The organism is Trinickia symbiotica (assembly GCF_002934455.1).
Lineage (GTDB): Bacteria > Pseudomonadota > Gammaproteobacteria > Burkholderiales > Burkholderiaceae > Trinickia > Trinickia symbiotica.
In genome coordinates this window covers 1-183137 of record NZ_PTIR01000013.1, presented here as the reverse complement: position 1 = coordinate 183137, position 183137 = coordinate 1, and the positions used below count along the sequence as shown (strand labels likewise).

The 183137-nt window shown below is 63.9% G+C and carries 183 protein-coding genes, 5 tRNA genes, 2 pseudogenes and 1 riboswitch; of the genes and pseudogenes, 146 read left to right on the top strand and 44 right to left on the bottom strand.

The annotated features are described in order from the left end of the window. Positions 1-195 precede the first annotated feature (195 nt). The 53 genes from B0G57_RS19355 to dsbD all read left to right on the top strand — a co-directional run bounded on the left by B0G57_RS19355 (position 196) and on the right by dsbD (position 43287). Positions 196-281, top strand: a tRNA-Tyr gene (locus B0G57_RS19355). A gap of 37 nt (positions 282-318) precedes the next feature. After that, positions 319-392, top strand: a tRNA-Gly gene (locus B0G57_RS19350). A 16-nt stretch (positions 393-408) separates the two neighbouring features. Further along, positions 409-483: transfer RNA gene (locus B0G57_RS19345), tRNA-Thr, on the top strand. 62 nt (positions 484-545) lie between these two features. After that, positions 546-1736: an elongation factor Tu gene (gene tuf / locus B0G57_RS19340; RefSeq protein ID WP_102607194.1), complete on the top strand. Its 1191-nt coding sequence runs from the start codon at positions 546-548 to the stop codon at positions 1734-1736. 62 nt (positions 1737-1798) lie between these two features. Beyond that, positions 1799-1874 (top strand) — tRNA-Trp (locus B0G57_RS19335). Between the two features lie 34 nt (positions 1875-1908). After that, on the top strand, positions 1909-2289 hold the full coding sequence (gene secE, locus B0G57_RS19330) for a preprotein translocase subunit SecE (protein WP_018442867.1): 381 nt from the start codon (positions 1909-1911) through the stop codon (positions 2287-2289). A 1-nt stretch (position 2290) separates the two neighbouring features. Next, positions 2291-2851 carry a transcription termination/antitermination protein NusG gene (nusG, locus tag B0G57_RS19325; protein ID WP_018442866.1) on the top strand — a complete coding sequence of 187 codons (561 nt, stop codon included), beginning with the start codon at positions 2291-2293 and terminating at the stop codon, positions 2849-2851. 156 nt (positions 2852-3007) lie between these two features. Then, the gene (gene rplK / locus B0G57_RS19320; protein WP_018442865.1) at positions 3008-3439 is read left to right on the top strand and encodes a 50S ribosomal protein L11; all 432 of its coding nucleotides are present in this window, start codon (positions 3008-3010) and stop codon (positions 3437-3439) included. Continuing rightward, complete coding sequence (gene rplA / locus B0G57_RS19315; RefSeq protein WP_018442864.1) at positions 3440-4138, top strand: 50S ribosomal protein L1; 699 nt, start codon at positions 3440-3442, stop codon at positions 4136-4138. It begins immediately after the preceding gene. A 378-nt stretch (positions 4139-4516) separates the two neighbouring features. Then, a complete protein-coding gene (gene rplJ / locus B0G57_RS19310; protein WP_026230078.1) occupies positions 4517-5014 on the top strand; it encodes a 50S ribosomal protein L10 in 498 nt (165 codons plus the stop codon). Between the two features lie 84 nt (positions 5015-5098). After that, on the top strand, positions 5099-5479 hold the full coding sequence (rplL, locus tag B0G57_RS19305; protein WP_018442862.1) for a 50S ribosomal protein L7/L12: 381 nt from the start codon (positions 5099-5101) through the stop codon (positions 5477-5479). A 390-nt stretch (positions 5480-5869) separates the two neighbouring features. Then, positions 5870-9976 carry a DNA-directed RNA polymerase subunit beta gene (rpoB, locus tag B0G57_RS19300; RefSeq protein ID WP_018442861.1) on the top strand — a complete coding sequence of 1369 codons (4107 nt, stop codon included), beginning with the start codon at positions 5870-5872 and terminating at the stop codon, positions 9974-9976. 21 nt (positions 9977-9997) lie between these two features. After that, positions 9998-14242, top strand: coding sequence for a DNA-directed RNA polymerase subunit beta' (gene rpoC, locus B0G57_RS19295; protein ID WP_018442860.1), 4245 nt, complete (start codon positions 9998-10000; stop codon positions 14240-14242). A gap of 265 nt (positions 14243-14507) precedes the next feature. Next, positions 14508-17636: a cytidine deaminase-like fold-containing protein gene (locus B0G57_RS19290; protein WP_018442859.1), complete on the top strand. Its 3129-nt coding sequence runs from the start codon at positions 14508-14510 to the stop codon at positions 17634-17636. Beyond that, on the top strand, positions 17633-18037 hold the full coding sequence (locus B0G57_RS19285) for a DUF6911 family protein (RefSeq protein WP_018442858.1): 405 nt from the start codon (positions 17633-17635) through the stop codon (positions 18035-18037). The genes B0G57_RS19290 and B0G57_RS19285 overlap by 4 nt, the downstream gene beginning before the upstream one ends. A 359-nt stretch (positions 18038-18396) precedes the next feature. After that, positions 18397-18747 carry a BPSL0067 family protein gene (locus B0G57_RS19275; protein WP_051090108.1) on the top strand — a complete coding sequence of 117 codons (351 nt, stop codon included), beginning with the start codon at positions 18397-18399 and terminating at the stop codon, positions 18745-18747. A gap of 2 nt (positions 18748-18749) precedes the next feature. Continuing rightward, complete coding sequence (locus B0G57_RS32370; protein WP_399278159.1) at positions 18750-19193, top strand: STY0301 family protein; 444 nt, start codon at positions 18750-18752, stop codon at positions 19191-19193. 134 nt (positions 19194-19327) lie between these two features. Further along, positions 19328-21175, top strand: a complete 1848-nt coding sequence (recQ, locus tag B0G57_RS19270) for a DNA helicase RecQ (RefSeq protein WP_018442856.1) — start codon at positions 19328-19330, stop codon at positions 21173-21175. A 194-nt stretch (positions 21176-21369) separates the two neighbouring features. Continuing rightward, complete coding sequence (rpsL, locus tag B0G57_RS19265) at positions 21370-21750, top strand: 30S ribosomal protein S12 (RefSeq protein WP_018442855.1); 381 nt, start codon at positions 21370-21372, stop codon at positions 21748-21750. Between the two features lie 154 nt (positions 21751-21904). After that, positions 21905-22375, top strand: coding sequence for a 30S ribosomal protein S7 (gene rpsG, locus B0G57_RS19260; RefSeq protein WP_008343817.1), 471 nt, complete (start codon positions 21905-21907; stop codon positions 22373-22375). 152 nt (positions 22376-22527) lie between these two features. Then, positions 22528-24630: an elongation factor G gene (gene fusA, locus B0G57_RS19255; RefSeq protein WP_018442854.1), complete on the top strand. Its 2103-nt coding sequence runs from the start codon at positions 22528-22530 to the stop codon at positions 24628-24630. A 78-nt stretch (positions 24631-24708) separates the two neighbouring features. Continuing rightward, positions 24709-25899: an elongation factor Tu gene (tuf, locus tag B0G57_RS19250; protein ID WP_102607194.1), complete on the top strand. Its 1191-nt coding sequence runs from the start codon at positions 24709-24711 to the stop codon at positions 25897-25899. Positions 25900-26086: 187 nt separating this feature from the next. After that, positions 26087-26398 carry a 30S ribosomal protein S10 gene (gene rpsJ / locus B0G57_RS19245; protein WP_006998489.1) on the top strand — a complete coding sequence of 104 codons (312 nt, stop codon included), beginning with the start codon at positions 26087-26089 and terminating at the stop codon, positions 26396-26398. 175 nt (positions 26399-26573) lie between these two features. Continuing rightward, positions 26574-27233 (top strand): 50S ribosomal protein L3, encoded by a 660-nt coding sequence (rplC, locus tag B0G57_RS19240; RefSeq protein ID WP_026229632.1) that lies wholly within the window; start codon positions 26574-26576, stop codon positions 27231-27233. Then, positions 27233-27853 (top strand): 50S ribosomal protein L4, encoded by a 621-nt coding sequence (gene rplD, locus B0G57_RS19235; protein ID WP_018440481.1) that lies wholly within the window; start codon positions 27233-27235, stop codon positions 27851-27853. Before rplC ends, rplD begins: the two co-directional genes overlap by 1 nt. Continuing rightward, the gene (gene rplW / locus B0G57_RS19230; RefSeq protein WP_018440480.1) at positions 27850-28164 is read left to right on the top strand and encodes a 50S ribosomal protein L23; all 315 of its coding nucleotides are present in this window, start codon (positions 27850-27852) and stop codon (positions 28162-28164) included. The genes rplD and rplW overlap by 4 nt, the downstream gene beginning before the upstream one ends. Before the next feature lie 2 nt (positions 28165-28166). Next, complete coding sequence (gene rplB / locus B0G57_RS19225; RefSeq protein ID WP_018440479.1) at positions 28167-28994, top strand: 50S ribosomal protein L2; 828 nt, start codon at positions 28167-28169, stop codon at positions 28992-28994. 10 nt (positions 28995-29004) lie between these two features. Then, positions 29005-29280 carry a 30S ribosomal protein S19 gene (gene rpsS, locus B0G57_RS19220; protein ID WP_018440478.1) on the top strand — a complete coding sequence of 92 codons (276 nt, stop codon included), beginning with the start codon at positions 29005-29007 and terminating at the stop codon, positions 29278-29280. Positions 29281-29292: 12 nt separating this feature from the next. Further along, on the top strand, positions 29293-29622 hold the full coding sequence (rplV, locus tag B0G57_RS19215; protein WP_004199272.1) for a 50S ribosomal protein L22: 330 nt from the start codon (positions 29293-29295) through the stop codon (positions 29620-29622). A gap of 11 nt (positions 29623-29633) precedes the next feature. Beyond that, on the top strand, positions 29634-30464 hold the full coding sequence (gene rpsC / locus B0G57_RS19210; RefSeq protein ID WP_018440477.1) for a 30S ribosomal protein S3: 831 nt from the start codon (positions 29634-29636) through the stop codon (positions 30462-30464). A 2-nt stretch (positions 30465-30466) separates the two neighbouring features. Then, positions 30467-30883 carry a 50S ribosomal protein L16 gene (gene rplP, locus B0G57_RS19205; protein ID WP_018440476.1) on the top strand — a complete coding sequence of 139 codons (417 nt, stop codon included), beginning with the start codon at positions 30467-30469 and terminating at the stop codon, positions 30881-30883. Positions 30884-30893: 10 nt separating this feature from the next. Then, positions 30894-31088, top strand: a complete 195-nt coding sequence (rpmC, locus tag B0G57_RS19200) for a 50S ribosomal protein L29 (protein ID WP_026229631.1) — start codon at positions 30894-30896, stop codon at positions 31086-31088. Continuing rightward, a complete protein-coding gene (gene rpsQ / locus B0G57_RS19195; protein ID WP_018440474.1) occupies positions 31085-31357 on the top strand; it encodes a 30S ribosomal protein S17 in 273 nt (90 codons plus the stop codon). The genes rpmC and rpsQ overlap by 4 nt, the downstream gene beginning before the upstream one ends. 326 nt (positions 31358-31683) lie before the next feature. After that, positions 31684-32052 carry a 50S ribosomal protein L14 gene (rplN, locus tag B0G57_RS19190; RefSeq protein ID WP_026229630.1) on the top strand — a complete coding sequence of 123 codons (369 nt, stop codon included), beginning with the start codon at positions 31684-31686 and terminating at the stop codon, positions 32050-32052. Positions 32053-32061: 9 nt separating this feature from the next. Further along, on the top strand, positions 32062-32370 hold the full coding sequence (gene rplX / locus B0G57_RS19185) for a 50S ribosomal protein L24 (protein WP_018440472.1): 309 nt from the start codon (positions 32062-32064) through the stop codon (positions 32368-32370). 16 nt (positions 32371-32386) lie between these two features. After that, positions 32387-32926 (top strand): 50S ribosomal protein L5, encoded by a 540-nt coding sequence (gene rplE / locus B0G57_RS19180; RefSeq protein WP_018440471.1) that lies wholly within the window; start codon positions 32387-32389, stop codon positions 32924-32926. Positions 32927-32933: 7 nt separating this feature from the next. After that, positions 32934-33239, top strand: a complete 306-nt coding sequence (rpsN, locus tag B0G57_RS19175; RefSeq protein WP_018440470.1) for a 30S ribosomal protein S14 — start codon at positions 32934-32936, stop codon at positions 33237-33239. 14 nt (positions 33240-33253) lie between these two features. Continuing rightward, positions 33254-33649: a 30S ribosomal protein S8 gene (gene rpsH / locus B0G57_RS19170; RefSeq protein WP_018440469.1), complete on the top strand. Its 396-nt coding sequence runs from the start codon at positions 33254-33256 to the stop codon at positions 33647-33649. A gap of 20 nt (positions 33650-33669) precedes the next feature. Further along, entirely contained in the window at positions 33670-34200 is a 531-nt protein-coding gene (gene rplF, locus B0G57_RS19165) for a 50S ribosomal protein L6 (RefSeq protein ID WP_018440468.1), read from the top strand. Positions 34201-34212: 12 nt separating this feature from the next. Then, positions 34213-34578: a 50S ribosomal protein L18 gene (gene rplR / locus B0G57_RS19160; protein ID WP_008923336.1), complete on the top strand. Its 366-nt coding sequence runs from the start codon at positions 34213-34215 to the stop codon at positions 34576-34578. Positions 34579-34592: 14 nt separating this feature from the next. Further along, on the top strand, positions 34593-35111 hold the full coding sequence (rpsE, locus tag B0G57_RS19155; protein ID WP_018440467.1) for a 30S ribosomal protein S5: 519 nt from the start codon (positions 34593-34595) through the stop codon (positions 35109-35111). A 16-nt stretch (positions 35112-35127) separates the two neighbouring features. Continuing rightward, positions 35128-35310: a 50S ribosomal protein L30 gene (gene rpmD / locus B0G57_RS19150; protein WP_018440466.1), complete on the top strand. Its 183-nt coding sequence runs from the start codon at positions 35128-35130 to the stop codon at positions 35308-35310. Positions 35311-35339: 29 nt separating this feature from the next. Continuing rightward, positions 35340-35774, top strand: coding sequence for a 50S ribosomal protein L15 (rplO, locus tag B0G57_RS19145; protein WP_018440465.1), 435 nt, complete (start codon positions 35340-35342; stop codon positions 35772-35774). A gap of 61 nt (positions 35775-35835) precedes the next feature. Beyond that, the gene (gene secY / locus B0G57_RS19140; RefSeq protein ID WP_018440464.1) at positions 35836-37182 is read left to right on the top strand and encodes a preprotein translocase subunit SecY; all 1347 of its coding nucleotides are present in this window, start codon (positions 35836-35838) and stop codon (positions 37180-37182) included. Between the two features lie 8 nt (positions 37183-37190). Next, on the top strand, positions 37191-37418 hold the full coding sequence (infA, locus tag B0G57_RS19135) for a translation initiation factor IF-1 (RefSeq protein ID WP_018440463.1): 228 nt from the start codon (positions 37191-37193) through the stop codon (positions 37416-37418). Positions 37419-37439: 21 nt separating this feature from the next. Next, positions 37440-37556 (top strand): 50S ribosomal protein L36, encoded by a 117-nt coding sequence (rpmJ, locus tag B0G57_RS19130; RefSeq protein WP_004199844.1) that lies wholly within the window; start codon positions 37440-37442, stop codon positions 37554-37556. Between the two features lie 41 nt (positions 37557-37597). Next, positions 37598-37963, top strand: a complete 366-nt coding sequence (gene rpsM / locus B0G57_RS19125) for a 30S ribosomal protein S13 (RefSeq protein ID WP_018440462.1) — start codon at positions 37598-37600, stop codon at positions 37961-37963. Between the two features lie 28 nt (positions 37964-37991). Beyond that, positions 37992-38396, top strand: a complete 405-nt coding sequence (gene rpsK / locus B0G57_RS19120) for a 30S ribosomal protein S11 (protein WP_018440461.1) — start codon at positions 37992-37994, stop codon at positions 38394-38396. A 153-nt stretch (positions 38397-38549) separates the two neighbouring features. After that, entirely contained in the window at positions 38550-39173 is a 624-nt protein-coding gene (gene rpsD / locus B0G57_RS19115; RefSeq protein ID WP_018440460.1) for a 30S ribosomal protein S4, read from the top strand. Positions 39174-39300: 127 nt separating this feature from the next. Continuing rightward, positions 39301-40278 carry a DNA-directed RNA polymerase subunit alpha gene (locus B0G57_RS19110; protein ID WP_018440459.1) on the top strand — a complete coding sequence of 326 codons (978 nt, stop codon included), beginning with the start codon at positions 39301-39303 and terminating at the stop codon, positions 40276-40278. Positions 40279-40430: 152 nt separating this feature from the next. Then, positions 40431-40826 (top strand): 50S ribosomal protein L17, encoded by a 396-nt coding sequence (gene rplQ, locus B0G57_RS19105; protein WP_018440458.1) that lies wholly within the window; start codon positions 40431-40433, stop codon positions 40824-40826. Between the two features lie 216 nt (positions 40827-41042). Continuing rightward, positions 41043-41354, top strand: coding sequence for a divalent-cation tolerance protein CutA (cutA, locus tag B0G57_RS19100; protein ID WP_035468587.1), 312 nt, complete (start codon positions 41043-41045; stop codon positions 41352-41354). Positions 41355-41385: 31 nt separating this feature from the next. Further along, entirely contained in the window at positions 41386-43287 is a 1902-nt protein-coding gene (dsbD, locus tag B0G57_RS19095; RefSeq protein ID WP_018440456.1) for a protein-disulfide reductase DsbD, read from the top strand. Positions 43288-43331: 44 nt separating this feature from the next. On the opposite strand, the gene hemB is transcribed toward dsbD, so the two are convergent. Beyond that, positions 43332-44330, bottom strand: a complete 999-nt coding sequence (gene hemB / locus B0G57_RS19090; protein ID WP_018440455.1) for a porphobilinogen synthase — start codon at positions 44328-44330, stop codon at positions 43332-43334. A gap of 229 nt (positions 44331-44559) precedes the next feature. After that, positions 44560-45207, bottom strand: a complete 648-nt coding sequence (gene yihA, locus B0G57_RS19085) for a ribosome biogenesis GTP-binding protein YihA/YsxC (protein WP_018440454.1) — start codon at positions 45205-45207, stop codon at positions 44560-44562. A gap of 234 nt (positions 45208-45441) precedes the next feature. Here yihA and B0G57_RS19080 point away from each other — a divergent pair, with 234 nt between their 5' ends. The 5 genes from B0G57_RS19080 (at position 45442) to msrQ (ending at position 51574) form a co-directional block, all read left to right on the top strand. Continuing rightward, positions 45442-46092, top strand: a complete 651-nt coding sequence (locus B0G57_RS19080; protein ID WP_026229627.1) for a c-type cytochrome — start codon at positions 45442-45444, stop codon at positions 46090-46092. Between the two features lie 91 nt (positions 46093-46183). Further along, positions 46184-48349 (top strand): cytochrome c biogenesis protein ResB, encoded by a 2166-nt coding sequence (locus tag B0G57_RS19075; RefSeq protein ID WP_018440452.1) that lies wholly within the window; start codon positions 46184-46186, stop codon positions 48347-48349. Between the two features lie 33 nt (positions 48350-48382). Then, positions 48383-49576 (top strand): c-type cytochrome biogenesis protein CcsB, encoded by a 1194-nt coding sequence (ccsB, locus tag B0G57_RS19070; protein WP_026229626.1) that lies wholly within the window; start codon positions 48383-48385, stop codon positions 49574-49576. Positions 49577-49768: 192 nt separating this feature from the next. Further along, on the top strand, positions 49769-50779 hold the full coding sequence (msrP, locus tag B0G57_RS19065) for a protein-methionine-sulfoxide reductase catalytic subunit MsrP (RefSeq protein WP_018440450.1): 1011 nt from the start codon (positions 49769-49771) through the stop codon (positions 50777-50779). 60 nt (positions 50780-50839) lie between these two features. Next, on the top strand, positions 50840-51574 hold the full coding sequence (gene msrQ / locus B0G57_RS19060) for a protein-methionine-sulfoxide reductase heme-binding subunit MsrQ (RefSeq protein WP_018440449.1): 735 nt from the start codon (positions 50840-50842) through the stop codon (positions 51572-51574). Here the strand turns inward: msrQ and lysA are convergent. Continuing rightward, positions 51560-52822 (bottom strand): diaminopimelate decarboxylase, encoded by a 1263-nt coding sequence (gene lysA, locus B0G57_RS19055; RefSeq protein WP_018440448.1) that lies wholly within the window; start codon positions 52820-52822, stop codon positions 51560-51562. The genes msrQ and lysA overlap by 15 nt on opposite strands. 27 nt (positions 52823-52849) lie before the next feature. Continuing rightward, a complete protein-coding gene (gene lptM / locus B0G57_RS19050; protein WP_018440447.1) occupies positions 52850-53119 on the bottom strand; it encodes an LPS translocon maturation chaperone LptM in 270 nt (89 codons plus the stop codon). 41 nt (positions 53120-53160) lie between these two features. Between lptM and cyaY the strand changes: the two genes are divergently transcribed. Further along, positions 53161-53478 carry an iron donor protein CyaY gene (gene cyaY / locus B0G57_RS19045; protein WP_018440446.1) on the top strand — a complete coding sequence of 106 codons (318 nt, stop codon included), beginning with the start codon at positions 53161-53163 and terminating at the stop codon, positions 53476-53478. A 12-nt stretch (positions 53479-53490) separates the two neighbouring features. On the opposite strand, the gene B0G57_RS19040 is transcribed toward cyaY, so the two are convergent. After that, positions 53491-55941: a penicillin-binding protein 1A gene (locus tag B0G57_RS19040; RefSeq protein ID WP_083925593.1), complete on the bottom strand. Its 2451-nt coding sequence runs from the start codon at positions 55939-55941 to the stop codon at positions 53491-53493. 247 nt (positions 55942-56188) lie between these two features. On the opposite strand from B0G57_RS19040, the gene pilM reads away from it, so the two are divergent. From pilM to ugpQ, 12 genes are all read left to right on the top strand, one after another. Further along, entirely contained in the window at positions 56189-57232 is a 1044-nt protein-coding gene (gene pilM, locus B0G57_RS19035) for a pilus assembly protein PilM (protein WP_018440444.1), read from the top strand. Further along, positions 57229-57879, top strand: coding sequence for a hypothetical protein (locus tag B0G57_RS19030; protein WP_018440443.1), 651 nt, complete (start codon positions 57229-57231; stop codon positions 57877-57879). Before pilM ends, B0G57_RS19030 begins: the two co-directional genes overlap by 4 nt. After that, positions 57876-58829 carry a hypothetical protein gene (locus B0G57_RS19025; RefSeq protein ID WP_018440442.1) on the top strand — a complete coding sequence of 318 codons (954 nt, stop codon included), beginning with the start codon at positions 57876-57878 and terminating at the stop codon, positions 58827-58829. The genes B0G57_RS19030 and B0G57_RS19025 overlap by 4 nt, the downstream gene beginning before the upstream one ends. Continuing rightward, positions 58826-60496, top strand: a complete 1671-nt coding sequence (locus tag B0G57_RS19020) for a type IV pilus secretin PilQ (protein ID WP_102607197.1) — start codon at positions 58826-58828, stop codon at positions 60494-60496. Before B0G57_RS19025 ends, B0G57_RS19020 begins: the two co-directional genes overlap by 4 nt. A gap of 206 nt (positions 60497-60702) precedes the next feature. Beyond that, positions 60703-61209: a shikimate kinase gene (locus B0G57_RS19015; protein ID WP_035468561.1), complete on the top strand. Its 507-nt coding sequence runs from the start codon at positions 60703-60705 to the stop codon at positions 61207-61209. Between the two features lie 25 nt (positions 61210-61234). Then, on the top strand, positions 61235-62311 hold the full coding sequence (gene aroB, locus B0G57_RS19010; RefSeq protein ID WP_018440439.1) for a 3-dehydroquinate synthase: 1077 nt from the start codon (positions 61235-61237) through the stop codon (positions 62309-62311). Between the two features lie 157 nt (positions 62312-62468). Beyond that, positions 62469-63617: a deoxyguanosinetriphosphate triphosphohydrolase gene (locus tag B0G57_RS19005; protein WP_399278269.1), complete on the top strand. Its 1149-nt coding sequence runs from the start codon at positions 62469-62471 to the stop codon at positions 63615-63617. 151 nt (positions 63618-63768) lie between these two features. Further along, entirely contained in the window at positions 63769-65097 is a 1329-nt protein-coding gene (ugpB, locus tag B0G57_RS19000; protein WP_026229623.1) for a sn-glycerol-3-phosphate ABC transporter substrate-binding protein UgpB, read from the top strand. Positions 65098-65109: 12 nt separating this feature from the next. Then, the gene (gene ugpA / locus B0G57_RS18995; RefSeq protein ID WP_018440436.1) at positions 65110-66000 is read left to right on the top strand and encodes a sn-glycerol-3-phosphate ABC transporter permease UgpA; all 891 of its coding nucleotides are present in this window, start codon (positions 65110-65112) and stop codon (positions 65998-66000) included. Positions 66001-66019: 19 nt separating this feature from the next. Further along, positions 66020-66865, top strand: a complete 846-nt coding sequence (gene ugpE, locus B0G57_RS18990) for a sn-glycerol-3-phosphate ABC transporter permease UgpE (RefSeq protein ID WP_018440435.1) — start codon at positions 66020-66022, stop codon at positions 66863-66865. A gap of 70 nt (positions 66866-66935) precedes the next feature. Further along, the gene (locus B0G57_RS18985; RefSeq protein ID WP_018440434.1) at positions 66936-68021 is read left to right on the top strand and encodes a sn-glycerol-3-phosphate import ATP-binding protein UgpC; all 1086 of its coding nucleotides are present in this window, start codon (positions 66936-66938) and stop codon (positions 68019-68021) included. A gap of 75 nt (positions 68022-68096) precedes the next feature. After that, the gene (gene ugpQ, locus B0G57_RS18980; protein WP_018440433.1) at positions 68097-68858 is read left to right on the top strand and encodes a glycerophosphodiester phosphodiesterase; all 762 of its coding nucleotides are present in this window, start codon (positions 68097-68099) and stop codon (positions 68856-68858) included. Between the two features lie 31 nt (positions 68859-68889). On the opposite strand, the gene B0G57_RS18975 is transcribed toward ugpQ, so the two are convergent. Next, a complete protein-coding gene (locus B0G57_RS18975) occupies positions 68890-69267 on the bottom strand; it encodes a DUF883 family protein (protein WP_018440432.1) in 378 nt (125 codons plus the stop codon). A gap of 274 nt (positions 69268-69541) precedes the next feature. Next, positions 69542-70264: an OmpW/AlkL family protein gene (locus B0G57_RS18970; RefSeq protein ID WP_020566156.1), complete on the bottom strand. Its 723-nt coding sequence runs from the start codon at positions 70262-70264 to the stop codon at positions 69542-69544. A gap of 185 nt (positions 70265-70449) precedes the next feature. Between B0G57_RS18970 and B0G57_RS18965 the strand changes: the two genes are divergently transcribed. From B0G57_RS18965 to B0G57_RS18940, 5 genes are all read left to right on the top strand, one after another. After that, positions 70450-71157, top strand: a complete 708-nt coding sequence (locus B0G57_RS18965) for a transposase (protein WP_018440430.1) — start codon at positions 70450-70452, stop codon at positions 71155-71157. A 410-nt stretch (positions 71158-71567) separates the two neighbouring features. Continuing rightward, positions 71568-76268: a glutamate synthase-related protein gene (locus B0G57_RS18955; protein ID WP_018440429.1), complete on the top strand. Its 4701-nt coding sequence runs from the start codon at positions 71568-71570 to the stop codon at positions 76266-76268. 170 nt (positions 76269-76438) lie between these two features. Next, positions 76439-77905, top strand: coding sequence for a glutamate synthase subunit beta (locus tag B0G57_RS18950; protein WP_018440428.1), 1467 nt, complete (start codon positions 76439-76441; stop codon positions 77903-77905). 8 nt (positions 77906-77913) lie between these two features. Further along, on the top strand, positions 77914-78519 hold the full coding sequence (thpR, locus tag B0G57_RS18945) for an RNA 2',3'-cyclic phosphodiesterase (protein ID WP_018440427.1): 606 nt from the start codon (positions 77914-77916) through the stop codon (positions 78517-78519). A gap of 258 nt (positions 78520-78777) precedes the next feature. Further along, positions 78778-79728: a tyrosine-protein phosphatase gene (locus B0G57_RS18940; protein WP_102607205.1), complete on the top strand. Its 951-nt coding sequence runs from the start codon at positions 78778-78780 to the stop codon at positions 79726-79728. Positions 79729-79901: 173 nt separating this feature from the next. Here the strand turns inward: B0G57_RS18940 and B0G57_RS18935 are convergent, their stop codons facing one another. Together B0G57_RS18935 and B0G57_RS18930 are read right to left on the bottom strand one after the other, a co-directional pair. Next, positions 79902-81299 (bottom strand): ATP-binding protein, encoded by a 1398-nt coding sequence (locus tag B0G57_RS18935; RefSeq protein WP_018440425.1) that lies wholly within the window; start codon positions 81297-81299, stop codon positions 79902-79904. Between the two features lie 6 nt (positions 81300-81305). Continuing rightward, positions 81306-82130 (bottom strand): response regulator, encoded by an 825-nt coding sequence (locus tag B0G57_RS18930; protein ID WP_018440424.1) that lies wholly within the window; start codon positions 82128-82130, stop codon positions 81306-81308. A gap of 580 nt (positions 82131-82710) precedes the next feature. Here B0G57_RS18930 and B0G57_RS18925 point away from each other — a divergent pair. Genes B0G57_RS18925 through B0G57_RS18915 form a run of 3 tightly spaced genes read left to right on the top strand, consistent with a single transcriptional unit; the run spans position 82711 to position 84439 of the window. Then, complete coding sequence (locus tag B0G57_RS18925) at positions 82711-82953, top strand: DUF6726 family protein (RefSeq protein WP_018440422.1); 243 nt, start codon at positions 82711-82713, stop codon at positions 82951-82953. A gap of 36 nt (positions 82954-82989) precedes the next feature. After that, the gene (locus B0G57_RS18920; RefSeq protein WP_018440421.1) at positions 82990-83706 is read left to right on the top strand and encodes a hypothetical protein; all 717 of its coding nucleotides are present in this window, start codon (positions 82990-82992) and stop codon (positions 83704-83706) included. Positions 83707-83755: 49 nt separating this feature from the next. Next, positions 83756-84439, top strand: coding sequence for a flagellar basal body L-ring protein FlgH (locus tag B0G57_RS18915; RefSeq protein WP_026229620.1), 684 nt, complete (start codon positions 83756-83758; stop codon positions 84437-84439). A gap of 24 nt (positions 84440-84463) precedes the next feature. On the opposite strand, the gene B0G57_RS18910 is transcribed toward B0G57_RS18915, so the two are convergent. The 3 genes from B0G57_RS18910 to B0G57_RS18900 all read right to left on the bottom strand — a co-directional run bounded on the left by B0G57_RS18910 (position 84464) and on the right by B0G57_RS18900 (position 87915). Continuing rightward, positions 84464-85210 (bottom strand): response regulator, encoded by a 747-nt coding sequence (locus B0G57_RS18910; protein WP_018440419.1) that lies wholly within the window; start codon positions 85208-85210, stop codon positions 84464-84466. A 138-nt stretch (positions 85211-85348) separates the two neighbouring features. Continuing rightward, entirely contained in the window at positions 85349-85927 is a 579-nt protein-coding gene (locus tag B0G57_RS18905) for a hypothetical protein (RefSeq protein WP_051090013.1), read from the bottom strand. Positions 85928-86151: 224 nt separating this feature from the next. Further along, positions 86152-87915, bottom strand: coding sequence for an ABC transporter ATP-binding protein/permease (locus B0G57_RS18900; protein ID WP_020566154.1), 1764 nt, complete (start codon positions 87913-87915; stop codon positions 86152-86154). A 217-nt stretch (positions 87916-88132) separates the two neighbouring features. Then, positions 88133-88254, top strand: a riboswitch (TPP riboswitch). Positions 88255-88390: 136 nt separating this feature from the next. Here B0G57_RS18900 and B0G57_RS18895 point away from each other — a divergent pair. From B0G57_RS18895 to tatC, 29 genes are all read left to right on the top strand, one after another. Further along, positions 88391-89614: an FAD-dependent oxidoreductase gene (locus tag B0G57_RS18895; RefSeq protein ID WP_018440415.1), complete on the top strand. Its 1224-nt coding sequence runs from the start codon at positions 88391-88393 to the stop codon at positions 89612-89614. A gap of 9 nt (positions 89615-89623) precedes the next feature. Beyond that, positions 89624-89821 (top strand): sulfur carrier protein ThiS, encoded by a 198-nt coding sequence (gene thiS / locus B0G57_RS18890; protein ID WP_018440414.1) that lies wholly within the window; start codon positions 89624-89626, stop codon positions 89819-89821. 72 nt (positions 89822-89893) lie between these two features. Next, positions 89894-90703 carry a thiazole synthase gene (locus B0G57_RS18885; protein ID WP_020566152.1) on the top strand — a complete coding sequence of 270 codons (810 nt, stop codon included), beginning with the start codon at positions 89894-89896 and terminating at the stop codon, positions 90701-90703. A gap of 23 nt (positions 90704-90726) precedes the next feature. After that, the gene (thiE, locus tag B0G57_RS18880; RefSeq protein WP_018440412.1) at positions 90727-91845 is read left to right on the top strand and encodes a thiamine phosphate synthase; all 1119 of its coding nucleotides are present in this window, start codon (positions 90727-90729) and stop codon (positions 91843-91845) included. Positions 91846-91937: 92 nt separating this feature from the next. After that, the gene (locus B0G57_RS18875) at positions 91938-92762 is read left to right on the top strand and encodes an ABC transporter ATP-binding protein (protein ID WP_020566151.1); all 825 of its coding nucleotides are present in this window, start codon (positions 91938-91940) and stop codon (positions 92760-92762) included. Next, positions 92759-93535 (top strand): lipid asymmetry maintenance ABC transporter permease subunit MlaE, encoded by a 777-nt coding sequence (gene mlaE / locus B0G57_RS18870; protein WP_018440410.1) that lies wholly within the window; start codon positions 92759-92761, stop codon positions 93533-93535. Before B0G57_RS18875 ends, mlaE begins: the two co-directional genes overlap by 4 nt. Positions 93536-93633: 98 nt before the next feature. Further along, on the top strand, positions 93634-94206 hold the full coding sequence (mlaD, locus tag B0G57_RS18865) for an outer membrane lipid asymmetry maintenance protein MlaD (RefSeq protein ID WP_026229618.1): 573 nt from the start codon (positions 93634-93636) through the stop codon (positions 94204-94206). A gap of 81 nt (positions 94207-94287) precedes the next feature. Next, the gene (locus B0G57_RS18860) at positions 94288-95262 is read left to right on the top strand and encodes an MlaA family lipoprotein (RefSeq protein WP_018440408.1); all 975 of its coding nucleotides are present in this window, start codon (positions 94288-94290) and stop codon (positions 95260-95262) included. 131 nt (positions 95263-95393) lie between these two features. Next, entirely contained in the window at positions 95394-96038 is a 645-nt protein-coding gene (locus B0G57_RS18855) for an MlaC/ttg2D family ABC transporter substrate-binding protein (RefSeq protein ID WP_018440407.1), read from the top strand. A gap of 17 nt (positions 96039-96055) precedes the next feature. Further along, positions 96056-96358, top strand: coding sequence for an STAS domain-containing protein (locus B0G57_RS18850; protein WP_085952714.1), 303 nt, complete (start codon positions 96056-96058; stop codon positions 96356-96358). A gap of 313 nt (positions 96359-96671) precedes the next feature. Then, the gene (locus tag B0G57_RS18845) at positions 96672-97598 is read left to right on the top strand and encodes an ABC transporter ATP-binding protein (RefSeq protein WP_018440405.1); all 927 of its coding nucleotides are present in this window, start codon (positions 96672-96674) and stop codon (positions 97596-97598) included. A 44-nt stretch (positions 97599-97642) separates the two neighbouring features. Next, positions 97643-98398: an ABC transporter permease gene (locus B0G57_RS18840; RefSeq protein ID WP_026229617.1), complete on the top strand. Its 756-nt coding sequence runs from the start codon at positions 97643-97645 to the stop codon at positions 98396-98398. A gap of 89 nt (positions 98399-98487) precedes the next feature. After that, positions 98488-98727: a BolA family protein gene (locus B0G57_RS18835; RefSeq protein WP_018440403.1), complete on the top strand. Its 240-nt coding sequence runs from the start codon at positions 98488-98490 to the stop codon at positions 98725-98727. A gap of 103 nt (positions 98728-98830) precedes the next feature. Then, positions 98831-100120, top strand: coding sequence for a UDP-N-acetylglucosamine 1-carboxyvinyltransferase (murA, locus tag B0G57_RS18830; protein ID WP_035468576.1), 1290 nt, complete (start codon positions 98831-98833; stop codon positions 100118-100120). Continuing rightward, entirely contained in the window at positions 100117-100782 is a 666-nt protein-coding gene (hisG, locus tag B0G57_RS18825) for an ATP phosphoribosyltransferase (RefSeq protein ID WP_018440401.1), read from the top strand. The genes murA and hisG overlap by 4 nt, the downstream gene beginning before the upstream one ends. Before the next feature lie 57 nt (positions 100783-100839). Next, positions 100840-102162, top strand: coding sequence for a histidinol dehydrogenase (gene hisD / locus B0G57_RS18820; RefSeq protein ID WP_018440400.1), 1323 nt, complete (start codon positions 100840-100842; stop codon positions 102160-102162). A gap of 55 nt (positions 102163-102217) precedes the next feature. Next, positions 102218-103291 carry a histidinol-phosphate transaminase gene (gene hisC, locus B0G57_RS18815; protein ID WP_018440399.1) on the top strand — a complete coding sequence of 358 codons (1074 nt, stop codon included), beginning with the start codon at positions 102218-102220 and terminating at the stop codon, positions 103289-103291. A gap of 114 nt (positions 103292-103405) precedes the next feature. Then, positions 103406-103993, top strand: a complete 588-nt coding sequence (gene hisB, locus B0G57_RS18810) for an imidazoleglycerol-phosphate dehydratase HisB (protein ID WP_018440398.1) — start codon at positions 103406-103408, stop codon at positions 103991-103993. A 68-nt stretch (positions 103994-104061) separates the two neighbouring features. Continuing rightward, on the top strand, positions 104062-104682 hold the full coding sequence (locus B0G57_RS18805) for a YchE family NAAT transporter (protein WP_018440397.1): 621 nt from the start codon (positions 104062-104064) through the stop codon (positions 104680-104682). A gap of 37 nt (positions 104683-104719) precedes the next feature. Further along, positions 104720-105358 (top strand): imidazole glycerol phosphate synthase subunit HisH, encoded by a 639-nt coding sequence (hisH, locus tag B0G57_RS18800; protein ID WP_018440396.1) that lies wholly within the window; start codon positions 104720-104722, stop codon positions 105356-105358. 132 nt (positions 105359-105490) lie between these two features. After that, complete coding sequence (hisA, locus tag B0G57_RS18795; protein WP_018440395.1) at positions 105491-106243, top strand: 1-(5-phosphoribosyl)-5-[(5-phosphoribosylamino)methylideneamino]imidazole-4-carboxamide isomerase; 753 nt, start codon at positions 105491-105493, stop codon at positions 106241-106243. Between the two features lie 134 nt (positions 106244-106377). After that, positions 106378-107151: an imidazole glycerol phosphate synthase subunit HisF gene (gene hisF, locus B0G57_RS18790; RefSeq protein ID WP_026229616.1), complete on the top strand. Its 774-nt coding sequence runs from the start codon at positions 106378-106380 to the stop codon at positions 107149-107151. A 51-nt stretch (positions 107152-107202) separates the two neighbouring features. Then, positions 107203-107610, top strand: coding sequence for a phosphoribosyl-AMP cyclohydrolase (hisI, locus tag B0G57_RS18785; RefSeq protein WP_018440393.1), 408 nt, complete (start codon positions 107203-107205; stop codon positions 107608-107610). 104 nt (positions 107611-107714) lie between these two features. Then, positions 107715-108080, top strand: coding sequence for a phosphoribosyl-ATP diphosphatase (locus B0G57_RS18780; protein WP_026229615.1), 366 nt, complete (start codon positions 107715-107717; stop codon positions 108078-108080). An 88-nt stretch (positions 108081-108168) separates the two neighbouring features. Next, entirely contained in the window at positions 108169-108549 is a 381-nt protein-coding gene (locus B0G57_RS18775; RefSeq protein ID WP_018440391.1) for a DUF4870 family protein, read from the top strand. Between the two features lie 34 nt (positions 108550-108583). Beyond that, positions 108584-108946, top strand: coding sequence for a histidine triad nucleotide-binding protein (locus tag B0G57_RS18770; protein WP_018440390.1), 363 nt, complete (start codon positions 108584-108586; stop codon positions 108944-108946). A gap of 34 nt (positions 108947-108980) precedes the next feature. Further along, positions 108981-109223: a Sec-independent protein translocase subunit TatA gene (tatA, locus tag B0G57_RS18765; RefSeq protein WP_018440389.1), complete on the top strand. Its 243-nt coding sequence runs from the start codon at positions 108981-108983 to the stop codon at positions 109221-109223. Between the two features lie 53 nt (positions 109224-109276). After that, the gene (gene tatB / locus B0G57_RS18760; RefSeq protein ID WP_018440388.1) at positions 109277-109834 is read left to right on the top strand and encodes a Sec-independent protein translocase protein TatB; all 558 of its coding nucleotides are present in this window, start codon (positions 109277-109279) and stop codon (positions 109832-109834) included. An 80-nt stretch (positions 109835-109914) separates the two neighbouring features. Further along, on the top strand, positions 109915-110712 hold the full coding sequence (gene tatC, locus B0G57_RS18755; RefSeq protein WP_018440387.1) for a twin-arginine translocase subunit TatC: 798 nt from the start codon (positions 109915-109917) through the stop codon (positions 110710-110712). 40 nt (positions 110713-110752) lie between these two features. Here the strand turns inward: tatC and B0G57_RS18750 are convergent, their stop codons facing one another. Beyond that, entirely contained in the window at positions 110753-111958 is a 1206-nt protein-coding gene (locus B0G57_RS18750; RefSeq protein WP_018440386.1) for a Do family serine endopeptidase, read from the bottom strand. A 19-nt stretch (positions 111959-111977) separates the two neighbouring features. On the opposite strand from B0G57_RS18750, the gene B0G57_RS18745 reads away from it, so the two are divergent. The 15 genes and pseudogenes from B0G57_RS18745 to B0G57_RS18680 all read left to right on the top strand — a co-directional run bounded on the left by B0G57_RS18745 (position 111978) and on the right by B0G57_RS18680 (position 123107). Then, entirely contained in the window at positions 111978-112724 is a 747-nt protein-coding gene (locus B0G57_RS18745) for a Nif3-like dinuclear metal center hexameric protein (protein ID WP_018440385.1), read from the top strand. A gap of 224 nt (positions 112725-112948) precedes the next feature. Next, positions 112949-113569, top strand: a complete 621-nt coding sequence (gene petA / locus B0G57_RS18740) for a ubiquinol-cytochrome c reductase iron-sulfur subunit (RefSeq protein WP_018440384.1) — start codon at positions 112949-112951, stop codon at positions 113567-113569. Continuing rightward, positions 113569-114960, top strand: coding sequence for a cytochrome b (locus B0G57_RS18735; protein WP_018440383.1), 1392 nt, complete (start codon positions 113569-113571; stop codon positions 114958-114960). Before petA ends, B0G57_RS18735 begins: the two co-directional genes overlap by 1 nt. A gap of 22 nt (positions 114961-114982) precedes the next feature. Continuing rightward, positions 114983-115753, top strand: coding sequence for a cytochrome c1 (locus B0G57_RS18730; protein WP_018440382.1), 771 nt, complete (start codon positions 114983-114985; stop codon positions 115751-115753). A 99-nt stretch (positions 115754-115852) separates the two neighbouring features. Beyond that, complete coding sequence (locus B0G57_RS18725; protein ID WP_026229613.1) at positions 115853-116464, top strand: glutathione S-transferase N-terminal domain-containing protein; 612 nt, start codon at positions 115853-115855, stop codon at positions 116462-116464. Between the two features lie 129 nt (positions 116465-116593). Further along, a complete protein-coding gene (locus B0G57_RS18720; RefSeq protein WP_018440380.1) occupies positions 116594-117076 on the top strand; it encodes a ClpXP protease specificity-enhancing factor in 483 nt (160 codons plus the stop codon). A 19-nt stretch (positions 117077-117095) separates the two neighbouring features. Continuing rightward, a tRNA-Thr gene (locus tag B0G57_RS18715) sits at positions 117096-117171 on the top strand. A gap of 455 nt (positions 117172-117626) precedes the next feature. Next, a complete protein-coding gene (locus B0G57_RS18710) occupies positions 117627-117854 on the top strand; it encodes an AbrB/MazE/SpoVT family DNA-binding domain-containing protein (RefSeq protein ID WP_018440379.1) in 228 nt (75 codons plus the stop codon). Then, positions 117851-118237 (top strand): type II toxin-antitoxin system death-on-curing family toxin, encoded by a 387-nt coding sequence (locus tag B0G57_RS18705; protein ID WP_020566150.1) that lies wholly within the window; start codon positions 117851-117853, stop codon positions 118235-118237. The genes B0G57_RS18710 and B0G57_RS18705 overlap by 4 nt, the downstream gene beginning before the upstream one ends. Continuing rightward, positions 118167-118529, top strand: a pseudogene (locus B0G57_RS31825) (hypothetical protein); the annotation flags it as partial. The gene B0G57_RS18705 and the pseudogene B0G57_RS31825, both read left to right, overlap by 71 nt. 91 nt (positions 118530-118620) lie before the next feature. Further along, complete coding sequence (locus tag B0G57_RS31820; protein ID WP_018440377.1) at positions 118621-118956, top strand: histidine kinase dimerization/phospho-acceptor domain-containing protein; 336 nt, start codon at positions 118621-118623, stop codon at positions 118954-118956. A 504-nt stretch (positions 118957-119460) separates the two neighbouring features. Then, a complete protein-coding gene (locus B0G57_RS18695) occupies positions 119461-119661 on the top strand; it encodes a DUF3311 domain-containing protein (protein WP_018440375.1) in 201 nt (66 codons plus the stop codon). Further along, positions 119658-121154 (top strand): monocarboxylate uptake permease MctP, encoded by a 1497-nt coding sequence (gene mctP / locus B0G57_RS18690; protein ID WP_018440374.1) that lies wholly within the window; start codon positions 119658-119660, stop codon positions 121152-121154. Before B0G57_RS18695 ends, mctP begins: the two co-directional genes overlap by 4 nt. A 281-nt stretch (positions 121155-121435) precedes the next feature. Beyond that, complete coding sequence (locus tag B0G57_RS18685; protein WP_018440373.1) at positions 121436-122002, top strand: hypothetical protein; 567 nt, start codon at positions 121436-121438, stop codon at positions 122000-122002. 70 nt (positions 122003-122072) lie between these two features. After that, positions 122073-123107, top strand: coding sequence for a GGDEF domain-containing protein (locus B0G57_RS18680; RefSeq protein WP_018440372.1), 1035 nt, complete (start codon positions 122073-122075; stop codon positions 123105-123107). A gap of 74 nt (positions 123108-123181) precedes the next feature. Here the strand turns inward: B0G57_RS18680 and B0G57_RS18675 are convergent, their stop codons facing one another. Then, on the bottom strand, positions 123182-124225 hold the full coding sequence (locus B0G57_RS18675) for an alpha/beta fold hydrolase (protein WP_026229612.1): 1044 nt from the start codon (positions 124223-124225) through the stop codon (positions 123182-123184). Between the two features lie 308 nt (positions 124226-124533). Here B0G57_RS18675 and B0G57_RS18670 point away from each other — a divergent pair, with 308 nt between their 5' ends. The 3 genes from B0G57_RS18670 (at position 124534) to B0G57_RS18655 (ending at position 128102) form a co-directional block, all read left to right on the top strand. Then, a complete protein-coding gene (locus B0G57_RS18670; protein WP_102607200.1) occupies positions 124534-125019 on the top strand; it encodes an arsinothricin resistance N-acetyltransferase ArsN1 family B in 486 nt (161 codons plus the stop codon). A 428-nt stretch (positions 125020-125447) separates the two neighbouring features. Further along, a complete protein-coding gene (locus tag B0G57_RS18660) occupies positions 125448-126404 on the top strand; it encodes an aldo/keto reductase (RefSeq protein ID WP_018440368.1) in 957 nt (318 codons plus the stop codon). A gap of 651 nt (positions 126405-127055) precedes the next feature. Further along, positions 127056-128102 (top strand): hypothetical protein, encoded by a 1047-nt coding sequence (locus tag B0G57_RS18655; protein WP_146013387.1) that lies wholly within the window; start codon positions 127056-127058, stop codon positions 128100-128102. Between the two features lie 142 nt (positions 128103-128244). On the opposite strand, the gene B0G57_RS18650 is transcribed toward B0G57_RS18655, so the two are convergent. Genes B0G57_RS18650 through B0G57_RS18640 form a run of 3 tightly spaced genes read right to left on the bottom strand, consistent with a single transcriptional unit; the run spans position 128245 to position 131240 of the window. Next, complete coding sequence (locus tag B0G57_RS18650; RefSeq protein WP_018440366.1) at positions 128245-128553, bottom strand: AtuA-related protein; 309 nt, start codon at positions 128551-128553, stop codon at positions 128245-128247. Next, positions 128554-129918, bottom strand: a complete 1365-nt coding sequence (locus B0G57_RS18645; protein ID WP_026229611.1) for an acyclic terpene utilization AtuA family protein — start codon at positions 129916-129918, stop codon at positions 128554-128556. Positions 129919-129932: 14 nt separating this feature from the next. Then, positions 129933-131240: a CitMHS family transporter gene (locus tag B0G57_RS18640; RefSeq protein ID WP_018440364.1), complete on the bottom strand. Its 1308-nt coding sequence runs from the start codon at positions 131238-131240 to the stop codon at positions 129933-129935. Between the two features lie 99 nt (positions 131241-131339). On the opposite strand from B0G57_RS18640, the gene B0G57_RS18635 reads away from it, so the two are divergent. Then, positions 131340-132236: a LysR family transcriptional regulator gene (locus B0G57_RS18635; RefSeq protein ID WP_018440363.1), complete on the top strand. Its 897-nt coding sequence runs from the start codon at positions 131340-131342 to the stop codon at positions 132234-132236. A 192-nt stretch (positions 132237-132428) separates the two neighbouring features. On the opposite strand, the gene B0G57_RS18630 is transcribed toward B0G57_RS18635, so the two are convergent. After that, a complete protein-coding gene (locus tag B0G57_RS18630) occupies positions 132429-133172 on the bottom strand; it encodes a CerR family C-terminal domain-containing protein (RefSeq protein ID WP_018440362.1) in 744 nt (247 codons plus the stop codon). Positions 133173-133270: 98 nt separating this feature from the next. Here B0G57_RS18630 and B0G57_RS18625 point away from each other — a divergent pair, with 98 nt between their 5' ends. The 5 genes from B0G57_RS18625 to B0G57_RS18605 all read left to right on the top strand — a co-directional run bounded on the left by B0G57_RS18625 (position 133271) and on the right by B0G57_RS18605 (position 140798). Continuing rightward, the gene (locus B0G57_RS18625; RefSeq protein WP_018440361.1) at positions 133271-134446 is read left to right on the top strand and encodes an HlyD family secretion protein; all 1176 of its coding nucleotides are present in this window, start codon (positions 133271-133273) and stop codon (positions 134444-134446) included. Then, positions 134439-136043 carry a DHA2 family efflux MFS transporter permease subunit gene (locus B0G57_RS18620; protein ID WP_018440360.1) on the top strand — a complete coding sequence of 535 codons (1605 nt, stop codon included), beginning with the start codon at positions 134439-134441 and terminating at the stop codon, positions 136041-136043. Before B0G57_RS18625 ends, B0G57_RS18620 begins: the two co-directional genes overlap by 8 nt. A gap of 23 nt (positions 136044-136066) precedes the next feature. Then, positions 136067-137572, top strand: coding sequence for an efflux transporter outer membrane subunit (locus tag B0G57_RS18615; protein WP_018440359.1), 1506 nt, complete (start codon positions 136067-136069; stop codon positions 137570-137572). 141 nt (positions 137573-137713) lie between these two features. After that, positions 137714-139603, top strand: a complete 1890-nt coding sequence (locus B0G57_RS18610; protein ID WP_051090012.1) for an EAL domain-containing protein — start codon at positions 137714-137716, stop codon at positions 139601-139603. A gap of 55 nt (positions 139604-139658) precedes the next feature. Next, positions 139659-140798: a methyltransferase gene (locus B0G57_RS18605; protein WP_051090015.1), complete on the top strand. Its 1140-nt coding sequence runs from the start codon at positions 139659-139661 to the stop codon at positions 140796-140798. A gap of 47 nt (positions 140799-140845) precedes the next feature. Here B0G57_RS18605 and B0G57_RS18600 read toward each other — a convergent pair whose 3' ends face one another. Next, on the bottom strand, positions 140846-141172 hold the full coding sequence (locus B0G57_RS18600; protein WP_018440357.1) for a hypothetical protein: 327 nt from the start codon (positions 141170-141172) through the stop codon (positions 140846-140848). A 431-nt stretch (positions 141173-141603) separates the two neighbouring features. Here B0G57_RS18600 and B0G57_RS18595 point away from each other — a divergent pair, with 431 nt between their 5' ends. Next, positions 141604-142497 (top strand): class I SAM-dependent methyltransferase, encoded by an 894-nt coding sequence (locus B0G57_RS18595; protein WP_018440356.1) that lies wholly within the window; start codon positions 141604-141606, stop codon positions 142495-142497. A 9-nt stretch (positions 142498-142506) separates the two neighbouring features. On the opposite strand, the gene B0G57_RS18590 is transcribed toward B0G57_RS18595, so the two are convergent. Together B0G57_RS18590 and B0G57_RS18585 are read right to left on the bottom strand one after the other, a co-directional pair. Further along, positions 142507-143106 (bottom strand): DUF1415 domain-containing protein, encoded by a 600-nt coding sequence (locus B0G57_RS18590; protein WP_018440355.1) that lies wholly within the window; start codon positions 143104-143106, stop codon positions 142507-142509. A 10-nt stretch (positions 143107-143116) separates the two neighbouring features. After that, positions 143117-143764: a TetR/AcrR family transcriptional regulator gene (locus tag B0G57_RS18585; protein ID WP_026229609.1), complete on the bottom strand. Its 648-nt coding sequence runs from the start codon at positions 143762-143764 to the stop codon at positions 143117-143119. A 164-nt stretch (positions 143765-143928) separates the two neighbouring features. Here B0G57_RS18585 and B0G57_RS18580 point away from each other — a divergent pair. Further along, positions 143929-145224 (top strand): annotated as a pseudogene (locus B0G57_RS18580) (MFS transporter). Between the two features lie 51 nt (positions 145225-145275). On the opposite strand, the gene B0G57_RS18575 reads toward B0G57_RS18580, so the two are convergent. Next, positions 145276-146745 carry an MFS transporter gene (locus B0G57_RS18575; protein ID WP_026229608.1) on the bottom strand — a complete coding sequence of 490 codons (1470 nt, stop codon included), beginning with the start codon at positions 146743-146745 and terminating at the stop codon, positions 145276-145278. A gap of 227 nt (positions 146746-146972) precedes the next feature. Here B0G57_RS18575 and B0G57_RS18570 point away from each other — a divergent pair, with 227 nt between their 5' ends. Next, positions 146973-148223 carry an Hsp70 family protein gene (locus B0G57_RS18570; RefSeq protein ID WP_026229607.1) on the top strand — a complete coding sequence of 417 codons (1251 nt, stop codon included), beginning with the start codon at positions 146973-146975 and terminating at the stop codon, positions 148221-148223. Positions 148224-148275: 52 nt separating this feature from the next. Here the strand turns inward: B0G57_RS18570 and B0G57_RS18565 are convergent, their stop codons facing one another. Then, positions 148276-148479: a cold-shock protein gene (locus B0G57_RS18565; protein WP_018440349.1), complete on the bottom strand. Its 204-nt coding sequence runs from the start codon at positions 148477-148479 to the stop codon at positions 148276-148278. A 443-nt stretch (positions 148480-148922) separates the two neighbouring features. Here B0G57_RS18565 and B0G57_RS18560 point away from each other — a divergent pair, with 443 nt between their 5' ends. Further along, positions 148923-150515 carry an APC family permease gene (locus B0G57_RS18560; RefSeq protein WP_018440348.1) on the top strand — a complete coding sequence of 531 codons (1593 nt, stop codon included), beginning with the start codon at positions 148923-148925 and terminating at the stop codon, positions 150513-150515. A gap of 130 nt (positions 150516-150645) precedes the next feature. On the opposite strand, the gene B0G57_RS18555 is transcribed toward B0G57_RS18560, so the two are convergent. From B0G57_RS18555 to hemA, 6 genes are all read right to left on the bottom strand, one after another. Continuing rightward, positions 150646-151437, bottom strand: a complete 792-nt coding sequence (locus tag B0G57_RS18555) for a DODA-type extradiol aromatic ring-opening family dioxygenase (protein ID WP_018440347.1) — start codon at positions 151435-151437, stop codon at positions 150646-150648. Positions 151438-151563: 126 nt separating this feature from the next. Beyond that, positions 151564-152175 carry a UbiX family flavin prenyltransferase gene (locus tag B0G57_RS18550; RefSeq protein WP_018440346.1) on the bottom strand — a complete coding sequence of 204 codons (612 nt, stop codon included), beginning with the start codon at positions 152173-152175 and terminating at the stop codon, positions 151564-151566. A 46-nt stretch (positions 152176-152221) separates the two neighbouring features. Then, positions 152222-152533, bottom strand: a complete 312-nt coding sequence (gene grxD, locus B0G57_RS18545) for a Grx4 family monothiol glutaredoxin (protein WP_018440345.1) — start codon at positions 152531-152533, stop codon at positions 152222-152224. A gap of 168 nt (positions 152534-152701) precedes the next feature. Continuing rightward, positions 152702-153586: a peptide chain release factor N(5)-glutamine methyltransferase gene (prmC, locus tag B0G57_RS18540; protein ID WP_018440344.1), complete on the bottom strand. Its 885-nt coding sequence runs from the start codon at positions 153584-153586 to the stop codon at positions 152702-152704. A gap of 49 nt (positions 153587-153635) precedes the next feature. After that, the gene (prfA, locus tag B0G57_RS18535) at positions 153636-154718 is read right to left on the bottom strand and encodes a peptide chain release factor 1 (protein ID WP_018440343.1); all 1083 of its coding nucleotides are present in this window, start codon (positions 154716-154718) and stop codon (positions 153636-153638) included. Between the two features lie 91 nt (positions 154719-154809). Next, positions 154810-156099: a glutamyl-tRNA reductase gene (hemA, locus tag B0G57_RS18530; protein ID WP_018440342.1), complete on the bottom strand. Its 1290-nt coding sequence runs from the start codon at positions 156097-156099 to the stop codon at positions 154810-154812. Positions 156100-156401: 302 nt separating this feature from the next. On the opposite strand from hemA, the gene B0G57_RS18525 reads away from it, so the two are divergent. From B0G57_RS18525 to B0G57_RS18515, 3 genes are all read left to right on the top strand, one after another. Continuing rightward, positions 156402-156656, top strand: a complete 255-nt coding sequence (locus B0G57_RS18525) for a hypothetical protein (protein WP_018440341.1) — start codon at positions 156402-156404, stop codon at positions 156654-156656. A gap of 16 nt (positions 156657-156672) precedes the next feature. Then, a complete protein-coding gene (locus B0G57_RS18520) occupies positions 156673-158523 on the top strand; it encodes an aminopeptidase P family protein (RefSeq protein WP_018440340.1) in 1851 nt (616 codons plus the stop codon). Positions 158524-158600: 77 nt separating this feature from the next. Beyond that, on the top strand, positions 158601-159230 hold the full coding sequence (locus B0G57_RS18515) for an HAD family hydrolase (RefSeq protein ID WP_018440339.1): 630 nt from the start codon (positions 158601-158603) through the stop codon (positions 159228-159230). Here the strand turns inward: B0G57_RS18515 and ettA are convergent. After that, entirely contained in the window at positions 159220-160887 is a 1668-nt protein-coding gene (gene ettA, locus B0G57_RS18510; protein WP_018440338.1) for an energy-dependent translational throttle protein EttA, read from the bottom strand. The genes B0G57_RS18515 and ettA overlap by 11 nt on opposite strands. 14 nt (positions 160888-160901) lie before the next feature. Further along, positions 160902-161996 carry a redox-regulated ATPase YchF gene (ychF, locus tag B0G57_RS18505; protein WP_018440337.1) on the bottom strand — a complete coding sequence of 365 codons (1095 nt, stop codon included), beginning with the start codon at positions 161994-161996 and terminating at the stop codon, positions 160902-160904. A gap of 314 nt (positions 161997-162310) precedes the next feature. On the opposite strand from ychF, the gene B0G57_RS18500 reads away from it, so the two are divergent. The 4 genes from B0G57_RS18500 to B0G57_RS18485 all read left to right on the top strand — a co-directional run bounded on the left by B0G57_RS18500 (position 162311) and on the right by B0G57_RS18485 (position 166896). Then, complete coding sequence (locus B0G57_RS18500) at positions 162311-163483, top strand: UbiH/UbiF family hydroxylase (RefSeq protein WP_018440335.1); 1173 nt, start codon at positions 162311-162313, stop codon at positions 163481-163483. Between the two features lie 98 nt (positions 163484-163581). After that, positions 163582-164322: a DsbC family protein gene (locus B0G57_RS18495; protein ID WP_018440334.1), complete on the top strand. Its 741-nt coding sequence runs from the start codon at positions 163582-163584 to the stop codon at positions 164320-164322. A gap of 38 nt (positions 164323-164360) precedes the next feature. After that, the gene (locus B0G57_RS18490) at positions 164361-166184 is read left to right on the top strand and encodes a M61 family metallopeptidase (RefSeq protein WP_026229606.1); all 1824 of its coding nucleotides are present in this window, start codon (positions 164361-164363) and stop codon (positions 166182-166184) included. Positions 166185-166296: 112 nt separating this feature from the next. Then, complete coding sequence (locus B0G57_RS18485; RefSeq protein ID WP_018440332.1) at positions 166297-166896, top strand: FMN-dependent NADH-azoreductase; 600 nt, start codon at positions 166297-166299, stop codon at positions 166894-166896. Positions 166897-167001: 105 nt separating this feature from the next. Here the strand turns inward: B0G57_RS18485 and B0G57_RS18480 are convergent, their stop codons facing one another. From B0G57_RS18480 to rpe, 8 genes are all read right to left on the bottom strand, one after another. Further along, positions 167002-167838, bottom strand: a complete 837-nt coding sequence (locus tag B0G57_RS18480; protein ID WP_018440331.1) for a uracil-DNA glycosylase — start codon at positions 167836-167838, stop codon at positions 167002-167004. Between the two features lie 88 nt (positions 167839-167926). Further along, positions 167927-168559, bottom strand: a complete 633-nt coding sequence (locus tag B0G57_RS18475; RefSeq protein ID WP_018440330.1) for a CYTH domain-containing protein — start codon at positions 168557-168559, stop codon at positions 167927-167929. 56 nt (positions 168560-168615) lie between these two features. Next, positions 168616-169401 carry an indole-3-glycerol phosphate synthase TrpC gene (trpC, locus tag B0G57_RS18470; RefSeq protein ID WP_018440329.1) on the bottom strand — a complete coding sequence of 262 codons (786 nt, stop codon included), beginning with the start codon at positions 169399-169401 and terminating at the stop codon, positions 168616-168618. Between the two features lie 77 nt (positions 169402-169478). After that, positions 169479-170510 (bottom strand): anthranilate phosphoribosyltransferase, encoded by a 1032-nt coding sequence (gene trpD, locus B0G57_RS18465; protein ID WP_026229604.1) that lies wholly within the window; start codon positions 170508-170510, stop codon positions 169479-169481. A 35-nt stretch (positions 170511-170545) separates the two neighbouring features. Continuing rightward, positions 170546-171136, bottom strand: coding sequence for an aminodeoxychorismate/anthranilate synthase component II (locus tag B0G57_RS18460; RefSeq protein WP_102607203.1), 591 nt, complete (start codon positions 171134-171136; stop codon positions 170546-170548). 15 nt (positions 171137-171151) lie between these two features. Further along, on the bottom strand, positions 171152-172645 hold the full coding sequence (gene trpE / locus B0G57_RS18455) for an anthranilate synthase component I (protein ID WP_018440326.1): 1494 nt from the start codon (positions 172643-172645) through the stop codon (positions 171152-171154). 297 nt (positions 172646-172942) lie between these two features. Next, positions 172943-173710 carry a phosphoglycolate phosphatase gene (locus B0G57_RS18450; protein WP_051090014.1) on the bottom strand — a complete coding sequence of 256 codons (768 nt, stop codon included), beginning with the start codon at positions 173708-173710 and terminating at the stop codon, positions 172943-172945. A 14-nt stretch (positions 173711-173724) separates the two neighbouring features. Beyond that, positions 173725-174411: a ribulose-phosphate 3-epimerase gene (gene rpe, locus B0G57_RS18445; RefSeq protein WP_026229603.1), complete on the bottom strand. Its 687-nt coding sequence runs from the start codon at positions 174409-174411 to the stop codon at positions 173725-173727. A 271-nt stretch (positions 174412-174682) separates the two neighbouring features. Here rpe and apaG point away from each other — a divergent pair, with 271 nt between their 5' ends. Next, the gene (gene apaG, locus B0G57_RS18440) at positions 174683-175057 is read left to right on the top strand and encodes a Co2+/Mg2+ efflux protein ApaG (protein WP_018440323.1); all 375 of its coding nucleotides are present in this window, start codon (positions 174683-174685) and stop codon (positions 175055-175057) included. A gap of 17 nt (positions 175058-175074) precedes the next feature. Then, entirely contained in the window at positions 175075-176199 is a 1125-nt protein-coding gene (mltA, locus tag B0G57_RS18435) for a murein transglycosylase A (protein ID WP_026229633.1), read from the top strand. A gap of 136 nt (positions 176200-176335) precedes the next feature. Here the strand turns inward: mltA and paaK are convergent, their stop codons facing one another. The 5 genes from paaK to paaN form a co-directional block, all read right to left on the bottom strand. Then, entirely contained in the window at positions 176336-177640 is a 1305-nt protein-coding gene (gene paaK / locus B0G57_RS18430; RefSeq protein WP_018440321.1) for a phenylacetate--CoA ligase PaaK, read from the bottom strand. 81 nt (positions 177641-177721) lie between these two features. Then, a complete protein-coding gene (gene paaI, locus B0G57_RS18425) occupies positions 177722-178189 on the bottom strand; it encodes a hydroxyphenylacetyl-CoA thioesterase PaaI (RefSeq protein WP_018440320.1) in 468 nt (155 codons plus the stop codon). Position 178190: 1 nt separating this feature from the next. Next, positions 178191-178973, bottom strand: a complete 783-nt coding sequence (gene paaG / locus B0G57_RS18420; RefSeq protein ID WP_018440319.1) for a 2-(1,2-epoxy-1,2-dihydrophenyl)acetyl-CoA isomerase PaaG — start codon at positions 178971-178973, stop codon at positions 178191-178193. Between the two features lie 102 nt (positions 178974-179075). Then, entirely contained in the window at positions 179076-180278 is a 1203-nt protein-coding gene (pcaF, locus tag B0G57_RS18415; protein ID WP_018440318.1) for a 3-oxoadipyl-CoA thiolase, read from the bottom strand. Between the two features lie 105 nt (positions 180279-180383). Then, positions 180384-182093 carry a phenylacetic acid degradation protein PaaN gene (gene paaN / locus B0G57_RS18410; RefSeq protein ID WP_018440317.1) on the bottom strand — a complete coding sequence of 570 codons (1710 nt, stop codon included), beginning with the start codon at positions 182091-182093 and terminating at the stop codon, positions 180384-180386. A gap of 143 nt (positions 182094-182236) precedes the next feature. Between paaN and B0G57_RS18405 the strand changes: the two genes are divergently transcribed. Next, positions 182237-183013, top strand: coding sequence for an enoyl-CoA hydratase (locus B0G57_RS18405; protein WP_018440316.1), 777 nt, complete (start codon positions 182237-182239; stop codon positions 183011-183013). The last annotated feature ends 124 nt before the right edge of the window (positions 183014-183137 follow it).

Genomic DNA, 183137 nt, shown 5'->3' with positions numbered 1-183137 from the left:
TGATAGTGCGGATCCCCGTGTGAAAGTAGGTAATCGTCAGGCTCCCAACCCCCATCAAACCCCCGCCAGCTCTCGCTCGCGGGGGTTTGTGCTTTAGCGCACCAAAATAGGTATAAGTGAGGGCGTCGAGAAATGGCTTGGCTGCACTATGCTTGACATAGTCGGCGGTCACCGTCATAATCGTCCGTTCTCTGCGGAGGGGTGCCCGAGTGGCTAAAGGGGGCAGACTGTAAATCTGTTGGCTTACGCCTACGTTGGTTCGAATCCAACCCCCTCCACCAGAATGCAATGGTGAGTGGCAGGAATCGCATGGCCCAAGCGGGTGTAGCTCAATGGTAGAGCAGAAGCCTTCCAAGCTTACGACGAGGGTTCGATTCCCTTCACCCGCTCCAATGCCAAGAAGTACCTGCCCATGTGGCTCAGTGGTAGAGCACTCCCTTGGTAAGGGAGAGGTCGGCAGTTCGATCCTGCCCATGGGCACCAGAGAGTGTCAGTGATAGTTTGCGTGCGGCGCAACATACGGTAAATCCTCTTAGGAGTCGAACATGGCTAAAGGCAAGTTTGAGCGGACCAAGCCGCACGTGAACGTCGGCACGATCGGTCACGTGGATCATGGCAAGACGACGCTGACGGCGGCGATCACGACGATTCTGTCGCAAAAGTTCGGCGGCGAAGCGAAGGCGTACGACCAGATCGACGCGGCGCCGGAAGAAAAGGCGCGCGGCATCACGATCAACACGGCGCACGTGGAGTACGAGACGGCCAACCGTCACTACGCGCACGTGGACTGCCCGGGTCACGCGGACTACGTGAAGAACATGATCACGGGCGCGGCGCAGATGGACGGCGCGATCCTGGTGTGTTCGGCCGCGGACGGCCCGATGCCGCAAACGCGCGAGCACATTCTGCTGGCGCGTCAGGTCGGTGTGCCGTACATCATCGTGTTCCTGAACAAGTGCGACATGGTCGATGACGCGGAGCTGCTCGAGCTGGTGGAAATGGAAGTGCGCGAGCTGCTGTCGAAGTACGACTTCCCGGGCGACGAGACGCCGATCGTGAAGGGCTCGGCGAAGCTGGCGCTCGAAGGCGACAAGGGCGAGCTGGGCGAGCAGGCGATCATGAGCCTGGCCGATGCGCTGGATACGTACATCCCGACGCCGGAGCGCGCGGTGGATGGCGCGTTCCTGATGCCGGTGGAAGACGTGTTCTCGATCTCGGGTCGCGGCACGGTGGTGACGGGTCGCGTGGAGCGCGGCATCGTGAAGGTCGGCGACGAAATCGAGATCGTGGGGATCCGGGCGACGGCGAAGACGACGTGCACGGGCGTGGAAATGTTCCGCAAGCTGCTGGACCAGGGTCAAGCGGGCGACAACGTGGGTATCCTGCTGCGCGGCACGAAGCGCGAGGAAGTGGAGCGCGGTCAGGTGCTGGCCAAGCCGGGCTCGATCACGCCGCACACGCACTTCACGGCCGAGGTGTACGTGCTGTCGAAGGACGAAGGCGGTCGTCACACGCCGTTCTTCAACAACTACCGGCCGCAGTTCTACTTCCGTACGACGGACGTGACGGGCTCGATCGAGTTGCCGAAGGACAAGGAAATGGTGATGCCGGGCGACAACGTGTCGATCACGGTGAAGCTGATTGCGCCGATCGCGATGGAAGAAGGTCTGCGCTTCGCTATCCGTGAAGGCGGCCGTACCGTCGGCGCCGGTGTCGTCGCGAAGATCATCGAGTAAGCCAGTCCCGTCTCGTTGATCAGTGGTTTCGGGGTTGGCGGCAAGCCAGCCCCAAATGGTTTAGGGGTATAGCTCAACTGGCAGAGCGTCGGTCTCCAAAACCGAAGGTTGGGGGTTCGATTCCCTCTGCCCCTGCCAACTTTCTGCGCGTAGTAGGCGCAAATAAGGTGTTATGGCGAATCCTTCCGTCGAAGCTGTGGATACTTCCAGCGACAAATTGATGCTTATCGCGGGCGTACTGCTTTTCTTGGCCGGATTCGTTGCTTTCTTCTGGCTGAGTGGCCAGGAATGGTATGTGCGCGGTGCGGCCTTGTTGGTCGGCATCGCCGCGGGTGTTGTGGTCGGTCTGTTCTCCTCCCCCGGTAAGAGCTTCATCGCTTTCGCCAAGGACTCCTACAAAGAAGTTCGCAAGGTCGTCTGGCCGACTCGCAAAGAAGCGACGCAGACCACGCTCGTGGTCTTCGGCTTCGTGCTCGCAATGGCGGTCTTTCTTTGGGTTAGCGATAAGTCCATCGAATGGGTCATTTTCTCGGCGATTCTGGGTTGGAAATGATATGAGCGGCGATACTCCGGCATCCCCGAGCGGCAAACGTTGGTACGTCGTGCACGCCTACTCCGGCATGGAGAAGAGCGTGCAACGCGCGCTTCAGGAGCGCATCGAGCGCGCCGGCATGCAAGACAAGTTCGGCCAGATTCTCGTTCCGACTGAAGAGGTCGTCGAAGTCAAGGGCGGTCACAAATCGGTGACGGAGCGCCGCTTCTTCCCCGGCTACGTGCTCGTCGAGATGGAAATGACCGACGAAACCTGGCACCTCGTGAAAAACACGGCCAAGGTCACGGGCTTTGTCGGCGGGGCGCGCAATCGCCCGAGCCCGATTTCCCCGCGGGAAGTCGAAAAGATCATGTCGCAGATGCAAGAGGGCGTGGAGAAGCCGCGTCCGAAGACATTGTTCGAGGTCGGCGAAATGGTGCGCGTCAAAGACGGCCCCTTCACGGACTTCAACGGCAGCGTCGAAGAGGTCAACTACGAGAAGTCGCGCGTCCGCGTTTCCGTCACCATTTTCGGTCGCGCCACGCCTGTCGAGTTGGAATTCGGACAGGTCGAAAAGCTGTAGTCGAGTTTCATGCGGATTGCCCGCGCGCGGGCAGTCCCTTCAGCGCTTACGGTCCGCTCAATGACCGTTGAGGAGCGTCAGTAGCCGCAAGCATCGAAGCGACGAACGCGCGTTATCACTCACCGAACGCCCACGCGTTCCAACGAGGTTGTCCAAATGGCAAAGAAAATTATCGGCTTTATCAAGCTGCAGATTCCTGCAGGTAAAGCCAACCCGTCGCCGCCGGTCGGTCCGGCACTGGGCCAGCGCGGCCTGAACATCATGGAGTTCTGCAAGGCGTTCAACGCGCAGACCCAGTCGATGGAGCCGGGTCTGCCCGTCCCCGTCGTCATCACCGCGTTCGCCGACAAGAGCTTCACGTTCATTCTGAAGACGCCGCCGGCCACGGTGCTGATCAAGAAGGCCGCGAAGGTCGACAAGGGCTCGAGCAAGCCCCATACCGACAAGGTCGGCAAGATCACGCGCGCCCAGGCAGAAGAAATCGCCAAGACGAAAATGCCGGATCTCACGGCAGCCGACTTGGATGCCGCGGTCCGTACGATCGCCGGCAGCGCCCGCTCGATGGGCATCACCGTGGAGGGCGTGTAAATGGCTAAGGTTTCGAAGCGTTTGCAGGCATTCGCAAACAAGGTCGATCGTCAGAAGCTCTACCCGATCGAGGAAGCGCTCGTGCTCGTCAAGGAATGCGCGACGGCGAAGTTCGATGAGTCGATCGACGTGGCCGTGCAGCTCGGCATCGATGCGAAGAAGTCGGATCAGGTCGTGCGTGGCTCCGTCGTGCTGCCGGCCGGTACCGGCAAATCGGTGCGAGTCGCCGTCTTCGCGCAAGGCGAAAAGGCCGAGCAGGCCCGCGCCGCGGGCGCCGAGATTGTCGGCATGGAAGACTTGGCCGAGCAGATCAAGGGCGGCAACCTGAACTTCGACGTGGTGATCGCGTCGCCGGACACGATGCGTGTGGTCGGTACGCTCGGTCAGATCCTCGGTCCGCGCGGCCTGATGCCGAACCCGAAGGTCGGCACCGTGACGCCCGACGTCGCCACCGCCGTGAAGAACGCGAAGGCCGGTCAGGTGCAGTTCCGCGTCGACAAGGCGGGGATTATCCACGCTACGATCGGCCGTGCCTCGTTCGAGCCGAGCGCGCTGCGCACCAACCTGTCGGCACTCGTCGAAGCGCTGCAAAAGGCGAAGCCGGCGTCGAGCAAGGGCGTGTACCTGCGCAAGATCGCGGTGTCGAGCACGATGGGTGTCGGCGTACGCGTCGATCAAACATCGCTCGCCGCGCAGTAAGCAGTCACCGCGGAATAGAGCAAGGTAGTAAAGAATCTATCGCGCCGGCAGGCAAGGCCACACAGGTAGTCGGCAAAGCCGGTAGCCGGCGCGATATTTAAGTGCTTTGGGCGGTCGCGGGAAGCGGAAGTTCGCCTCTCTCGGCCGGTTGTCAAAGACCGTTGGCGGAAGTGCAGCAGTTGGGCATTTCCTTAATCCCAAAGCCAACGCAGATGGCGAACCCGAACAGTTTTGCAGTGATGAAGCCGGCCGCCGGCTGCAGCGATGCGAAGGCGGATGGTCGAAATACTCCTAACACGTCGGACGCCGTTGTTGAACGCGGCACGCAAGGTTCGATTGAAGCAATCGCACCGCGTGTGTCGAATTTGGAGGTTGACCGTGCCACTCAACAAGGAAGATAAGCAGGCCGTCGTGGCTGAGGTTTCCGCGCAGGTTGCGAAAGCCCAGTCCATGGTGCTGGCCGAGTATCGTGGAATCACGGTTGGCGATCTGACGAAGCTGCGCGCGAAAGCGCGCGAGCAGCAGGTGTACCTGCGCGTGTTGAAGAACACGCTGGCGCGTCGCGCCGTCGAAGGTACCCCGTTTGCTCCGCTGGCTGAGCAGATGACCGGTCCTCTGATCTACGGCATCTCCGAAGATGCCATTGCCGCGGCAAAAGTCGTCAACGACTTCAGCAAAGGCAATGACAAGTTGATCATCAAGGCCGGTTCCTACGAAGGCAAGGTGATGGACAAGGCTGGCGTGCAAGCGCTCGCCAACATCCCGAGCCGCGAGGAACTGCTCTCGAAGCTGCTGTTCGTCATGCAGGCGCCTGTTTCGGGCTTTGCGCGCGCGCTCGCCGCGCTCGCCGAGAAGAAGCAGGGCGAAGCCGCCTGAGCTTGCTCAGGCCACGCATGAGGGACGGCGGCCGGGCGTAACTGATCGCTGGCTGTATCCGAATTCAATTTAGGAGTATTTCAAATGGCAATCGCAAAAGAAGACATCCTCGAAGCCGTTGGCGCGATGTCGGTGCTGGAACTGAACGAGCTCGTCAAGGCGTTCGAAGAGAAGTTTGGCGTGTCGGCCGCTGCCGTGGCAGTGGCGGGCCCGGCGGGTGCTGGCGGCGGCGCGGCCGCGGCGGCGGAAGAGCAGACCGAATTCACGGTCAACCTGCTCGAAGCCGGCGCGAACAAGGTCTCCGTCATCAAGGCCGTTCGCGAACTGACGGGCCTGGGCCTGAAGGAAGCGAAGGACCTCGTCGACGGTGCACCGAAGCCCGTCAAGGAAGCGGTGCCCAAGGCTGCCGCCGAAGAAGCGAAGAAGAAGCTCGAAGACGCCGGCGCGAAGGCAGAGATCAAGTAACATCCTGCGCGCTGTGCGAAGGCTGGCGGTATTTCCACCGCCGGCCTTTTTGTGCTTTGTGGGGACTATGTTTTGCGACGTGCGAGCGCCGCGACATGGGCCCCAGAGGCCAAAGAAAATTGCCCATCGGCCGCGCCTCGGCCAGCTCGATCGGCATTTTTCTTTGTCTTCTGAAGCGACTGCAGAAGGCAAGTTTGGTCGGGCAACGGAACGCAGTATTCAAAAGCAGCAGGCTCCGTTGCCGTCAGCCAGCGGTTGGTAGCGGCCAACCACCAAGCTTCTAGGCTCGTTCAAGCCTTAGGACGGCCATCGGGTCTCAGTCGGTGAACACTCGGGTTCTCAAATCTTGGCCACACGCCTCGACAATGCCCGCCGTGATTCGGAGATCGTATGCAATATTCCTTCACCGAGAAGAAGCGCATTCGCAAGAGTTTCGCGAAGCGCCCCATCGTTCACCAAGTACCTTTCCTGCTGGCCACCCAGCTTGAATCATTCAGCACGTTTCTGCAAGCGGAGGTGCCCGCTTCGCAACGCAAGCCCGAAGGTTTGCAGGCGGCGTTCACCTCCGTTTTCCCGATCGTTTCGCACAATGGCTTCGCGCGCCTCGAGTTCGTGAGCTATGCGCTGTCGGCACCTGCGTTCAACATCAAGGAATGCCAGCAGCGCGGCCTCACCTATTGCTCGGCGCTGCGCGCCAAGGTGCGCCTCGTCATTCTCGACAAAGAGTCGCCGAGCAAGCCTGTCGTCAAGGAAGTGAAGGAGCAGGAAGTCTACATGGGCGAAATTCCGCTCATGACGCCGACCGGCTCGTTCGTCATCAACGGTACCGAGCGTGTCATCGTCTCGCAGCTGCACCGTTCGCCGGGCGTGTTCTTCGAGCACGACAAGGGCAAGACGCACAGCTCGGGCAAGCTGCTGTTTTCCGCGCGGATCATTCCGTACCGCGGCTCGTGGCTCGACTTCGAATTCGACCCGAAGGACATCCTCTATTTCCGCGTCGACCGTCGCCGCAAGATGCCGGTCACGATCCTCTTGAAGGCGATCGGCCTGACGCCCGAGCAGATCCTCGCGAACTTCTTCGTCTTCGACAACTTCGCGCTGATGGGCGAAGGCGCACAAATGGAGTTCGTGCCCGAGCGTCTGCGCGGTGAAGTCGCGCGCTTCGACATCACCGATCGCGATGGCAAGGTCATCGTCCAGAAGGACAAGCGGATCAATGCGAAGCACATTCGCGACCTCGAGAACGCGAAGACCAAGTACATCTCGGTGCCCGAGGACTATCTGATCGGCCGCGTTCTCGCGAAGAACGTCATCGACAGCGAGACGGGCGAAGTGATCGCGAACGCGAACGAAGAGATCACCGAAAGCACGCTGCAAAAGCTGCGCGAGGCGAAGGTCAAGGACATCCAGACGCTCTACACGAACGATCTGGATCAGGGCGCATACATTTCGTCGACGCTGCGTATCGACGAGACGGCCGACAAGACGGCCGCGCGTATCGCGATCTACCGGATGATGCGTCCGGGTGAGCCGCCGACGGAAGAAGCGGTCGAAGCGCTCTTCAATCGTCTGTTCTACAGCGAAGAGGCTTACGATCTCTCGAAGGTCGGCCGTATGAAGTTCAACCGTCGCGTGGGCCGTGAAGAGATCACGGGCCCAATGACGCTGAACGACGACGACATCCTCGCGGCGATCAAGATCCTCGTCGAGCTGCGCAACGGCAAGGGCGAGGTCGACGACATCGACCACCTCGGCAACCGGCGCGTGCGCTGCGTCGGCGAGCTCGCGGAGAACCAGTTCCGCGCGGGTCTCGTGCGTGTCGAGCGCGCGGTCAAGGAGCGTCTCGGCCAGGCCGAGAGCGAAAACCTGATGCCGCACGATCTGATCAACTCGAAGCCGATTTCGTCGGCGATCCGCGAGTTCTTCGGCTCGTCGCAGCTCTCGCAGTTCATGGACCAGACGAACCCGCTCTCGGAGATCACGCACAAGCGCCGCGTCTCCGCGCTCGGTCCGGGCGGTCTCACGCGCGAGCGCGCGGGCTTCGAGGTGCGCGACGTGCACCCGACGCACTACGGCCGTGTGTGCCCGATCGAAACGCCTGAAGGTCCGAACATCGGTCTTATCAACTCGCTCGCGCTTTATGCGCACCTGAACGAGTACGGCTTCCTCGAGACGCCGTACCGGAAGGTCGAAGACGGCAAGGTCACGAACCAGATCGATTACCTCTCGGCGATCGAAGAAGGGCGCTACGTGATCGCGCAGGCGAACGCGGCGGTGGCCGACGACGGCACGCTGACCGACGAGCTCGTTTCGTCGCGTGAAGCGGGCGAAACGCTGATGGTCACGCCGGATCGCATCCAGTACATGGACGTCGCGCCGTCGCAGATCGTCTCGGTCGCGGCTTCGTTGATTCCGTTCCTCGAGCACGACGACGCGAACCGCGCGCTGATGGGCTCGAACATGCAGCGGCAGGCGGTCCCGTGTCTGCGTCCCGAAAAGCCGGTCGTCGGCACGGGTATCGAGCGCACGGTGGCGGTCGACTCGGGTACGACGGTGCAGGCGCTGCGCGGCGGTCAGGTCGACTATGTCGACGCGGGCCGTATCGTCATTCGCGTGAACGACGATGAAGCGGTTGCCGGTGAAGTCGGTGTGGACATCTACAACCTGATCAAGTACACGCGTTCGAACCAGAACACGAACATCAACCAGCGTCCGATCGTGAAGGTCGGCGACCGCGTGACGCGCGGCGACGTGCTCGCCGACGGCGCATCGACGGATCTCGGCGAGCTCGCGCTCGGCCAGAACATGCTGGTCGCGTTCATGCCCTGGAACGGCTACAACTTCGAGGACTCGATCCTGATCTCCGAGAAGGTCGTGGCCGACGATCGCTATACGTCGATCCACATCGAAGAGCTCAACGTCGTCGCTCGCGATACGAAGCTCGGACCTGAGGAAATCACACGCGACATCTCGAACCTCGCGGAAGTGCAGCTCTCGCGTCTCGACGAGTCGGGCATCGTCTACATCGGCGCCGAAGTCGAGGCGGGCGACGTCCTCGTCGGCAAAGTGACGCCGAAGGGCGAAACGCAGCTCACGCCGGAAGAGAAGCTCTTGCGTGCGATCTTCGGCGAGAAGGCCTCGGATGTGAAGGATACGTCGCTGCGCGTGCCGTCGGGCATGAGCGGCACCGTGATCGACGTCCAGGTGTTCACGCGCGAAGGCATTCAGCGCGATAAGCGCGCTCAGCAGATTATCGACGATGAGCTGAAGCGCTACCGCCTGGATCTCAACGACCAGCTTCGCATCGTCGAAGGCGACGCGTTCCACCGTCTCGCACGCATGCTCGACGGCAAGGTCGCGAACGGCGGTCCGAAGAAGCTCGCGAAGGGCACGAAGATCGATCAGCCGTACCTCGAGGATCTCGACCACTACCACTGGTTCGACATTCGCCTCGCCGACGAAGACGCGGCCGCTCAGCTCGAAGCGATCAAGGATTCGCTCGAACAGAAGCGTCACCAGTTCGATCTTGCGTTCGAAGAGAAGCGCAAGAAGCTCACGCAGGGCGACGAGCTGCCGCCGGGCGTGCTGAAGATGGTGAAGGTGTACCTCGCGGTGAAGCGCCGCCTGCAGCCTGGCGACAAGATGGCGGGCCGTCACGGCAACAAGGGCGTCGTGTCGAAGATCGTGCCGATCGAAGACATGCCGTACATGGCCGACGGCCGTCCCGCCGATGTCGTGCTGAACCCGCTCGGCGTGCCGTCGCGGATGAACGTCGGTCAGGTGCTCGAAGTGCATCTCGGCTGGGCGGCGAAGGGTCTCGGCTGGCGCATCGGCGAGATGCTGCAGCGTCAGGCGAAGGTCGAAGAGCTGCGCGTGTTCCTGACGAAGCTCTACAACGAGTCGGGCCGTGCCGAGGAGCTCGACGGCTTCTCCGACGACGACATCATCGAGCTCGCGAAGAACCTGCGCGAAGGCGTGCCGTTCGCGACGCCGGTGTTCGACGGTGCGACGGAGCACGAGATGTCGAAGATGCTCGACCTCGCGTTCCCGGACAACGTTGCCCAGCAGCTCGGCATGACGAAGTCGAAGAACCAGGTGCGCCTCTATGACGGCCGCACGGGCGAGGCATTCGAGCGCCCGGTGACGGTCGGCTACATGCACTACCTGAAGCTGCACCACTTGGTGGACGACAAGATGCACGCCCGTTCGACCGGTCCGTACTCGCTCGTGACTCAGCAGCCGCTGGGCGGTAAGGCGCAGTTCGGCGGTCAGCGCTTCGGTGAGATGGAAGTCTGGGCGCTCGAAGCGTACGGTGCGTCGTATGTGCTGCAGGAAATGCTGACGGTCAAGTCGGACGACGTGACGGGCCGGACCAAGGTCTACGAGAACCTGGTGAAGGGCGACCACGTGATCGACGCCGGCATGCCCGAGTCGTTCAACGTGCTGGTGAAGGAAATCCGGTCGCTCGGTATCGATATCGATTTGGACCGGAACTAATAGGACTATTGGAGAAAAGCGATGAAAGCTTTGCTCGATCTATTCAAGCAAGTCCAACAAGAAGAAGTTTTCGATGCGATCAAGATCGGTCTTGCCTCGCCCGACAAGATCCGTTCGTGGTCGTTCGGTGAAGTCAAGAAGCCCGAGACGATCAACTACCGCACGTTCAAGCCCGAGCGCGACGGCTTGTTCTGCGCGAAGATCTTCGGCCCGATCAAGGACTACGAGTGCTTGTGCGGCAAGTACAAGCGGCTCAAGCACCGTGGCGTGATCTGCGAGAAGTGCGGCGTCGAAGTGACGCTCGCGAAGGTGCGCCGTGAGCGCATGGGCCATATCGAGCTCGCCTCGCCCGTTGCGCACATCTGGTTTTTGAAGTCGCTGCCGTCGCGTCTCGGCATGGTGCTCGACATGACGCTGCGCGACATCGAGCGCGTGCTTTATTTCGAAGCGTACGTGGTGATCGATCCGGGTATGACGCCGCTGAAGGCGCGTCAGATCATGACCGAAGAGGATTACTACAACAAGGTCGAGGAGTACGGCGACGAATTCCGTGCCGAAATGGGCGCGGAAGGCGTGCGCGAACTGCTGCGCGCGATCAACATCGACGAGCAGGTCGAGCAGCTTCGCACCGAGCTCAAGAACACGGGCTCCGAAGCGAAGATCAAGAAGTTCGCGAAGCGCCTGAAGGTTCTCGAGGCATTCCAGCGCTCGGGCATCAAGCCCGAGTGGATGGTCCTCGAAGTTTTGCCGGTGCTGCCGCCCGAACTGCGCCCGCTCGTGCCGCTCGACGGCGGCCGGTTCGCGACGTCGGACCTCAACGACCTCTATCGCCGCGTGATCAACCGTAACAACCGGTTGAAGCGCCTGCTCGAGCTGAAGGCGCCTGAAATCATCGTCCGCAACGAAAAGCGGATGCTGCAGGAAGCCGTCGACTCGCTGCTCGACAACGGCCGCCGCGGTAAGGCGATGACGGGTGCGAACAAGCGTCCGCTGAAGTCGCTCGCCGATATGATCAAGGGCAAGGGCGGTCGTTTCCGTCAGAACCTGCTCGGTAAGCGTGTCGACTACTCGGGCCGTTCGGTCATCGTGGTCGGCCCGACGCTGAAGCTGCATCAGTGCGGTCTGCCGAAACTGATGGCGCTCGAGCTCTTCAAGCCGTTCATCTTCAACAAGCTCGAAGTGATGGGCGTGGCGACGACGATCAAAGCGGCGAAGAAGGAAGTCGAGAACCAGACGCCGGTCGTGTGGGACATCCTCGAAGAGGTGATCCGCGAGCACCCGGTGATGCTGAACCGCGCGCCGACGCTGCACCGTCTCGGCATTCAGGCGTTCGAGCCCGTGCTGATCGAAGGCAAGGCCATTCAGCTGCACCCGCTCGTTTGCGCGGCGTTCAACGCCGACTTCGACGGCGACCAGATGGCCGTGCACGTGCCGCTGTCGCTCGAAGCGCAGATGGAAGCGCGTACGCTGATGCTCGCGTCGAACAACGTCCTGTTCCCGGCCAACGGCGATCCGTCGATCGTGCCGTCGCAGGACATCGTGCTCGGCCTGTACTACGCGACGCGCGAAGCCGTCAACGGCAAGGGCGAAGGCATGTCGTTCACGGGCGTGTCGGAAGTCCTGCGCGCGTATGAGAACAAGGAAGTCGAGCTCGCTTCGCGCGTGAACGTGCGGATCACCGAAATGGTGGCGAACGAGGATACGTCCGAAGGCGCGCCGAAGTTCGTGCCCAAGATCACGCTCTATCCGACGACGGTCGGCCGCGCGATCCTCTCGGAGATCCTGCCGCCGGGCCTGCCGTTCTCGGTGCTCAACAAGCCGCTCAAGAAGAAGGAAATCTCGCGCCTCATCAACACGGCGTTCCGCCGTTGCGGTTTGCGCGAGACTGTGATCTTCGCCGACCAGCTGATGCAGTCGGGCTTCCGCCTGGCGACGCGCGCCGGTATTTCGATCTGCGTCGACGACATGCTCGTGCCGCCGCAAAAGGAAGTGATCGTCGGCGATGCCGCGAAGAAGGTGAAGGAGTACGACCGTCAGTACATGTCGGGTCTCGTCACCGCGCAAGAACGCTACAACAACGTCGTCGACATCTGGTCGGCCACGTCGGAAGCGGTCGGCAAGGCGATGATGGAGCAGCTCTCGACGGAACCCGTTACCGATCGCGACGGCAATGAGGTGCGTCAGGAGTCGTTCAACTCGATCTACATGATGGCCGACTCGGGCGCGCGCGGTTCCGCCGTGCAGATCCGTCAGCTCGCCGGGATGCGCGGTCTGATGGCGAAGCCGGACGGCTCGATCATCGAGACGCCGATCACGGCGAACTTCCGCGAAGGCCTGAACGTGCTGCAGTACTTCATCTCGACGCACGGCGCACGTAAGGGTCTGGCCGATACGGCGCTGAAGACGGCGAACTCGGGCTACCTCACGCGTCGTCTCGTCGACGTGACGCAAGACCTCGTCGTCACCGAAGACGATTGCGGCACGAGCAACGGCGTCGCGATGAAGGCGCTCGTCGAAGGCGGTGAAGTCGTCGAAGCGCTGCGCGACCGGATTCTCGGCCGCGTGGCCGTGGCGGACGTCGTCAACCCCGAGACGCAGGAGACGCTTTACGAATCGGGCACGCTGCTCGACGAAGTGGCCGTCGAAGAGATTGAGCGCCTCGGCATCGACGAAGTGCGCGTGCGCACGCCGCTCACGTGCGAAACGCGCTATGGCTTGTGCGCATCTTGCTACGGCCGCGACCTCGGCCGCGGCTCGCTCGTGAACGTCGGCGAAGCGGTCGGCGTGATCGCGGCGCAGTCGATCGGCGAACCGGGCACGCAGCTCACGATGCGTACGTTCCACATCGGTGGCGCGGCATCGCGTGCGGCTGTTGCGTCGTCGGTCGAAGCGAAGAGCAACGGTACCGTGCGCTTCACGTCGACGATGCGCTACGTGACGAACGCGAAGGGCGAGCAGATCGTCATCTCGCGTTCGGGCGAAGCGATGATCGCCGACGATCACGGCCGCGAGCGCGAGCGTCACAAGGTGCCGTACGGCGCGACGCTGTTGCAGCTCGACGGTGCGCAGATCAAGGCCGGCACGCAGCTCGCGACGTGGGATCCGCTGACGCGTCCGATCATCACCGAGTACGGCGGTACGGTGAAGTTCGAGAACGTCGAGGAAGGCGTTACGGTCGCCAAGCAGATCGACGATGTGACGGGTCTTTCGACGCTCGTCGTCATCGACGCGAAGCGCCGCGGCTCGCAAGCGGGCAAGAGCGTGCGTCCGCAGGTGAAGCTGCTCGACACAACCGGCGAAGAAGTGAAGATCCCCGGCACCGAGCATTCGGTGCAGATCGGCTTCCAGGTCGGCGCGCTGATCACCGTGAAGGACGGCCAGCAGGTGCAGGTCGGTGAAGTGCTTGCGCGTATTCCGACGGAATCGCAGAAGACGCGCGACATTACGGGCGGTCTGCCGCGTGTGGCCGAGCTCTTCGAAGCGCGTTCGCCGAAGGACGCCGGCATTCTCGCGGAAGTCACGGGCACCGTGTCGTTCGGCAAGGACACGAAGGGCAAGCAGCGCCTCGTCATCACGGATCTCGAAGGCAACCAGCACGAGTTCCTGATCGCGAAGGAAAAGCAGGTCCTGGTCCACGACGGTCAGGTTGTCAACAAGGGCGAAATGATCGTCGACGGTCCTGCCGATCCGCACGATATACTGCGTCTGCAGGGCGTCGAGGCGCTCTCGCGCTACATCGTGGACGAAGTGCAGGACGTCTACCGTCTGCAAGGCGTGAAGATCAACGACAAGCACATCGAAGTCATCGTGCGTCAGATGCTGCGCCGCGTGCAGATCGTCGACAACGGCGATACGCGCTTCATCCCGGGCGAACAAGTCGAGCGTTCCGACATGCTCGACGAGAACGACCGGATGACGGCGGAAGACAAGCGTCCGGCGACGTACGAGAACGTGCTGCTCGGTATCACGAAGGCGTCGCTCTCGACCGATTCGTTCATCTCGGCTGCATCGTTCCAGGAAACGACGCGCGTGCTGACCGAGGCGGCGATCATGGGCAAGCGCGACGACCTGCGCGGTCTGAAGGAGAACGTGATCGTCGGTCGCCTGATTCCGGCCGGTACGGGCCTTGCGTTCCATAAGGCGCGCAAGATCAAGGAAGCGTCCGATCGTGAGCGTTACGATCAGATCGCGGCCGAAGAAGCGTTCGAGTTCGGCACGCCCGAGACACCTGTCGAGGAGCCGCAGCAGCAGCATCCGACGGAGTAAGCCGCGGCGGCGTATGCCGCTCGGCCGATTCCACGGCGAAACCGCTCAGTCGCGAGGCTGGGCGGTTTTTTTTTGCGCTTGTGGAAGGCGAAGCGGGTGCTGACTCGCGCGTCGTTTTTACGAAGGGAAATCGAAAGAAAGATTTGGTTCTCGTTAGAAGCCCCGATGTCGCTCATCTATCGTACGTGGGCGTAACTGCAAGTAATGGGACCGCGCGCCGGCAATGAAAGCTTTGGATGGCCGCGCGCATTAAATCGAGCTTCGAATGAGAATCACGCCGTCACAGATTACCCCAGTCAACGCACTCGAAACCGGCGAACAATTGTGCGGTTCGACGCAAGTGCGACAGGAGGAGGGCGAGCAGGTCGCCGCTCGTAACTTCTCTGATCACGCCGATGCGCCAGACTCTTTGCGGATTATTGAGAACGACGCGAGGATGAAGACCGCGCTCATCGACGAGGCAAGACGACAGCGCACAAAGCGGTTCGTTAGTGGGGTGGACCCTCTTATCGTCGGCCCTTTACTCGCGCGAGCGATTGCGGCGGTAGTGGCCTCGGTCCGGAATAAAGATGAAGCCGCGGCCCCCGCCAAGACCGATCGGTTTGTCTTTCTGACGATCGACAAGGAGTCGCCCGCATGGGGCACCCTATCAGCGATTCAGACAGCGACTCAGGCGCTGCTGGCTGCGGCTGTCACACAGCATGGAGAGCTTGGTTTCGCCGTTGCGGAAGGATTCATCGAACGGTTGTTGGATCCGAGCGGCGAGCGAGCGCGGTCGTTACCCCTCGAAGTTTCGCGAGTGGTGGATAACGAAACGAAGCGACAGCGACTATCAGAACTCGCTGCGCTGCTTTACTGCGCCGCTCGCGTAAAGATCTCGCCGTCGACCCGAGAGATAACCGTGGAGGGCGGTATCGCGCTCAACCAGTTCAACCCTGCGCTCGAGGGCGAGGCACTCAGGCGCCGCATGTTCGAGCGTCCTTCTCTCCCTGAGCACGAGCTACAAGACAAGATCTATTTCGACGGCAACACACTCGTCAACGCTGTCGGCAAGAGCGTCTCAGAGCTGGCGGAGGAGCCCTCGCTCTTGAACATCCCCGCTTATGCCCGATTGAGCGCAAGTGACCGACTTGAAGCAGTCGAGAGATTCCTGGACGAGCGCGGCCTGGACTACCAATATCCGATTGGCGGCATGGAGAATGCCATGGCCAGCGTGCTGAAGGCTGCGGCGCTCGCGCGGGGCAACCCAGCCCCGGAACCTTATGCCACTGAAGCCGACGTCTTTCGCGCCTTTATAGCGCTCGTCAATGATTGGCAGCAGGTAGACGGAACCTTAATCGATCCGCGAGTGCTCCTCGGAATCAATCTCGCCAAGACAAGAGGCATTGCCCTAGCCGGCAACACTCCGGAAGAACGGTTCGCCGATTTGTGCAGCTATCTCAACGATGTCCTCATCGAATACAGTGGGCCGCCGCACTTCGACGAGCGTGCCGTTACGCTCGAAATCCTGATGGAGGAGACGGGGCTGAGTGCCGCCCAACTCATCCAACCGTTAAAGACGACCGGCAAACGCATGCTCGATACGTTTCTCGATCGGAGCAAACAGACGCCAATTAGCGATGCTGCACTTATTGCGGACAACGGTGCGGAGATCCATGTCCCATCCGTTGCTCGCAAACTCAAAAAAGCCGAGTCGACCTTCCGGACTGATGGCCGATTCGATGCCCCCTACTTCAGCGCAGCGGCTCGCCTTCGGCTGCGCACCGTCGATAAGGTTCCGCAGACTGAGGCAGCCATCGAGGCAATACTGGCGGAACTTGTGAAGACCGCGCAGAAGGAGGAGAGCGACGCACGGACGGCCGAGGCCGTCCGTGAGATAGCGAAGCAACACCCTCCGCGCATTATCGATCCCTTCGTCGGCCCGATCGTAAATAGCGTCAACTGGATTTTGGCGCGCGTGAAGGAGCACGACTCAGAAAGGGGGACGAATATCAGGCACTGGCTGGATAACATGCCTATCCTCTCGAACGTTATTGGCTTTGCAGAAGGCGTCGAGACCGCAAACTTGGAGCAGATCATCAACTCCCTGCCGGTGGTCGGGACCGCCTATAACATGGGGGACGGCCTTCGCACGGGTGACCACGAGCGGTTCGGGATGGCGGTGGTGTCGATGGTTCCTTTAGTTGGACCCGGCGTCACTATCGCCGAAGGCATCGCCAATGACGATACCGCGCAAGTGGTGGGCGGAATCTTGGGCCTCGCGCTCGATGCCGCGCCCTTTGCGGAAGGCAAGGGCAAGGCTGGGGGTGTTCGCAAGGTCATCTCCTACTCGGCGTTGGACGATGCACGCATGGCTTCGCGTTCGATCCCGTTCGAGGGGATTTCTCGTCCACTGCAAGTGCAGGTGAACCAGAGCCTGACCGCACTGCGGGATCTTGGGTTCGCTCCTGATGCCAAGGCGCTGAAAATCGCTAGGGTGAAAGTACCCGGGAAAGCGGCTCCAAAGCCTGTCCCCTCCATATCCACGATCCGATCGCTCGATGTTGTTCGGGTTGCTAAGAAGCTCGAGGGCTACGAAGTCGCGACGCGACCTGCCATGTTGCAGCGAACCGCCTCCGGCATGCTTTGGGACCCTGCCACCGCTGCGCATTACGCGGAGTTGGAAGGCAATCTGTATCGGCTTGCTCCCGATAGGGCGAAAACCACCCCTGAGCGGCCGATCTGGAACGTCGTTTCGCCAGACGGCTCGAACAGAGTGATGACCGTCCGCCTCGAATACATATTCGGCCCGGAAATGCATAAAGCTGGCTGGGTGGTCGCGCGGGACCTCCCCGGGCTTAACGGCGGTGGCAGAACGACAGTAACCGCAACGGGCACTGTCGGCGGCAGAGAATTCACCGACAGTAGCGCGAAGGCCAGGATAGACGCAATGATGGACGCCAAGGCAGAGGTCATCAAGCAAGAAACTGCGGAAAACATGGCCAAGGGCATGAACGAGCGCAAAGCCACGGCGAGCGCTCGCGGTAAGATCAAAAAAGCGATAGAGGACGAGGCAAAGGGCAAGCGCACATTGATATCAGATTTCATCGCCGAAAAAACAGCTACCCGTGGTGCCGATGATAAGGGCCCGGTTCCTAACGGAGACATGTTTACCGCTCATGCCGAGATCGCGGTTATTCAGAAAGCGTATGAAGCAGGCGTGACGGTGGGAGCGGAGTTGAGGATGACGGTGAGGGGGAAGGACGTTTGCGGATCGTGCAAGGAGCACATCCCGGAGGCCGCCAAAGCAGCAGGGTTGAGCGCTATTATCGTCGAAGCAACGGACGACTTGGACGGAAAACCAAAAACGTACTACTGGGAACAGGGCATGGATAAGCTCGAGGTGCGCCAATGAAGATTGCATTTGGAGGTTTCCTCCTCGGCAACGATACTGGACGTAGGCAGCTTGAAACACTGATCGACCCCGACGACATGACAATCGACCGAACCATCGACACGGTTGGTGGTGGTGACGGGGTCCTATGTATGAGGCTTGATCCAGCGCCGGATGTGGGGCCGTATGAGCTGGTTCTGTACTCGGATGGCGGGCGCTATCTGCTGATGCTGGCGGAGGTTGCGGAAGACCGAAGGGCTAATACGAGAACGTTGACGAATGAGAGCGCTCAGGATGGTTTCGTTAGTATTTTGGGGGAGTCATATGCTGCCAAAGCAGTGACTGGTGATCTCGCGATCGTGCGCTCGGCGTTCAAAGAGTTCGCTCGCCGTGGAACTGTTTCGCACGGCTTGATGAGCTGATTCGCGTTGGAGAGGGTTCGTTTCGGGCGAATGCGCTTGTGAAGTCACGCTGTCGAGGACGAGGCGACGTCGGTTTCTTCAACCTTTGCGCACGTACCGCCGCGATGAAAGCGCCCTGCGCTCCGGCGTCGATGCGCCGCTGGATCTCCTTGGCGGCCACGACGCCGTCCGCCATCGACGTCACGCAGCACGGATGCATACGCTGATTTTCTATGATCCCACTAGCTCTTATAGGTTGAATGACCAGACGAACTCACATAAGATCGACTGGTTCCGAGAGGGCGCAAGTTGGCGCCGATGCCATTACATAACGATAAGGTGAGCGCACACTGCCGTATATCTATGAGCAAGCGGAGTCATTGGAAAAACAGCCAACTGTTGGTACTAAACAGTGCGTGGCGCTGATCAAAGAGTTTGCAAAAGCTCCGCCGGCGTCCCTTTGGAAAGAGGGAGCACCGGTGCGAGGAAACTGGGCACTGCCGAAGGGAACAGCCATAGCGACCTTCGTGAACGGCCGCTACCCCAATCGCCCGACCGGCAATCACGCCGCTTTTTATTTGAGTCAGGATGTGATCGGCATCGTCGTTATTGACCAATGGTCGACGAGTGGCACTATCAGGAAGCGGCGGCTCCGATTTCTCGGTAAGGACAAGAATGGGAACTATATTTCGCCCAGCGATAACGGCGATGCATTCTCGGTGATCAAGTGATTATGCGACTCTATCCTAGCTTTGCCGAACTTGTTGCGCTATCGTCGCTCGTCATCCTTCCGGCGATCGGCCGAGCCGAAATTGCATCTACTTGTCCCACGAGTATTGCCGTGAGCCAGGCTTTTTCCGGCAACGCGCCCGAGGGCTGGTCGAGCTATGACGCAAAGTGCGACTATCCGCTCACGAACGTTTCGTTCTGGTCAGGCCCGCCAACAGACAAGGCACAACTCGTTCCTGATCAACGTATACGCCGAGCCAACAGTGAAGTCGACACTTGGACGTTTCCGGATTCACCCAACGCCTACTGGGTAGCATGCGAGTATGCGGGGACAAGCGTGCTAATGGCGAGGCCGCTCGGCAAGGGGACGCGGGCTTGTACAGTCGAATACGACGGCCGGTTTTCGAACCCCGTCGCAAGAACCTGGCATTGCACAGCCGCTCGGTGATTCCGTTCGGCCCAGTTTGCGGGCAGCGCGATCTGCCGATCGGCCAACGCACGCATTCTCGGCGGCCTCGCCGCGCGACGCGTTGTTAGAATTGCGCCATCCGCAGCCAGTGCCGCAGCCCTTCTCGCCATTTCATGTCACGCCCGCTCGAAATCCTCAACGAAGTCTTCGGTTATCCCGCTTTCAGAGGGCAGCAGCGCGATATTGTCGAACACGTGGCCGGTGGCGGCGATTGTCTCGTCCTCATGCCGACGGGCGGCGGCAAGTCGCTGTGCTATCAGATTCCTTCGCTCGTGCGCAGCGAGGCAGGTCTCGGCGCCGGCATCGTCGTCTCGCCGCTGATCGCGCTGATGCAGGATCAGGTCGCCGCGCTGACCGAGCTCGGCGTTCGCGCCGCTTTTTTGAATTCGACACTCTCGGGTGCCGAGGCGGCCGCGACCGAGCGCGCGCTACGCAACGGCGAAATCGACCTGCTCTACGTGGCGCCCGAGCGCCTGATGACGCCGCGATTTCTCGAGCTGCTCGAGCGCACGCGCGTCGCCCTGTTCGCCATCGACGAGGCGCATTGCGTGTCTCAATGGGGACACGATTTCCGGCCCGAGTACATCCAGCTGTCGGTGCTTCACCAGCGGTTCCCATCGGTGCCGCGCATCGCGCTGACGGCCACAGCCGACGCGATCACGCGCGAGGAGATCGTTCACCGCCTCGCGCTCGACGACGCGCGCATCTTCGTTTCCAGCTTCGATCGCCCGAACATCCGCTATCGGATCGTCGAAAAGGACAATGCGCGCGCGCAACTGCTCGACTTCATCCGCGCCGAGCATACGAATGCCGACGGCACGACCGACGCCGGCGTCATCTACTGCCTGTCGCGCCGCAAGGTCGAGGAGACGGCCGAATGGCTGAAAGCGCAGGGCATACGCGCGCTGCCGTACCACGCCGGCATGCAGTTCGAGATGCGGCAGCGCCATCAGGAGATTTTCCAGCGCGAGGAAGGCGTCGTGATCTGCGCGACGATCGCGTTCGGCATGGGCATCGACAAGCCCGACGTGCGCTTCGTCGCCCACCTCGATTTGCCGAAGAGCGTCGAGGGCTACTACCAGGAGACGGGCCGCGCGGGCCGCGACGGCTTGCCCGCGAACGCGTGGATGGCCTATGGCCTTGGCGATGTCGTGCAGCAGCGCAAGATGATCGACGAGTCCGATGCCGACGATGCGCACAAGCGGGTCCAAACGGCCAAGCTCGAGGCGCTTCTCGGTCTTTGCGAGACAATTTCCTGCCGCCGCGTGCGGCTGCTCGACTACTTCGGCGAAACGAGCGCACCGTGCGGCAACTGCGACGTCTGCCTGGAGCCGCCTGCCTCGTGGGATGCCACGCGCGAGGCGCAAATGGCGCTCTCGTGCGCGTTCCGCGCTCAACGCGCGAGCGGCTTCAATTTCGGAGCTGGGCACCTCATCGATATCCTGCGCGGCAATCGCACCGAGAAGGTACTGCAGCGCGGCCATGAATCCCTCAGCACGTTCGGAATCGGAGGAAGCCTTTCCGAAGCCGAATGGCGTGCCGTTTTCCGGCAACTGGTGGCGTTCGGCTACCTCGCCGTCGACCACGGCGGGTTCGGGGCGCTGGTGCTGACGGAGGCGAGTAAGCCCGTGCTGAAGGGGGAGCGAACGGTCACCCTGCGTCCTTATGCAAAACCGCAGCGCACGCGCCAGGCTTCCGGGCGCTCGGCGCAACGAGCCGACCCCACGGCCGGCATGGCACCGCGCGAGCGCGCCCGCTGGGAGCGGCTGCGCGTCTGGCGTACCGATACGGCGAAGCGCGACGGGGTGCCGGCCTACGTCATTTTTCACGATGCCACCCTTGCCGAGATCGCACGCAGCTCGCCGGACTCGATCGACGATCTGCGCCAGATACCGGGCATCGGCGCGCGCAAACTGGAGCGTTTCGGGGGCGAATTGCTCGAAGTCGTCGCCGCCGACTGAGCGCCCCGCCGCGGCAACGCTCGCAAACTATTGACGCGCTTGACGTTTTTGCCATATCATGCCGGGTTCCTGTTCGTGGCTTTTAATATCGCTCGCCCGGAACGGGAGAAGAAGGCTTAGGTTTGGACGCAGGCGCGCTGCCGCTTTGCCCGGCAAGGCGTCGCGTCGGTTTTGATTAATTTCGGGAATACACAATGCCAACCATCAATCAATTGGTTCGCAAAGGCCGTGCTTCGGAAGAGACGAAGAGCAAGAGCCCGGCCCTGCAGAACTGCCCTCAGCGTCGCGGTGTGTGCACGCGTGTGTACACCACGACGCCGAAAAAGCCGAACTCGGCGCTTCGTAAGGTCGCCAAGGTTCGACTGACGAACGGCTTCGAAGTCATTTCGTACATCGGTGGTGAAGGCCACAACCTGCAGGAGCACTCCGTCGTGCTGATTCGCGGCGGCCGTGTGAAGGACTTGCCGGGTGTGCGTTACCACATGGTCCGCGGCTCGCTCGATACGCAAGGCGTCAAGGATCGTAAGCAGGCTCGCTCGAAGTACGGCGCGAAGCGCGCAAAGGCTGCGAAGTAAGCAGCAGGTAGCAATCAAAAGCGGTGGTGCCGGAATTGCCGGTGCTGTCGAGTAAGTGGTCACCCGGCCAAGCTGGTTTGTCGTGCGATCGATCGGGTTAGTTGGTGGCCGCGGGGCGTGCAAGCGCTCCAACTGAAACGTCAAAGGAAGAAACATGCCGCGTCGTCGCGAAGTTCCCAAGCGGGAAGTGTTGCCGGATCCAAAGTTCGGCAACGTTGATGTAGCTAAGTTCATGAACGTGTTGATGCTCTCGGGCAAGAAGTCGGTGGCCGAGCGCATCGTTTATGGCGCTTTTGAGCAAATCCAGACCAAGGGTGGCAAGGACCCGCTGGAAGTGTTCACGGTGGCGCTCAACAACGTGAAGCCGGTGGTCGAAGTGAAGAGCCGGCGCGTTGGTGGGGCGAACTATCAGGTTCCGGTCGAAGTGCGTCCGTCGCGTCGTATGGCATTGGCGATGCGCTGGTTGCGTGAGGCCGCGAAGAAGCGCAGCGAGAAGTCGATGGCTCTGCGTCTCGCCGGTGAGTTGCAAGAAGCCGCGGAAGGTCGCGGCGGCGCGATGAAAAAGCGCGACGAAGTGCACCGGATGGCCGAGGCCAACAAGGCGTTCTCGCATTTCCGTTTCTAACAATCGCGCTTGCGGCGGCCTTCCCGGTCTGCTCGCAGGCGAAATCAAGCGGAAATACTTTCCGGGCGGGTGCGCTTTTCAGCGCCTCGCCCGTTTGTGTTAGGGCGCGAAGACTTTTCAAGATGCTTCGCGCGATCCAATAGAGGATAAAAGTGGCTCGTAAGACACCCATCGAGCGCTACCGCAATATCGGTATTAGCGCTCACATCGACGCCGGCAAGACGACGACGACCGAGCGCATTCTGTTTTACACCGGCGTGAACCACAAGATCGGCGAGGTTCACGACGGCGCGGCGACCATGGACTGGATGGAGCAGGAGCAGGAGCGCGGCATCACCATCACGTCCGCGGCGACGACGGCCTTCTGGAAGGGCATGGGCAACAACTATCCGGAGCACCGGATCAACATCATCGACACCCCGGGGCACGTCGACTTCACGATCGAAGTCGAGCGCTCGATGCGCGTGCTCGACGGTGCCTGCATGGTCTATTGCGCCGTGGGCGGCGTGCAGCCGCAATCGGAAACGGTCTGGCGCCAGGCCAACAAGTACAAGGTGCCGCGTCTCGCGTTCGTCAACAAGATGGACCGCACCGGCGCAAACTTTTTCAAGGTCTATGACCAGTTGAAGCTGCGCCTGAAGGCGAACCCGGTGCCCGTCGTCGTGCCGATCGGCTCGGAAGAGAACTTCAAGGGCGTCGTCGATCTGCTGAAGATGAAGGCGATCATTTGGGACGAGGCCTCGCAAGGCACGAAGTTCGACTACGTCGACATCCCGGCCGAGCTCGTCGATACCTGCAACGAGTGGCGCGAGAAGATGATCGAATCGGCCGCCGAGGCGAGCGAAGAGCTGATGGAGAAGTATCTCGGCGGCGAAGAGCTCACGGAAGCGGAGATCGTCAAGGCGCTGCGCGACCGTACGATCGCCTGCGAAATCCAGCCGATGCTGTGCGGCACCGCGTTCAAGAACAAGGGCGTGCAGCGCATGCTCGACGCCGTGATCGACTTCCTGCCGTCGCCGGTCGACATTCCGCCGGTGAAGGGCGAGCTCGAAAGCGGCGAATCGGCCGAGCGCAAGGCGTCGGACGACGAGAAGTTCTCGGCGCTCGCGTTCAAGATCATGACGGACCCGTTCGTCGGCCAGCTGATCTTCTTCCGCGCCTATTCGGGCGTCGTCAACTCGGGCGACACGGTCCTGAACTCGACGAAGGGCAAGAAGGAGCGCATCGGCCGGATTCTGCAGATGCACGCGAACCAGCGCGAGGAAATCAAGGAAGTGCGTGCCGGCGACATCGCGGCGGCCGTCGGCTTGAGGGAAGCGACGACGGGCGATACGCTCTGCGACCCGGCGCATCCGATCGTGCTCGAGCGCATGATCTTCCCTGAGCCCGTGATCTCGCAGGCGGTCGAGCCGAAGACGAAGGCCGACCAGGAAAAGATGGGCATCGCGCTCAATCGTCTTGCGCAGGAAGATCCGTCGTTCCGCGTGCAGACGGACGAAGAGTCGGGCCAGACGATCATCTCGGGCATGGGCGAGCTCCACCTCGAAATTCTGGTGGACCGCATGAAGCGTGAGTTCGGCGTCGAAGCGACGGTCGGCAAGCCGCAAGTCGCGTATCGTGAAACGATCCGCGCGACGGCGACGGACGTTGAAGGCAAGTTCGTCAAGCAATCGGGCGGTCGCGGCCAGTACGGTCACGCGGTCATCACGCTCGAGCCGCACGAGCAGGGCAAGGGCTACGAGTTCCTGGACGAGATCAAGGGCGGTGTGATTCCTCGCGAATACATCCCGGCGGTCGACAAGGGTATCCAGGAGACGTTGAAGAGCGGCGTGCTGGCGGGCTTCCCCGTCGTCGACGTGAAGGTTCATCTGACGTTCGGTTCGTACCACGACGTGGACTCGAACGAAAATGCATTCCGGATGGCCGGCTCGATGGCGTTCAAGGAAGCGATGCGCCGCGCGAGCCCGGTTCTCCTCGAGCCGATGATGGCTGTCGAAGTGGAGACGCCGGAAGACTACATGGGCAACGTGATGGGCGATTTGTCGGGCCGCCGCGGTATCGTCCAGGGCATGGAAGACATGGTCGGCGGCGGCAAGATCGTCCGTGCGGAAGTGCCGCTTTCGGAAATGTTCGGCTACTCGACGTCGTTGCGCTCGCTCACGCAGGGCCGCGCGACGTACACGATGGAGTTCAAGCATTACGCCGAAGCGCCGCGCAACGTTGCCGAAGCGATCATCAGCGCGAAGACGAAGTAAGCCCGAAGTTGCTCGCGCAGTGACTCGAACACCGGCTGAGCATTCTCATCGATACTTTATTTTTGAAAGAAGCGAATCATGGCAAAAGGTAAGTTTGAGCGGACCAAGCCGCACGTGAACGTCGGCACGATCGGTCACGTGGATCATGGCAAGACGACGCTGACGGCGGCGATCACGACGATTCTGTCGCAAAAGTTCGGCGGCGAAGCGAAGGCGTACGACCAGATCGACGCGGCGCCGGAAGAAAAGGCACGCGGCATCACGATCAACACGGCGCACGTGGAGTACGAGACGGCCAACCGTCACTACGCGCACGTGGACTGCCCGGGTCACGCGGACTACGTGAAGAACATGATCACGGGCGCGGCGCAGATGGACGGCGCGATCCTGGTGTGTTCGGCCGCGGACGGCCCGATGCCGCAAACGCGCGAGCACATTCTGCTGGCGCGTCAGGTCGGTGTGCCGTACATCATCGTGTTCCTGAACAAGTGCGACATGGTCGATGACGCGGAGCTGCTCGAGCTGGTGGAAATGGAAGTGCGCGAGCTGCTGTCGAAGTACGACTTCCCGGGCGACGAGACGCCGATCGTGAAGGGCTCGGCGAAGCTGGCGCTCGAAGGCGACAAGGGCGAGCTGGGCGAGCAGGCGATCATGAGCCTGGCCGATGCGCTGGATACGTACATCCCGACGCCGGAGCGCGCGGTGGATGGCGCGTTCCTGATGCCGGTGGAAGACGTGTTCTCGATCTCGGGTCGCGGCACGGTGGTGACGGGTCGCGTGGAGCGCGGCATCGTGAAGGTCGGCGACGAAATCGAGATCGTGGGGATCCGGGCGACGGCGAAGACGACGTGCACGGGCGTGGAAATGTTCCGCAAGCTGCTGGACCAGGGTCAAGCGGGCGACAACGTGGGTATCCTGCTGCGCGGCACGAAGCGCGAGGAAGTGGAGCGCGGTCAGGTGCTGGCCAAGCCGGGCTCGATCACGCCGCACACGCACTTCACGGCCGAGGTGTACGTGCTGTCGAAGGACGAAGGCGGTCGTCACACGCCGTTCTTCAACAACTACCGGCCGCAGTTCTACTTCCGTACGACGGACGTGACGGGCTCGATCGAGTTGCCGAAGGACAAGGAAATGGTGATGCCGGGCGACAACGTGTCGATCACGGTGAAGCTGATTGCGCCGATCGCGATGGAAGAAGGTCTGCGCTTCGCTATCCGTGAAGGCGGCCGTACCGTCGGCGCCGGTGTCGTCGCGAAGATCATCGAGTAAAATCGACGATTCGCTTCGGGAATCCCGCTCGGCATGTTCGAGCGGGCCACCTGCGGCAAACCACCTGTCGGTAGCTGTGTAGTGCAATACCAGGGGCCTGGCGCGGGCTGCCGAGTTCGGCGCCCAGCCCTACGTTCTTTCGTCAATCCGGCGGTGCAAGGCCGCCTCGCTCTTTCAAGGAATCGTCATGCAGAACCAGAAAATCCGCATTCGCCTGAAGGCATTCGACTATCGCCTGATCGATCAGTCGGCAGCCGAAATCGTCGACACGGCAAAGCGGACCGGTGCGATCGTCCGTGGCCCCGTGCCCCTGCCGACGCGCATCCAGCGTTTCGACATCCTGCGTTCGCCGCACGTCAACAAGACGTCGCGCGATCAGCTCGAAATCCGCACCCACCAACGGCTGATGGACATCGTCGATCCGACGGACAAGACCGTCGACGCGCTGATGAAGCTCGATCTGCCGGCCGGCGTGGACGTCGAGATCAAGCTGCAATAAGGTTTTCGTGCCGTCGCCGGCCCGCTCGGTCTCGTTGTGCGGCGCCGACGGCGGTAAGTCTTTGATTGCTTGCGGAAAACGAAAAGCCTAGCTATAATGCAAGGCTTTTCGCGCATTTGCGAAAAAAGTCAACGTTATTAGCCCCGGCCAATCGCAGTCGGGAATGGAGAAAACGATGAGCCTTGGACTCGTAGGTCGCAAGGTTGGCATGACCCGTATCTTCACGGCTGAAGGGGATTCGATCCCCGTCACCGTGCTGGACGTGTCCGACAACCGCGTGACGCAGATCAAGACCGTTGAAACGGATGGCTACACCGCCGTTCAAGTGGCATTCGGCAAGCGTCGTGCGTCGCGCGTGACAAAGCCGTTGGCAGGTCACCTCGCCAAAGCCGGTGTTGAAGCCGGTGAAATCCTCAAGGAATTCAAGATCGATGCGGCGAAGGCCGCCGACCTCGCCGTCGGCGCCATGGTCGGCATCGATATTTTCGAAGTAGGCCAGAAGATCGACGTTCAGGGTGTGTCGATCGGTAAGGGCTACGCCGGTACGATCAAGCGATACAACTTCAGCTCGGGCCGTGCCACGCACGGTAACTCGCGTTCGCACAACGTGCCGGGCTCGATCGGTATGGCGCAGGATCCGGGTCGCGTGTTTCCGGGCAAGCGCATGACCGGCCACATGGGTGACGATACCGTCACCGTTCAGAACCTCGAAATCGCTCGTATCGACGCCGAGCGCAAGCTGCTGCTCGTCAAGGGCGCGGTGCCGGGCGCGAAGGGCGGCAAAGTTTTCGTGACGCCGGCTGTCAAGGCGCGTGCCGTCAAGGGGGCGAAATAATGGAACTGAAGCTCCTCAATGCGAATGGTCAGGAAGCCGCGGGCGTGAACGCGTCGGACGTCGTGTTCGGCCGTGACTACAACGAAGCGCTGATTCACCAGATCGTCGTCGCGTATCAAGCCAACGCGCGCAGCGGCAACCGTGCGCAGAAAGACCGCGAGCAGGTCAAGCACACGACGAAGAAGCCGTGGCGTCAGAAGGGCACGGGCCGTGCCCGCGCCGGTATGTCGTCGAGCCCGCTCTGGCGCGGCGGTGGTCGGATTTTCCCGAACTCGCCCGAAGAGAACTTCTCGCACAAGGTCAACAAGAAGATGCATCGTGCAGGCCTCTGCTCGATCTTCTCGCAGCTCGTCCGTGAAGGCCGCCTGTCGGTCGTCGAGGATATCGTCCTCGAAGCGCCGAAGACGAAGCTTTTGGCCAGCAAGTTCAAAGCCATGGGTCTCGATTCCGTGCTCATCATTACGGACACGGTCGACGAGAACCTCTACCTCGCGTCGCGCAACCTGGCCAACGTGGCCGTTGTCGAGCCGCGCTATGCCGATCCGCTCTCGTTGATCTACTTCAAGAAAGTTCTGATCACGAAGGCTGCGGTCGCCCAGATCGAGGAGTTGCTGTCATGAGCGAGATTCGCAAGAACGATCATCGTTTGATGCAGGTCCTGCTCGCGCCGGTGATCTCCGAAAAGGCGACGCTGGTGGCCGACAAGAACGAGCAAGTGGTGTTCGAGATCGCGCCGGATGCGACGAAGCAGGAAGTGAAGGCCGCTGTCGAGCTGCTCTTCAAGGTCGACGTCGAATCCGTCAACGTGCTCAACGTCAAGGGCAAGGCAAAGCGCTTCGGCCGTTTCATGGGTCGCCGCAAGGACGTCAGGAAGGCCTATGTCTGCCTGAAGCCGGGCCAGGAAATCAACTTTGAAGCGGAGGCCAAGTAATCATGGCACTCGTGAAAGTTAAGCCGACCTCGCCCGGACGCCGTGCGATGGTCAAGGTGGTCAACAAGGATCTGCACAAGGGCAAGCCGTTCGCGGCCCTCGTCGACAAGCAATCCAAGACCGCCGGCCGCAACAACAACGGCCATATCACGACGCGCCACAAGGGTGGCGGTCACAAGCAGCACTATCGCGTGGTCGATTTCCGTCGCACGAAGGACGGTATCCCCGCGAAGGTCGAGCGTATCGAATACGACCCGAACCGCAGCGCGAATATCGCGCTCGTGCTCTACGCAGACGGCGAGCGTAGCTACATCATCGCGCCGAAGGGCGTGGCGGTGGGCGCGCAGCTGATGTCGGGCTCGGAAGCGCCGATCCGCGCGGGCAACGCGCTGCCGATCCGCAACATTCCGGTCGGTACGACGATCCATTGCATCGAGATGCTGCCTGGCAAGGGCGCGCAGATGGCGCGTTCGGCCGGCACCTCGGCCATGCTCCTCGCGCGCGAAGGCACGTATGCTCAGGTCCGCCTGCGCTCGGGCGAAATCCGCCGCGTGCATATCGAGTGCCGCGCGACGATCGGTGAAGTCGGCAACGAAGAGCACAGCCTGCGCCAGATCGGCAAGGCCGGTGCCAACCGTTGGCGCGGCATCCGCCCGACCGTCCGTGGCGTGGCGATGAACCCGATCGACCACCCGCACGGCGGCGGCGAAGGCCGTACTGCCGCGGGCCGCGATCCGGTGAGCCCGTGGGGCACGCCGACGAAGGGCTATCGCACCCGTCGCAACAAGCGCACGACGACGATGATCGTCCAGCGCCGTCACAAGCGTTAAGGAGTAGGCAATGGCACGTTCTGTTAAAAAAGGTCCGTTCTGCGACGCCCATTTGCTGAAGAAGGTCGAGGCGGCTGTGGCTTCGCGCGACAAGAAGCCGATCAAGACGTGGTCGCGTCGTTCGACGATCCTTCCCGACTTCATCGGCCTGACGATCGCCGTGCACAACGGGCGTCAACACGTTCCGGTGTACATCTCGGAAAACATGGTCGGCCACAAGCTTGGCGAGTTCGCATTGACCCGGACGTTCAAGGGTCACGCGGCCGACAAGAAGGCCAAGAAATAAGGGGCAATCAAGATGGAAGTGAAAGCAATTCATCGCGGTGCCCGCATCTCGGCGCAAAAGACGCGCCTTGTGGCTGACCAGATCCGCGGTTTGCCGGTCGACAAGGCGCTGAACGTCCTGACGTTCTCGCCGAAGAAGGCGGCTGGCATCGTGAAGAAGGTCGTGCTGTCGGCGATCGCGAATGCGGAGCACAACGAAGGCGCCGATATCGACGAGCTCAAAATCAAGAGCATCTACGTCGACAAGGCTGCTTCGCTCAAGCGCTTCACGGCGCGCGCGAAGGGCCGCGGCAATCGCATCGAGAAGCAATCCTGTCACATCACTGTGACGGTCGGGAATTAAGGGGTCACACGATGGGACAGAAAATTCATCCGACTGGCTTCCGTCTGGCCGTCAGCCGCAATTGGGCTTCGCGTTGGTACGCGAACAACAACAATTTCGCGGCGATGCTGCAGGAAGACATCGGCGTCCGTGAGTATCTGAAGAAGAAGCTGAAGAACGCTTCGGTCGGCCGCGTGGTCATCGAGCGTCCGGCGAAGAACGCGCGCATCACGATTTTCAGCTCGCGTCCGGGCGTCGTCATCGGCAAGAAGGGCGAGGACATCGAGCTGTTGAAGTCGGAGCTGCAGCGCCGCATGGGCGTGCCGGTCCACGTCAACATCGAGGAAATCCGCAAGCCGGAAACCGATGCGCAGTTGATCGCCGATTCGATCACGCAGCAGCTCGAGCGCCGGATCATGTTCCGCCGCGCGATGAAGCGTGCGATGCAAAACGCGATGCGTCTCGGCGCGCAAGGCATCAAGATCATGAGCGCCGGTCGTCTGAACGGCATCGAAATCGCGCGCACCGAGTGGTACCGCGAAGGCCGCGTGCCGCTCCATACGCTGCGCGCAGACATCGATTACGCCGTGTCGGAAGCGAAGACGACGTACGGCATCATCGGCGTCAAGGTCTGGGTCTACAAGGGCGACACGCTCGGCCGCAACGAAGCGCCGGTCGTCGAAGAGGCTGTCGAGGAAAAGCGTCCGCGCCGCAACGCACGTCCGGGTGGCGATCGCCGTCCGCGTCGCGACGGTGAAGGTGGCGCGCCGGCGGGCCAACGCCGCGGCGGTCCCCGCCGTGGTGGCGGCGGTGCCGGTGGTGCCGGCGGCAAGCCCGAAGGCGACGGCAAGACTGGAGAATAACGATGCTGCAACCGAAACGCAGAAAGTATCGCAAAGAGCAGAAGGGTCGTAACACCGGTGTAGCGACGCGCGGCAACGCCGTATCGTTCGGTGAGTTCGGCCTCAAGGCGATCGGTCGCGGCCGCTTGACTGCCCGTCAAATCGAGGCGGCGCGTCGTGCCATGACGCGTCACATCAAGCGCGGCGGCCGCATCTGGATTCGCATCTTCCCCGACAAGCCGATCTCGCAAAAGCCGGCTGAAGTGCGGATGGGTAACGGTAAGGGTAACCCCGAGTACTACGTCGCCGAGATCCAGCCGGGCAAGATGCTATATGAAATGGATGGCGTGTCCGAAGAGTTGGCGCGTGAAGCGTTCCGTCTGGCTGCAGCGAAGCTGCCGCTCAAGACGACCTTCATCGTCCGTCAGTTGGGCGCCTAAGGAGCAGATGATGAAGGCTTCCGAACTTCACCAAAAAGACAAGGCGGCGCTCAACAAGGAGCTGTCGGACCTGTTGAAAGCGCAATTCGGCCTGCGCATGCAGCTCGCGACGCAGCAGCTCACGAACACGAGCCAGCTGAAGAAGGTTCGTCGCGACATCGCACGTGTGCGGACCGTCCTGACTCAGAAGGCGAACCAGAAATGAACGATAGCGTGAAAACCTCGCTCAAGCGGACGCTGGTCGGCAAGGTCGTCAGCAACAAGATGGACAAGACGGTCACCGTGCTCGTCGAGCATCGCGTGCAGCACCCGATCTACGGTAAGTACGTCGTGCGTTCGAAGAAGTACCACGCGCACGACGAAGCGAACACGTACAACGAAGGCGATCTCGTCGAAATCCAGGAAACGCGTCCGGTTTCGAAGACGAAAGCCTGGACGGTATCGCGTCTCGTCGAAGCCGCCCGCGTGATCTGACACCGACTCGTGCCCGATCGAAGCGACTTCTGTCGAAGAAGTCGTTGAAATAGCAGTAATTTTGCTTGCAAGACCGAGATTTCGTTTGATAGAATCTCGGTCTTCCCTCTTTTTGCGGGGTCCGTCAGGGCTGGTAGAGCCGAGCGGGGTCCGGGCGGAAGGGGAGCGGCGGGTCCCAAGCTCGTCCGAAGGATTCACTCGAATGCGATGGCGGTTTCGCATGCCGTCGCTGCTGTTCCAACCCAAGCAGCCGATTGGCTGACGGGACCAAGACTGACCGGCTGAACCATGGTGGTGCAGGCGGATTAAGTTGGGAAAGACAAACCATGATCCAGACCGAATCTCGGCTTGAAGTGGCCGACAACACGGGTGCGCGTGAAGTCATGTGCATCAAGGTGCTCGGCGGTTCGAAGCGTCGTTACGCCAACATCGGCGACATCATCAAGGTGAGCGTCAAAGAGGCAACGCCGCGCGGGCGCGTGAAGAAAGGCGAAATCTACAACGCCGTGGTCGTCCGTACGGCCAAGGGCGTGCGTCGCCAGGACGGCTCGCTGATCAAGTTCGACGGCAACGCCGCCGTGCTTTTGAACAACAAGCTCGAGCCTATCGGCACCCGCATTTTCGGGCCCGTCACGCGTGAGCTGCGTAGCGAACGGTTCATGAAGATCGTTTCGCTCGCGCCCGAAGTGCTGTAAGGAGTCGCGATGAACAAGATTCGCAAGGGTGACGAAGTCATCGTCATCACCGGCAAGGACAAGGGTAAGCGTGGCGTGGTGCTCGCCGTCAAGGATGAGCATGTGATGGTCGAAGGCCTCAACCTCGTCAAGAAGCACGTGAAGCCGAACCCGATGAAGGGTACGACGGGCGGCGTGGAAGCCAAGTCGATGCCGCTGCACATTTCGAATGTCGCGCTCGTCGACGCGAACGGCAAGGCTTCGCGCGTGGGCATCAAGGTCGAGGACGGCAAGAAAGTCCGCTTCCTGAAGACGACCGGCGCCGTGCTTAGCGCCTGACGCTGCGGAGTAAAAAATGGCTCGTTTGCAAGAGTTTTACAAAGAGAACGTTGTACCCGAACTCATCAAGAAGTTCGGCTACAAGTCCGTCATGGAAGTGCCGCGCATCACGAAGATCACGCTGAACATGGGTCTTGGCGAAGCGGTCGCGGACAAGAAGATCATCGAGAACGCCGTCGGCGATCTGACGAAGATCGCGGGTCAGAAGCCCGTCGTCACGAAGGCGCGCAAGGCTATCGCGGGCTTCAAGATCCGTCAGGGCTACCCGATCGGTGCGATGGTGACGCTGCGCGGTCAAGCGATGTTCGAATTCCTCGATCGTTTCGTCACCGTGGCGCTGCCGCGCGTGCGCGACTTCCGCGGCGTTTCGGGCCGCGCGTTCGACGGTCGCGGCAACTACAACATCGGTGTGAAAGAGCAGATCATTTTCCCCGAGATCGATTACGACAAGATCGACGCGCTGCGTGGGCTGAACATCAGCATCACGACGACCGCGAAGACCGACGAAGAAGCCAAGGCACTGCTCGCCAGCTTCAAGTTCCCGTTCAGAAACTGAGGTTACCGTGGCTAAACTGGCACTGATCGAACGTGAAAAGAAGCGCGCCCGCCTGGCGGCGAAATACGCAGGAAAGCGCGCGGCGCTGAAGGCGATCATCGACGACCAATCGAAATCGGAAGAAGAGCGCTACGCGGCTCGCCTCGACCTGCAGCAACTGCCCCGCAATGCGAACCCGACGCGCAAGCGCAATCGCTGCGCGATCACGGGCCGTCCGCGCGGCACGTTCCGCAAATTCGGACTGGCGCGCAACAAGATTCGCGAAATCGCATTCCGCGGCGAGATCCCTGGCCTGACCAAGGCAAGCTGGTAATAGGAGAAACGTAAATGAGCATGAGTGATCCTATCGCCGACATGCTGACTCGCATTCGCAATGCGCAGTTGGTCGAGAAGGTTTCGGTGACGATGCCTTCGTCGAAGGTCAAGGTGGCGATTGCACAAGTCCTGAAGGACGAAGGCTATATCGAAGACTTCGCGGTGAAAGCGGACGGCCCGAAGACGGAGCTCAACATCGCGTTGAAGTACTACGCGGGTCGCCCCGTCATCGAGCGCCTCGAACGCGTGTCGAAGCCGGGCCTGCGCGTGTACCGCGGCCGCAACGACATTCCGCAGGTCATGAACGGCCTCGGCGTGGCCATCGTTTCGACGCCCAAGGGTGTGATGACCGACCGCAAGGCGCGTGCAAACGGCGTCGGCGGCGAAGTCATCTGCTACGTCGCTTAACACCGAAAGGAGAGGAAACAATGTCTCGAGTAGGTAAAAGCCCGGTTGCGCTGAACGGCGCGAAAGTGGCTCTGAGCGGCGGGCTCATCACCATCACGGGTCCGCTCGGCACGATCTCGCAGGCGCTGAACAAGCTCGTGGACGTCAAGGACGACAACGGCACGCTGAAGTTCGAGCCGGTCGACGAGAGCCGCGAAGCGAATGCGATGTCGGGTACGTTCCGCGCGCTCGTCGCGAACATGGTTCATGGCGTGACGAAGGGTTTCGAGCGCAAGCTGACGCTCGTGGGCGTGGGCTATCGCGCGCAGGTGCAAGGCGACAAGCTCAACCTGTCGCTCGGCTTCTCGCACCCTGTCGTGCACCAGATGCCTGAAGGCGTGAAGGCGGAAACGCCCTCGCAAACGGAAATCGTGATCAAGGGGATCGACAAGCAGAAGGTTGGCCAGGTGGCCGCCGTCGTGCGCGGCTATCGCCCGCCGGAGCCCTACAAGGGCAAGGGTGTGCGCTATGCCGACGAGGTCGTGATCCTCAAGGAAACGAAGAAGAAGTAAGGGTGCGCAATCATGGATAAGACTCAATCTCGCCTGCGCCGTGCTCGCCAGACGCGTATCAAGATCGCGGAACTGCAGGTCGCGCGTCTCGCCGTGCATCGCACGAACACGCACATCTATGCGCAGGTGTTCTCGCCTTGCGGCACGAAGGTGCTCGCCAGTGCGTCGACGCTCGAAGCCGAAGTGCGCGCTCAACTCGCCGATCAATCGGGCAAGGGCGGCAACGTTGCCGCGGCCACGCTGATCGGCAAGCGCATCGCGGAAAAAGCCAAGGCTGCCGGCATCGAATCCGTCGCCTTCGACCGCTCGGGTTTCCGCTACCACGGCCGCGTGAAGGCGCTGGCCGATGCGGCGCGTGAAGCCGGGCTCAAGTTCTAAGGGAAGAATTCGTCATGGCAAAGATGCAAGCGAAAGTTCAGGCTGACGAACGCGACGACGGCCTTCGCGAAAAGATGATCTCGGTCAACCGCGTGACCAAGGTTGTGAAGGGCGGCCGGATTCTCGGCTTCGCCGCACTGACCGTGGTGGGCGACGGCGATGGCCGCGTCGGCATGGGCAAGGGCAAGGCGAAGGAAGTGCCCGTCGCCGTGCAAAAGGCGATGGAGCAAGCACGCCGCAACATGTTCAAGGTGCCGCTCAAGAACGGCACGTTGCAGCATGAAGTGCACGGCAAGCACGGCGCTTCGACGGTCCTGCTCGCTCCGGCGAAGGACGGTACCGGCGTGATCGCCGGCGGCCCGATGCGCGCCGTGTTCGACGTGATGGGCGTCTCGAACGTCGTCGCGAAGAGCCACGGCTCGACGAACCCGTACAACCTCGTTCGCGCGACGCTCGACGGACTGCGTAAGCAGTCGACGCCGGCTGACATCGCCGCTAAGCGCGGCAAGTCGGTCGAAGAAATTTTGGGCTGAAGCCCGGGTGGTCACCATGTCTGAAAAAACTGTCAAAGTTCAGCTCGTGAAGAGCCTGATTGGGACCCGCGAATCGCACCGCGCCACGGTGCGCGGCCTGGGCCTGCGCCGACTCAACTCGGTTAGCGTTCTGGAAGACACGCCCGCCGTGCGCGGCATGATCAACAAGGTTTCGTACCTTGTTAAGGTCGTCGACTGAACGCGCACCAGGGACTCGAGGAGTTGAATATGGAATTGAATAACCTGAAGCCGGCGGAAGGCGCGAAGCACGCGAAGCGCCGCGTTGGCCGCGGTATCGGCTCGGGCCTCGGCAAGACGGCAGGCCGCGGTCACAAGGGTCAGAAATCGCGTTCGGGCGGCTTTCACAAGGTCGGCTTCGAAGGCGGTCAGATGCCGCTGCAGCGTCGCTTGCCGAAGCGCGGATTCAAGTCGCTGACGAAGGAGTTCGTCGGTCAAGTGCGCCTTGGCGACCTGCAAGGGCTGCCAGTCGACGAAATCGACCTGCTCGCGTTGAAGCAGGCCGGTCTCGTCAGCGAGCTGACGAAGAGCGCAAAGATCATCGCCACGGGCGAGATCTCGCGCAAGCTGGTCGTGAAGGGTCTTTCGGCTACGAAGGGCGCTCGCGCGGCAATCGAAGCCGCCGGCGGCTCGTTTGCCGAGTAAGCGGCTTTCGATCGCGTGAGAAGCCGATTGCCGATCAAGGCGTTCGAATCGGAGAAGGTACTTGGCTAACAGTCCGAGTCTCGCAAAAACCGGCAAAAGCACGGCGAAGTTCGGCGACTTGCGCCGGCGCGCAGTTTTTCTGCTGCTGGCGCTCGTCGTCTATCGGATCGGCGCGCACATTCCGGTGCCGGGGATCGACCCGGATCAGCTGGCGAAGCTGTTCCAGAGCCAGGCAGGCGGCATCCTGGGCATGTTCAACATGTTCTCGGGCGGCGCGCTGTCGCGCTTCACGATTTTCGCGTTGGGGATCATGCCTTACATCTCCTCGTCGATCATCATGCAGCTGCTCGCGATCGTTTCGCCGCAACTCGAGGCGCTGAAGAAGGAAGGGCAGGCGGGCCAGCGCAAGATCACGCAGTACACGCGGGTCTTCACCGTGGTGCTCGCCACGTTCCAGGCGTTCGGCATCGCCGTGGCGCTCGAGAACCAGCCGGGCCTCGTCATCGATCCGGGCATGCTGTTCCGCCTGACGACGGTCGTGACGCTCGTGACGGGCACGATGTTCCTGATGTGGCTCGGCGAGCAGATCACGGAGCGCGGGCTCGGCAACGGCATCTCGATCATCATTTTCGGCGGGATCGCGGCGGGCTTCCCGAACGCGGTCGGCGGCCTTGCCTCGCTCGTGCAGTCGGGTTCGATGAATCCGTTCTCGGCGATCGTCATCGTCGTGCTGATCGCGGCAGTGACGTATCTCGTCGTGTTCATCGAGCGCGGCCAGCGCAAGATTCTCGTGAACTACGCGAAGCGCCAAGTCGGTAACAAGATTTACGGCGGGCAATCGTCGCACTTGCCGCTGAAGCTGAACATGTCGGGTGTGATTCCGCCGATCTTCGCGTCGTCGATCATCCTGTTTCCGGCAACGATCCTGAACTGGTTCAGCGCAGGCTCGCACAGCGGATGGTTCTCGGACACGCTGCATAACGTGGCCAATGCGCTGAAGCCGGGTCAGCCCGTCTATGTGTTGCTGTATGCGTTGGCGATCGTGTTCTTCTGCTTTTTCTACACCGCGCTGGTGTTCAACAGCAGGGAAACGGCCGACAACCTGAAGAAGAGTGGGGCGTTCGTTCCGGGCATTCGCCCGGGCGACCAGACCGCGCGATACATCGACCGCATCCTCACGCGGCTCACGCTTGCCGGTGCGATCTACATCGTGTTCGTCTGCTTGCTGCCCGAGTTTTTGGTGTTGCGCTGGAACGTGCCGTTCTACTTCGGCGGAACGTCGCTGCTGATCATCGTCGTCGTCACCATGGACTTCATGGCGCAAGTGCAGTCGTACGTCATGTCGCAACAGTATGAATCGCTGCTCAAGAAAGCCAATTTCAAGGGCAGCAACATTCCGATGCGTTAGAAGGGCTTATGGCAGCCAAAGACAAAGAGGATGTGATCCAGATGCAGGGTGAGGTCATCGAGAACCTCCCCAATGCAACCTTCCGAGTGAAGCTGGAGAACGGCCATGTCGTGCTGGGCCACATCTCGGGCAAGATGCGGATGCACTACATCCGCATTCTGCCGGGCGATAAGGTAACGGTTGAGTTGACGCCTTACGATCTCTCGCGTGCGCGAATCGTGTTCCGGGCGAAGTGATTTGGAAAAAAGGGTAATATCATGAAAGTGATGGCATCGGTTAAGCGCATTTGCCGCAATTGCAAGATCATCAAGCGCAAAGGTGTCGTGCGCGTGATTTGCAGCTCTGATCCGCGCCACAAACAGCGTCAAGGCTAACGGCCTCGCTTTTGCTTGCGCTTTTTGTTTGAGGAAAAACAATGGCTCGTATTGCAGGGGTGAACATCCCGAACCACCAGCATACCGAAATCGGCCTCACGGCGATCTACGGTGTCGGCCGCACGCGCTCGCGACAAATTTGCGACGCGGCTGGTGTCCAGTATTCGAAGAAGGTCAAGGACCTGACCGACGCGGATCTCGAAAAGTTGCGTGAAGAAGTCGGTAAGTTCGTGGTCGAGGGCGATCTGCGCCGCGAAGTGACGATGAGCATCAAGCGCCTGATGGACCTCGGCTGCTATCGCGGCGTCCGTCACCGCAAAGGTCTGCCCCTGCGCGGCCAGCGTACCCGCACGAACGCGCGTACGCGCAAGGGTCCGCGCCGTGCCGCGGCAGCGCTGAAGAAATAAGCGCGATTGAAAGTTACAGGAAAACGTAATGGCTAAGGCTTCGAACAGCACCGCGGCGCAACGCGTTCGCAAGAAGGTCAAGAAGAACGTCGCCGAGGGCGTGGTTCACGTTCACGCGTCGTTCAACAACACCATCATCACGATCACCGATCGTCAAGGCAATGCGCTTGCCTGGGCGACGTCGGGTGGCCAGGGCTTCAAGGGCTCGCGCAAGTCGACGCCGTTCGCGGCGCAGGTTGCTGCCGAGTCGGCTGGCCGCGTGGCGATGGAGTATGGCGTGAAGAACCTCGAAGTGCGGATCAAGGGCCCCGGCCCCGGCCGCGAATCGGCGGTGCGCGCGTTGCATGGTCTTGGCATCAAGATCACCGCGATCTCCGACGTGACGCCCATCCCGCACAACGGTTGCCGTCCGCCGAAGCGCCGCCGCATCTAAGGCGTGCGCACGTAAGACGCCTGCTAGCGCATGGGTTGCGCCAGCAGGCTATTTGCTATCGATCGATTTGCTAAGTCCACCGTTCGGCCCGATAGGGGTCGGACTAGCGCGAGGCGATGAGCTTCGCGTGATCAAACCCAGAAGGAACGCAAAGTGGCACGTTATACCGGCCCCAAAGCCAAGCTGTCCCGCCGTGAAGGCACCGACCTCTTTCTGAAGAGCGCTCGCCGCTCGCTCGCCGACAAGTGCAAGCTCGACAGCAAGCCTGGTCAGCACGGCCGCACCTCGGGTGCGCGCACGTCCGACTATGGCACGCAGTTGCGCGAAAAGCAAAAGGTGAAGCGCATCTACGGTGTGCTCGAGCGCCAATTCCGCCGTTATTTCGCCGAAGCGGACCGCCGCAAGGGCAACACGGGCGAGAACCTGCTGCAGTTGCTCGAGTCGCGGCTCGACAACGTCGTCTACCGGATGGGCTTCGGCTCGACGCGCGCTGAAGCGCGCCAGCTCGTGAGCCACCGTGCCATCACGGTGAACGGCCAGGTTGCGAACATCCCGTCCCTGCAAGTGAAGGCCGGCGACGTCGTCGCCGTGCGCGAGCAGGCGAAAAAGCAGGCGCGGATCCTCGAGGCGGTGTCGCTCGCCGAGCAAACCGGTATGCCGAGCTGGGTATCGGTCGATACGAAGAAGTACGAAGGGACGTTCAAGCAAATGCCCGAGCGTGCCGATATCGCCGGCGACATCAACGAAAGCCTGATCGTCGAATTGTATTCGCGTTAATCAGATTGACGGCCGGGGTACCCGATTGCCTTGGGCAAGAGGGCGCCTCGGCTCATCTTTTTAAGGTTGTTACCGGTCAGCCTTATCGGTGTAACGAGCCGAGGGTATTGAAAAGGAAAACCTACATATGCAAACCAGTTTGTTGAAGCCCAAGATCATCGCCGTGGAATCGCTTGGCGACAACCACGCGAAAGTGGTGATGGAGCCGTTCGAACGCGGCTACGGCCACACTTTGGGCAACGCGCTTCGGCGCGTCCTGCTGTCGTCGATGATCGGCTACGCGCCGACCGAAGTGACGATCGCAGGCGTCGTGCACGAGTACTCGACGCTCGACGGAGTGCAGGAGGACGTCGTCAACCTGCTGCTGAACCTCAAGGGTGTCGTATTCAAGCTGCACAATCGCGACGAAGTGACGGTCACGCTGCGCAAGGAAGGCGAAGGTCTGGTGACCGCGCGCGACATCGAACTGCCGCATGACGTCGAGGTGATCAACCCCGACCACATCGTCGCGCATCTGTCGAAGGGCGGCAAGCTCGACGTGCAGATCAAGATCGAGAAGGGCCGTGGCTATGTGCCCGGCAACGTGCGCCGTTACGGCGACGAAACGGCGAAGATCATCGGCCGCATCGTCCTCGATGCATCGTTTTCGCCGGTTCGCCGCGTCAGCTATGCCGTCGAAAGCGCGCGCGTCGAGCAGCGCACCGATCTGGACAAGCTCGTGATGAACATCGAGACGAACGGCGTCATCTCGCCCGAGGAAGCGATTCGCCAATCGGCGCGCATCCTCGTTGACCAGCTCGCCGTGTTTGCGGCGCTGGAAGGCACGGAAGCCGCCGCGGAAGCGCCTTCGCGCGCGCCGCAGATCGATCCGATCCTGCTGCGCCCCGTCGACGACCTCGAGCTCACCGTCCGTTCGGCGAACTGCCTCAAGGCCGAGAACATTTATTACATCGGCGATCTGATCCAGCGCACGGAGAACGAGCTGCTGAAGACGCCGAACCTCGGCCGCAAGTCGCTCAACGAGATCAAGGAAGTACTCGCTTCGCGCGGCTTGACGCTCGGCATGAAACTCGAGAATTGGCCGCCGGCCGGTCTCGACAAGTAACTCGCCGGGCGGCCCGGCAACTGGCGAGGTCGCGGATTTGGCATTACAATCCGCGCCTTGCCGTTTTTCTCTACCGGCCCGTGTCCCCGTCAGTCGTTCGAAGCGGGGGCGATAGAAGAGCTGGATCAAAACTTTGAATCAAGGAAACTGAAATGCGTCACCGTCATGGTTTGCGGAAACTGAACCGCACGAGCAGCCACCGCCTGGCAATGCTCCGTAACATGTCCAACTCGCTGATCGAGCATGAAGTCATCAAGACGACGCTGCCGAAGGCGAAGGAACTCCGTAAAGTCGTCGAGCCGCTCATCACGCTCGGCAAGAAGCCCTCGCTCGCCAATCGCCGCCTCGCGTTCAACCGCCTGCGCGATCGCGATTCGGTGACGAAGCTCTTCGACGTGCTCGGTCCGCGCTTCGCGAATCGTCCGGGCGGCTACCTGCGCATTCTGAAGTTCGGCTTCCGCGTGGGCGACAACGCGCCGATGGCGCTCGTCGAACTGCTCGACCGTCCGGAACCGGTGGAAGCGGAAGGCGTACAAGAAGCGGAATAAGCACCATCCGCGGTCGATAAAAAGGGTCAAGCATCATTCGAGCTTGGCCCTTTTTTCATCGAAGGGCTTCGCTCGGCGCGCCGATGAGTGCGCCGGCGCTCGCTTTCGACCATCCGGCCAGTCCCGGTCGATCAAGTGAAATCTCGGCCGGTGATACGATAATGCGAGCTTGATCGCTTGCCGTTGGAGGGAGCCGTGCCGCTCGAAATCGTTCTGATGCTGACGACGCTGCCGGATGCCGCGTCGGCGCAACAGCTTGCCGATGGCGTGCTCGACGAGCGGCTGGCAGCGTGCGTCACGGAGCTCGGCCGTGTCCGTTCGCGCTATCGCTGGAAAGGCCAGGTCGAATCGGCCGAGGAAGTGCAGTTGCTCTTCAAGACGAGCGCGGTGCGCGCGCTCGAGCTCGAGCGGTTCATCGCTGCGCATCACCCCTATGAGACGCCCGAGATCATCTCGTGGCCCGCGACCGCGTCCGCCGCCTATGGACAATGGGTGGCCACTGAAACTCATCGTCCGACTCATGTATAGACCGGCTCCACCGCGCCGCGACACCTGCGTCATGCGCTTCGTGCTTTGGCTCTTCGCGGCCTGCCTGGCGGCAGGATTGACGAGTGCCGCGCGTGCCGACGATTTTCTCGATCCTTCGGCCGCGTTTCGCTTCAGCGCGAGCGAGCAGCCCGGCGAGGTCGATGTCAAGTTCAAGATCGCGGACGGCTACTACCTCTATCGCGAGCGTTTCGCGTTCGCCGTAAAGGGCGGCACGGCAACGCTGGGCACGGCTCAGCTGCCCGCGGGACATGTGAAGTTCGATCCGACGTTTCAAAAAAACGTCGAGACCTATCGGCAGGAAGTCGATATCCGTGTGCCCGTGCAAGCCGCCAGCGGACCCTTCGAGCTCGCCGTCACGTCGCAAGGGTGCGCCGATGCCGGCATCTGCTACCCGCCCGCCACGCATGTCTATCGAGTCGAGGGCGCGGCGCTACAGCAGGCTACCACCTCGACCGGCGGCAACGCGACGGCCGCGAACACCGGGATCCGCGATGTCGGGGCGGCGGAGCCTCAGTCATGGCTCGACCGCGCGACGAGCGCGGACTACGCGCAATCGCTGCTTCAAGGCGGCAGCTTCTTCGCGACGGTCGGTCTCTACTTTATCGCCGGCATCGTCCTCAGTTTGCTGCCGTGCTCGTATCCGATGATCCCGATCGTGTCGGCAATCATCGTCGGCGAAGGGCGCAAGGTGACGCACGCGCGCGGATTCGCGCTCTCGTTCGCCTATGTCGTCGGCATGGCGCTCGTCTATACGGTTCTCGGCATCGCCGCCGCGCTCGTTGGGCAAAGTCTCGGGGCCTGGCTGCAGAACCCATGGGTGCTCGGGGCATTTGCGCTGCTCTTGAGCGCGTTCGCGCTGACATTGATCGCGGGCGTCGACATCGTCTTGCCGCAGCGCTGGCACGACAAGGTCACGGACGCATCGAACCGCCGCTCGGGGGGCAAGTTGGCTGCCGTCGCGGGAATGGGTGCGCTCTCGGCGCTGGTCGTCGGCGCCTGCATGACCGCACCGCTCTTCGCCGTGCTGGCATTCATCGCGCATACCGGCGACGCCGTGTTGGGCGGCGCGGCGCTCTTTTCGATGGGGCTCGGCCTTGGCGTGCCGCTTCTGATCGTCGGCCTCGGCGCCGGCACGATATTGCCGAAGGCCGGCGCATGGATGGAAGGCATCAAGCTCTTCTTCGGCGTGATGCTGCTTGCCGCCGCGCTATGGATCGTCTGGCCCGTGCTCGCATCGACGGCGCAGATGCTGCTCGGTGCGCTCTGGCTGTTGCTCGCGGCCGCCATGCTCGGGCTCTTTACCCCGCATGGAACGGCGGCCGTCTCGGTCTGGCGTCGGCTCGGTCGTGGCGTCGGGGCGGCACTCGCGATCTGGGCGGCGGCCTTGCTCGTCGGTCTTGCCGCCGGCTCCGCCGACCCACTGCGCCCGCTTGCGGTCTTGGCGGGGCGCATCGGCGCGCCGGATCAGTCAACCGGCACCGGGGCCGCGACTTCGTTGACCGCGGGGCATGCTATCAATGCAACGGATACGCTGACGTTCGAACCCGTGCGCTCGACCGCCGTGCTCGACGACGCTTTGAAGGCGGCCGGGCGGCCCGCGATGCTCGACTTCTACGCCGATTGGTGCGTGAGCTGCAAGGAAATGGAGCGCATCACGTTCGGCGACCCGCGCGTGCACGCGCGACTCGCGCAACTGCAATTGATGCGTGCCGACGTGACGGCCAACAACGCCGACGACCAGGCGCTACTCAAGCGCTTTGCGCTGTTCGGGCCGCCGGGGATCGTCTTCTTCGACCGCAACGGGAAGGAGATAACGCGCGTCGTCGGATATGAATCGGCCGATGCGTTTCTGCGTAGTCTCGATCGCTTGACCGCCGCGCCACCCCCGTCGAGCGCGGTGCCGCAATCGTGAGCTGAGCGCCGGTTGCTTCTCGCGGCGCGGCGCGGCGTGCGCGCTTATTTTTGTGCGCGCAGCAGCCTCGCAGCGTCGAGCGCGAAGTAGGTCAATATGCCGTCGGCACCCGCGCGCTTGAACGCGAGCAGCGACTCCATCATCACCTTGTCGTGATCGAGCCAGCCGTTTTGCGCGGCGGCCTTCAGCATGGCGTACTCGCCGCTCACCTGGTAGACGAAGGTCGGAAAGCGATACTCGTCCTTCACGCGCCGCACGACATCGAGATAAGGCATGCCGGGCTTGACCATCACCATGTCGGCGCCTTCGTCGATATCGAGGCCGACCTCGCGCAGGGCCTCGTCCGAGTTCGCCGGGTCCATCTGGTACGTCATCTTGTTGCTCTTGCCGAGGTTCGACGCCGAGCCGACGGCATCGCGAAACGGTCCGTAGAACGCCGATGCGTACTTCGCGGCATACGCCATGATCTTGGTATGGATATGGCCTTCGTCTTCGAGCATGCGGCGCAGCGCGCCAATACGGCCGTCCATCATGTCCGACGGCGCGACGATATCGACGCCGGCTTCCGCCTGCGCGCGCGCCTGCGCGACGAGAATCTCGATCGTGTCGTCGTTGATGACGTAGCCCGCTTCGTCGAGCACGCCATCCTGGCCGTGGCTCGTGTACGGATCGAGTGCGACGTCGGTCAGCACGCCGAGCTCCGGAAAGCGTGCTTTGAGCTCGCGCACGGCGCGCGGAATGAGCCCTTCGGGGTTCGTGGCCTCGCGGCCGTCGGGCGTTTTCAGTGACGGCTCGATCGCCGGAAACAGCGACAGGACGGGAACGCCGAGCTCGAGGCACTGCTCGGCCACGCCGAGCAGCAGATCGACCGATACGCGCTCGACGCCCGGCATCGATGGCACCGACTGGCGCGCGTTCGAGCCTTCGGAAATGAATACCGGGTAGATGAGATCGTTCGTCGTCAGCACGTTCTCACGCATTAGACGACGGGAAAATTCGTCGCGGCGCATACGGCGCGGACGGTAGTGCGGATGGAAACTCATGAGCGTCGGAAAAAGTCGAGCAATTCGTTGACAGGTGGCGCCGATCACGGCTTGGGGCAGGGCCGGAGCGAGCGCTGAAGCGCTAACAATGGTATATGATAGCGATCGAGTGACGCGCTTGGCGCCGAGCTCCCCGCTTCTCCTCCCTGAGCGGGTGCCTGTCGTTTTTTCGATTAGGCTGTTTAACCCGCCGAGGTCCGGCGGGTTTTTTTATGAACGTCCGTGCGGTTCAATTGGCTTCGGACGACACACCGTCGGTCGACAGCCAGCCTTCGATCAACTCGTGCGCCTCGTCGAGACCGGTGCGCTTCAGCGCGGAAAAAAGCTGAACGGTCAACTCGCCCGCATATCCCGCATTGCGATATTCGACGAGCCCTTTTTGTGTCGCGCGCAATGCGTTGATGCTTTCCTGCCGCGTCAATTTGTCGCATTTGGTCAGCAGCGTATGAATCGGCTTGCCTGTCGGCGCGAACCATTCGATCATGCGCCGGTCGAGTTCCGTCAGTGGCCGGCGCGAGTCCATCATGAGCACCATGCCGCGCAGTTGCGCGCGACTTTGCAGATAGCTCGAGAGCAGCGCTTCCCAATGCGCCTTCGCCGCGCCGGGCACTTCGGCGTAACCGTAGCCGGGCAGGTCGACGAGATAGGCGGTCGGCTCGGCCACGGGCCCGACGCTGAAATAGTTGATATGCTGCGTGCGTCCCGGCGTCTTGCTGGCGAAAGCGAGGCGCTTCTGGTTGCAGAGCACGTTGATCGCCGTCGACTTGCCGGCGTTCGAGCGGCCGGCGAACGCGATCTCGGGCGCGACGGTGGCAGGCAGGTCGCGCAGATGGTTGACGGTCGTGAAAAAGCGCGATTGGTGCAGCAAGAAGGCCATAACGAAATGTGAAACGCGCTCGAGAGCGGCTTGGAAGAGTTGAAACCGCGGGCGGGCACGACCCTGACAGGTCTTGCGGCGAGCGGTGGGGCGCGGCCGGGGTGTCGCCGACTGGCGTCTCGGGCGATAGCGCGATATTGTACAATACGACGGTTTGCACCCGCCGGAAGCATGCGTGAACCCTGAGCATGCGTCGGCATTCCATTCCAAAAGACGAGACAAGACGGTGTGCGAATGAATCGACTCTGCAAGTCCTTGGTGGTCCTTGAACTGGTGGCGGCAAGTTGGTTGGTTTGGGCAGGAGACGTCAGTGCGGCCGAGGCGCCGAAGCCGGACATGAATCGGGGGCAAGCCATCGCGACGGGCGTTTGCGCAGCCTGCCACGGTGCCGATGGGAACAGCGCCACAGCAGCGTTTCCGAAGCTTGCCGGTCAGCACCAGGAGTATCTGATCAAGCAGTTGAAGGACTTCAAGACCAAGGCGGGAGAGAAGGTCGCCGCGCGCCAGAACCCGGTCATGGCCGGCATTGCCGCGTCGCTTTCCGATCAGGACATGGTCAACGTTGCGGCATACTTTGCGTCGCAAACGCCGAAGCCTGGCGTGGCGCGCGATGCGGCGACGGTCCCTCTTGGGCAGAAGATTTACCGCGGCGGTATCGCGGACAAGGGCGTGCCGGCTTGTGCGGCCTGTCACGGGCCGACGGGCCAGGGGATACCGATCGAGTATCCGCGCGTGTCGGGTCAATGGGGCGACTATCTCGCTGCGCAGTTGACGGCTTTCCAGCAAGGCACGCGCAACAATAGCGCGCCGATGCACGACATCGCGCAGCGGTTGTCGGACCAGGAAGTGAAGGCGGTCGCCGATTACATGGCCGGCCTGCACTGAAGGCTCGAAGCGCGACAAGAACAAAAAGGGTGGGGCGCCGCGCGATCGGCCGGCGGCCCTACCCTTTTTTGCTGGCAGTTTTGGAGTGGTAATGAGCGTCACCACCTCGGGTTATGAGTTGAAGTCGGACCGGCGCGCGCTGAAAAGCGCCGTCGAGTTGTTGAGCTCCATGCGGTTTGCGATCGCGCTGCTCGTCGTGCTCGCGATCGCGAGCATCATCGGGACGGTGCTGACGCAGGACGATCCCTACCCGAACTACGTCAATCAGTTCGGTCCGTTCTGGGCCGACATCTTCCGCGGGCTCAGCCTCTACACGGTCTATAGCGCCTGGTGGTTCATGCTGATCCTCGGCTTTTTGATCGTGTCGATCTCGCTCTGCGTGATCCGCAACGCGCCGAAGATGATCGCGGATGCGCGCAGCTGGAAGGACAAAGTGCGCGAAGGCAGCCTGCGCGCGTTTCACCACAAGGCTGAGTACGAGGCGCGCGGCACGCGTGCCGAAACCGCGACACGGCTTGCGTCGCTGCTCGGCAAGCTCGGCTATCGCTACATCGTTCGCGAGAGCGAGGGTGCGACGCTCGTCTCCGCGAAGCGCGGCGCCCTTGCGAAAATCGGCTACATCTTCGCGCATCTCGCGATCGTCGTGATCTGCCTCGGCGGGCTGCTCGACAGCAATCTGCCCATCCGATTCCAGATGTGGCTCTTCGGCAAGACGCCTGTCGCAAGCAATGCCCCGATCGCCGATATCTCGCCCGAGCATCGGCTCTCGTCGTCGAATCCCACGTTCCGCGGCTATGCCTGGGTGCCCGAGGGGCAGCACGTGTCGACGGCGATCCTCAATCAACCGAGCGGCTCGCTGATCCAGGACCTGCCGTTGTCGATCGAACTCGAGAAGTTCATCGTCGACTACTACTCGACCGGCATGCCGAAGCTCTTCGCAAGCGACATCGTCGTGGTCGACCACAAGACCGGCAAGCGCATTCCGGCCCGCGTCGAAGTCAACAAGCCGTTCGAGTACGACGGCGTCTCGATTTATCAATCGAGCTTCCAGGACGGCGGCTCGCAACTGTCGATGACGGCATGGCCGATGACGAGCGCGAGTGCGAAGACGATGTCGATCGACGGCACCATCGGCTCGTCGACGCCGCTGTCAGCGTCGATGCCCGGCGTTTCCGGGCAGACGGTCGAGTTCGCGGACTTCCGGGCCATCAACGTCGAGAACATCACCGATGCGAGCGGCAAGACCGACGCCCGCGGCGTAACGTCGCACCAGACGCTCGCGAAGTTCTTCGACGATCGACTCGGCTCGGGCGCGAAGACGGACAAGCCCGTCGAGCTGCGCAACATCGGCCCGTCGGTGCAGTACAAGGTGCGCGGCACGGATGGGCAGGCGCGCGAATTCAACAACTACATGCTGCCCGTCGAGATCGGCGGCGAGCGCGTGTTTCTTGCCGGGGTGCGGCTTGCGCCCGACGATCCGTTCCGCTATCTGCGCATCCCGGCCGACAGTAGCGGCACGGTCAAAGAATGGATGATGCTGCGCGCGGCGCTCGACAACCCCTCGCTGCGAGCGCAAGCCGCGCACCGCTTCGCCGAGCGCTCCGTGCCCGGGAACAATGCGGAGCTGCGCCAGCATCTCGAAGAGAGCGCGCTGCGCGTCCTGACGCTTTTCGCCGGATCGGACGAGCAGATGCCGGCCGGCTCCGGCGCGGCTCAAGCCAACGCGGGCTTTCAGGCGATCGCGACGTTCATCGATCACTCGGTGCCGAAGGCCGAGCAGGAAAAGGCGGCATCGTTGTTGCTGCGCATGCTGGAAGGGGCCACATGGGACCTCTGGCAACTCGCGCGCGAGCAGGCGGGCGAACCCGATGCGCAGGCGGACGCGGCGGCGAGCCGTTTCGTGCAAAGCTCGATCAACGCGCTCTCGGACAGCTTTCTGTACGGATCTCCCGTTTATCTTCAGCTCGATTCGTTCAAGCAAGTGCAGGCATCGGTGTTTCAACTCACACGCGCGCCGGGCAAGAAAGTGGTATATCTTGGCAGCCTGCTGCTCGTGGCCGGCATCTTTTCGATGTTTTATGTGCGCGAGCGGCGCGTCTGGTTCTGGCTCAAGGATTCGGGCGCGGGCACTAGCGTCGTGATGGCGATGTCGTCGGCGCGCAAGACACTCGATTTCGAGAAGGAATTCGCGCGCACGCGCGATACGGTGGGCGCCACGCTCGGCGCGGCGCCTCGTGATGCAAGCTCGCCCGCTTGAACGCGCGGGCCACGAATCTCACCCGGTAACAGCATGGATCTGACAAACGTCTCCCGCTCCGACCCCATGGCGGACGAACCTTCCGCCGCCGCGAGCCACGTCTTCGACGATCGTTCGTTCCTGCGGCGCCTGAGCCTCATCGATTGGCTTTTCGCGGTGGCGCTCGTCGGCGGCGCGGGCTTCGCGCTGTCGCGCTATCACGCGTTCATGAACTACTACGACGAGCTAGTGCTGATGGGCGCGACGCCGGCGCTCGTCGCCCTTGGCTGGCGCTGGAAATCCGCGCGGCCGCTGATGGCCGCCATCGCCGTGCTCTCGTTGCTGTCGATCAACCTCTATAACGGCGACCTGACACGGGCCGACAGCGCCTTCCTGCTCAAGTACTTCCTGTCGAGCCAGTCCGCGATTCTCTGGATGAGCGCGCTCTTCGTGCTAGCCACGCTCTTTTACTGGATCGGCATGCTCTCGCGCTCGCCGTCTGGCGGCGCAATCGGCACCAGGCTGACCTGGTTCGCCGTGCTCATGGGCTTCACCGGCATGATGGTGCGTTGGTACGAGTCGTATTTGATCGGCGCCGACGTGGGTCATATCCCGATTTCGAACCTCTACGAAGTCTTCGTTCTTTTCTGCCTGATCACGTCGCTCTTCTATCTGTATTACGAACAGCATTACGCCACGCGCGCGCTTGGCGCCTTCGTCATGCTCGTGATCAGCGCGGCCGTCGGCTTCCTGATGTGGTACTCGATCGCACGCGACGCGCAGCAGATCCAGCCGCTCGTGCCGGCGCTGCAAAGCTGGTGGATGAAGATTCATGTGCCGGCGAACTTCATCGGCTACGGCAGCTTCGCGCTGTCGGCGATGGTCGGCGTCGCGTATCTCGTGAAGGAGCGCGGCGTGCTCGCCGACCGGTTGCCGGCGCTCGAGGTGCTCGACGACGTCATGTACAAGTCCATCGCCGTCGGCTTCGCGTTCTTCACCATTGCGACGATTCTCGGCGCGCTCTGGGCCGCCGAGGCTTGGGGCGGCTACTGGAGTTGGGACCCGAAGGAAACGTGGGCGCTCATCGTCTGGCTCAACTACGCCGCGTGGTTGCACATGCGGCTCATGAAGGGTTTGCGCGGGGCCGTCGCGGCGTGGTGGGCGCTTACGGGACTGCTGGTGACGACATTCGCGTTCCTCGGTGTAAATATGTTCCTGTCCGGCCTCCATAGTTACGGGAAGCTGTAAGCCGTCTGACGGAATACCGGTTTCATCGCGAAACCGCCGGATGAGCCTTTCGGCTCCCGGCGGTTTTTCATTCGTCGGTGAATTGGCATGCATCCAAATGCCGAAACGATCGGTATATGAAAACGACGGGCGTGATCGGTCGATCATCCGGCCCCAGCGCAGGCAGCCCGACGTCTTCTATGAGGAACCATCATGGTGTTGATCAAACGAGAGCAGAGCCGGCAACTGACGGGCGAAGACCTCCGCCCGAGCGAGATCGCGCCGCGCGCTGTCTTCGAGCATCGTCGGCGGTTGCTGCAGGCGGCCGGCGTGGCGGGCCTCGCCGCGGCGGGTGGGGCGCTCGGCCTCGCGAGCCCGGCCGCTCGCGCCGAATTTGCGCCCCCCGATCCGAAGGCGCAAAAGCTCGCCGCGACGACGAACACGAAGTTCGTCGTGCCCGATAAAGTGACGTCGTACAAAGACATCACCACCTACAACAACTTCTACGAGTTCGGCACCGATAAGGGCGATCCATCGCAAAACGCCGGGACGCTGCGCCCGCGTCCGTGGCGCGTGAGCGTCGAAGGCGAGGTCAAGAACGCGAAGGTCTACGACATCGACGAACTGCTGAAGCTCGCCCCGCTCGAGGAGCGCGTCTATCGGCTTCGATGTGTCGAGGGCTGGTCGATCGTCGTTCCGTGGATCGGTTACCCGCTTGCCGAGCTCATCAAGCGCGTGCAGCCGACAGGCAACGCGAAGTTCGTGCAGTTCATCACGCTCGCCGATCCGTCGCAGATGCCGGGCCTGGCGGATCCCATTCTGAATTGGCCATACTCGGAAGGGCTGCGCATGGACGAAGCCATGAATCCGTTGACGCTGCTGACGGTGGGCCTCTACGGACAAGTGCTGCCGAATCAGGACGGCGCGCCGATTCGCATCGTCGTGCCTTGGAAGTACGGCTTCAAGAGTGCCAAGTCGATCGTAAAGATTCGCTTCGTGGAGAAGCAGCCGCCGACGTCGTGGAACACCTATGCGCCGAACGAGTACGGCTTTTATTCGAATGTCAATCCGAACGTCGACCACCCGCGGTGGAGTCAGGCGACGGAGCGGCGCATCGGCGAGGACGGCTTCTTCACGCCGAAGCGCAAGACATTGATGTTCAATGGCTATGGCAATCTCGTCGCCTCGATGTATCAGGGCATGGACCTGCGCAAGGACTACTGACTCCGGGCCATGCCTGATGACTCGCGGCGAAACGCAACCATGACGACCGACACCTCCACTATGACCCGATCGAGAGCGGCCGCGGCGCAAGGCGACGAGGGCCACCTGGGGGCGGTCAGCGCCGCCGCCAAAACGGGCCGCTCAGCACGCGCGGCCACTCCCGCTCGCAAAGGGGAAGGCTGGGTCGTGCCGGCCAAGATCGCCGTCTTCGTGGCGGCCTGGTTTCCGCTCGTGCGTCTTCTCGTGTATGGATTGACCGACCGGCTCACCGCGGATCCGATCCGTTTCATCACATGGTCGACGGGCACCTGGACGCTCGTCTTTCTCTGCATCACGCTTGCCGTGACACCGCTGCGCAAGCTGACCGGCATCAACGCGCTATTACGATTCAGGCGCATGCTCGGTCTCTATGCGTTCTTCTACGGAACGCTGCACTTCGTCACCTACGTCTGGTTCGACCAGTGGTTCAACATCGCCTCGATCGTCAAGGACATCGGCAAGCGGCCGTTCATTACCGTCGGCTTCGCTGCGTTCTTGTTGCTCGTCGTGTTGGCCGCGACCTCGCCGCGTGCCGCCGCGCGCAAGCTCGGGCGGCGCTGGCAGACGCTGCACCGCGCCATCTATCTGATCGGCGCGCTGGCGATTTTGCACTTCTGGTGGATGAAGGCCGGCAAACACGATTTGATCGAGCCGAAAATCTACGGCTCGATCATGATCCTGCTGCTCGGATGGCGGCTCATCGCGTGGATGAGGCCGCGGCTCTTGCGTGGCCGATCAGCGTCAGTCCGGCAATAACGTTTCGGTCGCGAACAGCGACTCGACCGTTTCGCGCGGCCGCGCGACGTAAGCCTTGTCTCCATCAACGATGACTTCCGCGGCGCGCGGCCGAGTGTTGTAGTTGGAGCTCATGACGAAGCCATAGGCGCCGGCCGAGCGGATGGCGAGCAAATCGCCGGGCCGCACGGCGAGCGCGCGCTCGCGGCCGAGCCAGTCGCCGCTTTCGCAAACGGGGCCGACCACGTCGTAAACGCTCGGTGCCTCGTTGCGCGGCACGACGGCATCGATCGCATGGAACGCCTGATACATCGCGGGGCGGGCGAGATCGTTCATCGCCGCGTCGACGATCGCGAAGTTCTTTTCTTCCCCCGGCTTCAGGAACTCGACGCGCGTCAGCAGAATGCCCGCATTGCCCGTCACCGAGCGGCCCGGCTCGAAGAAAACCGAGCGGTGGCCGTGGCCGCGCGCGTCGATATGGTCGAGCAGCGTGCGCACGAACAAACCGGTGTCGGGCGGCGTTTCATCGTCGTAGGTGATGCCGAGACCGCCGCCGACGTCGACGTGATGGATCCTCGTGCCGTCGGCTTCAATTTGCTCGACCAGCGCGAGCAGGCGATCGACGGCATCGAGATAGGGCGCAATCTCGGTGATTTGCGAGCCGATATGACAATCGATGCCGACTACTTCGAGATGCGGCATCGCGGCCGCGCGCCGGTAGGCATCGCGCGCATCGTCGAACGCGACGCCGAACTTGTTCGCTTTTAAACCCGTCGAGATATACGGGTGGGTTTTCGGATCGACGTCCGGATTCACGCGCAGCGACACGGGCGCCTTCTTGCCGAGCGCGCCCGCCACGGCATCGAGCCGATCGAGCTCCGCGATCGATTCGACGTTGAAGCATTTCACGCCGGCCTCGAGCGCCTGGCGCATTTCATCGGCGCTCTTGCCGACGCCCGAGAAGACGACGTTCTCTGCCTTGCCGCCTGCCGCAAGCACGCGCGCGAGCTCGCCGCCCGAGACGATGTCGAAGCCCGCGCCGAGTCGTGCAAAGACATTCAGCACCGCCAGATTGCCGTTCGCCTTCACGGCCACGTGCACCGATGCTCGACGGCCGGCGCAGGCGCGCGCGTAGGCTTCGTACGCGTCGGTCAACGCCGCGCGCGAATAGACGTAGAGCGGCGTGCCGAACTCCTCGGCAAGAGAAACGGCGCTGACCTGTTCGGCGTGCAAGACACCGTCGATGTAGGTAAAGGCGGAATGAGCCATGCGGTGACGACCGTGTCGCGTGAGCAGTTACTGATTCTGCGAAGGGTTCGAGCGGCCGCGCGTGTCCGAAGCAGCGCTTGCGGGCGACGGCGCGTTCCCGGCGGCAGGACTCGCAGCCTGCGCATCGAACGTGGCGCCTTGAGGTGCCTCGGTTGCGGCGCCAGGCTTGGGCGGCAGCGGCGGGACCGTCGGCAGATAAAGCGGTCCGCGTTGTCCGCAGCCGGCGAGCGTGACACCGCCCGCGATGGCGATGGTCAAAGCCGCTACAATCGCGCTCATCCTGCAGACGACTCGCATGACTGCTGGGTCCGTGAAGTATTCAAACCCCGGAGTTTAGCATGACCGACAGTGACTACCTGACGCGTGCCGAAGCCGTGCTGACAGCCGTCGAGCGCTCGCTCGACTACTGTGATGCCGACATCGAGGCGGAGCGCAACGGCAGCGTCGTGACGCTTGAGTTCGCGAACGGCACGAAGATCATCGTCAATTTGCAGCCGCCGATGCAGGAGATCTGGATCGCCGCGAAGGCGGGCGGCTTTCACTTCAAATTCACCGACGGCGAATGGCGGGACACGCGCAACGGGACAGAGTTCTTTGCGGCGCTATCGGATTATGCTTCCCAGCAAGCCGGTGAGCCGGTGACGTTCGAGCCTTGAAGCGCGCCGCGTTCAGCGACTTTCCGTTGGACTAGCGGCACCGCCGCCGTTATCGGTGGCCGGCAGGCCCGCGGCGACGGGTTCGATACCTGCCGTGCCCGATGCGGCTCCTGGCGGTTCGGCTTCGTGTTTCTCGCCGGCTGCCGTTTCGGCTGCCGCGGGCACGCCCACTGACGCGACGAAGCCATGCCCGGGCGAAAAGGCGTCGAAATAGAGTTCGCCGCCCGCCGATACGATCTCGGCCGGCATCGGCATCGTGTACTCGGGCAGGCCCTTCAAGGCATCGCGCATGTAGTCCATCCATATCGGCAAGGCCACGCCGCCGCCCGTCTCGCGATCGCCGAGGCTGCGCGGGCTGTCGTAGCCAACCCATGCAATCGCCGCGAGCGTGTGCTGATACCCTGCGAACCAGGCATCGCGTGAGTCGTTCGTCGTGCCTGTCTTGCCCGCGAGGTCCTTGCGCCCGAGCTCGTTCGACTTCGCGCCCGTGCCGTGCTGCGCCACGCTTTGCAGCAGACTATTCATCACGTAGGCGTTGCGCGCATCGATGGCGCGCGGCGCATCCTTCTCCGCCACGATCGGCACCGCGCGCGCGAGCACGGTGCCGTGCTGATCGGTCACTTCGCCGATCAGATAGGGATTCACGCGATAGCCGCCGTTGGCGAAGACGGAGTATGCCGAGGCCATCTGCAACGGCGTCACGAGGCCCGCGCCGAGCGCCATCGGCAAGTAGGCCGGATGGCGCTCCGCGTCGAAGCCGAAGCGCGTGACATATTGCTGCGCGTAGTGCGTGCCGATATGGGCGAGGATGCGGATGGAGACGAGGTTGCGCGATTTTTGCAGCGCGGTTCGCATCGTCATGGGTCCGTCGAAGCCGCCGCCATAGTTCTTCGGCTCCCACGGCGCGCCGCCCGTTTGCGCCGCGCTGAAAAAGAGCGGCGCATCGTTGATGACGGTCGCGGGGCCGAGGCCCTTGTCGAGCGAGGCCGAATAGATGAAGGGCTTGAAGCTCGATCCGGGTTGGCGCCACGCCTGCGTCACGTGATTGAATTTGTTCTTGTTGAAATCGAAGCCGCCGATGAGCGAGCGGATCGCACCGTCTTGCGGCGCGATCGAGATGAACGCCCCCTCGACTTGCGGCAGCTGGACGATTGCCCAGCCGCCGTCGTCCCGCTTTGCGACGCGCACGATGGCGCCCGGGCGAATGCGTGAAGCCGCCTGCGCACGCGCGCTGAGCGCCGCCGCCGAAAAACGCAGGCCGTCCCCTTCGATCGTCGCGGTGCTGCCGTCGGCCAGCACGGCCTCGACTCGCCGAGGGTCCGCGACCGTCACGACGGCCGCCGCGATCTCACCCGTGTCGGGCCGCGCGGACAGGGCATCGGCAATGGCGTCGGCGCGCGCGCTGGCTTCAGCGGGCAAGTCGATGAAAGCCTCCGGGCCGCGATACCCGCGGCGCGCGTCGTACGCGAGGAGACCTCGGCGCAGCGCACGATAGGCGCTCGCCTGGTCGGCCGAATCGATCGTCGTCGTGACGATGAGGCCGCGCGTGTAGGCTTCGTCGCGATATTGCTGATACATGGCCTGGCGCACGATCTCAGCGACATACTCGGCATGCACGCTGAATTGCTGCGCCGGCCCTTTGACCAGCGCGAGCGGTTCTTTCGCCGCCGCTTCGTACTTGGCCTGCGCGATGTAGCCGAGCTCGAGCATCCGCTGCAGGATGTACCGCTGGCGCAGCTTCGCGCGCTCGGGATTGACGACGGGGTTGTAGGCCGATGGCGCCTTCGGCAACCCGGCCAGCATCGCCGCCTCGGCCAACGTGATGTCCTTGAGACTCTTGCCGAAGTAGATGCGCGCGGCGGACGCGAACCCGTAGGCGCGTTGGCCTAGGTAGATCTGATTCATGTAGACCTCGAGAATCTGATCCTTCGTGAGCTCGCTCTCGATCTTGTAGGCGAGCATCATTTCATAGACCTTGCGCGTGTAGGTCTTTTCGCTCGAGAGAAAGAAATTGCGCGCGACTTGCATCGTGATCGTGCTCGCGCCCTGCGTCGCGTGGCCGTTCGTCAGCGCCGCCATGCCGGCGCGCACGACGCCGGCGGGATCGACGCCCCCGTGATCGTAAAAGCGCGCGTCTTCGATCGCGAGAATGGCCTGCTTCAGGTAGGGCGGCACGTCCGCGATATGGACGACGTCGCGCCGCTCGTCGCCGAACTCCCCGATCAGCACGTGATCGGCCGTATAAATCCGCAGCGGGATCTTCGGCCGGTAATCCGTCAGCGCATCGATGGAGGGCAGTCGCGGACTCGCCACGATCAACGCATAGGCGACCACGAGCCCGACCGCCAGCGCGCCCGCGGCCGCGAGGCCTGTGAGTCCGGCGAGAAGCTTCGTCAGCAGACGGCGCCCGCGAGGGGCGGGCGCTGACGGTGCGGTGGGCGGCGGCGACGCGGGCGGCTGCATATGAAAGGTGATGTAAGGAAGGCCGCGATTATAGCGGGCGAACGGTGACCGTTTCGACACCGCTTGGCCGAGCGGACAAGCGCGACGTGCCGGCGGCCGACGTGCCGGGCGCTCGATCGTCGTGCCCCTCGCATCGGCGCGCGCGTTGGCCATTTGGTCGAATGTCGCGCCGGCTGCGCGCTCTGCAAAATTTCTCCAACGCGAACGACGCCACGGCCAAGCCGGCCGGGTCTAGCAAGGAGAAATCATGCTGGTTGCAAATGAACTGTTGTGCTCGCCCCTTCCCCAGCCATTCAGCCGCCGCTTCGCCGCGGGCATCGACGTCAGCGCGTCCGAGGTCAGACTCGTCGTGCTGAGCCGCCGCACGCGACGCGAGGCGTCGGTCCGTGTGGAATGGCTGGGCGCGGTCCCGCTCGACCGCGCCGCCATGTCCGGTGTCGAAATCGTGGATAGCGCCGCTGTTTCGCGAGCGATCGCGGCGCTTTTTGCCGAGTGGCCACGGCGCCGCGCCACCGGCCTGCTGTCGTGTTCGATGGCGCTGCTCGGCAGCGCCACGCTGATCGACTCCATTCCGATGAACCTCACGCCGCCCGATGCGTCGGGCGCGGTGTCCATGGACACCCTTGCGGAACTGGAACCCGCCGTGTACGCCCACGCCGAGCGGGTTGCCGGCCTCGAGCGCCAGGCGCTGGCGGTGGACTGGTTCGTCGACGAAAGCAATCGCGGCTGCGGCCCGGGCGGTGCCTCGTCGCAGGGCGATGGCGCGGCACGAGTGACGATTGCCGCGGCGGCTCGGCGGCACCTCGAAGCACGTGTCGAAGCCGCCGCGGCCGCGGGGATCGCCTTGAGCGCGATCGACGGCGAGCCGCCCGCCGCATTGCGTGCGCTTTGCTACGCGGCCCATTACGAGCTGCGGGAAAGCGAACGCTACGCCGCGGTGTGGGTGGGCAGCGACGGCGTCTACGGTTGGCGTATCGCCGATGATGCAGTCGAAGCCCATGTGCGGTATCCGGCGCCCCAGCACCCCGATTTACCGGCCGCGCTGCGCGCGCTGACCGACGGCGAAGAGCTCGGATGCGCGATGACCGGAGGCGACTTGGAGCTGCTCGCTGAATGCGGGATGACGCTCGCCGACGTGGGCGATCTGCTCGGTTGTACGGTGTTCCCATTCGAGTGTGCGTCGTTTCTCGATGCAAACGCGCACCATCGGTTGGGCGACGCCTATCGCTGGGCGCAGGCGCCGACGTTCGCCGTCGCGTTCGGACTCGCCCTGCGCGGGGTGTACGAATGATCGCAAGGTTGTTGCCCGGCCGGGGCGGGCAGCCTGTCGGCATCCGTATCGGCGGCTTCAATTTGCTGCCCTACCGGCAACACCTGACGCGCGGCCGGCGTCGCCGGCTCATCGCGGAGTCGGCCGCGGCTGTGCTGTGCGGCGCTCTCGCCGCGCTCGCATGGACCGGGTGGGACGATGCATTCGGGGCATCGGGTTCGATGCGGCGGCGCGCCGAGCTGCAAGCGCTGCTCGCCGACTTCGCGGCGCCGCTTGCCGACTACCGGCAACTCGAGCGCGCGGGCGCGGAGGCCCGCGAGCGCAAGGCAATTGGCGGGGAACTGGCGAAGCCGCGCGCCCGGCTTCTCGGTATCGCCGAGATGCTGAGCCGCCCGCCGAATCCCGGCGTGGTACTGCGTCGTTTGACGCTGACCGGCAAGGGGCTCGCCCTGGACGCGACTGCCGTCGACGCTTCCGCCGCCACCGCATGGATCGAGCGATTGGGGCGGGCGGATGGCGTTCGTGTGGCTGAAATAACGCATTGGAGATCGGCCGCCGGCGCCGGCAGCGCTTCCGCCGTGGACATCGCGGCACGGCTGCAGTGGGAGGGCGAGGGGCCTGCCGACGCTCCGTCCAGCACTAGAGACTCGAGCCGGGGGCGCCGATGATAGCGGTTGCGAAGAAAGACGGTGGCGGATTCTTGCGCGGGATGGCACGCGCGGCGCAGCGACCGGCGGCCCACGGACAGCAATTCCCTCGATGGCTCGCAAGCTTTGCGTCCCCTCCCGAACGTTGGAGCGGGACGCATCGGCTCCTCGCGCATGTCGCGCTTGCCGCCACCGCGTTCACACTCGGCGCGCACGGTTGGCGCGCGGCCGGTGTCGGTGCGACGGCGGGCAGCAGAGCCGAGTTGGCGGATCTTGAGCGACGTGTCGAAGAGGCGCGCGCCGCCCTCGAGCGGTTGCCGGCGATGAAAAAGGCGGCAAGTCACAGCGATGCTTCTCGCGATGCGGCGTCTCGCTCGCCGACAGCCATGTGGCAGGCCATTTCTTCTCTCGCGGAGCGAAGCGGCATGATGGTGAGCGCCCTCGAACCGGGCGCCGTCGGCTCAGACCGCATTCGGGCTTCGAGGGCCGTGCGGGTCGCGGCAAAGGGCGAGTTTGCCGCACTTCTTGCGTTCGTGCGGGCGTTGTCGGAACTGCCGGCGCTGGCCGTGCCGGTTGCTCTGCAGCTCGAGCCCGCAGAAGACGGACTCGCGATCGACGCGACACTGCAGGTGTACGACGCACTGCCTGGCGACTCGCTCGCCGATGACGCGACGATTGCCGAGGCCGTGAAAGCCGACGGCGGTCTGGACTTGTTCGTCGATCCGTTTGCCGCCGCGCCGGGCGTGCATGCGGGAACGCGCGCGACCGAGATCCGTCTGGTCGGCTTCATACACGAGCAAGCGCGGGCGCATGGGCTCGCCTTGCTCGCGACCGACGATGGCGTGGCCATCTACTGGCCTGGCCAGACGATAGGTACGGAGCAGGTCGTCAGTATCGACGCGCGCGGCGTGACGCTCGCAAGCGGAGAACAACGGCGCGTGATGAAGCTCGAGAAGGAAACGATCTCATGAGGAACCGGCGAATTTTGGTCTGTCTGTCCGCCGCTTCGTCCATGGCCGTCGCTTTCGCGCATGCGGCATTGCCGCCGCTGCCGCCGCTGCCACCGGCGATGACGGACGCCGTGTCCTACCAGGACGCTTACGACGACGGCGAAGATAGCGACGACGATGACCTGGATCGCGTCAGTGACCGCAATAGCCATGTTGCCGGTGCTGCCGACATCGGCGAGCGACCGGACGCCGATATTGCCGAAACGCGCGCTTCCGTTCCCGCTCGCGAAGTTCCGTCCGCCGGCCTTGGGCGTACCGCCGCGACACCGGATGGCCTGCCAGGCCAGGCGTTGCCCGGTCCGCGGCAGGCGCTCGAGGGGCCGCCCGTGCCGCTCGCCCCGGCCGAGCGCATCAGCGAGTCGCATGAAGGTCGGATCGGCGCGCGGGACGGGAAGACGGACGACGACAAACCGATCACCCTCCATTTCCGTCAGGCGGAGCTCGCGGACGTCCTCGAAGCGTTTGCGCGCTTCACGGGCCTCAACATCGTGGCCAGCGAGAAAGTGCGCGGCTCGGTGTCGCTTCACCTCGATAACGTGCCGTGGCGTACCGCATTCGACACGCTGCTCGATGTGAATGGGCTCGCGATGGCGCGACGCGGAAACGTGATCTGGGTCGCGCCGCTCGCGGAGCTCGCGGCGCGTCAGCGTCAGCGCTTCGAGTCGCACGCGCGGGCGGCCGATCTCGAGCCGCTCTCGAGCAGAACATTCGCGCTGCGCTATCCGCGCGCCGAGGATGTTCAGCGTCTGCTGACGGCACCTGGCGCGCAACGTGTCCTCTCCAAGCGCGGGGGCGCGATGGCCGACGCACGCACGAACCTGTTGTTCGTGACGGACCTCGATGCTCGTCTCGCCCAGGTGGCCGACCTGATCGCCGAGCTCGACAAGCCGACGCGTCAGGTGCTCATCGAAGCGCGCATCGTCGAGGGCGTGCGCGGGTTTTCGCGCGATCTGGGCGCCCGGCTGTCGCTATACTCGACCAGTGCGAAAGCGGATGGCGGCGGCGCGGGAGCGCAGGCGCTCGGCCTCGCCGGCGGCAAAGACGGCGTCGTCCATGACCTTTCGGCCCGCGCGCTCGGCGGTTTCGATGCGGCCACGGTCGGCCTCGCGCTTTTCGCCGCACGGGCCACGCGCCTCATCACGACCGAGCTTTCGGCGCTCGAAGCGCAGGGGCGGGGCCAGATCGTGTCGAGCCCGCGCGTCGTGACAGCCGACAGGGCCAAGGCCATGGTCGAGCAAGGTACCGAGATCCCTTATCAGGCCCGGGTGCGCAACGGCGTCGGCGTGCAATTTCGCCGGGCGACGCTCAAACTCGACGTGGAGCCGCGGATCACGCCGAACGGGCGAGTGATTCTGGACCTCGAAATCGCGAAGGACAGCGTGGGACAAGAGACGGCCGCCGGACCCGCCATCGACACGAAACGCGTGCAAACGCGCGTCGAGGTGGAGGACGGCGGCACGGTGTCGATTGGAGGGATTTACGAGACCGAGGACCGCGACGATGTGACGGGCGTGCCAGTGTTGGGCAAAATACCCATTTTGGGTGCGCTTTTCCGCCATCGGGCGCAGCGTGAGCAAGCGAAAGAGCTTGCCGTTTTCATCACTCCGCGCGTCGTCGAACTCGATTGAGCCCGGCCGGCCATGCGGAAACGTTGGCGACAGTGGCGAGCGCGCCGGCGCGGGCTCCGGGCGGGCCGTCCGGGCGCGGCCGGCTGGCGCACTCGACAAGCTTGCGGCTTTGCCAGTAAGCTGCGCCACGAACTTTGTCCGAATCAATCAGAGGAATACCGTTGCAAGAGCGGGGCGCTGACACCAATATTTTCTTCGTGGGACTCATGGGGGCCGGCAAGACCACCGTGGGACGCGCCGTGGCTCGCCGGCTCGATCGGCCGTTCTTCGATTCGGACCATGAAATCGAGGCGCGCACGGGCGCGCGCATCCCCGTCATCTTCGAGCTGGAGGGAGAGGCGGGCTTTCGCGAGCGCGAAGCGCAGATGATCGCCGAGTTGACGGCGCGCCAGTCCATCGTGCTCGCCACGGGCGGCGGAGCGATCTTGCGTCCGAATAATAGGGAGTTGCTGCACACGCGCGGCCTGGTCGTTTATCTTCGGGCGAATCCTCACGATCTTTGGCTGCGCACGCGCAAGGACAAAAACCGGCCGTTGCTCCAGACCGAAGATCCGAAGGCGAAGCTGGAGGCGCTTTACGAACTGCGCGACCCGCTTTATCGCGAATGCGCCCATTTCGTCGTCGAAACGGGGCGGCCGTCGGTGAGCGGGCTCGTCAACATGGTCCTCATGCAACTCGAAATGGCCGGCATCAACCGGCAGGTCAACTCTTGACGAGGCTTAGCGGAGCAACTCCTCGATGATTACGGTCAGTGTCGATTTAGGCGAACGCAGCTATCCCATTCAGATCGGGGCCGATCTCATCGGCCGCACCGATCTCTTCGCGCCGCACATCGCGGGTGCCACCGTGACGATCGTGACGAACACGACCGTGGAGCCGCTTTACGGAGACCGGTTGCGAGCGGCGCTCGCGCCGCTCGGCAAGACGGTATCGACGGTCGTGCTGCCCGACGGCGAAGCTTACAAGAACTGGGAAACGCTCAACCGCATTTTCGATGCGCTGATGGAGCGGCATGCGGATCGCAAAACGACGCTGATCGCGCTGGGCGGCGGCGTGATCGGCGACATGACGGGCTTCGCGGCGGCCAGCTACATGCGCGGCGTACCGTTCATCCAGGTGCCGACGACGCTGCTCTCGCAGGTCGATTCGTCGGTGGGTGGCAAGACGGGCATCAATCATCCGCTCGGCAAGAACATGATCGGCGCCTTCTACCAGCCGCTCGCCGTCGTGGCCGATACGGCCGCCTTGCGAACGCTGCCCGAGCGGGAACTGGCGGCAGGCATCGCCGAAGTCATCAAGACGGCCGCGATTGCCGATGCGGCGTTCTTCGAATGGATCGAGGCGAACGTCGAGGCGCTCAATCGTTGTGACGCCGACGCGCTCGCGCATGCGATCAAGCGCTGCTGCGAGATCAAGGCGTCGGTCGTCGCCGCCGACGAGCGCGAGGGCGGCTTGCGCGCCATTCTCAATTTCGGGCACACGTTCGGTCATGCGATCGAAGCAGGTCTCGGCTACGGTGAATGGCTGCATGGCGAAGCCGTCGGCTGCGGCATGGCGATGGCGGCCGATCTATCGGTGCGGCTCGGGCATTTGGACGATGCCTCGCGCAAGCGCCTGCTCGCCCTGGTCTCGGCCGCCCGCCTGCCGGTGCGTGCGCCGGCGCTCGGCGAAGAGCGCTATATCGAATTGATGAAGGGCGACAAGAAGGCCGAGGCGGGCACGATCAAGTTCGTCCTCCTGAAGCGACTCGGCGAGCCACTGATCACGAGCGCGCCCGAGGCGGCGCTGCGCGCGACGCTCGCCGCAAGTGGCTGACCTCGCTCGAACGGCGGATGCGATGGCAAACGCCGAGGACACCGAACTGGCGTGACGTTGGAATAGGAGGCGGAGGAAGGTGAAGCAGATGCCGACGCATGAAGAATCGACCGGCGCGTCGCGAACCGAAGCGCGCGAGGAGCCGTCGCCTGGCGTATTGGGCGCACCGACGGTCGCGATGCTCGAAGCGCACCTCGCTCCGTACGCCGCTCATTCGTCGCGCTCGCGCGGCCGGCGCTACCCGGAGCCCGCGCCCGTCGCGCGCACCGAATTCCAGCGCGATCGCGACCGTATCGTCCATTCCACGGCCTTCAGGCGCCTCGAATACAAGACACAGGTTTTCGTCAATCACGAGGGCGATCTATTTCGCACGCGGCTCACGCACAGCCTCGAAGTGGCGCAAATCGCGCGTTCGGTCGCGCGCAACCTGCGCGTGAACGAAGATCTCGTCGAAGCGATTTCGCTCGCGCACGACCTCGGCCACACGCCGTTCGGTCATGCCGGGCAGGATGCGTTGAACGACTGCATGCGCGCGTATGGCGGCTTCGAGCATAACCTGCAGAGCCTCGCCGTCGTCGACGAACTGGAAGAGCATTACGGCGCATTCGACGGACTCAATCTCTGCTTCGAGACGCGCGAGGGCATTCTCAAGCATTGCTCGCGAGAGAATGCGACGAAGCTCGGTGAGCTCGGCGAGCGATTCCTGAAGGGGCGGCGCCCTTCAATCGAAGCGCAGATCGCCAACATCGCCGATGAAATCGCCTACAACAATCACGATGTCGACGACGGACTTCGTTCAGGGCTGCTGACGATCGAGCAGCTCGCGGAAGTGGAGCTTTGGCAGACACACTACGAAGAGGCCCGGCGCGCGCATCCGCGGCTCGATGGACGTCGGCTCGTGCATGAAACGGTGCGCCGCATCATCAACACGCTGATCGTCGACCTCATCGAGGCGACGCGTCGCAATCTCCTCGAGCACGCGCCCGATTCGCTCGACGCCGTGCGCGCGGCGCCGCCGCTCGTCGCGCATAGCGAGCCCATCGCCGCGCAGGCCGCCGAGCTCAAGCGCTTTCTCTTCAAGAATCTTTACCGCCATTACCGCGTCATGCGGATGGCCAACAAGGCGCGGCGCGTCATTACCGGGCTCTTCGACGCGTTCACCGACGATCCGCGGCTTTTGCCGCCCGATTACATCGCGGACGATCCGACCGATCAGCCGCGGCGCATTGCCCATTACATCGCCGGCATGACGGATCGATACGCGCTCAAGGAATACCAACGTCTTTTTGTCATAAACGACCAATAGACTGCCCGGTCTGCCGAAGGACGGCGAGGCCCGGTCCACTGACCGCAAGCCTCGCGAGACGGGCGTGGACGCGAAAGCGGGCACGTCGTTGCGGGGTATATGCCACGCGGGCCTACAGGCCGGGTGTCATTTTCCAAGGAGAAGAAGACAAATGAAGCGTTGTTCGACGTGGGTTCGTTCGATGGCGTTCGGCGCGGCGCTTGCCGCCGGGGCCAGCCAAAGCGCCGTTGCGGCGACGGAAATTCAGTTCTGGCATGCGATGGACGCGGCGCTCGGCGAGCGCGTCAACGATATCGCCAAGGACTTCAATGCCTCCCAGAGCGATTACAAGATCGTGCCGGTCTTCAAGGGAACCTACGATCAGACGCTCGCGGCCGGCATCGCGGCCTATCGCAGCGGCAACGCGCCGGCGATCCTGCAGGTGTACGAAGTCGGCACGGCGACGATGATGCAGGCCAAGAAGGCGATCATCCCGGCGACGGACGTGTTCAAGCAGGCCGGCGTGCCGCTCGACCAAAAGGCGTTCGTGCCGACGGTCGCCAGCTACTACAGCGACGCGAAGACGGACGAGCTCGTTTCGATGCCGTTCAACAGCTCGACGCCGGTGCTCTATTACAACAAGGATGCGTTCAAAAAGGCGGGCCTCGATCCGAACCAGCCGCCCAAGACGTGGGAAGAAGTGGCTGCGGATGCCGCGAAGCTGAAGGCGGCCGGCATGTCGTGCGGCTTCACGACCGGCTGGCAAAGCTGGATCCAGCTCGAGAACTACAGCGCCTGGCACGGCCTGCCGTTCGCGAGCGAGAACAACGGCTTCGACGGCACCGACGCCAAGCTCGAGTTCAACGGGCCGCAGCAAATCGCGCATATCGCCATGCTGCAGAAGATGGCCAAGGAAGGCACATTCACCTACGCGGGCCGCAAGGACGAGGCAAACTCGAAGTTCTACAGCGGCGATTGCGGCATCATGACGAACTCGTCGAGCTCGCTCGCGAACGTCCGCAAGTATGCGAAGTTCGACTTCGGCACCGGCATGATGCCCTACGATGCGAGCGTGAAGGGCGCGCCGCAGAACGCGATCATCGGCGGCGCGAGCCTCTGGGTGCTCGCGGGCAAGGATGCCAACGTCTACAAGGGTGTCGCGAAGTTTCTCGCCTATCTGAGCTCGCCCGCGATTGCCGCGAAGTGGCATGAGGACACGGGCTATCTGCCGGTCACGAAAGCCGCGTACGAGCTCGCGGAACAGCACGGTTTTTACGCGCAGCATCCGGGCGCGGACACGGCGACCAAGCAAATGCTGAACAAGCCGCCGCTGCCGTTCACCAAGGGGCTGCGTCTCGGCAATATGCCGCAGATCCGAACGGTCATCGACGAAGAGCTCGAGCAGGTCTGGGCGCAGAAGAAGACGCCCAAGGATGCGCTCGATTCGGCGGTGTCGCGTGGCAACGAGCTGCTGCGCCGCTTCGAGCAATCGGGCACGTAACACGCGCCGGCCATGAGCGAACGTTCCCGGTCCCGCTTCGCCGCGAGTCCGCTGCCGTATCTGCTCGTCGCGCCACAGCTCGCGATCACCGCCGTCTTCTTTCTGTGGCCGGCCGGTGTCGCGCTGTGGCAGTCGACGCAAATGCAGGACGCGTTCGGCACTTCGAGCCAATTCGTCGGTTTCGCCAATTTCGCGCATTTGTTGGCGGATCCGCTGTACCTCGATTCCTTCAAGACGACGCTGATCTTCAGCGCGCTGGTGACGGGCTCGGGCCTTGTCGTCTCGCTGTTGCTCGCCGCTTGCGCGGATCGCGTGACGCGCGGCGCCAAGGCTTATCGGACACTGCTGATCTGGCCGTATGCCGTGGCGCCGGCCATCGCGGCCGTGCTATGGGCCTTTCTCTTCAATCCGAGCATCGGCCTTATCACGTATGCGCTCGCGAAGGGCGGCGTCGTCTGGAACCACGCGCTCAACGGCTCCCAGGCGATGTTTCTCGTCGTGCTCGCCTCCGTCTGGAAGCAGGTCAGCTACAGCTTTCTGTTCTTCTATGCGGGGCTGCAGGCGATTCCGCGCTCGCTGATCGAGGCCGCGGCGATCGACGGAGCGGGTCCCGTCAGGCGATTTTTCGGCATCGCACTGCCGCTGCTGTCTCCCACGACGTTCTTTCTGCTCGTCGTCAATCTCGTCTACGCGTTCTTCGACACGTTTCCCGTCATCGACGCGGCGACCGGAGGCGGCCCCGCGCAGGCGACGAAGACGCTCATCTACAAGATTTTCGCGGAAGGATTTCAAGGGCTCGATATCGGCAGTTCGGGCGCGCAGTCGATCGTGTTGATGGTGATCGTCGTCGCGCTGACCGTCATCCAATTTCGCTTCATCGAACGCAAGGTGCAATACACGTGATTCCACGGAGCAAGTTCCGATGATCGAGAATCGAAGAGGCTTCGACCTTTTTTGCCATGCGGTGTTGATCGCCGGCGTCCTGGTGATCGCCTTTCCCGTTTACGTCGCCTTTTGCGCGGCGACGATGAGCGAGCGCGAGGTTTTCTCGGTGCCCCTCTCACTGATGCCGGGCACGCATCTGCTCGAAAACCTGGTTCACGTATGGACGCACGGTACGGGCAACGCGGCGAGTCCGTTCGGACGGATGCTCATGAACAGTCTCGTCATGTCGCTCGCGATCTCGATCGGCAAGATCGCCGTCTCGATTCTGTCGGCCTACGCCATCGTCTTCTTTCGCTTCCCGTTGCGTAACACGGCGTTCTGGCTGATTTTCATCACGCTGATGCTGCCGGTCGAGGTGCGGATCTTTCCGACCGTGCAGGTCGTGTCGTCACTGCATCTGACGAACAGCTATGCGGGATTGACGCTGCCGCTCATCGCGTCGGCCACGGCCACGTTCCTCTTCCGCCAGTTCTTCATGACGCTGCCGGACGAGCTGATCGAGGCGGCGCGCATCGACGGGGCCGGGCCGCTGCGCTTTTTCCGCGACGTAGTCCTGCCGCTTTCGAAGACGAACATTGCGGCCCTCTTCGTCATCACGTTCATCTACGGCTGGAATCAGTATCTCTGGCCGATCCTGATCACGAGCGATCAGTCGCTGACGACGGCTGTCGTCGGCATCAAGTCGATGATCGGGAACGGCGACACCGCCACCGAATGGCATTACGTGATGGCGGCAACGCTGCTCGCGATGCTGCCGCCGCTCGTCATCGTGATCGTGATGCAGCGATGGTTCGTGCGGGGCCTCGTCGATTCGGAAAAATGAAAGTGGCGTCCCGCGAGCGGCGGCCGCCAGGGCACTATCTAAGGATCAGGATCTCGGGAGAACGAACCGAATGGCTGCATTGAGCTTGAACCGCGTGCGCAAGACTTACGATGCCAAGCAATACGTGCTGCACGGCATCGACGTCGAAATCGGCGACGGCGAATTCGTCGTTCTCGTCGGCCCGTCGGGCTGCGGCAAGTCGACGCTCCTGCGCATGGTCGCGGGGCTCGAAAGCGTATCCGAGGGCGAGATCAAGATCGGCGAGCGCGTCGTCAACGGCCTCGAGCCGAAGGATCGCGACATTGCGATGGTGTTTCAGAACTACGCGCTCTACCCGCATATGAGCGTCCGCGAAAACATGGCCTACGGGCTCAAGATCCGCGGCGTGAGCGGCGCCGAGATCGATGCGCGGGTGGCGGCGGCCGCGAAGATTCTCGAGCTCGATCCGTTGCTGTCGCGGCGCCCGCGCGAGCTCTCGGGCGGACAGCGACAGCGCGTGGCGATGGGCCGCGCAATCGTGCGCGAGCCGGCCGTTTTTCTCTTCGACGAGCCGCTTTCGAATCTCGACGCGAAGCTGCGCGTGCAAATGCGGCTCGAGATCCAGCGGTTGCATGCGCGGCTCGCAACGACGAGCCTCTATGTCACTCACGATCAGGTCGAAGCCATGACGCTGGCGGAACGCGTGATCGTCATGAATCGCGGGCATGCCGAGCAAATCGGCGCGCCGACGGAAGTCTATGAACGTCCGGCGACGGTCTTCGTAGCGGGCTTCATCGGCTCGCCGGCGATGAACCTCGTGTCAGGACGGCTGTCGCAAGAGGGCAACCGATTTGAAGTGGCCGGTGGCGGGCCGATCCTCGAGCTCGACGGCGCGCAGGCCATCGGCGGCACAGTCGAGGGCGGGCGCGAGTGGATTCTCGGTATTCGGCCCGAGCACATGACGCCGCGCGCGGACGGGCCTCGCGCATCGCTCCTCGTCGATTCGTGCGAGCTGCTCGGCGCGGACAATCTGGCGCATGGGCGCTGGGGCGACCACGATGTGACGATTCGCCTTCCGCACGGACAGCGGCCGACGCGCGGGGAGACGCTGCCGGCCGCTTTGCCGGCCGAACATCTGCATTTCTTCGATCCCGCTACGGGCAGGCGAGCGAACTGAAATGCCATCGGGAGAGCAGCGAGCGCAAGCGACGAAGCGAGAGCGGTGGCGAAGGGCGCAACGAGTGAAACCCAGATGACGATGAAGACAATCAGTTGGCCTTACCCGCGCGTGGTCGCGCATCGCGGCGGCGGCGCGCTCGCGCCCGAGAACACCTTGGCGGCGATCGATATGGGCGCGCGTTTCGGGCTGCGCATGATCGAATTCGATGCGAAGCTCTCGTCCGACGACGTCGTCTTCCTGCTCCATGACGACAAAGTGGACCGCACGTCGAACGGACGCGGAGCCGCGGCCGGCATGACCTATGCCGAACTCGAGGTGCTCGATGCCGGGAGCTGGTTCGACGCCCGTTTCGCGGGCGAGCGGATGCCGACGCTCGATGCGGTCGCCGCACGCTGCGCGGCGCTCGGACTCGCCGCGAATGTCGAGATCAAGCCGTGTCCGGGGCGCGAGGTGGCGACTGGGCGACGCGTGGCCGCGGAGGCCGCGCGGCTTTGGGCCGGCGCGAGGTTGCCGCCGCTGCTGTCGTCGTTTTCCTTCGAGGCGCTCGCGGCCGCGCGCGACGCGGCCCCGGCGCTGCCGCGCGGCTTGCTGTTCGGCGGCGTGCCCAAAGATTGGCGTTCACAGACGGCCGCGCTCGAGTGCGTCTCGTTGCACGCCGATCATCGCAAGCTCGACGCGCGGCTCGTCGAGCAGATCAAGGCCGAGGGGCTCTTCATCCTCGCTTACACAGTCAACGATCCGGCACGTGCGCGCGAACTCGCGCAGTGGGGCGTCGACACGATCTGCACCGACCGCATCGATCTGATCGGTGCGGACTTCTTGGCTGCTACGTGAGCACGCACTCACGTAGCGGCTTGCGGCTATGTCACCGGCTGCGCGCGAGGAGCCAGCCGGTGAGCAGGGCGAGGCCCCCCACGACGGCAACGGTTTCCCAGGGGTTTTCCCGTACGTAGTCGTTGGCACCCGCCATCGCGTTGACCGCGCGCGTGCGCATCGTTGCGCGAGCGCCGTCGAGCCGCGCTCTCGTCACGTCGATGCGTTTCCTCAATTGCTCGCGCAATTGGGCGGCGTCGGCCTGCGCGCCTTCAGAGAGGGCTTCCTCCAGTTCCGACAGTAGTTCGCGCATTTCTCCTCCGATGTCCTCGGCGGCGTTGCGGCTATGGCGGGCGATACGGCGGGCGTGTCGTCCCGTGCTCTGCCACGTTGTTTCGAGCGCGTCTCGCGTATTCGGTAGTGCGGTCATGGTCGCTCCGTCAGCTTCTTTCCTATAACCGGATGATGAGGCCCCGTTCGAAGAGCGGGGAATGCCAGGAGCCGCAACATCAATGCCAGCCGGCGCCTGGCCGAAGGCCCCCGCGCTCAGGACCCACGGTTCGTATGAGGGTACGAGCGCATGCGTAAAAATGGGACGAAACACGCGTAGAAAAGTGATTCGGTTCGATTGGACGGCCGGCGGCGACGCCGCCGCGGGTGCGGCGGCGCCAGCGCGGTCGCCGCGCGGCCCGAGTTGAACTAGGCTAGAAGGCGTAGCCGATCTTCGCGTAGGTCACGATCGGGTCGAGCCTGATCTTTGCTTGGGTGCGTAGCGTTGTACCAAGCGGCCCGGACGGGGACGTCGTGAAGTCGGCCGTCGCGCTGACCGGAATGTAGGACACGGACAGGCCGGCGAACCAATGCTTGGTGAAGTTGTAGTTGAAGCCGAGATTGAAAACGGGCGCCCAGGAACGATCTGCCGATGCGGTGGTCGGACCCCCCAGGACGCCTGATTCGAACGTGGTGTTCGTAATCTGCGCATCGGTGAACCAGACGCGCGTGACGCCCAGGCCGACGTAGGGGCGGAACTTGTCGTCCGGCTTCCGGAAGTTCCACTTGAAGAGCAGGGCCGGGCTCCAGAGGCGCGCGCTGCCGAGTTTGCCGAACTGCGAGAATCCGTCGGCGCCGTTGATTTCGAACTTCGGCGGAATGCCCAGTTCGAACTCCGCGGCGAGGTGATCGGTGACGAAGTAGCCGAGCGACAGCCCGAGCGTGTCGGACTGGTCGATCCGGGCGCCGGTGTTGGGCTGGTATTGGTTGATGGGCGTGCCGCCCTGGCTGATTACCTTCAACTGATCACTGGAACTTTGAGGCGAGAGATGGAACCACCCTGTTGTGACGTAGAACGTGCCGGCCGATTGTGCATGTGCAGCCGTCGCGCAGGCGAGCGCCACGACGGCCCCCGTAGTGGCCTGTTTTAGTTTCATATGCGTCTTCCTCCATAAAAGGCCCGCCTATTATGAGTAAAAGGATTGAATCAGACCAAGTGCGCTCGTTAGAGCATTCTCCCTAAGCGTGGCGCGCTTGCGGCGGAACCGCTCGAGGAACCGCGGCGGCTCGTGCGCCGCGTCGTCCCTTCGGGTCATCACCAACATTCTTAACGGAATCCAGCATGGCACGGCTTGCACGTCTTTACGTCCCCGAACAGCCGCAGCACGTGATCCTGCGCGGACTCGATCAGCAGCCCGCCTTCGTCGACGAGCAGGATTACGAGCTATTCGTCGATTGCCTGAAAGCCGCTTCGCGCGACCACCGCCTCGGCGTCCACGCCTATGTGCTGATGCCGGGCGCGGTGCAGCTCCTCGTCACGCCGAGCGACGAATCGAGTTTGCCGAAAGCGATGCAGGCGGTCGGCAGGCGCTACGTGGCGCACTTCAACCGCCGCTACTCGCGGCGGGGCACCCTCTGGGAAGGTCGCTATCGCGCGACCGTCATCGAAGGAGAGCGCTACTTCCTGCTTGCCAGTCGCGTAATCGAGCTTTGTCCGGTTCGTGAGCGCCTCGTGACGTCGGCGGAAGACTATCGATGGTCTAGTTATCGGCATCACATCGGCGTTGCTGTAGACAGTCTCGTCACGGACCACCCGCTTTACTGGTCGCTCGGCAATACGCCGTTCGAGCGGCAGCGCGCCTACAAGGAGCTTTGCGAGCAGCCGCTCGACGAGCGCGAGGCGAACGAGCTGCAGCAGGCGACGCTGAAAGGATGGGTGCTCGGCGGCGAGTCGTATCGAGAGTGGGCGGCGAGGGCGGCGAACCGGCGCGTCTCGCCGCTGCCGCGCGGCCGGCCGAAGAAAGTGCGCGAGACGCCGCAGACGCAATAACACTGCTTCGCGGTTGGAACCTGCTTGCCGACGCCTGTCCACGCATGCGTGAGCCGCGAGCGGGGTAAGTTCGCCTATTGAATGCGCGCAGGGCGTCGGTTGGCGCGGTTTCGGCAATGATGCAAACGAGAGAGTCGCGGACGGCACGGGCAGCGTGCCGTTTTCTGTACCTCTTTTTGATGGGGCCCCAATAAAACAGCACCATTTGAATGCGCCGCAATAAGTGGGGTCATATCATGCGATTTTTGTTGCTATTCCTTTGATTCGTCGCGTATATTCCGATTTCCGACGGTTTTTCTTCGGCGCAATGCGCCTTCCCTGCGGCCCTATCGAGAGCGGCCGCGCGGGCAAACTGCGGCTCAGCCCTTTGAGAACGGCCCTTTCGAGGCCCCCTACAGGACGGTGTCCCCATGAACGAACAGCAACCGATGACTTCGGTCCCTGCGGCGCAAGGTCTGTACGACCCGCAAAACGAGCACGACGCCTGCGGCGTCGGGTTCGTCGCGCATATCAAGGGCGCGAAGACTCACGACATCATTCAGCAAGGGCTCAAGATTCTCGAGAATCTCGATCACCGCGGCGCCGTCGGCGCCGATGCGCTGATGGGCGACGGCGCCGGCATCCTGATCCAGATTCCCGATGCGTTCTATCGCGAGGAAATGGCGCGCCAGGGCGTGACGTTGCCGCCCGCCGGCGAGTACGGCGTGGGCATGATCTTTCTGCCCAAGGAGCATGCGTCTCGTCTTGCCTGCGAGCAGGAGCTCGAGCGGACGGTGAAGGCGGAGGGCCAGGTCGTCCTCGGATGGCGCGATGTGCCCGTCGATCATGCGATGCCGATATCGCCGGCCGTCAAGGCCTCCGAGCCCGTCATTCGTCAGATCTTTATCGGCCGCGGCCGCGACATCATGGTCACGGACGCGCTCGAGCGGAAGCTCTACGTGATCCGCAAGACGGCGAGCCACCGCATCCAGGCGCTCAAGCTCAAGCATGGCAAGGAGTATTTCGTGCCGTCGATGTCGGCGCGCACGGTCGTCTACAAGGGCTTGCTGCTCGCGGGCCAGGTGGGCGTCTACTATCGCGACCTGCAGGACGAGCGCGTCGTCTCCGCGCTCGCGCTCGTGCACCAGCGCTTCTCGACGAACACGTTCCCGGCCTGGGAGCTCGCGCACCCGTACCGGATGATCGCGCACAACGGCGAAATCAACACCGTGAAGGGCAACGTCAACTGGCTCAACGCGCGCACGGGCGCGATCGCGAGCGCGGTGCTCGGCGACGATCTGCACAAGCTCTGGCCGCTGATCTACCCGGGCCAGTCCGATACGGCCTCGTTCGACAACTGCCTCGAGCTGCTCGTGATGGCGGGCTATCCGCTCGTGCACGCGATGATGATGATGATCCCGGAGGCGTGGGAGCAGCACACGCTGATGGACGACAATCGGCGCGCCTTTTACGAGTATCACGCCGCCATGATGGAGCCGTGGGACGGCCCCGCCGCGATCGCGTTCACGGACGGCCGCCAGATCGGCGCGACGCTCGACCGTAACGGCCTGCGCCCCGCGCGCTATGTCATCACCGAAGACGATCTCGTGATTATGGCTTCGGAGGCCGGCGTGCTGCCGATCCCCGAATCGAAGATCGTCAAGAAGTGGCGTCTGCAGCCGGGCAAGATGTTCCTCATCGACATGGAGCACGGCCGCATCATCGACGACAAGGAACTCAAGGACAACCTCGCGAACGCGAAGCCGTACAAGAGCTGGATCGACGCCGTGCGCATCAAGCTCGACGAGATCGAGCCGAAGGCCGAGGACATCGTCACGGAGCGCCGCGAGGCGGCGGCGCTGCTCGACCGCCAGCAGGCGTTCGGCTATACGCAGGAGGACGTCAAGTTCCTGATGGCGCCGATGGCGCAGCAGGGCGAGGAGGCGGTCGGCTCGATGGGCAACGACTCGCCGCTCGCGGTAATGTCGAACAAGAACAAGACGCTCTACCACTATTTCAAGCAGCTCTTCGCGCAGGTCACGAACCCGCCGATCGATCCGATCCGCGAAAACCTCGTGATGTCGCTCGTCTCGTTCATCGGTCCGAAGCCGAACCTGCTCGACACGAACAACATCAACCCGCCGATGCGCCTTGAAGTGTCGCAGCCCGTGCTCGACTTCAAGGACATCGCGAAGATCCGCTCGATCGATCAGTACACGGGCGGCAAGTTCAGCTCGTACGAGCTCAACATCTGTTATCCGATCGCCTGGGGCAAGGAAGGCATCGAGGCGCGCCTCGCGTCGTTGTGCGCCGAAGCCGTCGATGCCGTGAGGTCCGGCTACAACATCCTGATCGTGTCGGATCGCCGCACCGATCGGGAGAACGTCGCAATTCCGGCGCTGCTCGCCACGGCCGCGATCCATACGCACCTCGTCTCGCAGGGGCTGCGCACGAGCACGGGCCTCGTCGTCGAGACCGGCTCGGCGCGTGAAGTCCACCACTTCGCGCTGCTCGCGGGCTACGGCGCGGAAGCGGTCCATCCGTACCTCGCGATGGAAACGCTCGTGCAGATGGCGCAGGGCATGAAGGGCGATCTCTCGCCCGAGAAAGCCATCTACAACTTCACGAAGGCGGTCGGGAAGGGCCTGCAGAAAGTGATGTCGAAGATGGGCATCTCGACCTACATGTCGTACACGGGCGCGCAGATTTTCGAGGCGGTCGGGCTCGCGAGCGATCTCGTCGAGAAGTACTTCAAGGGCACGGCCTCGAAGGTCGGCGGCATCGGTCTCTTCGAGGTCGCCGAGGAGGCCGTCCGTTTGCACCGCGAGGCGTTCGGCGACAACCCGGTGCTCTCGACGATGCTCGACGCCGGCGGCGAATACGCTTACCGCGTACGCGGCGAAGACCACATGTGGACGCCCGATGCGATCGCCAAGCTCCAGCATTCGACGCGCAGCAACTCATATCAGACGTACAAGGAGTATGCGCATCTGATCAACGATCAGACGCGCCGTCACATGACGTTCCGCGGCCTCTTCGAATTCAAGGTGGAGCCGTCCAAGGCGATTCCCCTCGACGAGGTGGAGTCGGCCAAGGACATCGTGAAGCGCTTCGCGACCGGTGCGATGTCGCTCGGCTCGATCAGCACGGAGGCCCATGCGACGCTCGCGATCGCGATGAACCGCATCGGCGGTAAGTCGAACACCGGCGAGGGCGGCGAGGACGAGAACCGTTACCGCAACGAGCTGCGCGGCATTCCGATCAAGAACGGCGATACGCTCGCCTCGGTGATCGGCAGCGAAGTGGTGCGCGACATCGCGCTCAAGGAAGGCGATTCTCTGCGCTCGAAGATCAAGCAGGTCGCTTCGGGCCGCTTCGGCGTCACGGCCGAGTACCTCGCCTCGGCGGATCAGATCCAGATCAAGATGGCGCAGGGCGCGAAGCCCGGCGAGGGCGGTCAGCTGCCGGGCCATAAGGTTTCCGAGTACATCGGCAAGCTGCGGTATTCGGTGCCCGGCGTCGGCCTCATCTCGCCGCCGCCGCATCACGACATCTATTCGATCGAGGATCTGGCCCAGCTCATTCACGATCTGAAGAACGCGAACCCGGTCGCGAGCATCTCGGTGAAGCTCGTCTCCGAAGTGGGCGTCGGCACGGTCGCGGCCGGTGTCGCCAAAGCCAAGGCCGACCACGTCGTGATCGCCGGTCACGATGGCGGCACGGGCGCGTCGCCGCTCTCGTCGGTCAAGCACGCGGGCACGCCGTGGGAGCTCGGCCTCGCCGAGACGCAGCAGACGCTCGTGCTCAACCGCCTGCGCGGCCGTATCCGTGTGCAGGCCGACGGCCAGATGAAGACGGGCCGCGACGTCGTGATCGGCGCACTGCTTGGCGCGGACGAGTTCGGCTTCGCGACGGCTCCGCTCGTCGTCGAGGGCTGCATCATGATGCGCAAGTGCCATCTGAACACGTGCCCGGTCGGCGTCGCCACGCAGGACCCGGTGCTGCGCGCGAAGTTCCAGGGCCAGCCCGAGCACGTCGTCAACTATTTCTTCTTCGTCGCCGAGGAAGTCCGCGAAATCATGGCGCAACTGGGCATCCGCAAGTTCGACGACCTGATCGGCCGCGCGGATCTGCTCGACATGAAGAAGGGCATCGAGCATTGGAAGGCGCGCGGCCTCGATTTTTCGAACATCTTCTACCAGCCCAAGGTGTCGGCCGACATCGCGCGCCGGCATGTCGAGGAGCAGGATCACGGCCTCGTGCGCGCACTCGATCACACGCTGATCGAGAAGTCGCGCGCGGCCATCGAGAACGGTGAGCATGTTTCGTTTATCCAGCCCGTGCGCAACGTGAACCGCACGGTTGGCGCGATGCTCTCGGGGATGATCGCGAAGAAGTACGGTCACGACGGGCTGCCCGACGACACGATCCATATCCAGTTGAAGGGCACGGCGGGGCAGAGCTTCGGCGCGTTCCTCGCGCGCGGCATCACGCTCGACCTCGTCGGCGACGGCAACGACTACGTCGGCAAAGGCCTCTCGGGCGGTCGCATCATCATTCGCCCGACGAACGATTTCCGCGGCAAGTCCGAGGAAAACATCATCTGCGGCAACACGGTGATGTACGGCGCGATCGAGGGTGAGGCGTATTTGCGCGGCGTGGCCGGCGAGCGCTTCTGCGTGCGCAACTCGGGGGCTTCCGCTGTCGTCGAGGGAACGGGCGATCACGGCTGCGAGTACATGACGGGCGGTACCGTCGTCGTGCTCGGCGAGACTGGCCGCAACTTCGCGGCGGGGATGTCGGGCGGCGTTGCGTTCGTCTACGACCCCGAAGGCACGTTCGCGGGCAAGTGCAACAAGTCGATGGTCGCGCTCGAGCCCGTGCTGCAGCAGGCCGAGCAGGAGCGCACGGTCGATCGCGCGCTCTGGCACACGGCCATGACCGACGAGGCGCTGCTGAAGGGGCTCGTCGAGCGGCACTTCCAGTTCACGGGCTCACCGCGCGCGAAGGCGCTGCTCGAGGATTGGGACGCGTCGCGCCGGCAGTTCGTCAAGGTCTTCCCGACCGAGTACAAGCGCGCGCTCGCCGAGCTCGGAGCGAAGAAGGCCGCCAGCGAGGTGCTCGCGGCGTGAGCGCTGCGTTCACGCGCACCTGAATGCGCCCGTTCGCCTCGCGGTGCCGGAGTCACCGGAGCGAGCGGGCGATAGATACGATGCCATCGAGGCTTGCCGCATGCGCACCACGCGCAGGCGGCGCCCGCCGGCCCCCGATACGACGATTTGGATCAAGACAAGAGAACCCCATGGGCAAGGCAACCGGTTTTCTCGAATACGAACGCCGCCACGAGGCGTACGAAGCGCCGCTCGCGCGCGTCAAGCATTACAAGGAATTCGTTCTCGCGCTGAGCGACGAAGACGCGAAGATTCAGGGCGCGCGCTGCATGGATTGCGGCATTCCGTTTTGCAACAACGGCTGCCCCGTCAACAACATCATCCCGGACTTCAACGATCTCGTTTATCGCCGGGACTGGCGGCATGCGATCGAAGTCCTCCATTCGACCAACAACTTCCCCGAGTTCACGGGCCGCATCTGCCCGGCGCCGTGCGAGGCTGCATGTACGCTCGGCATCAACGCCGATCCAGTCGGCATCAAGTCGATCGAGCACGCGATCATCGACAAGGCCTGGTCCGAAGGATGGGTCGTCTCGCAGCCGCCCAGGAAGAAGACCGGCAAGAAAGTTGCCGTCGTGGGCTCGGGGCCTGCCGGCCTCGCCGCCGCGCAGCAGCTTGCGCGCGCGGGCCATGAAGTGACGGTCTTCGAGAAGAACGATCGCATCGGCGGCTTGTTGCGCTATGGCATTCCGGACTTCAAGCTCGAGAAGTGGCTCATCGACCGCCGCATGCGGCAGATGGAAGGCGAAGGCGTGACGTTCCGCACGAACGTGTTCGTCGGAAAGGACGCGTTGCCGTCGCACATCGGCAACACGGCCAAGGAAACGATCACGCCCGAAGAGCTTCTCGAGAAGTTCGACGCGGTCATTGCCGCGGGCGGCTCGGAGACGCCGCGCGATCTGCCCGTGCCGGGCCGCGAGTTGGCCGGCATCCACTTCGCGATGGAGTTTCTGCCGCAGCAGAACAAGGTCAACGCCGGCGACAAGGTGGCCGATCAGCTGCTCGCCAAGGGCAAGCATGTGATCGTGATCGGCGGCGGCGATACGGGTTCCGACTGCGTCGGCACCTCCAATCGTCATGGTGCGAAGAGCGTGACTCAGTTCGAGCTCTTGCCGCAGCCGCCCGAGGAAGAGAACAAGCCGCTCGTCTGGCCGTATTGGCCGGTCAAGCTGCGCACGTCGTCTTCGCACGAAGAAGGCTGCAGCCGCGATTGGTCGGTGGCGACGAAGCGCTTCGAAGGCAAGAACGGCAAGGTCGAGAAGCTCGTGGCGGCGCGCGTCGAATGGAAGGATGGCAAGATGCAGGAAGTGCCGGGTTCCGAGTTCGAATTAAAGGCCGACCTCGTGCTGCTCGCCATGGGCTTCACCCAGCCTGCTTCGCCCGTGCTCGATGCCTTCGGCGTCGACAAGGACGCGCGCGGCAACATCCGCGCGACGACCGAGGGTGAGCGCGCCTACTACACGTCCGTCGACAAGGTGTTCGCGGCCGGCGACATGCGCCGCGGGCAGTCGCTCGTCGTCTGGGCGATTCGGGAAGGCCGCCAATGTGCGCGCTCAGTCGACGCCTACCTGATGGGCAGCTCGGAGCTCCCGCGCTGACGACGCCGATGTCGCCGGTGGCGCCGGTGGCCGAGCGCGATGATTGGCATCGCTGCTTCATCGCGCTCGTCCCCGATGCCGCGACGCGCGAGACGTTCGCGGCGATGCCGCTCGACGTCGCCGTGCGCCGCGTTCCCGTCGATCAATTGCATCTGACGCTGGCGTTTCTCGGCTCGGTCTCGCCGGAGAAGGGCGCGTTGCTGACGGCGGCGCTGCCATCCGTGATCGTGCCGCTGCCGGCGCTCAACATCGAGCGGTTCGAATATTGGCCGAATCGGTCGCATCCGCGCCTCGCCGTCGTTTCTTTTGCTCCGTCCGACGCGCTCGCCGAAATCGAATCGCGTGTGCGGACGCTCGTTGCGGGGCTCGGGCTGCCGATCGACGACCATCGCCCGTTTCTTCCGCACGTCACGCTTGCGCGGCTGCCTCGTAACGCGAAGCCGATCGCGACGCCGGCTGCGCGATCGGACGGCACTGCGGATCGGCGAGGCGAGACGGTGGCTGAACCTGGCTCTGTCTCGCGCTTCGACACCTTGACCCTCTACTCGAGCACCCTCGAGCGTCGTGGCGCTCGCTATCGTGCGCTTGCGTCAGCGCGCGTGCCGGCGGACTGACTCGACTGGACTTCGCTGAAGCGTTCTTTGGGGCGGAGTGTTCGGGGGTGCCGGCATCGACATGACGGATCGATGTGCAATGCAACCCATTAGTGGCGCGACGTCCGTCACCTTTCTGTCTCTTACCGATTGCTACATTTGGCATCCAAAGCTTTCTGGACGCGATAATCTTGCGATTTGCCGCTTCGCGGCACGAGTGCGTTTGCGTTTTCGTTCCGCCGGCTCGCCGGCATCCGCTACTTGTCCTTAACCATTTCGATGACTCTGACCGCCAAAGTCGATTCGTCTTCCGGACGCATCGGCTTCGACATCCACGTTCCGCAGCGAACCGCGACTGAGGATGTATGCCGCTCGCGCCGCGCGTTCCTGAAGGGGACGGCGAGCGTGATGCTTGCCGGCGCCGGCAGCGCATTGCTATCGGCGTGTGGTGGAGGCGGACCCGGTTCGGGCGATGCGGCGGTGACGCCGCGCCTGGCCTCGGTCGAAAACTTTCGCGATGTGGGCGGGGCGGCGGCCGGCTATCCGACGATTGACGGCAAGGTCGTGCGACGGGGCGTGTTTTACCGTTCGAACGTCCTGGCGCCCAGCGCGGCCGATAAGGCGACGCTCGACTCGCTCGGCATCGCGGTGGTGTACGACTTGCGCACGCCTGGAGAGATCGCGCGGACGGCGGATGCGCTGCCCGTCGGCGCGGGCTATCAAACGATCAACGTGATCGGGGCCGACGACGTGGCGTCACCGGCGTATGACACACCGGCGGACGCGATCGCTGCGATGGAGCGCGCGCAGCGTGACTACGTGCTCGGCGCCGCGCAGCGCCAGGGCTTCGGTGCGTTATTGACGCAACTGGCGGCAACGACCGGTGTCCAGGTGATCCACTCGAGCTACGGGAAGGACAGAGCCGGATGGGCCGCCGCGCTGCTTCTCAGCATCGCCAACGTGCCGTTCGACGTGATCATGCAGGATTACTTGCTGTCGAATACTTACGCGGCGGCCTCGATTTCGGCGCGCGTCGCGGCGGTGTCGACGCAGAGCGGGCAGACGGCGGCGCTGGCCAATGCGCCTGCTTTCAGCGTGCAACCGAGCTTTCTACAGGTCGCCTTCGATCAGGTGCATGAGACGTTCGGAACGATGAACGCCTATCTGACCCAGGGGTTGGGGCTGTCGCCGGATCAGATCGATCGGTTGCATGATCGGCTGGTTGTATAGAGAGTTAGATGCTCTGTCCGGGGATGGGCCCAGCTCTAAGCGCTTCCCTGTTTCCTCGCTCCATCCTTTGATGGATGCGAAAAAAAGGTCCGCCCCGGCCATACAGGGCGGACCTAAAGGGGCTGGCATTTGCGGAGATGCCAGGCCCCCACTATAAGTCCGCCCCGGTCGCTTCAGGCCCGCCGGTAAGGCGCAGTAAGCTCGCCGCCCGCAACGCCAACCGCAATCGGCGGCGGCTCGTCCGGATATGCATGCGGCTCCACTTGCGCCTCGTGCCGCGCCGGCTGAGGCAATGGCGCAGGCAACGCCAATGGCACCGGCAACGCGATTCGCACACGCAGCCCACCGCCGGCATCGTTGCTGAGCTCGCAGCGCCCACCCCGATCGCGTGCAAGCCGCGCCACAATCGCAAGCCCGAGGCCGCAATGGCCCGCGCTGCCGCGCGCCGGGTCCAGCCGCACGAACGGTTTCATCGCCGCCGCCATCCGGTCCTCCGGAATGCCCGGACCATGATCGCGAACATCGATGATCCAATGCCGCTCCTCGCGCAACGTCGTGATTTCGACAGGCGGCTCCCCGTGCTCGAACGCGTTGTCGACGAGATTCGTCATGAGCCGATCGAGCAGCGTGCGCGGCAACACGAACTGCGGTCCCGCTCTCAGATCGAGCGCAAAGAGTGGCGTGTCGGCCGGCGCATCGTCCGAATTGCAGAACTGCTTGCCAATGAACGCGTCGACTACGACGGGCGGCCCCATTTCGGGCGCCTGGCCAGCGAACTCGAGAAACTGCTGGACGATGCTCGTCAGCGAATCCACATCCTCGATGAGCCCGGCCCGCTCCTCCTCGGCGATCAATACGCTCGCGCGCAGCTTGAGCCGCGTCAGCGGCGCCTTGAGATCGTGCGCAACGCCCGCGAGCATCACCGCCTGATCGTCGCCGGCCTCGTTGAGCCGTCGCATCATGTCGTTGAAAGAGGCGATCAGATCGCGCAACTCGCGCGGCCCGCTTTCATTCACCGCGTCGGGCCGCTGGCCCGCGCCAAACGCGGCGGCCGCATGCGCGACGCGGGCGAGCGGCCGCTGCATCTGCCAGGCAGCCCCGAGCGAAAGCAGGATCGCCGCGGCGAGCATCGACACGCCTTCGATCAGAAAGCGCGGCGGCGGCGGAATGTTGACGGGCACGATGACCCACATCGACTTGCCGGGGAATCGCACCCAGAGGCGCGGCGGGCGCAGGTCGTCCGCGGCGAACTCGGTGCCGGACGGCAGGTGCGGACGCAGATGGGCGGTCAGCTCGACCAACGGCCTCGTGCGCGGCGTATGCAGGTGGATCGTCGGCGGCACGTTCCACGTCGGCATCAGATGCACGCGCAACGCAGGCGCGAGCTCGGCGCTATCCCTCGTTTCCGAGTTGACGGCCTGCAACGCGAAAAGAATGCCGCGCGCGAAGCCATCGACCTCGTGATGCGGCTGTCGCGACATCAGCACGAACCAGCCGGCCTGAATCGCGAACAATACGGCCATCGACAGCAGCGCCATCCTGCCGAACAACGTATTGAGCGGATTCCTCATCGGCGGTCACCGGCCGGCGGCGGACTCGTCGGCGGACTGGGCAGAGCGCGGAGGGCCGGACGGTGGGGCAGGCTGACCGGCGGACGGTTCGGCCGCCTCGCCGGCGGCCTGCTCGCTGAACGGCGTGCCGTCGGCGTCGGGCACGAAAACGTAGCCCTTGCCGCGCACGGTCTGTACATAGCAGGGGTTGGCCGGATCGTCTTCGATCACGCGGCGCAGCCTCCAGATCGGCACATCGAGGCTGCGATCGCGAAACGGCAGGTCGTCGCGGTGCACAAGATCGTGGATCAGCACGCGCGAGAGCACCTTGTACGGATTGTTCGCGAAGATCTTCAAGAGCGCGAACTCGCTGTCGCGCAACGGCAGCCGTTGATCGTCGCGCGTCAACGTGCGCGTGACGAAATCGAGCTCGAAGCGCCCGAAGCGGTAGCGCTGGCGCGCCTCCGGCGCGCTCGTCGTCGAAGGGCCGCGCCGCCGCAGCACCGTCTGGATGCGCGCGAGCAGTTCGCGCGGATCGAACGGCTTCGTCAGGTAGTCGTCGGCGCCGAGCGACAGGCCCTGGATCCGGTCCGTCACGCTGCCGCGCGCGGTGACGAAAATGACGGGAATGTCGTCGCCCGCCGCCCGCAAGGCGGTCAGCGCACGCAGCCCATCTGTCTGCGGCATCATGATGTCGAGCACGACGACCGACGGCCGCTCGCGTTCGAGCCGGCGCGCCAGATGGGTGCCGTCGTGCAGTACGGACGCCTCGAAACCGTTGTCCCGCAGGAAACGGCAAAGCAAATCACGCACGACGGGGTCGTCGTCGACGATGAGGACCTGTTGACTCATTCCGGAATTCTAGACTGAGCCGGGACGCAAAGGGCCGGCCGTTCCTTACCAAGGCTTACTTTAGGGCCGGTCCGTGTCCGTGAGCGCTCGCCGGCGTAAGCGTCCCACGCCTTTTCGCACTGGCGAAATCCGAGCTGTTCTTCCGTTTCCCGCGCCGATTTTCTTACCGAATCGCTCCGCCGGAAAGGATTCTCCGCGCAATCGAAACGCGCCGTAACGACCGGATGAATCGGCGCGTTTCTTGGCCGATCGGACGTTCCGCGGCGATTCGAGAATGCGTCGCATGGCAGTGCCGCGCCGTTGCCGAAAGCTTCGTCGAACGAAGCGTCTCGCGAGCACGGCATTCCGATCGACTTCCTAAACGAGCAGAAAATGAGGCCCCACCGATGACCGTTCAAAGAACTTCCGGCAGTCCGACGCCATTGTCGCCCGTTTCGCCTACCAAGAGTGCGGCGAAACCCGCTGCATCGCGCCCGGCAGGGACCGCAAAGACAGACACTTCCTCGTCGAGTGATCTGACCTCCAAGTCACCGTCGCCGAGTGCGACCGGCCTCGTCGGCAATCACGTCAATACGACGGCGTGAGCGCGGCCCACGTGCGGCGCCGGCGCATTCACGCGCCGCATGCGCGCTTGCAGCGGTTGCGCAAAGGGGCGATTCGCGGGGCGTGCTGGGCTGGCGCGGCGGCGTTGATGCTGTCGATCGGCGGCTGCGGTCTGGCCGCGTTTCCCTGCCGGGTCGTCTCCGCGACGCTCAAGGTCGTGCCCGGTGTGGGCGACGTGGCCGCGACGCCGTTCGATACCTGCGCATCGGCGATCGACTAGTGAGTTGCGTGTCCGTTGATGAGTGAGTCCCGAGCCATGAGACTCGTACCGTTCCTCAGCGCGGCGTTCATCGCCGCCGCCATTTCGTCGGGCGCCTGCCTTGGCGCTTCGGCAGCAGTGCCCGCGCAGTCGCGGCGGGCGACCATGCCCGCTGCCCGCATCGAGAAGGCCGCGCAGCAGTCGAAGCCGTTCGCGTTTCGCGGCATTGCCCTCGGCATCACGCTCGATGAATTCCGCGCGGGCCCCATGGCGCGGGCAACGCCGCCCGGCAGCGTGCCCGTTTGCGAGACCGATGTTGCGGCGGGCGCGCTCGGCATGGAGCTGCATTCGGACCAGAGTGTCACGGTGGCGTGCCGCTGGGCGCACCGGACAGCGGACGGCTGGCGGCGCTCGCAGGCCGTCGTCGATGGCTCGCTCGCGCAGGACCATGTGCTGCGTTTCGCACGGACGGCGGGTCAAGCGGAATATCGGCTCTATGAGATGTCGTTCGTCGTCGACGAAACCGTCGCGCGAGACTTGCGCGAGGCACTCGCGCAACGCTATGGAGCGCCGCATCTGGCGACGGATGCGGCGTCGGACCCATCGCGCGGGGCCGCTCCGATTTACGTCTGGAGCAACGAGCTGAGCTCGATCACGCTCTGCTACCTGCCGGCGAGCCACAACGCAACGTTGACGTACTTGCTCAACGATCCCGACGCATGGCTGAAGTCGGTCGCGCGCCGCTGGCTCGACGACAGCGCCGATGCGGTATGAAGCGCGGCTCGGTTGCCGGTTCTCCCTTCGCCTGGTTCGAGGAAAGTCAATGTCCGCATTACGCTCCGCTTGCCCCATTGCCGTGCTTGGCGTAGCTCTCGCTCTGACCGCCTGCATGTTCGGCCAACCGAGCCCGTCGATCGTCGATGTGCCGATGAACCCGCCGCTCTCGGCCGCGCCCGTGACGGTCAATACGATGGGCGCCATCTATCAAGCCGGCGCGCCGCTCGTCCTGTACGAAACGCCGCGCGCTCAGCACATCGGCGACGTGTTGACGATTCGCCTCGCGGAAAGCTATTCGGCCAACGACAGTACCGACTCGTCGGGCAAGCGCTCGGCGGACATGACGGCCCAGGCAGCTGACGGGGCGAACAAGGCCGTGCAGCGGCTCGCGAAGATGTTCAACGTCGGCTCCACGAGTTCGGATTTCAGCGGCACGGGCAGCATCGTCGACGCGCGCGGTATGTCGGGGACGTTGGCCGTCACGGTGATCGGCACAACGCCGAACGGCAACTTCGTCGTCGCCGGCGAGAAGGTGATCGCGCTGAAAGGGAACCGCGAGCGCCTGCGCCTCTCGGGCGTCGTCAATCCAAAAGATATCGAGTCCGGCAATTACGTGGAATCGAACAAGGTAGCCAACGCGCGCATCGAAGAGGCCGGCTTTGGCGCCCTCAACGACACGACGACGATGAGCTGGCTGCAGCGAATGTTCCTGAGCGCGGTGATTTTTTAGAAGCAGGATGAGCGCGACGGGCGATCACGCATCGGTATCGGCAGGCAGGCAGCGCTCGGCCGCGCCGACGTCGCCCGCCGGCACGAAGACATACCCGCGGCCCCATACGGTTTGCACATAGCGCGGCTCGGATGGGTCGCTCTCGATGATTTGCCGCAGCCGCCAGATCGACACGTCGAGGCTGCGGCTGCGATGCGTCTGGGCGCCGCCATGCAGTTTTTCGATCAGCTGCGCGCGCGAGAGCACGGTCATCGCGTGCGTGACGAACACCTTCAGCGTCGCAAACTCGTTCGTACTGATCGCTATCCGCTCGCCGTCGCGAAAGAGCTCGCGCGTCGCGAAGCTCACTTCGAAGCGGCCGAAGCGATAAGGCGCACGCGCTTCGGGTGCGCCCGGCACGAGCGAGCCGCGGCGCCGCAAAACCGTGCGAATGCGCGCGACGAGTTCGCTCGGGTCGAAGGGCTTGCCGAGATAGTCGTCGGCGCCGAGCTCGAGGCCGATCACGCGATCGATAACGTCGTCGCGCGCGGTCAGCAAAATGACGGGCACGTCGTTGCCCGCGACGCGCAGCGCGCGCAAAGCGCTGACGCCATCGAGCGCGGGCATCATGATGTCGAGTACGACGAGCGCTGGGTGTTCGGCTTCGAGCGTGCGCGCGAGCCCCATGCCGTCTTCGAGCAGCGAGACCGTGTAGCCGCGCTGCCCGAGATAGTCGCGCAATAGCTCGCGCACGACAGGGTCGTCGTCGACGACGAGAATCGAGGGGTTCATGGCCGGATGTTAAAAGAGAGCGCGGCATCCGGAAAAGCGCCGACTGCTTTCGAATCCTTACTGCGCGTGCTCGTCGGCGGGCAGAGCGCTGCTGAAGCCGTGCTTTCGATGCCATTGCGCCGACTGACTGCGCCGCACTCAATCGGCGAGCGGCGAGCTCAACGCCGAGGCCGATTCGACGCCGCGCTCGACGATCATTTTGTCGATGAGGCCCTTCACCTTCGCTGATGCGCTCGAGAATCGGTTCAGATCGAGCTCGCCCGCCTCGTAGCGGGCCGTGACGAGGATGTGGCCGCGCTCGATCAACGTGAGATCAATCTCCGCCAGATAGGCGATAGATCGCGGCACGTACGGACGACGGCCGTACGCAACCGACGCCGAGTAAGTGAGCTCGGCCTCGCAATTGGCCGGCGACGCGCCGGGGTTGTAGACGCCCGAGTTCACGCCGCGTCGCTCCAGCGCAAGCTGCAGCGCCGGCACGAGGTCGAGGGCCGAGACGTTCGGATTGATCTCGATGCAGACCGTGTGGACGAGTGCCGGTCTACCCGTGACGAAGGCCGGTGAGGAGTAGTTCGCGGCGATCGCGTAACCTGCCTGGACGGTCGAGCCGGCTGCGTCGAGGGCGGTAAAGACGGTCCAGGCGCAGCCGCTCATGCCAAGCGTGGCGGCAGCCGTGAAGGCGACGGCGACGGTCGGCGCGCGACGCGCGAGCGACATGGGCGGGACTCCGATGAGGCGATGGATGGGATCGCTCGCAAGGCGCAACGCGTCGATCGAAAACCGTCTCGCGTCCCTCGCTTACCATCGATGATCGCCGCACCCGAGCCGCGCCAAAGCCACGAACAACCTGGCTGGCCAGCAACTGCTTTCGGGCTGTTGCGGGCGCTTGCAGGCGCTTTCGAGATGTTTCGGACTGCTTGTTATCGGCTCTGCGCCTCGCGTCAGGCCACCGCGCGTTCCTCGTGGCGCTCGATATCGAGCGTGTGAGGATGAAACGCCGCGAGCGATTCGCGATGCGCGACACTGACGATCGCCGTGGCCGGCAGCCGTTCGTTGAGCAGCCGATAGACATGTGCTTCGTTGCCCGGATCCAGCGCGCTCGTCGCTTCATCGAGGAAAACGAAATCGGGCTTGTGCAGCAGCACGCGCGCTGCGGCGAGGCGCTGCTGCTCTCCGGGCGAGAGCACGCGCGTCCAATGGGCCGATTCGGCGAGCCTGTCGACGTAGCCGTCGAGCCGGCAGGCGACGAGCGCTTCGCGGCACGCTTCGTCACTGAATACATCGGCTTGCGCCGGATACGTGAGCGCCGCCTTCAGCGTGCCGATCGGCAAATAGCTTTGCTGCGGCACGAACATCGTCTTCGCGCCGACCGGGACGTCGATGGCTCCGTCGCCGAACGGCCAGAGGCCGGCGAACGCACGCAGCAGCGTGCTCTTGCCGCAGCCGGACGGCCCGCGCACGAGCCAGCGCGAGCCCGGCTCGATGACGAGATCGGAGATCGTCGCGAGCGGCGTGCCCTTCGGCAACGCGAGCTCGAGTCCGTGCGTGGAGAGTGAGCTGGAATCGACGTAGTGCAGGTTGATCCCGCCGCGCGCGGTGGACGGCAGCACCGATTCTTTGAGATGCGTCGCCCGCATGACGCGTTTGAATTCGCGCAAACGGTTGACGGTGGCGCGCCATTCGACGAGCGACGAGTAACTGTTGATGAACCACGAGAACGAATCGCTGACGCTGCCGAACGCCTGCGCGATCTGCATGAGAACGCCCATCGTGTACGCCCCGGCGAAGTAGCGCGGCGAGGCGACGACGATCGGAAAGATGATCGCGATCTGGCCGTAGAAGCTCAGCACGAAGTTCATCCGCTTCGTGTACTTCATGATGAGCCACCAGTTGTCGCGGATGCGCGCGAATATCCCGCGGGCGTTCGTGTTTTCGGTGTCGATGCCGTTATAAAACGCGATCTGCTCGGCGTTCTCACGCACGCGGATGAGCCCGAAGCGGAAATCGGCCTCGACGCGCTGTTGCTGATAGTTGATCGACACGAGCGGATGGCCGACCTTCTTGATCAGCAGCGAACCGCCGAGCGCGTAGAGCGCGGCGGCCCACACCATATAGCCGGGAATGGTGAGCGGCGTGCCGCCGAGCGTGACCGTCAACGCTCCCGCGATCGTCCAAAGGATCGTGACGAAAGAGATGAGCGTCACGACGGTCGAGAGCAGGTCGAGCGAAAGACTGAGCGTCGTCGTCGCGAACGATTGCAGGTCGTCGCTCAACCGCTGGTCGGGGTTGTCGGCGAGCCGGTCGCGCTCGATGCGATAGAAAGCGCGCTCCCCGAACCATTCGTTGAGAAAGCGGTTGGTGATCCATTGGCGCCAGCGGAAGCCGAGCATCTGGCGCAGGTACGTGCGGTAGACCGCAAGGATGATGTAAGAGAACGCGATGACCGTGAAGACGACGAGCAAATGCGGGAAGTGGCTGACGTCTTTTTCCTGCAGCGCGTTGTAGAACTGCGCGTTCCAACTGTTCAACCGTACGTTGATCCAGACGATCGCCAGATTCATTGCGATGATCGTGACGAGCAGCCCCCAGGCGACTTTCCATTCCTCGGAGACCCAGTACGGCTTGATCAGGCTCCATGCGGAGATGGAATCGGTGTCACGCGGCGCTCTGCCGCGCAGGGAAAAAGCAGCGTTGGATGGGGTCATGGAATTCTCGATCGAAACCGGCTCGTGGAGCGGGATGCGCGCGAAGTACGGCAAGCATTGTTTCGCCGAGCTCTTAAAAGAGGCTTAACGGGGCGGGACCGAAACGGCCGCTCCTCGGCCAATGCAGGCGCTCACGTACACGTAGTCGGCACATTGTGCCAGAGCCGGAGGCCGACGGCCGTTTGCGGCCCCTTCGTCTTTTGTGGTCTAATGGCCAACGACGAAACAGGGGTGCTTCGTGCAGTGACGCGCGGCGTGACCGCGCTCAGGCGAGGCTGAGAGAGACCCTTCGCACCCGATCCGGGTAATACCGGCGCGGGAAGTTTCTCACCGGATCTGCGTGGGACGTTCATTGCGGACGTTCCGCTTTCCACGGGCCGCGCCCACATTACTGCGGCGCATTTCGCAAGGCTCGGTCGGCCCCAGCACCGGTTTCGTCCTTTGTACGGTGATCCGTACGGTAAGGATCGATCCGATGACCGCTCAATCTTCAGTCGTTTCAGCTGCGCATCCCGATTTCGCCGTGCTCGGCGGCGGGCTATGCGGCCGGCTCGTCGCCTGGCTGCTTGCGGGCGATGGTTATCGCGTCGCGCTCTATGAGCGCGGCGACGCGGCCGGCACCGGCGCGGCGGCCTGGGTGGCGGCCGCGATGCTCGCGCCGCTCGCCGAAGCGGCGAGCGCCGAGCCGCTTCTCGTCGAGCTCGGCGCGGCCTCGCTCGACCTCTGGCCGAAACTCATCGCCGAGCTGCCCGAGCCGGTGTTCTTCCAGTGCAACGGCACGCTCGTCGTCTGGCACCGCGCCGATCGGGCCGAGGCTGCGTTGTTCGAGCGCCGCGTGCGCGCGAACGCGCCGGCTTCGCTCGTGGCCGATGGTGGCCTTACGGCACTCGACGGCGCCGCGCTTGCGGCCGCGGAGCCCACGCTCGCCGGGCGTTTCAATCAGGGCTTGCTGCTCCCGCGCGAAGGCCAGCTCGACAACCGGCAGGTGCTCGCCGCGCTTGCCGCGGGGCTCGAGGCGCGCGGCGTAGCCTCGCACTGGAACACGCCTGTCGCGGACGGGGCATTGCCGGCCGCTCACGTGACGATCGACTGCCGCGGCCTCGGCGCCAAGGCGGCACTGCCGGCGTTGCGCGGCATTCGTGGCGAGGTCGTTCGCGTGCACGCCCCCGATGTCGCGCTCACGCGCCCCGTCCGGATGCTGCATCCGCGTTATCCGATCTACATTGCGCCGAAGGAGCGGGGGCTTTTCGTGATCGGCGCGACCGAGATCGAGGGCGAGGACATGTCGCCCGTCACCGTGCGCTCAGCGCTCGAGCTTCTATCCGCGGCGTTCGCCGTGCATCCTGCCTTCGGCGAGGCACGTATCGTGGAGCTCAACGCGCAGTGCCGCCCGACACTGCCCGACCACCGCCCGGCGATCGTCTGGGATGGGGCGGCAACGATCGCCGTCAACGGTCTTTATCGTCACGGCTATATGATCGCGCCCGAAGTCGCGCGCACGGCGGCCGAGCTGGCCACCGCCGTCCTCGCGCGCCGCGTGACGGACGCCGACGGCTTCGACGAGTGGCGCAATCAGGCCCGCTGGGCGCAAATGCTGCATTTCAGTGAGCACGAAGGGGCGGGCGGTTCCGGGCGTCAACCGCTGTGCGAGGCGCGCCGGCAACCCGGATATCGAAGTCATTCGGCCGAACCGATGTAGTTTGCAAACATGGAAATCGAGATCAACCACAAGCCACTCACGTTGCCCGACGGCGCAACGGTGGCCGACGCGCTCGCCGCATTCGGCGCGCGGCCGCCATTCGCCGTTGCGCTCAACGGCCAGTTCGTCGCGCGCGCGCAGCATCCGGCGCGCATGCTGAACCCGGGGGACCGGCTCGACATCGTTCATCCCGTCGCGGGCGGCTGAGCGCGCGATCGTTCCGTTTCGATCGGACCGCCACCGTCGCCCGTTGCTTGCTCAATGCCTGAGGATTCTTCAATGACTTCCGCTTCCGCCGCCGATCCGCTGACGCTTTACGGTGTCGCCTTCGCGAGCCGCGTGCTGCTCGGCACCTCGCGCTACCCGTCGCTCGCGTCGCTCTCCGATTCCATCGAAGCAGCGCGGCCCGGCATGGTGACGGTCGCGCTGCGCCGCCAGATGCAGGCCGATACGGCCGAGGCGGGCTTCTTCGATCTGCTCAAGCGCCACGCCGTGCCGCTGCTGCCGAATACGGCCGGCTGCCAGACCGTCGACGAAGCCGTGACGACGGCGCATATGGCGCGCGAAGTCTTCGAGACCGAATGGATCAAGCTCGAGCTGATCGGTGACGACTACACGCTTCAGCCGGACCCGATCGGACTCGTGGAGGCGGCCGCGCGCCTCGTCAAGGACGGCTTCAAAGTGCTGCCGTACTGCACCGAGGATCTCGTCGTGGGGCGCCGTCTCGTCGATGTCGGATGCGAGGCGCTGATGCCGTGGGGGGCGCCGATCGGCACGGGCAAGGGCATCGTCAATCCGTATGGCCTGCGTGTGCTGCGCGAGCGCCTGCCCGACGTGCCGCTCATCGTCGATGCGGGGCTCGGCGTGCCTTCGCACGCATGCCAGGCCATGGAATGGGGGTTCGACGGCGTGCTGCTGAATACAGCGGTCTCGCAGGCCACCGACCCTGCCGCGATGGCGCGCGCGTTCGCGATGGGCGTCGAGGCGGGACGTGCGGCCTATCGGGCGGGGCCGATGGACGAGCGCGACAGCGCGCAGGCGAGCACGCCCGTCGTCGGCATGCCGTTCTGGCATCAGGATCCGGGCTGATCGCCCGGCCCCGGGAGGCACGCATGACGCGCACACTCGCCTTCGCCGACCGCGAAATCTTTTGGCCGCCGGCCGACGAGTTGACCGAAGCCGCCGAGCGCATTCGCGCGCGCCTGGGCGACTGGCCGCCGGTGGACGAGCCCTGGCGCATCTGCCTCACGCCGCCCGACGCGCCGCGCGCGGGCGATCTCATCGTCGCCGCCGGCGAGCGCGAGCATGGCGCGGATTCTGCCGACCGCGCCAAATGGCTCGCCGCGGGCGCGAGCGTCATCGATGCGGATGAGCACGGCGCGCGGCTCACGACCGATAAAGGCCGTTACGCGCTCACCGGGCCGCTCGCCGAGGACTGGCTGGCGGCGCTTGCGAGCTTTCTCGACTGCGGCTCCGACGCGCGCGACGCGCTGGTCTTGGCGCTCGCCTGGCGCGACGGCGACGAAGCCGATGCCGCGCGTGAAGACGCTTGGCCCGTCGATCTCACGCGCTTTCCGCGCGTCGAGGGACTGCCGGCGGCGCCCGCGCAGCCGTTCGCGCGCTGCCCCGACCGGCTCGGGCTCTACGCGGTCATGCCGAGCGCCCCGTGGGTCGAGCGCGTGCTCGATCTCGGCGTGTCGACGGTTCAGCTTCGCGTTAAAGACGCGAGCCCCGAGGCGCTCGCGGCCGAGATTGCAGAGAGCGTCGCGGCCGGCCGCAGGCACGGCGCGCGGGTCTTCATCAACGACCATTGGCGCGAAGCCATCGATGCGGGCGCTTACGGCGTCCATCTCGGCCAGGAGGACATCGAGACGGCCGATCTCGCGGCAATCGCGGTGGCCGGCGTCAGGCTCGGCCTTTCTACGCACGGCTATTACGAGATGCTCTGCGCGCTGCATTTTCGCCCGAGCTACGTTGCCTTCGGCGCCGTTTTTCCGACGGCCACGAAGACGGTCGCGACCGCGCCGCAAGGCCTGGCGCGGCTGGCGCGCTATGTGCGTCTCGTCGACGGGGCCGTCCCGCTCGTGGCCATCGGCGGCATCGACGTCGCGAAACTGCCGGCCGTGCTGGCGACAGGCGTCGGCAGCGCGGCCGTCGTCAGCGCGATCACGGGGGCAGACGATCCGGCCGCCGCCGTGGCGGCGCTCGAGCGCATCGTTGCAAATCGGTAACGGTCTTTTTGCACCGGAGTAACGCTGCGTCACGACAGTGTTTTCCCTAAGGCCCTATAATTCCGCTTCCGCATAAAGGGAGCGCCCGCTTCGTGCCGCCTTCATCCGAGCCCATTCTCGAGTTGCGCAACGTCGATTTCGGCTACGACGAGGACCGTCTCGTTCTGTCGAACCTGAACATGCGGTTTTCGCGCGGCCAGGTCGTGGCCGTGATGGGCGCGTCGGGTGGCGGGAAGACGACGGTCCTGCGCCTCATCGGTGGCCTCGAGCGCGCGCGCCGCGGCGAAGTGCTTTTTCATGGCCGCGACGTGGGCAAGGAAAGTCGGGAAGGGCTTTACGCGCTGCGCCGGAAGATGGGCATGTTGTTCCAGTTCGGTGCGCTTTTCACCGATATGACCGTCTTCGAGAACGTCGCCTTCGCCCTGCGCGAGCATACGGACTTGCCCGAGCCGCTGATTCGCGACCTCGTGCTCATGAAGCTCAATGCCGTCGGCCTGCGGGGTGCCCGCGATCTGGCACCGTCGCAGATTTCGGGCGGCATGGCGCGCCGCGTCGCGCTCGCGCGCGCCATCGCGCTCGACCCCGAATTGATGATGTACGACGAGCCGTTCGCCGGTCTTGACCCGATTTCGCTCGGCATCACCGCCAATCTGATTCGCACGCTCAACCAGGCGCTCGGCGCCACGTCGATTCTCGTCACGCACGATGTGCCCGAATCGTTTGCGATCGCCGATTACGTCTACTTTCTCGCGAACGGCTCCGTGCTGGCCGAAGGCACGCCGTCCGAGCTGCGCGAATCGAAGGAGCCGATGGTGCGGCAATTCATCGATGGCGCGCCCGACGGCCCATTCCGTTTCCACTATCCGGCGAAGGCGCCGCTTGCCGCCGATTTCGGCGTTGCCGGAGACCGCGCATGATCGGCCTCGTCAGTCTGCTCGGGCGCCGCGTGCTCGACGGCGTGGCCCGCACGGGTTACGCGACGCGCATCTTCGCGCGCCTCGTGCTCGAGTTGTTCGCATTGCTGCGGCGGCCGAATCTCGTCATCAAGCAGATTTACTTCGTCGGCAACTATTCGCTGCTCATCATCGCCGTGTCTGGGCTCTTCGTCGGCTTCGTCCTCGGCTTGCAGGGCTATTACACGCTGAACCGCTACGGCTCGGAGAGCGCGCTCGGCCTGCTGGTCGCGCTCTCGCTCGTGCGCGAGCTCGGCCCCGTCGTCACGGCGCTCCTGTTCGCGGGCCGCGCGGGCACGTCGCTCACGGCCGAAATCGGCCTCATGAAGGCGGGCGAGCAATTGACGGCTTTAGAAATGATGGCCGTCGATCCGCTCGCCACGATCGTCGCGCCGCGCATGTGGGCCGGGATCATCGCGATGCCGCTGCTCGCGGCGATCTTCAGCGCTGTCGGCATCATCGGCGGCTACATCGTCGGCGTGCTGATGATCGGCGTCGATGCGGGTGCGTTCTGGTCGCAGATGCAAGGCGGCGTCGACGTCTGGGCCGATGTCGGCAACGGCGTCGTCAAGAGCGTGGTGTTCGGCTTCGCCGTCACGTTCATCGCGCTCTTTCAGGGCTATGAGGCGAAGGCGACGCCCGAGGGCGTCTCGCGCGCGACGACGCGCACGGTTGTCTACGGCTCGCTCGCCGTCCTCGGCCTCGATTTCATTCTGACGGCGTTGATGTTCAGCTAGCGCGTTTCGCGCCGGCGTCAATTGGCACAGTGGATTACCGGCGTCTTCAGGACGCGGATGGCATCGCGGGCGCGCCCGCGGTTCTTTCTAGGATGACGATGAAAAAAACTGCTCTCGACTTCTGGGTCGGCTTGTTCGTGCTGCTGGGCTTCGCCGCCGTGCTGTTTCTCGCCTTGAAGGCCGGCAACATGAGCTCGCTCTCGTTTCAGGCGACGTACCCGGTGAAGCTCAAATTCGACAACATCGGTGGCCTGAAGGTGCGCGCGCCGGTGAAAAGCGCCGGCGTGGTCGTGGGCCGCGTGGCGTCGATCGGATTCGACACGAACACCTATCAGGCCGTCGTCACGATCGATATCGACAAGCAGTATGAATTTCCGAAGGATTCGTCGGCGAGGATCCAGACTTCCGGTCTTCTCGGCGAGCAGTACATCGGCCTCGAGCCCGGCGGCGACAGCGACATGCTGAAGCCCGGAGACACGATCTCGATGACGCAGTCGGCGATCGTGCTCGAGAACCTGATCGGGCAGTTCCTCTACGGGAAGGCGGCCGACATGGGTGCGTCGAAGGGCGGCTCTGCGGCGACGCCGCCCGCTGCGCCGGCAGCCGCTCCCGCGGTACCGCCTCCCGCACCGGCATCGGCTAGTGCCCCCGCATCGGGCGCCGGAGGCTGAGATGAAACCCGCGCTTTCTTCGCTGCCCGGCATCGGAGTGTCGCAAGGGCACGGCAGGCACCGACATAACGGAGAAAAATAATGCAGACCACGCACGTAAAAAACGTGGCATTGGCCATTGCGGCAGCGGCGCTCGCCGGCTGTGCGTCCGTCCAGACGCCCACGCCCGGAGACCCGCTCGAGAGCCTCAACCGAGGGGTGTTCAAGTTCAACGACACCGTCGACACGTACGCGCTGAAGCCGGTGGCGAAGGGCTACCAGCGCGTAGTGCCGGACCCGGTGCGCAAGAGCGTCACGAACTTCTTCTCGAACGTCGGCGACGTCTACATCGCCGCGAACGAGTTGCTGCAGCTCAAGATCGCGGACGGCGTCGGCGACATCATGCGCGTCACGATCAATACGATCTTCGGCGTCGGCGGCCTCTTCGACGTCGCCACGTTGGCCAAGCTGCCGAAGCACTCGTCGGATTTCGGCATCACGCTCGGGCATTACGGCGTGCCGTCGGGTCCTTACCTCGTGTTGCCGCTGCTCGGGCCTAGCACGGTGCGCGACGCGGCCGGGCTCGTCGTCGATTACTATGGGAATCCGCTCAGCTATGTCCAGCCATCGTCGGTCAGCTGGGCGCTTTACGGTGTGAATCTCATCAACACGCGCGCGAATCTACTTGGGACAACCGATGTGCTCCAGGCCGCGGCGATCGACAAATATTCGTTCATCCGCGGTGCTTATCTGCAGCGGCGGCGCTTCCTGATTTCCGGCGGCGACGGCGCCGTTCCGAGCTACGAGCAGCCGCCGCCGAATTATGATGATGGGTCGTCGGGCGCGGCCCCGACGCCGGCGCCCGCGCCCGCATCGGGTCCGGCCGGCGCGGCGCCGGCCGGGCCGTCGGCTGCTTCGGGCGCCGCGGCTGCGCTGCCCGCTGAAACGGCGTCGGGAGCGTCGGGCGTGGCCGCGCCGGCGCCGCTCGGCGGGCCGGACGGCGAAACGGTGCCGGGCCAGCAATATGTCCCGCCGCCGCCGCGCACCGGCTTCCCGGTGATTCGCATGCTGAAGTGAAACCGCCTCCGCGCGCGGTCGGTGACGCGTGGGGACGTAACAGTTCGACACGAATCTTGCTCGATCGGGCTGGACCCGGCTCGAACTTGCACGGTACTGTAACCGAGCTTTCACGGAACCTAGGATTGACGATGAAAAGATTCTTTCTGATTTCTCTTTTTGCCGCGTTCGTTTCTTTCTCTAATGCCGGTTTTGCGCAACAGGCGGTCAACAACGTCGATACGAGCAATCCGGACACCATGATCAAGACGGTGACCGGGCGCGTGCTCGACACGCTGCGCACCGACAAGTCGATCAAGAGCGGCGACATCAACCGCATCACGCAGGTCGTGAATCAGGAAATCCTGCCGTACACCGACTTCCGCCGCACGACGCAGCTTGCGATGGGCCGCGCCTGGCGCACTGCGACCCCGCAGCAGCAGGACCAGATGGTCGAGCAGTTCAAGATGCTGCTGATCCGCACGTATTCGGGCGCGCTCTCGCAAATCCGCGATCAGCAGGTCGAGTTCAAGCCGTTCCGAGCCTCGCCGACCGATACGGACGTCGTCGTGCGCAGCTCCGTCGTCAGCAACGGGCAGCCCGTCGAGCTCGACTATCGTCTTTACAAGACGCCGGAAGGCTGGCGCGTCTACGACCTGAACGTGGCGGGCGCGTGGCTCATTCAAGCCTATCAGCAGCAATTCACGGAGAAGATCAACCAGGGCGGCGTGCAGGGCCTGATCGACTTCCTCACGCAGCGCAACGAGCAGCTCGCGGCCGGCAAGCAGCCGACTTGAGTCACGTGAACCGCACGATGAACCGCTTTACGACCGGTACGACCATCACGCACGCGAGCGCGAAAGCCGCGCTCGCCGTCGGGCTCGCGAGCATTGAGGCCGGCGCGTCGGGCGTCGACTGCTCGCCGCTCGCCGAGTTCGATTCCTCGGCGCTCGCCGTCCTGCTCGCCTGGCGGCGCGCGGCCGAAGCGCGCGGCGGCGACTTCGACATCGTCGATCTTCCCGCCGGCCTCGCGAGTCTTGCCGAAGCTTACGGCGTCCTTGGGCTCGTAGCGACGCGACATCGGCGCTCGGAGGAAGGTGCCACGGCCGAGCTCTGAAACTTAAAGCTCGGCGGCGGATCGGCGCGTCGACATCCTCCTCGCTTCGGCCAGCTTCGACAGCCTCCTGACGGTCGCCGAGCCATCGGCTGACCGCCTCTTCCCGCGAGCGATCCCGCACCCAGTCGGCCAACGGAGAGTTGGCCTATAATCAACCGTTTTTCCGGACATCCGTTCCGCCCCGCATTTCGGGGGACGGCCAGACCCGGACGAACGGGGCAGCGGCTCTCGAGGCGTCGAATATCGCCAGCCGCGTTGCCAGCATTCAAACGTCGAACCCAAGGCGCGCCGCCGGTAAAGGCCGCGCACATCCATGTCAGCCATAGAGATCCGCAACGTCAAGAAGCGCTACAAGGCACTGCAAGCGCTCAAAGGCGTCAGCTTGACGGTCGACGAGGGCGAATTCTTCGGCCTGCTCGGCCCCAACGGCGCGGGCAAGACCACGCTGATCAGCATCCTTGCGGGATTGGCGCGCGCCGACGAAGGCAGCGTGTCGGTGCTCGGACACGATGTCGTGACCGATTTCCGCGGGGCGCGCCGCTCGCTCGGCGTGGTGCCGCAAGAGCTCGTGTTCGACCCGTTCTTCACGGTGCGCGAGACGCTGCGCATCCAGTCGGGCTATTACGGACTGCGCCGCAACGACGACTGGATCGACGAGGTCATGGCGAATCTCGATCTGACCGAGAAAGCCGACGCGAACATGCGCGCGCTGTCGGGCGGCATGAAGCGCCGTGTGCTCGTCGCGCAGGCGCTCGTGCACCGGCCGCCCGTCATCGTGCTCGACGAGCCGACGGCCGGCGTCGACGTCGAGCTGCGCCAGACGCTCTGGAAATTCATTTCGAGGCTCAATCGCGAGGGCCATACGATCGTGTTGACCACGCATTACCTCGAGGAAGCCGAATCGCTGTGCGATCGGATCGCGATGCTGCGCCGAGGGGAGGTGGTCGCGCTCGACAGCACGAGTGCGCTGCTCGCGCGATTCGCCGGGATGCAGCTGTTCGTGCGGCTCGCCGCGGGCATGCTGCCCGTTGAGCTGCGCGCGCTCGAAGTGGAGCCGTCGGCCCCGGGCGCGCGCCAGCATTTGCTGCGGCTGTCGAGCTATGATGAGGTCGAGCCGATCCTCGCGCGCTGCCGGGCGGCCGGTTGTACGTTCGAGGAAATCGACGTGCGCAAGGCTGATCTCGAAGACGTTTTTGTTCAGTTGATGAGCGGACCCGAGCTCGTCGAGGGGCTGGCATGATGCGGCCCACGCTCACTTCATCCACCGCGCCCGAGCGAACCGTCATGAGCGGTTTTCGCACGCTGTTCTACAAGGAGACGCTGCGCTTCTGGAAGGTTTCTTTTCAGACGGTGCTCGCGCCTGTCGTCACGGCGCTGCTTTATCTGGCCATATTCGGCCATGCGTTGCGCGGCCATGTCGAGGTCTACCCCGGCGTCGGGTACACGAGCTTCCTGATCCCCGGCCTCATCATGATGAGCGTGCTGCAAAACGCGTTCGCGAACAGCTCGTCGTCGCTGATCCAGTCGAAGATCACGGGCAATCTCGTTTTCGTGCTGCTGCCGCCGCTCACGCATTGGGAGCTGTTCAGCGCCTATGTGCTCGCGTCAGTCGTACGCGGACTCGCGGTCGGCTTCGGCGTTTTCATCGTCACCATCTGGTTCGTGCCGATGACGTTCGCCGCGCCGCTCTTCATCATCGGATTCGCCGCGCTCGGCTCGGCGCTGCTCGGCACGCTCGGCCTCATCGCCGGCATCTGGGCCGAGAAGTTCGATCAATTGGCGGCGTTTCAGAACTTCCTGATCATGCCGCTCACGTTTCTTTCGGGCGTGTTCTACTCGACCCACACGCTGCCGGACATCTGGCGCCAGGTGTCGCGCCTGAACCCGTTCTTTTACATGATCGACGGCTTTCGCTACGGCTTTTTCGGCGTGTCCGACGTCGATCCGCTGGCGAGCCTCGCGGTCGTCGCCGCGTTTTTCGTCCTGATCGCTGCGCTCGCGATGCGTCTGATCGCATCGGGCTACAAGCTGCGCCACTGACAATGAAACGGACACCCACGCCCCGAAGGAAGTCCCCGTGGGCACGCATACTGGCGCGCGGAACCCGAACCAAGCAAGGAGCTTGAACCATGTTGCCGACTCCCGAGGTAGTCAAGCAATACATCACGGCGGGGCTGCCGTGCACCCATATCGAAGTCGAGGGCGACGGCCAGCACTTCTTTGCGACGATCGTCTCAGAGGCGTTCGAGGGCAAACGCCCGATTCAACGTCATCAGCTCGTCTATGCGGCGCTCGGCGATCGCATGCGGGCGGAAATCCACGCGCTGAGCATGAAGACGCTCACGCCGGCCGAATGGCAAAACGCATAATTCAGGAACCGTAGTGCGCATTACACAAGACGAAACGAGCGGCGCCGGCAGCGCCGCGGCGGCGAGCAGGGCCGAGGGCGAAGCCAACCAGGGACAAATGAGCATGGACAAGCTTGCGATCGAAGGCGGCCGGACACTTTCCGGCGAGGTCGGCATATCGGGCGCGAAAAACGCGGCGCTGCCGATTCTTTGCGCGAGCCTGCTCGCCGCCGACCCGATCCATCTCGAGAACGTGCCGGATCTCAAAGACGTGCGCACGACGCTCAAGCTGCTGACGCAGATGGGCGTTCGCGCGGAGACGGCGGGGGATGCGGTCGCGCTCGACGCGACCCATGTCGACAATCCCGTCGCGTCCTATGACCTCGTGAAGACGATGCGCGCATCGATCCTCGTGCTCGGACCGCTCGTTGCGCGCTTCGGCGTCGCGAAGGTATCGCTGCCGGGCGGCTGCGCGATCGGTGCGCGCCCCGTCGATCAGCACATCAAGGGCCTGCAGGCAATGGGCGCCGAGATCAGCATCGAGCACGGCTACATCGAGGCGCGCGCCAATCGCCTGAAGGGCGCGCGGATCGTCACGGACATGATCACGGTCACGGGCACCGAGAATCTTATGATGGCCGCCGCGCTCGCCGAGGGGCAAACGATCCTCGAAAACGCGGCGCGTGAACCCGAGGTCAGCGACCTTGCGCGTCTGCTCGTCGCGATGGGCGCGAAGATCGAGGGCATCGGCACCGACCGGCTCGTCGTCGAGGGCGTCGATAAGCTGCATGGCGCGCGTCATGCCGTCATTCCCGATCGCATCGAAGCGGGCACGTTCCTCTGCGCGGTGGCGGCGGCCGGCGGCGACGTCACGCTGCGCGACGTGCGCCCCGAGACGCTCGACGCCGTGACGGCGAAGCTGCGCGAAGCCGGCGTGACGATCGAGGAAGGCGACGACTGGATCCGCGTGCGGATGCACCGCCGTCCGACGGCCGTGTCGGTGCGCACGTCCGAGTACCCGGCATTCCCGACCGACATGCAGGCGCAGTTCATGGCGCTCAATGCGATTGCCGAGGGGGCGGCGCAAGTCGTCGAGACTATTTTCGAGAACCGCTTCATGCACGTGCAGGAGCTCAACCGGCTCGGCGCGAACATCAGCGTCGACGGCAACACGGCGCTCGTCGCGGGCGTGCCGAAGCTGTCGGGCGCGACCGTCATGGCGACGGACCTGCGCGCCTCCGCGAGCCTCGTCATCGCGGGGCTCGTCGCGGACGGCGAGACGCTCGTCGATCGTATCTATCACCTCGATCGCGGTTACGACCGGATGGAGGAAAAGCTGACGAAGATCGGCGCCCACGTGCGCCGCCTCACCGGCAGCGCGGCAAATGCCGCGGGCGTGGGGAGCTTCGCATGAGCGCCCCGCAGTTGACGCTCGCGCTCTCGAAGGGGCGCATTTTCGAGGAAACGATGCCGCTGCTCGCCGCGGCCGGCGTGCAGGTCTCGGAAGACCCCGAGACCTCGCGCAAGCTGATTCTCGGCACGAGCGCGCCGAACTTGCGCGTCATCATCGTGCGCGCGACCGACGTGCCGACTTACGTCGAGTACGGCGCGGCCGATTTCGGCGTGGCCGGCAAGGACGTGCTGATCGAGCACGGCGGCAGCGGCCTTTATCAGCCGGTCGATCTGAACATCGCGCGCTGCCGGATGTCGGTGGCGGTCAAAGCCGGCTTCGACTATGCGAATGCGGTGCGCCAGGGCGCGCGCCTGCGCGTTGCGACGAAGTACGTGCAGACAGCGCGCGAGCATTTCGCGGCGAAGGGCGTGCACGTCGACCTGATCAAGCTCTACGGCTCGATGGAACTCGCGCCGCTCGTCGGGCTGGCCGATGCGATCGTCGACCTCGTCAGCACCGGCGGGACGTTGCGCGCGAACAATCTTGTCGAGGTCGAGGAGATCATGCCGATCTCGTCGCGCCTCGTGGTGAATCAGGCTGCGCTGAAGCTGAAGCGCTCGGCGCTCGAGCCGTTTCTCGATGCGTTCGAGAGCGCGTCGCGGCGCGGCGGCGGCCAGGCGTAAAACGGCGGCGCCGAACGGTCACGAGATCGGCGCGCTTTTACCGAAACGGATACCAGCATGTCTCTGAAGATTCGCAAACTCGATTCGAGCGCCGCCGGCTTCGATGCGGCGCTCGCGGCGGTGCTCGCCTTCGAGGCGAGCGAGGACGAGGCGATCGAGCGCTCCGTCGCGCAGATTCTTGCCGACGTGAAGCGGCGCGGCGACGCGGCGGTGCTCGAGTACACGAACCGCTTCGACCGGCTCGACGCGTCGAGCGTCGCCGCGCTCGAGCTGCCGATCACGGAGCTCGAGGCGGCGCTCGAAAGCCTCCAGCCGAAGCAGCGCGCGGCGCTCGAAGCGGCGGCCGCGCGCGTGCGCGGCTACCATGAGAAGCAGAAGATCGAATGCGGCAGCCATAGCTGGCAGTACACGGAGGCCGACGGCACGGTGCTCGGCCAGAAGGTGACGCCGCTCGATCGCGCGGGAATCTACGTGCCCGGCGGCAAGGCCGCGTACCCCTCGTCGGTGCTGATGAATGCCTTGCCGGCGCGCGTGGCCGGCGTGCGCGAGATCGTCATGGTCGTGCCGACGCCCGACGGCGTGAAGAACCCGCTCGTGCTGGCGGCGGCGCTCATCGGCGGCGTCGATCGCGTCTTCACGATCGGCGGCGCGCAAGCGATCGGCGCGCTCGCGTACGGCACCGAGACGGTGCCCGCGGTCGACAAGATCTGCGGCCCCGGTAATGCCTATGTGGCATCGGCGAAGCGCCGCGTGTTCGGCACGGTCGGCATCGACATGATCGCCGGGCCTTCGGAGATTCTGGTTCTGTGCGACGGCACGACCGATCCGCGCTGGGTCGCGATGGATCTCTTCTCGCAGGCCGAGCACGACGAGCTTGCTCAATCGATTCTGCTCGCGCCCGACGACGCGTTCATCGCGCGCGTCGAGGAAGCGATGGCGGAGCTCCTGCCGACGATGCCGCGCCGCGACGTGATCCAGCGCTCGCTGGAAGATCGCGGCGCGCTCGTGAAGGTGCGGGACATGGCCGAGGCCTGCGCGATCGCGAACCGGATCGCCCCCGAGCATCTCGAGATTTCGGCGCTCGACCCGCAGCAGTGGGCGAACGAGATTCGCCATGCGGGCGCGATCTTCGTCGGCCGCTTCACGAGCGAAAGCCTCGGCGACTACTGCGCCGGGCCGAACCACGTACTGCCGACGTCGCGCACGGCGCGCTTTTCGTCGCCGCTCGGCGTCTACGATTTCTTCAAGCGCTCGAGTGTGATCGAAGTCAGTGCCGAGGGCGCGCAGACGCTCGGCGAGATCGCGGCCGAGCTTGCTTATGGTGAAGGGTTGCCGGCACATGCGAAGAGTGCCGAATACCGCATGAAGCAAACCGGGTGAAGCGAAAGACCCAATGGCCAGGAAGGACACGGGCCGGACAACCGGCTGAACGATTATGACGACACCTAAAGACGTTATCCGCGGCGACGTGCTGGCGATGACGAGCTACCCGGTTCCCGATGCGACGGGTTTCGTGAAGCTCGATGCGATGGAGAACCCCTACGAGCTGCCCGACGCGCTCGCGCGGCAGCTCGGCGAGCACCTGGCCGGCGTGGCGCTGAACCGCTATCCGGCGCCGCGGCCCGCCGCGCTGATCGATAAGCTCAAGCGCGTGATGGGCGTGCCGGCCGGCTGCGCCGTGCTGCTCGGCAACGGCTCCGACGAGATCATCAGCATGATCGCCGTCGCTTGCGCCAAGCCCGGCGCGAAGCTGCTCGCGCCGGTGCCGGCCTTCGTGATGTATCAGATGTCGGCGAAGTTCGCGCAGATCGAGTTCGTCGGCGTGCCGCACCGAGCCGATCTCACGCTCGATACCGAGGCGATGCTGGCCGCGATCGCCGAGCATCGGCCGGCCGTCGTCTATCTGGCGTACCCGAACAATCCGACGGGCACGCTCTATCCCGAAGAGGACGTCGAGCGCATCATCGCGGCGGCGGGGCAAAGCCTCGTCGTCATCGACGAGGCCTATCAGCCGTTCGCGCAAAAGAGCTGGCTGCCGCGCGTGCTCGAATTCGGCAATGTCGTCGTCATGCGAACGGTGTCGAAGCTCGGTCTGGCCGGCATCCGGCTCGGCTACCTCGCGGGCTCGCCCGTCTGGCTCGACGAGCTCGACAAGGTTCGGCCGCCCTACAACGTCAACGTTCTAACGCAGGCCGCCGCCGAGTTCATGCTCGATCACATCGACGATGTGCTCGAGGTTCAGGCCGCCGATCTGCGGGCCGAACGGACCCGCCTTGCCGATGCCGTGGCGGCATTGCAGGGCACCACCGTCTTTCCGAGCGCGGGCAATTTTCTGCTCGTGCGCGTGCCCGACGCGGACGCCGTGTTCGAAACCCTTCTCGCGGCGCGGATTTTGGTCAAAAACGTGAGTAAAATCCACCCATTGCTTGCGAATTGCCTGCGCTTGACGGTCGGCACACCGGACGAAAACGCACAAATGCTCGCGGCGCTCAAACTGGTTTTGAAGTAAAGACTGAAAAGCGGGCCTGAGGCAGGGCGCCCAAGCGAGGCGCCCGCGCCGGACTGCCGCACCTCATTCTTGTTTTTCGAAGCAACTTATTTCCCGCTTGATTCGAGGTTTTCCATGCGTGTGGCGGAAGTCGTTCGCAATACCAGCGAAACGCAGATCCGTGTGAAGATCAATCTGGACGGCACCGGCAAGCAAAAGCTCGCGACGGGCGTGCCGTTTCTCGACCACATGCTCGATCAGATTGCGCGGCACGGGCTCATCGACCTCGAGATCGAGGCGCATGGGGACCTCCATATCGACGATCACCATACCGTCGAAGACACCGGCATCACGCTCGGCCAAGCCGTGGCCAAGGCCATCGGCGACAAGAAAGGGATTCGCCGGTACGGTCATGCCTACGTGCCGCTCGACGAGGCGCTCTCGCGTGTCGTCATCGATTTCTCGGGCCGTCCGGGCCTCGAATTCCATGTGCCGTTCACGCGCGCGCGGATCGGCACGTTCGACGTGGACCTGTCGATCGAGTTTTTCCGCGGCTTCGTGAATCACGCGGGCGTCACGCTGCATATCGACAATCTGCGCGGGCTCAACGCTCACCATCAGATGGAAACGGTCTTCAAGGCTTTCGGCCGCGCGCTGCGCATGGCCGCGGAGCTTGACGAACGCGCGGCGGGGCAGGTCCCGTCGACGAAAGGCAGCCTATAGCGACTGGGATAGGGCGGCAAACCCAAGGAACGAGCGACCGGCGCGCAGGACGCGCCGACCGGCTTGAGATGGATTTTCTGAAATCATTCATTTCGTTGCTCGCGCTGATCAACCCGGTCGGCGCGGTGCCGTTTTTCTTGAGTCTCACTTCGGAGCAGTCCGAGGGCGAGCGGCGACGCACGATCCGGATCGCCTCGATCTCCGTGTTTTGCGTCATCGCGATCACGACGGTGCTCGGCCAGCAGATCATCAGCTTCTTCGGCATCTCGGTCGGCTCGCTCGAGGTGGGTGGCGGCATCATCATGCTGCTGATGGCCGTCAACATGCTCAATGCGCAAATCGGCAATACGCGCGCCACGGCCGAAGAGCGCGACGAGGCTGAATCGAAGAACAGCATCGCGGTCGTGCCGCTCGCGATCCCGCTGCTCACGGGGCCAGGCTCGATCAGCACGGTGATCGTCTACGCGGCGGGCGCGCACCACTGGTACGACCGGATCGGGCTCGTCTTGATCGGCGCCGTGCTGGCGGTGATTTGCTTCCTGTCGCTGCGGCTCGCCGAGCCGATTGCGCGCTGGGTCGGACAAACGGGTATCAATATCGGTACGCGGTTGATGGGTTTGATGTTGTCGGCGCTCGCGGTGGAGTTCATCGTCGACGGGTTGAAGGCGTTGTTGCCTAATCTACGGTAGCCGTCGACGCGGCTATTTTGGTGCGATAAAGATCGCGATGAAGAAAATTGCAATTGTGGACTATGGGATGGGCAACCTGCGCTCCGTGCAGCAGGCGCTGAAAAAGGCGGCGCCCGAAGCCGACGTGGCCATCGTCGATCGCCCCGAGGACATACGCGCCGCCGAGCGCGTCGTCCTGCCCGGGCAGGGCGCGATGCCCGACTGCATGCGCTCGCTGCGCGAGTCGGGGCTCCAGGAGGCGGTGCTCGAGGCGTCGCGCACAAAGCCGCTGATGGGCGTATGCGTCGGCGAGCAGATGCTGCTCGACTGGAGCGAGGAAGGCGATACGAACGGGCTCGGCCTCATTCATGGCAAAGTCGTGCGGTTCGCGCTCGAAGGCCAACTGCAGGACGACGGCTCGCGCTTCAAGGTGCCGCAAATGGGCTGGAACCGCGTGCGTCAGGTGCACTCGCACCCGCTCTGGGACGGCGTGCCCGACGGAAGTTTTTTTTATTTCGTGCACAGTTACTACGTCGTCCCCGACAATCGCGCGCATAGCGTGGGGGAAACGGACTACGGCAATCCATTTACGTCGGCCGTGGCGCGCGACAATTTGTTCGCCACTCAGTTTCACCCCGAAAAAAGCGCGGACACGGGCTTGCGTGTCTACCGCAATTTCGTGCATTGGAATCCATGAATTCGTGAATTTGCTTGCCAGATTTTGCGCCGGCACGCCGGCCGAAGCGCTTCGAGACTGTACTAAACTAGCGAAACGGTTCGCGGCCCGGGCCGCCGATCTCCAACTCATCCCAGACTTCACGCGATTGCTATGCTGCTGATTCCCGCCATCGACCTCAAGGACGGTCAGTGTGTGCGCCTGAAACAAGGCGATATGGACCAAGCGACGATATTCTCCGAGGATCCCGCGGCGATGGCCCGGCACTGGGTGGAGCGCGGCGCTCGGCGGCTGCATCTCGTCGATTTGAACGGCGCGTTCGCGGGCAAGCCGAAGAACGAGGAGGCGATTCGCGCGATCATCGAGGAAGTCGGCAACGAAATCCCCGTTCAACTGGGCGGCGGCATCCGGGATCTCGAGACGATCGAGCGTTATCTCGACGACGGCCTTTCGTACGTGATCATCGGCACGGCCGCCGTTAAGAATCCCGGCTTCCTGCAGGATGCCTGCACGGCTTTCGGCGGGCATATCATCGTCGGGCTCGACGCGAAGGACGGGAAAGTGGCGACGGACGGCTGGAGCAAGCTCACGGGCCACGAAGTCGTCGATCTCGCGCGCAAGTTCGAGGATTACGGTTGCGAGTCGATCATCTATACCGACATCGGCCGCGATGGAATGCTGCAGGGCATCAATATCGACGCGACGGTGCGGCTCGCGCGCGCGGTCAAGATCCCGGTGATCGCGAGCGGCGGGCTTTCGAGCATCGCCGATATCGACGCACTGTGCGAGGTCCAGGACGAAGGCATCGAGGGCGTCATCTGCGGGCGCGCGATCTATTCGGGCGATCTCGATTTCGCCCAGGCGCAAACGCGCGCCGATACCTTGCGGGAATCGGACGACGCTTGACCGAACGGCGCTTCGCGCGCGCCACCGCGGCCGGCGGCTACCCGCCAGGAGGTCTGGCCACCCGGTCCGGTCATGAACATTCACGATGGCGTCCGCCTTTGGCCGGGCGGGCTTTCAGCGGCACTTGCACCAATATGGCACTAGCTAAACGCATCATTCCCTGTCTCGACGTGACCGCCGGGCGAGTCGTCAAAGGCGTGAACTTCGTCGAGCTGCGCGACGCCGGTGATCCGGTCGAGATCGCGCATCGTTACGACGAGCAAGGCGCCGACGAGCTCACGTTTCTCGACATTACGGCCACGTCGGACGGCCGCGATCTGATCCTGCCGATCATCGAGGCCGTCGCTTCGCAGGTCTTCATTCCGCTGACGGTCGGCGGCGGCGTGCGCGCCGTCGAAGACGTGCGGCGGCTGCTCAACGCCGGCGCGGACAAGATCAGCATGAACTCGTCGGCTGTCGCCAATCCGCAATTGGTGCGCGATGCGGCCGGTAAGTACGGCTCGCAGTGCATCGTCGTCGCGATCGACGCCAAACGCGTCTCGGCGGAAGGCGAGACGCCGCGTTGGGAGGTCTTCACGCATGGCGGGCGCAAGCCGACCGGGCTCGATGCCGTGCAGTGGGCGAAGCAAATGGCCGACTACGGTGCCGGCGAAATCCTTTTGACGAGCATGGACCGCGACGGGACGAAGAGCGGCTTCGATCTTGCGCTGACGCGCGCCGTATCGGACGCGGTCCCGGTGCCCGTCATCGCTTCGGGCGGCGTCGGCTCGCTGAAGGACCTGGCTGACGGCATCGTCGAGGGCCACGCGGACGCCGTGCTGGCCGCGAGCATCTTCCACTACGGCGAGCATACGGTGGGCGAGGCCAAGCGCTTCATGGCCGAACAAGGTATTCCCGTGAGACAGTGAGATGGAACGATTGCTCACGCTCATTCCATTCGCTGCTGCCCGGAGGCTCAGATGATTGCGCCCGACAAGTCGTGGCTCGACAAGGTTCAATGGGACGCGAACGGCCTCGTTCCGGTGATCGCGCAGGAAGCTTCGACGAACGACGTGCTGATGTTCGCGTGGATGAACCGTGAGGCGCTCGCAAAGACGATCGAGACGGGCCGCGCCGTTTATTTTTCGCGCTCGCGCCAGCGCCTCTGGTTCAAGGGTGAAGAGTCGGGCCATGTGCAGCATGTGCGCGAAGTGCGGCTCGACTGCGACGAGGACGTCGTGCTGCTCAAAGTCGAGCAGGTATCGGGGATCGCCTGCCACACGGGCCGCCATTCCTGCTTCTTTCAGAAATTCGAGGGCACGGCCGACGAGGGCGACTGGGTGGCCGTCGATCCCGTGCTCAAGGATCCCGAGCATATTTACCGATAAGCTCGGCTGCGGGCGCAGCCGAGATCGTGTCGACGGAGCCGGCCGATTTGCCCGCCTCATCGATCGACATGGTTTCAATTCACTGATTCAATGAAGCGACATCACTGATGCAATCGACCGAAGATACGCTGTTGCGGCTTGCGGCCGTGATCGATAGCCGCAAGGGCGGCGATCCCGAGAGTTCGTACGTGGCCCGCCTGTTTCACAAGGGTGACGATGCGGTGCTGAAGAAGATCGGCGAGGAAGCGACCGAGGTCGTGCTGGCCGCGAAGGATGTGCGCCAGGGCGGCGCGCCGGCCGCGCTCGTCGGCGAGGTGGCCGATCTCTGGTTCCACTGCCTCGTCATGCTCTCGCATTTCGAGCTGAGCCCGGCCGATGTCATCGCCGAGCTCGAGCGCCGCGAGGGGATGTCGGGCATCGAAGAGAAGGCGTTGAGAAAGCGCCGTGAACGGGAAGAGAACGGCGGATAAGATTTAGAAGGCAACAACCGGCCAACATCGGCACGAGCGAGCTTCGATCGATCATCGATCGAGCGGTTTCGGAAGGAGGGGCGCGAAGATGGAAGATCCAGGCGGACGTTCACCTGTTTCGTACGGCGGCACGACCGATGCGGACCGCATTCGCACGCTGACGCACGTGCTTTATGGGCTCTATGCGGTGCATTGGTTCACGGGCGGCATCTCCGGGCTCGTCGCGATCATCATCGACTACGTGAAGCGGCCAGACGCGGCCGGGACGCCGTATGCGGCGCACTTCGAATGGCAGATCCGGACGTTCTGGCTCGGGCTGATCGGCTACGTGATCGGCTGGGCCCTCGTCTTCGTCGTCGTCGGCTTTGTCATCCTTGGAGCCGTTTCCATCTGGATGCTGTACCGTATCGTCAAGGGCTGGCTGTATCTGTACGACAACAAGCCGCTCGAGCCGCGCGCGTGGTTCTGATCGAAGCCGCCGCGCCCCATTCACCGGGAAGACCATGAGCCACGAAAACTGCCTCTTTTGCAAGATCGCCGCCGGCGAAGTTCCGAGCACGAAAGTACACGAGGACGACGAATTTCTCGCTTTCAAGGACATCCGCCCGGCCGCGGCCACGCATATTCTCGTGATTCCGCGCCGGCACATCGATACGCTCTCAAATTGCGATGAAAGCGATGCCCCGCTGCTTGGTAGAATGATGGTTCTGGTGGCGCGCCTCGCCGATAAACTCGGCTGCGCCTATACCGGCGGCGAGACGGGTTTTCGCACGGTGATCAATACGGGGCCAGGCGGGGGACAGGAAGTCTACCATCTGCACGCGCATCTGCTTGCCGGGCCGCGCCCGTGGCAGCGGATGGGTTAAGCGCGTCGCTCTACCAAGGTTTCAGGAGATTCACATGGGTTCGTTGAGCATTTGGCACTGGCTAATCGTGCTTTTGATCGTGGCGCTCGTCTTCGGGACGAAGAAGCTGCGCAATATCGGCAGCGATCTGGGCAGCGCCGTGAAGGGATTCAAGGAAGGGATGAAGGAAGGCGAGACGCCCGCTTCCCCCGCATCGACGAGCGAGCGGCGCGAACTGCCGAACGGCGCCGTGGACGTCGAGGCGAAGGAAAAGGTTCGCTCGAGCGACTATCGCTGATCCGGGCCGCTCGCGTGGGCGTCCGATGACCTGACGACGGAAGAACGAAGCCGATGCTCGACCTCGGTCTGACCAAAATGGCCTTGATCGGCGTGGTGGCGCTGGTCGTGCTCGGCCCCGAGCGGCTGCCGCGCGTCGCGCGCACGGCGGGCGCGCTCTTCGGCCGCGCGCAGCGCTATATCAACGACGTGAAGGCGGAAGTCACGCGTGAAATTGAACTCGACGAGCTGCGCCGCATGAAGACCGATTTCGAATCGGCGGCGCGCAACGTCGAAAACAAGATCCACGACACCGTGCGCCGCGAGGAAACCGAATTGACCGACGCTTGGCGGGCGGGCACCTCGGTGACGCCGAGCATCGCCAGCGGGGCGTCCGCTGCCATCGAAGACGCCGGTACGCCGGGCGCCGCCGACCCGCCGCCATTCGGCATGCCCGGCAACGGCGGCGGTGCGCCCGGCGCAGAGAAGCGGCGCAATTGGCGGGCGAAGCGGCTTGCCACGCCCGTCTGGTATAAACGCGCGACGGGGCGCCGCATACACGTACAGTCAGGCGCCGCGCGCGTGGCGCGCCATACGCCGGCGAGCTTGCGTACGCCGAAGCGCTTTCTCTGATTCAGCGCGCGCGTGCGAGCCGCCTTTCCCGTCTTTCCACTTTCGATGCCGCAAGTGACGATATTCCAACGAGGGCCGGTGTGAGCGACCCCAACAAGCCCAACAGCCCCAACGACCCCAACGACGGGGGGGCCGAGGAAACCTTCATCTCGCATCTCGTCGAGCTGCGCGACCGGATCATTCGGGCGGGGATTTCTGTCATCCTCGTCTTCGTCGCGCTCGTCTATTGGGCGCCCGACATTTTCCGCTTGCTTGCGCGGCCGCTGATGGAGAATCTGCCCGCCGGCGGGAAGATGATCGTGACCGACGTGACGGGCTCATTCTTCGTGCCGATGAAGGTCACGATGGTCGTGGCGCTCGTGATCGCTTTGCCGTTCGTCCTTTACCAGATCTGGGCGTTCGTCGCGCCGGGCCTTTATCAGCACGAGAAGCGGCTCGTCACGCCGCTCGTCGGCAGCAGCTATGTGCTGTTCCTCTGCGGGATGGCGTTTGCCTATTTCGTCGTATTCCCGACGATCTTTCGCGTCATGGCGCACTACAACGCGCCGCTCGGCGCGGAGATGACGACGGACATCAACAACTACCTGAGTTTCGTGCTGACGATGTTCATTGCGTTCGGGGTGACGTTCGAAGTGCCGATCGTCGTCGTCTTGCTCGTGCGGATGGGCGTGCTGACGATCAAGAAGCTGAAGGAAATCCGGCCCTACGTCGTAGTGGGGGCGTTCATCGTCGCGGCCGTCGTGACGCCGCCCGACGTCTTTTCGCAGTTGATTTTGGCCGTGCCGCTGATCGTCCTCTACGAGGCCGGCATCATCGCGGCGCGGTTCCTGGTCGGCAAGGACCGCGCGCTCGCCGATAAAGAGCACGCCGCGAGCTGATCGAGCGCCGTCCGCGCGGAGCTCGGCTTGCGCCCGCGGCTCATTCGTCAGGCTGCGAATTCTCGTCGCTGGCCTGCTTCGGCGGGGGCGGGCGCTTGCCGATCGTCACCTTGACTTCCATTTCCTTGTTCTTCCGCTTCAGGCGGATCTTGGCGTCGGTGCCGGGCTTGATCTGCGCGATCACGTTGAGAAGGCGCGTGGTATCCGTGATGTCCTGGCCGTTCACGTTGAGCAGCACGTCACCGGGTTTGATGCCGGCCTTGTCGGCGGGCCCGCCCTGAAGCACGCCGGCCACGATCGTGCCCTTTTGCTCGAGTCCGAACGACTCGGCGATGGCCGGTGTCACGTCCTGCGGCTCGACGCCGATCCAGCCGCGCGTGACGGCGCCCGTCGTGATAATGCTTTCGAGCACGCTCTTGGCCGTCGAGACCGGGATCGCGAAGCCGATCCCGAGCGAGCCGCCCGAGCGCGAGTAGATCGCCGTATTGATGCCGAGCAGATTGCCGTGCGCATCGATCAGCGCGCCGCCCGAGTTCCCCGGGTTGATCGGCGCATCGGTCTGAATGAAGTTCTCGAACGTATTGATGCCGAGGTGATTGCGCCCGAGCGCACTGATGATGCCCATCGTGACGGTTTGGCCGACCCCGAACGGGTTGCCGATCGCGAGCACGACGTCGCCCACGCGGGCCTCGTCCATCCTGCCGAGCGTCATCGTCGGCAGGTTCGACATGTTGATCTTGAGCACGGCGAGATCGGTCTCGGGATCGACGCCGACTACTTTCGCATTCGTTCTGCGGCCGTCGGCCAGCGCGACTTCAATCTCGTCTGCCCCGTCGACGACATGTTGGTTCGTTAGAATGTAGCCTTCCGAGCTGACGATGACGCCCGAGCCGAGGTTCGTCGCCGGCTCGTCCTGCGGCTCCTTGCCGCCTTTCGGATTGCCGAAGAAGTACCGGAACAGCGGGTCGTTCGCTTGCGGATTCGGCGGCAACGATCCACCCTTGCCGGAGAAAACGTTGACGACGGCCGGCATCGCTTTTTGGGCGGCGTCGGCATACGAGGTCACGGCCGAGCTCGAGCCCGTTCCCGGCGCGACTTCCCGCAGCGCGACGATCGGCGAGGCGAGCTGCTTGCCGAATTGCCCCTGCCGCTGCAGCCATTGCGGCTTGAGCGTCACCACGATGAACATGAGCGCGAGCAGCACCGTCACCGCTTGGGCAAAAAACAGCCAAAACCGTCTAAGCATTTGAAGAATCGAGGTTTATATGGATCGCATAGAACTTGAATTGTACTTGAATGGGTTGCTCGATACGGGCCGGTTCAAGGATTACAGCCCTAATGGGCTTCAGGTGGAGGGACGTCGACGCGTCGACAAGATCGCCACCGGCGTCACCGCTTCGCTGGCCTTTCTGGAAGCGGCGCTCGAATGGGGGGCGGACGCCGTCCTTGTGCATCACGGTTATTTCTGGCACAACGAAACGCCGCAAGTTACGGGCCGCAAATACCGGCGCCTGAAGCTCCTTCTCGCCAACGACATCAATCTTTTCGCCTTTCATTTGCCGCTCGACGCCCATCCCGAGCTCGGCAACAACGCGCAGCTCGGCGCGCGCATGGGTCTCATCGGCGAGTCGCACTTCGGCCCCGACGATCTCGGCTGGATGGCGACGCTGCCGATGCCGATCACGCTGGCGCACTTCGTCGCGCAGGTCGAACAGACGCTTGGCCGCACGCCGCTCGCGCTCGGCGATCCGGACAGCGAACTGCGGCGCGTCGCCTGGTGCACGGGCGCCGCGCAAAGCTACTTCGAGGCGGCGATCGACGCGGGCGCCGATGTTTTCCTGACCGGCGAGGTGTCCGAGCCGACCACTCACATCTCGGCCGAGAGCGGCGTAGCCTTTCTTGCGGCGGGGCACCACGCGACCGAGCGCTACGGCGTGCAGGCGGTCGGAGCCCATCTGTCCGAGCGTTTCGATCTCGAGCATCTCTTCATCGATATCGATAATCCCGTTTGAGATCGCTATTTGGTTGCGCCGCAATACGATCTATTGTGCAAAGTGTTTAAAGAATAAAGAAAATGGGGTGCGGCAAACAGCCGCGCGCTGGGGGGAAACCCTTACGGATCAATCGCTTCGCATGGTTTTTGTCGGTCGGGTCTTGTAAATGACGACTCCATTCCCGCAAACTAGCGGCGGTGGAAAAGCGTGACGGAAAATCCAACTCAGAAGTGGGGCGTGTGATGCGAGACAAAGAAGAGGAACGCGTCGACGGCAGCCGCCGTACCTGGCTGATTGCGACGTCCGTAGCAGGCGGCTTTGGAGGCGTGGCCGCTGTCATACCGTTTGCGAGCTCTTTAGCACCATCCGAGAAAGCCAAGGCCGGCGGCGCGCCGGTCGAGGTCGACATCAGCGATCTGAAGCCCGGGGAGATGAAAACGGTCTCGTGGCGCGGCAAGCCTGTCTGGATCATCAATCGCACCGACGAGATGCTGGCCGACGTCAAGAAGGCCGATCCAGAGCTGGCCGATCCTCAGAGCAAGAACCCGTTCTCGATGCCGCTGCCCGAGTATTGCAACAACGAATACCGGTCGCGCGCCGATCACAAGAACATTTTTGTTGCCGTTGCCGTCTGTACCCATCTCGGCTGCACTCCGACGCAGCGCTTTACGCCCGGCCCGCAGCCGAATTTGCCGAGCGACTGGCCCGGCGGATTCCTGTGCCCGTGCCACGGCTCGACCTACGATCTTGCTGGCCGTGTCTTCAAGAACAAGCCCGCGCCGCAAAACCTCGATGTTCCGCCCTACCAGTTCACGTCCGCAACCACGCTCGTGGTCGGCAAGGACGAGAAAGGAGAAGCGTAATGGCTACGACTGAGAAGGCAGAGAAAGCAGTCGAGACGACGGGCCTCACCGGCTGGATCGACCGACGCTTTCCGATGACGGCGACTTGGAAGGCACACGTTTCCGAGTACTACGCACCGAAGAACTTCAACTTTTGGTACTTCTTCGGCTCCCTTGCGCTGCTCGTGCTCGTGAACCAGATCGTCACGGGCATTTTCCTGACGATGAACTACAAGCCCGATTCGACGCTCGCATTCGCGTCGGTCGAATACATCATGCGCGAGGTGCCGTGGGGCTGGCTGATCCGCTACATGCATTCGACGGGCGCGTCGATGTTCTTCGTCGTCGTCTACTTGCACATGTTCCGCGGCCTGATGTATGGGTCGTATCGCAAGCCGCGCGAGCTCGTATGGCTCTTCGGCTGCGCGATTTTCCTCTGTCTCATGGCCGAGGCGTTCTTCGGTTACCTGCTCCCGTGGGGGCAGATGTCGTACTGGGGCGCGCAGGTGATCGTGAACCTCTTTTCGGCGATCCCGTTCATCGGCCCCGATCTGTCGCTCTGGATTCGCGGCGATTACGTCGTATCGGACGTGACGCTGAACCGCTTCTTCGCCTTGCACGTGATTGCGATTCCTCTCGTGCTGGTCGGTCTCGTCTTCGTGCATCTGATTGCGCTGCACGAAGTGGGCTCGAACAATCCGGACGGCATCGAGATCAAGGCGAAGAAAGGGCCGGACGGCCGCCCGCTCGACGGGATTCCGTTCCATCCCTACTACAGCGTGCACGACTTCTTCGGCGTTTGCGTGTTCCTGATCGTGTTCGCGGCCATCATTTTCTTCTCGCCGGAGATGGGCGGATATTTCCTCGAGCAGAACAACTTCATTCCGGCCAATCCGTTGCAAACACCGTCCGAGATCGCGCCCGTCTGGTACTTCACGGCGTTCTACGCCATGCTGCGCGCGACGACGGACCCCTTCAAGATCGTCCTGATGATCGTCGTGGCGCTGCTCGGCCTACTCGCGCTCGTGCGCGCGCGCGGCAAGTGGCGCATCGGTTTGCCGGTGCTGTCCGCGCTCGTCATCGTCGCGATGCTGTTGACGGAGTCCAAGTTCTGGGGCGTGGTGGTGATGGGCTCGGCCGTGCTCTCGCTCTGCTTCCTCCCGTGGCTCGACCATAGCCCGGTCAAGTCGATCCGCTACCGGCCGTTCTTTCATAAGGTGTTCTACGGCATCTTCGTGCTGGCGTTCCTGATCCTCGCATTTCTGGGGACGCGGCCACCATCGCCGGTTGCGACCGTCATTGCTCAGGTTTGCGCGCTTATCTACTTCGCGTTTTTCCTCGGCATGCCGTTCTGGACACCGCGCGGCAAGTTCAAGACGCCGCCGGAGCGCGTTCGGTACAAGCCTCATTGAATCGGGAGCGAGGAACAACGATATGAATACATGGCTTTCGAAGCTTGCGCGAATCGGCGCGGTGGCCGCGGGGCTCGCGGCCGGCGTCGCGGCGGTTCCGGCATCGGCTCAGGAGGAAGGATTCCGGCTCGATCGTGCGCCCGACAACACGGCGAACCTTGTCTCTTTGCAGCATGGTGCACAATTGTTTGTAAACTATTGCCTGAACTGCCACAGTGCGAACCTTGTACGTTACAGTTCGCTTACGCAGCTCGGCATTTCGCAGAAGGAGATCGAGCAGAATCTGCTGTTCACGACCGATAAGGTCGGCAACACGATGAGCGTGGCGATGCGGCCGACCGACGCGAAAACGTGGTTCGGCGTGACGCCGCCCGATTTGTCGGTGGAGGCGCGAGCGCGCGGCAGCGATTGGCTCTACACGTACCTGCGCAGCTTCTATCTCGACGATACGCGGCCCACGGGGTGGAACAACATGGTGTTCCCGAACGTTGGAATGCCTAACGTTTTATGGCAGTTGCAGGGCGAGCGGACGGCGAAGTACGAGGACGTGACGGATGCCGAGACGGGGGAGAAGTCGCATCGGTTCGTCAGCTTCGAGCAGGTGAAACCGGGGACGATGTCCCGGGTAGATTATGATTCTGCCGTGGCCGACCTCGTCGCCTACCTGACCTGGATGTCGGAGCCGACGCAGCACGTGCGCAAGCAGCTTGGCGTGTGGGTGCTGCTGTTCCTGGGCGTCCTGACGTTTTTCGCCTGGCGGCTGAACGCGGCGTACTGGAAGGACGTCAAGTAATTCACGCCGTGATACCGGTGTGGGGCCGGCGCACGGAAGAGCACGCTTCGGCGGCTTTTCGGCGCGCTGGCCCTTCAGTTTTTTGAGGAAACTTTAGACATGATGGTTTTGTATTCCGGCACTACTTGCCCGTTTTCCCAGCGTTGCCGACTGGTTCTGTTCGAAAAGGGCATGGACTTCGAGATTCGCGACGTCGACCTCTTCAACAAGCCGGAAGACATTGCGGTGATGAATCCGTACGGGCAGGTGCCGATTCTCGTCGAGCGCGACCTGATCCTTTACGAATCGAACATCATCAACGAGTACATCGACGAGCGCTTCCCGCATCCGCAACTGATGCCGGCCGATCCGGTGCAGCGCGCGCGTGCGCGGCTCTTCCTGCTCAACTTCGAGAAGGAACTGTTCGTGCACGTCGGCACGCTCGAGAACGAGAAGGGCAAGGCGGCCGAAAAGAGCCACGAGAAGGCGCGTCTCGCGATCCGCGATCGGCTCACGCAGTTGGCACCGATCTTCCTCAAGAACAAGTACATGCTGGGCGAGGAGTTCTCGATGCTCGACGTGGCGATCGCGCCGCTCTTGTGGCGTCTCGATCACTATGGCATCGAGTTGTCGAAGAACGCGGCGCCGCTCATGAAGTATGCCGAGCGCATTTTCAGCCGCCCGGCCTACATCGAAGCGCTGACGCCTTCCGAGAAGGTGATGCGCCGCTGAGCGCTGCGCGCAAAGTGGTTTTGGGGGCAGCTGCCGTGCGGCTTGGCGGTTCGATAGCGGTCGTTTCGCTTTCGCTTTCGCTTCGGGCTGATTGAGTAGCGCGGTGCTGTTTCCGAACGAGGATTGTTGATGCAAGAGATTCCGACTAAGCCTTATCTGCTGCGCGCGCTCTACGAGTGGTGCACGGATAACGGGTATACGCCGCACATCGCCGTGCGGGTCGATAACCAGACGCGCGTGCCGCGCCAGTTCGTGCACAACGACGAGATCGTGCTCAACATCAGCTTCGAGGCGACGAGCCAGTTGCAGATGGGCAATGAGTGGATCGAGTTCAGCGCGAGGTTTTCGGGCAAGGCGCACAAGATCGAGGTGCAGGTTGCGAACGTGCTCGCGATCTATGCGCGCGAGAACGGGCAGGGCATGGCATTCCCGGTCGAGCCCGCGGTAGGGCCCGCGGCGACGGCTCCGGCCGAGCCCGTGGAGGAGGGGCAAGCGCCGCCGAGCGACGCGCCCCGCGCGGAGTCGAGCGAGCCGGAAGAAGGTCGCTCCCCGAGCTCCGACGACGACGGCTCGAAAGGCGGCGGCAAGGGGCACCTCAAGATCGTGAAATGAAGTAGAATCACGGGCTCACGCCGGCTTAGCTCATCTGGTAGAGCAGTTGATTTGTAATCATCAGGTGGCGGGTTCGAGTCCTGCAGCCGGCACCAATAGAATCAAGGGATTACGTGAGTTTCACGTAATCCCTTGTGCTTTTGCCGCGTCAAAAAGTACAGTTTCGGTACGCCGGCGGTAGCAGACGAGTGATCGTCGTGATCGCCGCAGGCAATCGAACTGAAAAACAACCTGTGACGACGAGCACTTCCGAAAGCACGCCACTTCCGCAGCCGAACCTTGGCTCACGCATGTGGGCATACCTTACTGAACACGTATTCGAGGGCGTTGCGCTAGTTTTTTCGGTGACGGCCGCACTCAGTTGCGCAGTCGGTCGTTCCCACCTGGAGTGGTGGGCTGGGCGACGGTCGAAGGTGAAGCGCCGCGGCCGGTGGCAATACAGATGCGCCGAGTTGGCGTTGCAGCCTCCTGCAGTTCCGTCCATGGCCTTGCTTGTTGGCGTCTGGCTGCGTGCCATATAATAAAAATTATATGGCTCTCGGAGGCGCAAATGCTTACATTCAAGGTGACGACAGTAGGGGCGTCAGCCGGCTTCATCCTCACCAAAGAGGCGATGGCGCGGCTCAAGGTAAAGAAGGGGGACACGGTGTACCTTACGGAGGCGCCCGAGGGCGGGTACCGGATTACGCCTTATGACCCTGATTTCGAGCGCCAGATGAGGTTGGCGGAAGAAATCATGCATGATGACCGCGACATCTTGCGGGCGCTTGCCAAGTGACCGTGTGGCGATGGGTTCGCGCGGACCTCGTTTATGCCGTGCATGACCGCCAGTTGGCGGAGCACGGTGGCCTTGACGGTGTGCGCGACATAGGCGCTGTTGAGTCCGCATTGGCACGACCGCAGAATCTCGATATGTACGGGGACGCGGACGTTGCTGCGCTGGCAGCGGCCTATGCCTATGGTTTGGCTCGGAATCATGGTTTCGCCGATGGCAACAAGCGGACCGCATGGATTGCTGCGCGCTTGTTTCTCGCCGACAACGGCTATCGCGTTCAGTTTGATCCGGCTGACGCGGTTAGAACGATGGAAGATGTTGCCGCCGGCGAGATCGACGAGGGGCAACTCGCGGAGTGGTTTCGGCAGCGGACAGTGCTTGCTTGATAGGTCGGGCGAGGGGCGCCCGGGACTGCGGCGTATCAGCGTCAGCGAACGAACGCGCTGCCACGAGTCAGCCACTCGCAACACGAGTAGCCGAACTGACTCTCGACAACGGCCGCCTTGTGCGAGTGGCCCCGACCGTCCCGCCTATGGCGCACGGTATCACTTATCTCGAACTGCGAACGCAGGAACTTCCATCCCGAGCGGCTTGCGCTCGCTGCTGTGTCTGCCGCTGCTGCGAGGAGACAGCCTGATCGGCGTGTTTTACCTGGAGAACAATCTGGCCACCGGTGTGTTCGATGCCACCCGCATCGCCGAGCTGGAAGTGTTCGCGCCGCAGGTGGCGATTTCGTTGGAGACAGCGCGTCTCTACGATCAATTGATCGATGAGAACAACCGTCGCGGCCGAGATGAGCCTGCGCTCCGCGCGCGCGGAACTGGCACGCACCTCGCACTTGACCGTCATGGGAAGCCTCGCGGCGTCGATCGCTCACGAAGTCAACCAGCCGCTGACGGCAATCGTGGCGAGCGTGGACGCCACCTGGCGCTGGTTGAACCGGCCCAAGCCAGATATGGCGGAGGCGCTGGACGGGTTTGCCGATATCAAGCAGAACGCGATGCGCGCTGCCGGGATCATCCGCGCACTGCGCTCGCTTGCCAAGCAGCCCCCTGCTGTACTCACGCCGCGTGCGAGGAGCAGGACGCCGTCGTGCCGTCGATAGCAAAGTTACTCGAGTTTATCGTTCGCGACGATAACAACGATAAACCGCCGTAACATCGCTTGAATCGATGGTTCAAGGAGCTCCTTTTTAACGCCTTCTCTCCGGGCGGGGATACCACCGCCCGAGCTGGCTAGCCGCGGCGAACTCCTGCATCGATGCTGTGGGCCGCTCTCGCGCCAAGGCCACGCCCGGCAACTACGTAGTCCTACGTAACGCGCTTCCGTAGTGCTGCGGTTGTGGGCAATCCAGTGATCGGGAATACTTAGCGCCGGTCGGACTCTATCCCGCCTTGAAATAGTCGAGCAGGCTCGCGGCGAAGGGACTCTTATCCTCGCCGATAACAACGATAAACACAGGAGACTCGCCGCGATCCCGATGCCGCATCGGGGTTTCGGCTACCACCCGTGCGCTGGCCGTGCGCGGTCTCCCTCGTGAATCGATGCCGCCCGGGCTGTCCGCCGTGCCTCAAACCCTGATTCCACACGAGCTTTGGAGGAGAAAACAGTGACGACGCAAGCGCGTTCAGCCGGCCGTTCATGGCTTTGGCTCATTTTGCTCATTCCCTACGTAGCGCTGCTCTGGCTGCCGTTCTACAACGAGCGCATGCCCGCATTCGCCGGATTCCCGTTCTTCTACTGGTATCAATTCCTCTGGGTTCCCGTTACGTCGCTACTGATCTATCTGGTCTACCGGGGGCTCAAATGAACGCGCTGAATCCAATCAACCCCGTGGCGATGGCGGTATTCATCGCATTTTTCGCGCTCGTCACGGTGCTCGGCTTCTTTGCCGCACGCTGGAAGCGCGGTGACCTGACGCAGCTGCACGAGTGGGGGCTCGGCGGTCGCCAGTTCGGCACCATCATTTCCTGGTTTCTCGTCGGCGGCGACTTCTATACGGCGTATACCGTCATTGCGGTGCCCGCGCTCGTCTATGCCGTCGGCGCGTATGGCTTCTTTGCGTTGCCGTATACGATCATCGTTTATCCGTTCGTCTTTGCCGTGATGCCGAAGCTTTGGCAGATCGCGCATGCGAAGGGCCACATCACGGCCGCTGATTTTGTCCACGGCGAATACGGCGGCAAATGGCTGCCGGCCGCCATCGCGCTCACCGGCATCGTCGCGACGATGCCATACATCGCGCTGCAACTGGTCGGGATGGAAGTCGTCATCAAGGGACTCGGCGTGTCAGGTGAATTGCCGCTCGTCGTGGCCTTCGTGATCCTCGCGCTCTACACCTACACGAGCGGATTGCGCGCACCCGCGATGATCGCGTTCGTGAAGGACATCATGATCTATATCGTCGTCATTGCCGCCGTCTGCTTGATTCCGGCGAAGCTCGGCGGCTACGAGCATGTGTTCGAATTGGCCGATGCGCATTTCAAGGCCAAGGGCGGCGCAACCGGGATCGTGCTCGCGCCGACGCAGTTCACGGCGTACGCGTCGCTCGCGCTCGGCTCCGCGCTCGCGGCTTTTATGTATCCGCATACGATGACGGGCGTGCTCTCCTCGGCATCGGCCAACACCGTCCGCAAAAACGCCATCTTCCTGCCCGCCTACACGTTGCTGCTCGGCCTCATCGCATTGCTCGGCTACATGGCGATCGCGGCCGGCGTGCAGGTCAAGTCGCCAAGCGATGTCGTGCCCGCCCTCTTCAATACGCTGTTTCCGTCGTGGTTCATCGGCTTCGCCGCCGCCGCGATCGCGATCAGTGCGCTCGTGCCTGCCGCGATCATGTCGATCGGAGCGTCGAACCTCTTCACGCGTAACCTCTGGCGTCCGCTGGTCTCTCCGAATATGTCGCCCGCAAGCGAAGCGTCGACGGCGAAGTTCGTCTCGCTCGTCGTGAAGTTCGGTGCGCTCATTTGCATCGTCGCCTTGCCGACCAAGTTCGCGATCGACTTGCAACTGCTCGGCGGCGTCTGGATCCTGCAGATTTTCCCGGCGATCGTCTTCACGCTTTATTGCCGCCGTCTCAGCTCGACGGGCCTTTTCCTCGGCTGGATCGTCGGCATCGCGCTGGGCACGGGGCTCGCCGCCGTGCAGGAGCTCAAGCCGGTGTTTCCGCTGCACGTGTTCGGGAATGTCTATCCGCTCTACATCGGCCTCATTGCGCTGGTCGCGAATGCGATCGTGGCGATCGTCGTCTCGCTCGTGTTGCCCGCGCGCAATTCTGTAGAAGCTGGGAAGCTGGCCGCGTAATAACTACACGGCAAGCAGTTCCGATCCGAATCCCTTCCAGCGCAGGGGCTGCCGGCAACATCGCTTCAACGCGCTTCTCGCGAGCGTGCTGACGATGGCAGTCCCGCGCGCTGGATTCACTTCAAGCGGCCCTCGGCTGCGGCCCGCCAATTGCTTATTGGTGGCGGGTTGTCAGCGAAGTGCAGCGGGATTACATTTCCGGCAGCCTTTTCGCGGCGTTCCGCGTTCGGCGGGAGCTGCGCGGGGCCGCGCGTCGGGCGTAAGGATTCGGAGAAGTTGCAATGAATTGGCTTGGCGAAATGCCGGGACCGGACGTGAACCTCGATGGCGATGCCGATCGCGATTCCCCTCCGAAGCAGGCTCGGTATGGACGTTTCGCATTGTGGATCGCCTCGGCGAGCTCCCTCGCTTTTGGGGTCGCAGGCACCGTTGCGTACGGCGTCTGGTTTGATCACGATCAGGGTGTCTACGTCGATGCGTTGGCGAGTGCCAGACAGGCGCTCGGAATCGGCGAGCCTGCGACGGCGGCGTCGGTGGCCGTTCGCGCGGGCACGGTAACGCACGCGCCTGACGTGGGTGCAGCGGCCGGGGCCTATATCCCGTCGGCTCAGCCCGCCTCCGCCGCTCAGCCGGCCGCGGCGAATTCGCAGGATCCCGCGCAATCGCCCGTGGCGGCGACAGGTTCGGCCCGGGCTAGCCGCTCGCCTGCGCAAGCCCGCGGCAGTACGGCGCCGCCGCGAGGCAAAGCGAGCCGCAACCCGTTCGAGCGGATCGCCTGGTTCTTCCACCGTGCAAGCCACCGCCGCCATGGCACCGGATATCGGCCAGAGCTCTACGCACGTCCCTAGACGGCCGCGCGCGGTGCGCGACCGGGCCGAGCGTGTTCTATCGCACGCCCTGCGGGTGGGACCGCGGGCGATGGCCATCGCCTCCTTGCTCGCGCTGCTGACAGGCTTGCTTTTTCTCGCCGTGCAAGCCCGCGCTATCTTCTCGGACGAGCTCAAGCAGGAATACGTTGCGCTTGTCGTCGAAGCGGTCGGGCGCGCCCAAGCCGCCGCCGTCGCCGCGAGCGAAACGAAGCGAACGTTCGATCTCGATCAGACCGCGGCCGATGACTATCGGCGCGCGCAAGCGAACCTCGTCGCTCGCGTGAAAAGGCTCGCGGCCTTGGAGGATGCAAGCCCGTTCGCGTCTCCGCACGTTACCGGGGCCGCGCTCTCCCCGGACGCGGTGGCGAGCGACACCGACGCCTCCCTCGACGCAGCGTCGACGTATTGGCACGCGCAGCGCGACCGCACGGCTGCCGATCTGCGAATGCGTATCTCGGGCGTGGCCAACGCCCTCATCGTATTGTCCGCATTCGTATTCAGCGCGCTCATTACCGCGCTCGTGATGTATTCGAAGCGGGCGCGGCAGCTGGCGGAGCAGTCATCGCTGTTCCAGCACGCCGCGCTGCACGACGCGCTGACGGGGCTGCCGAATCGCCGCAAGCTGTTCGAAGTGATCGAGGAAGCGGCGGCGGCGACTTCCACCGATCCGCCGGGCAAAATCGCCATTCTCTACATCGACCTCGATGGATTCAAAGCCATCAACGACTCGCGAGGTCATCGCGCGGGCGATGAGTTTTTGATCGGCACTTCCAGGCGCTTTCGTCGTGCCGTTCGCGTGGGCGACGTCGTCGCACGGATAGGCGGCGACGAGTTCGCCGTGCTGATCCGCGAATATTCGAGCGATGCTCAGCTTGCTTCGATCGCGCGACGCTTGAGCGCTTGCGTCGAGCAGACAGCCGAGGAAATGGGACTCCGAGGCGTGAGCGCGAGTATCGGCATCGCTTGTTGGCCGGATTCCGTCAAAGATCTGTATCGCCTCGTCGCCGCAGCCGATGAAACGATGTACCAGGTGAAGCGGACGCGGAAAAGCGGCTATGCGTTCGCTGCGCCGGCGAATCGATGATGGGCTTCCGAGGTCGCCAGCGACCGTCTCGACGCAACGCGGGCGTGAGCGCACGTTGCGTCTGACCGGCTCGGTCACAACTGCACGACTTGCTTGATCGCATCGGCGAATGCCTCCGGCGCTTCCTGCGGAAGGTTGTGGCCGATGCCGCCGCCGATGGTCCGATGCACGTACTTGCCGGTGAATTTCTTTGCATACGCCGCGGGCTCAGGGTGCGGCGCGCCATTGGCATCGCCTTCGAGCGTGATGGTCGGCACCGAGATGGTCGGGCCGGTAGCCAGGCGTTTTTCGATGCTGTCGTATTGCGCTTCGCCCTGTGCAAGCCCGAGCCGCCAGCGATAGTTGTGAATGACGACGGCTACGTGGTCCGGGTTCTGAAACGATGCGGCCGACCGCTCGTAAGTCGCGTCGTCGAAGTCCCACTTCGGCGAGGCGAGTTGCCAGATCAGCTTGTTGAAGGCGTCGCGGTTCGCCTCGTAGCCGAGCGCGCCGCGCTCCGTCGCGAAGTAGTACTGATACCACCATTGCAGTTCGGCCTTCGGCGGCAGCGGCTTCTCGTTCGCGGCCTGACTTCCGATCAGGTAACCGCTCACGGATACCAGCGCTTTGACGCGCTCGGGCCATAGTGCCGCAATGGTATCGGCCGTGCGCGCGCCCCAGTCGTAGCCGCCGAACACCGCCTGATCGATTTTCAGCGCGTCCATCAACGCGACGATGTCGACAGCCGTAACAGCTTGCTGACCGTTGCGAGGCGTATCGGCCGAGAGAAAGCGCGTCGACCCGTAGCCGCGCAGATACGGCACGATCACGCGATAGCCGGTCGACGCCAAAAGCGGGGCGACTTCCGCGTAGCTGTAGATGTCGTAAGGCCAACCGTGCAGCAGTATCACCACCGGCCCGTTCTTCGGTCCGGCTTCGGCATAACCCACGTTGAGGACGCCTGCATTGATTTGTTGAATTTCACCGAACGACGCGTTGCCGCTCGTGCGTTTTTTCGCGGAAGCGGTGTGCGACGACTTGGCGTTCGCAAGACTGCTCAGGCTTAGGTCCAACAGGCTGACGCTGGCGAGCGTCGTACCGAGTATTCTGCGGCGGCGGATATTGACGGGATCTGACATGGCGAATGCTCCGGTTGGGTTGTTCGGAAGATCGATGCGGCCGACCACGGACCACAAACATCACCTGCTTTTTCGATCGATTGCGCTCTCCTCGATGGCGGACGGAGCGCATCACCCGCTTTATATCCGGTCCGTTCAGACGTTTTGTATTTCAATGTATCGGCCAGGAGTTGCTACACACATCGATTCAAAATCGATACAAACAAGTTGAATTGCGTCATGGCGAATGTATATTGGTGCGCTGACTGAGCGCTTGACGACGACTCCAGAGAGTCGGTCTCTGAATGATGGAATCATAGGAGAACGAAGTGATCCGCACCGGAGCGCCCGAGGATGCCTTCTCCATCTCGCGCCTATACAACCACTACGTTTTGAATACGACCGTCACCTTCGAGACGGACGAGGTCTCTTCCGGCGAGATGGCTTCACGCATCCACGAGGTAACCGCGGCCGGCCTGCCCTGGGTGATCGCTGAGCTCGATGGTCGTCTTGTCGGCTATGCGTATGCCAGCAAATGGAAGGGACGCTGTGCGTACCGCTATTCGGTCGAGAGCACGGTCTATGTCGATGCCGAGCACACTGGGAAAGGCATCGGTACGGAGCTCTATGGCGCACTGCTTGCCCGATTGCGGTCGGGCAAGACGCATGTGGTCATCGGCGGCATTGCCCTGCCGAATGAAGGCAGTGTGGCACTGCATGAGCACTTTGGCTTCCGGAAGGTCGCGCACTTCAACGAAGTCGGCTTCAAGTTCGAGCGTTGGATCGACGTGGGCTATTGGCAGACTACGCTATAGCCTCATCGCGGCCGGCACCTGCATGCGCTTGCCGCGCCGTGGCGAGGGGGCCGCGATGCTCTCGTTCAGTTCGGCCGAACGATGATCGTCAGCGGCCACGCGTAAGTGCCGTCCTTTAGTTTTTTCGCCAGGTTGAAGCGGTAGGTCAGCGACAAATTGGTGGTCGATCCCGTGAACGGCATGGCGACCGTGCCGCCGGTAGCGGGCAGGGTTACGCTCGGTCTCGCATGAGACGCCGAAGAGCGCTTGTCATGCGCCCGGGCTCCCGATTGGCACGCCGATTCAGGTCGCGCTTGCGCCAAATCGGCAGGGACAGGAAAGACGCAAGTGCCTCACAAATGAGACGTAGCGCGAACGCATGTTCGCCGGCCTGCAAAGTCGAGGCGTGGCGAGTATCCTGATTCGCCTCATTCACGACGGAGGCGAAGATGCAAAAGCGCAAACTGGGCCGATCGGCGCTCGATGTGTCGCCGATCTGTTTCGGCGGAAACGTGTTCGGCTGGACGGCGGACGAGGCGACGTCGTTTTCGCTGTTGGACGAGCTCGTCGATGCCGGCATCGACTTTATCGATACGGCCGACGTCTACTCGCGCTGGGCGCCGGGCAATCGGGGCGGCGAGTCGGAGACGATCATCGGCAAGTGGCTCAAGCGAAGCGGCAAACGGAACCGGATCGTACTGGCGACGAAAGTCGGCATGCTCGAGGCACGGCCGGGTTTGTCGCAGGCGAATATTCTGCAGGCAGCGGACGAATCGCTGCGCCGTTTGCAGACCGATTACATCGACGTTTATTTTTCTCACCGCGATCTTGCGGACACCCCGCTCGAGGAAACGCTCGGCGCGTATCAGAAGCTGATCGACGCGGGGAAGGTCCGGGTAATCGGCGCGTCGAACTACACCGGCGCGCGGCTCGACGAGGCCGCGGCGATCAGTGCGCGCAACGGCCTGCCCGCCTATCAGGTCGTACAGCCCGAATACAACCTTTACGACCGGCAGGAATACGAGCGCGATATCGAGCCTGCCGCTGCGCGGAACCAGCTTGCCGTGGTGACGTACTACTCGCTCGCGAGCGGCTTCTTGAGCGGCAAGTATCGGGGCCGCGACGATTTGAAAAAGAGTGCGCGCGGCGGGAATGTCGAGAAGTATTTCACCGCGCGCGGGCAAAGGATTCTTGACGCCCTCGACGAGGTCAGCGCGCGCCACAACACGACACAGGCGAGCGTGGCGCTGGCTTGGCTGATCGCCCGGCCGAGCGTGACAGCGCCGATCGCGAGCGCGACGTCGCGCGAGCAGGTGCGCGCGTTGGTGGCCGCCGCGGATCTTAGGCTGCACAAAGAGGATGTCGAGCTGCTCGATCGGGCTAGCGAGTACGCAGAGCAGCACTAACTACGTTTCAATGCGACTATGCGGCGCGGGGTTCGTTCGCGCCGCATCGGTCGGCCTTTGGGCCCGTTGATGGGGTCCATTGATCGTTTCCCGGAACTCTTCCATCACTCGGATACGGCGGAAATCGTTACCAGCGCGGCCGCGCGCGGTGACCTTTCTCACGCTCCAACCTTCTCTTCGTCCGAGAATTTTCCCTTCCTAGCGATTTCCTTGCGGTGGTTGTTTACATTGCGGCCTTCGTTTGGCGAGCGCACATGCGCCGCCGATCGTCGGCAATGCATCGGCAAGTCCGTGCTCGAGCAGACGCAAGAGCGCACATGTACGCGCATCACGCTTGCCGATTTTGCGATTTCGAGTCAGTGCCAGGTACTGACTTGTTTTGTGGACGGGGTACGAGGGATCCCGAATAACTAGCTGGGAGAAACGATGAAACACAAATCCATGGATCTGCCGTGCAGTCGAGCGGCATTGGCTGTCTCTGCCGTCGCGGTATTGGCAGCGATGGGGTTAAGTGCTTGTGGCGGCGGCAGCGGCGGACCCGGTTCGGCGGCTAGCCAAAAGGAAACGGCCGCCGGTTCTGCTCCGAACGGAATCAAAGTGGAAGGGAAATCGCAATCAGTGCAAGCTGTTGACGGGAAGGTAGAGCTAGTCTTGCCTCAAGTGCCTTCTTCCGAATACGGCGTGCTCAGGGGTAACTTCCACAGTGCTGCAATCGACGCCGCCGTGCTTCAGGAAGCGGCACCGGGCGCATATAGGGCATTTGGGGATCGCGCCTCGCTGTCGTCGGGAACGATCACCGATTTGTCGGGCAATGGCGAGTACGCGATCGGCCGCTGGACGCAGGGCGCCGATTCGAACGGTGCAACGTACAACGCAAATCAAGGTCGTGCATGGGCGGTAGGGAAGGCACTTGCTCTGACTATCGATGAAGGCTCCGAGTACCACTGCAAGTTCCAGGCGGCTACGCGGCCTGTGGCAATCAATGGTAATACTCCGCCCGGCAAAGTGAACGCGGGCGCAGCGAAGGTGTATGTAAAGCGCCAAGTATTGAAATCGGGCGACGTATCGCGCAGGGCTGTCTTCGATCTGTCGCTGGAGTACTCGATTGGAAACGACGCCGCGCAAACCAAGGCAGCGAGAGCCATCTCGATCGGGTACGTGAGCGATCCGACGGATCAGCATACGTTCACGTCTAAACTCGTCGGCAGCGACAAAGCAAAGCCTAATCTCACCGTCGCCTACACGATGCAGGCACCCACCGCCGGTACGGTCCATGGCGTCGCGGTGATGGCGTGCGAGTACCATCCGCCGGCAACGAACGAGCAGCCTCCCGCGACGGATAGTCAATCCGGGCCCCTGAGTCAGTCGGACGCAGCCGGCGATTCGCCGGCTACGATCGATACTCCATCGCAGCAGCACGAGGCGCCATCCGTCGATCAATCACAGCAGGCGGGGCAGACGGACACGGCCGACGGCTCGCGTGCTACGACTGATACCTCGTCGGTACCCGCTGATGTTCCGTCCGGTTCTCCATCGGAGCAAGCAGCGCAGTTGGACGCGGCAGGCGGTACCTCGGCGGTGACTGAAACCCCGTCGTCGCAGCATGACGGCCCATCCGCCAGAACGCCCGCCACGGCTCCGGAGAGCGTCGTCGCCAGTATCGACTGGTCAGAAGGGGAAGTGCTCCCGACGGATTAGGCCGCATTGATGATCGACGGCCGGTTCCCGGTTCGGCTACCGGTCTTCCAGACGGGTAGCCGGCTCGACAGAGTTCGGCCCGATCGCTTGCTCGAGGGCTCGCGATCGGCGAAGCGCGGGGCCAAGTGAATGTAGCGGCCCACTACGGAGCGGGAATATCGAGATCCAGCAGGGCGGAGCTGACGGACTTGCCATGCGCGTCGAGCGCGAGCGAACGCGTCACGCCTCCGCCCAGCGCCTCACGTAAAACGAAGTTGAGTGCGCCGATCAAAGGCAGTTCGTAGCGGACGACATCGCCGCGCACCAGATCGGCTAAATGCGCTTTCACGCGCTCGGGCGTGACATGCGCGAGCACATGCGCGTAGGCATGCGGATCCCGACAAATGACCGATACGTTGAGCGTATTGCCTTTGTCGCCGGTCCTCGAATGGGCCAGGTCTCGCAGCTTCAATCAAACCTCCACGATTTCGAATGATGGCTGGACCAGTTCGCGCGGAACCAACACCGACTGCACGGCAATCACCTCGCGCGCGCTCTTCGTCGCACCGCCGCCGCCGGCCGGTCCGTTCGTATAGAGCGTTTCGACCTCGTTGCCAATCCGCGTCGCCTGTTCGAGCGTCGGCGCGCGCCCAGCCACGCGGGCACGAACTTCATACGGTGCGGGGTGACTCATGCTCAACGAGGGCCCATAGAGCGCGTCGACCCCAATGAGATCGAAGCGCAACTCGCCAACATCGACGCCCGCGAGCGCCAGCCGCTCGCGGACGATGTCGAGCGCCAACCGTCCTCGATCGACGGCACCCGGGCCGCCATATGAAATCTGCCCCTCGCCGATGAACCCATCGGCAAACGCCACGCTTGCCTTCAACGTAGACGGCCGCGGCGTTCCCGTTCCTCCTGTCACACGCACGTGATCAGGGCTTTGCTCTTCAATGCGTACACCGGTGAAATCGGCAACGACATCAGGCTGTAGATAGCGCTTGGGATCGTGTATCTCGTAGAGCAATTGCTCCTTGCAAGTCGCCGCCGTCACGCAGCCGCCCGCGGAAGGGATCTTCGTCAGGACGACGGTGCCGTCTTCCGTCACCTCGCCGATCGGAAACCCGAGCCTCGCCAAGGCGGGAACGTCCTTGATGCCGGGATCGGCGAAGTAGCCGCCCGTGACCTGTCCCGCGCACTCGAGCAAATGCCCGACGACGGTCGCTTGCCCGAGCCGCCGCCAATCGTCGAAGGCCCACCCGAACTCGTAAGCGAGCGGTGCCACGAAGAGCGACGGATCGGACACGCGACCCGTCAGCACGATATCGGCTCCCGCCGAGAGCGCCGCAACGATCGGTTCGGCACCGAGATAGGCATTCGCCGACACGATCCTTTCGCCGAGCGTGCTGACCGCTTGGCCGGTCTCCTCGAAACGATAGGCGCCTTGCTTCACGATATCGAGAACGTCGTCGCCTAAGACAGCGGCGATCTTCAAGCCCGACAACCCGAGCGATCGCGCGATTTCGGCAGTTGCGCGCGCAGCCGCATGCGGGTTGGCCGCGCCCATGTTCGACACGATGCGCACGCCATTGAGTACGGCGTGCGGCAGCACCGCACGCATACGGGCTTCGAGCAGCGGATCGTAGCCGCGCTGAGGGTTATGCCGCCGCGCTTGCTGCGCGAGGGCGATGGTTCGCTCGGCGAGGCACTCGAACACCAGGTAATCGAGGGCACCGCGTTCGGCGAGCTCGACCGCAGGCTCGATTCTGTCGCCCGAGTAACCGGCGCCTGCGCCGAGCCGCACGATGCGCTTGGATTGGGCTTGGGCTGCTGTCATCGTCGTCGATTGCGTCAAAGAGAAAAGATGCCGAGCGCGACGCAAGCGATCGTCATGACGATCGACGCGCCGAACAGCAGCGGAAACGTGAACTTCTGATGGTCGGCAAGATCGACGCGCGTCAGCCCGCAAACGAGAAACGTCGCGGGCGTGAGCGGACTGATCGGAAAGCCGGTCGTCATTTGGCCGAGCAGGGCCGCCTGCCCAATCTTGACGGCAGGCACGCCGAGCTGGGCGGCGACTTCGGCGACAACCGGCAGGACTCCGAAGTAAAACGAATCGGGATCGAACAGAAGGCTGAGCGGCATCGACAGGAGACCGAGCACGACCGGAATATGCGCGGCCATATCGGCGGGCACGAACCCGACGGCGACGCCCGCCATCGCCTTCAGCATGCCGCTGCCTTGCATGATTCCGGTGAATGCGCCGGCAGCGAGCAGGATGCCGGCCATCATCAGCGCGGCCCGCGCATGCGCGTCGATGCGCTGACGCTGCATCTCGACGTCGGGGTAGTTCACGAGCAGCGCAATGCAAAGGCCCACCATGAACATGATGGCCGGCGGCATCTTCTCTCCCATTGCGATCATCGAACCGAGCACGAAGACCGTCAACACGATGTTGAACCAGAAGTTGCGCGGCCGTCGCAGCGCCTTCTGTTCATCGGTGATCGCGAACTGGGGCAGGGGGACGCCACTGCCGGACCCGGCGTCGAGCCCGAGGCGCTTTTCTTCGCGTCGGCCGAGCCAATAAGCGGCGCCGAGTACGAATGCGAGCCCGACGATCTGCACGGGCACCAGCGGATTGAAGAGCGCCGCTACCGGCAAATGCAGCGACGCCGAGGCCCGGATCATCGGCCCCGTCCAGGGCAGAAAGTTCACGCCCGCAGCCATCGAGGCGGCCGCCGCCAGCACGCGTCGATCCATGCCGAGGCGGTCGTACAGCGGCAGCATCGCGGGAATCGTCACGAGAAAGCAGACGGCTCCCGAGCCGTCCAGATGAATCAGCAGCGCGAGCAGCGTGGTGCCCATGACGATGCGGGTCGGGCGCGTGCCGACTGTCCGCACGATGCGCTCGATGATCGGATCGAGCGTGCCGGCATCCGTGATCACGCCAAAGTAGAGAATCGCGAACACGAACATGCCGACGACCGGAGCGAGGCTCTTCAGCCCATCGAGCACGAACTTGCCCGTTTGCAAACCGAAACCGCCGATCAGCGAGGCGACGATTGGCACGATGATCAGCGCGACGAGCGGCGACATCCGTTTAGTGAGGATCGCCGCGAGCAGCACGGCAATAGTCAGGACTCCCAGCAACGCCAGCATGCGAATGTCTCCGATCTTGTCTTTTGGTGGCGATAAGCGTAGTTTTTCGCCGTTGATAAAACAATTGAAACGATTTGATCGAAGCGATTACAAACAGTGATGGATCTCAACTTACGCGACATCCGCGCCTTTATTGCCGTCGCGCAGACGGGTAGCTTCACGCGCGCGGCCACGAGGCTGCACCTGTCGCAGCCCGCGCTAACGGTGCAAATCCGTCGGCTCGAAGAGATCGTCGGCACGCGACTCTTCGACCGCAACAGCCGCAGTGTGGCGTTGACTGAGGTCGGGCGTGAACTGTTGCCGCTCATGCAGAAATCGCTGCATGACATGGAGCGCGTCCTGCACGATGCTCGAGCGCTCAGCGATTGCGCGCGCGGGCGAGTACGTGTGGCCGCTTTGCCGTCATTTGCATCGAGCGTGCTGCCCGACTGCATTCGCTCGCTATCGCAGGCCATGCCGAGTATTTCGTTCGAAATTCGCGATGTGGTGGCGAGCGTCGTCAATCAGCTCGTTCGCAACGAGGAGGCGGATCTCGGCGTGACGGGCGGTGAGATCGCGGATCCTTCGATCGAGGTGATCCATGCCGCCAACGATCGTCTTTGCGTGGTATGCCCGAGCAACCATCCGCTGGCAACGAAGCGCAAAATCGGCGTCGACGACATCGTCGCCCACCCGCTCGTCCTGACGGCGACGGGAACGAGCGTGCGAGCCGTCGTCGACGCGGCGCTCGCGGAGGCCGGCCGTGCGCCGGTGATCAATTGCGAGCCGACGTACATGATGACCGCCGTCGCCATGGTACGTGCGCGGCTTGGCGTCACGATCCTGCCCGCGTCGGCGCGCGAGATTCGCGCCGAACGCAGTTTGGTCGCGCGCCCGATCGACGACGAGCGCTTCTTGCGCCCGATCATGCTCGTCAAGAAGCGCGGCCGCGGATTGCCGCGCGCAGCCGAGGCATTCGCCGAAATCGTGGTCGACGCGCTCAAGCAGGGGAGCTGAGCGGAAAGGTCAGCCTGACCGGCGTGCCGCTGCGTTATTTGGCGGGTCAGCGGCAGCGCGTTCGGGCCGATGATCGTGCCGATCGCATGCTTGGCAGTCCTTACGATAGGCACGACTGTCGCGCGATTGAGGAGCGAGCGCCGGCTCGTTGCCGCCGAGGCATGAGGCAGCCGGTCGGCGGCGCGCCTCGTCTTACGCGGCGGCCGCGTCGCTTGCCTGCGACGCCTGCCGCGCTTCGCGCTCGGCGTTCCACATCTCGAGCAACGCGCGCGTCTGGGCACGTACGACCGTCTTGACGAACTCGAGCTTCTCCTCATCCATTTCCGGCCAGCCGAGGGCCGCCAGCATCGCGCGCGGCGCGTGATGGAAAATGGTCAACTGTCCCATCAGGCTCAGCGTACGGATCTGTGTCACGGGATCATCGAACGCGGTGCCGCCGATTCTGGCGACGAGCGAGGCGCAAACGCGGTTCAGCGGCATGCGCAACTTCTCTTGCAGGACTTGTGACGCGATCGGCGGCTCTTGCCCCGCCTGCTCCCGCACCATAAAAAGACGCAGCCCCGGCACGTGGGGCCCGTAAAAGATTTTGCTGGCCATCGCTTCGTGGATCGAGACGAATGCGTCGATGAGCGCGGCCGGCCCCGCTGACCCGGCGAGCACGTCGGTCGCCTGCTGCACGACCGGCTCGAAGCGCTCCCACACGGTCTCGACGATGTGCTCGGCGCAGGCGCGGTAGACCCCTTCTTTGTTTTCAAAGTAGTACTGCAGCGCTGGCGCGTTGACGCCCGCGCGCGCCGCGATGTCGCGCGTCGAGGCCGCAGCGAAGCCACGCTCCCCGAAAAGCTCGATTGCCGCGTGGATGATGCGGTGCCGCGTTTCATCGCCGCGCGCATAACCCCCTTCCGGCGGACGGCGAAGCCGCTTCACATCGCTCATGACTTCTCACTCCTTTCCCGTATCGCGGTGAAAATATATCACTTGACACATTTTTTCCAACTGGAATAATTGCCTGCGCTTCCTCAGGAGAATCCCTCATGTCCGAAACCGTCGATGCCCCAAGGCGCGCCGGCCCGGCCCGCAATGCCGTCGCCGAAGGCAAACCGGCCGAGGATACCTCGCGTGGCGCCGCTCCGGCGCGTCCAAAGAGGCGCGGTTTGCTCATCCTACTCGCCGTTGCGCTCGGCCTTGGCGCGGCGGTCTGGCTCGTCCACTGGTGGACGGTCGGTCGTTTTATCGAAAGCACGGACGACGCCTATCTTCAGGCCGACGGCGTCACGATCGCACCGAAAGTGAGCGGGTACGTCACCGAGGTACTGGTCGCGGACAATCAGACGGTCGAGGCCGGCGCACCGCTCGCGCGGCTAGACGCGCGACAGTATCAGGCATCGGTCGATCAGGCCCAGGCTACCGTCGACGCACGCGCGGCCGATCTCGAGCGCGCCCAGGCGGATCTGTTGCAAGAGCGCGCCAAGGTGGCGCAGGCGCAAGCGGACGAGCAAGTGGCGCGCGTCGCGCTTGCGCACGCCGAAGACAACGTCCGCCGCTATGCGCCGCTCACGGCAACGGGAGCCGAGACGGCGGAGCGCCTGGCCGATATGGTCAGCACGCGCGACCAGGCGCGCGCGACGTTGGCGTCGAACGCCGCGGCGGTCCACTCGGCCGAGACGCAAATCGCGGCCACGACGGCGCAGATTGCCCAGGCGCGCGCGCAGCTCGAAGCGGCGCAGGCCAACCTGAAGCAGGTGCGGCTCGATCTGCGCGACACGACGCTCCACAGCCCGATCAAAGGCCGGGTCGGCGACCGCACGGTGCGCGTGGGCCAGTACGTGCAGCCGGGCACGCGTCTTCTGACGATCGTCCCGGTCCAGAACGTCTACCTCGAAGCAAACTTCAAGGAGACGCAGGTAGGACGCATGCGCGTCGGCCAGCCGGCGACGCTTCACGTCGACGCGCTGCACGGCGTCGACCTCCATGGTGTCGTCGAGAGCTTCGCGCCCGGCACCGGCGCGCAGTTCGCGCTGCTTCCGCCCGAGAATGCGACGGGCAACTTCACGAAGATCGTGCAGCGAGTGCCCGTGCGCATCCGTATCGATACGGGGCCCGAGACGCGTCGCGTCTTGCTGCCGGGCCTTTCGGTGACCGTCGATGTCGATACGCGCTCGGCGCGCGAAGACGACAAGCGGATCGCCGGCGAGAATCGACATGGCTGACGCGTCGCCGATCTCGTCCTCGCGCGCTCCCGCGCAAGCTGAGCGCGCGAGCCCCGTCGACTGGATCGCGGTTGCCGCGGGCGCGCTCGGCGCCTTGATGGCGACGCTCGACATTTCGATCACGAACTCCGCGTTGCCGCAGATTCAGGGCGCCGTCGGCGCGACGGGCACCGAGGGGACCTGGATCTCCACGGGCTACCTGATGTCCGAGATCGTCATGATCCCGCTCGCCGCCTGGCTCACGCGCGTGTTCGGGCTGCGCAATTTCCTGCTCGTCAACGCGGCGCTCTTCACGATCTTTTCGATGATGTGTGGGCTCTCGAGCTCGCTCGAGTGGATGATCGTCGGGCGCATCGGGCAGGGTTTCACGGGCGGCGCGATGATACCGACGGCGCAAACGATCGTTCGCACCCGGCTGCCGCGCTCGCAGATGTCGATCGGCATGACGATTTTCGGCCTGATCGTGCTGCTCGGGCCGCTGCTCGGCCCCGTCGTCGGCGGATGGCTCGCCGAGAACATTTCATGGCGATGGTGCTTCTTCATTAATCTGCCCGTTTGCGTCGCGCTTGTTACGTTGCTGATCGTGGGGCTTCCCGCCGACCGGCCGCATTGGCATCAGTTCGTCAATGCCGATTGGATCGGCATAGTGGGCCTGTCGATCGGTCTTTCCTCGCTGACTGTCGTGCTCGAAGAAGGGCAGCGGCATCAGTGGTTCGAGTCGCAGCAGATCGTGTTTTGCTCCTGCTTGAGCGCGCTGGGATTCATACTCATCGGTATCTCGCAGTTCGTCGCCAAGAAGCCGATCATGCGGCTCGCATTGATGAGCAATGCCCGCTACGCGAGCGTCATCGTCATCGTGACCGCCGTCGGTGCCGGGCTCTATGGCGTCTCCTACCTCGTGCCGCAGTTCCTCGGCATCATCTCGGGCTACAACGCCGAGCAGTCGGGCGCGATCATGCTCCTTTCGGGGCTACCTTCGTTCCTGATGATGCCGCTGTTGCCGCGCCTGCTCTCGACCGTCGATTTCCGGATTCTCGTGGTGACGGGGCTCCTCTGTTTTGCCGGCAGTTGCCTGCTCGATACGACCCTCACCGCGCAAAGTGCCGGCGGCGACTTCGTCTGGTCGCAGCTTTTGCGCGGCGCGGGGCAGATGCTCGCGATGATGCCGCTCAACCAGGCGTCGATGGCCGCCGTCTCGCGCGAAGACTCGGGCGATGCGGCAGGGCTTTACAACATGGCGCGCAATCTCGGTGGCTCGATCGGTCTTGCGATCATCGGTGTCATCATCGACCGGCGCACGACCTTCCATACCGAGGCCATCCGTGAGTCGCTGACGGCCAACTCGGTCATCGGCCAAGAGCGCATTGCGGCCAACGCCGCCAATTGGTTCGTGCAGACGGGCGACATGGCCTACGCGAAGATGCGCGCGCTCGGTCAGCTTGCGGTGCAGATTCAGGTGCAGGCGTCGGTCATGACGTACGCGGAAACGTTCTATGCGCTCGCTATCGCGCTCCTGGTCTGCATTCCGCTTGCACTATTGCTGAGGACTCCTGTGCAATCGCAATCGACTGGCGCGTCGCAGGCTTCGGGCCACTAACGATCAGTACGACCAACAATGTCATGACGACGCAGATCCGCCGTTCTTTGCCCCTCGCTTCGTTGCCGACTGTTCTGCGCTCGAGCGGCCTCACAGTGACAGTCGCGGTCGCGCTCGCCGCATGCACCGTCGGCCCGGACTACCGCGGTGCGCCGCCGGTGGCCAACGATGCTGTCCACGCACCGGCATTCGTTCGCACGCCATCGGCCGGCATCTCGAGCGGTCCTGCTCCGAACGATTGGTGGCACGCGCTTGGCGATGCGGAGCTCGATGCGCTGATCGATGCGGCGCTCGCGCACAATCCTGATGTCCACGCGGCCGAGGCGCGTCTTCGCGAAGCCCGTGCGCAGCTGAACCTGCAGCATGCCGATCAACTGCCGAAGGTCAGCGCCGATGCCGCCGCGCTGCGCATGCGTCAGCCCGATCTCGGCAACCTGTTTTCGTCGGGCGGCAACGGCTCGCAACAAGGCTCGTCGAGCGGCGGCGGCCCGGTGCAGTTCTATGCGGCGACGCTCCAGGCCTCCTGGGAGATCGACCTCTTCGGCGGTACGCGGCGTGCCGTCGAGGCCGCCTCGGCTCAGGCCGAGGCCGTCGACGCCGATCTCGCCGACACGCAAGTCGCGCTCGCGGCCGAAGTGGCGCAGGCCTACTTCGATCTGCGCGACGAGCAGCAACGCCTCGCATTGGCGCGCGATATGACGGAACTGCAGCAGCGCATGCTGACGCTGACCGAGCAGCGCCGTGCGGGCGGCACGGCGGCCGACGTCGACGTCGAGCGGCTCACGAGCCAGGTCGAAACCACGCGCGCGACCATTGCCCCGCTGGATGAGCAGATTGCCGAATCGCTCGACCGACTCTCCGTGTTGACGGGACGCGCGCCCGGCGCGCTCGATGCCGAGCTCGCATCGGCACGGCCGCTGCCGTCATTGCCGGCGGCCGTGCCCGTGGGCGATCCGGCCCTGCTGATGCGGCAGCGCCCCGACGTGCGCGCCGCGGAGCGGCGATTGGCGGCGAGCAATGCGCAAATCGGCGAGCATATTGCCGACTATTTTCCGAAGCTGACGCTTTATGGAGACCTCGGCTTCACGGCCGCCAATCCGGGGCACCTCTTTCACAAGAACAACTTCTCGTGGTTCGGCGCGCCATTCCTGCAATGGAACGCGTTCGATTTCGGCCGCACGGCGGCCAACGTCCGAAGCGCCGAAGCGTCGCGCGACGAGGCGAGCGCGAAGTACGAGAAGACGGTGCTCGCGGCCCTGCAAGACGCCAATGCGGCCCTTTCGCGCTACGGCCATCAGCGCGAGCACCTCGTGCGGCTGGACGCGGTGCAGCGTTCGGCCGATCGCGCCTCGGTCCTCATGCAGCAGCGCTACCGGGCGGGCGTATCGACGCTCATCGATCTGCTCGATACCCAGCGCACGCAGTTCTCGGCACAACAGGACGTCGTGGCGGGCCAGGCCGAGCTGCTCAAGGATTACGCGCTCGTTCAGAAGAGCCTCGGCCTGGGTTGGCGTGGGCGACCGGACTGACGCCGGTTTGGCCGCCTCCTCAATGTTTCCGGTGCTTGGCCGTTAATACGTCCGGGAGGGTAGCATCGACGCCTGAATGCTCGCTGACTCGCGGGATCTGGTCTACTCTCGTCAGATCCTACAAACCCGTCGGGGAACTCTGTGCTTACGTCCGGAAGGGGCGATGCGGGCTGGACGACCAGTCTTGTGCGGCGCATCTATCAGCTACGCGTGCTCGGCTACACGATGGGTGCGGCGCCGGTGCTATTGCTGCTGCGTGCGCAGCGGGCGCCAGCGTGGCTCTTCGGCATCGTGCTCTTCGTCTGCTGCGTCTGGCCACACATCGCCTACCAGCGCGTGCGCTGGAAAGGCGACGCGCCAAAGCGCGAGCAGTGGAATCTGATTTTCGACTGCGCGTTCGGCGGATGGCTCGTCGCGGCGGTCCATTTCGAGCCGCTCGCGACTGTCGTCATCCTCTTGATGTTCGCCCTCGACAGCATGGCGGTCGGCGGCTGGCCCATCTTTCTCGGCGGGATGGCGGCGAGCGTCGTGGGCGTCCTGTCAGGAATAATCGGCCTCGGCACTCGAATAGATCCGCTCTCGGCGCGGATGGCGCCCGCATGGCTTCCCGTCATCTTTGTCTACCCGCTCGTGTACGCCAAGGTGACGCACGACGTCTCGGTCAAGCTGCTCGACCGCTCGCGCCGGCTGCGCGAGCTCAGCGAGCGCGACACACTGACCGGACTGGCGAATCGCGTCACGGTCGGCACGAGGTTGCAGGCGCTGCTTGCCGATCCGGATTGGGCCGACGGGCGGATCCTCGTGCTCTTCATCGATCTCGACGGCTTCAAGACGGTCAACGATGTGCTCGGACACGGCATCGGGGATCAAGTGCTCGTGGAGGTGGCGCGGCGTCTTTCGGGCTGCGCGCGTGGCGGCGACCTGGTCGCCCGCTACGGCGGCGACGAGTTTCTCATCGTGACGACGGGCGCGGACGGGGCGCATCGACGCGAACTGCCCGACGTCGTCCTCGCGGCGATGGCGCAGCCGATTCATGCCGGCGGACATGAGCTGCACATCGGCGCGAGCATCGGCATCAGTGTGTTTCCGGTCCACGGCAGCGACGCCGAAGCGCTCATTCGTTCGGCCGACATGGCGATGTACGTCGCCAAAAGCCGCGGCCGCAATTGCTGCGCCTACTACCGCGCGGAAATGAGTGAGGCGGCCGACGCGAGGCTCAAGCTGTCGAGTCGGCTCAGAAAGGCGATCGAGTCGGGCACGCTGCGTCTGCACTACCAGCCCCAGGTCGATATGCGTGACGGAAAGCTCGTCGGCGTCGAGGCGCTCGTGCGTTGGCGCGATGAGCTATACGGCGACGTCGAGCCCGCGCTGTTCGTTCCGGTCGCGGAGGGCTCCGGGCTGGTATCGGACCTCGGGGAATGGGTGCTGCGCGAGGCATGCCGTCAGTCGGCCCTTTGGCGCAGTGCCGGCGTGCGGCCGAAGCGCCTGTCGATCAATCTCTCGGCGCTGCAGTTGCAGCGCGGGAACGTCGTCGAGGCGTTCCAAGCGATCGTACGGGAAACAGGCGTCGACCCCGCCACGATCGAGCTCGAGGTCACCGAGACGGCACTCATGAAGCAGCCCGAGTTGGCGGTGCGCCGGCTTTACGACTTTCGCCGCGCCGGCGTCACCGTCGCAATCGACGATTTCGGCATCGGTTACTCGAGCCTCAACCAGTTGCGCACGCTGCCCGTGGATCGCATCAAGATCGACCGGGCCTTCGTGGAGGGCATAGGGCAGGGGGGGCGCGAGACCGGCGCCATCGCGACCGCGATCGTGAAGCTCGCGAAGGCGCTGGGCCTCGGCGTGATCGCCGAGGGTGTCGAGACGTCCGCGCAGCAGGATTTCCTGCTGGCGCTCGGCTGCTTCGAAGCACAGGGCTTTCTCTACAGCAAGGCACTCGATGCCGAAAGCATCACGCGACTCATGCGCGAGGGCGGCCCGCTGCCGAACCCGCCGCTCGCGACGCAAGGCAGCGCCTTGATCGTTTGAGCCCGCGAACGGTTTGCGGTTTCTCTTGCGAGGCCGCGGGATGCGACAATGCGACATGCATCCCTCTCAAAACTCGATCGGCTGGATGGAAGGCGGCGTTTCGCATAACGCGCTTTGGCGCTCGGAAGCCGGTGTACCCGTGCCGAAGCGCGTGGCTGTCGTCGACGACCGCATCACGGCCGACGCGGCCTACGCTCAAGCCTGTGAAGGCGTGGCGCTCCTTTGGCGCGGCGACTTTCAGAACGCGCGCCAACTGCTGCAGGCGATGGCGCGCCGTATCGACCGCAAGCCGCGCAAGACCGCCGACGCGCCGCTCGATGCGTTCAACCTGCACCGGCAGGCTCAGGCGCAGCGCGCACGTACGCTCGGCATGCTGTTGATACCGCTCGACGCCGATTACGCGATTCCGTTGCGACGTGCCCCCGACGTACGCGCCGCCTGTCTCGAAGCGTACGGGGAGGCCCATGCGCCTTCGATCGTATCGCTGAGAGAGTTGCAGGGCTTGATCGGCGCGCACGAATGGCGCAAGAAAGGGGTGGCGATTGCGGCGTTAGGTGGGGCGCACGTTCATCCGCACTATGGTGTTTTCTCGCCGGTGCGCGGCGAGTACGTCGAACTCGTCGCGCGTGCGCCGCTGCCTACGACCGCGCTCGCATTCGATATCGGCACCGGGACGGGCGTGCTCGCGGCCGTGCTCGCGAAGCGCGGCGTCGCGCGCATCGTCGCGACCGACAACGACGAGCGCGCGCTCGACTGCGCACGCGAGAACACGGCGCGCCTCGGCTATGCCGATCGTATCCAGATCGTGAAGACGGACCTGTTTCCGCCGGGTCGCGCACCGCTCGTCGTCTGCAATCCGCCGTGGCTGCCCGCGCGCCCGAGCTCACCGATCGAGCGCGCCGTCTACGATCCCGGAAGCCAGATGCTGCGCGGGTTTCTCGGCGGACTCGCGGCGCATCTCGAGCCCAGCGGCGAAGGGTGGCTGATCCTGTCGGATTTTGCAGAGCACTTGGGGCTGCGCCCACGGGATGCGCTGATGGCGATGTTCGACGAGGCGGGATTGGAAGTCGTCGGGCGCGAGGACATACGACCCCAGCATCCGAAGGCCTCGGATGCAAGCGATCCGCTCTATCGCGCGAGGGTGGCCGAGGTGACGTCGCTCTGGCGTCTCGCCGTTCGCCCGGCTCCTCGATGAACGCGCGTGGCGAACGCATCGCCACCCGCGCTTAAGCGAGGAGACCGTCAGCCCGGATACGCCTCGTCGACCTTCAGCCCGGCGAGCTTGAAGATGACGCGAAGCGTCTGCGGGCGAATGTCGCGCCGCGATGCGAGCGTCGTGAGAATGAAGTCGATCACTTTCGCGTACTTGAGCAGCGTGAGCAGTGTCTCCAGCCCGGCGTCGGTCGTGTCGCGCATCGATTCCGCGAGGCGCAGCATTTCCACCGAAATGTCGCGCGCCATCTCGAGCTCCAACTGCTGTTTTTCCGACCAGCCGGTTGGCGCCGCGAGGAGCGTGGCGAGCATCGCCTGAAACTTTTGCTCAGCGTCTCCGTTAGGTATCGTAGCCATCCCTGTCGTCCCTTCCTCAACTTGGGTCCTGCACCAGATGCCGCCGACTGCTCTGGAACCGCATGCACGGACGTTACGTCGGCCGGTTACTCTGTGGTTACGGCTGTCACGTAACACGATGCGCGCATTTAGCGCGCCTCGACCGGTCCCCTGTACGACGTTCGCGGCATGCATGCGGGCAACGCATCGCTCATTAGCGCTTTCCAGGCCGATGGCGCCGGGCGCGCCGGGTGATCCGCCCCGGCTGTGCCGGCGTTGCCGCTTCTTGCCCTGACGGCGCAACGGGGGCCGGCGGTGCATAATCCGTTCCATCGGTGCGCGTGGGCGGACGGCAACGCCCCGCGCCGTTTTCGGTAAACTGACGCGATCATTCCCGCTGTTCTGTAGGCTGTCGCACGTTTGAGGCGACTTGGCCGCAGGTTCTGCCCTCGATGTCCGCAAAAACCTACGAAATCCGTCCAAATCAGTCCGTCGAGCTGCTGAAGGAGCTGCATATCCTCACGCGCGACGGCAAGATGAACCAGGATAGCCGCCGCAAGCTCAAGCAGGTCTATCATTTTTATCAGTTCATCGAGCCGCTGCTCGAAGAAGTGCACCGGGAAAAGGGGTGCGTCTCGCTCGTCGACCACGGCGCGGGCAAGTCGTATCTCGGTTTCATTCTTTACGACCTGTTCTTCAAGGCGCTGCCGCCCGGCGACGGCTCGCGGATCTACGGCATCGAAACGCGGGCGGAGCTCGTCGACAAATCCACGGCGCTGGCAGCGCGGCTCGGCTTCGAGCGGATGTCGTTTTTGAACCTGTCGGTGGCCGCATCGATCGAGTCGGACCGGCTGCCGCCTGTCGTCGATATCGTGACGGCGCTCCATGCCTGCGATACCGCCACGGACGACGCGATTCGCTTCGCATTGCACAAGCACGCGAGCCGCATCGTGGTCGTGCCGTGCTGCCAGGCGGAAGTGGCCGGCGTGCTGCGCCGCAATAAGGGGAAATCGCTCGGCAACGCGCTCACCGAGATCTGGCGCCACCCGCTCCATACGCGCGAGTTCGGCAGCCAGGTGACGAACGTGCTCCGCTGCCTGCAACTCGAAGCGCACGGGTATCAGGTCAGCGTGACGGAGCTCGTCGGATGGGAGCACTCGATGAAAAACGAGCTCATCATCGCGCAGTATAAGAATCTGCCGCGTCGGCGGGCGGCCGAGCGGCTCGTGCAAGTGCTCGATACCCTCGGTCTCGACGAACTGCGCGAGCGGTTTTTCGCGCCGGCGACAGACGAGCAATCGCACGCTGGCGGCGCAGTGGAAGCCTCGAGCGAGAGCGCCGGGTAGCACCGGCGTTCAATCGTTGTCTTCGTGGTTGTCGCGGGTTTCACTCATCAACTTCCGCCAGCCATCGTGGCCCAGGCGGCGCAGCGTTTCCATATTGCGTTCGTAGATCCCGGCGGCGTCAGGGTACGCGTCGACCGCGCGCGCGATGCTCGATTCTCGCAGCAGATGCAGGATCGGGTAGGGCGCCCGGTTCGTGTAGTTCTCGATATCGTCGGGGTCGCTGCCCTCGAACTGGTAATGCGGATGGAAGCTCGCGACCTGAAGTACGCCATCCAAACGCATCTGGGGCACGAGCCGTTCCGCGAAGAACAGGCAATCGTTGAATTCGACGAAGTCGGCCAGCGCGTGCGGAAAGATCACGAGCGTCGTATCGATCCGTTGCGGATCTGCCGCCTTGAGCCCTTTGAGTTCGGCTTCGAGATCGGTCAACACCCCTTCGAGATCGTGCGCTTCGCTGACCGCATAGCGGATCTGGTCTTTGACGTGGACGGCCTTGGCGAACGGACACAAATTGAGTCCGATCACGGCGCGCGTCAGCCAGTGCTGCGTGGCGGCGATGACGGCGGCGGTGGCGTTTGCCGCATCGGCGGCTACTGGATTCGGCGGCATCGGGGCACGATTACGTCGGTGAACGGGAGCAGGCGGCGGCGACGAGTTGCGCCGCCACGCGCGGCGCCGCCTTGATCGGGTCGCATCCGGGGCCGTAGGTTTGGCTCGCGGCGTAGACGCCCTCGATCAGCAGTGCGAGCGCGCTCGCCAACGCTTCGGGATCGTCCGCTCCGGCGCTCGCAGCGAGCGCCGTCAACCGCTCCATCAATTCAGTCTTGTTGCGCAGCACGCATTGCCGCGCCGGGTGGCTGGCATCGGGAAACTCGGCGGAGACGTTGACGAACGGGCAGCCGCGGTACCCTTCGACCGAAGCACGCTCCGTCAGGTCCTCGAAATACTGGGCAATCTGCCGGACAGGATCGCCGGGGTGCTTGTCGAGGCTGCGTTGTAAGCGCTGGAAGAAGCGCTCACTCGATCGCTCGAGATAGGCGACGACAAGTTCGTCTTTCGACGAAAACTGCCGATAAAGGCTCATTTTGTTCACGCCCGCGCGTTCGACGACGGCATCGACGCCGACGGCCCGCACTCCCTCACGGTAGAACAGCTCTGCCGCGGCGTGAAGCAGCAATTGCTGCGCGGCAGGCCCCGCCGTGTGAGGACGCGCTTGCACACGGTCGGATTTTGGGCCTGCGGGCTTCTCTACTGCGGTTCGGGTCATGTTCACTCAACATCAGATTTGTCTCGCTTGACATGTTACTGACCGGTCACTAGGATGGCAACTCACGTTTGTGACCAAGTTGTCACAACCGGGAACGGGACAAAACGAACGAGCACCAGATGAGCTCAGCGCCACCGTGGCGCCGAACGCGATAAGGAATACGAATGAACTGGCTGGCGAAGCGGATCGCAACGCGGTTTCACTATGGATGGCTCGTGGCGGCCGTCGTCTTCCTCGTACTGCTGGCGGCCGCGGGCACGCGCGCAACGCCGAGCGTTCTCATGCTGCCGCTCGAGCACGACCTCGGCTGGAGCCGCGCCACGATCTCGCTCGCGATATCGGTGAACATCGCGCTCTATGGTCTGACGGGGCCGTTCGCGGCGGCGGCCATGCAGCGCTTCGGCGTGCGGCCGACGCTCTACGCGGCGCTCGGCACGATGGCGGCCGGCGTGGCGCTCTCGTCGATGATGACGGCGCCTTGGCAAATGGTCCTCGTGTGGGGAGTGATGGTCGGCAGTGCGACAGGCGTCGCGGCGCTGACGCTCTCGGCAACCGTCGTCAATCGTTGGTTCGTCGAGCGGCGCGGGCTCGTAATGGGCATTCTGACCGCGAGCTCGGCCACGGGCCAGCTCGTCTTTCTGCCGATGCTCGCCACGGTGGCCGAGCATCACGGATGGCGCCCTGTCGTGCTCATCGTCGCCGTTGTCGCCGCTATCGTGCTGCCGCTCGTCGCGCTGTTCTTGCCCGAGCGTCCGGCCGACGTCGCGCTGCGCCCGTATGGCGAAGCGCCCGATGCGCCGCCGGCCGCGGCAGCCACGAAGCAAAACCCGCTGGCGCTCGCTTTCGGCACGCTCTTGTCGGCAAGCAAAAACCGCGATTTCTGGCTGCTTTTCTTCAGCTTTTTTGTCTGCGGCGCGAGCACCAACGGCTATATCGGCACTCACCTCATCGCGATGTGCGGCGACTATGGGATGACCGAAGTACAGGGGGCTTCCCTGCTCGCGGCGATGGGCGTCTTCGACCTCTTCGGAACGACGCTCTCGGGTTGGCTCTCGGATCGTTTCAACAGCCGCGTGCTGCTTTTCTGATATTACGGGCTGCGCGGGCTGTCGCTGGTCTATCTGCCCCACGCATTCGGCATCGATTTCTTCGGCCTGCCGCTGTTCGCGATGTTCTACGGACTCGATTGGATCGCTACGGTGCCGCCGACGGTGCGCCTCACCACCGACGTCTTCGGCAAGGAGGCGGCGCCCGTCGTGTTCGGCTGGATCGTCGCCGGCCATCAGCTCGGCGCGGCCTTCGCGGCATTCGGCGCCGGCTTGCTGCGAGCCGATCTCGGCACTTACACCTTGGCGTCGACGATCTCGGGGGGTCTGTGCCTTGTCGCGGCGCTCGTCGTGCTTCGAATTCATCGGCGCGGCACCGTGCGCACGGTGGGCGCCTTGGTCGAGCGCGCGTGACGCCCGAGGTGCAACCGGAAGGCCCGGGCGCAAGCTCAGTCTGACCGGGCCTCAGTCGTCGCGCAGCGCTGAAAGCGGCAGAGCGACGTGCTCGAGCGGCTTGCGTTCGGCGTCGACGCCCCATATGGCAGCAATGAGTGCGGCGAGGAGCATCAGGGCCGAGCCGACGAGGTAGCCCTCGAATACGGCGGAGCGTTCGTGCGTGTCGATGAGACTACCGAAGAGCGCCGGTCCGGCGATCCCGCCGAGCGCCGTGCCCAACGCATAGAAGACCGCGATGGCGAGGGCGCGGATTTCGAGCGGAAACGATTCGCTCACCGTGAGATAGGCCGAGCTCGCGGCCGCCGACGCAAAGAAAAAGATGATCATCCAGGCGATAGTCTGCTCGACCACCGTCATCCATTGCCGTTCGAAAAGATATCCGCTTGCCGTGAGGAGCACGCCTGAAATCGCGTAGGTGAAGGCGATCATCTTGCGGCGGCCGACGACGTCGAATGCGCGGCCGAGCACGAGCGGTCCCATAAAATTGCCGAGCGCGAACGGCAACAGATACCACCCCACGTGCGCGCCGGGTACGTGATAGAAGTCGGTGAGCACCAGCGCATAGGTGAAGAAAATGGCGTTGTAGAAGAACGCCTGCGCGGTCATGAGCGAAAGTCCGACGAGCGAGCGCCGTCGGTGCAGGACGAAAAGCGCGGCGAAGACTTCGCGAAGCGGCGTGTGATCGCGTTCGGCGAGCCGCAGGGTGTGGATCTCGCCCCCGAGCGGCGCCCCCGCGCGCTGTTCGAAGCGCGCCTCGATCGCCTCGACGATCTCGCGGGCCGGACGCGGCCGATTGTGCGTCAGCAGCCACCGGGGGCTCTCCGGTATCCACATGCGCATCAGCACGATGACGAGGGCGAGCGTTGCGCCGATGAGAAAACACGCGCGCCAGCCGTAGTCGCCGGGCACGAGCGCGGGATCGAGCAGCACGATGGAGCTGCCGGCGCCAAGCGCGGCGCCGACCCAGAACGTGCCATTGATCCCGAGATCGGTCCATCCACGCACGCGCGCGGGGGTGAACTCCTGAATCGTGGAGTTGATGGCGGCATACTCGCCGCCGATGCCCGCGCCGGTCAGGAAGCGGAACAGAACGAAGCTCGCGAGGTTCCACGAGAGCCCCGTCGCGGCGGTTGCGGCGAGATAGAGCGCAAGCGTGACGAAGAAGAGCTTGCGCCGTCCGAGCCGATCCGTGAGCCAGCCGAAGACGAGCGCCCCGAGCACCGCACCGGCGATGTAGGCGCTGCTCGCGAAGCCGACGTCCGCGTTCGAGAAGCGAAGCACAGGGCTCGCTTTCAGCGCGCTCGCCACGGCCCCGGCGAGCGTCACCTCGAGCCCGTCGAGGAGCCAGGTCACGCCGAGCGCGACGACGATCAGTGTATGGAAACGCCCCCAGGGCAAGCGATCGAGCCGCGATGGCAGATCGGTCTCGATCACACCAGCCGGACGAGCGGCAACAGGAGTATCGGTGGGCCGGTTCACGCGGGGGCGGTCTCCTGATGAATGTGGGCGGCGGATCGGGCATGCGCGCGACAATGCGTGTCGCGCCGTGGGAAGCGAGCAACGGGGAGCAATACCCGTTCCCGACCGACCAAGTTCGCCAACGTTCGTTCGCGCGGGTTGCGCGGCCCCGGCCGTTCGTGGTAAAACCGCGCTCCGCGATCGGCTCTGGCCCGCGCACCGGAATGCAAGCGATGGAATCCCAAGCGATGACTTACTGCGCGATCGACTTCGGCACGTCGAATTCGGCGCTCGCGCTGCCCGCCGGCGATGCCGTGCGGCTCGCGCCCGTCGAGGGCGATCATACGACGCTGCCGACGGCCATCTTCTTCAATACGGACGAGGAGGCGATCGTGTACGGCCGCGCGGCCGTGGCCGCGTACATCGACGGATTCGACGGCCGGCTCATGCGCTCGCTCAAAAGCATCCTCGGTTCCGCGCTGGCCGAGGGCGTCACCGAGCTCGGCGACGGCTCCGCCGTCAAGTACACCGATGTCATTTCGACGTTCCTCGTCTATCTGAAGAAGCGGGGAGAAGCGTGCGCGCACGCGCCGATCGAACGGGCCGTGCTCGGCCGACCGGTGTTTTTCGTCGACGACGATCCGCGCGCCGACCTGCTGGCCGCCCGGCAGCTCGAAGCGGCGGCGCACGCGGCTGGCTTGCGCGAGATTCACTTCCAGTATGAGCCGATCGCGGCCGCGTTCGACTACGAGTCGCGCCTCGATCGCGAGGCACTCGTACTCGTGGCCGACATCGGCGGCGGTACGTCGGATTTCTCGCTCGTGCGGGTGGGCCCCGAGCGGATGCGCCGCCTCGAGCGCAAAGACGATGTGCTCGCCCATCACGGTGTCCACGTGGCGGGCACCGACTTCGATCGCCGCGTCGAGCTGGCGACGATCCTTCCAGAGCTCGGCTACAAGGCGATCGATCCCGAGGGGCGCGAGGTCCCCAACCGAATCTACTTCGACCTTTCGACCTGGCATCTCGTCAATACCGTCTACACCGGCAAGCGTGTCGGCGAGCTGCGCTTGATGCGGCACCTTTACCGCGACTCGCGGCACCACGATCGGCTCATGCGTGTCGTCGAGCAGCGGCTCGGCCATGCGTTGGTCGCGCGCGCCGAGGAGGCGAAAATCGGCGTGGCGGCCGGCGGGCAGACATCGATCGATCTGGACGATGTCGAGACCGACTTGCGGCTGGCCTTCGACGAAGCGCAGCTCGTCGAAGCGGGCGTCGACGAGCTGCATCGCATCGTGGACGCCGCCAGAGAAACGGTGCGGGCGGCCGGTATCGCGCCGCGCGACGTTGGCGCGCTTTATTTCACGGGCGGCTCGACAGGGCTTACATTTTTGACGCGCTCGCTCACCGAGGCGTTTCCGGCCGCGCAACCCGTCTTCGGCGACCGGCTCGCCAGCGTGGCGACGGGGCTCGGCATCCACGCCCGTCGAATCTTCCGCTAAGAATGAAAAAACCCCGCCTGAGCGGGGTTTTTTTCATCCGGTCGGACGGGGCTTAGACCGGCTTGATGTTCGCGGCCTGCTTGCCCTTCGGGCCCGTCTTCACTTCGAACTGCACCTTTTGGTTTTCTTGCAGCGTCTTGAAACCATCGATGCGGATTTCCGAGAAGTGCGCGAAGAGATCTTCGCCGCCGCTATCGGGAGTGATGAAGCCAAAGCCCTTCGCGTCATTGAACCACTTGACGGTACCGGTTTCCATATTACGTATTTCCTAAAAGAGACGATAAAAACTAGGCCGAAGCCCGGGGTGCACGAAAATCAAGGAAGGGTAATGGAACAACCGAAGGTACCTGAGGGGCGAACCACGAAAGACCAATTCACACTCGCCGCTTGAAATCCTGCCTGCTCGTTATACGGCGAAATCGCGCAAAGGTCAACCTGTATCCTCGAATTTGCAGGGACATTCGGTGCATTGGAACGGGCTTTGCTACGCAAGTCTTTCCCCACGCCTGCGAATTTTTGGGTGCCAGATCGAAACGCACACTTCTGGGGCGGCGCAACCGGTAAACTACGCGCCACACAGCGCGGTTGCGCCTGGTTGCGGCCCGGTATCGGCCGCGGGGCGAGGCACGAGTTGCAAGCGTCGGCGGACGCACTGGCAAGCGTGCACTCGCGCGTTCCCCATATCCCCTAGGAGAGGTTGTGAAAAGTTCGATTCAACGGAACATCGGCCCATTCGCGCTGATGCTGACCGGCTTGGGCTCGATCATCGGGTCCGGGTGGCTCTTCGGTGCCTGGAAGGCGGCCAAGATTGCCGGTCCCGCGGCGATCTGCGCCTGGATCATCGGCGCCGTCGTCATTCTCGCGATCGCGCTCACCTATGCCGAGCTCGGCGCCATGTTTCCCGAGTCGGGCGGCATGGTCCGCTACGCGCGTTACTCGCATGGCGCGCTGGTCGGATTCATCAGCGCGTGGGCGAACTGGATCGCCATCGTTTCGGTGATTCCGATCGAGGCCGAGGCGTCGATTCAGTACATGAGCACCTGGCCCTACGAATGGGCGCACGCGTTGTTCGTTCATGGAGAGCTGTCGACGACGGGGCTCTTGCTGTCGGCGCTGCTCGTCATCGTCTATTTCCTGCTCAACTACTGGGGTGTGAAGGTTTTCGCGCGCGCGAACACGACGATCACCGTCTTCAAGTTCATCATTCCGGGCCTCACGATCCTCGGGTTGCTCGCCTCCGGCTTTCATTCGGACAATCTCGAGGCTGCCGGCGGCTTCGCTCCCTATGGGTGGTCCGCCGTCTTCACCGCCGTCGCGACGAGCGGCATCGTCTTCGCCTTCAACGGCTTCCAGAGCCCGGTGAACCTCGCGGGCGAAGCGCGCAATCCGTCGAAGAGCGTGCCGTTCGCCGTGCTCGGCTCGATTTTGCTCGCGCTCGTCATTTACGTGCTGCTGCAGATCGCCTATATCGGCGCCGTGAATCCGGCCGATGTCGCGAAGGGCTGGAGCCACTTCAACTTCGCCTCGCCGTTCGCCGAGCTCGCGCTGGCGCTGAACCTCAACTGGCTCGCGTTCCTGCTTTACGTCGACGCCTTCGTGAGCCCGAGCGGCACGGGCACGACCTACATGGCGACGACGACGCGGATGATCTACGCGATGGAGCGCAACAACACGATGCCGAAGTTCTTCGGCAGCGTGCATCCGCTTTACGGCGTTCCGCGCAACGCGATGTGGTTCAATTTGCTCGTCTCGTTCGTCTTCCTCTTCTTCTTCCGCGGGTGGAGCTCGCTCGCCGCCGTGATTTCGGTGGCGACCGTCATTTCGTATCTCACGGGGCCGATCAGCCTCATGGCGCTGCGGCGTTTCGCGACGGATCTCGCGCGGCCGCTGCATTTGCCGCTCATGGGCGTCATCGCGCCATTCGCGTTCGTTTGCGCGTCGCTCGTGCTCTATTGGGCGAAGTGGCCGCTCACGGGCGAAATCATCCTTCTCATGATCGTCGCGCTGCCCGTCTATTTCTACTATCAGGGCAAGTCGGGCTGGGGCGGCTGGGGCCGCGATCTGAAGGCGGCGTGGTGGCTCGTCTGCTATCTGCCCGTCATGGCCTTCCTCTCGCTCATCGGCAGCAAGCAGTTCGGCGGTGCCGGGTGGCTGCCGTACGGATGGGACATGCTGACGGTGGCCGTCGTCTCGCTCGTCTTCTACTTCTGGGGCGTTCGGTCCGGCTATCGCACGCGCTACCTCGACGAACGCGAACCGGAAGACGACATCCTCGAGGGTGTCGGCGTTTGAGATTGGCGTTTCCTACAAGCTGTTCCGCAGGGGACGCTCTCTGAGCATGTCCGGGGCATCGCTCGAGAACCGCTTCTCCAGGCAACTGCCCGTGACGCGCCCGGCCAGGCTCGGCCGGGCTCGGCCGAACTCAGTTGCCGGCGCTCTCGAACACGTAGTTCGTCATCGCAAGCGCGCGCTGATAGGTGCCGAGCGACTGGATTTGCAGTCGATAGTCGTCAGGGGCCGCGCCGAGCGCCGCGAAGACGGGCAGAAGGTGCTCGTCGCGCGGATGCATGAGCGCCGCATGCGGCGCGAGGCGGCGGTAGTCGAGCAACGCGTCGACGTCATGTGAGCCTAGCCGCGCCTCGAACCAGTCGGTGAACTCGGCGACGCGCGGGTCGGCGTCCTCCGGGCGCGCGCCAAAATCGGCGGCGCGCAGGTTGTGCGTGATCTGCCCCGAACCCACGATCATCACACCATCGTCGGCGAGCGGCCGCAGCGCGCGGCCGACGCGATAGTGGTGCGCCGGGTCGCGATGCGGCTGAATCGAAAGCTGCGCGACGGGCACGCCGGCGTCGGGAAACATCAACAATAGCGGCACCCATGCGCCATGATCGAGACCGTGCTCTTCCGTCGTCGCGGCGATATCGTCCTGAGCGAGCAGCGTAATCGCCTGGCGGGCGAGGTCCGGCGCGCCCAGTGCGGGATAGCGGATCTCGTAGAGCGCGCGCGGAAAGCCGTAGAAATCGTGGATCGTCTCCGGCTTCACCGCCGTGCTTGCAACCGGGTCCGGCGTCTCCCAGTGCGCCGACAGCATTAGAATCGCCCCCGGGCGCGGTAGCCCGGCCGCCAGCGTGCCGAAAGCGCCGGAGGGAAGCGACGGATCGATCGGCAGCGTCGGTGCGCCGTGGGACAGAAAAATCGAAGGTAGGCGAGACATGGCAACAGGCGTCGCGCTGAGGCGAACCAAAAAGTGATCGGATTGAATCGACTATAAGCGCTCACGGCTGCGCCAGAAAGCCGTGATCGTGAAACGCATCGTGTCGTGCGCGTTAAGAATCGCGCTTCACGAGCCTGTGTCGCGCGGGCCGCCCAGGCCTTTCCACGAAGTGGCTAGCGCGGGGCCGATCGAGAACATGTCCAGCACGCGCGAGATCGTTTCGTCGACCATCTCGCCGATCGAGGTGGGCCGATTGTAGAAGGCGGGAAGCGGAGGGAAGACGATCGCGCCCATCTCGGTCACGGCCGTCATGTTGCGCAGATGCGCGAGGTTGAGCGGCGTTTCGCGCACGAGCAGCACGAGCCGGCGGCGCTCTTTCAGCGTGACGTCCGCGGCGCGCGCGATCAGGTTGTCGGAGAGCCCATGCGCGATGCTCGCGAGCGTTTTCATCGAACATGGCGCGACGACCATGCCTGCGGTCGAAAACGACCCCGACGCGATGCTGGCGCCGACGTCACGGACCGAGTGGACGACGTCGGCCAGCGGATGAACGTCGTCTTTCGTCAGCTCGAGCTCATGCCGGATGTTGAGCCAGCCCGCGCTCGAGATCAGCAGATGCGTCTCGATGCCGCCGAGGCGCCTCAGCGTCGCGAGCAGGCGCACGCCGTAGATGGCGCCCGTGGCGCCCGTGATCGCGACAATAAGCCGGCGCGGCGGCGCGCTCAGCGCTGCTTGCATTGCGTGCGGTGCCGCGGGAAACGGGCCAGCCTGCCGGGCCGCAGAATCAGGCCGACGCGAACAGCTGCTGCAGCTCGCCGTTCTGATACATCTCCATCATGATGTCCGAGCCGCCGACGAACTCGCCCTTCACATAGAGCTGAGGGATGGTCGGCCAGTTCGAGAACGCTTTGATGCCCTGGCGGATCTCGTCGTCTTCGAGCACGTTGACCGTCTTGAACTCGTTGACGCCGCATGCGTTGAGGATCTGCACGGCGCGGCCCGAGAAGCCGCACATCGGGAACTGGGCGGTGCCCTTCATGAACAGTACGACAGCGTTTTCGTCGACGATGTGCTTGATGCGTTGTTGCGTATCCATGACTGACCTTGATTCCGTGACGGACACGGAGCGTGGTAGATAGACGCAAATGATAGCGGATTTCGTGAGTGCCGGCCGGCCGACGCGGGTGGCAGCGCAGCGTGCGTGGGTCGGAAGCGGCGAGCGGGCCGTGCGGTACGCGCCTTGCGTCCGGCCCAAGCTCCAGCCCTAGGCTGTTGCCATTTCACCGTCGACGGCGCCCGGCGCAATGCCGCCGCTTGCGCGCTCGATGCCGGCGAGATCGCCGAGCGAGCGGACGTCGGCGAATCCCTGCGCCGCGATCAGCGCGCGCACTGCCGCCGCTTGATCGTAGCCGTGCTCGAGCCACAGTTGCCCGCCCGGCGCCATGAAGGCGCCGGCGCCGACAACGATCGCGCGAATCGCCGAGAGCCCGTCCGCTTCGTCCGTGAGTGCGCCGCGCGGCTCGAAGCGTAGGTCGCCGACGCCGAGATGTGGATCGCCCGAAGCGATATAAGGCGGATTGCTGACGATCACGTCGAACGAGAGGGCGGGATCGAGCGCCGCGTACCAATCGCTTTGCAACAGCTCGATCGCGCCGCCGGGCCGACGCTCGCCGACGAGCCGCACGGCGTTGCGCGTCGCGACGGCGAGCGCCTCAGGCGATCGGTCGAGCGCCCAGACGCGCGCGTCCGGCCGCGCCGACGCGATGGCGATCGCGATGGCGCCGCTGCCCGTGCCGAGATCGAGCACGCGCGGACGCGTGAGCGGCGCGATCGCGGCGAGCGCTGTCTCGACGAGCAGCTCCGTCTCGGGACGAGGAATCAGCACGTGCGGCGTGACTTCGAATTCGAGTCCGTAGAACTCGCGCGCACCGACGATCTGCGCAATTGGCTCGCCGGCCGCACGCCGCGCTTCCAGGCTGCGGTAGACGGCCACTTGCGCTTCATCGAGTGGCTCGTCGCCGCGCGTGATCAGCTCAGTGCGGCGCCAGCCGAGCGCATGCGCGAGCAGGATGCGGGCTTCGAGGGCCGCGAGCGGCGACGCGCGCAGCAGATCGGTAGCCGTCCGAGATGGCGGTGGTGAGGCGGGCATGGGTTGCGGATCCCGTGAAGGCGCAGCCGGCGGCGCGTCGGTGCGGGGGTCAGTCGGCTTCGCCGAGCGAGGCGAGCTGCTCGGCCTGATGTTCGCTGACGAGCGCCGCGATGAGCTCGTCGAGCTCGCCGTCCATGATCGTTTCCAGCTTGTAGAGCGTCAGATTGATCCGGTGATCCGTGAGTCGTCCCTGCGGAAAGTTGTAGGTGCGAATCCGCTCCGAGCGGTCGCCCGAGCCGATCAGACTCTTGCGTGTGGCGGCCTCCTTCGCATGTTGCTCGTGATACTGCTTGTCCTTGATGCGCGCGGCGAGCACCTTCAGCGCGCGGTCCTTGTTCTTGTGTTGCGAGCGATCGTCCTGACACTCGACGACGATGCCGGTCGGCAGGTGCGTGATGCGAACCGCCGAATCCGTTTTGTTGATGTGCTGCCCCCCCGCGCCCGAGGCGCGGAAGGTATCGATGCGCAACTCGGCCGGATTGATCTCGACCTCGCCGATCTCGTCCGCTTCGGGCATCACGGCGACGGTGCAGGCCGACGTGTGGATGCGGCCCTGTGTTTCGGTCGCCGGCACGCGCTGCACGCGATGGCCGCCCGATTCAAACTTGAGCTTCGAGTAGGCGCCCTGGCCCGCGACGCGGACGATGACTTCCTTGTAGCCGCCGAGATCGGACAGGCTCTGCGAGATCATTTCGACTTGCCAGCGCTGCCGCTCCGCATAGCGCAGATACATGCGCAACAAGTCGCCGGCGAAGAGCGCCGACTCGTCGCCTCCCGTGCCCGCGCGAATTTCGAGGAAGATGTTGCGTTCGTCGTTCGGGTCCTTCGGCAGCAGCATGGCCCGCAGCTCGTGCTCGAGCTGCCCCATCCGGTCGCGTGCCGAACGCGCCTCTTCTTCGGCGAACTCTCGCATCGACGCGTCAGCCGACAGCTCTTGCGCCGTCGCGGCGTCGCTGCGCGCCTGGCGCCAGTGCGCGTAATGCTCGACGACGGGGCTGATCTCGGCGTGCTCGCGCGAGAGCTTGCGATACTGATCGAGATTCGCGGTGACATCACCGCGGCTCAGCAGATCGTTGAGTTCGGCCAGCCTTGTCGTGAGCTGGTCGAGCTTTTGTTGCATGCTCGTTTTCATGAGTCGGAGCTCGGCTCCAGGGGCAAGAAAATTCGAAAAAAGGGCGGCGGGTTGGCGAGCCGCTGCTTGCGGCGGCGGGTCGAGGCCGGCGCTAATGATCCGACGACGGTTTGTCGTGCCGGTAGACGCCGCCGAGCAGCTCGATGAGCGTCGAGCGCTCGCTGCTGCTGGCGCGGTTGAGCGCATGCGTCGGGCCGTGAATCAGCTTGTTGGTCAGCGATTGCGACATCGCTTCGAGCACGGCGGCGGGATCGTCGCCGCGCGCGAGCATTTTCAGCGCGCGCTCGACTTCGGCCCGACGCAGTGCGTCCGCCTGCGTATGCATGTGGCGAATCACCGGCACGACGCTGCGCGCGTCGAGCCATTGCATGAAACTCTGCACGCGCGTCTCGATGATAGTCTCGGCCTGCGCGACAGCGGCCTGCCGCGACGCATGACCTTCGCGCACGACCGCGCCCAAGTCGTCGACGGTGTAGAGAAACACGTCTTGAAGCTTCGCGACTTCGGGCTCGATGTCGCGCGGCACCGCCAGATCGACCATGAAGATTGGCCGGTGCCGGCGAGCCTTGACGGCGCGCTCGACCGCACCGAGACCGATGATCGGCAGCGTCGACGCCGTGCACGAGACGATGATATCGAACTCGTGCATGCGCGCGGGCAGCTCCGAGAGCGGCATCGCATGACCGCGAAAGCGCTCCGCGAGCTTGGCGCCGCGCTCGGCCGTCCGGTTCGCGACGACGAGCTCGCGCGGCTCCTGCGCCGCGAAATGCGTCGCGCAAAGCTCGATCATCTCGCCCGCGCCGATGAATAGGACGCGCTGGTTCGAGACCTTGTCGAAGATTCGCTGCGCTAGCCGTACGGCGGCCGCCGCCATCGAGACCGATTGCGCGCCGACGGCCGTCGTGCCGCGTACTTCTTTAGCGACGGAGAAAGTGCGCTGAAAGAGCTGATTGAGATAAGTGCCGAGCGCGCCCGCTTCCGACGCCGTGCGCACGGCCGTCTTCATTTGTCCGAGGATCTGCGTTTCGCCGAGGACCATCGAATCGAGGCCCGACGCGACGCGAAATGCATGCCGCACCGCCTCCGATTGTGGAAGCGTATAGACGTGCGGCGCCAGCTCGCCCGCATCCATCCCGTGGTAGCTCGAAAGCCAGTCGATCGCGGCCTCGCGCGTCGACAGATCATCCGCCGCGCAGTAGAGCTCCGTGCGGTTGCAGGTGGAGAGGATCGCCGCCTCGGGCTCGGCACTCGAGCCGCCCGCGACCCAAAGCGACTTGAACGCGGCAAGCGCCGGTTTGATCTGCTCGAGCGGAAACGCCACGCGCTCGCGCAACGCGACGGGCGCCGTGTGGTGATTGATTCCGATCGTGAGCAGTTGCATACGCGGGGAATATAGCCGCTCAGGTAGACAGGCGGCAGCTCGATTTCAGGCGGTTATTATAGCGGTTCCATGCTTTCGGCTCTTTGAGCGCGGCAGGCGGCCGCGGGCCGCCGACCGTACCGGACGCCCGCGCCGCTTGGGGAGCGGCCGATTGTCGCGGCGCAGCAATCCTGCTTGCGACATCGCCACGGCGCCGGAAGCCAATCCTTCTCAGATCGACAGAGTCGACTATCTATGCCATTGCGCCGTTCGTTCCGTCTTCCAGACATCACTCCGACAACGATCGCGGCGGGCCGGCACTGATGGGCTGGCCGGGGATCGTCGTGCTCGGCGCCGTCATCGGCCTCGCGGGCTGGCGCTTGCATCCGCTTCATCGCGCCACGCGCATGCGCTGGTTCGTCGCCTTGCCGATCGGTGTCGTTGCGGCAGGCGCCGCCAAGATGGCGGGCAGCGTATCGGGCCTCTTTTACGATGGTGGCGTGCTCGAATGGCCGCTCTGTACCGCTGTCGCGCTTTCCGCCGTCGCCGTGGCAGCGGCTTTGGCCTCTCGTCGTTGAAATCCCGGGAAAAATCATGAACGTCCGACTCTCCGAAACTCCCGCGCCGGCGAACTCCGGCGGCCCCGAAACTTCCCACGAGGCCGTGTCGGCCCGCCTTGCGCGCCTGCGCGAGGCGATGGCGCGCGAAGGGCTCGCCGCCTACATCGTGCCGTCGTCCGATCCGCACTTGTCCGAATATCCGCCCGAGCGGTGGGAAGGACGGCGATGGCTGTCGGGTTTCACGGGATCGGCCGGCACGCTCGTCGTAACGGCCGATTTCGCGGGCCTGTGGGCCGACAGTCGTTATTGGTCGCAGGCGGAAGTTCAGCTCGCCGGCAGCGGCATTGCCCTGATGAAGATCCTGGGAGTACAACAGGCCCAGCATGTCGAATGGCTCACCGCACATCTGACGGCCGGCGCTTGTGTCGGCGTCGACGGCGCCGTGCTCGCGCTCGCCGCTGCGCGTACGCTCAGCGACGCCCTGGACGCACGCGGCATGTCGCTGCGCACGGATCTCGATCTGCTCGATTCGGTCTGGAGCGGCCGGCCCGCCCTGCCAAGGGATGCCGTCTTCGAGCATGCGATGCCTTACGCCAGCGTGACGCGCGCGGAGAAACTCGAGGCGATCCGCCGAACGATGCGTGAGCAGGGCGCCCAATGGCATTTCGTCTCGACGCTCGACGATCTCGCGTGGCTCGCGAACCTGCGCGGCGCGGACGTCAATTTCAATCCCGTTTTCGTCGGGCATGCGCTGATCGGGCTCGACTCGGCGACACTTTTCATTGCCGCCGGCAAAGTGCCGAATGACGTGGCGAACGCGCTCCTGCGCGACGGTTTCCGGATCGAAGACTATGAGCGAGCGCCCGCGGCGCTCGCGGCGCTGCCGGAAGGGTCGACGCTGCTCGTCGATCCGCGCCGCATCACATATGGCGCGAGGCAGGCAGTGCCCTCCACCGTGAAGGTCGTCGAGGCCGTCAATCCGTCGACGTTCGCAAAATCGCGCAAAACGTCCGGCGAGGCGGAGCACGTGCGCGCGACGATGGAGCAGGACGGCGCGGCGCTTGCCGAATTTTTCGCGTGGTTCGAAGGGGCGCTTGGCCGCGACACGGTCACGGAGCTCATGATCGATGAAAGGCTCACCGCGGCGCGGGCGCGCCGGCCAGGCTTCGTCTGCCGCAGTTTCGCGACGATCGCCGGGTTCAATGCGAACGGTGCGATGCCGCATTACCGCGCGATGGAGGCCTCGCATGCCACCGTCACCGGCGACGGATTGCTGCTCATCGACTCGGGCGGGCAGTATGTCGGCGGCACGACCGATATCACGCGCGTGGTGCCTATCGGTCAAGTCTCACCGGAGCAAAAGCGCGACTTCACGCTCGTGCTGAAAGGGATGATCGCGCTTTCACGCGCCCGCTTTCCGCGAGGGATCCGTTCGCCCATGCTCGACGCGATCGCGCGCGCCCCGATCTGGGAAGCGGGCGCGGACTATGGACACGGCACGGGTCACGGCGTCGGCTACTTTCTCAACGTGCACGAGGGTCCGCAAGTGATTTCGCACTATGCGCAGGCGGAGCCGTGGACGGCGATGGAAGCGGGGATGATCACATCCGTCGAACCGGGCCTCTATCGGCCCGGCCGATGGGGCGTGCGGATCGAGAACCTCGTGCTCGCCCGCGAGGCCGGCGAGACCGAGTTCGGCGCTTTCCTCGACTTCGAGACACTGACGCTTTGCCCGATCGATACGCGCTGCATCGTGCTCGAGCTGATGCGCGTCGACGAGCGCGCCTGGCTCAACGCTTATCATGAGACCGTGCGCGCTCGCGTTTCGGCGCATGTATCGGGTGACGCGAAGGCCTGGCTCGAGGCACGCACGCAAGCGATTTGAGCGAGAATGCGGCGGCGGACGCATGTGCGTCGCCGCCGACGGCACGGTCAGAACCAAAGCTCACGATTGGAGTTCACATGGCTGTCAAAGCGGTCGTTTTCGATTTCGGCGGAGTCCTGATCGACTGGAACCCCGAGTATGTGTATCGCAAGCTGATTCTCGACGAAACCGAGCGGCGGCGTTTTCTCAGCGAAGTCTGCTCGATGGAGTGGGTCGTTCGGCAGGATGGCGGGCAATCGATCGAGATCGGCACGGCTGAGCTCGTTGCCCGTTTTCCCGAGCATGAGACGCTGATCCGCGCGTTTTACGAGCGCTGGCAAGAGATGATCGGCGGCGTCATTGCGGAAGGCGCCGCGCTCGTCGACAAGCTGGAGACAGCCGGCGTCCCGCTGTTCGGCCTGACGAACTGGTCGGCCGAGACTTTTCCGTGGGCGTGGGAGCGCTTCCCGGTATTGCGGCGCTTTCGCGATATCGTCGTTTCGGGGCGCGTCCAGCTCGTCAAGCCCGACCCGGCCATCTACGCCGAAATGTTCTCGCGCATCGAGCGGCATTTGCCGCGTATCGCGCCGCACGAGCTCGTTTTCATCGACGACAACATCAAGAACGCGCACGCCGCCGCCGCGCTGGGGTGGCACGGCGTGCATCACACGAGCGCGGCGGCCACGGAGGCGCGCTTGCGCGAGCTGGGGCTCGTCGTCAGCGAGTGATCGGCTTGTAGCGAATGCGCTTCGGCTTCGCGGCTTCTTCGCCGAGGCGCTTGCGCTTGTCCGCCTCGTACTCCTGATAGTTGCCGTCGAAGAACACCACCTGCGAATCGCCTTCGAACGCCAGGATGTGCGTGGCGATCCGATCGAGGAACCAACGATCGTGCGAGATCACCATGACGGAGCCGGCGAATTCGAGCAACGCGTCTTCGAGCGCGCGAAGCGTTTCGACGTCGAGGTCGTTCGAAGGCTCGTCGAGCAGCAGGACGTTGCCGCCCGCGATCAGCGTCTTCGCCAGATGCAGCCGCCCGCGCTCGCCGCCTGAGAGATTGCCGACGTTCTTCTGCTGATCGGCACCCTTGAAGTTGAAACGGCCGATGTAGGCGCGCGAGGGCGTCTCGTACTTGCCGACCGTCAGCACATCCGCGCCGCCCGAGATCTCCTCGAAGACCGTCTTCGCGCCGTCGAGCGCGTCACGGCTTTGGTCGACATACGCCAGCTTCACGGTCGGCCCCATGACGATCTCGCCCGAATCGGGCGTTTCGCGGCCCGTCAGCATGCGAAAGAGCGTCGATTTGCCCGCGCCGTTCGGCCCGATGATGCCGACGATCGCGCCTGCCGGCACCTTGAAGCTCAAGTTGTCGATGAGCAGCCGGTCGCCGTACGCCTTGCTGACGTTCTGGAATTCGATCACCTCGTTGCCGAGCCGGTCGCCGACGGGGATGAAGATTTCCTGCGTCTCGTTGCGCTTCTGATATTCCTGGCTGTTCAGTTCCTCGAAGCGGGCAATACGCGCTTTCGACTTCGCCTGGCGGCCCTTCGGATTCTGCCGCACCCACTCGAGCTCCTTCTTGATCGTCTTTTGCCGCGCCGATTCGGTGGCCTCTTCCTGCTTCAGTCGCGTTTCTTTCTGATCGAGCCAGCTGCTGTAGTTGCCCTTCCACGGGATGCCCTGGCCGCGGTCGAGCTCGAGAATCCACTCGGCCGCGTTGTCGAGGAAGTATCGGTCGTGCGTCACGGCGACGACGGTGCCGGGAAAGCGCGTGAGAAACTGCTCGAGCCACTCGACCGATTCAGCGTCGAGGTGGTTCGTCGGCTCGTCGAGCAGCAGCATGTCGGGCTTTTCGAGCAGCAGCTTGCAAAGCGCGACGCGGCGCTTTTCGCCGCCCGACAGATTGGCGACCTTTGCATCCCACGGCGGCAAGCGCAGCGCGTCGGCGGCCACTTCGAGCTGCTGCTCGGGGCTGCCGCCGTCGCTCGCGGCGAGGATCGCTTCGTACTTCGCCTGCTCGGCGGCGAGCGCGTCGAAGTCGGCATCGGGTTCGGCGTAAGCCGCGTAGATCTCATCGAGTTTCTTTTGCGCGCTGAAGACGTCGCCCAAGCCTTCCTCGACGGCTTCGCGCACGGTTTTCTCGGGATCGAGTTGTGGCTCTTGCGGCAGATAGCCGATCTTGAGATTCGGCATCGGCGTGGCTTCGCCTTCGATGTCGCGGTCGACGCCGGCCATGATGCGAATCAGCGTCGACTTGCCCGAGCCGTTCAGGCCGAGCACGCCGATCTTCGCGCCGGGGAAGAACGAAAGCGAGATGTCTTTGAGGATCTGGCGCTTGGGCGGCACGATTTTGCCGACCCGGTTCATGGTGAAGACGTATTGGGCCATATCTGTGAACTGGATCAGACGTTGAAGAGGAAATTCATGACGTCGCCGTCATGGACGACGTACTCTTTGCCTTCGGCGCGCATTTTTCCCGCTTCCTTCGCGCCTTGCTCACCTTTGTAGGCGATGAAGTCAGCGAACGAGATCGTCTGCGCGCGAATGAAGCCGCGCTCGAAGTCAGTGTGGATCACGCCCGCTGCTTGCGGCGCCGTATCGCCGATATGAATCGTCCACGCCCGCACTTCCTTCACGCCCGCCGTGAAGTAGGTCTGCAGGCCGAGCAGCTTGAAGCCCGCGCGGATCACGCGGTTGAGGCCGGGTTCGTCCATGCCCATATCCGCGAGGAAGGCGGTCTTGTCCTCATCGTCGAGATCGGCGATTTCGGCTTCAATCGCCGCGCAGACGGCGACGACGGGCGATTTTTCACCGTCGGCGTATTTGCGCACAGCGTCCAGATGCGGATTGTTCTCGAACCCGTCTTCCTTCACGTTGGCGACGTACATCGTCGGCTTCGCCGTGATCAGGCAAAGCGGCTTCACGAGCGCCGCTTCCTCGTCGGTGAAATCGAGCGCGCGAACCGGCTTGGCGGCGTCGAGTTGAACGCGCACTTTTTCGAGCACGGCGACGAGCTTGGCCGCTTCCTTGTCGTTGCCGGACTTCGCGGCCTTCGTGTAGCGTGCGAGCGATTTTTCGACGGTCGCGAGGTCGGCGAGCGCAAGCTCGGTGTTGATGACTTCGATATCGGAGAGCGGATCGACCTTGCCCGCGACGTGAATGACGTTCTCGTCCTCGAAGCAACGCACGACGTGCGTGATCGCATCGGTTTCGCGAATGTTGGCGAGGAACTGGTTGCCGAGGCCTTCGCCCTTGCTCGCGCCCGCGACGAGTCCGGCGATGTCGACGAATTCGACGACGGCGGGCACGACGCGCTCGGGCTTCACGATCTCCGCCAGCGCGTCGAGCCGCGCATCAGGAACTTCGACCACGCCGACGTTCGGCTCGATCGTGCAGAACGGATAGTTCTCGGCGGAAATGCCCGCCTTCGTCAGGGCATTGAAGAGAGTGGACTTGCCGACGTTGGGCAAGCCGACGATGCCGCATTTGAGGCTCATTGTGAGAGGGTCCTTCGACGATCCAAAATTTTGCGTGGTGCGCTCGACACCGGCGGGAGCGCGCGCTGCGCGATGGGCGGCTCGACCGGAAACCGTGGCCGCAGCGAATCGAAGCGCGAATCCGGGCGCCGGCTCGACGCGCGTTCGACCGTTTCGTGCATATTGTCGCGGAAAGCGCAATTGTAACGCTTTCCGCCCGGTCTCCCGCGTGGGCTCCGCGCTCCCCGGCGATCCCAAGTGGCGGCTGCTGCGAGAAGTCGCGGGCGTGGGCAGCCGAACGTCCGTGGCAGGCGCGGCCGTTATAATTCCGAACCATGACCGCCCACCATCAGTCGTTCCACATCGCCGTCGTCGGCGGCGGACTCGTCGGTAAAAGCGCCGCGCTCGCGCTTGCGCAAGCCGGCCTGCGCGTTGCGCTGATTGCGCAGCCTGCCGCGCCGCGTCCGGCCGACGCTCGGTTCGACGCCCGCATCTACGCGCTTTCGGCGAGTTCGCAGGCGCTCTTCGAGCGCTTGCGGATCTGGCAGGCGCTCGACCACGATCGCCTCGAACCGGTCTATGACATGCGCGTCTATGGCGACGCGCTGGCCGAGCTGCATTTCTCGGCCTTCCAGGCCGCCGTTCCGCAGCTTGCCTGGATCGTCGAGTCGTCGCTGATCGAGCACGCGCTCGACGCGGCGCTGCGCTTCCAGCCCAATGCGGCATGGTTCGATACGCGCGCCCAGGGGCTCGACGTGAGAGCGGATGCGGCGACACTCGCCTTGGCGAGCGGCCAGGTGCTCGAAGCGGATCTGATCGTCGGCGCGGACGGCGCGCATTCGTGGGTTCGCGCACAGATGGGTGTGAACGTCATGCGCCGCGACTACCGGCAAACCGGTGTCGTCGCGAACTTCAAAGCCGAAAAACCGCATGGCGAGACGGCCTATCAATGGTTCAGAGACGGCGAGGTCATTGCCTTGCTGCCGCTGCCCGAAGGTCATGTATCGCTCGTCTGGTCGGCGCGGACCGAGCACGCGCGCGAGCTGATCGCGCTCGATCATGCCAAGCTCGAGGCCGAGGTCGAAGCGGCCACGCGCTCGCGGCTCGGCGCGCTCGAATGCGTCGGCGCCGCGCATGGCTTTCCGCTGGCGCTGCAGCGCATCGATCGGCTCATCGCTCCGCGCATCGCGCTCGTCGGCGATGCCGCGCATCTGATTCATCCCCTCGCGGGCCAGGGGATGAATCTTGGCCTGAGAGACGTTGCTTCGCTCGTCGACGTGTTGACGGCAAAAGAGGCGTTCCGCGACCTCGGCGACGTCGTGCTGTTGCGCCGCTACGAGCGTTCGCGCCGCGAGGATATCGGCGCGCTGACGCTCGCGACCGACGGCCTGGAGCGGCTTTTTGCCGTTCCCGGTATGCTGGCGCGAACGGTTCGCAATGCGGGAATGGCGCTGGTCGGCGCGCAGCCCCTCGTCAAGCGCTGGCTCGTCTCGGCCGCGCTCGGCTGACATCCCGGAGGCCGTGGCCGAGGGGCCCGCCACCGATTTCGTTTCAACGTGACGCGCGCAAAGCCGTGCGGCACACCATCAGGAAAGGACTCGACATCATGCCCATCAATTCGCGTCACGCCGCCTTGGCCGCGGCCTTTGCGGCCGCACTGGTGGTCGGCGCGTCGGCGCATGCCGACCAGACCACCGACAAGCTGAAGGCGACGCTGCAAGCGCGCCTGCCCAACGTCGAGATCAAGAGCATCGACAAAGCGCCGGTCGCGGGGCTTTACGAGGTCAATCTCGGCTCGCAGATTCTCTATAGCGATGCCGCGGGCAATTATGTGATCGCCGGCGAGCTCGTGGACACCAAAACGCATACGAACCTCACCGAGGCGCGCCTGGCCGAGCTGAACAAAGTCGATTTCGCGAGCCTGCCGCTCGGCGACGCGATCAAGGTGGTGAAGGGCAACGGCAGCCGCAAGATGGCTGTCTTCTCCGACCCGAACTGCCCCTACTGCAAGCAGCTCGAGTCGTCGCTGAAGTCGATCGACAACGTGACCGTCTACACGTTCCTTTTCCCCGTGCTCTCCGACGATTCGACGGCGAAAGCCAAATCGATCTGGTGCTCGGCCGACCGCGCGAAGACGTGGGAGGCATGGATGATCGAGCGGCAGACGCCGAGCGGCAAGGCGATCTGCGATACGAGCGTGCTCGACAAGAATCTCGCGCTTGGCCACTCGATGAACGTAACGGGCACGCCGACGATCATTCTGACCGACGGCCGGCGACTGCCGGGCGCCGTTTCGGCTGACACGCTCGACAAGGCCCTCACGCAGGCGAGCGCGGCCGCTCGCTGAGCGCATCACCGAGTCGATCGACAACAATAATGCCGCCGATGAAGCCAATTCGTTACGCCATCGTTCCCAAGCATCCCGCCGCTCACCTCTTCGAAGTCACGCTGACCCTCGCCGATCCAGACCCGGCGGGCCAGCGCTTTACTTTGCCCACGTGGATACCGGGCAGCTACATGGTGCGCGAGTTCGCGCGCAACATCGTCGCGCTGCAAGCGTTCAACGAGGCGGGCCGAAAAGTCCGCATCGTGAAGACCGACAAGCAGACGTGGCAGGCCGCGCCGGTGAAGAGCGGGGCGCTGACGTTGCGCTACGACGTCTACGCCTGGGACCTGTCGGTGCGCGCGGCGCATCTCGACGATACGATCGGCTTTTTCAACGGCACGAGCGTGTTCCTTGCGCCGATCGATCGTGAGGACGCGCCTTGCATCGTCGACATCCGCAAGCCTGAAGGCTCTGGCGCGCGTGACTGGCGCGTTGCGACGGCGCTTCCCGAAGCCCGTGGCACGAAACGCTATGGGTTCGGCGAGTACCGGGCGCGGAACTACGACGAGCTCATCGATCACCCGGTGACGCTCGGCCAATTCGGCCTCGCCACGTTCAAGGCTCATGGCGTGCCGCACGACGTCGTCATCGCGGGGCGCACGGTGTCCGTCGACATGGAGCGGCTCGTCGCGGACCTGAAGCGCATCTGCGAGACGCAAATCGAGCTCTTCGAGCCGAAATCGAAAAAGGCCCCCATCGAGCGCTATGTCTTCATGACGCTAGCCGTCAGCGACGGCTATGGAGGCCTCGAACACCGCGCATCGACTGCGCTCATCTGTAATCGGACCGATCTGCCCGTACTCGGGCGCCCCGAGATGTCGGACGGCTATCGCACCTATCTCGGCCTGTGCAGTCACGAGTACTTTCACACCTGGAACGTTAAGCGCATCAAGCCGGCCGCGTTCGTGCCGTACGATCTTTCGCGCGAGAACTACACGTCGCTGCTTTGGCTTTTCGAGGGCTTCACGTCGTACTACGACGACTTGATGCTCGTGCGCAGCAAGGCGATCGGCGAGGCCGACTACTTTGGGCTCGTCGGCAAGACGATCGGCGGCGTGCTGCGCGGCAGCGGACGCCTCAAGCAAAGCGTGGCCGAGAGTTCGTTCGACGCCTGGATCAAGTACTACCGCCAGGACGAAAACGCGCCGAATGCCATCGTCAGCTATTACCAGAAGGGCTCGCTCGTCGCGCTTGCGTTCGATCTCGCGATCCGCGCCCGCACGAATCACCGCAAGTCGCTCGACGATGTGATGCGGCTGCTCTGGCAGCGCTACGGCCGCGAGTTCTACAGCGGCCAGCCCGTCGGCGTCGGCGAGGACGATGTCAAAGCGCTGATCGAGGAGGCGACCGGCGTCGACCTCGGGCCGCTGTTCGACGACGCGGTCAGCGGCACGCGCGACCTTCCGCTCGCTGAGCTCCTCGCCGCCTTCGGCGTGACGCTTGCGCCCGATCCGGGCAATGGCGGCGGCAAGGCCGGCAACGGCGCGACGAGCAAGCCATCGCTCGGTGTGCGCGTGCGCGGGGGCGCCGAATGCACGATCGCCGCGGTCCACGACGGCAGCGCGGCGCAAAAGGCGGGGCTCTCGGCCGGCGACGTGCTGGTGGCGCTCGACGGCCTGCGCGTCACCGGCTCCAATCTCGATGCGCTGCTTTCGCGTTATCGGCCAGACCAGGCGGTCGAGGTCCACGCGTTCCGGCGCGACGAGTTGCGCGTTGCGCGCGTGAAGCTCGACGGTCCCGAAGTCACGCGCTACAAGCTCGCGGTCGACGAGCGCGCGCGAGCGCCCCAGCGCAACGCGCTCAAGCGCTGGCTGCACGGGTGATCGTTCCACTGATGCAACGATCCGTCGCTGCCGACCTACTTTTTGAGACAGGCTGAAGCAAACAGAATGGCTCCACTCGCGCAACCGATGCGCACCCCATCTGGAGCCCAACATGACCACCATCCTTCAACTGAACTCGGCAGCTCGCTCGCAAGGCGCGAATTCGACGCTGCTCGCCAACGAACTGACCGCCAAGCTGCAAAGTGCGAACCCCGGCGCGAAAGTCGTCGTGCGCGATCTGCTCGCCGATCCGCTGCCGCACCTCGACGACGCCGTCCTCGGCGCGTTCTTCACGCCGGCCGAGCAGCGTACGCCCGAGCAAGCGGCCATCCACGCCCGCAGCCAGGCGCTGATCGATGAATTGCAGGCGGCCGACATCGTCGTCATCGGCGCGCCGATGTACAACTTTGGCGTTTCGACTCAGCTGAAGGCCTATTTCGACTGGATCTCGCGGGCCGGGATCACGTTCCGCTATACCGCTAACGGTCCTGAAGGGCTCGTAAAAGGCAAGAAGGTGTTCGTCGTTACGGCGCGCGGCGGCAAGTATCACGGCACGCCGAGCGACACGCACACGCCTTTCCTCAAAATATTCCTCGGTTTCATCGGCATCACGGACGTGAGCTTCATCCATGCGGAGGGTCTCAATATGGGGCCGGATGCTGCCAGCGCTGCGTTGGCGGGTGCGCGAGAAGCGATCGCGGCTGCGGCGTAAGCCGTCTTCGGCGAAGGGAAGCATCCGGGAGCCGCGATATACCGGCCGGCTCTGACCACATCGGTCAACGGATGTAGCCACCGTCGCCCTAACGCGGGGCGCTCGTCACATGACGAGCGCCCCGGCTTCTTTGGGCAGTCGCCAATCGATCGGCCTGCGGCCGCGTGAGACGAGATACTCGTTCGCGAGTGCGAAGTGGCGGCAGCCCAGAAACCCGCGATGCGCCGAGAGCGGCGAGGGGTGCGGCGCCTCGAGCACGCAATGGGGCCGATCGTCGATCAGCACGCGCTTGGCCTGCGCATGCGATCCCCAAAGCATGAACACGAGCCCTTCATGCCGATGCGCGAGCTCGCGAATCAGCGTATCGGTGCACTTTTCCCATCCTTGGCGTGCGTGGCTCGCCGCCTTGCCGCGTTCGACGGTCAGCACCGTATTCAGCAACAGCACCCCCTGTTTCGCCCACGCGTCGAGGCAGCCGTGGCTCGGCATCTCGAAGCCGAAATCGGCCGCGATCTGCTTGAAGATGTTGCGCAGGGAAGGGGGCGGGCGCACCGGCGCCGGCACGGAGAAGGCGAGACCGTGGGCCTGCGGATGACCCTTGTCTTCGCCGTGATACGGGTCTTGTCCGACGATCACGACTTCGACATCGTCGGGCCGCGTCAGTCGCAGTGCGCGAAAGACGTCGGCCGGATAAATGGTCTTGCCGGCCGCGCGCTCGGCATCGACGAACCGGCAGAGCGGCGCATAGGCATCGCTTTCGACGAACGGGCGCAGGTGCTCGCGCCATGCGGGCGGCAGCGCGTCGAACTGCGCTTCCAACGGCTCGGCAAGCGTCACGGGTATGGCGGCGTCGGGGTTCGACGAAGCAGTCGACGCGGATCGATCGGTTGCCTTGGCTGGCCGGGATGCGGCCGACCTTTCGGACGGATCGGCCGGCAGCATATCCGTATCGAAGAGGGTCGCTTGAGACGGCGACGATCCGGAGCGAGGTGAGCGGGGGCGTGCCATCGTCGATTGGTCTTCCCTACGCTTAGACGCCCGCGCGCAGCCGATAGCCGCGTTGGGCCTTGTTGACATCTTCGGGCGCGAGGCCCGGCACTTTTGACGACAGATCGGCCGCAAGCGCATGAAGCGCCGACTCGTCGCCGTGGAGCAACTCGAGCTCGATTTCACTGATCGGCGCGCGCCGCACTTCGCCGTTGACGTCCGCCGTCACTTCCCCTCGATCGATAGCCGCTTCGATCCGTGCGCCGCCCGCCACCGCCAGGCGCCACAGCCGGCGCGTGAAGCTCGTGCGAAAGAGCGGGATGAGCTCAGGCGCCGCGCGCCGCAGCACGGCAAGCGCTTGTGCATCGTCGCAGGCCGCGGCGAGCGAATCGACCTCGAGCGCCTCGCCGGCTACCGGCACTTCCCATTCGTGGCGGCTGTGGAGCCCGCCCTCGGCGCGGCCCGCGGCCTTGAGCGTCTGCAGCCAGCCGTCCGGGGTCCGGCGCAATCGCAGTGCGATCTTGGCTTGCGTGAGCGCGAGCGCGGGCGTATCGAAGTAGACGTTGTCGAGCGGCACGTCACGTCCCGCTTTGCCCGCGCGCTCCATGAAGTACCGAATGGCGGCATCGGCCTGCTCGGCCGGCAACGCCAGTTTGATCTCACGTTCGATGCCCATTGAATGCGTCCGTGACTTCCTGAATGGCTCGTATCGAAGCTCAGAAGAATCGAAGCTCAGAAGAACATGCGATCGAGTTCCGCGCCCGGGTCCTCCGCGCGCATGAACGCCTCGCCAACGAGGAATGTATGGACCGAGTGCTCGCGCATCCGTTCCACGTCGGCGCGCGACAGAATGCCCGATTCGGTGACGACGATGCGATCGGCCGGCACTTTGTCTAGCATGCCGAGCGTCGTGTCGATCGTCGTCTCGAATGTGCGCAGATTGCGATTGTTGATGCCGATGAGCGGCGTTTTGAGCGTCAGCGCTTCGTCGAGCTCGCGCTCGTCATGAACTTCGACGAGCACGGCGAGGCCGAACGAGTGCGCGAACGCTTCGAGGTCGCGCATTTGCGGTGTGGTGAGGGCGGCCGCGATGAGCAGAATCGCATCGGCGCCCATCGCGCGCGCTTCGACGACCTGATAGGGATCGACGATGAAGTCCTTGCGCAACACGGGCAAACCGCAGGCGGCGCGGGCCGCTTCGAGGTAAGCGGCACTGCCCTGGAAGAAGCGCACGTCCGTCAGCACGGAAAGGCAGGCGGCACCGCCGCGCTCATAGGAGCGCGCGATATCGGCAGGCACGAAATTCTCGCGCAGCACGCCTTTCGAAGGGCTCGCCTTCTTGACTTCGGCGATGACGGCAGGCTGACCCGCCGCATGCTTCGCGCGCAACGCGCCGACGAAGTCACGCAGATTGCGTGTCGACGCTTCCAGCCGAAGCTCTTCGAGCGGCGCACTTTGCTGTGCCGTGCGCACTTCCTCGCGCTTGACCGCGATGATGCGTTCGAGAATGTCGCTCATGGGTGTGCCCTCGTTTCCTCGCTGCTTGACGCTTATTGCCGATGTTCGTTCGATGCGTAGTGATAATCACGCGGCGCTTACTGCTTGAATTGCCGCGTGAAGCGGACGAATTCGTCGACCTTCGCGCGCGCGCGGCCGGTCGCGATGGCTTCGCGGGCGATCTGAATGCCGTCGGCGATCGATGCCGCGACGTTCGCCGCGTAAAGCGCCGTGCCGGCATTGAGCGTGACGATTTCACGCGCCACGCCGGGTCGATTCTCCAGTGCTTCGATGAGCAGCTGCTTCGATTCGTTCGCATCGTTCACCTTCAGCGATCGATTCGACACCATCTGCAGGCCGAAGTCTTCGGGATGAATCTCGTACTCGTGGATCTCGCCGTCGCGTAGTTCGCCGACGAGCGTGGCGGCGCCGAGCGAGACTTCGTCCATGCCGTCCTTGCCGTAGACGACGAGGACATGATTCGCCCCGAGCCGCTGCATGACGCGCACTTGGATGCCGACGAGATCGGGATGAAACACGCCCATCAGCTGGTTCGGCGCACCGGCCGGGTTCGTGAGCGGGCCGAGGATGTTGAAGATCGTCCGCACGCCGAGTTCACGGCGCACAGGCGCGATGTTCTTCATCGCCGGATGATGGTTCGGCGCGTACATGAAGCCCATGCCCGTCTCGGCGATCGATTGGGCGACTTCCTCGGGCTTCAGGTCGATGTTGACGCCGAGCGCTTCGAGCACGTCGGCGCTGCCCGACTTGCTCGACACGCCGCGGCCGCCGTGCTTCGCCACCTTGGCGCCTGCGCCCGCCGCAACGAACATCGTCGCTGTCGAAATGTTGAACGTGTTCGAACCGTCGCCACCCGTGCCGACGATGTCGACGAAATTCGAGTTGTCGGCCACCTGTACGTGATTCGCGAACTCTCGCATCACCGTGGCGGCCGCGGCGATCTCACCGATCGTTTCTTTTTTCACGCGCAAGCCCGTGATAATCGCCGCCGACATGACGGGCGAAAGATCGCCGCGCATGATGAGCCGCATCAGATGCAGCATTTCGTCGTGAAAAATCTCGCGATGCTCGATCGTGCGCTGCAACGCTTCTTGCGGTGTGATCATAATGTGGCCTTCGCTCCGGCGCTGATGCATTCGATGGCTCAAGCCGTCGCCGCGTGAGTCGTCTTCGCCATTTTCAGAAAATTTTCGAGCAGCGCGTGGCCGTGCTCGGACAGGATCGATTCGGGATGGAACTGCACGCCCTCGACGAGCCGCTCCTTATGGCGCACGCCCATGATTTCGCCATCCTCGGTCCACGCCGAAATCTCGAGACAATCGGGCAGCGTATCGCGCTCGATCGCGAGCGAGTGATAGCGCGTTACGTCGAAATGCTTGGGCAAATCGGCGAATACGCCTTTGCCGTCCGTTTCGATCCGGCTCACTTTGCCGTGCATGATCGTCTTCGCGCGCACGACGCGCCCGCCGAACGCCTCGCCGATCGCCTGATGGCCGAGGCATACCCCGAGAATCGGCTTTTCCCCCGCGAAGCGGCGCAGTACGTCGAGCGTGATGCCCGCATGCTGCGGATTGCTCGGCCCCGGCGAGAGACAAATGGTGTCGGAATTCAAGGCTGAAATCTCGTCGAGCGTGATCTCGTCGTTGCGGTAGGTGCGCACGTCCTCGCCAAGCTCGCCGAAATACTGGACGAGGTTGTAGGTGAACGAGTCGTAGTTGTCGATCATGAGCAACATGTTTAGCTCTCCCGGTCAGAAGTCGGCGTCGAGGCCGTCTTGTACCTGCTCCGCCGCGCGCAGAACGGCGCGCGCCTTGTTCTCCGTCTCCTGCCATTCCGATTCGGGCACCGAATCGGCGACGATGCCGGCCGCGGCCTGCACATAGAGATTGCCGTTGCGGACGAGGCCCGTGCGGATCGCGATGGCGAGATCCATTTCTCCGCTGAACGAAAGATAGCCCACGGCGCCGCCGTAGAGGCCGCGCTTGACGGGCTCGAGCTCGTCGATGAGCTCCATCGCCCGCACCTTCGGCGCGCCCGAGAGCGTGCCGGCCGGGAACGTCGCGCGCAGCACGTCGAAGTTCGTCGTGCCGGGCTTGAGCTTGCCTTCGACCGAGCTCACGATGTGCTGCACATGCGAGTATTTTTCGATGACCATCTTGTCGGTCACCGTCACGGTGCCCGTCTCGGCGATGCGGCCGACGTCGTTGCGCGCCAAATCGATCAGCATGACGTGCTCGGCGATCTCCTTCGGATCGTTGAGCAGTTCCGTCGCGAGCTCCGCGTCACGCTCGGGCGTATTGCCGCGCGGCCGCGTGCCGGCGAGCGGCCGGATCGTGACGATTTTGTCTTCGCCGCGCTTCTCCTGGCGCACGAGAATCTCGGGCGACGCGCCGATCACATGGAAGTCGCCGAAATTGTAGAAGTACATGTACGGCGACGGATTCAGCGAGCGCAGCGCGCGATAGAGCGAGAGCGGGTTGTCGCGGTAGGGCTTGATGAGGCGCTGGCCGACCTGGACCTGCATCAGCTCCCCGGCGGCAATGTACTCCTTCGCCCGCCGGACCGCCGCGAGATAATCGTCGCGCGCGAACTCGCGGTAGATTTCAGTGCGCATGCTCGGCGACGTGATCGGCGGCTCCACCGTCGCGTGCAGCCGCTGACGCAGATCGCGCAACCGCGCTTTGCCGCGCGCATAGGCCTCGGGCGCCGATGGGTCCGCATAGACGATCAGATAGAGCTTGCCGGCGAGGTTGTCGATGACGGCCACTTCCTCCGTCAAGAGCAGCTCGATGTCGGGCAGCTCCAGATCGTCGGGGGGCGCCGTATGCGCGAGTTTCTTCTCGATGTAACGGACGGCGTCATAGCCGAAGTAGCCGGCGAGCCCGCCGCAAAAGCGCGGCAGGCCGGGGCGTTGCGCCACCTTGAAGCGGGCCTGGAATTGAGCGATGAACTCGAGCGGATCGCCTCCGTGCGTTTCGACGACCTTGCCGTCCTGCACGACTTCCGTCACCCCGCTCTTCGTGCGCACGAGCGTGCGTGCCGGCAACCCGATGAACGAGTAGCGGCCGAACCGCTCGCCGCCGACGACGGATTCGAGCAGAAACGAGTTCGCGCCGCCGCGCTCGGCTTGGGCGAGCTTCAGATACAGCGAGAGCGGCGTCTCGAGATCGGCGAGCGCCTCGGCGATGAGTGGAATGCGGTTGTAACCCTCGCTGGCGAGGGACTGGAATTCGAGTTCGGTCATGTTTCGTTCCTGTTCGTAGACCGACGCTCACGCATCCTTCTTCTTACCGGCGATGCGTAGCGGACGGCAAACCGTTGGAGCGCAAGCCCGGGCGGTGACGCGGCAGCCGGGGCGGCCGTTATCGTCCGGTTGTGCAGCAAAGGGAGCGCGGGTGCGCGGCGAATCAAAAAACGGAGCTGGACAGGTATTTCCAGCATACCTCGGGAGAGGCTAGTGCGACGAGCGACGCCAGGGCCAAGCTCCCCGGTCGATACTGCTCGGACTCCGCTTTTTGCTCAGAAACATGAGATGAAAGACTTAGATCGTCGACGATTGAGACGCTGCTGACCCGGCTTCGAGGCTCGCATGATGATGCGCGATGACGGTCGCGGCCGCCAGCAACGTGGCGACTATACCATCCGACTTGATCGTTTGTATAGCCTTGCCATGGTTGTAGCCGTAGGGAACCGTCAGCGTCGCCATGCCCGCCGCGCGGCCCGCGATCGCATCGTTTTCGGAGTCGCCGATGGCGACCGTCTCGCCCGGCGCCACGCCCATCGCGGCGCAGGCCGCAAGCATCGGCTCAGGGTCGGGCTTCTTGCGAGGCAAGCTGTCGCCGCCGAAAACGAAGGAGAAGTAGCGTGCGAGCCCGTATTGCTCGAGCAGCGCGAGCGCGAAGCGGTGCGGCTTGTTTGTCACGCAGGCAAGCCGCAGCCCGGCATCGCGCAGCGCCGCAAGACCGCGTTCCACGTCAGGGTAGAGCCGCGTATGGTTGCCGTTGATCTTCGCGTATTGGGCCTGATAGACGGCGAGCGCCATCTCGAAGCGTGCCTGCGCTTCTTCGGCCTCGAAGCGCGCGGCCAGCACGCTGCGAATCAGATGCTCCGAGCCTTTGCCGACGTAGCCGATGACTTCGCCGCGCGTGACGGGCGGCGCGCCGCCGAGCTCGGCGAGCATGCCGTTCAGACCGGCCGTGAAATCATCGGCCGTGTCGACCATCGTGCCGTCGAGATCGACGACGGCAGCCTTCAGTTTTAGCGGCGGGAGCTTCGGTGTTTCAGCCGGTACGGTGGAGAGGCGAGTCATGGAATAATCGCCGCTCATGCAGGCGAGACGGCCGCGAGCCGGGCTCGCATGTCCGCGATGACCGCTTGGTAGTCGGGCTTGCCGAAGATCGCCGAGCCGGCCACGAACGTATCGGCCCCTGCCTTCGCGATCTCGGCGATATTGTCGACCTTGACGCCGCCGTCGACTTCAAGATGAATCTCCCGGCCTGTCTTTTCGCGATAGGCGTCGATCTTCGCTCGCGCCGCGCGCAATTTGTTGAGCGCTTCCGGAATGAACGATTGCCCGCCGAAGCCGGGATTCACCGACATGATCAGCACGAGGTCGACACGGTCCATCACATGGTCGAGGTAGTTCAGCGGCGTGGCCGGATTGAAGACGAGCCCCGCCTTGCAGCCTTGATCGCGGATCAGCGACAGGGTGCGATCGATATGTTCCGACGCTTCCGGATGAAAACTGATCAGATTCGCGCCGGCTTTCGCGAAGTCTGGCACGATGCGGTCGACGGGACGTACCATCAGGTGGACATCGATCGGTACCTGCACGTGCGGACGAATCGCCTCGCAGACGAGCGGCCCGATCGTCAGGTTCGGCACGTAATGGTTATCCATCACATCGAAATGGATCCAGTCGGCACCTGCGGCGACGACATTGCGGACTTCTTCGCCGAGCCGGGCAAAATCGGCCGACAGGATGCTCGGGGCGATACGGAATTGCGTCATGACCAGTCGATCCTCTTTGCCGACGATGAGCGGCAACGAAAGCCCGTATTTTACCGTGCGTCCCGTCGGTGTTCGGGCGGGGGCGACCATCGTCGCGATTGCGGGTGTAGACTCCGACGCGCGACAATGCCGAACGCAACACCGTATGCGCCGGCGTTCTTGCGATGTCGTCGCCGTGCAGCCCATTGTATTCGGGCAGGGGTAGAACCCAAAGTAAGCAGATTTTTGCTGGAGTCTAAGCAGATACTTATTAAAGCGGAACAGAGTCACGATGAGCCAGTATCAATTCAGCGTTTCGGCCCAAACGCGCTACCTGCCTGAACAATCCGATCCCGAGCGCCGCCAGTATGCCTTCGCGTACACGCTGACGATTCGCAACACGGGGCAAGTGCCCGCGCAGTTGATCGCGCGCCATTGGATCATTACCGACAGCGAGTCCAAAGTGCAGGAAGTGAAGGGCCTCGGTGTCGTCGGACATCAGCCGCTGCTGCAGCCGGGCGAGCAATTCGAGTACACGAGCTGGGCCGTCATCGCGACGCCCGTCGGCACGATGCGGGGCGAGTACTTTTGCGTGGCGGAGGACGGCGAGCGGTTCGAGGCGCCCGTGCCCGAGTTCACGTTACAAATGCCGCGTACGCTGCACTGATGGCGGCCGGCGTTCCCATGCGCATCGAGCGCACAATCGCCGGGCAGGTCGCGGCCGTCTTGCTGGCGGTGCTGCTCGCGGCCTGCGGCGGCCCCGCGGTCGTTCGCCCGACGGCCGCACCTCCCGGCAGTGCCGTCGGAACCTTGGGCCAACTGCCCACGGGGCGGTTGACGCAGGTATCGTGGCAGCAGGTGCCGGGCTGGGACGACGATTCGCTGATCGGTGCGGCGGCCGCCTTGCGAGAGAACTGTCTGCGCCTCGGACGCGAGCCGTCCTGGCGGCGCGCCTGCACGGCGGCCGCTCAGCTCGACGATCTGGATGTCACGGGTGCTCGGACTTTTTTTGAAACCTATTTCACACCCTTTCAGCTTGCCAATGGCGACGGTACGCTCGACGGGCTCGTGACGGGCTACTACGAGCCGCTTCTGCATGGTTCCCGTACGCGGCGCGGACCCTACCAGTACGCGCTTTATCGCTGGCCGGCCGGCTTTCGGGCGGGCACGACGCTTCCGCCGCGCGCGCAACTCGAGCGTTCCGGTGCGCTGGCGGGCAGCGAGCTCGTGTGGGTCGACGATCCGATCGAGGCCTTCTTCCTCCAGGTGCAGGGCTCAGGGCGCATCGTGCTCGACGATGGGACGGTCATGCGCGTGGGCTTCGGCGGCAGCAACAATCAGCCTTATCGATCGATCGGAAGGTGGCTGCTCGATCATGGCGAGCTGACGCCCGCGCAGGCGACGATGCAAGGCATCAAGGCTTGGGGGCGCGCGAATCCCGCTCGCGTCGATGCGCTGCTCGATACGAACCCTCGGTTCGTGTTTTTCCGTGAGATGCCGTCGGCCGACCCGGCGCTCGGCAGCACCGACGTCGGTCCCATCGGCGCCCTCGGCGTACCGCTCACGCCGCAGCGCTCGATTGCCGTCGATCCGTCATCGATTCCGCTCGGCACCCCGGTTTTCCTGCAAACGACGCGGCCGTTCACCAACACGCCGATGAACCGGCTGGTTTTCGCGCAGGACACCGGGACGGCGATCAAGGGCGGCGTGCGCGCCGATTATTTCTGGGGCCTTGGCGACGAAGCAGGCGATCTGGCCGGCAAGATGAAGCAGGTCGGCCGGATGTGGCTATTGCTGCCGAACTCCTGATATAAGCCACCTGCGAAAGAATGCGCTCGTCGGTTGGGGGCAGCGATTGCTAGCGCCGGCCAAGCGCCTGTCTCCGTCTAGGGCACTGCGGTCGGACCGACGGACTGCCGGGCGTTCCCCGCGGCCCGCGCAGGCATCAACCGCCGGCCTTGCGCTTGTCGACGATATGCCGGGCCTTGCCTGCCGATCGCTCGATTCCGTTGACGGGTAGCACTTCGACGATCGCGGTGACCCCGATCAACGCCTTGATGTCGTACGCGAGCGCCGACTTTGCTGCCTCGATCGCCGCATGGTCGGCGAGCGCCTCGGGCATCGGCTCGACGTTGAGCGTCATGACGTCGAGCGGACCTTCCTTCGTCAGCACGATCTGGTAGTGCGGCGCAAGTGCCCGCTGCTTCAGCAGCAGCTCCTCGATCTGCGTGGGGAAGACGTTGACGCCGCGCACGATCATCATGTCGTCGCAGCGGCCCGTGATCTTTTCCATGCGCCGCATCGTGCGTGAAGTACCGGGCAAGAGCCGCGTGAGATCGCGGGTGCGATAGCGGACGATCGGCAGCGCCTCTTTCGTCAGCGACGTAAAAACGAGTTCGCCGAACTCGCCGTCGGGAAGGACGGCGCCGGTTTCAGGGTCGACGATCTCCGGATAAAAATGGTCTTCCCAGATGGTCGGGCCGTCTTTCGTTTCGATGCACTCGCAAGCAACGCCGGGACCCATGATTTCGGACAGTCCGTAGATGTCAACGGCATCGATGCCCATGCGCCGCTCGATCGCGAGACGCATTTCGTTCGTCCACGGCTCGGCGCCGAATATCCCGACCCGCAGCGACGATTGGGCGGGATCGAGCCCTTGGCGCTGGAACTCGTCGGCGAGCGCGAGCATGTAACTGGGCGTGACCATGATGATGTCGGGCTTGAAATCCCGAATCAGTTGAACTTGCTTTTCCGTTTGCCCGCCGCCGAACGGGATGACGGTCAGGCCCGCGCGTTCGGCGCCATAGTGCGCACCGAGACCGCCGGTAAAAAGACCGTAGCCGTAGCTGACATGGACCTTGTCGCCGCGGCGGGCGCCGGCCGCGCGAATCGAGCGTGCGACGAGGTTGGCCCAGGTATCGATGTCGCGCGCCGTATAGCCGACGACGGTAGGCTTGCCCGTCGTGCCGGACGACCCGTGAATGCGCGAGATTCGCTCCTGCGGTACGGCGAACATGCCGAACGGATAGTTGTCGCGAAAATCGCGCTTCGTCGTGAAAGGAAAGCGCGCGAGATCGGCCAGCGTCTTCAGGTCTTCGGGACGCACGCCGGCCTCGTCGAACTTGCGTCGATAGACGAGCGAGTTCTCGTAGGCATGGGCAAGCGACCATTTCAGTCGCTCGAGCTGCAGAGCGGCGAGTTCATCGCGGCTTGCGGTCTCTATGGGCTCGAGCGGGAACGCGGTGTTCATCGGGTCTCTCTCCTATGTCTCCTGGGTGAAACGTTTGCGACCGGTTCGAGCCGAGCGCTTTCCGTTGCGCCGCATCGGCGCTCAACGGGTAGGAATCACGGTTCCTCTGATCTGTGCCGATTTGCCGCGAAACATCGCCACTGTGTCGCCCGCGCCATTGGTGACGCGAATATCGTAGATGCCGGTGCGCCCGTTCAATGTCTGCTCGACCGCCTCGGCGGTCAGGGTGTCGCCGCGGCGGACCGGACGCAGAAACTCGATCGAGCATCCCGATGCCACGGTATTGACGTTGTACGAATTGCAGGCGAATGCGAAGGTCGAATCGGCCAGGGTGAAGATGAGGCCACCGTGGCAGATGTCGTGGCCGTTGAGGAAGTCGGGCCTTACCGCGGCTCGCATGCGCGCATATCCCGCGCGGACTTCGAGAAGTTCGAAGCCGAGCGCGCGGCTGCACGCGTCCGCGGCGTACATCGCTTCGGCTACCGCTCGAGCGAGTTCGTCGCCGCTCTTATCGGCGCCGGTGCCGAGAACGTGAGTTGCCGTAGACATCCTAGCGCCCTTCGAAGCGCGCGGAACGCTTCTCGATGAACGCGGCGACGCCTTCCGCGAAGTCGTGCGAGGCGCCGAGTTCTCGTTGCAGGTCGCGCTCGAGATCGAGTTGCTGGTCGAACGAATTGACGGTGCTTGCGTGCATGGCTCGCTTGATGGCGGCGATGGCCTTCGTGGGCTGTTGCGCGAGCTGCGCGGCGAGTTGCTGAGCGGCAGCGGGCAGATCCGCATCCTCGACGACCTGCCAGATGAGGCCCCACTGTTGCGCCTGCTCCGCCGAGAGCTTGTCGCCCGTGATGGCGAGGCCGAGCGCGCGTGCCATGCCGATGCGGCGAGGCAGCAGGGCGGTTCCGCCCGAGTCGGGGATGAGGCCGATCTTCACGAACGATTGCACGAAGCTGCTCGAGCGCGCGGCCAGCGTGATATCGCAAGCGAGCGCCAGATTCGCGCCCGCGCCGGCCGCGATGCCGTTGACCGCGGCGATGACGGGCAGAGGCAGGGCTTGCAACCGGCGCACGAGCGGATTGAAGTTTTCGTCGATGAGCGCCCCGAGATCAGTCTCCGCCCCGGGCTCGAAAGCCAGATCCTGCCCTGCACAAAAGCCGCGGCCCGCGCCCGTCAGCACGAGCGCACGCGTCTTCGCGGCCTCGACCTCGTCGAGCGCGGAACGCAGCTCCGCGTGCATCTTGCGCGTGAAGCTGTTGAGCTTGTCCGGCCGGTTCAGCGTAATGGTGGCTACGCGCGAGGACGCGTCGACGTCGACGCGGATTGCTTCATAAACCATCGTTCGTCTCCTTTGTCGCTTGGCTTAGGCTGCTTGTGCCGATCGATCCGTCGGATCAGGCTCCCTTATCCGAGCCGTCGGATCGGAATCACTCCCTGCCGCTCACAGTCGCTCGATGGCGAGCGCGATGCCTTGACCGACGCCGATACACATCGTGCAAAGCGCATATTGACCGCCCGTGCGTTCGAGCTGGTAGAGCGCTGTCGTCACGAGCCGGGCCCCCGATGCACCGAGCGGATGCCCGAGCGCGATGGCGCCGCCGTTCGGATTCACGCGAGGGTCGTCGTCGGCCACGCCGAGCAACCGCAATACTGCGAGTCCTTGCGAGGCGAACGCTTCGTTCAGCTCGATGACGTCGAACTGACTCAGCGACATCCCGAGATGAGCCAGCAGCTTTTGTGTTGCGGGAGCCGGCCCGATGCCCATGACGCGAGGCTCCACGCCGGCCGTCGCCATGCCGAGGATCCGCGCTCGGCGGCGCAACCCGTATTGCTCGGCCGCTTCGCCGTTGGCAAGTAAAAGCGCGCATGCGCCGTCGTTCACGCCCGAGGCGTTTCCGGCCGTCACGGTGCCGTCGGCGCGCACGACGCCCTTCAGCTTGGCGAGTGCCTCGAGCGATGTTTCGCGCGGGTGCTCGTCTTGCGCGACATGCAGTGCATCCCCCTTCTTCTGCGGGACGACGACAGGGACGATTTCCGCGGCTAGCGTTCCGTTGCGCTGAGCTTCGGCCGCTTTCCGCTGGCTCCGCAGTGCGAAGGCGTCCTGATCGGCGCGGCTCACTGAAAACTGTTCGGCCACGTTTTCGGCCGTTTCGGGCATCGAATCGATCCCGTATTGCGCTTTCAGCGCTGCATTCACGAAACGCCAGCCGATCGTCGTATCGTGGATTTCCGTCTGGCGCGAAAAGGCGCTCGTCGCCTTTGGCAAGACGAAGGGCGCGCGCGTCATGCTCTCCACGCCGCCGGCGATGAGCAAGCGAGCTTCGCCGGCTTTCAGCGCGCGCGCGGCCGTGCCGACCGCATCCATGCCCGAGCCGCAGAGCCGGTTCAGCGTCGCGCCGGGCACGTCGGTCGGCAAGCCCGCGAGCAAGGCAGCCATGCGCGCGACATTACGGTTGTCTTCGCCGGCCTGGTTCGCGCAACCGTAAATGACATCGTCGAGCGCCCGCCAGTCCACGCCCGCGTTGCGCTCCATTAGCGCTTTGATGGGCACGGCCGCGAGATCGTCGGCGCGGACGTCCTTCAACGCGCCGGCGTAGCGGCCGAATGGAGTGCGAATCGCGTCACAAATGTAGGCATCGTTCATCGGAATTCCTGAAGTTCGCAATCGTGTCTCTCGACGCAGGGGCATGAGGGGACGGTCGGGGCATCGTACGGAGGGGCGTGGCGGCGCGCCATTCGGCCGTTCGGCCTATGCCGTTTGGCCGACTTGAGCGGCTTCGGCAAGGGGCGCAACATGGACCCGGCTCTGAATCACGCGGAATCGATTGGCCACGAAAGCCGAATCCGTCAGCGCCGCGTTCGCCGCGGGATTCGCGCCGGTTCCATGAAAGTCCGAGAACGCTGCGGACTGGTTAACGAACACGCCGCCTGTCAGATTGATCGAGAGCGCCACTCCGCCACGGATCGCCGCCTCGTGCGCGGCTTCGATGATCGTTTCATCGGTGCTATAGATGGACAACGTCAGCGCGCCATGCGCCGCTGCGGTCGATCCGGCCAGGTCGAGCGATTGCTCGGTCGACTCGGTGGCGATCACGAACGAGATTGGGCCGAACCATTCGCCGCTGAATTTGGCGCTGTCCGTTGCCGCGTCGAGTTTCAGCACGAGCGGCGTGTGCACGCGCGCGCCGGGGAAGGCGGGATGGTCGATCGATTTGCTGTCGACGAGTATTTGGCCAAGCGGCCGTGCTTCGTCGATGCGGCGGGCTACGCCGTCGTTCTGAATGGCGCCCAGCACCTCCACGGCACGCGCGGGATCCCCGACCAGCTTTTCAACGGCTTCCCCGAGCGCTCGAGCAACTTCATCGAAGCTCGCATGCCCGGCGGACGTCGAAATGCCGTTGCGGGGCACATAGATGTTCTGTGGCGCGGTGCACATCTGTCCGGAGTAGAGCGCGAGCGAGAACGCGATGTTGCGCGCGGCGGCTTTGAGGTCGTCGACGGAGTCGATGACGATCTGATTGACGCCTGCTTTCTCGGTGAATACCTGCGCCTGGTGTGCGTGCCGTTCGAGCCAGTTGCCGTTTTGGGTGCTGCCCGTGAAATCGATGAGCTTGATTTCGGGGCGCAGCGCCAGATCCTGCACGAGTGCCCCGTCGTTCGGATCGGTGGCGAGCAGCGTGACGACGTTCGGGTCGAAGCCAGCCTCTCGCAGCACGTCTCGAGCAATCCGCACGGTGATCGCGAGCGGCAGGATCGCTCCTGGGTGCGGCTTTACGATCACGGCGTTGCCGGTTGCGAGATCGGCGAAGAGGCCCGGATAGCCGTTCCAGGTCGGGAACGTGCAGCAGCCGAGCACGAGGCCGATGCCTCGCGGTGCGATCGTAAAGCGCTTTTTCATCGCGAGCGGCGGATTCTTGCCTTGCGGCTTTTCCCAATGCGCTTCGGCGGGGACGCGGCGCAATTCGGCCCACGCATAGGCGACGGCCTCTAGCGCGCGGTCTTGCGCATGAGGGCCACCGGCCTGGAACGCCATCATGAATGCCTGCCCCGTGGTATGCATGACGCTATAGGCGATCTCGAAGCTCGCGCGGTTGAGACGGGCGAGGATTTCGAGGCTGACGCCGGCCCACGCTTCGGGGCCGGCCGTGCACCAGCCGCGCTGCGCGGCGGTAGCGGCGGCGATCAGTGCGCCGGCGTCCGGTTTCGGGTAGCGGATCCCGAGCGCGAAGCCGTACGGCGATTGCTCGGCACCGACCGTGTCGCCGGTGCTCGGCTGATCGAGTTCGAAAGTGTGATTCAGACGCGCTTTGAACGCGGCCTCGCCATCGGCGTTGCTGCTTTCCCCGTACACTTTGGGGCTCGGCATTTCGGCGAACGGGCTCCAGTAGCCGCGGGTTTCGATTGCGGCGAGCGCATGCTTGAGCGTGTCTTCGTGCTTGGCAAAGAGAGGATGTGTCATGTCGGAGACGAAAGCGGCGTGAGTTGGGAAAGATCGGCTGCCAATTAATTGACCGACCGGTTGGTTGGTGAATGGTACCATCGTTCGCGCGAAGGTTTCTAGCGTTTTTGCGGTGTATCGAGACAAACCATAGGAGGGTGCAGATGACCTACGAGAACATTCTTGTCGAGACGCGCGGTCGGGTCGGGCTTGTGACGCTGAACCGCCCGAAGGCGCTCAACGCGCTCAACGATGCGCTGATGGACGAACTGGGCGCAGCCCTGAAGGCGTTCGATGCCGACGACGGTATTGGCGCGATCGTCGTGACGGGCAGTGAGAAGGCGTTCGCGGCGGGCGCCGATATCGGGATGATGGCGAGCTACACCTATATGGATGTGTACCGAAACGACTACATCACTCGCAATTGGGAGGCGGTGAGTTCGATTCGCAAGCCGGTGATCGCGGCGGTGGCCGGGTTTGCGCTCGGCGGCGGCTGCGAGCTGGCGATGATGTGCGACATCGTCTTCGCCGCGGACACCGCGAAGTTCGGGCAGCCCGAGATCAAGCTCGGCGTCATGCCTGGGGCGGGCGGAACACAGCGGTTGCCGCGGGCGGTGTCCAAAGCGAAAGCGATGGACATGTGCCTCACGGCTCGCTTCATGGACGCGGCGGAAGCCGAGCGCGCGGGTTTGGTCTCGCGCGTGGTGCCGGCGGCGGCCTTGCTCGACGAGGCGATCGCGGCTGCGTCGACGATCGCGGAGTTCCCGTTGCCCGCCGTCATGATGGTGAAGGAATCGGTGAATCGCGCGTACGAAACGACGCTTGCGGAGGGCGTGCGCTTCGAGCGCCGATTGTTCCATTCGCTATTCGCGACGGAGGATCAGAAGGAGGGGATGGCGGCGTTTGTCGAGAAGCGCAAACCGGTTTTCAAGCATCGTTGAGGGCGCGCTCATTTTCCCCTTGCGGTGCACTGCGAAGCGGCCTAGAATCACGCCCTTTCGCGCGGTCGGCGACGGCGGCGCGAGAGCGGGAAGTGGGAGGGCGAGCGGCGCGCATCGTGCAGTC

What these genes read in the sequence shown, in the direction of transcription:
- tuf (WP_102607194.1), top strand. Translation starts at nt 546, where the DNA reads ATGGCTAAAGGCAAGTTTGAGCGGACCAAGCCGCACGTGAACGTCGGC.
- secE (WP_018442867.1), top strand. Translation starts at nt 1,909, where the DNA reads ATGGCGAATCCTTCCGTCGAAGCTGTGGATACTTCCAGCGACAAATTG.
- nusG (WP_018442866.1), top strand. Translation starts at nt 2,291, where the DNA reads ATGAGCGGCGATACTCCGGCATCCCCGAGCGGCAAACGTTGGTACGTC.
- rplK (WP_018442865.1), top strand. Translation starts at nt 3,008, where the DNA reads ATGGCAAAGAAAATTATCGGCTTTATCAAGCTGCAGATTCCTGCAGGT.
- rplA (WP_018442864.1), top strand. Translation starts at nt 3,440, where the DNA reads ATGGCTAAGGTTTCGAAGCGTTTGCAGGCATTCGCAAACAAGGTCGAT.
- rplL (WP_018442862.1), top strand. Translation starts at nt 5,099, where the DNA reads ATGGCAATCGCAAAAGAAGACATCCTCGAAGCCGTTGGCGCGATGTCG.
- rpoB (WP_018442861.1), top strand. Translation starts at nt 5,870, where the DNA reads ATGCAATATTCCTTCACCGAGAAGAAGCGCATTCGCAAGAGTTTCGCG.
- rpoC (WP_018442860.1), top strand. Translation starts at nt 9,998, where the DNA reads ATGAAAGCTTTGCTCGATCTATTCAAGCAAGTCCAACAAGAAGAAGTT.
- B0G57_RS19290 (WP_018442859.1), top strand. Translation starts at nt 14,508, where the DNA reads ATGAGAATCACGCCGTCACAGATTACCCCAGTCAACGCACTCGAAACC.
- B0G57_RS19285 (WP_018442858.1), top strand. Translation starts at nt 17,633, where the DNA reads ATGAAGATTGCATTTGGAGGTTTCCTCCTCGGCAACGATACTGGACGT.
- B0G57_RS32370 (WP_399278159.1), top strand. Translation starts at nt 18,750, where the DNA reads ATGCGACTCTATCCTAGCTTTGCCGAACTTGTTGCGCTATCGTCGCTC.
- recQ (WP_018442856.1), top strand. Translation starts at nt 19,328, where the DNA reads ATGTCACGCCCGCTCGAAATCCTCAACGAAGTCTTCGGTTATCCCGCT.
- rpsL (WP_018442855.1), top strand. Translation starts at nt 21,370, where the DNA reads ATGCCAACCATCAATCAATTGGTTCGCAAAGGCCGTGCTTCGGAAGAG.
- rpsG (WP_008343817.1), top strand. Translation starts at nt 21,905, where the DNA reads ATGCCGCGTCGTCGCGAAGTTCCCAAGCGGGAAGTGTTGCCGGATCCA.
- tuf (WP_102607194.1), top strand. Translation starts at nt 24,709, where the DNA reads ATGGCAAAAGGTAAGTTTGAGCGGACCAAGCCGCACGTGAACGTCGGC.
- rpsJ (WP_006998489.1), top strand. Translation starts at nt 26,087, where the DNA reads ATGCAGAACCAGAAAATCCGCATTCGCCTGAAGGCATTCGACTATCGC.
- rplC (WP_026229632.1), top strand. Translation starts at nt 26,574, where the DNA reads ATGAGCCTTGGACTCGTAGGTCGCAAGGTTGGCATGACCCGTATCTTC.
- rplD (WP_018440481.1), top strand. Translation starts at nt 27,233, where the DNA reads ATGGAACTGAAGCTCCTCAATGCGAATGGTCAGGAAGCCGCGGGCGTG.
- rplW (WP_018440480.1), top strand. Translation starts at nt 27,850, where the DNA reads ATGAGCGAGATTCGCAAGAACGATCATCGTTTGATGCAGGTCCTGCTC.
- rplB (WP_018440479.1), top strand. Translation starts at nt 28,167, where the DNA reads ATGGCACTCGTGAAAGTTAAGCCGACCTCGCCCGGACGCCGTGCGATG.
- rpsS (WP_018440478.1), top strand. Translation starts at nt 29,005, where the DNA reads ATGGCACGTTCTGTTAAAAAAGGTCCGTTCTGCGACGCCCATTTGCTG.
- rplV (WP_004199272.1), top strand. Translation starts at nt 29,293, where the DNA reads ATGGAAGTGAAAGCAATTCATCGCGGTGCCCGCATCTCGGCGCAAAAG.
- rpsC (WP_018440477.1), top strand. Translation starts at nt 29,634, where the DNA reads ATGGGACAGAAAATTCATCCGACTGGCTTCCGTCTGGCCGTCAGCCGC.
- rplP (WP_018440476.1), top strand. Translation starts at nt 30,467, where the DNA reads ATGCTGCAACCGAAACGCAGAAAGTATCGCAAAGAGCAGAAGGGTCGT.
- rpmC (WP_026229631.1), top strand. Translation starts at nt 30,894, where the DNA reads ATGAAGGCTTCCGAACTTCACCAAAAAGACAAGGCGGCGCTCAACAAG.
- rpsQ (WP_018440474.1), top strand. Translation starts at nt 31,085, where the DNA reads ATGAACGATAGCGTGAAAACCTCGCTCAAGCGGACGCTGGTCGGCAAG.
- rplN (WP_026229630.1), top strand. Translation starts at nt 31,684, where the DNA reads ATGATCCAGACCGAATCTCGGCTTGAAGTGGCCGACAACACGGGTGCG.
- rplX (WP_018440472.1), top strand. Translation starts at nt 32,062, where the DNA reads ATGAACAAGATTCGCAAGGGTGACGAAGTCATCGTCATCACCGGCAAG.
- rplE (WP_018440471.1), top strand. Translation starts at nt 32,387, where the DNA reads ATGGCTCGTTTGCAAGAGTTTTACAAAGAGAACGTTGTACCCGAACTC.
- rpsH (WP_018440469.1), top strand. Translation starts at nt 33,254, where the DNA reads ATGAGCATGAGTGATCCTATCGCCGACATGCTGACTCGCATTCGCAAT.
- rplF (WP_018440468.1), top strand. Translation starts at nt 33,670, where the DNA reads ATGTCTCGAGTAGGTAAAAGCCCGGTTGCGCTGAACGGCGCGAAAGTG.
- rplR (WP_008923336.1), top strand. Translation starts at nt 34,213, where the DNA reads ATGGATAAGACTCAATCTCGCCTGCGCCGTGCTCGCCAGACGCGTATC.
- rpsE (WP_018440467.1), top strand. Translation starts at nt 34,593, where the DNA reads ATGGCAAAGATGCAAGCGAAAGTTCAGGCTGACGAACGCGACGACGGC.
- rpmD (WP_018440466.1), top strand. Translation starts at nt 35,128, where the DNA reads ATGTCTGAAAAAACTGTCAAAGTTCAGCTCGTGAAGAGCCTGATTGGG.
- rplO (WP_018440465.1), top strand. Translation starts at nt 35,340, where the DNA reads ATGGAATTGAATAACCTGAAGCCGGCGGAAGGCGCGAAGCACGCGAAG.
- infA (WP_018440463.1), top strand. Translation starts at nt 37,191, where the DNA reads ATGGCAGCCAAAGACAAAGAGGATGTGATCCAGATGCAGGGTGAGGTC.
- rpmJ (WP_004199844.1), top strand. Translation starts at nt 37,440, where the DNA reads ATGAAAGTGATGGCATCGGTTAAGCGCATTTGCCGCAATTGCAAGATC.
- rpsM (WP_018440462.1), top strand. Translation starts at nt 37,598, where the DNA reads ATGGCTCGTATTGCAGGGGTGAACATCCCGAACCACCAGCATACCGAA.
- rpsK (WP_018440461.1), top strand. Translation starts at nt 37,992, where the DNA reads ATGGCTAAGGCTTCGAACAGCACCGCGGCGCAACGCGTTCGCAAGAAG.
- B0G57_RS19110 (WP_018440459.1), top strand. Translation starts at nt 39,301, where the DNA reads ATGCAAACCAGTTTGTTGAAGCCCAAGATCATCGCCGTGGAATCGCTT.
- rplQ (WP_018440458.1), top strand. Translation starts at nt 40,431, where the DNA reads ATGCGTCACCGTCATGGTTTGCGGAAACTGAACCGCACGAGCAGCCAC.
- cutA (WP_035468587.1), top strand. Translation starts at nt 41,043, where the DNA reads ATGCTGACGACGCTGCCGGATGCCGCGTCGGCGCAACAGCTTGCCGAT.
- dsbD (WP_018440456.1), top strand. Translation starts at nt 41,386, where the DNA reads ATGCGCTTCGTGCTTTGGCTCTTCGCGGCCTGCCTGGCGGCAGGATTG.
- hemB (WP_018440455.1), bottom strand. Translation starts at nt 44,330, where the DNA reads ATGAGTTTCCATCCGCACTACCGTCCGCGCCGTATGCGCCGCGACGAA.
- yihA (WP_018440454.1), bottom strand. Translation starts at nt 45,207, where the DNA reads ATGGCCTTCTTGCTGCACCAATCGCGCTTTTTCACGACCGTCAACCAT.
- B0G57_RS19080 (WP_026229627.1), top strand. Translation starts at nt 45,442, where the DNA reads ATGAATCGACTCTGCAAGTCCTTGGTGGTCCTTGAACTGGTGGCGGCA.
- B0G57_RS19075 (WP_018440452.1), top strand. Translation starts at nt 46,184, where the DNA reads ATGAGCGTCACCACCTCGGGTTATGAGTTGAAGTCGGACCGGCGCGCG.
- ccsB (WP_026229626.1), top strand. Translation starts at nt 48,383, where the DNA reads ATGGATCTGACAAACGTCTCCCGCTCCGACCCCATGGCGGACGAACCT.
- msrP (WP_018440450.1), top strand. Translation starts at nt 49,769, where the DNA reads ATGGTGTTGATCAAACGAGAGCAGAGCCGGCAACTGACGGGCGAAGAC.
- msrQ (WP_018440449.1), top strand. Translation starts at nt 50,840, where the DNA reads ATGACCCGATCGAGAGCGGCCGCGGCGCAAGGCGACGAGGGCCACCTG.
- lysA (WP_018440448.1), bottom strand. Translation starts at nt 52,822, where the DNA reads ATGGCTCATTCCGCCTTTACCTACATCGACGGTGTCTTGCACGCCGAA.
- lptM (WP_018440447.1), bottom strand. Translation starts at nt 53,119, where the DNA reads ATGCGAGTCGTCTGCAGGATGAGCGCGATTGTAGCGGCTTTGACCATC.
- cyaY (WP_018440446.1), top strand. Translation starts at nt 53,161, where the DNA reads ATGACCGACAGTGACTACCTGACGCGTGCCGAAGCCGTGCTGACAGCC.
- B0G57_RS19040 (WP_083925593.1), bottom strand. Translation starts at nt 55,941, where the DNA reads ATGCAGCCGCCCGCGTCGCCGCCGCCCACCGCACCGTCAGCGCCCGCC.
- pilM (WP_018440444.1), top strand. Translation starts at nt 56,189, where the DNA reads ATGCTGGTTGCAAATGAACTGTTGTGCTCGCCCCTTCCCCAGCCATTC.
- B0G57_RS19030 (WP_018440443.1), top strand. Translation starts at nt 57,229, where the DNA reads ATGATCGCAAGGTTGTTGCCCGGCCGGGGCGGGCAGCCTGTCGGCATC.
- B0G57_RS19025 (WP_018440442.1), top strand. Translation starts at nt 57,876, where the DNA reads ATGATAGCGGTTGCGAAGAAAGACGGTGGCGGATTCTTGCGCGGGATG.
- B0G57_RS19020 (WP_102607197.1), top strand. Translation starts at nt 58,826, where the DNA reads ATGAGGAACCGGCGAATTTTGGTCTGTCTGTCCGCCGCTTCGTCCATG.
- B0G57_RS19015 (WP_035468561.1), top strand. Translation starts at nt 60,703, where the DNA reads ATGGGGGCCGGCAAGACCACCGTGGGACGCGCCGTGGCTCGCCGGCTC.
- aroB (WP_018440439.1), top strand. Translation starts at nt 61,235, where the DNA reads ATGATTACGGTCAGTGTCGATTTAGGCGAACGCAGCTATCCCATTCAG.
- ugpB (WP_026229623.1), top strand. Translation starts at nt 63,769, where the DNA reads ATGAAGCGTTGTTCGACGTGGGTTCGTTCGATGGCGTTCGGCGCGGCG.
- ugpA (WP_018440436.1), top strand. Translation starts at nt 65,110, where the DNA reads ATGAGCGAACGTTCCCGGTCCCGCTTCGCCGCGAGTCCGCTGCCGTAT.
- ugpE (WP_018440435.1), top strand. Translation starts at nt 66,020, where the DNA reads ATGATCGAGAATCGAAGAGGCTTCGACCTTTTTTGCCATGCGGTGTTG.
- B0G57_RS18985 (WP_018440434.1), top strand. Translation starts at nt 66,936, where the DNA reads ATGGCTGCATTGAGCTTGAACCGCGTGCGCAAGACTTACGATGCCAAG.
- ugpQ (WP_018440433.1), top strand. Translation starts at nt 68,097, where the DNA reads ATGACGATGAAGACAATCAGTTGGCCTTACCCGCGCGTGGTCGCGCAT.
- B0G57_RS18975 (WP_018440432.1), bottom strand. Translation starts at nt 69,267, where the DNA reads ATGACCGCACTACCGAATACGCGAGACGCGCTCGAAACAACGTGGCAG.
- B0G57_RS18970 (WP_020566156.1), bottom strand. Translation starts at nt 70,264, where the DNA reads ATGAAACTAAAACAGGCCACTACGGGGGCCGTCGTGGCGCTCGCCTGC.
- B0G57_RS18965 (WP_018440430.1), top strand. Translation starts at nt 70,450, where the DNA reads ATGGCACGGCTTGCACGTCTTTACGTCCCCGAACAGCCGCAGCACGTG.
- B0G57_RS18955 (WP_018440429.1), top strand. Translation starts at nt 71,568, where the DNA reads ATGAACGAACAGCAACCGATGACTTCGGTCCCTGCGGCGCAAGGTCTG.
- B0G57_RS18950 (WP_018440428.1), top strand. Translation starts at nt 76,439, where the DNA reads ATGGGCAAGGCAACCGGTTTTCTCGAATACGAACGCCGCCACGAGGCG.
- thpR (WP_018440427.1), top strand. Translation starts at nt 77,914, where the DNA reads ATGTCGCCGGTGGCGCCGGTGGCCGAGCGCGATGATTGGCATCGCTGC.
- B0G57_RS18940 (WP_102607205.1), top strand. Translation starts at nt 78,778, where the DNA reads ATGACTCTGACCGCCAAAGTCGATTCGTCTTCCGGACGCATCGGCTTC.
- B0G57_RS18935 (WP_018440425.1), bottom strand. Translation starts at nt 81,299, where the DNA reads ATGAGGAATCCGCTCAATACGTTGTTCGGCAGGATGGCGCTGCTGTCG.
- B0G57_RS18930 (WP_018440424.1), bottom strand. Translation starts at nt 82,130, where the DNA reads ATGAGTCAACAGGTCCTCATCGTCGACGACGACCCCGTCGTGCGTGAT.
- B0G57_RS18920 (WP_018440421.1), top strand. Translation starts at nt 82,990, where the DNA reads ATGAGACTCGTACCGTTCCTCAGCGCGGCGTTCATCGCCGCCGCCATT.
- B0G57_RS18915 (WP_026229620.1), top strand. Translation starts at nt 83,756, where the DNA reads ATGTCCGCATTACGCTCCGCTTGCCCCATTGCCGTGCTTGGCGTAGCT.
- B0G57_RS18910 (WP_018440419.1), bottom strand. Translation starts at nt 85,210, where the DNA reads ATGAACCCCTCGATTCTCGTCGTCGACGACGACCCTGTCGTGCGCGAG.
- B0G57_RS18905 (WP_051090013.1), bottom strand. Translation starts at nt 85,927, where the DNA reads ATGTCGCTCGCGCGTCGCGCGCCGACCGTCGCCGTCGCCTTCACGGCT.
- B0G57_RS18900 (WP_020566154.1), bottom strand. Translation starts at nt 87,915, where the DNA reads ATGACCCCATCCAACGCTGCTTTTTCCCTGCGCGGCAGAGCGCCGCGT.
- B0G57_RS18895 (WP_018440415.1), top strand. Translation starts at nt 88,391, where the DNA reads ATGACCGCTCAATCTTCAGTCGTTTCAGCTGCGCATCCCGATTTCGCC.
- thiS (WP_018440414.1), top strand. Translation starts at nt 89,624, where the DNA reads ATGGAAATCGAGATCAACCACAAGCCACTCACGTTGCCCGACGGCGCA.
- B0G57_RS18885 (WP_020566152.1), top strand. Translation starts at nt 89,894, where the DNA reads ATGACTTCCGCTTCCGCCGCCGATCCGCTGACGCTTTACGGTGTCGCC.
- thiE (WP_018440412.1), top strand. Translation starts at nt 90,727, where the DNA reads ATGACGCGCACACTCGCCTTCGCCGACCGCGAAATCTTTTGGCCGCCG.
- mlaE (WP_018440410.1), top strand. Translation starts at nt 92,759, where the DNA reads ATGATCGGCCTCGTCAGTCTGCTCGGGCGCCGCGTGCTCGACGGCGTG.
- mlaD (WP_026229618.1), top strand. Translation starts at nt 93,634, where the DNA reads ATGAAAAAAACTGCTCTCGACTTCTGGGTCGGCTTGTTCGTGCTGCTG.
- B0G57_RS18860 (WP_018440408.1), top strand. Translation starts at nt 94,288, where the DNA reads ATGCAGACCACGCACGTAAAAAACGTGGCATTGGCCATTGCGGCAGCG.
- B0G57_RS18855 (WP_018440407.1), top strand. Translation starts at nt 95,394, where the DNA reads ATGAAAAGATTCTTTCTGATTTCTCTTTTTGCCGCGTTCGTTTCTTTC.
- B0G57_RS18850 (WP_085952714.1), top strand. Translation starts at nt 96,056, where the DNA reads ATGAACCGCTTTACGACCGGTACGACCATCACGCACGCGAGCGCGAAA.
- B0G57_RS18845 (WP_018440405.1), top strand. Translation starts at nt 96,672, where the DNA reads ATGTCAGCCATAGAGATCCGCAACGTCAAGAAGCGCTACAAGGCACTG.
- B0G57_RS18840 (WP_026229617.1), top strand. Translation starts at nt 97,643, where the DNA reads ATGAGCGGTTTTCGCACGCTGTTCTACAAGGAGACGCTGCGCTTCTGG.
- B0G57_RS18835 (WP_018440403.1), top strand. Translation starts at nt 98,488, where the DNA reads ATGTTGCCGACTCCCGAGGTAGTCAAGCAATACATCACGGCGGGGCTG.
- murA (WP_035468576.1), top strand. Translation starts at nt 98,831, where the DNA reads ATGGACAAGCTTGCGATCGAAGGCGGCCGGACACTTTCCGGCGAGGTC.
- hisG (WP_018440401.1), top strand. Translation starts at nt 100,117, where the DNA reads ATGAGCGCCCCGCAGTTGACGCTCGCGCTCTCGAAGGGGCGCATTTTC.
- hisD (WP_018440400.1), top strand. Translation starts at nt 100,840, where the DNA reads ATGTCTCTGAAGATTCGCAAACTCGATTCGAGCGCCGCCGGCTTCGAT.
- hisC (WP_018440399.1), top strand. Translation starts at nt 102,218, where the DNA reads ATGACGACACCTAAAGACGTTATCCGCGGCGACGTGCTGGCGATGACG.
- hisB (WP_018440398.1), top strand. Translation starts at nt 103,406, where the DNA reads ATGCGTGTGGCGGAAGTCGTTCGCAATACCAGCGAAACGCAGATCCGT.
- B0G57_RS18805 (WP_018440397.1), top strand. Translation starts at nt 104,062, where the DNA reads ATGGATTTTCTGAAATCATTCATTTCGTTGCTCGCGCTGATCAACCCG.
- hisH (WP_018440396.1), top strand. Translation starts at nt 104,720, where the DNA reads ATGAAGAAAATTGCAATTGTGGACTATGGGATGGGCAACCTGCGCTCC.
- hisA (WP_018440395.1), top strand. Translation starts at nt 105,491, where the DNA reads ATGCTGCTGATTCCCGCCATCGACCTCAAGGACGGTCAGTGTGTGCGC.
- hisF (WP_026229616.1), top strand. Translation starts at nt 106,378, where the DNA reads ATGGCACTAGCTAAACGCATCATTCCCTGTCTCGACGTGACCGCCGGG.
- hisI (WP_018440393.1), top strand. Translation starts at nt 107,203, where the DNA reads ATGATTGCGCCCGACAAGTCGTGGCTCGACAAGGTTCAATGGGACGCG.
- B0G57_RS18775 (WP_018440391.1), top strand. Translation starts at nt 108,169, where the DNA reads ATGGAAGATCCAGGCGGACGTTCACCTGTTTCGTACGGCGGCACGACC.
- B0G57_RS18770 (WP_018440390.1), top strand. Translation starts at nt 108,584, where the DNA reads ATGAGCCACGAAAACTGCCTCTTTTGCAAGATCGCCGCCGGCGAAGTT.
- tatA (WP_018440389.1), top strand. Translation starts at nt 108,981, where the DNA reads ATGGGTTCGTTGAGCATTTGGCACTGGCTAATCGTGCTTTTGATCGTG.
- tatB (WP_018440388.1), top strand. Translation starts at nt 109,277, where the DNA reads ATGCTCGACCTCGGTCTGACCAAAATGGCCTTGATCGGCGTGGTGGCG.
- B0G57_RS18750 (WP_018440386.1), bottom strand. Translation starts at nt 111,958, where the DNA reads ATGCTTAGACGGTTTTGGCTGTTTTTTGCCCAAGCGGTGACGGTGCTG.
- B0G57_RS18745 (WP_018440385.1), top strand. Translation starts at nt 111,978, where the DNA reads ATGGATCGCATAGAACTTGAATTGTACTTGAATGGGTTGCTCGATACG.
- petA (WP_018440384.1), top strand. Translation starts at nt 112,949, where the DNA reads ATGCGAGACAAAGAAGAGGAACGCGTCGACGGCAGCCGCCGTACCTGG.
- B0G57_RS18735 (WP_018440383.1), top strand. Translation starts at nt 113,569, where the DNA reads ATGGCTACGACTGAGAAGGCAGAGAAAGCAGTCGAGACGACGGGCCTC.
- B0G57_RS18730 (WP_018440382.1), top strand. Translation starts at nt 114,983, where the DNA reads ATGAATACATGGCTTTCGAAGCTTGCGCGAATCGGCGCGGTGGCCGCG.
- B0G57_RS18725 (WP_026229613.1), top strand. Translation starts at nt 115,853, where the DNA reads ATGATGGTTTTGTATTCCGGCACTACTTGCCCGTTTTCCCAGCGTTGC.
- B0G57_RS18720 (WP_018440380.1), top strand. Translation starts at nt 116,594, where the DNA reads ATGCAAGAGATTCCGACTAAGCCTTATCTGCTGCGCGCGCTCTACGAG.
- B0G57_RS18710 (WP_018440379.1), top strand. Translation starts at nt 117,627, where the DNA reads ATGCTTACATTCAAGGTGACGACAGTAGGGGCGTCAGCCGGCTTCATC.
- B0G57_RS31820 (WP_018440377.1), top strand. Translation starts at nt 118,621, where the DNA reads ATGAGAACAACCGTCGCGGCCGAGATGAGCCTGCGCTCCGCGCGCGCG.
- mctP (WP_018440374.1), top strand. Translation starts at nt 119,658, where the DNA reads ATGAACGCGCTGAATCCAATCAACCCCGTGGCGATGGCGGTATTCATC.
- B0G57_RS18685 (WP_018440373.1), top strand. Translation starts at nt 121,436, where the DNA reads ATGAATTGGCTTGGCGAAATGCCGGGACCGGACGTGAACCTCGATGGC.
- B0G57_RS18680 (WP_018440372.1), top strand. Translation starts at nt 122,073, where the DNA reads ATGGCCATCGCCTCCTTGCTCGCGCTGCTGACAGGCTTGCTTTTTCTC.
- B0G57_RS18675 (WP_026229612.1), bottom strand. Translation starts at nt 124,225, where the DNA reads ATGTCAGATCCCGTCAATATCCGCCGCCGCAGAATACTCGGTACGACG.
- B0G57_RS18660 (WP_018440368.1), top strand. Translation starts at nt 125,448, where the DNA reads ATGCAAAAGCGCAAACTGGGCCGATCGGCGCTCGATGTGTCGCCGATC.
- B0G57_RS18645 (WP_026229611.1), bottom strand. Translation starts at nt 129,918, where the DNA reads ATGACAGCAGCCCAAGCCCAATCCAAGCGCATCGTGCGGCTCGGCGCA.
- B0G57_RS18640 (WP_018440364.1), bottom strand. Translation starts at nt 131,240, where the DNA reads ATGCTGGCGTTGCTGGGAGTCCTGACTATTGCCGTGCTGCTCGCGGCG.
- B0G57_RS18635 (WP_018440363.1), top strand. Translation starts at nt 131,340, where the DNA reads ATGGATCTCAACTTACGCGACATCCGCGCCTTTATTGCCGTCGCGCAG.
- B0G57_RS18630 (WP_018440362.1), bottom strand. Translation starts at nt 133,172, where the DNA reads ATGAGCGATGTGAAGCGGCTTCGCCGTCCGCCGGAAGGGGGTTATGCG.
- B0G57_RS18625 (WP_018440361.1), top strand. Translation starts at nt 133,271, where the DNA reads ATGTCCGAAACCGTCGATGCCCCAAGGCGCGCCGGCCCGGCCCGCAAT.
- B0G57_RS18620 (WP_018440360.1), top strand. Translation starts at nt 134,439, where the DNA reads ATGGCTGACGCGTCGCCGATCTCGTCCTCGCGCGCTCCCGCGCAAGCT.
- B0G57_RS18615 (WP_018440359.1), top strand. Translation starts at nt 136,067, where the DNA reads ATGACGACGCAGATCCGCCGTTCTTTGCCCCTCGCTTCGTTGCCGACT.
- B0G57_RS18605 (WP_051090015.1), top strand. Translation starts at nt 139,659, where the DNA reads ATGCATCCCTCTCAAAACTCGATCGGCTGGATGGAAGGCGGCGTTTCG.
- B0G57_RS18600 (WP_018440357.1), bottom strand. Translation starts at nt 141,172, where the DNA reads ATGGCTACGATACCTAACGGAGACGCTGAGCAAAAGTTTCAGGCGATG.
- B0G57_RS18595 (WP_018440356.1), top strand. Translation starts at nt 141,604, where the DNA reads ATGTCCGCAAAAACCTACGAAATCCGTCCAAATCAGTCCGTCGAGCTG.
- B0G57_RS18590 (WP_018440355.1), bottom strand. Translation starts at nt 143,106, where the DNA reads ATGCCGCCGAATCCAGTAGCCGCCGATGCGGCAAACGCCACCGCCGCC.
- B0G57_RS18585 (WP_026229609.1), bottom strand. Translation starts at nt 143,764, where the DNA reads ATGACCCGAACCGCAGTAGAGAAGCCCGCAGGCCCAAAATCCGACCGT.
- B0G57_RS18570 (WP_026229607.1), top strand. Translation starts at nt 146,973, where the DNA reads ATGACTTACTGCGCGATCGACTTCGGCACGTCGAATTCGGCGCTCGCG.
- B0G57_RS18565 (WP_018440349.1), bottom strand. Translation starts at nt 148,479, where the DNA reads ATGGAAACCGGTACCGTCAAGTGGTTCAATGACGCGAAGGGCTTTGGC.
- B0G57_RS18555 (WP_018440347.1), bottom strand. Translation starts at nt 151,437, where the DNA reads ATGTCTCGCCTACCTTCGATTTTTCTGTCCCACGGCGCACCGACGCTG.
- B0G57_RS18550 (WP_018440346.1), bottom strand. Translation starts at nt 152,175, where the DNA reads ATGCAAGCAGCGCTGAGCGCGCCGCCGCGCCGGCTTATTGTCGCGATC.
- grxD (WP_018440345.1), bottom strand. Translation starts at nt 152,533, where the DNA reads ATGGATACGCAACAACGCATCAAGCACATCGTCGACGAAAACGCTGTC.
- prmC (WP_018440344.1), bottom strand. Translation starts at nt 153,586, where the DNA reads ATGCCCGCCTCACCACCGCCATCTCGGACGGCTACCGATCTGCTGCGC.
- prfA (WP_018440343.1), bottom strand. Translation starts at nt 154,718, where the DNA reads ATGAAAACGAGCATGCAACAAAAGCTCGACCAGCTCACGACAAGGCTG.
- hemA (WP_018440342.1), bottom strand. Translation starts at nt 156,099, where the DNA reads ATGCAACTGCTCACGATCGGAATCAATCACCACACGGCGCCCGTCGCG.
- B0G57_RS18525 (WP_018440341.1), top strand. Translation starts at nt 156,402, where the DNA reads ATGGGCTGGCCGGGGATCGTCGTGCTCGGCGCCGTCATCGGCCTCGCG.
- B0G57_RS18520 (WP_018440340.1), top strand. Translation starts at nt 156,673, where the DNA reads ATGAACGTCCGACTCTCCGAAACTCCCGCGCCGGCGAACTCCGGCGGC.
- B0G57_RS18515 (WP_018440339.1), top strand. Translation starts at nt 158,601, where the DNA reads ATGGCTGTCAAAGCGGTCGTTTTCGATTTCGGCGGAGTCCTGATCGAC.
- ettA (WP_018440338.1), bottom strand. Translation starts at nt 160,887, where the DNA reads ATGGCCCAATACGTCTTCACCATGAACCGGGTCGGCAAAATCGTGCCG.
- ychF (WP_018440337.1), bottom strand. Translation starts at nt 161,996, where the DNA reads ATGAGCCTCAAATGCGGCATCGTCGGCTTGCCCAACGTCGGCAAGTCC.
- B0G57_RS18500 (WP_018440335.1), top strand. Translation starts at nt 162,311, where the DNA reads ATGACCGCCCACCATCAGTCGTTCCACATCGCCGTCGTCGGCGGCGGA.
- B0G57_RS18495 (WP_018440334.1), top strand. Translation starts at nt 163,582, where the DNA reads ATGCCCATCAATTCGCGTCACGCCGCCTTGGCCGCGGCCTTTGCGGCC.
- B0G57_RS18490 (WP_026229606.1), top strand. Translation starts at nt 164,361, where the DNA reads ATGAAGCCAATTCGTTACGCCATCGTTCCCAAGCATCCCGCCGCTCAC.
- B0G57_RS18485 (WP_018440332.1), top strand. Translation starts at nt 166,297, where the DNA reads ATGACCACCATCCTTCAACTGAACTCGGCAGCTCGCTCGCAAGGCGCG.
- B0G57_RS18480 (WP_018440331.1), bottom strand. Translation starts at nt 167,838, where the DNA reads ATGCTGCCGGCCGATCCGTCCGAAAGGTCGGCCGCATCCCGGCCAGCC.
- B0G57_RS18475 (WP_018440330.1), bottom strand. Translation starts at nt 168,559, where the DNA reads ATGGGCATCGAACGTGAGATCAAACTGGCGTTGCCGGCCGAGCAGGCC.
- trpC (WP_018440329.1), bottom strand. Translation starts at nt 169,401, where the DNA reads ATGAGCGACATTCTCGAACGCATCATCGCGGTCAAGCGCGAGGAAGTG.
- B0G57_RS18460 (WP_102607203.1), bottom strand. Translation starts at nt 171,136, where the DNA reads ATGTTGCTCATGATCGACAACTACGACTCGTTCACCTACAACCTCGTC.
- trpE (WP_018440326.1), bottom strand. Translation starts at nt 172,645, where the DNA reads ATGACCGAACTCGAATTCCAGTCCCTCGCCAGCGAGGGTTACAACCGC.
- B0G57_RS18450 (WP_051090014.1), bottom strand. Translation starts at nt 173,710, where the DNA reads ATGACTCGCCTCTCCACCGTACCGGCTGAAACACCGAAGCTCCCGCCG.
- rpe (WP_026229603.1), bottom strand. Translation starts at nt 174,411, where the DNA reads ATGACGCAATTCCGTATCGCCCCGAGCATCCTGTCGGCCGATTTTGCC.
- apaG (WP_018440323.1), top strand. Translation starts at nt 174,683, where the DNA reads ATGAGCCAGTATCAATTCAGCGTTTCGGCCCAAACGCGCTACCTGCCT.
- mltA (WP_026229633.1), top strand. Translation starts at nt 175,075, where the DNA reads ATGCGCATCGAGCGCACAATCGCCGGGCAGGTCGCGGCCGTCTTGCTG.
- paaK (WP_018440321.1), bottom strand. Translation starts at nt 177,640, where the DNA reads ATGAACACCGCGTTCCCGCTCGAGCCCATAGAGACCGCAAGCCGCGAT.
- paaI (WP_018440320.1), bottom strand. Translation starts at nt 178,189, where the DNA reads ATGTCTACGGCAACTCACGTTCTCGGCACCGGCGCCGATAAGAGCGGC.
- paaG (WP_018440319.1), bottom strand. Translation starts at nt 178,973, where the DNA reads ATGGTTTATGAAGCAATCCGCGTCGACGTCGACGCGTCCTCGCGCGTA.
- pcaF (WP_018440318.1), bottom strand. Translation starts at nt 180,278, where the DNA reads ATGAACGATGCCTACATTTGTGACGCGATTCGCACTCCATTCGGCCGC.
- paaN (WP_018440317.1), bottom strand. Translation starts at nt 182,093, where the DNA reads ATGACACATCCTCTCTTTGCCAAGCACGAAGACACGCTCAAGCATGCG.
- B0G57_RS18405 (WP_018440316.1), top strand. Translation starts at nt 182,237, where the DNA reads ATGACCTACGAGAACATTCTTGTCGAGACGCGCGGTCGGGTCGGGCTT.